The sequence below is a fragment of the Nostoc sp. genome (assembly GCF_036917095.1).
Taxonomy (GTDB): Bacteria; Cyanobacteriota; Cyanobacteriia; order Cyanobacteriales; family Nostocaceae; genus Nostoc.
Map to the genome: position 1 here is coordinate 173,015 of NZ_JBALFH010000040.1, position 230,686 is coordinate 403,700.

Consider the following 230,686-nt stretch of genomic DNA (forward strand, 5'->3'; position numbering starts at 1 on the left):
CGATTGGGATAGATAACTACTCCTCGCCAAGAATTTTTCGGTTTATTTTGGCGCAAGTATAAATAAATTTCTGAAAACAAGCGTGAATAAATTTCTGTGTCGGTTTGAAATTGGACTTCAACAAAGTAAATCGGATTTTCTTCCCCTTGGGTTGGCAGAAAAACGCCATCTATACGGAATGCAGTTTGCTTGATTTCAATTGAGGAAAATTTATAATCCTCTGCGGTTTGGGGTGGATTACCAATTAATTCAAAAAAGATGCCAGGAAGTTCTTGAAAAAGGCGATAAAAAATACTGTCAGTTTTCACGCTTCATGTATTGCTGAGATTTGCCGCGTTGTCATTTTATCGTGAAATATTACTGATAAAAATGATTAAGCCGACTGCAAGAAGCAATCGGCATAACAAATTCATGATAATTTAGTTGCAATTTAGCCGTGAGTTGCACCTTGAGGAGGACGCGAAACAACTTTCTTGGCTAAACCCAAAGTCTGCAAAACTAGGATGCTCCACCAAGTAACATCAATCTCCCACCAAGAAAATCCAGATTTTGCCATGTGGGGATAAGTATGATGGTTATTGTGCCATCCTTCTCCATAGGTCACGATGGATACCCACCAAAGATTACGAGCACCATCATTGGCATCAAAGGTGCGATAACCCCACAGGTGTGATGCTGAGTTCACAAACCAGGTTGAGTGCCAAAGCAAGACACATCTGAGAAACACTCCGTAGAATACGAAGGGCCATCCTCCTAAAACATATAGCAGCAGCGCGAAGGGTATTTGCAACAGCAAGAAGTAGCGATCTAACCAGCAATAATAGGGTTGTCTTGCTAGATCGGGGGCATATTTTTTATAGGTGTCATAGTCAAAAAATTCTGGGCGCGGGTAGAAAATCCATAGTATATGGCTCCACCAAAAGCCTCTTTGGGCAGAGTAGGGATCTAAATTGATATCTTCTGTGTGGGCGTGATGCTGGCGGTGTCCACCTACCCAAAAAATTGGCCCACCTTGCAAAGCCAACGCTCCAATGAGGGCGATCGCATACTCTAACCACTTAGGAACTTGGAAACTCCGGTGGCTCAGTAGTCGGTGATATCCCAAACAAATACCAATGCTCCCGAATAACCAGTGCAGAAACACTAGCAAACCTAATGCTGACCAGGAAAAAAACCAAGGAGACAGAAGTGCTAAGGCATGGAATGTACCAAAAAATACTACATTCGTCCAACTGAGTTGAGGTGACTTGCCTCTCTCAGGGGCGATCGCCCCAAAATTTGCGGTCATAAAAGTTCCTATTGATGGATCATGAAGCGATTTGCTTTTTCTTGGGCATAATCCCACTAGGATTGACCCACCCTGTACACCCGTTACAGTGAGCCAGCGCGGTCTTGGGGGTTTCCCCCATTAGCGACTGGCGTTAGCGTAGCGCTAGCGACGCAGGAGCGTCACCCGTAGGGTAGAGTAAAGCAAGTATCACTTACATTTGTTATGCTAGCAGAACTCTGATAACCGTGCAAGTGCCACTTGCATTTTTCTATGTCATCTCAACTCGTTTCAACTCGTCAACGCCTGATTCAAGCTGCACTTGAGTTGTTTTCTGCTCACGGAGTCAGCGCTACCACAACCCGCCAAATTGCTGAAAAAGCCGAAGTCAACGAAGTGACTCTATTTCGGAATTTTGGCAATAAGCATGGACTGCTTTTGGCTGTGCTGGAAGAGTCCGCAGCTTTCAAGGATTTAGGTGAGTCGCTGGTGCGGCGGGCAACGCCTCCCGGCAATGTCTACCAAGCTCTTAAAGATTATGCAAGTGACAGCTTACATGCATTAGAACGAGTGCCAGAGTTCGTCCGGTCTGTGGTAGGTGAAGCCGACCAATTCCCGGCAGAAAATCGCCGCGCCCTAGGCAGGGGAGTAACAGAAGCAAACCGCTATGTAGCACAGTATTTAGCTACTGTAATCCAGCAAGGCCACCTAAATACCTATTTACCGGCAGAAAAATTAGCCAGTTTGCTGAATGGGATGATCTTGGGATATGCCGTAATTGAGTTCACCAGCGAATTTCACGAACTTTGGGAGGATCGGGATGATTTTCTGGAAAATTTGGTGGAGTTGTTTTTACATGGAGCGATGTCATCTTCAGCAGAATCAGCAATGAACTCTTTACAAGGCGGGTTCATTACCACAGAAGTAGCTGATTTGCCTGCTAGTTTAGTTCACGAAATTCTGCAACAAGCTAGAAAATTCGGAATCCGAGATTATGCCTTGGCTTATGTGTTATTTGGGGCTGGGTTATCCGCCACAGAAATAATTAGCTTGGAGCGATCGCATCAAATCTACGATACTCAAGGGCACTTCTTGCAAATTACAATTCCCGGATTTGTCCGACAAGTACCTGTTAATCAGTGGATTTTGGGCAAACGCTACGGTTCTTTTACTAATAATCCTTTAATCAAATGGCTGAAAAGTCGTAAAGATACTCAAACAGCTATGTTTTTGAATGAAACAGGCACACCCATCTCAGAATCAGAGCTTGAGACACGTTGGCAAGTATGGAGTCAAGGACTATTAACTCCTCAAGGACAAACACCAGCTGTAGCACAAGCACAACAAACCTGGCGCGTAGAAATGTTAATGCGGGGGATTACCTTGGAAAACCTGAATATTTTAACAGGTTGCGATCGCGCCCAATTACAACCCTATGTCCGCCGAGCTAAAGAAAAAGCCGCCCTAGAGCAAGCCACCCGTTTGGATCATAAACCGGGATAGGGAGTGCGGAGATTAGCTGTACTCTCATACTATTTAACTAAATTATTGATACAAATTACTTCCCCTGCCTCCCCTGCCTGCCATCTGTATCAGTCTGAAAGTGAAACGGTATCAGATGGGGATTGGGTGTTGCTCGAACGGCGTGATGAATTCTTGCGTGGCTTGCCTCCCGCCTGGACATATTGCAAACTGTCTTTGCCATAATGCGTTGCCACACTCATTAACATCTTTTCAGAATAGCCGCCTAATTCTTCTTCAATTAGAGAGAGGCGACCCGTCATCTCATCCAGGGTAGAGAGTAAAGTGTTGTAGGTTGATAGCTGGGTTTGCAAGTTTTGGATGCGGCTGTCGTAGTCTGTCAAACTCAATCCGTTGCCAAATTCTAGCGTCGGGCTAATCGATCGCATTCCTGCAATTCGACGGAGAGCCTTTTCGAGAGCGGGTGAACTGCGTTTTAGTCGTGTCATGAAATGCGCTCCTGAAGCAAGTTATAGGATTACTGCATGTACTCTAGCCAATGCAACAATAAACTTCTCTGAGAGATAATTCGGAAAAATTAAAGCAAATTAAGATCGACCTAATTATTTTTAAGTAACTGTACTGAAAAAGTTATTAAGTTTGTTAAAAAAGTAACATTAAATAAGCAACAGATACCTTAAAGTCATGTTGAGGTACTTTGAAATCGTGTCGGAGTACTTCCAAGTCATGTTGAGGTACTTTGAAATCGTGTTGGAGTACTTCCAAGTCATGTTGAGGTACTTTGAAATCGTGTTGGAGTACTTCCAAGTCATGTTGAGGTACTTTAAAATCGTGTTGGAGTACTTCCAAGTCATGTTGAGGTACTTTGAAATCGTGTTGGAGTACTTCCAAGTCATGTTGAGGTGCTTTGAAATCGTGTTGGAGTACTTCCAATTCATGTTGAGGTACTTTGAAATCGTGTCGGAGTATTAGATGATGGGGTTTCCTTAGCTCAACTCAACTTACAGCAAAGGCGATCGCGCACCACATAAGTAACTTCAGTAATCAAATACCAATTTCTGAACCTAAGTTGGTAACTGGAGTTTAGACTAAATATAAATAGTTGGGCTGCTTGAGTGCAACACTGCACTTTTCTTATATTTCTTCCGTACCTATCGTTCTTGATTTTTCCCATGCACATCATTCTTGGTGGCAATGGTCACGTTGGTTCTGCTGTAGCACAAACGCTGTTATCACAAGGTGAGCCAGTAACCATCGTCTCACGCCATTCTGCGTCTATTCCTGAATGGCAGAAGCGCGGCGCGATGGTTGAAGTTGTAGACGCGCATAATACCGTAGAACTACGCCGCTTGTTTGCAAAGGGTAAACGTCTTTTCCTGCTTAATCCACCTGCTGACCCGGCGACAGACACAGATGTTGAAGAAAGAAAAAGCTTGGCATCCATTCTGGAAGCGATAAGAGACTCTGGCTTAGAGAAAATCGTTGCCGAATCCACTTATGGAGCGCAACCCGGTTCTCAAATTGGCGATTTGGGAGTGCTTTACGAAATGGAGCAGCAACTCGCCGCCCAGTCCATACCATTTAGTATCATCCGCGCTGCCTACTATATGAGCAATTGGGACTTATCTTTACAATCAGCTAAACAGGATGGCGTAATCCATACCTTCTTTCCAACCGATTTTGCATTGCCGATGGTAGCCCCACGCGATATTGGTCAGTTGGCAGCGCGTTTGATGACACAGCCAATAGAGAATACAGGGCTACACAACATCGAAGGCCCAGAAAAATATTCTTCGCTCAACGTTGCACAAGCATTTGCCAAAGTTTTACAAAAACCAGTCAAGGTAGTGGAAACTCCGCGTGACCAGTGGATAAAGACAATGCAGAATATGGGATTTTCAAACTCAGCAGCAGCATCTTTCTCCAATATGACAACCCTTGCAATCGAAGGAGAGATGCCACCCCACGATCTTGTTACACGAGGAGTAGTTTCATTAGAGAGTTACATCGCAGAACTAGCGCATTCTGTTGTTTAACTGATCGCTCTCTCAAGTAGATCGATATTCATTTTGAGGTGCTTTGTCTCGCTAATTCCATGTCTTTTGCCCCATGCCCCATGCCCAGTTAATTCAACGGCTCCATAATGGCTCTTAAACCATTATTAGAGAGGGTTTTGAGCATTTCTTTAGCGTTATATTCACTGCTAAATACTCCTGCTTGCATAACTCTTTGACCTTCCCAAACTGTGGGAAACGCACCAGGAGCAAGCGATCGCACTAAATCTCGATCTCTATCAGTGAAGAGTGGAACTACTACGCGATAACGTATACCAAATTGTGTTGTAGAGCTACCACTATAAGGAATACTTGCAGAACTTGTTCGGATATTGCGAGTATTACCAATAGGGATATTGCGATCGGGAAGTGGTAAAAGTTCTGAAGCACGAGAAGCAGAAGTTTCTAATATTGGTAATGGCTGCTGTGTTTGCTCCCTCACACTTGGAACTGGTGGCTGTGCAACTGAATTGGATGGATACTCAGGGGCAGTAAACTCAATCGTATTAGGATCGATTCGCACATAATTTAACTGTGGTGGATCGAGGGGCTGTGCTGGATTGGAAGTTGCAACTCTTGAAGTGTTAGTTGGTATTTGTCTACCTACCAAGCTGCTAGGAGTTGGAAATCCGGCGACTTTAGAGGTGGGTGGTTGTTGATTGGATATAGGCGGGGAAAGTGGTGCATTGGCTGGCATTAATGGCAGCAGTTGATTGTTTAATTGTCTAGGAACAGGAGTATTTGCTGAAATGCTGTTGCTGGTTTGCCCATTAGGAGTTTCAGAGGTTTCGGGAGCCGAGAAGGTGATTTCCCCAGTTGGTGGTATTTCTCGTAATACGTTATTGGCAGCAGGGACGGGTTGAGAAGTTTGGGCTGCTAGTGCTGTTGTCCCGTTAATATCTACCTTCCCACTGATGCGATCGCTCACAAGATTGTTACCACCAGCAGAAATCACCTGTTTAGCAGCGCTGGCGTTAATGTCGTAGCGAGCATTATTTTGAAATGCATTACCTCCAGGTTCGGATGCACTACCCAAATCTGGCATTGCTTGAGCGATCGCAACTAAACCATCTTCTTTATTATCTTGAATAGAATTATTCCGTAAAATCGGCTTGGCATTTGCTTGTACCACAATGCCCGATCTATTGTTCTGAATTTGATTACCTATGACTATAGGAGCGGCATTTTGAGCAATATTAATCCCAAAACCTGTTTGGTGAAAGACATTTTCCTTCACTTGGGGACTGGAGTTACCCGCAATTGTGATGCCATTGGCTCCATTGCGATCGAAGTAATTCTTGCTAATGGTGGGTGCAGCATTACCACTGACAGAAATCCCATCTTGGGTACTGCCAGTAAATGTATTTTCCGCGACTACCGGATTACAAGATTCAATCCATAAACCGTAACCACGGCGATTAGAGTTCGTCACCGTTACCCCAGTGAGCGAGGCTTGGTTTGCCCCGACAATTGTGACGTTTTGACCGGCAAAGCTCCGACTCAGGTAATCTCCGCCTCCCTGAATGATAATGTCCTTACCTTGATTGCTAGGGTTGCCTTGAATTGAAATACCCGGTTTCAGCATTAAGGGAAATTCCTCTCCTGTCTCGGCGCTATAAGTGCCGGTGGAAAGCATAATTACAGTATTAGCGTTAGCTAATCGCAACGCATGGGTAATTGTTTTTACAGGAGCGGATTCGCTGCCATTACCTGCCTTGTCATCTCCAACACTAGGGTTGACAAACAGCACGTTAGCCAGAGAAGGTGTTTTCTCACTTAGAGGCGCTGAATTTTGTGTCGATGGCATCTGAGCGATCGCACTACCCAGGCTTGTACCCAGGAACGCCATACTTGCCGTTCCCATGCCTACGGTAAAAGATAATACTGAAAAACTAAAAAATAAAAGCCTTGCTGATTTCAAAAACTTCAGATTTGCAAGCAGAACATGTACTCTACGGTACTCAGGAAACACACGAGGGAGAATCATATTTAACACGACTCCTTAGAAGTAATAATAAATTCTGATACTCTTAAAGAGTATTATGTCGATAATATTACTCATATATTTACCGATTGGCGATATTTAATACATAGCAATAAATGATATTGTGTCTGTTCAAAAATACCTTGTCCTAAAAGACACGCTACGCGATCGCTAAAATAGCCTCGCTCAAAAAGAGTGGGGTTATACAACAATACCCTTGGCTTTGTGGAATTTTATCTGTTAAGGCGTGTTTATCTCCTTGAGCTTTGATGCACAAAGATTTGAAGTTGGAGATGAGAACTCTGTTCTATCAGTTATACGTGCGATCGTCCGAGGTTTTTCAATACAAAACTACTAATCGTTTATTGAAATTTACAGCAAATAAGCGCAAAGATATTACTAAGGTATGGCCGCCATTATCGTGAAGGGAAGTTGTGTAGCACTGGCTTAATGGTTTAATCTTTGGCTGCTTGCATAGGATATAACTTATGGAACAAGAAGCACTCATAGAATAAGTATGAGTGTGTGATAGATAAAATTTAATTTGCCCACTGTCTATTTTCTGGTCTATCCCTTCTTCTGAATCCTTTGTCAGCTTGTCGTTTACCATAAAATACTTGACTAAGCTTAGTGCGAAACTGTAGCCTCAAACTACCCTTATCACTGCCTATAGGAACATGGGATAATTTAGCCTAACCCTCACTACTACGTTGTTTTGCGTAGATTCAGCAAAAATCCAGTAAAAAAAAGCAAATTAATTAACTATGGTTACTAGGACTTATGATAATTCACACTTCGATGAAAGCACTAATGGGGTTGTTGTAATGGTCGAGCCATACAGCCAAAAAGAGCAAATACAGCAAGTTGTTTACCGCATTTTAGATGCGAATTTAGACCGCGCTCGTGAGGGCTTGCGAATTATCGAGGAATGGTGTCGGTTTGGGTTAAATAATGCTCAGTTGGCTCTTGAATGCAAGCGCTTGCGGCAAGATGTAGCTAAGTGGCATACCTCCGAATTGCGGGCGGCGCGAGATACACCAGGCGATCTGGGGACTGAATTAACCCATCCTCAGGAAGAACAACGAGCTAGTATAAAATCGGTCTTGCAAGCTAACTTTTGCCGGATAGAAGAAGCATTACGGGTGTTGGAAGAATACAGCAAGCTTTACCAGCCAAATATGGCTAAAGCTTGTAAGCAGATGCGCTATCAGGTTTATACCTTAGAAAGTAGTTTAATGGGTCATCAGCGCCATCAATTGTTGTGGCGATCGCGTCTGTATTTTGTAACTTCCCCAAGTGATAGTTTGTTGAACAACGTCGAAGCTGCACTCAAAGGGGGATTAACGCTCCTACAGTACCGCGACAAAACCGCCGATGATTCTTTGCGTCTGGAACAAGCTAAAAAACTCCGGCAGTTATGCCACATCTACGGCGCTTTGTTCATCGTTAACGATCGCGTGGATGTAGCTTTAGCTGTCGATGCTGATGGCGTGCATCTGGGACAACAAGATATGCCTATTGCTGTTGCTCGGCAATTACTGGGTTCACAGCGTTTGATAGGTCTTTCTACCACAAATAAAGAAGAAATGCAAGGAGCAATTGCTGAAGGTGTAGATTACATTGGCGTGGGGCCAGTTTATGAAACTCCCACGAAAGTAGGTAAGGCAGCCACAGGTTTAGAATATGTCAGCTATGCTGCCAAAAATTGCTCAATTCCCTGGTTTGCGATTGGGGGAATAGATGCCAATAATATCAATGATGTAATCGATGCGGGAGCCGAACGTGTAGCGGTGGTGCGATCGCTCATGCAAGCCGAACAGCCTACCCTAGTGACACAATATTTGCTCTCGCAACTTAATCGCATTAAACCAGAACTTTAAAATAGTCATTAGTCATTAGTCATTAGTCATTTGCCCAAAGTGAGTAACCAATACCCAATTTCCAATGCCCCACACACATATTATGTCTAATGAGATTACGGTTCAGATAAATGGGGAAACCCATAGCTGCTCGTTTCAAACTTCTTTACCCGACTTACTCCAACAGTTGGGTTTTAATCCCCGCTTGGTGGCTGTAGAGTATAATGGGGAAATTTTACACCGCCAGTTTTGGCCGGAAACAAAAGTGCAACCAGGCGATCGCTTAGAAGTGGTAACTATCGTTGGTGGTGGTTAGTTAATTTGAGTCAGCAAGCCCAAATCCTTGAGGCTACGTCGTGTAATCTCAATGCGGGCGGGTGCATCTTCCGATTTTTGCATATCAAGGGTTGTCGCGAAAAAATAGACGTTTTTGTTTTGCTCTAAATAACCCACGAACCAACCAACATTTGGTTTGGTAGTCGTTAACCATCCCGTCTTTCCCCGCAGTGTGTAGTCTGGAGTTTGTTCGCGGATCATAATGTCTTTGACAAGATTTATTGTCCGTTGCGAGAAAGGCAAATCGCCTCGATCCAACCGTTGCAAAAACTTAATTTGCTCTTTGGGTGTAATTTGCAATAGCTGCTGTTCTAGCCAAAAACGATCGATGTCTGCGGCAGTGCCAATTTGACGGTTCCCGTAACCTACTTTATTAATAAATTGCTGCATTCGTTCATGTCCAGCCCTACGTGCCAGTACTTGATAAAACCAAACAGTTGAATCTTTAAAGGCTTGACGCAAATTTGTATCATGATTCCAGGCATCAATATCTCGGTGAATTCCATCCCAAGTGAGAACCGCCACATCATCAGGAACTACACCTGTTTCTAACGCCACCAGCGCGTTAAAAATTTTGAATGTGGAAGCTGGAGCGATGGCAGTTGCATTACGTTGAGCATTATGTTCATAGGTGCGGTTATTTTTTGAGTCGTAAATTAAGATTGAGCCTTCACGCCCGAATTCTTGAAAATGTCGCCCCAAATTCGGCGCTTTAATAGCGGGACGTTCAGATGAGGTGGAAGCAGGTTCAGCGAGAACATACATTGTCCCAAAGGCGATCGCACTTAATACAGCAAGACATCCAATTATTGTAAACACAAGAGATTGCGTTCGGCGCTGCGTGTAACGCCCAAGGAATCGCCCCATGCGAAACAAGATATTTTTCATTGCATATTTAATCGAATCACAAGCGAGATCCTACACTGCAATCTTGCTTATTTGTAGATATTTTTTAGAAGAATGAGATACACGGTGGGGGCGCTGAATGTGCATTCATCTCACAAAATGGCGTTTCTCCCCTCTGATTTATAAAGCGACCGATGAAGGGTTCTGCGCTTGGCTAATTCTTTGCCTTTGCGACCGAGTTGTTCCCGTAGTTGCTGGTCTTTGCATAACCGATTGAAAGCTTGAAAAACTTCATAACCAGAATTGACATTAACCAGTATGCCATTCTCCTCATGCTGAACTGTATCTAGAACACCGCCTAAGCGAGGGGCAATTACAGGCTTACCGAAGTAACTTGCTTCTAAATAAACCATACCAAAACCCTCCATATTATTATCTCTAGCATCCAATAAAGTCAGCATGGCAAATATGTCACAAGCTGCATAATAACCAGCTAGTTCGCGCTCTGGTACATATCCGGCAAAGTGCACCCGTTTATGTACCCGCAAACGATGCGCCAAAGATTTAAGTTCAGATTCAGTTGGCCCTTGACCGCAGATTATATAGTGGACATCAACCCCAAAAGTTAGCAATAGTGGGACGTTATCAATTACTCGGTCGAAACCTTTATTTTTTACTAGCCTTCCGACTGAGAGAATAACTATTGCTGTTTCGGGAATATTGTACGCTTGACGCACGCGAACGCGTAAATCATCAAGGCTACTGGGACTCGCGACATTATTACCAAATTTTTCTGGTCTGACTACTGGGTTAATAACGTGGGTAGGAGTATCTAATCGCAAAGCAGTTCTGAGATAGTCTTGTGTATAAGAACTGTTACAAACAATACCTTCGGCTCGCTTGAGTGTTAGTTTAAACAGCGATCGCAGCAGGGGATTGTGTAAAGTAGAAAGAAGATCGTTGCCGTGCAAATAGATAAAAAAGCGAATAGGCAAGAAATAGCTCAATAGCAACAGTGAAGGAAAGTCATAGCCGTGACCCCACTCTATATAACGATAGTGATAGCGAAAATAAAGTTTGATTGCTAAGACAAATGAGCAGACGATATTCACCAAAGGCTTCAGGATACTTTCCACACAGCCATTACCCCAGTATCTAGGATAAGGCCAGCGATACACGGGAAACTGTTGACTTTCATCAAATACTTTATCTCCTGAGCAACTAGCCGCCAGCACAATAACTCGTTCTGGATCTTGAAGACAGCGATTGTAGATATATTCCCCAATTACAGCTTCTTTCGGCAGGAAGATCCGGGATATGACTAGGATATCTGGGTATGCGGCTTTGTCTCTGATTTCGGCTGTTAGTTGAGAAATATGTTCCATAATAAATTGCTGACTATATTTCAAATAATTTTTAATTTATTTACAATTAGGATTACTTTCAAAGCCACAATTATTATTTTATTTCTTTTAAAACGAATCTGGTAGACAAATTTGTAGCTGATTTTATAATATTAGCTAGGAAGATTGTTTTTTTATTGTGTTGATTTTATTTTGGCTGCAAATTTCTCACGACTAGAGAATTTCTGTGCATGACGAACAATAAATTAAAGCTGACACTTGTAACCAAATTGCTCAGTGAACAACTGTTGCAAAAATTACGAAATTTAACTACGTTCAATAGAATATCCCGAATCCTCTAGGAATGTTGTGCCAAAATGCCAAAAACTTGGATAAGTATTTGATAGCTATCTGGTGTCTGGTTTGGTTGACTGATGAGCATCCCGGACATTTGCTAGCTTGCAGTATATGCGTAAATATAAAGCCGACAGATGTAGTAAATGCTGTACTGAGTCCAAGACTGTAGTCTGAAAGTACTAGTCCAAGAGGTAGCAAGAATTGTTCCATCGCAAATTTCTCTGATGAACATATCTTAAGGTACGGTTCCCCAGTCGAGAAATCCCCCCTGCGATCGCTGCCTACACAGCAGAAGACGCGGTAGATTGAATATGTAGCCTTTAAAAGTAAATGCTACGTGAATGCTACAAAGCTTGCTTCTTAGGGGCTGGCGTTAGCGAAAGATCGTAAGACTCCTACCAGTATGGGGAGAAATCATAAAAATTCAGTTTTCCAAGCGATTGTATTATGCGTAAAAAACTACAACAAACCATCAAACCACTGTTAAAAACCTTCTTAGCCCTGGGACTGGTGTTAACTTTGGCTTTTAGTCACGCCGATGGAGCATTAGCGGCTCGCAGTGGGGGCCGTATCGGTGGTGGCTCGTTTAGAGCACCTTCTAGCCGCACCTATGCACCTCCTAGTGGGGGCGGATACTATCCTGGTGGCGGCGGATACTATCCTGGTGGTGGTTTTGGTGGTGGTTTCGGCTTTCCCTTCCTACTTCCCTTCTGGGGTATTGGGGGAGGATTTGGTGGTCTATTTGGCATCTTAATCTTCTTTGCGATCGCTAATTTCTTATTGCAAACTTTCCGCCGCGTCTCTAGCGGTGAAACTGAAGAAGTAGGATACAGCAGCAACTCTCCTGTTTCTGTAACTCGTTTGCAAGTAGGTTTGTTAGCTCAAGCCCGTGAATTGCAAAATGAACTCAACCACATTGCTGAAACTGCTGATACTAACACCCCAGAGGGAAGAGCAGAAATTCTTCAAGAAGCCAGCCTAGCTTTACTCCGCCATCCCGAATACTTTGTATATGCAGGTGGTGGTACTCAACAAGCGAGTTTAAATTCAGCTGAAAGTCAGTTTAATCGCCTGTCACTGGCAGAACGCAGCAAGTTTAGCGAGGAAACTCTTTCTAACGTCAACAACCAGTTAAGAGCAGCCCTAGCCAAAGATGCTTTACCTCCGGCTGGCGAACTCGACAACCCTACCCGTCTATTTACTGAAGGCCCTGGCGAATACATCATCGTCACCTTGCTAGCGGCGACATTAGGTAAGTTTGACATTCCAACAGCCATTAATAGTGCTGATGATTTGCGTCAAGCTTTGCGGCAAATTGGTAGTATCCCCAGCGAGAAACTTCTGGCAATTGAAGTTCTTTGGACTCCGCAAGCTGAAAATGATACCCTGACATCTGATGATGTGTTGGCAAATTATCCTGATTTGAGACTTGTTTAATCTCTAAGAAATTTCTTGATGAAGCGCTAAGAAAAAACTTAGCATCTTAGCCCAACAAAAAAGTTCCCCCTTGAGGGTAATTACTACAAAACCGCTTGTCGATCGCAGGCGGTTTTTTGTCGAGCTTAGATATACTTAACTATATTTTAGAAAAATTATTCTTAAGTATTGACTTTGGTAGTATTATCAAAATGCATTATACGCAAAGCGTTATCTTATGCCTAGTGTTGAACTCGACGAAAACCGAGAGCATCGTATTAAAACAGAGATCATTGTAGATGCTGAAGATAAAGAAGACCGGGCCATGGGTTGGTACTACTACCTTGAGGAGGTTCTGAATTTTCCGTTTGTGGCTAAATGGACTAAGAAGGGACGCAAATCAGGTGCTGCCGAGGAGAAACAAGTTGAAGTGCTGGGAATGGCCCCAGATGATGAGTGCTTAAAAGATATGCTTGTAGAAGTGGCTTACATCAATGGTAAAGATGAAGATGTATATTCTGCAAAGTTATCTGAAATAACAGCCATTGATGCTGACAGCGAAACTGAAGAAGCGATCGCAGACTGGCTCTATTGGATTGCTAGAGGGTATAAGTTTTAAATTCTACGACAAATAGCGAATGACGCGGCAGGGATTACCAGCAGCGACAACATTCTCAGGTATGTCTTTGACAACGACACTGCCAGCACCAATGGTTGTGTTATCGCCAATAGTTACACCTGGACAAATAATTGCACTGCCACCAATCCAGACATTGTTACCAATGTTAATTGGGGCAGCTAATTCTCTACCAGAAAGACGAATTTCCGGCTCTGTAGGGTGATAAGCAGTATAAATTTGTACATAAGGAGCGCACAAGACATTTTCACCAATATGAACTGTATTACAGTCTAAAATTACACAGCCATAGTTCATATACAATCTGTCACCAGCGAAAATATTACTGCCATAGTCACAGTGGAAAGGTGGCACAATTGATACTTTGTCACCGATCTTTCCAAATAATTCTTGCAAAATTTGCTGTCGTTGATCTTGCTGTTCTTCAGTTGTAGAATTGTACCTTCGCAACAGACGACTCGCTCGCTTACTTTCCGCAGCCAATTCTGGATCTTCCGCCAGATATAATTCGCCTGCGAGCATTTTCTGTTTTTCGGTTTTTTCCATGACAGACTTATGTAGCTCCTCTATTGTGTAGGATACACCTTAGTAGCGGCTAGAGTAGCATATTCCATCCACATGAAACTGCCATGAATCAATATTTCAGATAGTTGTGAAGAAAGTCAGGTAATTTGATTGAAGTGGCAGCAGAAAGGACTAATTAACTAAATATGGCATAAGTAGCTTTTCCCTGCCGTTTAGCTCGGTACATAGCAATATCAGCATCTCGCAGCATAGTTGCAGGCTCCTCATAATTACTAAAATTCCAAGTAATACCAATGCTAGCTGTAGTAGATAATTGATATCCATTCAGGCTAAGGGGCAATCGTAAAGAGTCTTGAATGCGTTTGGCAACATTGGTAGCGTCGGTAATATCTTTAATATCCTCTAAAAGAACAGTAAACTCATCACCACCAAATCGTGCTACAGTATCGCCACCGCGTAAGCACGACTCTAAACGTCTAGCGATCGCTACTAAAAAATCATCTCCTACTCCATGCCCAAAGCGATCGTTAATCTCTTTGAAGCCATCTAAATCCAAAAACAAAACTGCAAAATAATAATCGCTTCTGCGTTTGCTACGTTCAATTGTTTGTGTGAGCCGATCCAAAAATAAAATACGATTTGGTAATGCTGTCAGCCCATCATAAAACGCATTACGCATCAGTTGCGCCTCTGTCTCCTTGCGTTTGGTGATGTCTTGAAAAACTAAAACCGCGCCAGTAATATTGCCATCTCCATCGCGGATGGGTGCAATATTATCCCCAATCGCTATTTCTTTGCCATCTTTGGTAATCAATGTACAATTTTCTGGTAAATTTAAAACTTCCCCTGTTTCGATTACATGTCTGGCTAAATTTCCAATTGTTTCTCCTGTAATTTTGTCAACTAAGTTAACTACTTCTACTAAATCTTTACCGAGCGCTTCACTTTGCTTCCAGCCAGTAATTCTTTCTGCTATGGGATTCATCATTTGAATACAACTATTTGCACATGTCACAATTACTGCATAGCCCATACTGTTAATAATTGCCGCCAGCCTCTGTTTTTCTTCATCTAATAATATTTTTTTGGTCTGATGTTTGTACAAAGCCATTTCAATCGCAAAATGTAAATCACTTTCAATAAATGGCTTGACTATGTAACTAAAAGCATCGTTTAGCTGATTTTTATGTAATGTTTTATATTCCGAACTATCTGTTAAATATACTACAGGTACATGGAACTGATTCTCGATAATATCCGCTACGCGTACACCGTCAATTTCCCCAGCTAGGCAGATATCAATTAATACTAAATGTGGATGAGTTTCTGCTACCTTTTTTATTGCATCTTCACCAGACTTAGTTATTTCTGAAACTGAATAACCTAATTTTTGTAAAATTTTTCTAATATTTGAGGCTAGGATTTTTTCATCCTCAACAACTAGGATTTTGCGGGCGAACATGTTACAGTAACCTGTTTGCTAAGGTTCAGATTTTTGTTGTCAGTGTAAACTCGATGTAAAGGTAATTATCTTATCATAAACAATCTCTAACTATCCTGTCTTCTTGCTTGATATAAATACTGACTATCGATCGAATAGCATCATGTTATTAACCTCCAATAATTTATGTGCTTGTCAAAGCTAATTTTGATTAGTACATGCGGTTAATATCATGCCATTAAGAGTAAACAGAAATTACCAGCAATCACAAACTGATTTTCAAAAATATGTAATATTCTTTAAAAAACTATAAATAGTAAGTATAGTATTTATGTAAAAATTAATCAAGAATAAAGGGGGAGCATCCCAAGCGTGCGAGTTATATCAAACCCAGGTTATACGCAACGTAGTAAAGTGAAGCAATCGCAAGATATGGGATAGCAACTCTAGGCTGTCGCTTGGTTTGCTTTTGACAAACATGTTCTTGCAAAATTGGGACGCTCGCGAATAAAAGTTCATCAAATCAGTGCATATTACTTTCATATAAGTTAAGAAAAATAATATAGTGTGTTTTGTGTAATAATATTCGTTCGCTAAATTACTACTGAAAATTAATCATTATCTGAAATTAAAGATTTTAATACTGCTTTGCATACAGATAGATTCTGTCTGATAACGTTTGATTGTGAAGCTATATATATTTATCCCCCGTGTAGTCTACCATTGGCAAGAGTATACTACACGGGGGTATTGTTATGTGCATCTTCATACATAATTAGGATGAGCCAGGGTATAAATTCCTGTCTGAAAGTGTCTTAAATTTTTAAGTTTGAGTGAAATAGTATTACTTAAAACTATTTATCGCTTCTGGTTAATACTCAATTACAAATCCTGAGATTTGAAAACATGCAAGTTAAATGCTCATCAACAGATCGCGTAATTATTTAGCTTTTTAAGAACGAGCGGCTGCTGGGGGTAATGGCAGGAAAGATTCTCTTTGTGAGATATTTCCACGCTCCACTTAAACCCCCTCTCCTTGCTAGCTTATAGATACTGAGAAGAAAAACACATTTTGTACTTTAGAGATTGGACTTACTTTTAGTCACTTCAATGCTAATTTTGCCACCAAAGTCTGGAATAGGTGCGGCAGGTTTACTCAGAATGACTTGGACTTGGGTTGCACGATCGCACTCTTGGAGGATAGAATCTGCGATCGTTGTTACCAATTTCTCCACCAAAGCAAACTTAGACGTTTTGACCAGATGTTGTATCAAGCTAATGACGCTGCGATAATCTAAAGTGTCTTCGATCGCGTCAGTCTTGGCCGCTGTGGAGATATCCAACCATAACCTCACATCCACCTCAAACCATTGCCCTAGCACCTGTTCTTCTCGCAGATACCCAGTGTAGCCATAGCAGCGAATTCCCGTTAAATGAATGCAGTCCATAAATGTTTGAGAGCAAATTGTGCATTTTGTAGAAACTGGAGCAAGTTTGCTTGGAGATTTTCCTTCCCACAAACTCGCATGGCGGTGTTGGGTTCCATCTTTGCATTTGTCAAATCCCAGATGGATTTTAAATTGATCCCTAAACAAAATCTAAAATTTAAGATTGTTTTATAGCTATGTCTGATTTAATGCCGATCGCTTATAGGAATATTAATCAACTTTGGGCTTATATTTTAACAGAGACGCTAAAGCGGTTGGGATTGACTTGTGCTATCATTTGCCCTGGATCGCGCTCTACACCTTTAGCAGTAGCCTTTGCTCAACAAGCACCTGAGATTGAAGCGATTTCCATTCTCGATGAACGTTCCGCCGCCTTTTTCGCTTTGGGACAAGCTAAAGCAACCGGACGCCCTGTGGTAGTTGTTTGCACCTCTGGTACCGCAGGAGCAAATTTTTATTCAGCAGTAATCGAAGCCTCATATAGTCGCGTACCACTGTTGATATTAACCACCGATAGACCCCCAGAATTACGAGATTGTCACTCTGGGCAAACTATAGATCAATTGAGATTATATGGAAACTACCCAAATTGGCAAACAGAGTTAGCCTTACCCTCCGCCGATCTGGGAATGCTAGCTTACCTGCGACAAACGGTAATTCATAGCTGGGAAAGATCGCAAACTCCTACAAAGGGGCCAGTACATTTGAATATTCCCTTTCGCGATCCCTTAGCACCCGTTCCTGATGGAACCGACTTGAGTGATTTGCGATCGCAGTTTCACCCAGAAGACTTTTTTGCAGGAATAACAAGCAATACCCCATTCCCCATTACCCCTTATCCCCAGAGGGGGCCCCACCTTCCCCATTCCCCATTCCCCATTCCCCAACAATGGAAGGAATGCGATCGCGGCATTATTATCGCAGGTGTTGCCCAACCACAGCAACCACAGGAGTATTGTAGAGCGATCGCGCAACTTTCCCAAACTCTCAAATGGCCTGTGCTAGCTGAGGGACTCTCCCCAGTCAGAAATTATGCCGAACTCAACCCTTATTTGATTTCCACTTATGACCTGATTTTGCGAAATCAGCAACTAGCAAAGCAGCTAGCGCCCGAAATGGTGATTCAGGTGGGAGAAATGCCTACAAGTAAAGAACTGCGTAGCTGGATAGATGCAACCCAACCGCGACGCTGGGTAATTGATCCTAGTGACCAAAACCTCGACCCTTTGCACGGGAGAACGACGCATTTACGGATATCTATAGAAGAGATAAAGGCAGAGGAGATAAATTTATCTTTATCCTCAGACTATGGAAAGCAATGGTGTGATGCGGAAACTAAGGTTAGGTTAGTTGTTGACCAAACGATGGGGAAAATAGATGAAATCATTGAGAGTAAAGCCGCTTGGTTAATTTCTCAGATTTTACCGCCCGGAACGCCTCTGTTTATTGCCAATAGTATGCCTGTGCGGGATGTGGAATATTTCTGGAAACCAAATAATTTAGGAGTGCGATCGCACTTTAACCGGGGTGCAAATGGTATTGATGGCACATTATCCACAGCTTTAGGAATTGCCCATCGCCAGCAAAGTAGTGTGATGTTAACGGGAGATTTAGCCCTGTTGCATGACACTAATGGTTTTTTAATCCGCAATAAATTTGTCGGACATCTAACGATTGTGTTAATCAACAACAATGGCGGTGGTATTTTTGAAATGTTACCCATTGCCAAATTTGACCCACCATTTGAAGAGTTTTTTGGTACTCCCCAGGATATTGATTTTGCTCAGTTATGTGCTACTTATAATGTGCCCCATGAATTGATTAATTCTTGGCAGCAGTTGCAGCAAAAATTAAACCCACTACCAGCTAAAGGAATTCGAGTTTTAGAGTTGCAGACAAATCGGAAATTAGATGCAAAGTGGCGACAGGATAATTTAAGAAACTTTGCCGCAGATATTCTAATTTAACTTTTATAAAAATATTTCTACCATTAGCTTATGAAATATCAAGGAGAATACGAAGTTTTTTTTAATAATGAGAATGATGAACATGGCATTCTTTATTTCCCTCCATTAGAAACAGATAACAATTTTTTATCTGAAGTCAAGCGTATTTATCCTGATAGTAAAGTACTTATTAGTAAGGTAAATAGTGGACAATTAGATAAGGAACTTGCTGCAATACAACGAGGTGAACCATTACCTAATTCTAATTTAGAATCAGAAAAACAAGTTATTGCAGCTATCAAAGACTTTAGTAAAAAACTTGCTCGATTAATTGCACAAGATTCATCCTGTCTTAACACATTAGAATGGCGAGATTTAGAAAGGATATTAGCAGAAGTATTAGAAGGAATAGGATTTTCGGTAGAATTAACTCCCGGAAGTAAAGATGGCGGGAAAGATATTATTGTAGAATGTATAGTTTCTGGATTCAAACATGTTTACATATTAGAAATAAAGCATTGGCGTGCTGGAGGACGTGTAGGTTATCCCAAAATACTTGATTTTCTGAATGTAATTGTTCGTGAGCATCGAGAGGGAGGATTATTTATTTCTACTTCAGGTTACTGTGATAATTTGTTTGAGATACTCTCAACAATTGATCGACAAAAAGTAAGATTAGGGGAAGAGAAGAAAGTGGTGTCTTTGTGCAAGACATACGTAAAAGCACAGTTAGGTATTTGGTCTCCACCAGAAGTACTTTCCGAGGTGTTATTTGAAGAAACTATATAAAGCAATACTCTAGACAGTTTTTTGCTTGTAGCCATAATGTTTTGAGCAAAACGCGCTCACTCTTAACTTTCTAATTGACCTTATAACCACCCTTCCAAATCCGCGATCGCAATCTCAATTCCAACAACTTTCTTAAGCAATTTCACAAAATAGTCGTTTTAACAGTCGCAGGAGGAGCGATCGCACTTCTTCCACTGCTTCTGATATACCCGCGTGTCTGCAAATGCTTCTTCACTTCGAGAAACTTTATTTGTAGCCATAATTATTTTACGGAGTGCGATCGCCCTTCTCCTCTGCATCTCTAGATGAAACTTACCCTCTTACTTCACCTTGTAACCACCCTGACAAATCAGCAAGAGTAGAGAAATCTAACATTGCATCACCTAAAGCTTCCAACTGTTCCACCGATAACCCTTGAATCTGAGACAGAAGCGCATCAGGAATATTACCTACGCGCCGATTTAATAGTCGTAAAACGATCGTTCTTTCTCCTTCAACCTTTCCTTCAACCTTCCCTTCGATCTTCCCTTCCTCTCGCCCTTCTTCCTTCGCTTCCAGAATAGCCCGTGGTTCTTCCAAATTCAGTCCCAACATTGCTGCAATCTCCTCTCGACTAAGCTTAGAAAACTTGTAAACAATAATCGTTGTAATTAAATCAATTATCGCTTGCTCCGATTGTTGCCGTGCTTGTTCCAACAAAAACCGCGCCCCTTCCACTGCTTCAGTTTCAGAAGTAACATTTGTCAGCAACATCAAACCTAATCCCAAAGGTTGCTGTCGCAAATCTCCCAACTCATCCAGATAAACCCGCCTGACTTGACCACTTTCTAACAAAGCGCGGTGAATCGAAGCGGAAGAAGGTTCCAGACTGCGAGAAGCAAAAATTATGACCCCAAACCAGTCATCGTAACGAATAGAGTTACGGTAGAGAAACAAAAACAATTCGCTAAAGAAGCGGTGATATAAGTCTTCATCCTTCTGAAACTGGACTTCAGCAAAAAAGACGGTTTTGGAAACTGCATTCGCCGGAGGTAAAAACACTCCATCAATCCGAAACGCGGTTTCTTTCACTTCAACTGATTCAAACTGGTAGTTTTGGGCTTCTGGGGGTGGTTCATCTACTAATTCAAACAACAAACCCGGAAATTGCTTAAATAATTTGTAGAAAATGGTGTCACATCGCATTTTTATTCCTCCACACCCAGACAATTACCAGATTGTAAAGGCTTGAGACAGCAATTTTAGCGTAGGCGTAGCCCACCGCAGGTATCGCATGTCCCTACGTCCGCGATAAAATTCTCAAGCACAACAGCGCACTCCATACCAATGCAAATTAACTGGCAAACTGCCAAAACCTACGAAGATATTCTGTATCAAAAAACTGATGGCATTGCGAAAATCACCATCAACCGTCCCCATAAACGCAACGCTTTCCGTCCTGAAACAGTCTTTGAACTGTACGACGCTTTCTGTAATGCTCGTGAAGATACTACTATTGGTGTCGTCCTATTTACTGGATATGGCCCACACACTGATGGCAAATATGCTTTCTGTTCTGGTGGCGATCAAAGTGTGCGGGGACATGCGGGTTATGTGGACGAAACTGGCATTCCCCGGTTGAATGTGCTGGATTTACAACGCCTGATTCGTTCCATGCCGAAAGTGGTGATTGCTTTAGTAGCTGGATATGCGATCGGTGGTGGACATGTCCTACACTTGATTTGCGACCTTACCATCGCTGCTGATAACGCCATTTTCGGACAGACTGGCCCCAAAGTCGGCAGTTTTGACGGTGGTTTTGGAGCCAGTTATCTCGCCCGCGTTGTGGGGCAAAAAAAAGCTAGAGAAATTTGGTTTCTCTGCCGCCAATATGATGCACAACAAGCGCTAGAAATGGGCTTAATTAATTGCGTCGTCCCAGTCGAACAACTAGAAGCGGAAGGTATTCAATGGGCGCAGGAGATTTTAGAAAAAAGCCCGATCGCAATTCGGTGTCTCAAAGCCGCCTTCAACGCTGATTGTGACGGACAAGCTGGTTTACAAGAACTTGCTGGCAATGCCACCCTACTCTATTACATGACAGAAGAGGGAGCTGAGGGCAAACAAGCCTTTCTCGAAAAGCGGCCACCAGATTTTCGCTCTTTTCCTTGGTTACCTTAAAATTGCAAAAATCGCACCTAACTAAAGGGTGCGATTTTTGTAAATGTCAACGTTTACAGTACTAAAAATCTTAAAAACAAATCTTATCTTAAACAAACTACAAAATCAGTTCAGTAATAATGGATAACTAAATAACCACTGCCTTAGTCTTTACCTGTTCAGATATAGAGGCAGTTATTTCCTCAACAGGGGCAAGAGCAGTATTGTCTAAATCTGAGGCTAGAGATTGAGGAGATGTTAAAACTGGGGCTGCATCTGGCAAACTCCAAGCATCTTCCAAGGTTTCCCAAGAAGGTGCAAAAGGTGGGAGTGCCAAAGAGCAAGCCTTCCAAGTTGCTTGAACTGGTGCTCCCAATTGCTGGCACACTCCGCCACGACGGCCTTCTGGCTGGTAATGACGGCAATATTTACAGGCAGATGCTAAAAATTTAATGGGTTTCATTTGGATTCATCTTCAGTGCCGTTTCCGGCTGGATTTCATCCTTATATTTTGCTTCTATATATAAAGACGCAGAAAAGCCAAAAAGCCATTATTTTCTATAGGTTTCAGCGATCCCGACGAAAAAATAAACTTTAGGATATTTTTATATTCTTGTTATATTTTTAAATAATGCTTAGAGTGGTTACCTATGTATTTTGGCTAAAAATTATTAGGGATCAAGACTAAAACCAAAGCTTTTGATTTCTCTAGCCTTTTAACTTCCTCCTTAAGAATAGCTTAAGGCAGATAATTTGATATAAATAGTCTGGTTTAGTTACCACATTAGGCATATTTTAGTATTAAAATACATCTTTTCTTAAGGATCAGAACTATTTTATGTGGCAGCAGCAAGTTACTTTAGGAAAAATTCTGTTCAAAGAATAATCGCTAAACTATTTTGCTTTTAATTTAGGGAACTCCAAAAAATAAATTATCCAATTTCTGGAACCAAAACGACTTTTTCTCCCCCTGCCCCCTGCACCCTGCCCTAAAAGCGATGGGATATTTTTTTATTTAGAAGTCCCTTCGGTGAGGACTGATTCCCTTCAAAACTGTTTAGCCGCACAGATAGAACAGACTTCCCAACGCTGGAGTTCGCCGGGTGGGGTGGGAGATTGACACTGGGGACAAAGGGGTAAGCCATGCGATCGCGATCGCACGATCTTAGCCCAATTCCCAAAAGCAGCATTTACATTCTTAGTGGGTGTAACCTCAGGGCGGCCAATCTCATCACCAAGGTAACTGGGATGCTCATCGGGCGAAACCGTTTGTTGCTGTTTTCTTTCCACAGATGGATTCTGCCAGCCAGCAGTAGAGAAGCGAATATCAACCAAAGCCGTTGGCAGGTTTTTATTCAACTTTAAAAGCAGAGCCGAGCGACCAAAAGTCAGATTTTGCGCCCAAGCAGCACTAGAAGTTGCTACCCACAAAACATCGCGCTGAATCGACAATGGTCGAGTATGTACGGCAACTATTGGGCCAACAACTTCTGCCCAACACTTGAGCAGGCGTTGAAATGGTTGCTCTTGCCACTTAGCCTGCTTTTCCAGAACGCCTAAAATCTCATTAACTGATTTCAACGACATTATTAAAAGTACTGAGTGAGGAGTGGGGAAGAGGCAGGGGAGCAGGGAGAAGAGTTTTCCCCTCTGCCTCTTTTCAATACCCTATGTCCAATTCTCAATCCCCAGTCTATCTATTTAGATAATTTTCGCTACTATTGTCACAAATATATCTAAAGTTAATTCCAACAGTCTACGTTTGAGACACAGAGGCAATGACTCAAAACCCCCTGAACGATTCCGGTACTCAATCATCTAAAACACCTGGGTTGAAACCAGTACTAGCAGCAGCACTAGCAAGTTTAGAGGTGCCACTAGAACGAGAGTTAGCTCGATACCGACGCACGCGAAGTGGTTTGCTCTCATCCAACCAGTCCCGTGTTGCAAGTTACATTAATAGTCAACCCCAGCCGTTGACTGCTATTTCGACAACATCCAGCAAAACTCAGTCATCCGTAACGGAAATCAAAACCAACGTGCCGCCTGCATCTGTACCCGTGAATTTTCAGGGAACCCCAGCGCCAGCTACGGCAAAAATTGACGTACCATCAGCATCTTCTTTAGCTGTGAATCCTCAAAATATCCCAGCGCCAGCTACGGCAAAAACCGAGGAACTAAATAATCTCAATGTGCCCTCCAGATCGGATTCTGCTAAAACACAAACTCAACTTCCACCGCCGCCGCCCAACTTTAGTAGCAGCATTGTGCCAGCAGTCGTTAAAGATACTAAGAGTGAAAATCTTTTACAGCCAGATAACACCCCCAAGCACCCAGATGACTATTTGGAGTCTAGTGAAGCGCTGCTGCGAAGTCTGACAGAAGAACAACGAGAAACCAAAAAGCCAAGCAATTCTAGCGACAGTCTGCTATCACCTTTGGGTATCGGTTCTATGTTGCTGCTATTGGTAGCGAGTCTTACTTTGGGTTATGTAGTGTTCAATCCCAAAAGCTTGCCACAATGGAATTTAGGCAAGTTGTTTAACGGAAACTCGTCTCCCGCACCAGAAAAGACTGAGGAAGTTGGGAGTAATGTCCAACCTCCGAGCCAGCCACCAAGCACATCTATACCCAAGTATCCCAATCTAGCTGCCCAAGAGTTCCCTGAAGTGAGAGACCCAAATGATGTAGTTGGCTTAAAACCCAAAGTCCAACCAACCGTTGCAGTAGTACCTAATCCAGTAGTTCCCCAAAACCCCGCAAATCCTCAAAGGGCATTACCTGACCCCAGCACAGCCCTAAAACCGAGAAATCCGATCGCTTTAGCACCAGTACCAAGGGTACAGCCCTTGCCTCCCCTAAATTTGCCTCCCACTTCAACGGCAAAAACCTCGCCCAACCCAATCGCAACCTCACCAAAGCTGGATGCAGAAATCAAACCAGGAACAGATGGGTTCTATCATGTAGTGATAGATAATAAAGATGCGGCTTTAGCCTCAGCACGGCAAGTAGTTCCCGATGCTTATTTATCACCCAACAAAGAATTGATTTATTTGGGTGCTTTTAAGACTAAACAGCAAGTAGAACAACAGATGAAATTGCTACAGGCAAGGGGAATCAAGGCACGGGTTCAGCAGCCATGAGTTGCAAAAATCTACGATACCATGAGATAACAGTCCTGAGTCAGCCCCTGTGGTAAATTCAACATTACAATCCCTATAAATAATAGTCAGGACTTAAGACTTAGCACAGGCTAAACGTCCCGCCACCGCTAACAGGACTCAGTACTGAGTTTCATGAATGGAGAGCCGACATGGAATTAATCAAGCGTATCCTGCGGGTGATTCGCGCTAATCTCAACAGTTTGATCGGCAGTGCAGAAGATCCAGAAAAGATTTTGGAGCAAACTGTGCTGGAGATGCAGGAAAATCTGGTGCGGTTGCGGCAGGGTGTAGCCCAAGCGATCGCTACCCAGAAACGCACTGAACGCCAAGCAGCGGCTGCCCAGTCTCAAACAGAAGAATGGTATCGCCGCGCCCAATTGGCCCTGCAACAAGCCAACGAACCTCTAGCACGCGAAGCTTTGACTAAGCGCCAAGCTTATAAAGAAACTACTACAGCCCTCTTTTCCCAGATAGAGCAGCAAAACGATATAGTAGCTAGGCTAAAAAAGGATATGCGATCGCTAGAGTTAAAAATTTCCGAGGCGAAAACAAAAAAAGATATGTATATTGCTCGCGCCCGTTCTGCCGAAGCGTCTTATCGCCTCCAGGAAATGCTTGGTGGAGTTTCTGCCACCAGCAGTCTGAGTGCTTTTGAGCGCATGGAAGAAAAAGTTTCGCAGATAGAAGCTAAATCAGAAGCAATAGCTCAACTCAGTAGCGACGACTTGGAAACACAATTTACTTCCTTGGAATCTACTAATAATGTGGATGCCGAATTGGCCGCGATGAAGGTGGAGGTTTTAAACGGGACAGAAAACATACAGCAGAACAATCTTCTCACCCAGGAGAACCAAAAGACAGCAGAGCCTACCCAACAGCAGTTACCCAAAACTCAGGACTCTTGAAGAAGTCATTTCCCCCTGCTCCCTGCCCCCTGCCTCTTGGTTGAAGTTCGGCTAATTACCCCACTTTGGAGATATCTTAAAAATTAAGAGTTGTTAGAAGCCACTGATTCAAACCGGAAAGATTACATTGAAATAGGTAGCTATTAAAAAGTTAAAAAGCTAACTGTCCAACAAAAAGCGTAAACCAAACAAGGAAAAACAAAGTTATGGGATTATTCGATCGCATTAAGCGAGTAGTTAGTTCTAACCTCAACGACCTGGTTAACAAAGCCGAAGACCCCGAAAAAATGCTAGAACAAGCCATCCTGGAAATGCAGGAAGACTTGGTGCAGCTGCGTCAGGGAGTAGCCCAAGCGATCGCCGCCCAAAAACGCAGTGAGAAACAGTACAATGATGCCCAAAATGAAATCAATAAGTGGCAACGCAATGCCCAACTGGCACTACAAAAAGGTGATGAGAACTTAGCACGGCAAGCTCTAGAGCGTAAAAAGACTTATACTGACACCAGTACTGCCCTCAAAGCTAGTTTAGATACGCAAAGCACGCAAGTTGAAACTCTCAAGCGCAATTTAATTCAGCTGGAAAGCAAAATTTCTGAGGCTAAGACCAAGAAAGAAATGCTTAAAGCCCGGATCACTACTGCCAAAGCCCAAGAGCAACTCCAAGGCATGGTGCGTGGGATGAATACCAGCAGTGCAATGTCTGCCTTCGAGCGGATGGAAGAAAAGGTCTTGATGCAAGAATCACGGGCCCAGGCACTAGGAGAGTTAGCAGGTGCAGATTTAGAAACCCAATTTGCCCAGTTGGAAGGTGGCAGCGATGTTGATGATGAATTGGCAGCCTTGAAAGCGCAAATGCTACCACCCGCTACTCCAGTAACTCAAGCCCAATTGCCACCGCAACAAGAAACCACTGCCCCTAATCCTAAATCTAATGAGGTGGTTGATGCCGAGTTGGATTCTCTACGCAAGCAATTGGATCAATTGTAAAATTGGTAGAAAACTTATTTGAGCTAGTCCCACGCCTGTTGGCTGTGGGATTTTACGTCATTAGTCAATAGTTAACAGTCAAAATAACTATGAATTATTGATGATGGACTATTGACTACTTTGGGATAAAGTATTGTGTGTGCCAACTTCGATCGCCACCTGATGGAGACTGCAATGAGTAAGGCTGTAATCACCATAACTGATGCTGAGTTTGAAACGGAAGTGTTAAAAGCTGAACAGCCTGTATTAGTTTACTTTTGGGCTTCCTGGTGTGGGCCTTGTCAACTGATGTCGCCCGCGATTAACTCTGCTGCTAGCGAATATAGCGATCGCCTCAAAGTCGTTAAAATGGAAATTGACCCCAACCCACTCACTGTTAAGCAGTACCAAGTGGAAGGTGTACCCGCCCTCAGATTATTTCAAGGCGAGGAAGTTTTGATCTCGACTGAAGGAGTCATCGGCAAAGATAAATTACTCGCTCTTTTAGATACACACTTAAATAGTAATTAGTCATTGGTCATTGGTCATTAGTCATTGGTCACTTGTACTGAGCGTTGCCCTAAAGCCTGCGGCATAGCTACGCTTAGGGCGCAGCCTCTTGTAGAGAAGTATTGGTCATTGGACAAAGGACAAATGACAAAGGACAAATGACAAATGACAAAGGACAAATGACTAACATGCAATTTGCAAAGCGTTTACAACCCCTGCAATCTAATGTATTTGCTGATATGGACAGAGCCAAGGCAGTCGCTTTGGCCGCTGGACAGCAAGTAATTGATTTGTCGTTGGGGTCTTCTGATTTACCAGCCGAGGCACATGTCATTGAGGCGATCGCCCAGTCTCTACACGATCGCAGTACCCACGGATATCTGTTGTTTAACGGTACCTTTGGGTTTCGGGAAGCCGCAGCCAACTGGTACGAACAAAAATTTGGTATCAAAGTCGATCCTCAAACTGAGGTACTACCTCTGATTGGTTCTCAAGAAGGCACCGCCCATTTACCTCTAGCCTTGCTAAATCCAGGAGATTTCGCCCTGTTGCTCGATCCAGGTTACCCCTCTCATGCTGGGGGAGTCTACCTAGCCAGCGGTCAAATCTACCCGATGCCAATACGGGCAGAAAACGATTTTTTACCAGTGTTTGCTGATATTCCTGCCCCAGTTTTGGCCCAGTCGCGGATGATGGTATTAAGTTACCCTCACAATCCCACCGCTGCGATCGCTCCTTTATCTTTCTTCCAAGAAGCTGTCGCCTTTTGTCAACAACACAATCTCGCCCTGGTTCACGATTTCCCCTACGTAGATTTGGTATTTCAGGAAACTGAGGAGTCGGCAGATTCTTCTCCCAATCCAAAATCCGTAGTCCCTTCAATTCTGCAAGCCGATCCAGAGAAAAGCGTCTCGATTGAATTTTTCACCCTTTCCAAGTCTTACAATATGGGCGGCTTCCGTATTGGCTACGCCATCGGTAATGCCGAGTTAATTCACGCCTTACGCCAGGTAAAAGCCGCTGTTGATTTTAATCAGTATCGGGGGATTTTGAATGGTGCGATCGCTGCTCTGACTGGCCCTCAAGTTGGGGTAAAATCTGCTGTTGCTACCTTTCAGCAGCGCCGTGATACTTTCATCAATGCTTTACACCGTATTGGGTGGAATGTTCCTACTCCCAAAGCCACAATGTACATTTGGGCAAAGTTACCCTCATCTTGGAGTCAAAACTCCATAGAATTTTGTACCCAACTTGTTAAACAAACTGGTGTAGCCGCTTCCCCTGGTGCTGGCTTTGGCAAATCTGGAGAAGGGTATGTCCGTTTTGCCTTGGTGCATGAGCCACCTTTGTTAGAAACTGCCGTGGAAAGAATGGCTAAGTTCCTTCATTAAATTTTTTCTCAAGCTAAACGCCAAGGATTTTTGGCTGCAAAGTCTATGAATGGAACACGCGGTAGAAGCGCAAATTTTTCATTGGTGTCAACTTAACGTGAAAGTTAGTAAGCGAGAATGGTTTGAGACATTGCCTCGTTTCTAGCCACTGGCTAGAAATGAGGCTTGAAAAGAGTTTGGGCTTAAGTTGACACTAATGCAGATTTTTGCGTCCCTACTAATCCCCGTATTGTACTGAACTAAAAAATATAACAACGTGTTTATTGCAACTATTCATTTTTAACTAAATATGTAATTAGACGTATAAAAATATCAAAACATTCTTCATTCTTTCATTGATAATCAGCAGGAACTTTACCCAATCAGGTCTCCCCGTTTCTTACACTGGGTTTGTGCGCTGAGATACCAGAGATGGCTAACAATGCAGGTCGCGTTTTTAAGCAGCCGTATTGCCAAAAAGCCTGTAGTCAAGACAGCCCAAGCCTAAAAACGGCAGTAGTTTAAAACTTAACTTCCAAACTAAGAGAGACTTGAAAACAATGAAAATGACTTTTAAGAAAGTTGTAATTGGTGCCTCAATGGCTATTGGTGTGAGCGCTCTTGCAACTTTACCAGCACAGGCTGGAACCCTCACCGGCGCTACTATTGGTGGAACAGCAGCCAGTGATTATTTACTCTATGATTCCAATGCTACAAATACCTTCAAAGTAGCAAATACTAGTGCAAATTTACAAAAAGTTCTAGATGGAAATGCCACAAATGCTACTGGAAATGTAGAGTTACGAGCTAGCAGTGAAGGAGCGGGTTTTGATTTCACCAAAAACACCAGCTTGACAGGGCAAATTGGTGGCAAAAATATTACTTTGAGCAGTCTAACAGAAACAGATTGGTTTAGTACTGGGTCAGGTATAAGTAAAACCTATGGAGCAAATAACTTTGCAAATACTTGGTTTAAGGAATTTGCTAACGCAGCTGGTCTAACAGCCAATACTATCCCTTTAGCCTATAATGCGTTTTTTAATATCAATGGTTTCCAACGCTCCAGCGACCCTAATATCTCTTATGTTAATCAAAATGACATCACTGGCGATATTAAAATTGGGTTAGCTGGTCACTTTAATGTAAAAGACTACTATGCTCCTCTATTAGGACCCATAGGTAGTCTTCTCAAAAATGGATTCCAAGCTAGTGAAGTTGTGAAAGTTACCTACAATGACAAGACTGATTTCCTTTACAGCTTTTCTGCTACGGCAAGTAACCTAAAAGAAGTTACTGATGGCAAGTCTCACAGTGGCAACTATGAAGTTAGCATCAAAGGTGTGCCTCCCGCAGCAGTTCCAGAACCATCAGTAATACTAGGTCTGTTGGGTGTTGCTGGTGTGTTTGCTACCCAACGCAAATTTAAAAAAGCATCTATTTAAGATTGCGGGTTCAAAACTACAAATAAGTAAGGGAGCTGTTAGCTCCCTTTTTTTATGAATATTTCCTTGCAGCTATAAGATAACTTAATCTTACATAATATACTTTTTCTAAAAATATTTGCAACAAATGAATCGCTTATAAGGGTCTACATCTGTATACCTCTACCAACGTGTTTGTAACTAAGATTTCGTGAAATAGTATTACCTATCCTCAGATCCAGTGAAAACTTTTCTAGAAAGGGTATTTACCATAGCGTTGGTTACAGTATATATTTAAGTATATTTACTCAAAGAACCTGGGCGATTCAATTTTTTTTAAAGCAGGGGTGTGTTTAAAACTATAACTTAATAAAAAGTTCGTAAAAAAAATCTTAATTTTTGATTAAATTATACTTAACGATACTATGATTTAAGTATTGTAGTGTAGATAAATTTAATTTCTTCATATCTTTGACTAGATTAGATAAGCCAAATTTCTATTCGTTTCACAGTTTAAATGCACTCCCGTTTTAGTTTATGGTAATAATTGTTGGCTTTTACTTAAGATAATCAGATAACAGGTAGCAATGACAGCACAATTATTCAATATAGATCAGCCATTGCAGTCAAACAAAGTTAAACGAATTTTACTAGTTGAAGACCATTATCTCAATCGGATGTTACTGAGTGACTATCTTAGTTATTGTGGGTACGATGTCCACAGCTTATCAGAAGGCTCTACTTTTTTCTCAACTATAGAAAAATTTGAGCCAGATTTAATGTTATTAGACTTGAAACTACCAGATATTGACGGTTATTCGCTCTTAAAACAAGTCCAGCAAAAACCTGATTTATCAAAAATACCTATCATTGTGGTTTCAGCCTTTGCTTTTAAAGCAGATCAAGAAAAAGCTCTGAGTTTGGGCGCACGCCGTTATTTTGTAAAACCTTTAAAACTGAAGGATCTCATCCTTACAATTGAAGAACAGTTTAACTGTGGCCACAGATAAACTTTTTTGCTAGGCGTGTATTTATTCTGCTTTTTGGTTAGCGATTAACTCTTCCACGCGCTCACTAAGATTTTGTATAGAACTGCCAATTTTTAAAATTTTCTGTTGGACTTGCGCTAACAACAAAACTGCTGTTTGCATCTCATTAAGAGTCTCAGCCATAGTCTCACGGTACTCGGCTTCAAAGTCTTGCAAATTCATAAGTTTACTTCTTGTCTAAAATCATTATAATAGCTATATTCTCAATCATAATCGTAAATTTCAATTACTAAATCCGTTAATTCGCTTAATATTATAAAATCTCTTATAAAGCCTAAATAGTGTTGATTAATAAATTATTTATCTGGCATTTATACAAGTAATATATAAACAGATTTTTTATTATTAAAATTCTAGATATAAAGTTAATAAAATCCAGTAATAAAATATTTTTATGTAAAATATAAAGTTTCAAATAATAAAGTATTTTTGATTTAAAAAGCAAAGTTCTTATTCTGACAGAAGCAGATGAGGACTAAGAGAGCATTTATCAAGTAAATATTAAGTAGTAGCGTGTCAAGACTAAATTGTTGCATTATGGTTTTCTTGTGGGATGGGCTTCTAGCCCCTCCGGGCGGGCAAGATGCCCACCCCACAAGAGCTAAATTTTATGCACTATTTTTAGTCTTGACACGCTACTACGGTAATTTTATTTTTACTTTATAAATCACCTTTAGGGCTGCGGCTAGACAAACTCTCGTCTGCTCTAAAGTTCTGATGCTTACAGCAAGTTGTCTGGCAAGTGTCTACAAAGTTTTCTTTGGGCGAACTAAAAGCCTACCTGACTTAAAAGTGCTGTTAGCGGATAGCTAAGGTTTAGCCCCTACTGACTAAAAAATATTAGTCCCCAGTCCCTCTTTTCTGTGTTCTGGTGTATGCAGTTAATCAGGGCTACTTTATATTTACTTGATAATTAGTCTGTGAAATCGGCACGAAAAAATAATTTTTCTTAAAATAGATAAAGATTACCTAATTTTGGTTGTGACACTATCTACTCAAATATTACCACTGCTTAAAGAACCAGAACGACTGGAAAACCGTCTAGCCGAAATTCCACCGGAACCGGGGGTTTATTTCATGCGGGACAAGAGCGATCGCATTATATATATAGGTAAATCACGTAAGTTGCGATCGCGTGTCCGTTCCTATTTCCGGGATGGCTACAACAAGAGTGAACGCATCGCCACGATGGTCAAGTTGGTGACCGAAATTGAATTCATTGTCACTGATACTGAAGCCGAAGCGCTAGCTCTAGAAGCTAATTTGATCAAGCAGCACCAGCCATACTTCAACGTCCTGCTCAAAGATGATAAAAAATATCCCTATCTCTGCATAACTTGGTCAGAAGATTATCCGCGAATTTTTATTACCCGTAAACGTCAATTCGGCAAAGAAAAGGATAAATTTTACGGGCCTTATACTGATGCTGGTTTATTGCGAGAAATTGTCCGCATCTGCAAGCGGATCTTCCCACAGCGACAACGGCCTCAACCACTTTTCAAAGACCGTCCTTGCTTGAATTTTGATTTAGGGCGCTGTCCAGGTGTGTGCCAACAAATGATTTCACCAGAAGAATATCGCAAAATTGTCCAAAAGATAGCGATGGTTTTTCAAGGTCGAACTCAGGAACTGATTGATATTTTGACCCAACAGATGAACTCAGCTGCTGAGAATTTGAATTTTGAGTCAGCGGCGCGGATTCGCGATCAAATTTCTGGGTTAAAGTCGCTGACAGCCGACCAAAAAGTTTCCTTACCAGATGATACAGTTTCGCGGGATGCGATCGCACTGGCAGCCGACGAACAGCACGCCTGCATTCAACTATTCCAGATTCGCGCTGGGCAATTGGTAGGACGTTTAGCGTTTGTGGCAGATGCTCAGGCAGAACCAGGAGCTATTTTACAACGAGCTTTAGAGGAACATTACCAAACTGCTGACTCGGTGGAAATACCCTTAGAGATTTTGGTACAACATGATTTACCAGATGGAGAGATATTGGCGGATGTTTTAACTCAACGTAAAGGCAAAAAAGTCACAATATTGACTCCTTTGCGGCAAACTAAGGCAGAATTAATTGAGATGGTAGAGCGAAATGCCCAGTATGAATTGCAAAGAATGCAAAAATTAGGCGATCGCAATCATCAAGCAATGCAAGATTTAGCTGCTATTCTCGATTTACCAGATGTACCCCACCGCATCGAAGGTTATGACATTTCCCATATTCAAGGGTCAAATGCTGTAGCTTCGCAAGTGGTATTTATCGACGGATTACCCGCTAAACAGCATTATCGCCACTACAAAATTAAAAATCCCACTGTAACAGCAGGACATTCAGATGATTTTGCCAGTCTTGCTGAAGTGATTCAGCGACGGTTCCGTAAATATGGCGTTGGGGAATCTGTAGCGTCAGACGACTCTACAAATCAGCAATTACCACGTTTGGGTAATCCTGACTGGCCTGATTTAATCATGATCGATGGTGGTAAAGGTCAGTTATCATCGGTTGTCGCCATCTTGCAAGAGATGAATTTATTAGAAGACTTGCGAGTTGTAAGTTTAGCAAAGCAGCGAGAAGAGATTTTTTTACCGGGAGAATCTAAACCTTTAGCAACTGACGCAGAACAACCAGGGGTACAGTTATTGCGGCGGCTACGCGATGAAGCACATCGGTTTGCAGTGAGTTTCCATCGTCAGCAGCGTAGTGATAAATTGAAGCGATCGCGTTTAGATGAAATTCCTGGCTTAGGACATCATCGACAAAAGCAGCTACTAGGACATTTTCGCTCAGTTGACTATATTCGGCAAGCAACAACCACACAACTCGCTGAAGTTCCAGGAATCGGCCCGCGTTTGGCTCAAGAAGTTTACGATTATTTTCATCCATCTTGATATGGGTGAAAAGCATATGACAGAAGTCTTTGAAATTTTCAATGGGTGAAGTTTAATTCCAAAGCAGCAGTATTATTCAGCATCTATGCTGTAGTATCGATTGTCAAAGGTTGCCGAATTTTTCTGTGCTTCCCTATAAAGCCAAAACATCAGGTAGATGCCAAAATATTGTTGTTTTTCTTTTTCTTTATAAGTCACAAATTTTTCAGCTTGTTGATATCGCTCTAACGCTTGCCGAAAGTTCTTTTTTGTCACTTTCTCTCCTAATGCTTGAGATAGCAATTGCCATAACGCAGACCCTACATCCTTCTTTATATAATCAAGGCAGTAGCCGCGATCGTTGGCAAACTGTTCGTATGTCTGATTTTCAGAAGATGCTTTTAACAAATCACTTTGTAAATCAGTCAAATGCCTTCCAGATGATTTCGATACTACTTTATCCGCAATAATTAATAACTCTTGAATGTTCATACGTCAAACTAATCTGATGAATTTTATGCAGATGATTAATTATCGAAAATTAAAGGGTTTAAGACCCCTTATGATAAATAGAGCCATTGCCTTGCCAGGAGTTGTCTGAGCTAAGGTTTACGACGCTCGTTTTTCTTGAAATTAAATAGGAGCAGATAAAATTCATTAACTTGAAATCTTTATCAAGTATTATCTCCTTAAGTATTTATAATGATACCGTAGTATTAACTAATTTATCCGGAAGTTTATTCGATCTTTAAAAAATTTGTTTCTATTCACTAACTTTTCAAAAAGTTTATTTGAGCTTTATTTTATCTTTAAAGTTTTCTCCTCATTGCTTTAAAAACTTTGCTTATTCTTTAGCTGAAATCAATAGCTAGTACCGCAATTCTTCAAGATCCTGCGTGTAGCTTGCTTCTTTTTTCGCGCAGCCTCACGTAGGAAATGAGTACGTACAATTAAAAATTCGCAATGCTTACGATCGGAACATCTTGACTGTTTTGGATCGTAGCTTTATTTCTGCCATGCTGTACTAATTAGAAAACAATAGATCCAAGTTGAAGAACTTGACTAAAAGCTTGATATAAGAATGTTATTTGATTTTTGAAAATCCAGGCTAGTAAAAGCTTTACTTAAACCAAGTTTAAAATCTCAGTCCACCAGCAGAAATAAAGCTGTAATCCTATATCCGGTTTATGAATCTTAATTTTTGCCAATTTCCCACTTAATCCCACAAAACCCCCCTCGTGTTTTTTTTAGATCGTTGGGAATATTGATTTGTGATAAATAACAAACAGTACAAGGTCGGAAAGCTCAACACTTGAAAGAATAAATCAAGTGACAAATACTACATATAACAATGTTACTTATTCTTGTTTTAATCAGGTAGAACACCTAATTAGTAAAGCAAGTAGACCAGCATAAAAATTTGTCGTTGGGATAAGGCACGAAGTAGGAGGTAGGAGGCAAGAAGAAAGACAGTTTTACCTGAATTTATCTTTCTTCACAGAGTTTGGTTTTATTCTGCCAACTTACTTAATCCTTGACTCTTAACATCCTTCCTTTGCAATATCTAGAAAACTTCAAATGTTTAAAAAAGCTCTACAACTATTCATTAACCATTGCTTACTGTGTCTACTCGGAGTAGTTAGCATAAATCTCAAAGTCCAAGCACAGTCTGTCACTAACTCTGTTAATTCTCAATCTCAGCCTAATCAAGAGCAGACTCTTGATAACCAACAACGGAACTCTGCTGCAATTAATCAAACAGGAGTTTATAACCTTGGTGAATCGGCTACTTATAAGATTCAAGGGGTAGCTGGAATAAATGTTGTGTGCCCGCGACCATCTTTAATATTAGGGACTGCTTTGAGTTCCTATGACGGTGTTAGTTTGTCTAACAACGCTTCTTATGCTGTGAATGCTGCTATAGTTTTCCCTCTGGGCGGAAGCTTAGAGAGTACTTGCAAGCGAATGGCTGAAACTATTGGCCGTAAGACTGAATATGATGTAGAGATTATCAATGCTCGTGCCTGTGCTGAACTAATCAGCGCTGGTATCCAACTAAGCCCCGACAGCTTTCCTACTATTTCTGCTGTCTGTAAAGGGGTTGCTATAAACAGAAATAATACAAATGAACCTAACAAAGTTCCTAAGTTTCAGTCTCAAGAATTACCTAAAAACGAGGCTGAAAAAGACAACTAATTAATAACGAGGATAAACTCATGAAAAAAGTTTTTGGTTTTGCTATTCTTGCTACCTTCTTAGCTACCCCTGCTTTTGCTGGTGAAACATTTGTGCGTAACGAAGATTCATGGAGTAACAGCGTAACAAAGACCGATTTAACACTTGACTCTAAGACTTTTTCGCAACGGAACGAAAAATATAGTTCTTGGGCTGACAAGGTTGATGTCGATGGTGATATTAATATCAGCGATGAATTAGATGGTGGTACAACACTTTTCTTTGATAAATTTACCATTTATAACGCAGGTAGCGAGCTGTATGGTAAATATAGTGAAACTAATTGGACTAACCTTGGTGGTAGTATTGAAACTACAACTAACGCCTATACCGATTCTCACGAAACCTCCGCAGGTGTTCGCTAGTTCTTAATAGTACTTGATGCAATTTGATAAAATTCTAGGGTGGTTAATCCACTCTAGTAGTTCTTTTAGTTCCTTTGGCTAGATTTGTTTATCTGACAAAGGGAACTAATTTATAATGAGGACAAAGTAATGAAGAAAGTTGTCGGTTTAGCTATTCTTGCTACTTTGTTTGCTAGCCCTGCTTTAGCAGGTGAAACTTTTGTTTTGAACCAGTGGACAATTCAGCAAAGCAGAACAGAGACTAATACAAACATCGATACTGTAAGCAATTCAAATCGCACTCAAGATTACAGTTCTTCGTCTGACAAGATGTACATTGATGGTACGGTTGAAACCGAAGACAACAACGGTAAAGTTGGAAAATCTTTCAAACATTTTACTGTTCATAAAGCTGGATCTGAACTAAATGGTAGTTTTCACGAAGAGATGACAACTAGAGTATGGGGTACAATCAATACTATTATTAATTCATACACCACCTCCCACGAAAGCAGTGCAGGTATTCGTTAGGCAGTACCCCGCTTGATATAATCAAAAAAAATTGTAGGGTGGAATAACCGCCCTTTTTTTATGAAATATTCAATATTTTTAGCTGTTGTTTTATTGGCATGGATTGCATTTAAATATTCTCCTAGAGTTCTATATCTGAATCAGATGCCTATCTTTTCTACGAATTCTATGTTCAAAGTCTTTAATCAAAATCCCTATAATAATATACAAATTCAACAGAGAAATTTGTCGTCTGAAATCAGAGAAAATTTATATAACTCTATATCTCCAGGCATGTCTTATGATGAAGTTCGTTCCATTATAGGCTGGGATGGGATCTTGATTTATGAAAACAATATCGATTCCCCTGACGGACAAATACATGAGAAGTTTTACCAGTGGAACGATGGAGATGTTTATTTGAGTGATTACGAATCTCAAAGAGCTGATGTTATCAATCCATACTGGAGTGTCACACTTAGATTTCAAAACAATATCCTCATCAATAAACCATCTTTTAACCTACAACCTTAGAGAAGCGATCGCCAATACCAGCAGTATAAACACTTAGCGATCGCTGATTGATGGTACTCACCAACGGTTCGGTATATTTAGAAACACTACATTGCTAATCTGTTGCAGAAAATATTCTTGCACAGTCAAAACCCGATTGATAATTTCATCCCTTGCTAGGTTGCGTTTGTAACCCCCTTTAGCAGTAGCGCAAAAAATCACACACCAAGAGAATTTTGAGCGGCTCTTGAAGCTCTGAACCGAGCGAACAAAGCCGTAGCTATAGAAGCTCGCTACTTGGAATTAAGTTATTTCACCAGAACTTAATCTCATAAATCTTGTTGGCAAATATTAACTAAATCTTAAGATAGAGATTTTGTTACTAAATATACAGTAATTTACAGGTTTTAATTTTTGAATACAAGAACGGGTTTTTTTGTTGTCGTCTGAAATGACTATAAATAAGGCTCTCTCAAGGTATTACTCATAGGGATCAGTAAATCTCTAAGCAGCAATTAATTTAAAAAGAATTTATGTATCTAAAGTGGGAGGGTAAAATCACCTAAGTTTTAGGATAATACAATAGAGATATGGAAAAGTTTTCAAATCTGAAATTTTGTTTAAAATAATCAGCCAATATTACAGCAGTTTGTTAAGTTGGGTCGAACCAGAATTTTTCCTGGTTTAACTTATAGCTTTACCAAATAAAAATTAAGTACAACCAGGGGTTTTAAAATGCAGTTAGTACAACAGATTTACTGCCCAAATTGTGGTAGTCACGCGGAGCGTTATTATATTTTTGATAGTCAATTAACTCGAACACAATGCCCAAGTTGTGACTACTTGATGATTAGTTGCACTCGCACTGGCAAAGTGATTGAGGCTTATGCCCCTGGCATTCACGCACATCGGTAGATAATAAAAAAAAATTAAAAATTGGAGAATGTTTTCTCTAATTTTTAATCATAAGGTTATTTAACAGAGATTTTAAACACTTCACAGGTTGTTTTTCTGTTGCCTAAATTGTTGTTGTAGTCTCTGTTGTTGTAATCTCAATTCTTGCTGTTGTCTAATTTGTTGATCTTGTCTAAGTTGTTGCTGTTGTATTCTCAGCTGTTGCTGTCGCGTAAAATTTTGCCATTGTTGTGTAAGGTCTTGCTGTTGTAGTCTCAGCTGTTGCTGACGTCTAAGTTCTTCTTGTTGTTGTGAAAATTGTTGCTGTTGTATTCTCAGCTGTTGTTGTAGTTGTGGTTGTGGAAGGTTTTGCCGTAGCCATGTTTCGTTCATTTGCTCTTGTGTTCGCTGAATTTGCTCCTCTTGTTGTTGTCTCATTCTTTCTTGAAAGGACTCGCGTTGCAGAGGATTCGGCTGAATTATTTCTCCATAGGCAGGAGAATTCATGGGCAAAGCTTTTGCAAGAACAATCACTACTAGCGATAGTTTAAGCATTGATGAGCGATTCAACATACAGTTATTTGGTCAATTGCTATAGGTTGGGTTGAGCGATCGCTACCCTTAAGATAACAATTTCTAGCGCTGCCTTGTTGTAGTAATTACCAGCCTTCAGAGCTTGAGGATACTGATACAGAATCTAAATAATTACCACTAGATAGGGTCAATTTTTCATATAAGTTAAGTTGTCAGAGTCTTCCTAGCCGCTCCCACAACTGTTATATTTGTAAGTTCTACAGTAAAAATACTTAAGAGCGATCGCTTGCTGCTGGTTAAAGATGTGAGCGATGATTTTACTTATGACAACTGCTGAACTTTCTCGCTCGAAGTCCAGCTATGTGTGAGATAAAAGTAATTAAATTTACTAAGCGCAAAAAGTTTAATTCTTACTTGCTCTCAATTGCCCGCAAGCAGCATCGGCTTCTAAACCACGGGAATAACGGACGCTAACAGCAGTATTTTGCTGCTTGAGGACGTTGACAAATGCTTGAATGCGATCGCGGTTGGGGCGTTTGTAGTCTACTTCTTGGATGGGATTATAAGGAATCAAATTCACATGACTTTGGAATCCTCGCAGGCATTTTGAAAGTTCCAATGCATGTTCTGGTAAATCGTTGACACCAGCCAGGAGAACGTACTCAAAGGTAACGCGGCGTCCAGTGATTTCTACATATTCTCGACATTCAGCCAGCAAATCTTCTAGAGGATAGGCGCGGGCGCTGGGGATGAGTTTTTCCCGCAGTGCTTGGTTGGGTGCGTGCAGACTCACAGCCAGAGTGATTTGCAAATGGTTTTGCGCGAACTGACGGATGCGATCGCGAATACCAACTGTTGAAACTGTAAGCGATCGCTGCCCTATACCGACATCTTGATTGAGGGATTTCAGGGCCGCTAGGACATTCTCAGTATTCAACAACGGTTCGCCCAGCCCCATAAACACGACATTGCTAACCCGTTGCTGAAAATCTTCCTGCACAGTTAACACCTGATCGACAATTTCGTGCCGTGCTAGGTTGCGCTTGTAGCCTCCCTTACCAGTAGCGCAGAAATCACACGCCATTGGGCAACCCACCTGAGTAGAGACGCAAACTGTCAAACGGGATTTTGGGCCTTCTCCCCCTTCCGCGAAGGTGGGAATGCCAACAGTTTCAATAATTTGCCCGTCTGTTAATCGTAAAAGATATTTGACTGTGCCATCGGGAGCCTCAGAGCGGTAGTGTAAAATTGAGCGCCCAATCGGGATTTCTGCTAATTCTGCACGCCATTGCTTGGGGAAGACAGAAATATCAGCTAGCGATCGCACTCCCTTGTCATAGATCCATTCATGCAGCTGCTTTGCTCTGTAAGCAGGTTGTCCCTGTTGCTGCACCCAAGTGGTTAACTCCGCAAGAGAAGCGCCGAGAAGGGGAGGAATTAATTCTGATTTTTCTGGGTTGTGTAACTCAACTTGAGATACAAGAGGCGTAGCAGACATAAAAAATCAACAGTTGATGTAGGATCTCTATCCTACACCTGCCAGATTAACTTAGACTTAACCAAAGAAGATGGGAAATTACCCAAAGGTTGTGCCGTTCCAGCCCCACATCGCACCCTTAGCATCTGCAAACTCTATGTAAATGCGATTTTTAGGCACACCTAGAGTTTGGTTAATCTGTTGGCAAAATTCCTGACTCATTGCTGCGGTTTGGTCTGGCTTCATTGTGCCAATACTCTTAATTTCAATGTAGCAAACCGGGTCTGTATTCCCTGCAAAAGTCATGGGGATTCCCGGTTCAAAAGCAGTCATTACATAGGATTCTGGTTTTCCCAAATGTTTCGCTAACTTGGCTGACAGGTTTAAAAGCATTGACTCAATTTCAGCTTTTTGAGGAGCAGATGCAGAAGTTTGCACTTTAATTAATGGCATAGTACCGAATTGCAATTTGGGATTTTATTACACTGTTAAGTTTATCGAAATGCAGAGTACAGTTTAATATTCTAAAAGTTTTTGCTAATAAAAATTTAAGGGTATTTTTTCCCTAGTTGCAGCTTTTTTCATACTACTGCCAATAACGCTAACTTTAAAAGTTATACCTGACTTTTTAGGCAACCATCCTATTTCCATAGCTTGTTTTATCCATAACGCTACGTCTTTTGGTGTTACTGCGGTTATTTCATACCTTGGCTCAATTCTCCAAGCCCGAACCTCTCCTAATGCATCTTGAGGTTGTATTGGCACTAGTTCGCTATTAATGAGGCTGTATCCCTGTGGATGAAACCTATCAGTAAGAATCGCTAATACTGAGCCAGCCTCAGTAGCGTGTTCTACGGCAACATGGAGATGTCCCTCAGGATAGTCTGCTTGAGAGTTAGTAGCTTGCCTTCGGATTAGCCAGATGAATGGTTCTCCATCAACTATTATTTTTCTGGTACCTTTTTTCGGTATTGACATCTCTGTTGCTATATTTCTTGGACTACTCTGAGCGAAATAGGTGACTATGTTCGGGATGATATAAACGCGATCGCCCTGTTGCTGCCGAGAGGGCTGGACTGATTATATAAAGTGTAGTACGAATTAGTTTTTCTTTATGAGTGCAGTCTGCCATTTGATTTAGAGGGACAACCCTGATTTTTTCATCGGGCCATCCGATGCGAAAGCAAATTGCAATGGGGGTTTCGACTGGATAGTGTTCGAGTAGTTTTGCTTGGGCATTTTCGACGTGACGCGCACTCAAATACAGGCAGAGACTAGCCTGATGTGCCGCGAGAGAGGCTAATTCTTCAGCGGCAGGGACTTCTGTACGTCCGCTGATCCGGGTCAAAATGATAGTTTGGACTAAACCAGGGACAGTCAGTTCTACTTTAAGTTTGGCAGCAGCGGCTTGAAAGGCGCTGATACCTGGGATGACTTCAAAAGGAATATTTGCCTCTGCAAGGAGCTGCATTTGCTCGTGGATGGCACTGTAGAGACTAGGATCGCCAGAATGCAGACGGACTAGAGATTTGTGCTGCGATCGCACTCTATCGATCGTAATCGCCAAAATCTCTTCTAAAGTCAGATTCGCAGTTCTAATTATCTCCGCATCTTCTCGGCAAAGTTCTAAAATCTGTTCGGGTACTAAAGAATCAGCAAATAAAATCACATCAGCAACAGCCAGTAGTTTCTGTGCCTTAACCGTTAATAAATCAGGATCTCCAGGGCCTGCTCCCACAATATACACAGATGGTTCTACAGCATATAGTGTTTTTTTATAGCTCCACTTTTCTGTATATTCACTTCTAAAAGAACACACGGCAATCCCTCAAAAAATCTTTTTGATAAATTCTTCAGTATCTTTCCGGATTCACCCTCTTTCCCTAGTAGAGAGTAATGGTAGATGCACCCTGGTTAAGCCCTAGAGAATACTCTGGGGCATTTTTTATTTTTTATTCATTGGGAATTGGGAATTGAGAATTGGGCATTAGTTATTCTTTCTCCCCCAGCCTCCCCTGCTCCCCCAGGTTCCTCATCCCCTCATCTCCCCATTTCCCTTCGGAGTAGGAACTACATCGGGTAAAGGGCGCTTGAGTAAATAAAGCCAAGCTAATCCAACTAATCCCAATAAAATTCCTAAACTACTGACTACTTGTGCCATTTTTAACGGCCCCAGCATTAAGCTATCAGTGCGAAAGCCTTCGATCCACAAGCGTCCTAAGCTGTAGGCTGGCCAGTAAACTAGAAACAGCGTACCTACCTTCAAGCGTGGCTTACCAGATAAAGACCGGAAAAACAACGTTATTAATAGCGTAAACACCATTAAATCCCACAGAGATTCGTAGAGAAAGGTGGGATGAAAGTAATCGGAACTAACATATTCTAGAGGACGATGGTCTGGTGGAATATACAATTTCCAAGGTAAATCAGTCGGATCGCCAAAAGCTTCAGAATTAAAGAAATTGCCCCAACGCCCGATCGCCTGCCCTAAAATCAGCGAAGGCGCGACTAAATCTGCCAGTTGCCAGAAAGAAACCTGCTTGATTTTGGCAAAGATTAACGCAGCCAAAACGCCACCAAGAATCGCTCCGTGAATGGCAATACCTCCTTCCCAGATAGCAAAGATTTTTCCTGGAGTCGGCGCATATTTTGACCATTCAAACAAAACGTAATATAGCCGTGCGCCAGGAATTGCCCCAATCAACAACCAAAAGAATAAATCGCCTAACAACTCAGGATTAACATTACGGCGCTTTGCCAATTCTTGGGAAAGGATGACGCCAATTAACACTGCTGTGGCAATTAATAAGCCATACCAGCGGATAGCTAGTGGCCCTATTTTCACCAGAATCGGTCCTGGAGAAGTAAATTGAAACGCCAAGGGCAAGGTGGAAAAATCCAGTGCCATGAAAAATTACCTAGAATAGTTCGTTAACTACCCACGCACTTTGCTAAGTACGGAGTTTCTTAAGTCTCGAATACTGGAACTACACTTAAATCTTCCACAACATTGTGAGAACATAGGTAAAAATCCAGTATCCATATTTAGGAGTCTAGTTCCTAACGCTTAGTTGAGCATAACTTGTGCCACTAAAACAATTGAGTTTAACATCCTTACTCAGAGCGCAAGATGGTAGATTTGAGTAAGTTACACAAAACGGTTTCGATATAATCACCTAAACAACTTTGATATATTTAAAATTGTGATTGCTATTTATCCAGGTAGCTTCGACCCCATCACCTTGGGACACCTTGACCTTATCCAGCGCGGTAGTCGGCTGTTTGAGCGGGTGATTGTCGCTGTACTACGGAACCCCAACAAAATGCCACTTTTTAGTGTGCAGCAACGGCTAGATCAGATTAGTCATTCTACACAACATCTACCTAATGTAGAAGTAGACAGCTTTGATGGTCTTACCGTCAACTATGCTCAAATGCAACAAGCACAAGTTTTGATCCGGGGTTTACGGGCTGTGTCAGATTTTGAAGTGGAACTGCAAATGGCTCACACCAATAAAACTCTTTCTACCCAAATAGAAACAGTTTTTCTCGCAACCTCAAATGAGTATAGTTTTTTAAGTAGTAGTGTGGTAAAAGAGATTGCAAGGTTTGGTGGCTCTATCGATCATCTCGTTCCCCCACACATTGCCCTAGATATATACCAATGCTACAATCAGAAATCTCCAATGTTGAACCCAATCTCAACGGAAGCAATCCCCCCCCTCAAGAGTATCTCGGTGGAGAGGGAAGCATAGATATTCAGCAGGAACTCAACCGCCTAGAGGAAATGGTTCTCTCTAGTCTCAGGATTCCGCTGACAGGACGCACACTCATAGATGAAGAAAAGCTGCTCGATCAGCTTGATTACATCCGGCTTGCCTTGCCATCACTTTTTCAAGAAGCAGCAGTGATTCTGGAACAAAAGGAAGGAATTCTGCTGGAAGCGGAAGAGTATGGGCAGCAGATTGTTGAGGCCGCGCAAGCGAAAAGAGCGCAAATTTTAGCTGAAAGCAATATTATTCAACAGGCAGAACAAGAAGCCGAACAACTGCGGCGACAAGTGCAACAAGAGTGTGAGGGAATAATGCAAGAAACCCTCGCCGAGATTGACCGCAAGCGGTATGCTTGTCAGCAAGAGTTAGAGCAAATACGACAAACTGCGATCGCTCACGCTCAAGAAATTGAAGATGGTGCTGATGCATATGCCGATGGCGTCCTGGAAAATATTGAGCAGGATCTCAAAGATATGTTGCGAATTATCACCAACGGACGGCAACAATTACAAATTGATAACCTCACTCAGCGCAATTCACCCCCTGGCAAAAAAAGATAGAGGTTCTAGCGAGAGATGAGGAGAAATTATCGGTTGGGTTAAGCAATAGCGAAACCCAACAATTTTCATTAGTTAAGACTTTTGGGGAAGCTACCTGGTAATAGATTTAAAATTTTGGCTTGTAATTAAGCAGGATTTTTAATAAATGCTTACTTTCGCTCAAGTTAACTTTGGATTAAATATAGCTGGTTTAATTGGAATTATTTATTTGCTTTGGGCAATTATTTACTTGATTTTAACAGTAGCTTGGCTATCCCAACGTGGAACCAGGCTTAGAGGTTGGGCTTTAGCCCTTTACATTATCCAACTTATATTTACGCCAATTATAATGTTGTTAAGTGGAGTAATCTTGTATTATCAAGGTTGGCGTTTAGATCCAGTTCTTCAATTTGAGCAATTTTTATTGTTGCTATTAATTCTTTACCTGAGTGTCAAAGATATTGTAATTAATGCAGTTTACAGAGATAGATAATTTTATAATTTTTTGTAGAGACGTGAACTCGGACTGGGCTTTGCCCCGTTACGCTAACGCGTCTCTAGCAAGAATAGGATGTTTTTACACAATATGATTACAAAGTATATGTAAAATCTTCCACCAGCATACCGGGAACTAAACTACCTCCAAGTTGACGACTTTCGTATGTACCTACTTCGGGAATGAATTCTTGAAAATTAGTCAAATCGACTAAGTTTTCTCCCCAGAAGCGGTAGAGACTTTCATCAAAACGTAAGTTTTCAATGGGGGCAGTAATTTCTCCGTTTTCTACCCAAAAACAAGCATAACGGGTCATACCTGTGATTCTACCAGTGTGGCGATCGCTCCAATTCAAGTAATGTAAATTCGATACATATAATCCTGTATCTAAACTCGGAAGAATCTGCTCAAATGCTAAATTGCCAGTACTCACTTCTGGCGCTCGTAAAGTCTCTGAACCATTAGCACCGTTGGCAGTTTTTTGATATTCCTTAGCAGTGCGAGAATTCACCAAAGTATTTACCAAATATCCTTTTTCTATTACAGGTAACTCCGGTGCTGCCATTTCTCCCAATTCATTAAATCGCGGCACTAATCCCCGCTGAAAATTTTCTTTCAAACTAAATCTTCGAGAAAGTTGTTTTTCTTGACGCGATAAAGCAGCTAAAGCACTGTTTCCTTGTTGGATATCAGCTTCGCTGACTGCTCCCCAAGAAAGCATTAGTAATAAATCTGCAACAGCAGCAGGTGCAAAATAAGTTTTGTATTGTCCCCGTGGCAATTCTTTAGCTGGACGAGCAAGCAATTCAAGTTGCTTTTTGGCTTCGTTAATTTTGGCTATGTAAGCAGAAATATCCCAATAACTCCCGGCAAATGTGCCCTTAACAGCTTGCCCAGAAGTGGAAAATAGAGAATAATCTAAGGTAAAAGTATCAGTAGCAAACCAGTGTTTTTGACCGTTGGAATCACCATAAGCTTTAACTATCAATCCCCCTGCATATATCCCTGTAAAATCTAATTCAGAAACTAGTTGTATCACAGTTGGTACTACTGCTTCCGCCGCCAATAAATTTCCAGAATGTACTTCCCGGCTGGTATTAGTTCCTGATGGTAAAACTAGATATGGATCGATGGGTAATAGAATAAGTTCATCACGTAGTTCCTGCAAAGCAGAATATGCTAATTGCCAATCTACGTCCCAATTCCCAGTAAAGGGAAACTGCCGAACACTGCTGCGCCGATCTGCCATCAAAGTCAGTTCGATCCAACCATCAGCAACACAACCAGTTTGTCGCACTTTCGCATGATTGAAACGAGTAAATTGACTTCTTTCACTACTGAGTCTCACCGTGAATTGTTCATTTTCTGCTTTTTTGATAACTAGAGTTTCAACCAGTCGATTAAAGCTGACTTCTAACGCAGATAATTCCTCAATTTTCATGGATATTAGATATTAATAGGGAATAAAGAGGTGGAGAAAGCTAGGTGTTAGGAGTTATTAATTTAATGAAAAAGTTTTTAATCTAAAACTCTTAACAACTAGCTACTGAATTTGCACTTTTTCAACATAGTTAGTAATTACTAATTCATAATTATTCGACGGGTTAAAATCCCTCGCTACAAGTAGACGCATTTTGTTTTAGGTTTAAATCCCTATGCAAAATGCAATTACGATAGCGTAGCGGTAGCGAGTCCGCGTACTCTTTCAGAGAAGCAAGCTACGCTTTTAGCGTCTCGTAGAGAGCGTCATTACAAATTACCAATTATTTAAGTTCCTCCACCAAAAACTTCGACATTAGCAAACACACAAACAGGTGAACCATGTCCTACCCAAATGGCCTGATTTGGTTCCCCTTTACCACAATAAGGGGTACCATACATTTGCCAGTTGTCAGCATTACCTACTTGGGTTAAGCTATGCCAAAATTCTGGTGTTGTGGCGCGGTAGTTGGGATTGCGGAGGGTTTTAGTGAGTTTACCATTCTCAATTAATTTAGCGTACTCACAACCAAATTGGAATTTGTAGCGGCGATCGTCAATTGACCAAGATCGGTTAGATTCCATGTAAACGCCGTGTTCTATCCCGCCAATAATGTCTTCAAAGCTAGCGTTTAAAGGCTCTAAATTCAAGTTTGCCATGCGATCGATCGCTGGTCGATTCCATGAGCAAGCACGGGCACAGGCAACTCCTGGTACACCCGCTCTTACCTGGCTCTCCAGACTGCCTAAACCTCGTTGGAGTACACCTTCTTTAACCAAATACTCGCGTGTTGCTACAGCACCCGTATCATCAAAGCCATAGCTGGCAAATTCACCAGGCACGGTGGGATCAAAGGTAATGTTCATCAGCGGCGAACCATATACTAGGTTGCCAAAATCACTTTTATTAACGAAGCTACCCCCAGCATAGTTACGCTCATCTCCTAAAATTCGGTCAATTTCTAGAGGATGCCCGACACTTTCATGGATTTGCAGCATCATTTGGTCTGGGGCTAAAACTAAATTGGTACGGGTGGTCGGGCATTCTTCTGCTGTCAAGAGTTCTACAGCTTGTTCGCCAATTTGCCGCACCCGATGCCATAAGTTTTCTTGTTTTAAAAGTTCTAGTCCGCCTTGGTAACAGTTTGCTTGCGAACCGTTGTTGCTGCGCTGTTGTACAACCGCTCCATCTTGGGCGGTGGCTCCGTAATTAGTGCCTATAGATAGTATTTTTTGATAGACTTCTGAACCATTAGTGCTAATAAACCAAGATTCTCTCTCGGTTGTGCTAGCACTGGCTATGGTTTGCACAATCTTGTCATCAACCTTCAATGTTTGGCAAATACGAATCAGTAAATCGTTGATTTCTCCCGGACTCAGAGCATCCAATGGCTCAAGAAATGGAGATTTATATTCACCAACGACTTTAGGGCGCTCAGTAGCACGGAAGGGATGTATCCACCATTCACTGGCTGCTAGCGCCTGTTTATAGGCTGTTTGGGCAGCATCTTGTAAGGAAGACAGTTCTAGGGAGTTAGTAGCTGCATAACCCAGACAGCCATTGACCAAAACTTCCAGCATGGCTCCGACAGTGAAGGATTTGGCGTTTAGCTGGGGTAAGGCGTCACGGACAAAACGGGTAGTAGAAGTTTCCTTTACGGCTCTAATACCGATCCAATCAGCGGGAATGTCGAAACTAGCGATCGCTTTTTTGAGAGTAGTCCACATAACAATTTAAAATTTAATTCCGGTGCCAGCGTGTACCATCACGGCTATCAATTAGCGTAATACCTTCTGCTTGGAGTTGGTCACGAATGCGATCGCTTTCAGCAAAATTTTTGGCTTGACGTGCTTCTTGCCTTTGCTGAATTTTTGCTTCAATTTCTGCATCGCTCAAACCACTACTCGTGTGAATTTCTGTTTCTATCTCGGCTTCTAAACCCAAAACTCCAGCCAATGTGACAAGAGTTTGCCATTGATGTTTTAACTCATCAGGGGAAGTTTCAGTTTTCCCTTCATGCACAATAATATTTCCTTCGCGGCGCAGTTCTTTGGCTAATTCAAACAGCACTGTTAACCCACCAGGAAAATTAAAGTCGTTATTCACAGTTTCTTGGAAACGTTCAATATAAGAATTGGGTACTGGGGATTGGGTGCTGGGTATTGGCATATTCCCAGTCTCTAAATCCCAACCTAGTTTTTTGCCGTATTGGTAGCCGAAGAGTAAACCTTCTTTAATGGTGTGCCAACCGTTGGTTGCTGCGGCGATCGCTTCGTCGGTAAAATCTATGGGTGTGCGATATTGAGCGGTCAGTACAAACAACCGTACCGCCATCGGGTCAACTCCTCGATCCAGTAATTCTCGAATAGTGGTAAAGTTGCCCAAAGATTTGGACATTTTTTCACCATCTACCTTCACCATGCCGTTATGCAACCAGTAAAGCGCTAAGGGTTTTCCTGTTACAGCCTCAGATTGGGCAATTTCGTTTTCATGGTGGGGAAAAATTAAGTCAGCGCCACCAGCATGAATATCTATGGTATCACCCAGGCGATCGCGTACCATTGCCGAGCATTCTATGTGCCACCCCGGACGACCTGCGCCCCAAGGTGATTCCCAAGCTGGTTCTCCCGGTTTTGCTGCCTTCCACAAAGCAAAATCAAAGGGGTCTTTCTTTTTTTGGTACTCTGGATCTTCTACGTTGACGCGATCGCTTTTCCCGGCTTGCATATCTTCTAACTTACGTCCCGAAAGCTTGCCATACTCAGCAAACTGCCGCACTGCATAATACACATCGCCCTCAGCAGGGTAAGCAAAACCCTTATTTTCCAACTCATGAATTAACCGCTGAATGCCATTCATCGTGTGGGTAGCGCGGGGATATTCATCAGCTTCTTTGATTCCTAACCGCGCCATATCCTCAAAATATGCTTTGATAAAGCGATCGGCTACAGCTTCCATCGATGAATGTTCAACACAGGCTCGATTGAGAATCTTGTCATCAATATCAGTAAAATTTTGGATATATCGGACTTCATAGCCGATAAACTGGAGGTATCGGCGTACTACGTCCCAAACGATGCAAGCTCTAGCATGACCCAAATGGCAGTAATCGTACACCGTCACGCCGCAGTAATACATCTTAACCTTGCCTGGTTCGACTGTTTCAAACGGTTCTGGACGACGGGTGAGGGTATTGTAAAGGGTTAGGGTCATAACAGAGTAATGCTGAAATAAGAAGATACGTAATAATAGGGTAAAGCAGCTGGGATGACAGTCCAGCATCCCTATGCTAGTGTTTTCTGGACTATCTGCGCTACATTACTATTTTTTGACTATTTGATAACAGCGCTATGCAATCAGCAGTTACACCCGAATCTTCGGCAATGGATACGCCCAAACAAGGAATGCCAGTAACAATTATTACGGGCTTTCTCGGTAGTGGCAAGACGACTTTACTTAATCATATCCTCAACAACCAACAGGGTTTGAAAACCGCTGTTCTAGTGAATGAATTTGGCGAAATTGGCATCGACAACGAGCTAATTGTTTCCACTGGTGAGAACATGGTGGAGCTAAATAATGGTTGTATCTGCTGCACTATTAATAATGATTTAGTAGATGCAGTTTACAAAGTTTTAGAACGCCAAGAAAATCTAGATTATCTAGTAGTGGAAACAACTGGATTGGCAGATCCGCTACCAGTAGCTCTAACCTTCTTAAGCACAGAATTGCGGGATTTAACTCGCTTAGATTCGATTATTACTGTGGTAGATGCGGCGAATTACAGCCTAGATTTATTTAACTCTGAAGCAGCATACAGTCAGATTGCCTATGGTGATGTAATTGTCCTGAACAAGGCTGATTTGGTTGATGAAGCTACTTTGAACGAGTTAGAAGCGAAAATTAACGAAGTCAAGGAAGGAGCAAGAATTATCCGCGCTACGCGATCGCAAGTGCCACTTCCTTTAATTCTGAGTGTTGGTCTGTTTGAGTCAGATAAATATTTTGACACAGTGGTCGATGAACACGACCATCACGACCATCACGATCATCATGACGATCATGACCACTCAACATGCGGTCATGACCATCATGACCACGACCATGACCACCATCATCACGATCATTCTGACCATTTAGAAAATGATGGTTTTACTTCCATATCTTTCCAAAGTGACAAGCCTTTTTCTATTAGGAAATTTCAGTATTTCTTAGATAACCAGCTATCCTCAAATATCTTCCGAGCGAAGGGGATTATGTGGTTTGATGAAAGTCCGAAGCGTCATATTTTCCACCTTTGTGGTAAACGCTTCACCTTGGATGATGATGAATGGAAAGGTAAATTGAAAAACCAAATCGTGCTGATTGGTCAAAATTTGGATCGTGAGGCTTTAATTAGTCAACTCGAAAACTGCATTTGTCTGCCTTCAACCTCTCGCGGTAAAGGCTTTGGCAAATAAAAGTTAGGAGTTAAAGACGCGATTAATCGCGTCTGTACAAAAGTTTAATACTCGTTCCCAGGTGGAACCTGGGAATGGATTTCTAATGGTTCCGCCATCGATTTTGATCGATGAAAATGAGAGAATCGCGACGCCGAATAGCCCGTCGTAGACATCGCTTCCTTACTCCCCTACATTACCGGGTTCTTCACTTGCCAACTGCTGTACCTGCTCCACGGATAACCCCGTCACTTTCGCCACTATTTCCACCGAAATTCCCTCTTTGAGCAAATTCATCGCTACACGCCGCACTTCTTCAGCACGACCTTCAGCACGACCTTCAGCTAAACCTTCAGCAAGGATAGCTTGATAAGTTACTGACTCCTGCATAAGTTCCCTCCGCAGCAATTGTTGAATTATCTCTTTCTCTAATACTAACCCAGCCAGAATGAAGGCTGAGGCTGCAATATTGTTCTGAATACGTCGATCGGTAATTCCTGAAATTTCCTGAGCAACTTTTTGTAAGGTAGCAGTGCGGTTATTTGTCTGACTTAACGCCGCAAATGGTAATAATCCCGGGTGCTCCAAAAATACACTTGTTGGTTGCTCCCAAAGACGAATTACCTCGAACCTATGAGAGGTTTCTTCTAAAGTGAATGTGGTTTGCTGCACGAATTCTGAATTTGTTTGTTGCAGATAAATCACTACCTGACGCATTCGCTTACTTTTAAAGCGGCGATACACTCGCAACCGATAATCAATCATCCGAAAGGGAATATCAGCTTTGGGTTGGGTTTGGAATTCCAAATGCAGCACGACTTCATCGGATTGGAGCAATATCAACGCATCAGCGCGGATTGGTTCAAGAGAAAGCTCAGAAGGGCTTAATTCTGTGAGGGTGATAGATTCTCCTAACAACCAAGTGGCAAAGTCACTGGAGAAAGTTTCAGCAAGGAACTTACAAACGTTATCAAACATTAAGAGATTTTATCAGGTGGTAAGTAAGAGGCGAGAATAAATCAAACTAGGTTAAGTAATGTAAAAAATATTGAGATTACTTCTCACTATAAATTTCTCTCCATTTCGGAGAGAGGCTTTGAATCCGGAAACGTTGATGAACATCTAGATTACAATGCGCGTTGTTATCCAGCGAGTCAAATCATCTCAAGTTACAGTTAACGGTGAAATTGTCGGTAAAGTTGGCCGGGGGCTAAATTTGCTCGTGGGTATTGCTAATACCGATACTGATGCTGAAATCGACTGGATGGTGCGTAAGTGCTTGGAATTACGGCTGTTTCCTGATGCGGAAGGAGACGAACGCTGGCAAAAATCCGTACAAGAAATTGGCGGTGAGTTATTGGTAGTCAGTCAGTTTACGCTTTACGGTGACTGTCGCAAAGGTCGCCGTCCTTCTTTTGACCGTTCAGCCGCTCCCCAATCAGCAGCAGATTTGTATAATCGTTTTGTTACCAAGTTAAGAGCTAGTGGTTTGCAGGTGGAAACAGGTCAATTTGGTGCAATGATGGAAGTCTTAATTGAAAACGATGGCCCTGTAACTTTGTTACTTGAAAAAGAAGCAATTTAAGTATATACACTAAAAAATGAATAACAATAGCCTCTAGACCGTGGTGTTCTAATTGATGAGAGAATATTAAATTAACCATCACAAAAGTTTAAATTCATTCATCATGGCGAAAATCCAGTTTTCTAGAGGTCTTGACGAAGAAGTAACTCCAGATGTGCGTCTGACGCGATCGCGCACTGGCGACAGTGGTACAGCGACGTTTATTTTTACGAATCCAAAGATTTTAGATCAAGCTACCACCGAGGATATTACCGGGATGTACTTGATTGACGAAGAAGGCGAAATAATTACCCGTGAAGTTAAGGCTAAATTTGTCAACGGGAAACCGGAAGAATTAGAAGCACTTTACGTGATGAAGTCTGCCCAAGAGTGGGATCGCTTTATGCGTTTCATGGAGCGGTATGCTGAAGAAAACGATCTGGGACTGAGCAAAGCTTAAGCTGTAATTAGTCCTTAGTCATTAGTTATTTCCTAAAAACCAAAAACTAAGGACTAATAACTTTATGTAGCCGTTTAACAAGTTTCCCATGATATCACAACCCCACCCAGACTCGTCTAGAATTACGGTAACTTGTGCTGTCGTTACTGTCAGCGATACACGCACTTTGGAAACAGACAAAAGTGGCCAGCTAATTCAGCAGTTACTCCTTGGTGTTAACCATGCTGTAGGAGCCTACACGATTATCAAAGATGAGCCAGCACAAATTCAAGAACAGATAGAAAATCTGGGTAAAAGCTCAAATTTGGATGCTGTAATTTTCAATGGTGGTACAGGTATTGCGCCAAGAGATACCACCTACGATGCCATTGAGAAGTTACTGGAGAAAACTTTGCCGGGATTTGGTGAGTTATTTCGTTTTTTAAGTTATCAAGAAATTGGTTCGCGGGCGATCGCTTCTCGCGCTGTTGCTGGTGTTTATCAAAATAAATTAATCTTTTCGCTTCCCGGTTCCAGTAATGCTGTGCGACTGGCGATGGAAAAACTGATTTTGCCAGAACTCGCTCACTTGGTAAGTCAGGTTTGTAAGACAGTGAAATAAACAACTGTTGAGAAATTTACTATGAAAAGCTTTAGAGGATGTTTGAAAAGTGGTCGGTGATGTACCAAAGATTTTCAATCCTCGTAAATTACCCTTACAAAAGAGGATTTTGAAAAGTTTATTTCCCCATTTTAAGGGGAGTCACTGCAATATTGGGAGAATCTCGATACAATTTGATACTTTACAAACATCCTTTTATAAAAGTAACTTATGACGCATTAATATCATCCTTTCTATACTTGCATTTTTAGCTACCCAAAGATAATCATAGTGAAACGAATAAGATGTTAATATCAGGTCAGCAATGGAGTCTATTTACTGGAATTGCATAATTGCTCACGGCATCACTGCATTTTCATACTTTGGCATTCCTATAGTAATAGGGGCTTTTTTTGCCAGAACTAAGGCAACTATCCCTTCTAAGTTTTGGTTAGCCTTTTTATTATCAGGTGGATTCGTACTATTTTGCGGATTTCATCACCTTCTGGCGATCTTTGAGCCACATGTGGCTGTGTCCCTGCTGCACTTAGGCGTGCTCGACCTAATGGCGTTTGTTTCCTTGTCTGCCTTATTCTATTTGATGCCAACCGCTTATCAAATTGTAGAGGCGATCGCTAAATCTCAAGAAGATACTCGCGAACTTCAACGCAGCCAGCAAATGCAACAGCTATTCCTAGATCAGGGGCCGTTTGGAGCATATATCAAAGATGAGCAATCTAGGGTGCTTTATTACAACCAGGAACTACAGTCTAGATTCTTGGTAGATCCACAAGAATGGTTGGGGAAAACTGATAGTGAATTCTTGCCAAATCCAGAAGAAGGGCGGCGAGTAATGGAAAACGATCGAGTCGTTTTGAAAACTCTACGCCCCTTGAAACTGATTGAAGAGGTAAAGATACCTGGTAGCGACGATCGGCCGTGCTACTGGCTATCCTTTAAGTTTCCCTTTAGCGATTATGCAACGGGCGATCGCCGTATCGGTGGCATTAGTATCGATATTACAGAAACCATAGAAGCACAGCGATCGCTCACTGACTTAAATCAGCAGCTAGAAGAAAAAGCACGGGAATTAGAGGCAAAAAAACGAGAACTTATATATCTTTCAGATATGGCGGATATGCTTTATTCCTGCGAGTCTGAAGATGAGGTGTATCAAGTAGTCGCTTTAACCTGTTCCAAGCTGTTTCCTAATATGAGTGGTTGTATCTATATAATTGCTAATTCCAAGAATTATGTTCAGATGAATAGTATTTGGGGAGATGAAAAAATTAGTAAAGAAATATTTTCACAATCTGAGTGTTGGGCATTGAGAAGAGGAAAATTAAACCTTTTATCGCCTCGGAGTTCAGGACTAATGTGCAGCCACTTAATACAGCCTGTTATCGGCACACATTTGTGTGTTCCATTCTTTGGACAAGGCGAAGTAGCTGGGGTTTTACATATCTATGCGCTTGAAGAAATAAGTCCAGAAAAGCAACAAATTACTGAGATTATTGCTAGAACATTAGGCATTGCACTGAATAATCTATCGATAAAACAACGTTTAACTTATGATAACTTGCGGGATGGAATGACCCAACTATTCAATCAAAATTATATGCAAACCATAATGGAACAGAGGCTGGCGGAAGCTGAACGGTCGGGACAACCTCTTAGTGTTATTTTTCTTGATATTGATAACTTCAAATCTTACAACTCGCGCTATGGGCATGTGACTGCCAACATTGTTCTCCAGGGATTAGCAAAGCTGCTGCTAAAATCTATTCGCTCTTTTGATATTCCTTGCCGATGGGGTGGTGAAGAATTTGTGATTGTGATGCCTAATATGTCACTGGAAACCCTCAGGAAGCGAGTAGAACAACTAAGAGTAGATGTTCAACAAATGCAACTGAGGGACGGCGATCGCATTCTCGAAAGCATTACCGCTTCTTTTGGAATAGCTGTATCAGAATCAGGGATTACGGTTAAAGATTTTCTGAATCGGGCAAATCAAGCGATGCTTGAGGCAAAGCGAACAGGGAAGAATCGGGTTATGGAGTATGTAAATACCTATAATTAAGTAGGTCGGCGTAAATAATTATCGTTGGGATAAAAAGGGTTTCAGCCTTGTTTGCTTTTCTGCACACAGTTTGCTTTTATTGTGCCAACTTATTTTAATTAATAATTGATAATTCAAAAAACCCCAAGCGGTGAAACGAGCTGTTCTTCAGTCGGCATCCTGACTTTTCACGGTATCTGGAAAACCTCACTTCTATTTCTCTCATCCTTTAAGGAGAGAGACTTTGAATTTTCCCCCTTCCCGCGACGAGTTGGGGGTTAGGGGGTTAGGTCAATCGTTGGCTTTTCCATATAACGTGAAAAGTCAGATCGGCATCAAGCGTCAGACTTTCCAGCATAGAAATCAGAAACTTATAAATTTCCTATATATAAAAACAACTCCCTGAAGATGTGGGAGTTGTCATTTTGTATTCGAGCAGTTTTTCAAACGATTCAGAATGGAGCGATGGCTGTGGCGGGCTGCGCCTACGCCAAGCAGATGGCAGCCAATATAGCAGCGATGACATAAAATACTCCAACCACTTGTAATTCTGACCAACCAGTCAGTTCTAAATGATGGTGTAAGGGTGCCATTTTGAAAAGGCGCTTGCCTTTGCCATCAGGGCCCTTAGTAGCTTTGTAATAACTTACCTGTGCCATCACAGAAAGAGTTTCTACGAAGAAGATACCACCGAGAATGAACAGAGCGACTAAGGAGTTTGTCAATAGTGCTACAGCAGCTAAAGCTCCTCCCAGTGCTAAAGAACCAGTATCTCCCATGAAAACGCGGGCTGGGTTACGATTATGGGCTAAGAAACCTAAGCAACCACCACTTAAAGCAGCACAGAAAACCATCAACCCAGGTGCTGTAGGCGCGACTAAGGCACCTAATGCTAAAAGTGCGATCGCTACTGTTCCTGCTGCCAAGCCATCAATACCATCTGTTAAATTAGTTGCATTACTTTCTGCAACTAGGACAAAACCTGCTAAAGGCCAAAATAGGAATCCTAAGGGTAGTGTAAAGCTTACCCAAGGCAAAGCAATATTTGTAATATTAGAAGGTTGATTAAACATCAGCCATAGACAAAACACAGCCGCAAAACTCACCTGCAAAGTTAGTTTTGTTCGGGGAGATATACCTTTATTTGATTTACGGCGCAGAATTTGCCAATCGTCGAGCCAGCCAATAAATCCATAGCTGATTGTCAATGCCGAAACTGCAAGTACGTCTGTAGCAAAGTTAGACAATATACAGGCGATTAACACTCCTACAGGTATAAAAAATATACCTCCCATTGTTGGGGTGCCTGCCTTTTTTAGATGGGCTTGGGGCCCATCTTCGCGAATTATTTGTCCAGTTTTGAGTGCTTGAAGTAGGGGTATTACCCAAAAACCCACGACACCCGAACCCAGCGCACACAAAAGTAGTGGCAGGGTTAAGGACATACTTTGCCAAGGTAGCCTATTGGCTAACGAATCCAAGAAAAATGCTGTTGTACCTAACCCTACGGCTAATAAAGAGGCTAGAGCGATTCCAGAAATATTTAATCCTTGCTCAGGAGATAATTTAGCGTCCACAGAAGTTTCCCTTCACTCCACACTTATAAAACTTAATACCAGGAACTAGGGATACTACTAAGTCCCTAGCCTGAAAAGGCTAATCCTCAGCGATTCCTATATCGTCATCATCATCAAGGTCGTAGCCAATTCCATCTTCTACACCCATTAGGGAGTCTATTTCTTCTTCGTCATCTTGAAAATCCGGTTCGTGAACGTCACGCGCGATGATCCGACCATTGATTTGCAACCAGTCCAACAAAGAAGACTCTTGCTTTAGGGGGATGACATCGGCTCTTTGGTTACGGGGTACTTCACGTAATGGAGAGTTCAACATATCGAGGAGGACAAGAAAAGGTTTACCTAAGTTGACATTTAGAGTCTATCACTTGACACGGATTTATTTAGTTATCCTTTCAACGCTTTAGTTGATAAATCCGCATTCAGATAGAAATTTTTTATTTAATAGGCGTATTGCTTACCTAAAGCGGTTATTTAGTAATTTTTATGGCTCTATACATAGGTTATGAATATCTTGTTTATGCTGATGGAAAGTGACTGATTTTAGAGGTGACAGGCGATGATGGAAAAAGCGGCTCTTTTAGATGCGATCGCTGGTACAAATCGCGGTCTACTGGCGACCCAAGCACAGAAACAGGCTATCTTAGCAGCGATCGCCAATTTAGAAGATTTTAATCCTACACCCCGTCCGGTGGAAGCTGGTAATTTGCTAGATGGCAATTGGCGATTACTATACACCACTAGCAATGCTCTTTTAAACTTAGATCGTCTACCTTTATCCAAACTCGGTGAAATCTATCAGTGTATCCGGGTAGATACTGCCAGTGTTTACAACATAGCTGAGATTTATGGCTTACCTTATTTAGAAGGATTAGTCAGCGTTGCTGCTAAATTTGAGCCAGTTTCAGGTCGGCGTGTCCAAGTGAAATTTGAGCGTTCTATTATCGGCTTGCAACGTTTAATAGAATACAATTCTCCGGTAACTTTTATCCAACAAATTGAAGCAGGTAAAAAATTTCCGGCGATTGATTTTGCAATCAAGAGCGATCGACAGGAAGGCTGGTTAGATATCACCTATATAGATAACGATCTGCGGATAGGCAGAGGTAACGAGGGCAGCGTGTTCGTATTGAGTAAAACATAAGTTTGTACAAAAATACTGTTTGCGATGAAGGTACGCTATAACATGTACCTTGTCAAGTAGGGTCTAATACAGTTTTAAATTTGGTATGTGCTATGAGAGTGAGGAGATGAGGGAAAAAGAATTACTAATATTCAATGCCCAATGACCAATACCCAATGCTTCATGCCCAATTCAGACAAATAACTTAACAAAGACTCCTGGTGCGACCTTCAGGTTGTAGAGTGAAATCAATTAGCCCTCTAGATTGGCGATTGATAACTAAAAGGGAAAATAATCATGGTTCAACGTGGTTCTAAAGTACGTATTCTCCGCCCTGAGTCCTACTGGTTTCAGGATCTTGGAACTGTGGCTTCCATTGACCAAAGCGGCATCAAATACCCTGTAATTGTCCGCTTTGATAAGGTCAATTACTCTGGTATCAATACCAACAACTTTGCTCAGGATGAATTAGTTGAGGTTGAAGCACCAAAGGCTAAACCACCGAAAAAATAGCAGCAAAGCTACAAAGGGGTTATTTGATGCGATGATGAAGGGTAGTCTTAAGTCTGAAGTATGAAGTCTGAAAATTTCAGTTCATTCATCTTTCATTAAAGCCTACCCTAATCTATGAGAAGCTGCCCTGCGGGTATTTACGGTTTCTCTGGAGTAGTAATACGAGCCACCTACGGATCTGTAACTACTACCCAATCTCTTTTTCCTCGATCCCTCAAATACATCAAAATTGCCTGCTTAATCAGCTTGAATGCCTGAACTGCCTGAAGTTGAAACAGTCCGAAGGGGTCTAAATCAATTGACCCTCAATCAAGAAATAACGGGTGGAGATGTGTTGCTCGATCGCACCATCGCCTACCCGTTTTCTGTTGGTGAGTTTGTTGATGGAATTAAAAAGAATGCAATCGCCACTTGGCATCGTCGCGGTAAGTATCTTCTAGCCGAACTCTCCTCCTCTTCCACAGGTTGGCTAGGGGTTCATTTGCGAATGACCGGTCAGCTATTATGGCTGGATCGAGATGAACCATTACATAAGCACACGCGGGTCAGATTATTTTTTGGCGATCGGCAGGAATTACGCTTTGTCGATCAGCGTACCTTTGGGAAAATGTGGTGGGTTCCACCTGGTGTTGCTGTAGAAAGTATTATGACTGGTTTGGCAAAACTGGCAGCAGATCCGTTTTCACCGGAATTCACTGTCGAGTATTTAGCAAGCAAACTCCAAAACCGCCGTCGTCCGATTAAGACTGCGCTACTCGATCAATCGGTGGTGGCGGGATTAGGTAACATTTATGCCGATGAAGCATTGTTTAAAAGTGGAATTTTACCTGAAACTTTGTGTATAGATTTGCAGCTAAAGCAAATTGAGCGTTTGCGAACAGCCATAATTCAAGTCTTAGAAACCAGTATTGAGGCTGGTGGTACGACTTTTAGTAATTTCTTAAGTGTTAAAGGCGTCAACGGCAATTATGGTGGTGTTGCCTGGGTTTATAACCGCGCTGGAGAACCCTGTCGAGTATGTGGTATACCAATTCAACGGATTAGGTTAGCTGGGCGATCTAGTCACTTTTGCCCCCAGTGCCAAACGGTACGGGGAGTTAGGAGTTAGGAGAGACGCGATTAATCGCGTCTGTACAAGAGTTAGGAGAGACGCGATTAATCGCGTCTGTACAAGAGTTAGGAGTTTTTAACTCGGAAGTCTTTTAAAATGCGGGTAAGTCTAATCTAGAAATTTGAGAGGGAAATTCATGGCAGTCAAAAAAGGAGATATGGTTCGCGCTATCCGCGAGAAACTGGAAAACAGTCTGGAAGCAAAAGCCAGTGATACTCGCTTTCCTCCCTATTTGTTTGACAGCAAGGGCGAAATTGTAGATGTCAAAGGTGATTACGCCCTTGTTAAGTTCGGGAAAGTGCCAACGCCAAATGTTTGGTTACGTGTGGATCAGCTTGAAGAGTTTAAATAATAAAAGATTTCAGAAGTCAGAATAGACCTCTTGCATAAATCAAAAATAAGAACCCCACCCCGCCAAAGCTATGCTTTGTCTCCCTGCCCCTAATCCCCAGAGGGGGCCCCGACCTCCCCGCAAGCAAAGAGGGGTTGGGGGTGGGGCTTTTTTTGCTCCGGCATTGGCTACTAGTGTGATGGTAGAATCGATTTTGCTAAATCAGTCACGCTTGTTACCTGTGGCGGCGTATCTACAAGGTGAATACGGTTTAGAAGATGTTGTGATTGGTGTTTCCTGTCGGTTGGGATGCGGTGGAATTGAAAGTATTTTGGAATTAAATCTCAGCGATCGCGAAAGAGAGGGTTTGCATACTTCGGCTCAATCTGTGCGAAAAAGTATTGAGCGATCGCAGGAAATTTTGGGTAACAATAGCCGATCGAATAATTCGTAATGCGTAATGCTTAATAAAAAAACCTCTCCCTGGTTTTACTACGCAAAAACTTCCCTCTCCGAGTCGGAGAGGGAAGAGTTGAAGTTTACTTCAAGGCAGGGAGAGGTTCGTTGAACTGAATTCTCCCCATTCCCTAGTAAGTAAACTTGCTTGGAGTTAGGTTTCGCCTTAACGGCGGGAATCCTCATCTGCGGGGTCGCCGTAGGGGTCTTCGCTGGCTGGGCGGACGTCACCAAACTCCCCTTGGTCTGCGGGGTCGCCGTAAGGGTCTTCGCTAGCTGGGCGGACATTGCCGTAAGACGCGATATCTGCGGGGTCGCCATAGGGGTCTTGACTGGCTGGAATCACGTTGCCATAAGATGCCGGGTCTGCGGGGTCACCGTAGGGGTCTTCGCTGGCTGGGCGGACATCGCGATCGCGAAATTCAGCATCTTCGGATTGCTCGCCGTTACCTCCCAACAAGAGATCCTTCGCCTTTCGGAAAAATTCATCTACCATAATCTGTCTCCTGATTTAAGTTCGTGTTTCCGACGTGCGCGATCGGCGTTATCCTCCGGGAAACCCGCTCTCTTATTTACACACGCTTCGCATCTAAAGTGCTGGAGCTGCGGATGAAGTTATACCAGTTAGATCGCGACCTGAAGAATTCCCGTTATAGCCTTGGAATTGCCGATATTGTTGTGCTTCAGATTCTGGTACTCGAATTCCTTCTGATGGTGGAGTTACCCAGTGAGCGCGATTTTCAGCATCGCGGTAGTATACACGCCCGTTCTTGGAAAGATAGTACTTACCTTGCGCTCCTTCTTTTGGAGCATTCTTATGTTGATTGTACATGTAGTAAAGTGCCGCAGCGCCCGCCAAAAGTGCTACTTTTTGCCCTGTACCTAATCCCTTCTTAGCTTCAGGTTGGTTTGTAGCGTTGCGATCGCTCACTGTTCTACCAGCAGTATCATCAACAGGTGGTGGCACAGAAGCGTTTCGGGAACCTCCTCCGCAGCTACTCAGCAAGGGTACGGTTAGCAATGCACAAAGCAGCACTGCAAATAGACGCGAAACTATTTTACGTTCTTTAATTATTGTGTTCATCGGATTTCATCATCACCTGTATTTGCTAAAAGCTTTGCTGTTGCAAAAACAAAGTTGGAATTCCTGTTATTTCGCGCGGGATTGAAAAAACATCTACCACTCAATTTACAACTGCACAGCTACAGCGTTTCACTGTCATGATGAGCCATTTTCTCAAGTATTCCATCCTGCCTTCGAGAGAAACTGCATTCATCCTAAGGAAATATATTGTTGATTTTTTATTAATCAATTTAGCTAAAACGCCGAAATATTCAGCAATTTCTCGGTTAGTTTTTTTGGATAAATAATTTAAAAAGATACAGTTACTATGATGATCTTTGCCAAAAAATACACTCAATATGACATCACAAAACGCAGCCCTAACTAGCACTCGTCTCCTTTTGGCTTTGTGGGATTTGGGAGGAACGCAGCAGGAAGTTAAGAAGGGCCAACTCACTAAGCGAATTGTATCTAAAAGCCAGAAGGTAGCAGATTATCAAGGGATATTCGAGGAATTACAGAAGCAGGGTGCGATCGCAATCTCCAAAAAAGGATACTCTCTGACATCTACCAAGGGTTTGGAGGTGTTGGGTGAGGGTTTGAGAAGTTCTGATTTTAAATTTGAAGGGACGATTGTCGGTACTTGGGCGGCGAATGCATTGTTGCGTTGGATTAGTCAGATTGATGTTGCGGTAACTGGTGCAGATGTACCAGTTAATGGGAAGAGTGCGTTAGCGGAGCTTTCTAAAGGAATCGCATCTTATGACGAGTTTAAGTCAGTGGCATTGGAAGTCTACGACAAGCTGAACTATGAATACAACTTTAATAATCTAGTGCCAATTTATCGGATTAGAAGAGGAATTGGCGATCGCGTGAGTCGTACAGAGTTTAATGATTGGCTGCTGGAAACGCAAGCTAACGATATTTTGCAACTACAGGGCGGGAGTGTAGAAGACAGCGCACCCGACAAAATTGAAGATTCGGTAGCTACAGAATTAGATGGATTACGTTGCTACGCCACACGCCTGAAACCTTAAACCTTATTTAGACTCTTCACACATTAATTTCACAACGCTATGACTGTTACCACATCTACCATTGATGATCTGATTAGAAATCAAAACCCTTTTGCAGGACATATTGTGGTCAGACCGCAACAAATCTGGGGTAAAAGTTTCCCTGATGTTCCCTCAATTAATGCTCATGCTTCTAATGCAGTTTTTGATGCTGTTGATAAAGTCCGAAAAGGAAAACGTGAAACTGTAGGTATCACAATTACAGCCGAGAAAGGGTTAGGTAAAAGCCATATTATTAGTCGGATTCGCCACCGATTACAGACAGAAGATGGTAGCTTATTTATCTATATGAGTAAGTATGATAATTTGAATCAAATTAATTCCCTGTTTCTCCAAAGTGTCGCATCTAGTCTCAGAGCTTTTGGTAGTCAAAAAGTAATGCAATGGCAGGAAATTGCAGCAGCTTTAATTAACGAAGCAAAACAGTGGGAATATACGCCACAACAGTATATTAATATGTATCCAGGTTGGTTGAGTCAACACTCAACTAAGGCGATAGTTCATTTAACAGAAAGTGTTCTCAAAATCAAGCCTGAAATAACCAATCCTTACATAGTAAAAGCGATTTTGTGGACACTTTCTTCAGCCCATATTAATTATGCAAGCTATTGGTTATCTGGTTTGGAATTAGCACAATCCCAAGCTGAAGCAATGGGTTTGCCAAATCCTAAAAGCGAGGATAGAGAAGCTGAAGCATTAAGCACTGCGCGTCAAATTTTAGATATCACTAGTAATTATCGAGTTCCAGTGATTTGTTTTGACGAATTAGATATTGCAGATGCTGCTGATAATGGATTTTTAGCAGCACAAGTTATTGCAAACTTAGTTAAGGATTTATATAACAGTCTAAAACAAAGTGTTTTACTGTTAGCTATGTATCCTCGTACCTGGGAAGACCAAATCAAGGCTTTACCAGAAGCTGAAGCAGTTATAGATAGATTAGTAAGCGATCAAGCTGATAGACAGCCTATAAAACTAAGCTTTCTCAATTCTGATGATATCGTTGCTCTCGTTAGTCAATGGTTACAAGATTTTTATGAGGAACATCAACAAACTCCGCCTCATCCTCTCTACCCATTTAATGAAACTAAACTAAGAGAACTTGGTAAGAGTAGACCTACTGTAAGATCAGTTTTAAAATGGTGTGCAGAGAATTTTATACCTAATGGGACGAATGTTGATGACACTGCAAAAGTAAAAACAAGTAATACAGATCCTATAGGTACATGGACATCTACAACAATTCATCCAGTTAAACCATACTTCAATAGTGAATTAGCAAATGTTGACGCTTCTATTGATTCATTAATGGAAGAACAAGAAACTATGGGTAATGCTCTTTGGCTAGCTTTCAATAGCTTAATTGGTGAAACTGTAGAGGGAGTGACAATTGAAGACATTGAAGAAATAAAAGCTAGTGCAGCAGACGATGGTTATATAGATTTCAGAATTGTTGACAAAAATAGGAAAGTGAGAATTGGAGTAACTGTAGTTCAGCAAGACGGCAAGTTTATTGGTGCAGCATTGAATCGATTAATTGACTACAGAAGGTTTGATCTAACTCGCGGTTGTTTAGTTCGTTCAAAAAAGATTAATCCAGGTGCAGGATTAGCTAGAGAACGTTTAAGAATACTTTTGAAAGAAAAAGGTGGAGAATGGGTAAGCTTGCAAAGCCAAGATATTAAACCTCTATTAGCTATCTATTTTGTTTGGTATAACAAAGATAGTTACGAACTTACAGAAGAAGAGGTATTTGATTTTATTGAGCAGAAGCAACTAGCAATCAACAATCCTTTGATTCGAGAAATACTTAGCGATCCTTCTGGGCAAGAACCTACAAATTTAACTGATGATGGATTACCTATTAGTATTCCTCGAAGTGTTGCTACTGCCGATAATATCGACCTAAATCTATAGTTAATTATAAATGAATCAGCAGTTTTCAATTCCAACAGCGCTGTGTTTACCCGTCCCTGATATTGAAGCCTTAATACAGGGGCGAACAATCGCAGCTTTACCCAGGATGTTTATTCGTCCTGGGCAAAGATTTGCACTTTATCCTACTGATTCTTCAGTTTCAATTAAAGCTTGGGCTAAATGTGAACTTTGCCAAATTTTAGACGAGACTAAGCCATTAGATATTTTGTCTAAATTAACAATATGGACACCAAAAGTATTAAAGGAAATACTACAAACACAACAGTATCTTTTCCTGGGTTACTTGCGCGTCTATCAGTTACCTCAGTTACAAGAAATACCAGTAAATCCCAACATTCAGGAAAAGATAGGAAAATTTGTTAGTTTACCTAATTCTCTAACTGTTTCTGAAGAAAAGCCAGTATTAAACGATCGCACCTTCGCCCAACGCAAACACCAGTTAGAAAAGCTAGAACCCCCGCTACATTCTGAATTGGAAGAATTGCAGAGTGCGATCGCATCCCTAAGCATTAGCCAACCAGCAGCCAAACAATTAGACGACGATATCAAAGTATTTTTGGGTTGGAGTAGCAATCAACCAACAAATCCATTAGATTTAGACTTACCTTGGATTCAAAAAATTGCTAAAGTTGGGAACTCTAGCGACGGACATACATTTGAAAAATTAGTTCGTAGAGGATTGCTAAAATTAGGCTTTACAGGTTCAGGTTTGAATCCAGATGGAACTGGTGGCGCAGGAGGCATGGATTTTTACGCTGAACAACCTTATCCAATAGTAGGAGAGTGCAAAGCAACTAAAACTGAGAAAGTTACTGATGGTACACCTGCACAGTTACTAAAAATAGGCATGAACCATCTTCGTAAAGTTCAGTATGAAAATTCAATTAAATTAATTGTAGCCGCTGGAGAACTAAATTTTTACGCCCTGAGAACAGCAACCGAAAATCAAATGAATGTTATTAGCCCGGAAACTTTGCAAAAACTAGTTGAACTGCAAGCACACTACAAAAATTCTATCAACTTATTAGAACTAAAAGAGTGTTTGCAACAAGCTCCTTTTGGTTTAGCTGAAGATAAAATTAATACTTATATTGATAAAGTTGAACAATCTATAAGGTTGCGATCGCACATTATCCAGCTTGTCAAAAATTATTTAGAAAACTCAGGTATAGAATCTGCTGGCGTTGAAGCTCTACATGGTGCGTATTTTGGTTCGCATCCGCCACAGCGAATACAAACTCCAGAAATGCACGAAATTTTGATTGAACTTTCCTCACCCTTAACAGGCTATTTAGGGCGAATAAAAGGCAGCGATTGGAAGAGCGATCGCTTTTACTTTCTCCGCGATTTACCTATTAACTAAAAATAGTAAAATATATCTCTTTTCTTACCTTCGTGCTCTTTGCGTCCTTTGCGGTTCGTTTAAAAATAACTGAAATGCGTAGGCGTTGCCAGCAGTAGGTATTGCTTTTACTTTCTGAATAATTTATTAATAGATAATTGGAAGTTAACTAAAACACCAACTTACTCATCTGATTCTACAAATAAAGATTCCAAATTTTGATAACCACTAACTACACGGACAATTTCAATTCCATTATTTCCAACTCGATAAAGAATAATATAACTATCCAAAGGAACACCGCGTAAATCAGCTTTAATATTTCCGTAGCTGCGTCCCATATTGGGGAAATTAGCTAAATCTTTACACTTTTTATCAAACTTTTCAACAAAATTCTCCCCAGCATCAATATTGATACTGACAAAATAATCAATAATTTCTGATAAATCCTGGCTGGCTTTTGGCGAGATAATATGTTGCTTCATCCTTGTAATTCTCTCGCTTTACGCAGTTTTTCTCGCAATTTTTCAACTACAATTTCTCCATCAATGCCTTCTCCTCTATCCAGTTGCTCAATAGCAACCTCAACTTTTTCTCGTGTTTCTTCAACCCACTGCTGGTAACCTTTTTCCCACTCTAATAGCAACTTCAAGGCTTTAGTAATAACTTCTTCAGGATTCGCATATCTACCTGTAGCAATTTGCGCTTGGATAATTTGCTCTAGTTCAGGTTTAATTTGAATATTCATGATTTATATTTCAGTTTATTGACAGCTTTAACTTTATTGTAACAATATTTAATGTCAGATAATTTGAATAGCGCTCGCTTTTACTTTCTCCGTGATTTACCTATTAATTAAAAATAATACAATATATATAGTTGCCCATCATTATCCCCAAAGTTCCCCTGAATCATATTGTGCCAGTTGTTCCTGTTTCATTTAGACAGAATACACAATGTCTACTATTTGGGTATTTTTCAAGGGCTTTTTTATGAGCTTGCATTTTATCCGCATCAATGAAATAATCACCACTATCTGGCTCCACTGCAATATACCAGCCATAGTGTTCCTTAATCAAATCGGAACGCACACGCTCAAAAATTGCTCGACAACGCCGATAAAATACTTCATCTTCAGCTTTGCGTCTAGCAAGTTCCTCTGGTGGTAAAGTACGTTCTGGAAAGATTCTACCCCGACGTGCAGGTTGTTTTGCTGTTGATTCAGTCATAGTATTAATCCTAGTTATTAATGCTGCCTTAACTTTATGTTAGGGCAAGCAATTAATTCCTTTGTTAATTACGAATTACGTTAGCGTAGCGGTAGCGAGTCCGTGAGCGTCATTACGAATTACGAATTATACAGTAAAGCATCCTATATAGAAGATATATCTTCTATATAGGATGCTTCACAATAAAAAATTGTTGCTGAGACAACAATTAGGGACGAAATGTGATATTTAGACTAGAGCTATCAGCTAGCAGAAACGGTCAAACTGCCGGGTTTCTGAAGATCGCCTTGCAAAACCACACCTCGCTGATTGGCATGGATATGACGCAAAATCTTGTAAATTGCCTCAACTTGTTCTGATGCGCCTGCTTTCTCGGCGAGTTCGTCAAGAGAAAGGGGAGTTTTTTCTTTTTGTAGGACTGCTACCACTCGTGTTTGCAAATCGAGAATGGAAGCGGCAGCTTTTTTGCCAGCTTCTACGCCTGGTTGATGGTAGGCGTTGACGTTGACTAAGCTAGCGTATAAACCAACAGCCCGCTCATACAAAGCAATTAATGCCCCTACAATTCGGGGGTTCACTTGGGGAATCGTGACTGTAATCGAATCGCGGTGATTTTCATAAAGCGCTTGTCGGGTTCCTTGGAGAAAACCGGAAAGATAATCGCCTGATGTAACTCCTGGATCTATTTCAGTAGATGGCCCTTGACGATCTTCCAACACTTCGATGAAGGTAGCAAAGAAATTCGCTACACCTTCACGCAACTGCTGAACGTAAGCGTGTTGATCTGTTGAGCCTTTGTTGCCATAAACGGCGATGCCTTGATGGACAACATTACCGTCTAAGTCTTTTTCCTTGCCCAAGGATTCCATCACCAGCTGTTGCAAATAGCGACTGAATAAAAATAAGCTGTCCTTGTAAGGTAAGACAACCATATCTTTTTCGCCCTTTCCGTTACCTGCAAAGTACCAAGACAAAGCAAGCAAGGCTGCTGGGTTATTTTTCACATCTGGGACGCGGGTAGCATCATCCATCTCTTTTGCGCCATCTAGGATGGCACGAACATCAATGCCCTGTAATGCGGCTGGTACTAGCCCCACAGCAGACATTTCTGAGGTGCGTCCTCCTACCCAGTCATACATGGGAAATCTAGCTAGCCAACCTTCGTCTTTGGCCAGTTTATCGAGGTTGCTATCAACGCTGGTAATTGCTACCGCATATTGAGCAAATTCCAAATTGTGTCCGGCGTAGGCTTTTTTAACTTCAATCATGCCGTTACGAGGTTCCGGCGTTCCCCCAGATTTGGAGATCACCAATACCAAAGTGCTGGCGAGGCTATTTCGTAGATGATTGAGAGTGCGATCGATACCTGCCGGATCGTTGTTATCGATAAAGTGAAGTTTCAGGGGCGGGAAATCGGGAGCAAGGGCTTCAGCGACGAATTGGGGGCCGAGGGCGGAACCACCAATGCCGATGGAGATAATATCCGTGAAGCGGCTTGCTCTGGGAGGATGAATAGCACCTGTTTGGACTTTTTCCGCAAAGGCTTCGATGTGTTCTAGGGTTTGGACAATTTCTTGTGTAAGTTCTGGAGTTGGCGCTAAATCAGGATTTCGCAGCCAGTAATGTCCAACCATCCGGTTCTCGTCGGGATTTGCGATCGCACCCTTCTCCAGTTGAGCCATATCCGCAAACGCCTTGTCAAACTTCGGCTGCAACGAATCCACGAAGGCATCATCGAACCGGATTCGACTTATGTCTAAGTACAGTCCCAATCCCTCGTGGAAATATAACCAGTTTTGGTATCGTTGCCAAAGTGCCCTAGCATCCATAGGGAAATCTCAAATAAAGTGTTTTTCAAAAACCAGTTTAGTGTAAGGTTATAGCGATCCCTGCCTAGCCTTATACAGTTTACAGTTTTAAGTGTTCCGTTGACTCCTCACTTCAGACATCTGGCATAGGGATGACACGCAGAAATTTCACAATTTCACCCCTAATTTCTATACCAATTAGATAATTATCTAAGGTAAAGCGGTGAAAAATGCCTTCACCATCAAGCTGTCGTAGTTCTTTTAAATCGGTCAGCTGCCACTTTTGGGCTAACTCAATAAACACAAAATCATACACCCGCTCGTAGGCGGCAGGTTCTAAATTCTTCAGGTCTAGTAAAAAAGACCTTGCATAGCGCATTTCCAGACTCACTAGGTGTTACCTTAACCAATACTTGAGGGGGGCCACTGGCACTAGAAAAGAAAGCGCTGCTGAATCAGAAAAACATCAACAGTCTTATCGCTTCTTCATGGGTTAAGATATCCCACGGTTGCTGCGATCGCTTGACTTGTTGTATCGCTTTCAGCATATAAAAGTCACAATGTAAAGCTTCGAGAACGTTCCAAATGTCTTGCAAATCGTCATCGGCTAATTGCTCGATTAAGTGATGCATTCTAAGTCGCAGCAAATTCATACGTTAATTATTCCCTTACTGGAAACACCAACAATAAATAGTATTCCCACAAAATTAGCTCCGCTCAAGCTACGCTAAAATTTATTCGCCCAGTGAAGAGGGAAGAAGGGCAGGGGGAGCAGGGGGAGCAGGGGGAGTTTTGAGTGGGGAATCTCACTTCTTTACTCAGAACGGGGTAAACCCTAGCTATCCGCTAACGGAACTGTTTTGCCTAACTGCCAATTCCCAACAGACGCGATTAATCGCGTTTCTACTCCTAACATCTTGTACAGAGGCGATTAATTGCGTCTCCTAACTCCTAAATATGGTTGACTATCTAATTTTCTTGGCAATTTCTACAGCACTTTTTGCTCTATTCGGACTGGGACTTAATTTACAGTGGGGCTTTACCGGGTTAATTAACTTTGGTCACATTGCTTTTATGACCATTGGAGCATATACAACCGTATTGTTAAGCTTAAAGGGCGTACCCCTACCTATATCGGCAGTAGCTGGGGCAATTGTCGCCGCCTTGTTGGGTTTGATAATTGGTTTTGCAACTCTGCGCTTGCGGGAAGATTATCTAGGAATTGTCACTATTGGTACGGGCGAATTAATTCGTTTGGTGGTGAATAATCAGGAATTACCTGTGGGTGACACCTGGACTTCTGGGGCGTTTGGTGTGCAAAGTTATCCCATACCCCTATCCACAGAGCCAAATTTGTTTGTCAGATTTGTAATGATTGGGCTTTTGACACTGCTGGCTGCTGTAACTTTCTTTACATTGTGGCGATGGATTCGCACCACCCAAATATCTCGGACTACTGATTTAGGCAAAAGGACAACTAGCAAACAAGAATTTGCATCGCGCTTGGGTGTGGGAATTGTGTTAGCAATTTTGGCGGCAGCGATTTATATTTCTGGGGTCATCGGACTGTATAATTACAACCCAAAAGCGGGTTTAATGCTGGTGTTGCTGTTGGTTTTAGCATTTGTATACTGGCGGTTAGAAATTTTGGTGCGATCGCCTTGGGGTAGAATTCTCAAAGCCATCCGCGAAGATGAAGAAATTCCCAAAGCGCTGGGAAAAAATGTCTTTTGGTATAAATTACAATCTCTCATGTTAGGGGGTGCGATCGCAGGTATCGCTGGTGCTTTCTTCGCTTGGCAACTCAGCGCCATTTACCCGGATAATTTTCAACCACAGATCACCTTTGACACTTGGATTATGGTGATTTTAGGTGGTTCTGGGAATAATGTTGGCACAATCTTAGGTGCGGTAATTTTCTTTGCTTACGATGCACTCACGCGGGAAGTTTTACCCAGAATCGTCACCCTTGATGAAGCCCGTTTGGGTGCATTTCGGATCATGATAATCGGACTAATTTTGATGGTACTGATGATTTGGCGTCCCCAAGGTATTCTAGGGAAAAAGGAGGAACTTACTCTTGGTAAATAACCAGTCACCGCCACTTCCCCTTTTGGTAGCCACTGGACTTTCTAAAAGCTTTGGTGGTGTCAAAGCAGTTAATGAGGCGAAAATCGAAGTTGCTAAAGGCAGCATCACGGGTTTGATTGGCCCCAACGGTGCTGGTAAAACTACTTTATTTAACTTACTCTCAAACTTCATCCGCCCAGATAAGGGACGAGTAATTTTTGATGGCGAACCGATTCACAGTTTGCAACCATATCAAATCGCCCAGCAGGGAGTAATCCGCACTTTTCAGGTTGCACGGACTCTCTCGCGGTTGTCGGTGTTAGAAAATATGCTGCTGGCGGCGCAAAAACAAACCGGTGAAAATTTTTGGCAGGTGCAGTTGCAACCGCACCTTGTCGTTAAGGAAGAAAAGCAACTCGAAGAACGAGCAATGTTTCTATTAGAATCAGTGGGTTTGGCAAAAAAAGCACACGATTATGCTGGTGGCTTGTCTGGTGGACAACGTAAGCTGCTGGAAATGGGGCGGGCGCTGATGACTAATCCCAAGCTAATTTTGTTGGATGAACCGGCTGCTGGTGTGAATCCAAAACTGATTGATGATATTTGCGATCGCATTATCACTTGGAACCGCCAAGATGGGATGACGTTTCTGATTATCGAACACAATATGGATGTGATTATGTCATTGTGCGATCGCGTTTGGGTACTTGCCGAAGGACAGAATTTAGCCGACGGTACACCCGCAGAAATTCAAACTAATCCCAAAGTTTTAGAAGCTTATTTAGGAAAGTAGAGTGTGATTGACTTTCTGTTTATGCAATGTAGTTAGTGATTTGACTTTGGATATATAAAAGTACATAAATACTGTTACTTGTCCAAAGTCAAAGTGAACACTATTAATAGTGTTTAGATTAGAGAAAATATTATGGGTATTACAGCTAGCTATAAACGCATTACGCCACAAAAGTTTTCAGAAATTCAGAACGATCCTGAAGCGGCAGCATCTTTCTTTGGGCTTGATTTAGATGATTTAGTTTTTGATTTTAGTAATCCACAGGCAATGATTGCCCAACGACAAAAGCAACGAAGCGATGAACGTAACTTCAGTCTTGAAAAAGATTGGCACGCACTACATTTTCTTCTCACTGGAGAGTCAAATTTGGACGATACTCAAGCATCACCGCCTTTTTGTAATGTAGTCATGGGGGGTACACCGACACAGTTTGAAGCGACTTACGGATTTGTACGGTATCTCACTTGAAGAGGTTCGAGATGTTGCCGATGCTTTAAGTCAAATTTCTGTTGAAGAATTGAAGGCTCGATTTAATTCTACCGTGTTTAATGCAGCAGAAATATACCCAAATCCTAGCCCTGGAGGATGGGACGAAGAGGAGATAGAACCGTTGTTTGAGCTATATCCACAATTGCTAGAATTTTTTCAGAATGCTGCAAAAGAAGGTGATATTGTTTTGCTGTCATCTGATTAATTTTTTCGGAAATTTGGCTTTTGTTAAAATCGAGTTATATATCTCAGTAGAAAAAGTTTTTTATGTGAATGATGACAATCAAAGATTTAGAGCAAGTTCAAACCGCTTTTACCGAAGCAGGTTTAGATTACCAGCTGGAACTCGAAAATGGGAAAATTTCAATTGTCGGCCCGTCAGATATCGTATCCAGCGAAATCAGTAGTCGTCTCATTGCCTTTCTTTTTGCTTGGATAAATCCTCGTCGCTGGGGAAGAGTGTTTGATTCCGCAGGCGGTTTCATTATGCCAGATACAAACCTTAAAGCACCTGATGTTTCCTTTGTTCGCGCTTCCCGACTTCTCCAAAGTCCTCGTTACTTTGGAGAACTTGTCCCTGACTTGGTGGTAGAAATTAAATCTCAGAGCGATAAAATTAAACTTATAGCAGCTAAAATTCTGAAATTTATAGAACTAGGAGCAGTTGTCGGGATTCTGATCGATCCTGATGAAGAGACAGTTACAATTTATCGCTCTACAGGCGAAGCTACGGTTTTAGAAAATGGCGAGATTTTAACTATACCAGAACTTTTCCCCGGTTGGGAATTGCCCGTTACTGAATTGTGGCCTCCTATCTTTACCGAGGAAGAAACACAAATTTAGTGAGGAACTTTGGTAGCTACTTGCTAAAAAATTTTAAGTTAATTTTTTTGGATGAATCAGCATCCAGGGTGAATCAGAGCTTGATTTTTTAATCTTCGTTATTTTCTGCAAAATTGACTTGTTCGTAAAGGTCGCGCAATTCAATTTCCATATCTATGTTGTACGCCAATAAACTCCATTTTCTCGCTGCATTAACTGGCAAGCAATCAACTCTCGTCGCAGGGTGGCGCAGTCAATATGGTAGCGTTTGAGAATATCATTTACTAAGCGTTCAGGGTAGTTGACTCCTACATCAAACTGGTTTGCTAACCACTTAAGAATAACTAGACGCTTTTTGCGACTAGCGGGGATTTCTTTGAGGCATTGAGTATCGCCCTCGAAATAGTTTTTCAAGACTTTGCTTTCCCAAGCTTCAGTATCCACATCCTCAATCAAGGATGCTATTTTCTCAGGCGTGAAAATTTCCTTGCTAATGCTTTGCAAAGCCTCGCTATCCAACTGGTACAGGCGGCTATTACCTTCAGGACGCATTGTCACCAAATTTAGCTCTTTAAGTTTCGCTAAATGATGAGATACCGTCGGTTCCTTGAGTTGCAGTAGTGCTGCTAATTCTTCGACGCTGCACTCCTGATTCGCCAGGATACCTACAATCTTCAATCGGCTATCATCCGCTAATGCCTTGAAAAAGCGGAGTAAGATGTTAAATTGCTCTGGTTGCATAACTAACTTCTAATTAGATGTCTATCTAATTAGAAGTATATCTAATTGAAAACCTCAAATCCCCAACTTCTCACAGAAGCCGGGGATTTTGTTGTTAAATTTAACTAAATTGTTCCTCTGCATCCAGGTTGAAAAGCATTTGCAGAGTTTGCATACAGCGCCGTCTAGCTTCAACATCTTGCTGCGATCGCAACTGTACCATCGGGTCATGTAAAATTTTATTGACAATTCCCCGCGTTAATGCTTCAATCACCTCTTGATGTTTTTCGGCGAATTCCGAACCCAATCTCGACAAAGCTTTTTCTAACTCTTGTTCGCGGATAGTTTCGACTTTATTTCGCAGACAGCTAATAGTGGTAACAGTTTCTAAACTGCGCCACCAAATATCAAAGGCTTCCACTTCTTCTTCTAAAAGTCGCTCGGCTTCTTGTGCAATCTTACGACGGCTTTCGTAGTTTTGCGCTACTACAGCCTTCAAATCATCCACATTAAACGCCTGCACGTTTTCCAATTCATTTACATCCGCATGAACATTACGCGGCACAGAAATATCAAATAACATTAGAGAGCGCTGAACTTCTAAAACCATTTCTAATTTGGCACGGTCAAGTATTGGCTCTGTTGCCGAAGTACTTGTAAATACCAAATCACTATCGGCAATTACGTTCATCATTTCCGATAGCGGATGAATATTGATCGGTTGTTGAGGGAATTGCTTTGTTAATTCTAGGGCGCGATCGCGAGAGCGATTTACAATACTAATTTCCACAGCACCTTTAGAAATTAGGTGTTGCACCAGCAGGCGCGACATTTTACCAGCACCCAGAATTACCACTCGGCAAGCTGCTAAATTTGCTACTTTAATCTGCGCTAACTCCACAGCAGCCGAACTGATAGAGACAGCACCAGTACCAATACTAGTTTCAGTGCGAACCCGCTTACCAGCTGTCAGCGCTTGTTTAAATAATCGATTCAAAATGGTTTTTATACCGCTATATTGCTGTCCCAGTTTGTGAGTAGTCTTCACCTGAGCCAGAATTTGACCTTCTCCGAGTACCAGACTATCTAAACCACCTGCTACACGCATCACGTGCATCACGGCATCATCATGCAGCAGCATAAATAAGTGTTTTCGCAGAGAAATCACGGGTAATTTACTATATTCCGCAAGAAACTGCGTTAATTCCCGAATACCTTGGTCTGCTTCACTGGTGACAATGTAAATTTCCAGGCGGTTACAAGTGCTAAGAATTGCAACTTCATCAATATGAGGATAGCTGGCCAGTTGAGCGATCGCACTTTCAATTTGTGGTTCTGGAATGCTCAGTTTTTCCCGGACTTCTACTGGGGCTGTTTTATGGCTTAACCCCACCACTGCTATATTCATTTGCTAAATTGTAGTTACTAGTTGGTAGTTGGCAATCTGGCATTAAGTGAGAATAGGGAATGGGGAATTTTTGTTTATTGGTTGATAGTTTTCCAACCAATCATTAATCACTAACTACTAACTACTAACTACTATAAAGGTAAAGCTTTTTGGTAATGATTTTTCCCTTTTATAGAAACATTTCTTTCCAAATGCTTTACCTCTACTTTTACCATTCCCCATTCCCTAAAAATTAGTTCAGTTGGAGAACTTTTGGTTCACCAAACAAGTGAATTGTATCAACAAATCGAGCAGTTTTCGACTGGTTGGAAATTACCAAGCTTTGAGTTCTTGCCCCGTCTTTGAAGAAACGTACACCTTGCATGAGATTACCACTGGTAATGCCGCTAGCCGCGAACAGAATAGTTTTACCAGATGCTAGTTCATGAGCATCATAGACCTTATCGGGGTCATTGATATTCATAGACTTTAAGCGATCAATGTTGGCTTCTCTGCTTTCTCCAATCAGACCTGTTTTGACTATAGCTGGATCGTAGATCAGTTGACCTTGAAAGTGTCCACCCAAAGCACGCATTGCTGCTGCTGAGATTACGCCTTCAGGAGCAGCACCGATACCCATCAGAGCGTGGATATTGGTTCCAGCGAAACCGCAGCTTATAGCTGCACCCACATCACCGTCTGAAATTAGGGCAACTCTCGCTCCAGCCTCACGGATTTCCTTAATTAAATCGTTGTGGCGTTCGCGCTTCATTACTACCACAACAAGTTCTTCAATACCCCGGTCTAAAACCTCAGAGAGAATCTTCAGGTTTTCCGTGGCTGACTTGTTGATATCTACCTTGCCCTTAGCTGCGGGAGGTGCTGCTAACTTCTTCATGTAAAAGTCAGGAGCAGCAAATAATCCACCCTTTTCAGAAATTGCCAAGACAGCCATCGAACCAGGTTGTCCATAAGCTACCAAGTTGGTGCCTTCACAGGGATCAACGGCGATATCAATTTCAATTAATTCATCAGGGTTACAGACACTTTCGGCATTTGGTTGGGTACAGATACCAACTTCTTCCCCGATGTATAGCATAGGCGCGTCGTCACGTTCGCCTTCCCCAATCACAATGCGACCGCGCATGTGGATTTTATTCATCCGCTCCCGCATAGCTTCCACAGCTACCTGGTCAGCGATGTTTTTTTCGCCTTTACCCATCCACTTTGCAGATGCGATTGCGGCTTGCTCTACTACTTCAATAATCTCTAACCCAAGTGTATTTTCCACAGAGTTTGCCCTCTCAGCTGCTTGAATTTGCGTCGTTTCATCTGCCTATTTCAGTTTTCAAGTCTACCAAAGGGCGGATACACGTGGAAGAAAGTTAAGTTTTACTGCTAAATCGTTAGAAAAGTGCCAGTTAACACATCCTAATTTTTTACTCTTAACTACTCCAGTATAAAACGTGTTCACACGTAACTAAGTTAAAAACTTGCACAAATCGGTAACAGTGTATATCTAGAACATTGCTTTTCTTTAGTATCTATCTTTAGGTATAAAATAATAAATTAAAAAGCTGGTAGATTCACTAAAAAATAAAGAACGAGGCGCAGAGTAAATAACTTGTCAAATTCAGAGGTTAATCGTGTTTATCGACTACATCACCCTCATGTTAATCAACATGGTAGCTGGGTTATTTCTACTGGCTGACTATGTGTATCGTGGTATAGATAGTTCTAATCAAAGACAGTGGATTCCCGGTTTCGGGATTACGGGTGCGATCGCACTCACAACTGGTTTACACATGAGCTTCACCTGGCCAGTAATGGGTAGCTTTAACATTGCCTTCGGTGAGACAAGTGTCTTATTTGGAATCTTGTTTGTGGCAGCTGCGATTTCTCTTGCTCAAGGTTGGGATTTATTGACAATAGCAATTTACGGCTTCTTTGCTGGTGCAGTTGCGATCGTAGTCGGTATCCGCATCATCAACTTGAATATGACAAAGCAACCGCTTTTATCGGGAATCGGCTTTATTTTAACCGGCTTAGGTGGTATTTTTGCAGCGCCAACTCTTTATTGGAAAACCAACCGAACCTGGCGGCTAATTGGTGTAGCAGTGCTGATAGTAGCCGCTCTAATTTGGGCATTGACTGGATATTTGTCTTACTGGAATCATTTAGAGGGTTTCCAAAAGTGGGTTCCAGCGCCGATGCGGTAAGCAACGATCTAGGCTAGAGATATAGTTAAAACCTTGCTTAAGAAAATTATGCTGGACTTTCTTAATCCCCTCTTAAATCGCCATCCAGAGCGAGTCAAAGCCAACGTCGAACTTTACACCTGGCAAACTTGTCCTTACTGCATTCGAGCCAAAATCCTGCTGTGGTGGAAAGGTGTAAATTTTACTGAATATAAAATCGACGGCGACGAAGCAGCCAGAGCTAAAATGGCAGAACGCGCTAACGGACGCCGTACTGTACCGCAAATTTTTATTAATAACCAGCACATTGGCGGCTGTGATGACCTCTATCAACTAGACACACAAAGTCAACTCGATCCCCTTTTAGCCCAAGCCGCTATTTAGCTTCAGATTTCTAGTCCTTGTCATTACCCCCATTTTTGTAACAGTTAAAGTATTGCAGTGACACACATCCCGCCTAGAACTTAAGTTCTAGGCTAATAGCTAAAGTCCACTCAAGTGGACTTAAATTCTTATTTAGTCCTCTTAAGAGGACTTGAGCTATTAGCCTTGGAATTTATTCCAAGGCGGGATAACAACGAAGCGGATATTTTCAAATGTAAGTAATGACAAAACTTCAAGCCTGTGGTCTGTATAGCGTTTTCTAATCATATAAGGTATATCTTAAGCCTCTCTCGAAGAGCGGGGAAGGGCTTGGGGGTGGAATTCTGTACTTACTCAACCGAGAACCGCTATATACTTTTTCTTTCTCGTAGCATCGGTGCCTCGCCCGTCCAAAGGCGAGCAGAATTTTAAAATTTTTATATTGATAAGAATATGCTAACTAAGTATACAGAATATCTTATACATCAACAATGGATGAGTTCTGCCCTAGAATTAGCAAAAGCAGCAGGTGATGCAGGTGAAGTCCCTGTAGGTGCTGTTATTATTGATTCAACAGGCAAATTGCTAGCACAAGGAGAAAACAGAAAAGAGCGCGACAAAGACCCTACCGCTCATGCGGAAATTCTCGCTCTCAAAACAGCTGCAACAACTTTACAAAATTGGCATCTGAATGAATGCACTCTCTATGTAACTCTTGAACCTTGCCCGATGTGTGCAGGTGCTATTGTACAAGCACGTATAGGACTACTTGTCTATGGAGTAGACGATACAAAAACTGGCGCAATTCGTACAGTTATTAACATACCCGATAGCACTGCTTCTAATCACCGTCTCCAGGTAATCGGAGGCATTCGAGAGTCAGCTTGTCGTCAACAGTTACAGGCTTGGTTTGCTACTAAGCGGCATAGCGGAAATTAACGGACAGAGGTAAAACTGTCCATCTGGTACGACACAAGTTACGCAAGAGAATCTACGGTGTAACTAATAAGACTTTTCGTTAAATTTTACGCGTCAATCAGCTGTATCCGTCATCATGGAATTTTACCCTTCATCCGATACCTGCCAGCGCACACCAGTAAATTCTGAGGTGGCTCCCACAACTTCAAGAGTTTCTCCTTGGTTAAGTCCGCTGGCATATTTATTAGGGCGTCACTGCTTATTACCATTATTCTTTGGGCAAATTAGCATAACCGGACAAAAAAATATCCCGACAACTGGGCCTGTAATCCTCGCGCCTACCCATCGGGCGCGTTGGGATGCATTGCTCGTACCCTACGCTACCGCTGATTGTCGGAGAGAACAAGACCTGCGGTTTATGGTGACTATTGACGAATGCCAAGGTTTACAAGGCTGGTTTGTCCAACGTTTGGGGGGGTTTCCTGTAAATTCTAAGCATCCATCAATCCGCACGCTGCGACATGGAGTTGAGCTACTTCAGCAGAAAAAAACTCTAGTCATTTTTCCCGAAGGTAACATTTTTCGTGATGGTCAAGTTCACCAGTTGAAGCCGGGAATTGCTCGTCTTGCTTTGAGTGCTGAATCTAGTCATTCCGGACTGGGAGTGAAAATTATACCCATAGGCATTAATTACAGCCAACCTTATCCAAGTTGGGGTACAGATGTGAGTATTGACATTGGCTCCCCAATCCGAGTCACAGATTACATGAGTGGCTGTATAAAGCAAGATGCCAAAAACATCACATCTGATTTAGCAAAAGCGCTGCAACAATTAAGCCATCAAGAAACAAAAATTACTAATCACGCATTTGCAGAAATTACTAATTCTTGATCTCGTCAAACATCAGGAGTCTCAAGACTGGCTCTTAACCATTGACCTTGCCAATTTTAGATTAAAGAATTAAAAATTATTTCAGTTCATGCCCCGTGTCCCTTGGGGGTAGAACAAATCCTCTCATCCCAAAGTTTAAAATCCGACGCTCGATAGCGTTTGCAAAGCGCCTCGTAGAGAAGTTTTAGCGACTGACTCTATTTGCTCAGACAGTTAAATGAAAGTCTTTAGATTCTCTGTAAAGATTACTGGTAAAAACAGAATTTTGGGAAGCGCGGACTGAGGACATTGCCATCTCTAGCTGGTTTGGTGCGATGCTTACGGCAGGCTACGCCTACGCAAATACTTCAAGCAGTGCTTTAGGAAGATTCTCCTGCCAAATATCCCACTTAACCTGAGATAATTATTGCTCAGGAAAGGCGGTAGTCAGACAGATGGTGAAACACTCCACCGTAAGTATTGTTCATCACCGCGATATAAGTTAGTTGCTATACAGGGGTAATGGGAACTCTATTAAAGAGATTTTTAGTCTAAATCAGAGATACTTAGGATGTAGCTTTGCTTTGTCCAAGCCAAAACAGAGTTAAGATACCCGAAGTTTCCATAACTTTTTTATATAGTTGTCGCACTAATTGATCCCATGAACACTGCTGCCGCTGTTACCTTGATGCACCGTACTGTTTTATCAGTCATAGCAGTCCTCAGCCTGCTATCACCTGTGAATGCTCAGGTATCACAGTCACCAGGCACTACTAGCCAACCACAACCTATTGACCCCAACGATCCCAATAACCTCCGCCCCATAACCCAAAGTAACAGCCTTTTGAGCATTGAAGGGGGCGATCGCCTCGTGAAAGATGCAGAACAAGCCGTTTCTGCTCAAAATTACCCCTTAGCTGCCAAAAAGCTGCAAGAAGCACGTCAGGTTTATAATCAGCTATCTAATTTTTATCAAGAGTTAAACGCTAGCTTTTCGGGAATTGACAATAGAGTTTCTGATTCTCAGCGTCAAAAAGCTCTATTAACAGCCCAAAAACGAGATGAAGCGACCTTTCAGCTAGCATTGGTACATCGAGCACAAAATCAGCCAGAATTAGCTGTGCCATTGTTGATTCAAATAATTAAGAGTCAAAACCCGACGCGAGATTTAGGCAAGAAAGCTTATAAACAGTTGTTTGAATTGGGTTTTGTTGATTCTCCCTATCCCAGAGAAGGTGGGGCTTCATCATCTTCATCTCAAAAAAAATAAATAAATTAAATTTTTGTTGTCTGTTTTCCCCATCTTCCCTATCTTTCACATCCTTCTCTCCCCGAACAGCACCTTGGAACGCCCCAGTGCTACGATAAGATTATCTGCGGTAGCCTTCGATCCAGCGTTCTCAAAAATATACCTCAGAGGCGCATTTATCCCCAGCCTTGCCAAAACCTGAAGTTGGCACAGGTATTTGCTCTATATCTGTTAATAATAGAAAAGTAAGTTTTTTCAGGAATTGCGATGATTAGTCCGCAGCAGGTTGAGGCAATGATCAAGGCGGAACTGCCAGACGCCCAGGTTCAGGTGCAAGACTTGACTGGTGGCGGTGACCACTATCAGGTAACAGTAGTTTCATCGCACTTTGCAGGTAAGGGGCTGGTGCAGCAGCACCAGTTAATTTATGGTGCATTGAAGCAAGCTGTGTCATCTGAAGCGATTCATGCCTTGGCATTAAAAACATACACTCCCGAAGCTTGGCAAGCAACAGCAGCTTCGTAAACAAGAGTTAGAAGTTAGGAGTTATAAATTTTGACTCCTCACTCCTCACTCCTCACTGTTGAATCCAACATAGGAAACACAAGTACCATGACACCAGAAATCAAAGACAAAATTGATAACTTGCTACAACAGAACAAGATTCTAGTTTTCATGAAGGGAAACAAGTTAATGCCCCAATGTGGTTTCTCCAACAACGTTGTGCAGATTCTCAATACCTTGGGAGTTCCCTTCGAGACAGTTGATGTTCTATCAGACCCTGAAATCCGTCAAGGTATTAAAGAATACTCTGAATGGCCAACAATTCCCCAAGTCTATATCAATGGTGAATTCGTTGGTGGTTCTGACATCTTGATTGAACTGTACCAGAAAGGTGAATTGCAGCAAAGGGTAGAAGTAGCCCTAGCCTCGTAACATCCTGTTTACAGCAAACCAGAGGGTATACTGCTGAATTTGCGCTTCGCAATCAAGGCAACCTACTGTTTTTAATGTCCTTGAAAGGGAAACACTATTTCTAGCCCTTTCAAGGGTTTTTTATTGGTTTCTGACAAAGAATCGATTTCAGGTTACGTCAAAAATCCCCTCAGTCGCATTGGCAAGACCAACATAGGGCTGAGGGGATGTGTTTTTTCAATACAATATCTCCAAAATCTCACACCACGGCAACCGATTGACCAATACAGATAATGTGCTATGATGATCTGCGGTAATTAACGGTTACTATCAATGACCAAGTAAATGGTATTTAGTAGTAATCGGTCTGTGGCTGTGGTTGCGGCACTGCAAAATTCGATCCATCGTACAAGTAGCGGCTGGCTTCTTCTTCTAAGCGATGAATCAGAAAAGGTTCAATGATGTTGCCATGTCGCAGTGCGGCTAGATATCCATCCAAATACATCCGCATGTCATCCGTGCGATAACCGCGATTCCATAACTCGGCGAAGGCGTCGGTGAGTCTTTGGTAATAGCGGATAGTTTGTGTGTCTTGGAGCATAACTGCTGTATTAATCTCTTTGGAATGAGAATTGTAAATGATTCACGCCCAAATGTGAAGTGTAATTTCACTTGGGCATCAAGGTTAAAGTCAACATATCTACTTTGGGCAGCACCCTCCTAGTAGCTACAAGCTACTTTAATCCTATTCCAGAAAACATCGATTCTGGTTAGCTGCTAGAGTTATTTTTCTGATTTTCATGGTCAACAGCCCAATTGTATTGGTGTTATATTCCTGGATGGGGGCACTAATTTTTTGCGTAAAAATCTCCTTTCACCATCAGGTTGAAAAGCTGTCGTAGTCATTAGCTGGTTGGGTTATAGATATTTGCCACATTACACGCGTCTCAAAGCAGAATGTTAAGCTAAAATAACTTTTGATTAAGTGTAACAACACCTTTCATAAGTTTAACAAAAATTTAAGAATATTTCTAATCCCCTTTTGGCAAGGCATAAATTAAATATATTGCCACTCTTTTTATGAGGAAATGTAAAGCTAATAGCAATTGAAGTAACAAAGGCTACAAAACCTTAGAGATGGGCTTGTTACTTTGAAAGTCATCGACGCTAAGGGGTCTTGCCACCGTGGGTTCGGTTTGTATAGAAATCATTGAGGGGAATCCCCATCTGAGGTCGTTGCTGGGTTGGCACTTGCAACAACTGGAATACCGTGTGCATCAAGCTGCCAGCATTTATCAAGCAAGGGAAATATTTTTAAGCCATCAACCAACACTGGTCGTATTAGATGCAGACCTGCCTGATGGTGATGGCATTGAGTTTTGTCGTTGGTTGCATCGTCAGCAGCAGCCTCTAATCTTAATGCTATCTGCCCGTAATAGTGAAGGTGATATCGTCGCAGGTTTAAAGGCGGGTGCAGATGATTATCTGAGCAAGCCTTTTGGGATGCAAGAGTTTTTGGCACGGGTAGAGGCACTGATTCGCCGGAAGCGCACACCTACTGCACCAGCTTATTTGGATTATGGCACTTTGCAAATCGATTTAGTTCAGCGCCGTGTCCGCTTCCAAGGGGAGTTCATCGACTTAACGCCCCAAGAATTCAGTTTGCTGTACGTTTTAGCACAAGCTGGGGGAGTGCCTTTGAGTAGGTCGGAATTGCTGCGTCGTGCTTGGCCTGACGCTATCGATAACCCTCGTACTATTGATACTCACGTTTTGTCGCTGCGGAAAAAGGTTGAACTCGATCCTCGGCAACCCAATTTGATTCAAACTATCCGCAATGTAGGATACCGTTTTAACATGGAAATTTTGAATACTAATATTTCACAGTCACAAACAACAAAGTTAGCTAGAGAAAGATTTAGTAATCAACGTTCAACACTTAGTAGTAGTCAAGTATAAGTGGGGCACTGAGGTGAGGGGGAGCAAGAAAACGACTCCCGATTCCTGTCTCCTAACTCATCCAAAATTTAAAATCCAAAATCGTCTTGAGCTTCTGCTTTAATCAAGCTTTCTCGTAATTTAAGCCAGTCTATTTCAAAGACTCTTTGATTTGCCAATAAATGACCTTGCTGTAGGTGTAATAACCGAGTGCAAAACATCTGGGCTAGTTCCAGTTGGTGATTTACCATCAGAATCGTGGTTTGATGAGTTTGACTCAACTGGGTTAAAACTTGCATTAGATGAGAAGCCGTACCAGCATCTAGGGCAGAGGTTGGCTCGTCTAATAATAATATTTTAGGCTGGATAACTAAGGCACGAGCGATCGCTACTAGTTGTCGTTGTCCCGCAGAAAGTTGCACCTCTGTTCGCCCTAACCATTCACTGGGAATATGCAGTTGTTCTGTCCAGTGGCTGACTCGTTCCTGAATTGTTTGTTTGGGCAAACCACGCAAAACTAAAGGATAAGCCAAGGCTTGCCCAACTGTCATCCCCAACAGCTTTGATTCTTGCAATACAAGTACAAGCATCTGGCGTAGCTGGATGACGGGAATTTGGCAATATTCTTGATTTTCTAGATAGATTTTGCCATTAGTAGGTTCAATGAGGCGGTTGAGGAGGTATAGTAACGAAGTTTTACCAGCGCCAACTGGCCCTACAATCGTCAGTCGTTCGCCCTGGAATATTTCCAAGGAAATATCTTGCAATATGGGGTATCCCTGCTGATTGCCGGGAAGTTGGGTTTTCAGCTTTGTAAACAGATTAACTTGCTCTAGCCTAAGTGTGGCTTTTGCTGTATTCAAGGGTAGTGGGGAATAGGGGAGCAGGGGGACAAAGGAAATAACCATGTCCCATGCCAATTTTAAGTTAATTGTTTGGTAGTTAAGGCTGTAGCGATCGCCCAGCCATCGACCAATAGTAACAGCAGAGTGAATACTAGTAAAATCAAGTACATCCACGGCTGGGCTAAAGGACGAACGTCTGTGGTATCAATGCCCGTCTTTGCTTGGACAATTTGCACGAAACGGGCAAATCCAACTACACGCATCGGTAGTAAATAAGCTTTCCCATCCTGGCTAAGGAAGTAATAAACTAGCCCTCCTTGACCAGTGGTGCGCGGTTTTAACTCTTTCACCTCTGACCAAGGTAAAAACCAGCCTTTCCGAAAAAAGCCAGGCACCCAGGCGGGGTAAGTAACCTGAATTCCCTGGTCATCTACTATTACTTGTTCGGTCAATACAGCATACAAGGCAACTAAGCCGATGCTAATGCCTAACCACAATAATCCTGGGGGTACTGGTGCAGCTGTAAACTGCGATAAGAAGGGTAATGGAACTGTGAGTGCTATGTATAGACTCAGCAGCGTCATCCGAATCAAAGGAGACAGACGAAAAACAGAAGCTGAAATATTGGCTGAGTTTGCTGTCACGGCTCAATTACAATGCTTTTCTTCATTGTAGGGTAGGTCTATGTCCTACCTCGGTTGTCGCATATAAGCTATGCCACTTTTAAATTGCAAATTATCCTTTAAGGTAAATACTTTTGTACTACAATCCAACCAGTAAGCGATACCCAGGCAAATCCTATAAAAAGAATAATATTTAGGCCGATGTGTAAGGGTCTAGCCCAAGGTCGTCTGGCACTAATTTGCGTGGCGCTGAAAGCAGATACTAAAACTAATGCTACCACTATCAATCCAGCAACTAAATGTGATGAGTGACCCAAGGAACCAAAGTGACCGAGAGTACCAACAATGCCGATCGCTAGCAGTAGTAGCACTAAACTTACCATGCTGATGCCCATTGTATAGTGGAGCGATCGCACTGTGCTATTCCCGCCCATAAATGGGGTAATAACAGGGAATTGTCGCGAAGTTCTCGCCTGAAACATCCAAACGCCGGTGACTGCTAACATCAAATATGCCAGCAGGGACAACCCCATCGACCAGGCGGCTATTTTCCACAACCAAAGAAATGAAGGCAGATTCATAAGAATGATTGTAGATGCAGAGAGGGGCAAATGAGAGAATTGAGAAGAAGTAGGGGAGCAGGAAGTAGGGGTAAGGGGGAGAATAATAAAATTACTTCTTTCCCCTCTGCTCCAAGCTTTGTGCCCCTCTGCCTCTTTTCAATTCCCAATAAATAATAAACAAAAAAGGCTGCTAAATTAGCAACCCTTAAATTTAGTAAAATTTTTTTTTAATCAACCGATGCTAAACCAACGATTTGTAAGGGTTTTGTAGTATCTCCGATTTTTGTATTAATTTGCTGCAACATTGGTTTGGTATTAAAAGGGTCTTTTTCATCTGATGAGTCTGTATCAAACTCATTAGTACTGGGTTCTTGGAGCATCAGGCGATCGCAGGGAATCTTATCGGATAAAATTGCACTTGCCATCATCCCTGTATGAATCTCCATTTGACCTTTTCGCGGAGCTTCAAACACTAAACGTTGTCCAGGGAAAACAACCCTTTCAAAGTACCAGTTGGGAATATTGGAGATGCGAGCTATCTGGATTTTGCTGGTGGCATTAATGTAGCAGCAGAGAATTTTTCCCGATTGCTCAGGTGGTAGAGGATCTAATATTTGAGCCATAACTGCTGAGGAGCTTTACGCCACAATTTTACATTACACTAGCCAAGCCTAGCATTGCCCGATCCCCAGTTGTTGTAGCTCCGACTACCAACTGAACTTTTGTCGGTTATTTCTACCTAAAGATAGATCGTAGGTTATAAAAATTTTATAAAAATTTCTGCTTTTTCTGTAATTTTACACTATGTGAACATCTTTTAATTTTTAATTTCTGACAAAAAAGCTTTAACTTCTTTCGGGCAGATAATTACAGGGTAGGTATGGCGAAGATCCCCTTAGCTTGAGCCTAGTTCAGGGGTGTATTTTTGTGTTTCATATATCCCAAGCTTTTAATCCTGGGATCGTCGCTTAATGAATAAACTCAATGTTATCGTAAAGCTATATGAAAAATGTCTTCATAAAACCTCTCTTGATGCCATGCGTTTGGTATGCAAAGCAATTTTATTGATTTTTACATCTGTGAACAGAAATTTCACACATATCAATAATTTGCTTAAATGTCAAGCAAAATTCTAAGAGATTAAAAGCAGCCAAAACAAAAACACACCTTAAAACTAGAATTTATCTCGCTTTCCCCAAAGATTGGCAAGATGGAAGTCAAAACACCCATGATGGAAAATCGAATTCTTTACGTTCGCCTTCCTTGTAACCCTATCTTTCCCATTGGGGTTGTCTACCTGAGCGATGGCGTCCACAAACAGTTTCCTAATATTGAACAGCGCATTTTTGATTTGGGAACAGTGCCACCTTTAGATTACAGTTCTGCTCTGGATCGCTGTATCGATGAATTTAAACCTACACTGCTAGTATTTTCTTGGCGGGATATTCAAATTTATGCTCCAGTTGGCGGACGTGGTGGTAACCCACTGCAAAACGCTTTTGAATTTTACTATGCCAAGAATCTTCTATTGAAACTACGCGGTGGATTGGGCGGTTTGCGAATCTTCATCGCTTACTATGTAGAGTTGTGGCGGAACCAGGGCTTAATCAAACGCGGTTTAAAGCGTGCCCAAAAATATAATTCCAATGCCCGTGTAGTTGTAGGTGGTGGTGCAGTTAGTGTATTTTACGAGCAGTTGGGTAAAAGCTTACCCAAAGGGACAATTATTTCTGTGGGTGAAGGGGAAACCCTGTTGGAAAAACTTTTAAGTGGCAGAGATTTTCGAGATGAACGCTGTTACATTGCGGGAGAAACTCAACCACGGGAACGGCTAATTCACGAACAACCCACTGCAATAGAAAAAACAGCTTGTAACTACGACTATATCGAAAGCATCTGGCCGGAATTTAACTTTTACCTGCAAGAAGAAGACTTTTATATAGGTGTACAAACTAAGCGTGGTTGTCCTCATAACTGTTGCTATTGCGTCTACACTGTTGTCGAAGGTAAACAAGTACGCATCAACCCAGCAGATGAAGTAGTTGCTGAGATGCGCCAATTATACGATCGCGGCATTCGCAACTTCTGGTTTACTGATGCCCAATTCATCCCCGCGAAAAAATTTATCGACGATGCCATAGAACTCTTGCAAAAAATCGTCGATTCTGGTATGACAGATATTCACTGGGCAGCATATATCAGAGCCGATAATTTGACGCCAGAGTTGTGCGATTTGATGGCGAAAACCGGGATGAACTATTTTGAAATTGGAATTACCAGTGGTTCTCAAGAACTCGTGCGGAAAATGCGGATGGGGTATAACCTGCGAACCGTGTTGCAAAACTGCCGCGATTTAAAAGCAGCTGGTTTTAACGACTTAGTTTCTGTCAATTACTCCTTTAACGTCATTGACGAACGTCCCGAAACCATCCGCCAAACCATCGCCTACCACCGCGAACTAGAACGGATTTTTGGTGCTGATAAAGTCGAACCTGCGATTTTCTTTATTGGATTGCAACCCCATACCCATTTAGAAGAATACGCTTTCAAAGAAGGTATCCTCAAACCAGGGTACGATCCAATGAGCTTGATGCCGTGGACAGCCAAAAAACTCCTTTGGAATCCCGAACCTCTTGGTTCATTCTTTGGAGAAGTCTGCTTGCAAGCTTGGCAACAAAACCCCAACGATTTCGGACGTGAAGTCATGAAAATCTTAGAAGAAAAGCTGGGTTGTGCCGACTTAGAAGCAGCACTTTCTGCACCAATAGAGACAAAAGACAAACAGTTAGCAGCTGTTTGATAAAATTCGCAGAATCAAACAAGAGCAAATTTTATCTCCTAGTCTCTCGCTTACCCCCCTACTCTACCCACTCCCCCTCTGCGGTTATTCTCACCCAATCCCATGTTAGAAGGTTCAATCCTACAACAACTAGAAACATCCCATCGCCACAGCACCAGGCCAATTCGATTCGGTGTTTATTACAAAAATACCTTAGTTGCCCTGTGCCATGCTCTTGAAGACCACATCTTAGCAGACGACGGTAAACCCTTAGTAATCACAGCTTTCCAGCAGGGTAAATGGTATCTGCAAGAAGCCGGGCGATATGCAGATATCGCCCAGCGCAGCGGCGAAATTGTGATTATGGCTGCCGCTGAATCCGGCTTTGGCGAACATCCTACCAGCCAGCTACCCAATGTAGACTTAGTAGCGTTAGATCCAATCGATCCAGTAGCTCAGGAGTGGCACTTAATTATTTTATCGCCTAGATACACAGCAATGGTAATTTGTCAAGAATTATCAGAGGCTGATTATGGCAGCATTGGAGTACCGACATCAGACTTAGAGCGCAAATTCTATGGCTTGTGGACATTTGAGCCAGAGTTAGTGCAAGAGACAGCAGAAATAGCGATCGCTCACATCAAGAAATATAACCCAGAATTGGCGGAAAAACTCACAGCAGATAAACGGCAAATCATACTATCTACTGCCAGATTAGAAAATTTAGGGGCAGTTGTCTCCCGTGTAGTAGATTACCTCCAGACTGGGCAAGATAATTTATCCATCCCTACAGCCCTTCAGAAACAAACCCTAGATCGAAACTTGGTTTCTAACGAAATCCAAGCCTTTTTGCGAATGGCGCAACTGATGGATATGGCAGATGTCAACAATCCAATGGCAGCTGCGGAAGTAGTAGTACTTGCTGAAGCGATCGCCCAGCTTTTGGATCTTCCCGCATGGCAGATTAAGAGATTGCGGCTAGCGGCTTTGTTACATCGCATAGATCCATTACAAAAAGCAGAAAGCGTTCTCACAGGTGGTATATCCACACGCTACCAAGAAGATGCCCCTAGTTCTCCCTTAACTTGTCCCTTAGTACCGGGGGCGCAAGTATTGCGAACCATGCCAAGATTACGAGCAGTTGCCCAAATTATCACTCACCAAAGCGAGTGGTGGAATGGCACAGGGGAACCAGCAGGTTTAGCTGGAGATGAAATTCCCCTAGAGTCGAGAATTTTGGCATTATTGGCAGACTTTCAGTGGCGAGTCAATCAGCGAAAATCGTCAAATCAAAGCCGGGAACAGATATTTACTCAAGCTTTAGATGAGTGCAGACAGCAACAATCTACGCGCTTTGACCCTAAACTTGTAGATACCCTAGCTTTATTAGTTATGGGTTTACAACAAGGACTCGACTTACCTTTGATGACACCCAAATTCAGCGCCGGCATCTGGATACTTGATTCCCAATGGGATAGCCACAGCAAGATCAGTGAAGAGATTAGTAGTTACTTTACATGAATATTGAAGCCATTAAATTAGGAAAACTCAAACAACTTCCAGGGGCAAATTTAGAAGACGAGGAACTCTCCCGACTGGATTTAAGCCGGATTAATCTTGCTGGCGCTACCCTTGTCGGCACTAATTTTGCTGGTTCTAAACTCGAAGGTGGGCATTTGGAGGGGGCAAATTTGATGGGAGCCAACCTCCAAGAAACTGACTTGCGGGCGAACTTGATGGGAGCAAACCTGATGCAAGCAGATTTAACAAGCGCTGACTTGCGAGGTAGCAATTTGCGTGGTGCTAACTTGATGGGAGCAAGACTCAGTGATGTGTCATTGGTGGGTGCTTTCTTGAGTGGTGCCAATTTGATGAATGTGAACTTGCAAGGTGTTGACTTGCGCGGTGCTGACTTGCGCGGTGCAAATTTGACTGGGGCAAATCTCAAAGGTGCAGACTTGAGTCGCGCCGATTTGCAGGGAGCATTGTTGAGTGAAGCAAACCTCGAAGAAGCTGACTTGCGGGGAGCGAATTTGGCAGGGGCAAATTTGACGGGAGCGAATTTACTTTGTGCAGAGTTAGAAGGTGCAAATTTGAGCGGCATTAATTTGAATAAAGCTTGTGTGGTGGGGACTGTGGTTGAGACGCTTGCGTAAAGATTGCACCAAAAAACCACCTATGCCGATTATTTGTATTTTTGAGGACTACCCACAATGACACCCGTCGCTGCACAAGTCTCAATCACCGCGATTATTCCCATGTTGACTGCGATCGCAAATCGACAATGGGAACAGTTCAAAGAACTGGAGGCAAATTTTGTATCCCAGTATGGAGTAGAGGTATGGCAAGAGGTTTTTAATTTCCGTCTCAAGCCAGCACTAGATAAAGATTCTGACAGATGGCTACCGATCCAGTGGTGTGATGAAGGAATGATCTCAGTCAAAAATGTGGCGTAGGTGCGATCGCGCTAGGTGAATTATGGCGATCGTTTTTATTGCCATCCAAATTTTATGGAGAATTAACAGTAGAGTATTAACTTAATAAACTGCATAATCGAAAAGTATTGATAAATACATCATTCCAGCCACTCGGGGCCTTTGAAGAATTCACCGTCTGCCCAAAAGGTTTTACAAATCAAAGAACCTTGTCCGGGACTGCTAAAATTTTGGGCTGCTCTAAAGTCGGTTGCAATCAAAATAGCATCATCCATTTCTACCGCATACAAGTCAGCCCCAGTGAAATCAGTACCACTTAAAATAGCTTCGCTCAGGTCTGCATTTCTGAAGTTAGTTCCTATGCAATCTGCACCACTCAAGTCAGCCCCACGCAAATTAGCACCTTCGAGATTAGCAGCATACAAATTTACACACAGCAATCTGGCTCCACTCAAGTTGGCATGACTCAAGTTGCTACCACTTAAATCAACCCTGATCAAATCAGCTTCACTCAAGTCAATTTCGCGCAGATCGACTCCATCCAATGCTGACGCACTGAAGCGAATTCCAGCAAAATCTCTTTCTCCTGCCGCATATCTTTTGAGTAACTTTCGACTGTTGATATTTTCTCTTCTATCTTCCATAAGCTAATTAAATCATTTTTAAATTTACAATCCTATCTTTACTACTCTATTGCCACAGCAATTAAGCATTAATATTAGGACTTACTTACGCACTGTACAATTTAATCATGGGATGCATAATAGCAAAATCAATTAATTTGGTGTGAATACTATTTCCTGTAAATATGTATCAAGATAATTTTAAGAAGATACTAACTGACTCTTTTGCTGCCGTAAAAAACTAACGCTCATCTTATCAGACAACCGATCGCTCAGTCCTTCCCCGTATCCACAAAGCTAGTACACTCATTAACAACACCCCCATCACTCCTTGCAGGGGATTATTATTCACACCAGTTACCCAATCAGGAACTTGGCCAGAATATTTCACTAATTTACCTACATTAATAATGTAGTAACCCCAAACTAAACCACCATGCAAACCAATTGGAAAACCCAAGCGTCCCCTCCGCCAACGCTTTCCCCATACTTGCGTTAATCCCAGCAGTACTAAAGCTGGAAATTGCGGTAGTGTATGAATAATTGCCTCCAAGGGTTTAATAAAGTGCAATGTAGCAAACGCAGTTGCATCTGTCCACAGTGCCACACGCAGACTGTAATCTCGTTGTAATTCATCTAGCAACCAGCCTCGGAATAACAATTCCTCAGCAAATCCAACACCTAAGCTAACAAGTAAACCCTCTAAAATTACTTTCAGTAAAAAAACTTTCGGTTGTTGCCACACCAACCAACCCAACAAACTTTCTACCCCAAAAAGTATCAGAATATTAATTATCCCCAGAGCCAAGCCACGCAGTAAATCCAGTCCGTTTTGCCGCGTCAATTCTAAGCCATAATGCCGCAGAATTTGGGGCTGCTGGTAGACATATTTACCCCATAATCTCAGGAGAAAAATAAAGACTGCATATAACAATACCAATGTCAATATACTTTCTAAGTTTGAATCATGCACTAGTAAGTATATTGGTGTAGCCAATGGCAACCATAGCAACAATAAAGTCAAAATAAAAGCACCCAGCCTAATAGGGGCAGGGCGTTCAGCTAAACGGACAAGGTTTTTTTTCATACTAAATTAAGTCACTAATCAGCAGCCAATACTCTAAATTTCGACTAATGACCAATGACCAATGACCAATGACTATTCATCAGGTTCAATCGTGCTACTTAAACCGTGACTTATCAATGTTTCGCAATAAAACTCAGCGTGTTCCAGGGCGCAAGCAATGACTAAAGCTAGCCCGTTAGTATGGGCTTCCATCATAATGCTCACAGCTTGGGGTTGGGTAAGGCTTGGTACAGTGGCTATTAGTGACTGTACAACATGCTCCATCGAGTTGTAGTCGTCGTTATGGAGCAAAACGCGATACCGAGGCGCGAGCTTGCGGGTTGTGGAAGGCTTTTGAATGGTTTCAACTGACACGGCTCTTTGCTCTTTTCTCGTTACTTCACTACAACAAAGTCTCTGTTTTGCGATCGCTTAACAGTTATTTACCTATTCTATAGTATTTTTGTCCAGATACTATGCTAGAAAAACCCTTTGCTGCCAGGGATTGGTCGTATTAGTTTTGCGTAGCCACTTGTGAGGCAGATGTCTTAGACATCGTTGCCGTGAGAGTGCTACCTTAATCTTACAGAAGCTTTTCTTAAACATAGCGTATTTTCACTTTTAAAATTAAGCAAATTTCAAAATAATCCTTGCCCCTGCCCAAACTGCATAATGATGGACATTAGCCTAGATTTTCTTCAACCAGGACAAATTGTGTCTTTAGAGCATGGCGACAGGAATCTGTATGCAGAAGTCATTCAATTTGTAGTTTCCCGCCAGTTGTGCTGGGTGCGTCCTTTATTAATGGTTACCTTGATTCAAGAATCGCCCCTAATTACCGATTTGCGAGATGCGTCTGACCTGCTTTGGCCTGCCAATTTATTTCGGCCAGCTTTAGACACAGAGGTAATTACCTTCTTAAGCCAAGTTTTAGCAAAAGAACCAAAAACTGAACCTGACTTAGCTGCCAAGCAGCAACTAAATCAATTTATTCACCAACTTTGGCAAGCATACCAAGGGGGATTGGGGATTCGGGATTAGGGGCTTTGCATGGTTGCGGAATTGATTATATTTAGGGACTTCCAAAATTCTCCCCCTGCTTCTCCTGCTTGCCTCAATTCATCCTACTGTTGTGCAACGCTGATATTAGGTATTATTCTTTGCCTGCCCGCATCCTCAATCCACAGCATTGGGTATCAGGCGTAGCGAATACCAGCATCTTTCATCCGTTGAATTCCTTCTTGCAACCGTTCATCAGGGATAGTTAAAGCAATGCGGAAAAAGCCTTCTCCAGATGCACCATAACCACTGCCTGGAGGGACAAGAATGCCACATTTGTCAAGTAGCAACGTCACAAATTCTGCTGAGGAATATCCTGGAGGAACAGGTGTCCAGACGTAAAGGGTAGCTTTCGGAGGCTGAATCGGCCAACCTAGAGATTGCAATCCATTCACGATAATGTTACGGCGATTTTGGTATACCGATATGATGGCTTGGAGTTCTGCTTCGGTGGTAGTAGAATAAGCTGCGATCGCACATGTTTGAATCGCCTTAAACACCCCAGAATCAACATTAGTTTTTACCTGTGCCAAGCCTTTAATACCGATGGCATTACCAACAACAAAACCAACTCGCCAGCCTGTCATATTGTAAGACTTAGACAAACTGTGAAATTCAATCGCTACATCTTTTGCGCCCGGAATTTGCAGCACACTAGGCGGTTTATAACCATCGTATGCCATTTCTGAATAGGCGTTATCATGACACAACAAAATATCATACTGCTTGCAGAAAGCCACCAATTCTTCAAAAAACTCTAGTGTTGCCAATGCCCCAGTCGGATTATTCGGATAATTAATCCACAACAACTTTGCCTTTTGGGCGACTTCTTCAGGTATCGCAGTCAAATCAGGCAAAAAACCGTTTTCTGCCTTCAGGGGCATAGGAAAAGATTCACCACCAGCGAAAATTGTCGAAGTTCGGTAAACGGGATAACCAGGATCTGGTATTAGCGTATAGTCTCCTGCTTCCACAAACGCTAAGAAAGTGTTATGAATTGCTTCCTTGGAACCAATTGAAGAAACAACCTCTGTATTCGGGTTCAATCCCGTCACTCCAAACCGACGTTCCATCCACTTAGCCGCAGTCTCCCGGAATTCTTTTGTCCCTTGGTAAGGTGGATAGTTATGGGTAGAAGCGTCGTCAATCGCCTCATGCATTACCTGGAGGATATGACTGGGAGTAGGTTTATCTGGATCGCCAACAGCCATATTGATGATATCAACTCCCTTAGCAACGAGTTCATTCTGTTTGTGGACAATTTCAGCAAACAGATAGGGAGGAATTTTTTCTAGGCGTTTAGCGAACTGCATGGCGATTTGCTACGAATGCACGATGTAGAGGATCATTAGCACAGTTTACGCCACCTTAGCTATTTAAATAATCAACCTCATAGAAAAATACAAACAATGATATTGCGCTTGTATGCCCCCTGCTTTGACTAAAACTTGTTTTACCTACTTGAAATGTTGATTGCTCCACTCTTAATCAAATTCACTGGATATAACAAGAAACCTTTATGCATAAGCACTTAGGAATATCCCAGGCTAGGAACCAACTTAATTCTCCCAGCATCCATCTCTGCCATTAATAATTCTAGAGCTTCGTAGTCAACGTCAGAAATGTAACCTAGCTCCGTCAGTTCTGAGTTGATTTCATTTTCTATCTCAGGAGTTAGTTTTTTAATGTCAAGAGCTTTTTCTACCAATTTACGAATAGCGTACTTAGTTCTCATAAGTAATAATCCAACTGTATATGATAGTAATTATCCCAGATTTATCTAGGTATAAAGAGCGATCCAAATACTAATTTATTAGTGATGTAGATCACATTTTAATTAGTTAAATAGATAATTCACTATGACTCTGTTCTATGCCTTCAGCAACGCTAAGTGGAAGATTTAACTTACTGGTAAGACTTGGCTAAATTAGCTCTAGTTATAGACTAATCAAGTTTTCTCAGCATAGTTACTGAAGATTTGTCTGCTCTATGGCTGTCTATACTTGATTGTTTTTGAACTGCCGTAAAAAAAAAGTATAGATAAACACACTTTAATCTGGAATTATAACAATCTTTAAACAGAGATACTAAAGCAATAAAGATTCAGCAAAGAGAGCTAATACATATGGTCGATGCAACAAAAAAGAGTTTATGTTCAAATAATTCTTAGCTTGACGCTTCAATAATTCTCAATAGGATGTAACTATGCAAGCAGTGCTTAACTATCCCAAGATTGCAGTTATTCGCCCGCAAGGCTCTTTGAATGCTGCAAATGCCTTGGAATTTGAACGAGATATGACTACAGCGTTGGCTCAAAATGGTATTTCCATGTTGGTAGTAGACCTCGCAGGAGTAGAATTCTTAGACAGCGCGGGGTTGATGGCATTGTTATCTACGCACAAGCTGGCTCTTACTTTAGGACGAGGTTTCCGACTTTGCACTGTTGCTCCATCAATTAGAATTATTTTTGAACTAACGCAACTCGACAGGGTGTTTGAAATATTGGATAGTGAAGTTGAGTTGGCTGCAACATAACTTTATGTAAAACCAAAAAGGTTCGGGTAAGAAGTGGACTTTATGTAAAGGAGTTGTAAGTTGCAACGATAAACTATGTTAAAAGACCTAATTCAATGCTAAGGTTGGGGTTGAGTAGCTGTAATTAAGGTGGCTAGAAGATAGCACAGTGGCTGTTGCAGTTGAAAAATTAATAACATCGGATATTTTAAAACCAGCGCGTTACCTGGGTAACGAGCTTTTAGCTGTACACAAACCTTGGGATACGGCAGCAATCCGCTGGGTGTTAACTTACCCAGAAGTATATGAAGTGGGTGCATCCAATTTAGGGCACATCATCCTGTATAACATCTTGAATGCCCAACCGCGTCAATTGTGCGATCGCGCCTACCTCCCAGGACAAGACCTGGCAGCCAAACTACGCGAAACCAACACGCCATTGTTTGCGGTAGAGTCAAAGCGATCGCTGACAGAATTCAACATTTTAGGGTTTAGCCTCAGTTACGAACTGGGGGCAACTAATATCCTGGAAATGTTAGATTTGGCTGGAATTCCCTTGACGTGGCGAGAACGCCAAAAAGCTGGCGTTGCAGGGGGAGAATCTACTAATCTCCAATCCCAGTTTCCGTTGATTTTTGCTGGCGGGCAAACAGCGACATCAAATCCTGAGCCTTATGCCGACTTCTTCGACTTTTTCGCCCTTGGAGATGGAGAAGAACTGTTGCCAGAAATTGGTTTGGTGTTGGAAGAAGGCAAACAAGCAGGATTGAGTCGGGAACATCTGTTACTGGATTTGGCACAGATACCAGGTGTATATGTGCCTCAGTTTTACGAGATGGCAGAGGATGGCTCAGTTCATCCTCGTCGCAAAGATGTGCCAAAACGAATTCTGCGACGGGTTGCAACTCCGATACCAGCATATTCCATCGGGTTAGTTCCCTACGTAGAAACGGTGCATGACCGCTTGACCATTGAGATTCGGCGTGGTTGCACTCGTGGCTGCCGCTTCTGTCAACCAGGAATGCTGACTCGACCAGCACGGGATGTAGAACCGGATAAGGTTGTAGAAGCAATTGAACAGGGAATGCGGGCAACTGGTTACAATGAGTTTTCGCTATTATCTCTGAGTTGTTCTGATTATTTATCCCTTCCAGCAGTGGGGATGGAAATCAAAAATCGCTTAAAAAATGAAAACATTTCTCTGACTCTACCAAGCCAACGGGTAGACAGATTTGATGAGAATATTGCCAATATCCTGGGAGGTACGCGCCAAGGTGGACTAACTTTTGCTCCAGAAGCTGGAACTCAGCGGATGCGAGACATCGTAAATAAGGGTTTGACGAATGAAGAATTATTGCGGGGGGTGAAAACCGCTTGGGAGCAAGGCTGGGATAAAATCAAGTTGTATTTTATGATTGGCTTGCCGGGTGAGACGGATGCTGATGTTTTAGGCATTGCGGAAACAGTCAGCTGGCTACAGCGAGAATGTCGAGGCAAGGGCAGAAAACCTCTAAACTTTAACCTGACAATTTCTAACTTTACGCCCAAGCCCCATACACCATTCCAGTGGCACTCAGTTTCTACCGCTGAATTTAAGCGAAAACAAAACTTGTTGCGGCAAGAATTCCGCCGGATAAAGGGAGTGAAGGTAAATTTTACCGATGTCCGCATTTCCGCAATGGAGGATTTTGTCGGCCGAGGCGATCGCAATCTGGGCAAAGTAGTCCGTCGTGCCTGGGAATTGGGTGCAGGGATGGATTCCTGGTATGAAAACTTAGATCGGGCTTTTAGTGCTTGGGGAGATGCGATCGCCCAAGCCGATCTAGAGTGGAAATACCGCCAAATAGAAAATGGCGAATGGAATTTGTTTCATGCAGAGGAGCAGAAGAGCGCAGGAGCAGAGGAGAATACCCCACTCAACACTCAGCACCTAGCACTTAGCACTCCCCACTCTTTAGATATTCCCCTTCCTTGGGATCATATTGATACTGGAATTGACAAAAAGTGGCTCAAAGAAGACTTGCAACGCGCCCTAGAAGCCGCAATTGTACCTGACTGCTCTTTTGAAGGTTGTTCTCACTGTGGTGTCTGTGGCACCGACTTTGGGCATAACGTCGTGATTGAATCACTAGCAATCCCAAAATTCGCTGGCGAGTTTGTCCCCAACACAACTAAGGCCCAAAGACTGCGAGTTTGGTTTGGGAAACAAGGTAATATGGCTTTGATGAGCCATCTAGATTTAATCCGTCTGTTTGACCGAGTTGTGCGGCGAGCAGGCTTACCAATTGCTTTTACTGGTGGGTTTCACCCAATGCCACGGATTTCTCTAGCAACTGCTTTAGCTCTAGGGGCTACTAGCAGCGGCGAAATCGCAGATTTTGAGTTAACGGTGCCAGTGGAAGTTGATACTTTCCGAGAACAGTTAGCTCGTGAAATGCCCACAGACATACCTATATATAATGTGGAGCAGATAGATTTAAAAGCTAGTGCCGCTACCCAACTGCTAGAGTCCGCAGAGTATTTAATTACTGTAACAGCACTTGCAGAAACAACACCCATACAATGGCAAGACTGGATTGATACAATCAAAGCAAAAGAGGAACTTTGGTACGAGCACACAACTAAGTCAGGCAAAAGCCAGTTAATAAATCTGCGCGATCGCTTGTTTGAACTGGAATTAGTAGAAACCCACAATAGCATTGCAGAATCTATGTCATCTGCGATCCGTTATCTAGGTAGCTATCGCCAAGACGGTTTGCTGTTGCGTCCCGAACAAATCCTGTTTATGCTAGAGGCAGTGGCTAATGTAGAATTTCAACTCCTGCACATCCACCGCAATCGGCTAATTTTAGGGGTATAATCCCTGTAAGGCAACTTGCTAGTAGTTGTCCTGACATGGCAGCTCATAGGAATTGATTTTTAGCAAGGTTGCGTTAGAATAGGGTGAAGAGAATTTTTCTGGCGCTGCATTGAATTAGCTGGTTCACTACCCTGGTATTCAGGGGGCGAAAGCAAAGATATTTAGAGTGCAACTTCTAGGATTTTATCTTAGACAAACAAAAAGCAGATTAAAGAATGCACACTCTCTCTATAGCTACCTTGTGAATCAGTAAGTAACAGCAGGCTCGGTTAGCTTCTCTAAATCCATGCTTTTTAAACAACTGCTGAATGTCTAATCCACGTAGTGCCCAAGAGCTAGTGCATTACTTTTTTAGAGTTAAAGCAACTGCTGTCGGTTATGCCGACTTGTAGGCGTTCGCAGAGGCGCAAAGTGCGGCTTGTCTTAGGCTAGAGCGGCTCAAGGCAGGGTAGCAACTAGCGCTGCTGAGTATAACCCTAAGATAAATCCGGGGAATGGAAAATAGAAATAGTTTCTTTTTCTTAACGAATTCAGTAGGTTACTCTCAAATGAAATGTCTTGAGTTAAAATGCTTACTCAGGATTTAGAACTTTCAATTCAGAACTCTCAAGATTTGAGGGTATTGCATCACAAATCAACCACAGACGGTTGATTTAATTGCTTAAACGATATGCAGCAGTTCTGGAATTAATCAGCCGTGGAAATGCTCTTAAGAGCGCCAATAGCTATTTAACTTAGAAGCTCAGATTTGCGATTTTTATTATCAGTAGCGCCTTTTGAGGGTTGTGAGGGTAGCAAAATTATAATATCAAACCGGGAAAACACTGCTAATTATAACTGACGCCCAGACGCGGAGAGTTTTGAATTACAAGTAATTATCCGGACTTGATACAACAAACCTCAAACCTATAAGTGCTGCCAATTTTTGAGGAAATTGAATGCCAAAACAAATTATCATCGCGGAGCAGCACCAAATTGCTGCGGTTTTTTCGGAAGATCAAATACAGGAACTCGTTGTTGCTACAGGTCATCATCAAATAGGTGATATCTACTTAGGAGTAGTAGAAAACGTATTGCCTGGGATAGATGCGGCTTTTGTCAATATTGGCGACCCAGAACGCAACGGTTTTATTCACGTCACTGACTTGGGGCCATTAAAATTAAAGCGTACCGCAGCGGCAATTACAGAATTACTAGCACCACAGCAGAAAGTTTTGGTGCAAGTAATGAAAGAGCCAACGGGGACAAAAGGGCCCAGGCTTACGGGTAATATAACCTTACCCGGACGCTACGTAGTACTGATGCCCTATGGTAGGGGCGTAAATTTATCCCGACGGATTAAGAGTGAAAGTGAGCGCAACCGCTTGCGGGCGCTGGCGATTTTAGTCAAACCGGCGGGAATGGGTTTGCTTGTGCGTACAGAAGCCGAAGGCAAACCAGAAGAAGCGATTATGGAAGATTTGGAATTGCTGCAAAAGCAATGGGAGGCCATTCAGCAGGAAGCGCATTCCACCCGTGCACCAGCACTGCTCAACCGAGACGATGACTTCATTCAGCGCGTATTGCGAGATATGTACGGCGCGGATGTAAATCGGATTGTCGTGGATTCCAGTACTGGTTTGAAGCGCGTCAAACAGTACTTGCAGAATTGGAGTGGAGGTCAAACACCGCAGGGATTGTTGATTGACCATCATCGCGATCGCTCTCCAATTTTAGAGTACTTCCGCATCAGTGCCGCAATTCGAGAAGCCCTGAAACCGAGAGTAGACTTACCTTCTGGAGGCTATATCATCATTGAGCCGACGGAGGCATTAACAGTAATTGATGTTAACTCAGGTTCCTTCACGCGATCGGCAACAGCTAGAGAAACAGTTTTGTGGACAAACTGCGAAGCTGCAACCGAAATTGCTCGCCAGTTGCGTCTGCGGAATATCGCCGGGGTGATTGTCGTTGATTTTATTGATATGGAATCGCGACGCGACCAACTGCAAGTTCTCGAACACTTTAATAAAGCACTCAAAGCAGACAAAGCTCGTCCCCAGATTGCCCAACTTACCGAACTGGGTTTAGTAGAACTAACCCGCAAACGTCAGGGCCAAAATATTTACGAATTGTTTGGTGAAACTTGTCCCACCTGTGGTGGTTTAGGGCATACCGTGCGTCTGCCTGGAGAAATCGAAAACCGATTGCCAATACCGGCAGAGACACCAGAGCGCGAGCGTTTTGTATCCCTGCCTCACCGAGAACCACGTCAACCATCAGCCCGCATCCCGGAACCACGAGAAACCTATGATGGATTTGGGGAAGCATTTGACGGCGACTCGGAATTGAGTAACCTAAATCTGATCAATCATCCTAGTTATCAAGAACTTGATAATAAGCGTCGTACCCGTACTCGCCGCAGTAAAATTGGCATTAATGGGTTAAACGGGAAAGATGAAGCCCGGGTTGTTCCCAATCCACTGGCTTTTGTCAACGAGCCAGACTTAGACCTTGATGTGGAGCCAGAACTAGGAGTTGCACCAGAGATTCCTTCACCCACCCTTGGTAAACCAGGTTGGAGTGAAAGAATAGAGCGCACTAAAATTACCAAGGCAGAGCCAGTCAAACCAGTGGTAGAACCACCGGAGATTAGAACTGTAGAAATGAGCCTTCAAGAACAGGATATGTTTGCCTTGATGGGAATATCTCCCTTGGTGAAGTTAGAGCAAGAGGTTAAAAATACCAAGTCTGTGATTATTAATGTGATTCAGCCTGGTCAATTGCCAACGACCCAAACTGAATCAGCCTCAGAATCAACTATTGTCCAAAAAGCAACACCTGAAATAACTGCTATTGCTCAAAAAGCAACACCTGAAATAACCACAAGCAAGATACCGACACCAAAAGTTATTGAACCAGAACAAAAATCTTTGATAGAAGAGACAACTGAACCATCGGAGTTGACTGTGAATCCTTCGGGACGCTTGTCTGCGAAAGCTGCCGCCGCGAACGAGATTGCAGATGAAAGTGAAGCCAATAGCAGCACCACTGCCAGCCGTCGCCGCCGCCGTCGTTCTTCGGCAATTGAGGATAATTAATTTGCTTTATGGTAGAGACAGAGCCAACTGCCGCTGCTGTTTGGTCGCCAACACCTTTAGAACAATCCAGTTGGCTGGAGTTTTCTACCTTGTCAGGGATTCCCGGGCTGGTTGCAGGTGTGGATGAAGTAGGACGAGGTGCTTTATTTGGCCCTGTGGTAGCGGCAGCAGCGATCCTACCAGATCGTGCTTTGCCAATACTTGTGGCAGCTAAAATTAAAGACAGTAAAAAGTTGTCTAGTTCTCGGAGAACTCAGCTAGCACACCAAATTTGTGGGCTGGCTATAGACTGGAAAATTGGGTTTGCTTCTACTGCCGAAATTGACAAGATAAATATTTTGCAAGCGACACTCTTAGCAATGAAGCGGGCTGTGCTGAAGTTAAAGGTACAGCCTGCACTTTGCTTGGTTGACGGCAATCAGTCAATCAAAGATTTACTACTGCCGCAACAAACAATAGTTAAAGGAGACGAGCGATCGCTCGCTATTGCTTCTGCTAGTATTATTGCCAAGGTTTGGCGTGACGAACTAGTACTACGTCTAGCATTAAAATACCCTATGTACAGCCTAGAGTCTAACAAGGGTTATGGTAGCCAGCAGCATTTGCTGGCTTTGCAACAATATGGGCCTTCGCGCCTACATCGTCAGTCTTTTCGTCCTTGCCAAATCAAAGTACCGAACGCTGAGTGATTAAATAATTACTCAGCATTCAGGATTGGCAATTCAGTACTGTTACCGTTAAGTCCTCTATCTTTGGTTTGTGATATCACCCAGTAGCGATAATCCGCCAAAAGTTGATTTAATAACCGTTGCTTAACCGACAACAGTACGCTTTTGAGTAAAGCATTGCCAGTAGTTTCTAAAATTGGCTTAGGAGTGAAGGAAAATGGCGGTGGCAAATCCACCAGCACTTCTAAATCAGCCTTTCCTTGCAGGCGAGTGCCAGTGCTTAACTCTTTGGGAGACAAATGCCCTTTTAAATTGAGAGCAAAGCGCTGGTTAATATACTCGAAGCCCAGGATTTCACAGCCTAGCGATCGCAAATAAATTATTCCATTTGATTCTGCCCAGACTCTCATGTCTACAGTAGGTTGAATACTCAATGACATAAAAGTCAGCGGACGCATTTTCAAGCGAAATACTTCCTCAGAAAGCTGCTCAATTCTACTGTTGTCAGCCAAAGCCTTAACTAAACGTTGAGGCTGGCGCAAGTAGTGCTGAATGGGAATAGGCTGCTCTGGAACAGCGATTTCAACCGATTGGGAGGCAGTAAACCGGGTAGCCATGAGCGGATAAAAATATCTGTTTCTTAATTTTAATATTTTTTAACAAATTAAAACTGATTATTAAAAAAGTATAAAATTTATTGACCAGAAAAATGATTGTTGCTTATCAGCTATACATTAGTAGCAAAAAGTTGGTACGCTTGTTACTATCTTTAGTTTAATAAATATAGATTAAAATTTAATTCTTGACAAAAAATTAATAGCATGTAATGTAATTAGTTAAATGTTCAAAAGAATTTAGCAACAAAACTATCAGGAAATCTATTTGGTAGAAGAGTCATTACCATAACTTGTTTTCCTGAATACATATTTCGGTCTATTTGTTTAGTTTGTAAATTTAAGAGATAACAGTGTTTTGTAAGAGTAGATATTGGATATATTTGCCAAACTCAAAATATTATAATCTCTGTTTACGCATTAAACTTGCAACTCAAGGCTAAAACATGACTTTATCGATCGCACATTTAGGACCTCCCGGCACTTACGCAGAACAAGCTGCTGTTTTTTATGTCAACTGGTTGAGCAAAAGTACGGGAATTGAAGCTATATTATGCCCCTATCCTACCATCTCCCAATCGCTGCACGCCGTTGCTGATGGTCAAGCCCACTTGGCTGTTGTGCCAGTGGAAAATTCTATTGAAGGGAGTGTGACTACAACAATGGATACACTATGGCAGTTGGACAGTTTGCGAATTCAGTTGGCTTTGGTATTACCCATTGCCCATATGTTAATTTCTTGCGCGTCTAGCTTAGATAGGATTAAAACTGTTTACTCTCACCCGCAAGCTTTGGCACAATGCCAGGGATGGTTAGAGCGGTTTCTACCGGCTGTACAGATTATTCCCAGCAATTCCACAACCGAAGCACTACAGCGATTGGAACAAGAGACGACAACAGCAGCGATCGCTTCTAGTAGAGCAGCTCAACTCTACAAATTACCAATACTAGCTAGTGGTATTAACGATTATCCAGAAAACTTTACTCGTTTTTGGGTAGTAAGTCAGAGTGAGGCAGACGCTGGATACCAGGTATCAACAACGCGTGCCAGTCACACATCGCTGGCTTTTAGTATGCCTGCTAACACACCCGGAGCATTGGTCAAACCTTTGCAAATATTTGCTCAGTTAGGGATTAACCTTAGTCGGATTGAATCTCGTCCGACGAAGCGATCGCTAGGCGAATACTTGTTCTTCATGGATTTAGAAGCGGATGCCAAGGAAGCACAAATGCAATCTGCTTTAGCAGAATTAATTAGCCACACAGAGATTTTAAAAATTCTTGGCGCTTACAATGTTTTGCCGATTGGCGCTCTTGCTTGAGAAGTTAGGAGTTATCAGTTATCAGTTAGGGACTATAAATTATAAGTTGTCAATCTTTTATTTTTTGTTATTTCTTTTTAACTCCTAACTGCTGTACAGACGCGATTAATCGCGTCTCTACTCCTCACTTTTCATTAAATGTGTCTTTAAGAACAGCGCGAGCTGCCAAGTGATTACGAGTAGAGGTTAAAATTTCTGCTTCCCGCTCTAGACGAGTGGCAGTATCTTGCATTTCTAGCAATAATTGTTGCTCTGCTGCGACACCATAAAGGTTACTGGCCACCCAATAAGATAGCTCTGTTGGTAAATCGGGCAAATCTTCTGGCAGTTCGATATTTTGTTCGGTTAATTTGGCTGATAGACGCACTACATCTCGCAGTAGTTGTTCTACTTCAGTTGATAAAGGTCGCAAATCTTTAGTTGGTGGTTGGTCTTCAATCCACTCTACTAAGCCAACGCGGTATGGCTTTTCACGAACATACTCTAATACACGAAATCTTTGCTGCCCTAAAGTCAACATCTTGATTCGATCGTCTGGCAGACGCTGGTGATGAATGATTTCGGCACAGCAACCAGTGTTTGCAATTGTACCTTTAACTGGATCGAACATCAAAACACCAAACCTGCGATCGCTCTCCAAAATCGTGTTCATCATGATTCGGTAGCGAAATTCAAAGATGTGCAGGGGTAATGGTCTGGTAGGAAACAGAACTACTTCGGGTAACGGGAACAGAGGTAGTTCGCGAACTGCAATTTTAGAAGATGATGTCATTGTTACTTTGGTATAAACTTAATCTTTAAAATTTCTTTTTCTCTGCTTTTCCCGTACTTTATCTACATTCTATCATTTGTTTCCTAGCTAAATAAAAGCCCTGAGATATATTTCTTCAGGGCTATGTCAAAATTAATACTAATGTCATTAGCAAATGACAAATGATTAATGACTAATTAAAGTTTGACTTCGATATCTACACCCGATGGTAGATCCAATTTCATCAGGGCATCAATAGTCTTAGAAGAAGGCTGATAAATGTCAATAATCCGGCGATGAGTGCGGGTTTCAAAGTGTTCCCGTGAATCTTTATCTACGTGAGGCGATCGCAGCACACAATAGATCCGGCGTTTTGTTGGTAAAGGAATTGGGCCTATGGCTGTAGCGTTGGTGCGGTTAGCTGTGTCTACAATCTTCTCGCAAGATGTATCTAATAAGCGTCGGTCAAAAGCCTGTAAGCGAATTCTAATTTTCTGCTGCTGTAGAGTTGCCATCTTTAATTTTCCAGGTTCTGCGTAATTAGGGGAGTATTTACAGGTTAAAGGTTACAAGTTATAGGTTACAGAAAACTATTACCTGTCCCCTGTAACCTATTACCTTATTTATAGAGGGAAGAGAAAGGAGCAGAGAGGCACAATAAATACCATCTCTGCTCCTTCATTATGAGCAAAAAGGTGCTACTTCAAAATTTTGGAGACAACACCAGCACCGATGGTGCGACCACCTTCGCGGATAGCGAAGCGCATTCCTTGTTCAATAGCGATCGCGTTGATCAATTCTACTGTCACTTTAATGCGATCGCCTGGCATTACCATTTCTACTTCTTTACCTTCATCTGAGGTGTAGCCTTTGATAGTACCAGTTACATCGGTTGTCCGTACATAGAACTGGGGACGGTAGCCAGCGAAAAATGGAGTCTTACGGCCACCTTCTTTTTCTGTTAGGACGTACACTTCCCCTTCAAATTGAGTGTGAGGTGTAATTGAACCTGGTTTGGCTATCACCATACCGCGCTCAATATCTTCCTTTTTAAGACCACGCAGTAGTACACCCGCGTTATCTCCAGCCAGACCTTCTTCGAGGCTCTTCTTGAACATCTCAATCCCGGTGACGGCGGTAGTACGAGTGTCTTTCAGGCCAATTAGCTCGACAGTATCGCCAACCTTAACTTTCCCGCGTTCAATCCGTCCAGTAGCCACAGTACCACGACCTGTGATGGTGAACACGTCTTCTACTGCCATCAAGAAGGGCTTATCTACATCCCGCTCAGGAGTGGGGATAAAGGAATCCACAGCATCCATCAATTCGTAGATTTTATCTACCCAAGGATTTTCACCTTTTTTGGTCTTAGGATTCTTGGTCATTGCTTCGAGAGCTTGTAGACCAGAGCCTTTGATAATGGGGATATCATCGCCAGGAAAGTCATAACTACTTAACAGTTCTCTTAGTTCTAGTTCTACTAGTTCCAAGAGTTCTGGGTCATCCATCAAGTCTTCTTTGTTCAAGAATACAACCAGACTGGGAACGCCCACCTGTTTTGCTAACAGAATGTGTTCGCGGGTTTGGGGCATAGGGCCATCAGTAGCAGCTACTACGAGGATACCTCCATCCATCTGAGCAGCGCCAGTGATCATGTTTTTCACATAGTCAGCGTGGCCTGGACAGTCTACGTGAGCATAGTGCCGACTTTCGGTTTCATACTCAACGTGAGCGGTATTGATAGTAATACCTCGTGCTTTTTCTTCTGGCGCATTATCGATTTGGTCGTAGCCTTTAGCTGTAGCTTGACCAAGTGCTGCCAAGGTCATAGTGATGGCTGCCGTTAACGTAGTTTTGCCGTGGTCAACGTGGCCAATAGTACCGATATTGAGGTGGGGTTTATTTCTTTCAAACTTTGCGCGTGCCATGAATGCTCATTTCCTTATTTTAACTAAGCGTTCCCTTTGCTTTTTGCAATGATAGTTTCAGCTACGCTGCGAGGCACCTCTTCGTAGTGGCTGAACTCCATCGTGAAGATACCCCGACCTTGGGTCTTCGACCGGATATCAGTGGCGTAGCCAAACATGGTCGCCAGTGGAACTTTGGATGCGACCTTAGCGAGTCCCTGTTCAGTGCTTTGGCTTTCAATCTGCCCTCGGCGGGAGATGAGGTCGCCAATGACGTTCCCGATATAGTCTTCAGGAACTTCAACCTCAACTTTCATCATAGGCTCTAAGAGGACGGGTGAAGCTTTCAGCACAGCCTCTTTCATCGCCATTGAGCCAGCGATTTTGAAAGCCATTTCCGAAGAGTCTACATCGTGGTATGACCCATCAATTAGCGTCGCTTTAACGTCAATCAACGGATATCCAGCTAGAACACCAGATTCGCAGCTTTCTTTCATTCCTTGTTCTGCGGGGCCAACGTACTCTTTAGGTACTGAACCACCAGCAATTTTGGAGACGAATTCAAAGCCGGTACCGGGGTCTCCAGGCTCCAAATTGATCACAACGTGACCGTATTGACCTTTACCACCACTTTGGCGGATGAATTTGCCCTCGATTTTGCTCACAGCTTTCCGAATTGTTTCTCGGTAAGCTACTTGCGGCGCACCTACATTCGCTTCCACCTTGAATTCTCGTAACATCCGGTCTACTAGAATTTCTAGGTGTAGCTCTCCCATCCCCGCGATCACGGTTTGGTTTGTTTCCGGATCGACGCGGACACGGAAGGTGGGGTCTTCTTCTGAGAGAGATTGCAGAGCCTTGGACAGCTTGTCCATGTCGTTCTTGGTTTTGGGTTCAACCGCCACCGAGATTACAGGCTCAGGAATGAATAGGGATTCCAGTATTACTGGCGATCCATCATCACAGAGAGTGTCACCTGTCAAGGTGTCTTTCAATCCCAGAGCTGCTCCCAAATCACCCGCTCGCAGTTCATCGACATCTTGTCGATCGTCTGCCTTCATTAGAACTAAGCGGGAAATCCGTTCTTTTTTATTCTTACTAGCGTTGAGAACGTAGCTGCCTTTTTTCAGGACACCAGAATAAACGCGAACAAATGTGAGGCGACCGTAAGGGTCAGCCATAATCTTGAATGCCAGAGCTGCTAGGGGTTCGTTGTCATCAGCCCGCCGCTCAACAGTATCGCCATTGGGCAGTAAGCCTTGAATTGGCGGTACTTCACTTGGCGCTGGCAGGTAATCTACAACGGCATCCAGCATCAACTGCACGCCTTTGTTTTTGAATGCCGAACCGCAAAGTACTGGTACAATCGTCCCTGCAATTGTGCCTTTACGCAGGGCAGTCCGAACTTCCTGTTCTGTAAGTTCTTCGCCCTCGAAGTACTTATTCATCAGAACATCATCGGTTTCTGCTGCGGCTTCTATTAGCTTGGTGCGGAATTCGTCTACCTGCGCTTGCAATTCTTCTGGAATATCGGTTTCTTGGATATCGGTACCTTGGTCGTTTGCGTAAATATACGCACGCTGCCTTACTAGGTCAACGATACCTCGGAAATCGTTTTCACTACCAATTGGCAGTTGAATGGCGATCGCATTCGCCCGCAGGCGATCGCGGATTTGCTCGTGAACTTTATAAAAGTTCGCTCCGGTGCGATCCATCTTGTTGATAAAGGCTATCCGAGGAACTTTGTAGCGCTCTGCTTGCCGCCACACTGTCTCGGACTGCGGTTGCACGCCGCCCACAGAACAAAATACTGCGATTACACCATCCAACACGCGCATGGAACGCTCAACTTCAATTGTGAAGTCTACGTGACCCGGAGTATCGATAATGTTTATTTGATGATCTTTCCAACTGGTACTGATAGCAGCGGCAGTAATGGTAATTCCCCGCTCCCGCTCCTGCTCCATCCAGTCTGTGACGGCAGTTCCTTCATGAACTTCGCCAATTTTATGAATTATCCCAGAGTAAAATAATATTCTCTCTGTTGTTGTTGTTTTGCCCGCATCTATATGCGCCGCAATACCAATGTTGCGTACTTTCTCTAGCGGGATCGTGCGTGCCACAGCTACCTCCTATAGTTTTTGCCTCATGATATCTTGTATATTACTCTTTGTTAAGATTCTATACTTTTACGGAAAACCGTCTTCTTTTTGTAAATCTACGATATACCGCTTCTGGAGGGCGATATACCGCTTTTTTACTTAGTAACGATAGTGTGCGAATGCTTTGTTAGCTTCCGCCATCCGGTGCGTTTCTTCGCGTTTCCGAATCGCATTGCCAGTTTCGTTAGCAGCATCCATTAATTCATTTGCCAGTTTGCTTGCCATTGTCCGGCCTGGTCTAGACCGAGAATATTGCACTAACCAACGCAGTGCTAGGGTAGTGCCGCGTTCTGTACGCACTTCCATTGGTACTTGGTAGGTTGCTCCACCAACTCGCCGAGCCTTTACTTCTACTAAAGGCGTGGCATTTCGCACTGCTCTTTCAAAGGTTTCTAAAGCACCAGCACCAGTGCGTTCTTCAATAGTTTTCAATGCATCATAAACAATCCGTGCGGCAAGTGATTTCTTGCCGTGACGCATGATCCGCCTGATAATCATGCTCACAAGGCGACTGTTATATACGGAGTCAGACGGAACTGGGCGCCTTTGAATAACACCACGACGAGACATACTTCACCTTTAATTCGGAATTGGCAACGAAATTATATGCTATCAGACACCGGAAACTAAAAGCGGTAGAACCCAACCCTCAGACTTCCTCAATTTTTTTCGAGAGTTGCAGCGAGGCTGACCTATTGACTGGCGACCTGCAACTAAAATACTTAAGGCGACAAGATTGTAAACTTTAATGTCCAGATTAGAATTCTGCTGTCGGTTACAGCATTTTCCTCAGAACTTCTACACTTGCTCGCTTAGTGTAGGTATAGCTTGCTGAATTCCTGGAAACAGACTTTAGCAGCCTTGATAAATCCTGTTAGAACACAGGCGGCGATCGTTTTTTTGTCCTTGGGCGCTTCTAAGAAAGACGATTAATCGTGTTGGATGCGATTAATCGCCTAATCTTATTTTTTCGCTTCTTTAGGACGCTTAGTTCCATACTTGGAACGGCCTTGCTTGCGGTCTTTGACTCCCGCTGTATCTAGGGTGCCACGGATAATGTGGTATCTCACGCCTGGTAGATCCTTAACCCGACCACCACGAATCATCACAACTGAGTGTTCTTGTAAGTTGTGACCAATGCCTGGAATGTAAGCGGTGACTTCAAATCCAGAGGTAAGTCTTACTCTTGCTACTTTGCGTAGAGCTGAGTTAGGCTTTTTTGGTGTGGTTGTGTATACTCTGGTACAAACTCCCCGACGTTGAGGACATTGTTTCAGAGCAGGGGACTTGGTTTTCTGACGCGCTTGTTCGCGCTCATTACGTATTAGCTGCTGTATTGTTGGCATGAGTTACAGCGCGTAAAGCTGCTTATATGTCTAAGTTTTAACAAATCCTGATTATATCGTTTTTTACGGTTTTATGTCAATTGTAATTTTTCCTTAATTACTTGGTCATTTTTCCTTTGTTATTGGCAAACGATCGCTAAATTTTGGACTATTGACTAGTTGTGGAGAATGAATTGCCACAGCCACAGGTTGCGATCGCCTGGGGGTTGTGGAAGCGAAAACCACCACCCATTAAGTCTTCTGAATAATCCACCCTCAAACCGTTGAGGTAATTTAAGCTTGCGGCATCTATGACTACTTGAATCTCATCCAAGTCGAAAACCTGGTCGCCAACTTTTATTGCTTCATCGAAGGACATATCATAAAAGAACCCGGAACAACCACCTGGTTTTACTGCTAATCGAAACAAGACATTTGGTTGCCGCTTGGACTTTATTCGCCCAATCTCACTCGCGGCTGCTTGACTCAGATGAATCATGGAACTTGTTTTTTGCAATTGAATACCCCATCTTCATTTTACAGACAGATGGGTTTACCCTCACTTCTGCAAAATTCCAAATCACCAAAGGCATGAGCGCGATCGCTATTACTACATTTATAACACTAACATGCTTCAGTCCCCAACTTAACTAGGTAGGGACTTCTGGGGTGTAGTGGTTCGTTCGCAAAGACGGTTTGCACAAAAATGGATTCAGCTTTGGAATTAGAGCTTTAATACCCTTCTTCTGGTTTTAATCCTTGGTACGGGCATAGTCATCTTGGTAGCGAATAATATCATCTTCTCCCAAGTATTCGCCATTTTGAACTTCAATCAACACCAAGGGGATTACACCAGGATTCTCTAAACGATGAGATGTACATTGGGGTACATAGGTTGACTCATTATTGCTCAGTAGTACTTCTTTCTCGCCACAAGTTACCCTAGCTGTACCAGATACGACAATCCAATGTTCGCTGCGGTGGTGGTGCATTTGTAGACTGAGGCGGTGTCCGGGCTTAACTTCAATGCGCTTGATTTTGTATCCGCGCCCTTCTTCTAAAACTGTAAAAGCACCCCAAGGACGTAACTCAGTTGCAGCAACGCCTCTGGAAGTGATAGTTGAAGGTAGGTGTAGAGTTTCAGTCTGTGTAGTTTCTTGATATCGAGTCATAGTTACCTCATTTGAAGACATAACAAACCGTTGGTACTCTTAACTATTAAGAAAAAATCTGGCGCTATCTTGCAACATTGGAAATTAGCAATTTTGTCGCACCTCGATCAAGATAGCAAAATCAAACGTGAAGGTGTAAATCATCACCACTAAAATTCTTGTATCTACACTAAGTCTTCATCAAGCAAAATGACAGCTTCTTCTAAACTTTAAAAAAAGAAAAAAAAGGATGGGGCATTGGGTATTGGTGATTAAAAGACTTTTCCATTCCCCATTGCCCATTCCCTACTTCCTACTCGCTTATTATCGTGGTTTCAGGAAAATACCAATTCCATTATGAACACGAGCAGCGGTACTGGGCGAACGGTCGAGTAGCTGTCCTCCTAAATAAAGGCTGGTAGAACTACCACCGTCCAAATTTAAGGCATCTACACAGCCCATCTGTTGCATCAATTGGGCATGTTCTGCCAAATTAGGGCCATAACCGCCTGCACGATTATGCACAGCAGTAATCATCAATGTGCCTGTTGCCGTTGTGCAAATACCGCTACGAATAGCCTTTTCGGCAATAAAGGCGTTACTGAATTTTTCGCCTTTGGCATCGAGGACAATTTGACGATTTTGGATTAATAGCGGTCCAGCTCCGATAATGTGGGAATAACGACTAAAATCAGCCGGAGCAGTGGCGCTGGAAATACTTACTGCGCTTCCAATAGGTAGTTGTGAGGCAGCACTAGCAGCGTTAGCACGTAAGGTTAATAGGTAGCCATCCTGGGGAATGGGAACCGCCGTCCCACCAATGCCGCCTGGTAACTGATTAGTAATTTGATCTTTCTGTACCACTAGAATAATTTCGTTATCCGTCAGGGGTGTATAAGTCGATCCCCAAGCTGAGGTGTAACGAGCAATACCGCTCTGGACGTAGCCGCTGTTGAGAAACAGAATTGGTAGGCGCTGGCCATTTGCCGTGATTAAAGTTTCTTCTAAGGTGAGACGACCGAAGTAAAATTGGCCAGAATCATTCCAAGCGATCGCACCTCGGTTGAGAATGGGGCCTGATAACCACTGACCATCCCGACGAATCGCACCCAAGGGCAATTTGTTATTGCGGTTAAAATAACCACCGTTAATTCCAGCTACTGCTAAGTAACGTTGTGCTGTTTGAATTAAAGGAGCAGTACCCGCAAGCCCATCAGGACTAGCCCACATGGGTTTCAATGTTAGCCCAAATTTACGGGGATTAACTTCTAACCAAACTACCGGGAAGCGTTCTGTGCCTAAGTTGACATAATGCTGTCGCCAGCGCAACCCTGGGGCCCAAGTAATATCCCGCTCTTCTAGGGGATCGGGTCGAATCTCGATAATCAGGCGATTGGGGTTAGCTACAGTACTAACTTGAGGCGATAGACCAAAGGGAACGCTCAGACTGATAATGGTTTGGTTTTTCACCACCTCCACTTGTTGAATCAGTGGTTCAGGGACTGGGGTTGGTGGTATTGGTTGTGTTGGTGTAACTGGTAATAATTGTTTAAGCAAGTTTGGCAGCAATGTTGGTGGTGCTGCTGGTACTGCTGGTGGCTGGGGGGTATAGCGTTCTATCAAAAGGGGATCGGCTATTCCATCCAGGGTAATTGTCCACTCTCGATTTGGCGGTACAGTGGATTTTGGGGTTGGTGTGTCTGGATCGAGGGATGGAGTTTGAATTTTTTTAATAGTTGACCCTTGGGCAACTTGCCAGGGAGTTGGACGATCTAAATCGACAAGAATCCGAGTTTGTTGCAAAGGGGCACTCGCCTCTGGACGTTGCTGGCTCTGAACAATATTTGTGACTTGTGCTTTTGGGGTAGCGATCGCCAAAATATTGCCATTGGTTCGGATTTCCCATCCAGATGTTTGAGCAAAATTGCTAATATCCAGATAGCGATATGCTCCTAGTAGTCTGGTGGTTAAAACCAGTGGCTTTGTCACCGATGAAAACCACTGTATTGGTTGGCTTGCTGAGTTACTACTGTTTAAGAAATTTACTCCAATTAATTGCCTGAATGCCCCATCACTGATATTGGTTGTCACCTGACCAGATTTTCCAGACCGCTGGAACCAAGTTCCTGGTAAAGTACGACCATTGAGGGAAATTTGATTACCAGAGGATACTACGCCTGTTAAAGCAGGTGCAGGTGACTGGGAGATGAGGCTGGGTATTGATTGGGCGTTTTTTTGAGGCTCCTGGGCGTTGGTAACACAGGTAGTAGTTAAGCATAGTGTTATTAAAAGTATTGGTGACATAGTAGCCCGGAAAAATCTGCGTTCGCCCTTGGCGTTGGCAGAGCCATCGCCATTCCCTGATTGGCAAGAATTCGGCATTTTTACCATAATTTACTAGGTTTTTTGAAAACTATCAGCCAAGGTATAAACTAACTAATTATTTGGAAATATAAAAAAAACATGAGTTTATTTTTGAAAAAACATGTTATTCTATATATTGGCTAACTATCTCTTTTAAACGCCAAATCGATTTATTTAGACGCTCAAGCCACTACGCTCAAGTGTTTTAACTGGCACTAATTCCAACCACACTATACACGGTAGTTTTGATTATCAAAACTATATTAAGATATTTAATCCTGACTGAACGTTGCTAATTCAGTAAGTTCTAGTTAATAGTAATACATGTGCCAACTGGTAAGCGGCAAAACTCTAGACAACAAAGATATTTGGGAATTGTCAAATGGGTATATATTGTAATACGCTGATTTTATTGCTGGATCGGGATAACTAAATAACTAGTAATTCGTAATTAAAAGGGTACAGCGGCCCACACTAAATTAAAGATTTAGTGATTAGCAAGACAATGGAGGGTACAACCCCCCACTGATTGCAGCTACGAATTAAGGTAGCGTAGCTTAAAGCCTTCTCTTCTCCCTTGGCACTAGCCTCTCCCTTTGGGAGAAGAGGAGACGCTAGGCCAACGCTTAGAGCGAGTCCTTGATAGTCACGATCGATTACGAATTATTTTGACTTTGGCTTTAAAAAATAGTCCAGCGTTCAGTTTTAGTTTTGTTTCAGGTGAGCCGAAATAGGCTCTATGAGTAGCTAGCGTGCATCTGGAAAAAGGGAATTGAAAAAATATTTAGCTTCACAATATAAAAAAGAAACTGTCAGGGCAAAAATGATGTCTTGGCGGAGGTAACTTGTCTAACACCGCATAAATACATAAGAAATACGCAAACATTTTAACACGGGTGAACTAACACAGTAAAACCGAAGTTAAAATTTTTTTTCCCTAAATTTCGGTGCTTATATATCTCTCCATCGCTGAATTTAGAAATTTTTTCCCACAATGTAGTGGCAAAATTCGTAACTCAATACTTCAGGAACAGGGTATGAATAATAAACCGATGAATCAAGACCAGAAAATCACAGCGGATATAAACTCAAGAGATACCTATCAGGGGCAAAAGTGGTTAGTAGAGGAACGAGATGCCTGTGGTGTCGGTTTTATTGCTCATCGCCAGAATCATACCAGCCACGAAATCGTCGAAAAAGCCTTAGCTGCCTTAACCTGCTTAGAACATCGGGGAGGATGTAGCGCCGATCGAGACTCTGGTGATGGTGCAGGAGTATTGACAGCTATCCCTTGGGAGTTGTTCCAACAAGACTTTGCCCAAAGGGGGAAGGAATTTCCATCCATCAATAATATAGCTGTTGGGATGATCTTTTTACCACAAGACCAACAAGCAGCACAAAAAGCGAGGACGACAGTTGAGCAAGTAGCGCTCGAAGAAAAATTGATTGTACTGGGTTGGCGAGTAGTGCCAGTGCAACCTGATTTACTGGGGGTACAAGCAAGAGAAAATCAACCCCAGATTGAACAAGTTTTGCTAGCTTCTGTTGACAAAAGCGGCGATGAATTAGAACGGCAGTTGTATATTACCCGCCGCCGTATTAGTAAAGTTGCAACCAACATCTCAGAAGAATTTTATATCTGCTCCTTGTCAAGTCGCACAATTGTCTATAAAGGCATGGTGCGTTCCGCCGTATTGGGCAGCTTTTATCACGATTTAAAAAATCCAGCTTACAAAAGCGCCTTTGCTGTCTATCACCGCCGCTTTAGTACCAACACGATGCCCAAGTGGCCTCTCGCCCAACCAATGCGGCTTTTGGGTCACAACGGCGAAATTAATACCTTGTTGGGTAACATTAATTGGATGATGGCACGAGAAGCTAGCCTGAATCATCCCGTATGGAGCGATCGCATCAAGGAACTCAAGCCATTAGTTCATATTGATAACAGCGACTCAGCTACCCTAGATAACGTACTAGAATTGCTGGTGTGTTCTGGACGCAGCCCCTTGGAAGCTTTAATGATTATGGTTCCAGAGGCTTACAAAAATCAGCCTTCTTTAAATGATTATCCAGAAATTGTTGATTTCTACGAATATTACAGTGGCCTACAAGAAGCGTGGGACGGGCCAGCACTTTTAGTATTCAGCGATGGCAAAAAAGTTGGTGCAACATTAGATCGTAATGGCTTAAGACCAGCTCGCTACCTGATTACCAAAGATGACTACATTGTTGTAGCTTCCGAAACTGGTGTAGTGGACTTTCCAGAAGCCGATATTGTCGAGAAAGGTAGACTCGGCCCAGGGCAAATGATCGCCGTGGATTTAGTAAACCATGAAGTCCTGAAGAATTGGGAGATTAAGCAGCGCATCGCCAAGCAGCACCCTTATGGCGAATGGCTGCAACAGTACCGTGAAGAACTCAAACAAATTGTCAGTAGTCAGTCGGCAGATGTGAGTGGAAATGGACATCTGGCTGCTGAGAATGGTAACGGGCATAGTACAACTGACAAAATTGACAAGCAAACATTGCTTCAGCGTCAAACTGCCTTTGGCTACACCACAGAAGATGTAGAAATGGTGATTCATCCAATGGCGATCGCAGGTTCGGAACCGACTTTCTGCATGGGGGATGATATTCCTTTAGCGGTGCTGTCACAAAAACCCCACCTGCTTTATGACTATTTCAAACAGCGTTTTGCTCAGGTGACGAACCCAGCGATCGATCCCCTGCGAGAAAAGCTAGTGATGTCTTTGAAAGTCGAACTGGGCGAACGGGGTAACTTATTAGAACCCAAGCCAGAATATGCTCGAAGGCTGAAGCTCGAATCGCCAGTGTTAACGGATGGTGAGTTAGAGGCGATTAAGCTGTCAGGATTTGCCACGGCTGAGTTGTCAACCCTATTTGCGATCGCCAGCGGCCGTGAAGGATTGAAAGCCGCAGTCCAGTCTTTACAAGCACAAGCAGCTGAGTCAGTCCGGGCAGGTGCGAAGATTTTAATCTTAAGCGACCAGATCCCCTCAAGCTCTCTTAATAATGAGGGGATCGGCACGGAATACACCTACATTCCTCCTTTGTTAGCAGTGGGTGCTGTACATCATCACCTGATTCGCGAAGGGTTGCGAATGAAAACATCCCTGATTATTAATACTGCTCAATGCTGGAGTACCCATCATTTTGCTTGTCTCATTGGCTACGGTGCTGGTGCAGTTTGCCCGTATATGGCTTTGGATACGGTGCGCGATTGGTGGGCCGATCCCAAAACTCAAAAGTTAATGGGCGTGCAAAAAATTCCCACCCTCACCCTAGAACAAGCTTTAGGAAACTATCGCAAAGCAGTAGAGTCAGGTTTGCTAAAAATTCTCTCCAAGATGGGAATTTCTCTGCTCTCCAGCTATCAAGCAGCCCAAATTTTTGAAGCTATTGGCATCGGTGGAGATTTAATCGAATTGGGATTCCGTGGTACGACTTCCCGCATCGGTGGTTTGAGTATTAGCGAACTTGCTGATGAAGTGCTTTCCTTCCATAGCAAGGCTTTCCCAGAACTGACAGCCAATAAGTTACAAAACCTGGGCTTTGTGCAATACCGACCGGGTGGCGAGTACCACATGAATAGCCCAGAAATGGTCAAGGCACTGCATAAGGCTTTAGATGGCAAAAACTACGACCACTACGAAGTTTACAAAAAGCATCTCCAAGGTAGGCCAGTAACAGCTTTGCGGGACTTGTTGGACTTCCAAGGCGATCGCCCGCCAATTTCTATAGAAGAAGTAGAGTCGGTAGCTGAGATTGTCAAACGCTTCTGCACCGGCGGCATGTCTTTAGGCGCTTTGTCAAGAGAAGCCCATGAGACTTTAGCGATCGCCATGAATCGCATTGGCGGTAAATCGAACTCTGGAGAAGGCGGCGAAGACCCAGTCCGCTATACAGTTCTAGATGATGTAGACGAGTCTGGTCACTCGCCAACCCTACCTCATTTAAAAGGATTGCGGAATGGCGATAAAGCCTATAGTGCCATCAAACAAGTTGCATCGGGACGCTTTGGTGTCACACCAGAGTACTTAGTCAACGCCAAACAAATTGAAATCAAAATTGCCCAAGGTGCCAAACCTGGGGAAGGTGGACAACTGCCAGGGCCCAAGGTGAGCCAATACATTGCGATGTTAAGGCGCTCGAAGGCAGGTGTGACGCTGATTTCACCGCCACCGCACCACGATATTTATTCCATTGAAGACTTAGCGCAACTGATTTTCGACCTGCACCAAATTAATCCCAAAGCAAAGGTATCGGTGAAGCTAGTTGCAGAAGTTGGTATTGGCACGATCGCTGCTGGTGTAGCTAAGGCAAATGCTGATATCATCCAGGTTTCTGGCCATGATGGTGGTACAGGTGCATCGCCACTAAGTTCGATTAAACATGCTGGTTCCCCGTGGGAATTGGGTTTAAGTGAAGTGCATCGCGTCTTGATGGAAAATAGCCTGCGCGATCGCGTGATTTTACGCGTAGATGGAGGTCTCAAGAGTGGCTGGGATGTGGTAATAGGTGCATTGATGGGCGGTGAAGAATTCGGTTTCGGCTCCATCGCTATGATTGCTGAAGGCTGTATCATGGCGCGAGTTTGCCACATGAACACTTGCCCTGTGGGTGTTGCTACTCAGAAAGAAGAACTCCGCAAGCGGTTTACAGGAATGCCGGAACAGGTTGTCAACTTCTTCTACTTCATCGCCGAAGAAGTGCGTAGTTTGTTAGCACGACTAGGTTACCGTTCTTTATCAGAAATTATTGGACGTGCAGATTTATTGAAACTGCGCCAAGAAGCAAAACTCACCAAAACCCAATCGCTGAATCTGGACTGTTTACTTCAGTTACCAGATACCAAAGACAATCGTAGCTGGTTGCTGCATGAAGAAGTCCATAGCAACGGCGTGGTTTTGGATGACAAGATGCTTGCCGATCCCGACATTCAAGCTGCCATTCGCAACCAGTCTACTGTCACAAAGACTTACCCTATTGTCAATACTGACAGAACAGTAGGCACCAGATTAGCAGGAGCGATCGCTTCTCAATACGGTGACAGCGGCTTTGAAGGACAAATCAATCTCAACTTCACAGGCAGTGTTGGGCAAAGCTTTGGTGCATTCAACCTCCCTGGTATAACTTTATCCCTGGAAGGAGAGGCAAACGACTACGTAGGTAAAGGGATGCATGGTGGTGAAATCATCATCAAACCTCCAACTGATGCTACCTATAACGCATCACAAAACGTGATAGTTGGCAATACTTGTCTCTATGGTGCAACTGGTGGCATGTTATTTGCCAATGGGCTAGCAGGAGAACGCTTTGCTGTCAGAAACTCCAAAGGCATCGCAGTAATTGAAGGGGCTGGGGATCACTGCTGCGAATACATGACTGGTGGTGTGATTGTTGTTCTCGGCAAAGTAGGACGTAACGTAGCTGCTGGAATGACTGGTGGATTGGCATACTTTTTGGATGAAGACGACTCATTTCGGGAGTTAGTCAACCCGGAAGTTTTCAAAATCCAGCGGGTGATTACAGAAGCAGGCGCAAAACAGCTGCAAGAGTTAATCAGAACTCATGCGGAACGAACTGATTCACCAAAGGCGAAGAAAATTCTGCAACACTGGCAAGAATTCTTACCAAAATTCTGGCAGTTGGTTCCGTCTTCTGAAGCTGATAGTCCCGAAGCCGATCCGCAAAAAGAAACAACTGAGTTTAGTTTAGTAACCAGTCATTAAGTAACTGTAAGCGTTCTCATCCCCTCTGCGTTAACTCTTTCTGCCATTGCAGACGCTGCACAAACCGCTACTCTGCGAAAACCCCTTTGGATGCCCAAAGCAGTCGGCTGAATTTACCCCTTAAAGAGAGCGTAGAGAGAAAAAAATATTCCCCCTAAAAAAGGGGGAATATTCACTAACTGATTCACAAATAATGCATCTTAACCAAAAAATATAATTTTAGTTATTAGCCAATTACTATTGACCAATTACCCATAATTAATAATTATTACTTTTTGTTAGCAAGCAATTTTTTGTCTGCATCTTCAATTTCTAAAAGTTCTGGAACAGTAACAAAGCGATAGCCTTGCTTTTTTAAGTTGCTAATAATTTCTGGTAAAGCTTGCACAGTTCTGGAACGGTTACCGCCACCATCATGCATTAGTACAATTCCACCGGGTTTTGAATCTTTAATCACGTTATCGATTAATTTTGGTACAGTTGGCAACTTGTAGTCTGTGGAGTCAGCAGACCACATCACCACAGCATATTTTTGACCTTTCGCATAAGCAGCTAATCCATTGTGCAGGTTGCCACCAGGCGGTCGGAAGAGATTTGTTTTAGCACCTGTAACTTGATAAATGAGGTCTGCTGTGCGATCTATTTCAAAAGCAGCTGCTTGTTGATTAAAGAAGTGATACCAATGATGCCAAGTATGGTTGGCAATGACGTGACCTTGAGTGACAATCTTCTTTCCTAACTCTGGATAATTTTTTAGGTTCTGCCCGACGACAAAAAACGTTCCTTTGATATTATTTTTTTTCAGAATATCTAGCACTTGCTCTGTGGTTTCAGGCCAAGGGCCATCATCAAAAGTGAGAGCAATCACTTTCTCACCTTGAGTGAGCTTTGCTTCTTTAAGTATTGTCCCTTGAAAACGCGAAGGTAGAGCGTAGGCTAAACCCTTTGTTTGTGCTTCTTGCTGCCAACTTGTAAGCATCGCCGCCTTTAATTTGTCAATGCGCTGCTGAGTTCCTACGTTTGCAGCTACATCCTTGACATTTATAGTTTGTCTACTCTGAGCCTCCGAAGCATTTGGTCTTAGAAGCATCATGAAAGCAAGGCTAAAAACACCACATAAGGCAAGCAGTGCAATTAATATTCCTTCTGGCCACAGAAACGACTTATTGTTTTCCACCTCATAGCTCCTTCAAAGATCGAACCATCAACCACGGTTATGACGGTACGTTATAGCACATTTTTTTAGATATCTTAGATACCAGCTACTTTCTGGTAATCTTGAAAATTGGAATTGAGACTAACGGAAATTCACAATCGAGAACACAGACTATAGGGCTTTAACTGAAATCTAGATCCTCTAAATTTGGATCGACGTTTATACAATACTTGGTACTGTTTAATGTCAACCCAGATATAAAAGGCAAGGTCTGCACTTCCACATTCTTCCCGCTAGCTCTAAGAAGGAGCACAATCAGATAATTAACCACACCCCAAAATCCTCTTAATAGGAGTTCTGAATTAGTTACTGTCTTTCACTTCACCGTGAAGGCAGCATTATGCTTTCAAGTTTTACAGCTTTGCAAATAAGATGAGCCAAGCTGTTGCGTCGACAATTTCCACTTTTCACAGGCTGAAGTTTTTATAGCAAGGCTTTCTGACAGGAAAGTTCTATAATTTACAGCTTAGTGAATTATTTTATTAACATCCAAAACTACTTACAAGAGGCGGAGTATTTTTAAAAAAAGAGTATAATAAACTGTTAGTTATATTCTTGATCAGATATATTCTACTACCTGCTCCCATTGCTTCCTTTTTAAGAAAAAGTTAAATTTTTAACTGACCAAATGTTGCATTGTACTTTCTATGAAATAGACAGACGAAAATTGATTCAATATAGTTTCTCATTGCCAAGGGGCAATTATTCGTTAATCTAGATATTTTTGACTCATTCACCAAAAATATTTTATCGGCAGTTAAGTTCTATTTTTGGTGCTGATACCTTAGCCTAAATTGCTAGTAGCTTTCTGTCGGTTAATGTTTTTCTGGATAATTAAAGAGATTTATATCTTAATTAATAGTACAGTTTAATATATACCGTCACCGTGAAATTACGGTATTTAGCTGCATATATGTAGTTGTTAAAATTGTAATAGTATGGTGTCCATCTATGGAACCATTCAATTATAGATTTAAATGTAATATTTTTTACTAGTAGCACTAGACAAGCTAGCTTTTTGTATTTTAAACTACATTTGAATTGGGTTAAATTTATGTAATGTCACTTAATAATACATGTCAAAATATATTTTCTTTTAACTCAGCCTCCAGCAAGAGTGCTCTCTGCCTTTTACGGGAAAATGAAGCAGATATTGTCTTATATTCGTTAAACTGTTTTGCCACTCAACGACCAATTTTATGCTCAAAGAAAAAACCGACTGGCTGTATTGCTGTACCCGTCGGCCGCTAGCTTTTTTAGCAGGAGTAAGCAAAACTGAAAATCATCTAATAACTTGCCTTATAATTACAGCAATTAGAATTAAGATTTTTAATTATCTATCTAGGAATCCTAATTATCAGCTTATATTGCCTTAGACGGGCCATAGTTTATTTACAGTACTTTTGCTTATCTTTGGTAGATGCAATAACTGTATTATTTAATATATGTATGGATTCGTACAGAAACCAGCTTGCCTATCAGTATACCTTTTGAGTCAAAATAATCAAGGTATTCGTCCCACTTCTGAAACTGGCTAGAAACTTTTATGATTCCTCACGAAAGTGATGCAAAAGAAGAGCGTGCGTCGTTAAAAGTATGGCGTAGTTGGCAAGAAAATCTGATTTTAATTGCGATCGCATTGTCTTTGGCATTCTTGATTCGGACTTTTATCGCCGAACCCCGCTATATACCTTCTGATTCTATGTTGCCCACCTTACATACTGGCGATCGCTTGGTAGTTGAAAAAATCTCTTACCATTTTCACCCTCCCATAACTGGGGATATTATTGTTTTTCAGCCACCCGCAGAACTACAACGTCGAGGATATCCCAAAGACCAAGCCTTCATCAAGCGGGTTATTGGCAAGTCTGGTGAGGTAATTAGTGTTGCTTCTGGCAAAGTCTACCTCAACGGTCAACCCTTGGCAGAAGACTACATCGCTGAACCCCCAAATCAGCCATTTCGACCAGTGAAAGTTCCAGAAGACGAATTTTTTGTCATGGGCGATAACCGCAACGATAGTAATGACTCTCGCTATTGGGGCTTTTTACCCAGAAAAAATATCATCGGTCGGGCAACGTTTCGCTTTTGGCCTCTCGACCGCATTGGGTTTATTTAAATAGTTAGGAGTCATTCAATTTTGGATTTTAGATTTTTCTTCCAATCCAAGTTGCGCTGTAAGCGCACCAAAGGTGCGACTCAAAATCTAAAATTGGCAGAGTTAGGAGTTATTTTAAAACTTCTAACTTTCAATTTAAAACCTTAAATAATACATCAGTTGGGCGATCGCATCGCCAGGTAGCTCCAATCGGCGCTGAAAATCAGCCAGATTCCGGTAAGGGCCAACTGATTGCCGATTTTGCACCACTGCTTGCGCTAGAGACAAATCGATAAATGGAATTTGTGCTAATTTCTCAACGGTTGCTGTATTCGGGTTAACTAAATGCGGAGGATTTTCTAGAGATTCGCGATCGTAGTAAATAAAATTCAGCAGAGGTGTTAATGGCTCTAGCCGCGGCGCAGGCATACCCAAAGCCGCAGCGATATCTTCAATACAGTAAAATTTAACACCCGAATGCGAAAGTTCTACAAGCGATCGCGCTTGGTGAATTGACAAACCTGGTAGGCGTAACCAATCATCTACAGTGGCTTGGTTAGCATCAATGCGAATACCTAATTTTGCCGCTAGCTGAATTTCTTCCCCAGATTGTAGGCGATAGTAGGGATCGTTGAGGAGCTTGGCGCGGAGTTTTTGCAGCCTGGAATTTAAAGGTAGCCAGTTATTCATGATTGTCGCTTACCTCAAGAAATCTGGTCTAGCAATTGGCGGCGCTTTTGCTCAAATTCATACTCTGAGATCAGTCCATCTTGGCGCAAAGCATCTAATTCACGCATTGCATCAGCGATCGCTCCTACCTGATTAATCGCTTTTTGTGAGTTCCTTGCTGCTGACTTGCCTAGATTAAAATTACGATCGAAAGCTTCTTCGTCTTGGGCTAAATACCAAACTCCCTCAATGGCACTAGCTACCTTGGGGATCGGCGTCCAGGAAAGCAACACATACAAAACACCCCACAGAGGCTGTCCCAGGTAGAATTTATGTAATCCTGAAATTGTCAGCGTGCCAGAAAAAGCTAAAACAGCGGCAACACTTCGGCTTTTGCGCTTAGTCAACATATTTCTAATAAATATACGAATACCATAATTTCTACAATAAGACAGTCAACTACCCTGTTTTGCCCTTCAGACTTTTAGATGGGAAGTCTCACACAATTTAGTATTTGAAGAAATTTGAGTAAGTTTCACATGACTGTGCATTGAGCTTTGATGTTAATTTTAAGTTTTTAACGGATCGGATTACTACGATGTCACAGACCTTCCTACCGCCAGAATGGTTTAAACAGCTTTGCGATCCTTACGCTGTGCTAGGAATCTCTGTGATTGCTGACGATCGCCAGATTTTTAAACGCTATCACACTTTAGCGAAGCTGCTACATCCCGATCGCGATGCCAAAAACTGCAATTCAGACCAAGAATTAGCAACGGCAATATTTAGCCATTTAATCAATCCAGCTTATCAACAACTAAAACATCGACACAAGCGCTTGATTGCGATCGCTATGCTGCGATCGGATGCAAAAGTCTTACAGCAGCAAACCTTATCTGTTCAAAGTGCCATAGCTCAAGAACTTAGAGAAATGTCTACACCCCAAGCAGAATTGTTTTACGAAGAAGCGATCGCTTCCTATGCAGAAGCTCAATACAAATCACTCCATCAGTTTTATCAAGTTACACGACAAATTAATATACTGAATTTAGTTTACTTACAGTTGCATAAACCTGACCTGTTTTTACCACAAAAAGCTGTTGATATCATCCCTGAGGTAGAAGTCAAGCCAGTTGAATTGACATTAGATGAAAAAGCTAATGTCAAACCAGTTTTGACAAACTACGCTCAACGTCACTACCAGCGAGCTATTGAGTACGTCAGGCTAGCGAAATGGCCCCTAGCTGTCCAAGAACTGCGTGATGCCATCAAGTTAGAGCCAAATAACAGCGAATATTATGCTTTATTAGGTTTGGTACATCTCCAACAGAAATTTATCGGGATGGCTAGGGTTTACATTCGCCAAGCATTAAAACTGAACCCCGAAGATCCGCTAGCTTTAAAATACGCTCCTGGACTGAAAATTCAACTGGGCGAAAACATTAATCCTAAATCAATGGCTAAAGCTGTAAGTATTGCGGCTTTATTAAGTCGGTTTAGCTAGGGGAAACGTTCTCAAGTCAAGTGTTGAAATTTCGGTAACAAACCGTACTAAAACCGAAGCTTCGTGACTAGATTACTCCCCTAGACTAAAATAATAAATAGAAGTAAAACTATTAAGCTACTGAGTCTGGGCGCTCAGTTTAATATAAGCAATATGGGATTCTTCGATTCAGAAATAGTTCAGCAAGAAGCAAAACAGCTCTTTGAAGATTATCAAGCGCTGATTAACCTTGGCAACGGCTACGGCAAATTTGACCGCGAGGGCAAAAAGCTATTTATTGAGCAAATGGAAGCCATGATGGATCGGTATCGCATCTTTATGAAGCGCTTCGAGCTATCAGAAGATTTCATGGCACAAATGACAGTAGAACAATTGAAAACGCAATTAGGTCAGTTCGGTATCACCCCACAACAAATGTTCGATCAAATGCACCTCACTTTAGAACGGATGAAAGCCGAGCTAGAGAAGCAAGCCTAGTCAATTTTAGATTTTGGATTAATTGCCAATCCATTCTCCCAAGGGGAGACGCTGTGCGAACGGCTTCAGCAGTCGCTCATGGGGGAAACCCCCTTGGCGCTAGCCTCTCCCTTTGGGAGAAGACCGCGCTGCTTCACCAAAATCTAAATTGCCCTGGAACCACACTAAAGATGCGACTCAAAATCCCAACCAAATTATTGTGACTTGGGACGAGAAAACTGCGAAGGTGACTTGAAGCTTTCTACTGGTACATTCTTAAGTGCCTTTTCCATAAAATCTTTCCAAATGGGAGCGACCATAACACCACCTGTGGCATGGTCAGCTAATTGTCTGTTGTCGTCTCTCCCTACCCAGACAGCAGTTGTTAACTGTGGTACAGTACCAACAAACCAAATATCTTTTTCTGATGATGTTGTTCCCGTTTTCCCTGCGGCTGGGCGACCGATAGCAGCACTTTTACCTGTACCTTCAGAGATTACCGATCGCATCACATCGATAATTGCTGCTGATGCCCAAGGATCGAGAACTAGCTGCGGTTTGGGGGTGTTATCCAGCAACACGTTACCACTACTATCGGTGACGCGGGCAATTACAGTTGGTGGAGATTGCCAGCCATAATTAGCAAAGGTAGCATAGGCACTAGCCATTTCTAGAGGGGTGACCCCAATTGCACCAAGTGGCAAGGAACTCACAGGTTCCATTGGACTCATAATCCCCAAGGTACGGCAAGTTTCTATAACTCTATTCATGCCCACAGCCTTACCAATCTTGATCACGGGAATGTTGCGCGATTGGGCTAAAGCTCTGCGGATTGGCATCGCTCCGCTAAAACTGCCATCATAATTTCTAGGAAAGTACCAACCGTTACCATCTCGATAGCTAACTGGAGCATCTACCACCGTTGAGTCTGGCCCATATTTACCAGTAGCAAAAGCAGTATAGTATACAAACGGTTTAAAAGAAGAACCAGGCTGCCGCTGAGATTGAGTTGCGCGATTGAATTCACTGGTTTTAGGATCTATGCCGCCCACCAGTGCTTTGATAAAATGTGTGCGCGGATCGATTGCCACCAGGGCCATTTGATTCTTAGATAATCCTTGGTCTAAGAGCCTTTTATGCCACTTACTGACAGTTTCCTCTGCCATTATTTGGAAGTTGGCATCAACTGTAGTTTGCACTCGCATCCCACCTTTGAGCAGTGTTTCACGCCCAAACTTCTTAGCCAACTCCTGCGCTACGGTATTGGTTACATAAGGTAGGGCACTACCTTGAAAGGATTTTATTTTACCAAGTTTGATTTCTTGCTTGAGGGCATTGTCGTACTCTGACTGGTTGATCCAGTTCAACTCCAGCATCCGTCCCAGCACTTCTTTTTGTTTCTGTTTTGCCAGCTTCATGCTCACAAACGGGCTGAATTCTTCTGGTGCTTGGATCAAACCCGCCATCATTGCTGACTCACCCAAGCTTAAATATTCTGCTGACTTATTAAAGTAACTGCGGGCAGCTGTTTGTACACCATAATTGTTATGACCCCAATAAACTTGATTGAGGTACATTTCTAAAATTTGGTCTTTAGTGAGAATTTGCTCTAACCGAATTGCTAGCACAGCCTCTGCTAACTTGCGGGTAAAAGCACGCTTGCGAGACAAAAATAAGTTTTTTACCAATTGCATGGTGACAGTAGAGCCACCCTCTTTGACTCCGCCTGCTGCTGCGTTAACGACTACAGCACGCCCAACGCCGACGGGGTTAATACCGTGGTGATCGTAAAAGTGGCTATCTTCACTTGCCAATACCGCCCGTTTAAGGTTAGGAGAAATTCTATCTAAAGGTACGACTTCGCGGTTGGCTTCCCCGTGAATACTCGTTAAAAGTTTGCCTTTAACGTCATAAATGTAAGTCGTTTCTGAGGGAAAGAAGTTACGTAGCTGTCTCACATCTGGCAAATTACGGAAACTGATGGCTAAACCAACCAGTCCTCCGGCTACAATGGAACTTGCCAGCATGGTGATTGAAAGCAGAGTACCGCCAGTTACCTGACCGACTCCTTTCAAAAACTCAAAACCTGATGAAGCCCGACGCTGTGGCTGTTTATCTTCAAAAGTCCTAGACGACGACACGGCTATTTCACTTCCTCACTTGTAAATTTAACTGTAATTGATTGGGTGAAGCAAGGCGGTTAGTTTTTTGCAATTATAGTAGTTTGGCAGATGAGAAAGTGGATAAATTGCAAGTGTTTATAACCAACTTAACTTCTAGTGTGCAAAACATAGCTAATAATCAGTCTCTTAGTATGACGCAAGATTTTGCTTGGTTGCGTCGTGGTGTAGTAGAAGTTTTCCCACAATCAGCTGATGTTAACAGCGAAAGTCTAGAAAGGCTCTTACTAACTACAAACCAACCTTTGAGGGTTAAATTAGGGATTGACCCTACTGGTACTGATATTCATCTAGGTCATAGCATACCAGTACGAAAACTGCGAGCGTTTCAAGATGCAGGTCATACAGCAGTTTTAATTATTGGCGATTTTACAGCGCGTATTGGCGATCCAACTGGAAAATCTGAGGTGCGTCGTCAGCTTACAGAAGCAGATGTAGCGCAAAATGCTCAGACTTATCTTGACCAAGTACGTCCTATCTTGGATTTTGACACACCAGGAAGGTTAGAGGTGCGCTATAACTCCGAATGGCTCTCTGGGCTAAACTTAGAGAAAATTTTGGAGTTACTCTCCACGATGACGGTGGGGCAAATGTTAGCGAAGGAAGGATTTGCCGATCGCTATAAAAAAGAGAATCCGATTTTTATCCATGAGTTCCTGTACCCGTTAATGCAAGGCTTTGATTCGGTTGCAGTTGAGGCAGATGTGGAATTAGGTGGCACCGATCAGAAATTTAACATTGCTGTAGGCAGAGATTTGCAGCGCCATTTTGGGCAAAAGCCCCAATTTGGAATGTTGCTGCCTATTTTGATTGGCACCGATGGCGTGCAAAAAATGTCTAAGTCTTTAGGTAATTATATCGGATTGTCAGAACACCCAGGACAAAAGTATCAAAAGTTGCAAGGAGTTCCCGACAATCTACTGGAACAGTATTTTGAATTGTTGACGGATTTACCTTTGGATAAACTGCCAGAAAATCCTCGCGATCGCCAGACACTCTTAGCATGGGAAGTTGTCAAACAATATAACGGCGAACAAGCAGCCCAAGAGGCTAAAGAAGCAGCCCAAAGCGGCGGTAAGGAAGGTGCAGTTCCAGAATTCTCTCTAGCTGGCGTGCAGCAGTTTCCTACTAAGTTAGCGTATATTCTCAATGTCACTGGCTTGTGCAAAAGTACGGGGGAAGGAAAGCGGAAAATTCAAGAAGGTGGGGTGCGCTTAGATGGCGATCGCATTACTGATGTTGATACTACTTTTGCTGAACCCGCCCAGTTACAAGGTAAGGTTTTACAAGTTGGGAAAAATAAGTTTGTGCGCTTAGTGTCTTAAATGGGGAATGGGGAGTAGGGAATGGGGAATGGTGGACAGGCAGAACAACAAGTTATTGTGGCATTGGATGTGCCAGATGAACAAAGTGCGATCGCTCTTATAGATCAACTCCCGCAAGTGGTTTGGTGGAAGGTAGGTTTAGAGTTGTTCACCAGCACTGGCCCGAAAATTCTAGAAGTGCTAAAGTCCAAGGAAAAGCGCATTTTCCTAGATTTAAAGTTTCACGATATCCCGAACACAGTCGCTGGTGCAAGTCGGAGTGCGGCTCGTTACGGGGTAGATTTATTGACAATCCATGCTGCATGTGGTAAAGAGGCTCTGAAAGGTGCAACAGAAGCGGCACAAGAAGGGGCAACCCAAGCAGGTGTAAAACCGCCTAAGTTAATTGCCATTACTTTATTAACGAGTATTTCTGCTAGACAACTGGCGTTTGATTTAAAGATTCCCCTAGAATTACCAGAATACGCGCTAGAAATGGCACTACTGGCTCAAGAGGCGGGATTGGATGGGGCAGTTTGTTCGCCCCAAGAGGTGGCACAACTACGGCAAACTTGTGGAGATGACTTTTTGCTAGTTTGTCCGGGGGTTAGACCAACTTGGGCTGATAAAGGCGATCAAAAGCGATCGCTCACCCCAGCACAAGCAATTATTGCTGGCGCAGATTATCTCGTGATTGGGCGTCCCATTACTACTGCTACTGAGCCGGAGTTAGCCTGGAAGAGGATTTCTGAGGAGTTAACCACGGTGGCATGAAGCTAAAAGTTAGTGAGAAACTGGGGTATAGGGTACAGCGTCTAGGGGAGAAAATTCTTACCTCTTCGCTCAATAAGAAAAATTATAGTTGGCTTTTAGCTTGTGGCTTCTGGATTTTAGTATCAAATAGCCTTGCTTACCCAGCGTTCTCGACAAACCTCACCCCTAAACCCTCTGCGCTAGCAGAAAAAGAAAATGTTAATGACGGGGTAAAGTCTTTGTGTTCTGAGCAAAATTTAGAAACATTTACTATACAGCTACTGCAAGATTTACCTAGTTATACTAATCGCGCTAGTCAACGCGCCCGTCGCCTCAGAAGAAGCAGTGATGTTTACAGTTATATGCTAGTGGCAGGAAGACCTGAGTTTACTCCTCTACCCCTTAACCTTGAAGAATATAGTGCAGATGCCTCTAAAAGCTCTGCATTAGGAGTTGAGCAAGTTTTCTTTACTACCTTAGAGCGACAGTACATAGGAAAGAAAGCGGTAGAATTGCAGGAATTCCACTGGCTATTGTTGACTAAAACTAAAATTGGTTGGCGTTTAGTGATGATGTTTTCTCAAACTGGTTCCCATTCAACAGAGCAGCCACTATCTCCGCCACGCGATAGTAGTAACGGCACTGTTGCCCAAGGAGTTAAAACTTGGTTACGCGATTGTCAAGCTGGAAGTGTACGACGGATGCGATCGCCAAACTAAGCGATCGAATGATGAATAGGAAGTAGTCCAGAAGTCACAGGATTTTCACCATCCCCAGTGTCAACGCCAAACTCAGATTTTCACTATGACCCAAGAATAACAATTGAGCTGCACCGACATTGTGCGGTTAGAGCGAGGCAATTCCAATCGATTTTGCTCTCTATCAATTTCTAAATAAGTTACTTATTTCCAACAAAATAAATGTACATCAACCAGCTAGCTTGTAACAGTGGAATTGCGCCTATATCTATGGGGGGATTTTGAGGAAAAATAGCTAATAAACAGCGAAAAAAAAGCAGGCATTATTTAAAAACGAAGGCTGGCTTGAATTTAATCGTTGTGACTCCCGTTTTTTGGCGATAACATGTAAATAAGTTTACTTCAAGCTTCTCAAACCGCATTTGGCGTCAGTTTTTTATGGAGATTCAGTTAATCAATATCGGTTTTGGTAACATCGTGTCTGCCAATCGAGTAGTTGCTATTGTCAGTCCAGAGTCTGCCCCGATTAAGCGGATTATTACCGATGCACGGGACAGGGGTCAATTGATTGATGCAACTTATGGTCGGCGGACTAGAGCTGTAATTATCACCGATTCCAGCCACGTAATTCTGTCGGCGATTCAGCCGGAAACGGTAGCAAATCGCTTTGTGATTTCCCGCGATCATCAAACTGTAGATAATTGATTAGGAGTAGATTAACAATCTCATTTCACAATCTCATTTCTATTTGCACCATATCGGCAGTACCATGTGAATTAGACAAGTTCTCTGTTACCCTTGCTACAAATTCTTTAGTCACTAGTGGACTTGGCCAGGAATACAAGACTAATGAATAATATCTATTGATTGATTCACAGATTGAGGGGATGATGCCAGGTTTACCCATCCAGAGTATTGCTACTACCGAAGAACGCTTATATTTAGGCAGATTGATTGTCTTAACTGGCCCCAGCGGGGTCGGTAAAGGCACTTTAATGCGATCGCTCCTAAAACGTCATCCGGAATTATATTTTTCCGTATCCGTGACAACTCGTTCTCCCCGTCCAGGAGAAATCGATGGCAAAAATTATTACTTTATCAGCCGCAGTAAGTTTGAACAATTAGTTGCTGAAGGTGAATTTTTGGAATGGGCAGAATTTGCTGGTAACTATTACGGCACTCCCCGTGAAGCTGTGCTTAACCAAATTCATTTTGGTAAGTTGGTGGTGCTAGAAATTGAGCTAGAAGGAGCAAGACAAATTCGTGCTTCTTTCCCTAGTGCCTTCAGCATTTTTATTTTACCGCCTTCTTTTGACGAATTGGAGAAACGGATACGCTCTCGCGCCCAAGATTCTGAAGAAGCGATCGCCCGTCGTCTACTCCGCGCCCAAGAAGAAATTCAAGCCGCAGATGAATTTGATATTCAAATCGTTAATGACGATTTTGAAACTGCTTTAAATGACATTGAAACGGTTTTGTTTAAATAAGTTAGGAGTTAGAAGTTATGAATTTTAACTCATAACTCCTAACTCCTAACTTCTCATTTCTAAATTAACCAAATAAACCTTGAATTACTCCTAGATTGCTACTCAAAAAGTAAGCAACTACTGCACCACCAATACCACCAATTAAGAAAGAACTGGCAAAATTGTTCCAGCTTTCTTTAGAATTAAAAGCATCTATTGGAGGGTTGGGTACAGTAACACTAGCAAGCGCTTTGGGCGGATTGCTATTCGCGTACAGGGATAGACCTGCGGTAAGAACAACAATCAAGCCAATGGCTGCCAGTAAACCAGCTAAGTTTGCATTATCTGTATCCCGCAGTGGGCCCAATTTGGCAAAGGGGCCAAATATCCAGTAACCATGAGCCATGCCAACTTCTAAACCACGTCTGGCAGGAGTTATACCAGGACGATAAGCTGGCAAGTTATTAATGAACCACTTGGTCAAGGGAGAAGAATTAATCGGGGTTTCTAGATTACCCTTCTGCGGATCGCGGAATGCGGGAAAAACAACTTCCCGATTTCTGGGATCGCTGGGGAGATTTTTTGATGCATCTACTGCTTGCGCCATAGTTTTATCTTTGCCTCTAAATTAAAATGGTGGCATTTTTATATTAATAATAATTGTAGCTAAAGATGGCTTTTGCTTAATAAGTTTAGAAAAATTAATTTAGCTACTTTAAAAACAGTGAAACTCGCGATCCTGTTTACAGATCGCGAGTTTCAAAAAACTATTTTTGCTGCTTATTTTGGTGATAATTCTGCCTAAATTAAGCTGAATACATCAACTACACAATATTAAGCAAAAAATAAGACATTCATTCAACTGTCCTAAATCCAATTTTCCACTTATGGCAGTGGGTGGAAAAGTAGGTCGGGGAAAAACCGGTTGAATTCAATCAAGATACCTGCTGTGATGAACAGCCATATCGTAGCTGCCACTGGCGCTGTAGTAATAAACTTAACCAAATAGGCTGATTGGTTGTTATTGTCTGCCATGAATTTAGTCTCCAAAACAATTAGTTAAGCTGATTTAGCGTGGGGAAATGGGGATTTCTGTATCTTTGGCTGTTAATTTTCCAGACAGAAACTCTTGGAGTGCTGCTACTGGCCAAGTAAAGCCTGACGCTATTATGGGTAATGCCAAACCAAGATCGATTTGGATTTCTTTTTGTTCAGTGTCAGATTCCTTTTTGACCGCTTGCAGATAGGCACGACCTACCCAGCCAATCCAACCAGCAATATATAGAAACAGAATGCTGGGGATCAAAAAGTCACCAGCATGATCTAGACGGCCATCAACAATCAAGTGGGGGTAACCCTCAGGGCCACACAGTTCTTGAGAATAACGCTCAAACCGTTTTCTCCCAGATTCGGGATCGGCGGTGGTATTACGGGCATTAGCAGCTAGCTGTTGAAAAGCGGGATTATCCTTGCACGGTGTCAAATTAGCCCCTAAAGCTTTTGCTGGGGAGGCAAAATTGAACCAAAGACAAATCGCTAAAATCAAAGCAAACAATCGTCGCATAGAGTTGTTTCCTTTTACTACAAAACAAAAAGTTTTATGTACAAAACGAAGCGGCTTGTACAGTTGTTTATTTGCATAACTAGGAAGTCATCATACTCTTGGGTGGGAACCGAGTAAAGTTTAAGTAAATAAAAGTTAAAGCTTCTCAACCAAGTCGTTATCGAATGCTAAGTGGTGAGTAACGAGTCTTAAGTATAAGAATTGTTGTTGTAGGGTAGTAAAGAAGCAAGATTTTGTCTCTACTAATCAAAACTCAGCACTCAGCACCCTCAATGGCAACCGTTTTAGCAATAGAAACCAGTTGTGATGAAACAGCAGTCGCAATTGTTAACAATCGTAAAGTTTGCAGTAGTATTGTAGCTTCGCAAATTCCAGTCCATCAGCAGTATGGCGGAGTAGTACCAGAAGTAGCGTCTCGTGAACACTTGGAAACGATAAATGTTGCGATCGCTCAAGCCTTAGAGCAAGCTCAACTAGACTGGGAGAAAATTGACGCAATTGCCGCCACTTGTGCCCCTGGACTTGTAGGAGCGCTGTTGGTAGGCTTAACTGCTGCCAAAACTTTAGCGATGGTACACAACAAACCATTTTTGGGAGTTCATCACCTTGAAGGTCACATTTACGCAACTTATTTAAGCGAACCAAGTTTAAACCCCCCTTTCTTGAGTTTATTAGTTTCTGGCGGACATACAAGCTTGATTTATGTCAAAGATTGTGGTAGCTACGAAACTCTAGGACAAACCCGTGATGATGCTGCCGGTGAAGCCTTTGATAAAGTGGCGCGATTGTTAAAGCTGGGTTATCCGGGTGGCCCAATAATTGACAAGTTGGCACAACAGGGAAATCCCCAAGCCTTTGCTCTACCAGAAGGAAAAGTTTCTTTACCGGGCGGGGGATTTCATCGTTATGATACGAGTTTTAGTGGGTTAAAAACGGCTGTATTGCGTTTAGTGCAGCAGTTAGAGAAAGATGGAGGACAAGTGCCAGTGGCAGATGTAGCAGCTAGCTTTCAGGAAACCGTGGCACGATCGCTAACAAAAAGAGCGATCGCCTGTGCCCTAGACTATGGTCTAGACACAATTGCCATTGGTGGCGGTGTAGCAGCTAATAGCGGCTTGAGAAAAAACCTCCAAGCCGCCGCCGTTGAACATAACCTACGCGTTCTATTCCCCCCTCTGAAATTCTGTACCGACAACGCCGCCATGATCGGCTGTGCCGCCGCCGATCATCTATCTCATGGTCATACATCCCCCCTCACACTGGCCGTTGAGTCAAGGTTAGCGCTCACCCAGGTGATGAAGTTGTATCACCCCTAATCGTGAGAGGCAGACAGAGAAGACCAATGACCAATGACCAATGACCAATGACCAATGACCAATGACTAATGACTAATGACCAATGACCAATGACCAATGACCAATGACTAATGACTAATGACTATCGACCGAATGCGATCGGCCACTTCATTAGGCTGCTCTAACATAGCCAGGTGTCCGCAATCAGGAATTTCCAAAACATTGTCACCACAGTATTGGAACAGTCTGTGAAAGCTAGCTAAATGGCGCACATACTTGGGTTCCATAACCTTATCTTCAGCACCAGCCAAAAAATAAACTGGTTGCTTTAATTGGGATACTAGCTCAGGTAAACGATTGATTTCTTCTTCAGTTGTGGAGTCTAACAAAGTTCCAAGAGCTGCTTCCGGATCGGCCACAACGAAATCAATCAGCCGCTGACGTGCCCAATAGCGCTCCAAAGGATGTGCCACACTGGCTCTAGTAAACAGCAAATCAATCAAAGGCACTTGAGACAGCCAACGCGGGCGGACTTGCAAAAATTTCTGACCCGCAGAGCGAAACTGCTCAAAGGCTTCTTTGAGGTAAATACCACCACCAGCGTTGATACAAATAACTCCTTTAACACGCTCAGGTATTCGATCTGCTCCCCAAAGAGCGATCGTACCTCCCAAGGAGTGACCAATTAACCAAGCACTGGTAATATTCAGCTGTTTCAGGAGAATTGCTAAATCCTGAGCATAGGCAGCAGGAGTATAAAGAGAATCGATTGGTGAGCCAAGCGCACTACTGGAGATGGGCGTAAGACTCAGAGACGTTTGTGCCTGACTAAAATCAGTTTTTACCTGAGACTGGGATTCACCAAAACCCCGCAAATCATAGGAAAGGCACTGCAAATCATCTGATAGGCGGGAAATCACAGGTTGCCAATACCCACGGCTATTGAGCCAACCGTGGATAAATACTAAAGCATGGGGGCAGGAAGTGGGAGCCGTTAGCTCGTATGCGTGTGGAACGCCCAAGATTTCGATAGTTGCCATATTTATATCGTACCCCTAAGGGCGGGTGCGACTAAATACGGAATAGGAAGATTTAGGAGCTAAGAGTGAGTAATTGTTAATTTTTAACTCAAAACTCCTCATTTTTCTCATTTACCCAGCAATCTCTGTCGCACTCCTTCAGCAATTTTGTGACCAAGATATTCAGGAATAAGGCTTTCATTTGGCCCCAACAAGTAAAGAATTAGCCGTGTACGTCCGCGCCAAACCAGTAAATTGGCATTGACTACCAGCAGGTCTTCCTGCCAGATGGCGTACATCACTTTGTAAAATAATCCTGGCTGATTATCGGCTTCAATCACTAGGGCAGGGAGATGAAAGACTGGATCGACATAAAACTCAGTTTGTACCTGCTCTAAGCCAGTATCAAGATTGAATTCTACTGCCAGCATCTCTTCTACCTCAAACCGACCTCCTAAAGCCTCGCGAATGGCGCGACAGACATTTTCTGCGGTTTTATCGGTCAAGGCTTTACTACCACGAGACACCAACAGTTTGATAAAAACTAACATCGGCGGACGGATCTGACCGTATAGACTCAGACCGTGGATAGTCAACCCATAAGCTGCTAGTACACCAAAAATATCGCTGAGAAGAAAAGATTGGTTGCGGTAAGCAAAATGCAAGGCACTTTTGCTACCTTCGGGTTTCAGCTCAATAACAGCGCGTCTAGTTTTATAGAGACGGTAGGCTAGCCGTAAATTTTGCAGTTGAATCTCACTGCTGACGAATTGCTCATAAAACTGGGGAAACGCTCGATTAAAGCGCTTTAGGAGTTCCAGTGTTGAAGATTTTAAACCAGAAGCCATTGTTAAGGGTAAGACTCGCTTGCTTTGGTCACCTGGGGACTAGGGGCTGGGTGTTGGGGACTGAGGACTGGGGATTGGGGACAAGAGGGACAAGATAAGAGTTTTCTCAATATCCAATGTCTCATGCCTCATGCCCAATCCCTTGTATAAATACACTTTTAACCTAACGTGCATTTATACTCTATACGAGCAATTGCCAGGATTAGGTTTTTCCATTTTGAATTATGAATTATGAATTACTTATATCCTTCCCTTTTGGTGAATTTTCCCTACCCTTTACAACAAAATGCTAAAGTTGAAGATGATTGGTGTGAAACACGCTCTAACTAGCTGTTACCATTACAAATCCCGAAAGCAACCGAAAAACTTTGAGTGTAAGGGATAGTAAACGGGGCTAGCTATGTTAAACATGAATCAACACTCCTACGAGTGGAAACCAATTTAGTTATACTACCCGAACCACGTTGGCATGGGTTTTTGGAAAACTTGGTTTAGTACTCCTGAATCTGTAGCGACAACTAGGACAAACCCTTTTGAAGAGCATATAGCGGGAACTGCGGGCAACTCCAGCCCCAGTAGCATTAGCGAAGCTTCTTCAAAGGAGACTCGAATCGTCTTCAGCACGGAACGAGACATTGACCTATATGAGCTAGAAGAACTCTGTGATGCAGTTGGTTGGTCTCGTCGTCCTCTAAGAAAAGTCAAAAAAGCTATTGAGCATAGTTTTCTCGTCGCCTCAATGTGGCAGGTGAGAGGAAACCAAAAGCGGCTCATTGGTTTTGCCCGTGCTACCTCAGATCATGCGTTTAATGCCACTATTTGGGATGTGGTGGTTCACCCAGACTTTCAAAGTCAAGGACTGGGTAAAGCGCTGATGAAATACGTTCTCAAAAAACTTAGGAGTGAAGAAATTAGTAATGTCACTCTCTTTGCCGACCCCCATGTTGTAGATTTTTACCGAACTATGGGGTTCATGGCCGATCCAGAAGGCATCAAAGGCATGTTCTGGTATCCTCACTAGCGCTCAATCCAAATAAAACCCGATTCGCACAATAAAATCAGGTATAGTAGTACAAATCTATTATTTTGATTTGGTTTGGCAAGGTTTAGCCGACGAAAGAGCAAGTATATCTCTTGTAAAACTAAGTCGGCAGAAAAACCTTTACTCGATCAGTGTAAGGATGTAATGTAGCTCGTATTTGCAAAAGAAAAAAGATATTAGGCATGAGCCGTGTTATCTGATATAATCAAATTAATGCTTTTGTGAAAGCGCGATCGCTTTGATGGGAAGTTAAAACTAAACCAAAAAAGTAGATAAATCTAACGGGATGTAGCGCAGCTTGGTAGCGCGCCTGCTTTGGGAGCAGGATGCCGCAGGTTCAAATCCTGTCATCCCGATTTAATTAATATAGTTAACATTTAGGCTGAATTGACTAAAATTTTCTTGCTAAGATGTGCAATTAAATTGTACATTTTTAGGCAGAAGACCGATTAAGCTGTTCTAATCTTGGGTTGGCTATTGAAGCCTAACAGGCAAATTTCATGCTTAAGCAGTAAGATATTCCTGACACTGAGCTTTGTATAGATTTGAGAAGATATTCAAGCAAGCCAGATGGAACGATTGATTAAGTAATAGCGTCACCCGATATTTAGAGAAAGCCGATAAAATGGCATTTATTATCTCCAAGGTCGAGGGACGGAGAAACTTTTCACTCTTTGAAAAGACATATAATAGGCATCTACATCATTTCGCGGTAAATAGCAAAGCGAAATCAGGAAAAACACAACTTTAGTACAGTCAATTTGTGAAAACGATACTATAGCAACCCTAAGTAGTTAGTTGTGGAATATTGGATTTTGGCCGTTGACCCTCCGGGTGACGCTCCTGCGTCGCTACCGCTTGCGCTAACGGGAGTCCAACGCCAGTCGCTCCTGGGGGAGACCCCCATGACCGCGCTGGCTCCTCTTTGTTGGAACAACAAGACCGGGCTGCCTCACAATTAACACTTAACCTCAACGCGCACAATGAATCTTTTCACAACTGAAATAGATTGCTATATAACTAAAGCTAGTTGGTGCTGTGCAAATCCAACCATTTGTTTAATTTAATTGGACTATTGATGCGAGGAGCAGTCATGAAATCATTTATTCGCTTAGGCGCAACATTGGGTATAGCTGGCAGTGTATTTTTAACGGGGCTTTCCGGAATAGGCAATCTACCAGGAATAGGCAATCTAGAGGCGATCGCTCTGCCACAAGATCAGGTAGTGAAAAAGCTCCAAGAAGTACCTGTATTCACGCTCACCAATCCCAAAGGCGAATTTGTAGTTCTTTCGAGGAATAACGCATCCAAGCCTGTCTCTCAAGTGGGATTTTTTATTAGCAAGCAAGATGCTCAAAAATTCCTTGACAATCGGCTCAAAAAAGAAAATCCCCAGTTGGCAAGCACGCTACAGGTGAGACCTTTGTCCTTGGCAGACTACTATAAAATAGTCCAGGAAAGCAAAAAGAAATCAGATTCTGTAATTTATACTTTAGTACCGACGCAAGCACAGGTAGCTTCAGCAACAAGTATGCTGAATCAAAATGGTAAAAAAGCGGAGCAATTCAATGGTATTCCCTTATTTGTACCCAAATTTAAGAAAGATAATAGCTATATAACCATTCCCGTTGCCAAAGGCAACGAGCGCTACATCCCTTTCTTTTTTGAGAAAGAGCAAGCAGTTGCTCTATTAGACCAATTCAAGAAAGCCGTGCCAAAGGAAGCAAACAACACTGAAATTCAAGTGGTGGATTTGTACGGTGTTATGGAAGCTCTCAATAGCAGCAACGATCCTGGTATAAATAAGATTGTTTTGTATCCATCGCGGGAGTCCATCAATTTTATTCGCTCCCTTGCGCCAAATCAATCACCGGCTGCTGCGCCCGCTCCGAAAAAATAATAGTTATGGACTCCAAGGTTGAGACATGGGAGAGAAACATCTGATAGTTTCTGGTTTACAACTTTGGCAGTGGCGAAATGCAGCTCTTGAAGCAGCGATCGCCACTGATGTCCCACCAGGCGAGGTAGATTGGCTACTGCTCGAAGTTGCTGGGTTAGACCGCTTGGCACTGCGTTTGGAGTCTTTTAAAAACTGGCCGCAAATTCAGCTGCAATTACCTTTAGAAGAGTTAGATCAACTGTGGCAGAGGCGATTAAACGATCGCTTACCAGTGCAGTATATTGCGGGAGTTACACCTTGGCGTAACTTTCAAATTGCGGTGTCAAGCGCGGTTTTGATTCCCAGACCAGAGACAGAATGCTTAATTGATTTAGCTTTAGCATCTGCTAGTAATGCTTCAGGACACTGGGCTGATTTAGGCACTGGGAGTGGAGCGATCGCACTGGGATTAGCAGATGTCTTGCCAAAAGCTACAATTCATGCAATTGATTACAGTTTAGAAGCCCTAGCGATCGCCCAAGCCAACGCCGATAATTTGGGTTTTGCTGACCGAATTCAATTTTATCAAGGTTTCTGGTGGGAGCCACTGGCATTCTTAAAAGGTCAGTTCAGTGGTATGGTGTCGAACCCCCCTTACATACCCACCAGCACCTTACCTACTTTGCAACCAGAAGTAGTTAACCATGAACCACATCTAGCTTTGGATGGTGGTGCTGATGGCTTAGATTGCATTCGCCATTTGGTAGAAATTTCCCCTAGTTATTTGCAACCTGGTGGCGTGTGGCTAATTGAGATGATGGCAGGACAGGCCGATACAGTGCAAGAACTTTTGCAAAATCAAGGTAATTATTGCAATATTCAAATTCACGCGGACTTAGCTGGAATTGAACGCTTTGCCCTAGCTTATAGAAGTTAGGATTTCCCTTGCTCTATTCCAATATCACTGGAATATCATCAATTGCAAGATAACTTATTTCCACTCCTTCTCCCATACCCAAACCCGAATCAATCAGCGCTTTCTCAACAAACTGAAGTTTTGAAAGTATCTGCTAAATAAGAAATCAACCATTCTTTTATTTCTTATTTAGCAGATTTGCTAGAAATTGAACCGGAGCACATAAATATAGAAACTACTTTTGCACGTTATGGTTTAGATTCATCGGTAGCGGTAGTTTTAACAGGAGATTTAGGAAATTTGCTCGAAAAAGAGCTAGATTTAAGCATCTCTCACAACATTTATGTGAGTAATTGAATACTGTGCTATTGGTTGATAAATATTAGACATCTTACATAATTATATTTATGCAAAAATAGGGGAAAGGATTCAAAACCCTTTCCCTTTTTCCCTAACTTATGCAAGAAGTTGATTGAATTGTTCTCGCTGACTTACTTAGTAAGATGACCCAAGTTTCTCTCCCAGACCTAATAGCTGGCGCACGCGCTGGCCTGTTGGTAAGCTTTCCTACGGATACTGTTCCTGCACTTGCCGCGATACCAGAAAAAGCAGGATTAATTTTTGCGGCGAAGCAACGCAGTCAAGACAAACCTTTGATTTTGATGGCTGCTAGGGCTGAAGATTTGTGGCTGTATGTTGAAGGTAGTGAAAATGAGTATAAAGTTTGGCAAGAACTAGCAGATAAATATTGGCCAGGAGGGCTGACGTTAGTTTTGCCAGCGAGTCAACACCTGCCAAAAGTTATGAACCCCATCGATCCGACAACAATTGGTATCCGAGTACCAAACAGTGCGATCGCTCAAACTATTTTGGCGCAAACAGGCCCGCTTGCTACCACTAGCGCTAATTTTTCTGGTCAACCACCTTTGCAAACGGTGGCAGAAATTGAAACTCAGTTTCCCCAGGTTTTGACTTTAGCAACAACAGAATATCAGGGTGAAATACCAGGATTAGGTGTACCTTCCACGGTTGCTAAATGGACAGGGATAAATTGGCAAATATTGCGCCAAGGTGCGATCGAGTTAGATATTTTCAGTGATAACCAGATATAGGTAGGTATAATGTTGTTTTCCTGATTTAAACAACAGTGAAATCTGAAACTTTAGTTTCCACTGTTGCGGTCAATTAACAAGTTAATAATTGCCAGATTATGAATTGGAGCAACTGGATATATCTAGGAGCAGGAATAGCACTAGGTATGGTTTTCCGTCAGTTATTTGTGCGAACGTCAAATGTTTCATCTAGCTCATCTCCAGTAGCGCCATTAGCTCAACAGGATATGCCACCAATATCGCAACAGCTAAAGCAAACGCAGCTGGCATACCAAATGGCAAGGGAAATGAGCCAGTTTAAAGCTGGTTTTTTGGCGCGGACTAGCCATGAATTGCGATCGCCCCTGAATGGTTTGATTGGCTTGCATCAGTTAATTTTGTCAGATTTGTGTGAAGATCCAGCTGAAGAACGAGAATTTATTGCCCAAGCTCACGAGCGAACCCTGAAGCTGCTCAAGCTGATGGATGAAATTCTCAACGTTGCGAGAACTGAACATGGTACCAATAAATTAGATATTCAGCCCAGACCGTTAGCCCAAATTTTGGAAGAGGTTCATCACTTAACTTATATGCTCGCGGCCAATCGCAATTTTCCCTTGCAATTGTTACCTCCCGATCCAGAAGTTTATGTTTGGGCAGATTACCTCTGGCTCCGTCAAATATTGATAAGTTTAATCGACACTGCCATAACTCAAATGGAGGAAGGCAGTATCTGTATTTCCAGCAGCACCCAACCTACAAATAATTTTGTAAACATTTGGCTGGATCTACCAACCCATGCCATACCTTGGAGCGAGCCGATTGATTTGATTAATCCTGAAGATCGGTTGACCGAGATTAACCAAGAAAACGCTGCTCTTTCTCCAGGAATGAGGCTATTAATCAATCAAACTCTGGTGGAAGTTATGGGAGGAAAATTAGAAATTCTGCCCTTGACGATTGCGAAGGAAACACCTCAACAGCTTACTAGATTACAAATCTCTATCCCCCTAGTGATTCCTGAAGCTGAACTTCTGTAGCAGAAACGAAAGCCCGGTTAGCTAGGTTGTGTAGCACCATCGTAGTGGTGGTGTTGGGTTGAAAACCAATCTTTTCGTAGAAACCCTGTTGGTGAGTAGTCATCAGGTAAACGCGCTCAACCCGCCTCATGCGGGGATGACTCAAAACAGTTTCTACTAATTTGCTTCCCAACCCACTATTTTGATACTCTGGATGAATCACAACATCCCAAATTGTGGCGCGATAGATGCCATCAGATGTTGCTCTAGCAAAGCCAATGAGTCGATTGCGATCGCAGACGGAAATCACTGGCTCACTGTTGGCAATGGCTATACCTAAATCCTCAATACTGCGACCTTTTGCCCAGAAAGCTGCAACATTTAACAGTTCTTGGAGTTGGTAAAGGTCAATTTCAGACTGGCGATTGCCTTTGACGTAGCGGGGGTATTCGCAAAATTGAATATGAGACTCGTTCATGTTGGCATTCACTTTTGGCAGTATTTTTGTATAGTTAAGTCATATTTTTCTAGAAATTGCTGTACGTGTATATGTATATGCAACGAGAAAAAAATTTAATCACAAATCCACTTCCACAGAGGATGAGTTGGCCCCTGCTGACGTATTCGATAAACTTGTTTTTCTAAACGTTGTTTTTCCTGCTGTGGTAGTCCAAGTAGAATATTCCGACTTTGCCAAACTAAAACAGCAGCGGTCATCCCAACACAAAATGCTAGACCGAAGGTAGACAATGGATGGTAGAAGAGTCCAAATCTCACTGCCACCCAGGTAAAATATTGTTGCCACAGAGAAATTTCTGCACGTAGACCCCACAAGGAAACAGGTGCAATTGTGAGCCACAAACAGCCCACAAACAGCCACCTGCCATATACTGTCAGCTTGTGTAGCTTTTGTACTTGTTGAGCAAACGATGGGTCAGATTTCTCAAAGTCTGGGACAGTAATTAATGGTTCTTCTGGTCGATCCATAGGGGAATAAAGTTGCAAAGCATAGATGAGCAATTCAAAATGCTTTAACTCAATTGTGAAATACGCACAAGTTTAACTATCCTGGGAACTGGCAGATGTATCAATTGACTCAGCACTATCTACCACTTGGGATTTACCCCTGCGTTCTCGCCACCAAGTAAGGAGAGTACTGGCGATGAAAATACTCGAATAAGCCCCCATCGTGAAGCCAATAATCAAAGCGAGGGAAAAGTTTTTCAGTGTTTCTCCGCCAAATAGAAAGATAGCAGATAATGTCAGTAATACGGTTAAGGTAGTGTTGATCGATCTTGTCAACGTTTGGTTAACCGCATCATCTACAATTTCGGCAATCGGCTGTTCGGGATGGATTTTAATGGTTTCCCGAATGCGATCGTAAATCACCACTGTATCGTTGACTGAGAAACCTGTGATGGTAAGTAAAGCGACGATAAAAAGGCTATCTACTTCGATGCCTGCCACCAAACCCAAAAATGAAAAAGCCCCTACCGTGATCGCGATATCGTGGAGTAGGGCAACGATCGCAAACACAGCATAATCTAACTGGAAGCGGAAGCTCATGTAGATAGTAATACCGATGAAGGAAACTATCAGAGCTAATACCCCGGATGTAAACAGTTCTTTTCCTAAGGTGGGGCCAACGGAGTCAATTTGGTTCTTTTGCGGGTCAAAAACGCCGATTTCTTCGCTCAAAGCGTTTTGTAACTTGGTACGCTGATCGACAGTCAAATCTTTTGACCGAATTAATACACCATTTTCTGAACCATTTTCCGCGACAAGTTGGATGCTGCTATCACCTAGTCCCTGTGCCTTTGCTACTTCCCGGACAGCGTTGATATTAATTGGTTTGTCGCAGTTGCCGGGTTTGGTGCAATCTCGGACAAACTGCAACCGCGTACCACCAATAAAATCTAAGCCGGGGCGTAAGGGGGAACGAATACTGGGTTGTTGCCAAGAAATCACCATTGAGATGATACCAGCGAGGATGATAGCGGCAGAAATACTCCACCAAAGCGATCGCGATTTGTTAATACTCAGTTTCATGGAGTCACCTCCGCCTTATTCGCCGCTGGCAGGTTTGGACAGAAAAGTTCTGTCTTCCGCAACGAGGGAATTGAAATTGCCAAAAATAGCAATGTCCGACTACAGGTAATTGCGGTAAACATACTCACACCTACCCCCAAAGCTAAGGTTAGAGCAAAGCCTTTGACTAAACCAGACCCCAGCCAAAACAGGGCAGCACAAGCAATCCATGTAGTAACGTTGCTATCTAAAATACTAGAAAATGCTCGGTAAAAACCAGATTCCACAGAACGATACAGAGATTTACCCGCCCGCAATTCTTCCCGCGTCCTTTCAAAAATTAGTACATTGGCATCAACCGCCATCCCAATACTGAGGATAAAACCAGCAATTCCCGGCAAAGTTAGGGTGACGCCCAATAAAGCAAAGGTTGACCAAGTTAAGAGGGAATAGATAATTAGTGACACATCCGCAATCAATCCTGGTAGTCGATAGTAAACCACCATGAATATTAATACCAAAGTCAAACCACCAACCCCAGCATAAATACTGCTTTGAATGCTATCTTTACCCAAAGTTGCTCCGACTGTCCGCCTTTCTGCGATTTCTACTGGTACGGGTAATGCCCCACCACGTAGTTGCACGCCTAAGTTATTAGCTTCTTGTGCGGTAAACCGTCCTGTAATTACGGCAGAGCCACCATTAATACCTGCGGCGGCAAATTCTATACCCACGGTTGGAGCGCTGATCAGTTCATTGTCAAGAAAAACACCAATGCTACGCCCAGTACCGGCAAGATTTTTTGTCAAATCGGCAAACAGTTGACCACCCTTTTGGTCGAAGCGAATGGCAACATGCCAGTTGTTACCTTGAGTGGGTTCACCGTAGGCATCCTTGAGGTATCTGCCAATTAGTGGTGGATTGGTGCTTTCAAACAATTCTGCGATCGCTTGATTACTTTTTTGCAAATCTTCTTGATTCTTGGCAATTGCTGCTTTGTCAGTACTCTTTCTCAACTCTTCTTGCTTGGCTTTCAATTCGGCTCTAGATGCTTGAAAAGCAAATAGTTGGGTTTCTGTATTCGGCTTTTGGGTACGAAATTCTAACTGCGCTGTACCCCCTAGCACCCGTTCAGCTTGCTCTGGATCGTTGACTCCTGGTAGCTGCACCAATATTTTATCTGCGCCGACTGTTTGGATGAGTGGCTCAGAAACACCCAGACCATTAATCCGGCCTTCGACAACTTTCTTCACACCTTCCAATTCTCGTTCGGTGATTTTGGGAATTTCCGCTGATGGTTTCACCTGAATTGTGAGCTGCGATCCTCCGCGCAAATCTAGCCCAAGAGGTATCGGAATTGTGGTAATCACCGTAATAGCGGCGATTATCAGGACTAAAATTAAAATTAATAGCGATCGCTGTCTTTGCATACCATAACTCGCAACTGACAAAGGCTATAATAGCGCTCTTTTATGGAGTTATGAGTTGGAAAATCGCAGGGAGAGACGCGAGATTAATCGCGTCTCTACTAGTGAGTGGGGAGTAGGGGTTGAATTTATTCCCTATTCCCTACTCCCTATTCCCTAATCCCTAGACTCGCAAAGCTACCATTTTTTCCACAGCTTCCACGATTTGCTCTGGTTGGATGATTGTTAATCGTTCCAGATTGCCATTGTAAGGTGTGGGAATATCTTGGGAAGAAAGCCGCAGTACTGGCGCATCCAATTCATCGAATAAGCGATCGTTTATTGAAGCAATGACTTCTGCTCCAATACCCGCAGTTCGCATGGATTCTTCCACCACAATAACTTTATGGGTCTTACGTACTGATGCCCCAATAGTATCAAAATCTAATGGTTTAAGCGAGATTAAGTCAATAACTTCTGGATCGTATCCTTGTTTTTCCAAAGTTTTTACCGCTTGCAGCACGTGATGCCGCATCCGCGAGTAAGTAATAATTGTCACGTCTTTTCCCGGACGCACAATTTCTGCTTTATCTAGGGGTAGTAAATATTCTTCTTCTGGTAAATCTTCTTTCAAGTTGTAAAGCAGAACGTGTTCAAAGAACAACACGGGGTTATCATCGCGGATAGCGGATTTTAGTAGTCCTTTAGCATTTCTTGGTGTGGAGCAGGCAACAATTTTCAAGCCTGGCACAGCTTGGAAGTAGGTTTCTAGTCGCTGGGAATGTTCTGCGCCTAGCTGCCGTCCGACACCGCCAGGGCCGCGAATTACCATCGGAATTTTAAAGTTACCGCCAGAAGTATAGCGCAGCATCCCAGCGTTGTTGGATATTTGGTTGAAGGCGAGCAATAAAAAGCCCATATTCATGCCTTCGATGATGGGGCGCAACCCAGTCATTGCTGCTCCTACCGCCATGCCGGTAAAGCTATTTTCGGCAATGGGGGTGTCTAAAATGCGGAGTTCGCCATATTTTTGGTACAGGTCTTTGGTAACTTTATAGGAACCGCCGTAGTGTCCTACATCTTCACCGAGAACGAATACGCTGGAATCACGCGCCATTTCTTCATCAATGGCTTCCCGTAAGGCGTTGAAGAATAGTGTTTCTGCCATTTAGACCTTTTAGTACGATTATGGTTTTAGAATTTTATCGTGCTGCTGTCGCAAATACCGTGAGCGATCGCACTAGTTAGAGTTTAGGTTTTTTAAATAAACAGTCCCTAGCATAGAGCGAGTTATTGCCATAACTATATCAACAGCTATTTTATTTAGATTTTAGAGGTTTTATGAGCGATCGCCTCCACTCTGCCAAATGCGGCTGATCTAGCCCTGTAATAATACGTATAAGTACGTGTTAAATATATTTAAGCATTCATGATTGAAATATACTAACTTAACTCTAGTTACGTCAAAGGAAAAAATTTGTTGTAGCAATAATTTAAATATGTCTACTGTAGAACAGTTGAAAACGTTGTTTATCTTAAGCTTTTGGGTTCCTAAAAATGTATTTACCTGTGTTTTTAGTGCGAATCGATGAACGAACAAAAAATCTTGTAATTCTCGCTGGTGAAGAAAATGAAATTATAATTTACCTAGACGGGAAGTGGAGATATGTATGAATAAACCAGATTTTATGACAATGCCCCGTGTCCAATTGCGTCAATATATTCTTGACCACAGAGAAGATGATGAAGCTTTTCAAACTTATCTAGATAGATTCACCTCTGAAGACGCTGTAATCTTTCCTGCACCCCAGTCAATAGATGATTTAGAAAACTTCCCATTGCATCAACAGAACCTAGAAAGACTACGAAAACAAGCTTAAACCTTCTCCAACAAAACAAACGAAGCTTATGAAGATAGATACCGGATTTCTGATGATCAGTCCGGTATCTAGGCATTAAATTTATGGTTTTGTATGGTAAGTTAAGCGCAGTCATAACCCAATACAGTTAACATAGAGCAACAAAACCCTCATGTAGAGACGCGATTTATCTCATGTAGAGACGCGATTTATCGCGTCTTCAAAGACCAATTATCTACACCAATAACTAATAATTAATTTTTCGCAAACAAACGATCCAAGAAATCGATTTTCACCGCCAAGTTGATTATTCCTCGATTTGTAGCAGCGTCTGTAATTTCAGCATTATTCAGGGCTATAATATATGGCTCACCTCCAACTAAACCGATGATTGGGCCACCAGAAGAACCACCTTTAGTGTCACAATCATGGAGCAGTACTTCTTGCTCTTCCCGGACAATACTACATCCTTCCTGGAAGCTTGCAGTCATACCTCGACCAGCAGAGAGAAACTCATAGCCTTTTTTATCAGGGTTAGGAAAGTCACCAGAATAGCCTACAAAGAAGAATTCTTTCTTCTTTTTGATTAGAGTTGAAGAAGGTAGAGAATCCCATCCTAAATAACCGTACTTCCGACCGAGAGGCTTATTAATTTTCATAACAGCCCAGTCATTAATTTGATTTTTGATCCTGTCGTTAGTAGTGAAGTCTGTACCATAAGTAACTTGCTCTACGAAGGCTATATCGTTTTTACTTGGTACAACACCATTAATGAGGTTTGGCAGAAACAGAATTTTTGTACTTAATTGGTGAGTTTCGGGATCAATAACGCAGTGAGAATTTGTTAAAACCAGATTTTCACCAATTAAAGTTCCCGTGCAATGATAGCTTCTAGCATCAGCAGTTGTTCCTTGCACCCGCCCAATGCTTGACCAAGGATATTCTCTACTAATCATAGGAATACGGTCATCCCAGTCAATAATAGCTCGGTCTTTCTCATAGGGTTTTTCAGATTGGTTCAACCCAGAAGGTTTAAAAGGCTTGCCATCTCCTGACAGTTGCAATTGACCTGCATCTTCAAATTTAGTAAATTTTGGTGGCTTGCTTTCTGGCATTTGCGTCTGTTCTTTCGCTTGGACAGATACCCAACCACCCAATGTTGTAAAACCCAACATCCCAGCGATAAAGAGAGCAAAAAACAAAGCCAAAGTTTGCTTGTAGATAGGCTTTTTAGTCATCGATAAAACTCCCGATTTAATTAATCCTTGCCAATTCTTCATTAATTACGAATTACGTAGCTTGCTTCTCGCTTAATCAAGCGAGTATTACGAATTACGAATTATTTCGCCATTCCCCTTGCAGACTAAAAGCAGCCCAATAACGGGGATTTTGCCAATCTTTCTGTTGCCATAATTTCAATTGGGCTTCCCTCAGAGCAACAGCAGGTGATTTATCTTGTTGCAAAATTTGTTTGTACAACTCCTCCATTAATAATGATGTGGCTTGGTCATTGACATTCCACAAAGAAACAATCACTCGTGGTGAACCTGCATACATTAGTCCTCTTGTCAACCCCACTAATCCTTCTCCTTTTACTTCTTGACCCAGACCAGTTTCACAGGCACTTAACACTATTAACTCTGCGGGAAGGTCAAGGTTAAAAATATCGTTGAGGCGCAAGAAACCTTTTTGGGCTTTACCTTGTTTGTCTACCAGGGATGTGACTATTCCTGATAATTCCGGGTTCATGTCATCGAAAATGCCGTGAGTGGCAAACAGCAGCAGACGATATTGATTGAGTTGTTTGCTAGTTGCCAAATTGTAGTTAGCATCAAAATCAAAAGCCCGGAAACTCTCCGAAGGTGACACCATTTTTAGAACCACCTCAGCCTCTTGGCGTGTACCTGGAAGTCTATCTAAACCATTACGATTAATGTTTTTCAAAGACCGTTGCAGGGCAGAATGTTCTAGTTCAATATCGAGAGATGAAGAAGTTTGTGGTGCTTTGCCTGTGACTCGTTTATCATCAGCGCTGAATACTGGGTCAGCGAGGACAGCTATAGTTTTAGGTGCCATTTTCCGCCCTTTGAGTTGGTGTCTTTGGGTCGCCAGACTGGTGACAGAAGCCAGATTGACGATTTCATGATTCATCAATAAAGGTCGATAATTGACCTCTCCCCCAACCCCTCTGGGAAGCAAAGAGGGGAGTTTGAGTTTATCTTGCTCCCCCTTTCCTCTCTTCGAGACGCTGCGCGAACGTAGGGAAGGGGGCTGGGGGGTTAGGTCAGTTAATGCTGCAAATGGAATTTGATGCAAAATCCCATCAGCGACAATCACCAAGCGTTTTTGACCCAACTGACCAGCTACAGGCGCAATGATGAGTTGGCTAAGTTCTTGAGCAGCTTTAGTAGTATCCGTCACAGCTTGCGCTTGTTCCTCTGGGGATGCGTTAGCGATGAGTGGACGTGTTAACTGTTGCTTTAAATTTGTTGCCGCCTTGTTTATCTTTTCTGAGTTAGCAAGTTCATAACTCTTGAGAGAATTGGGCGTAACTACCCACAAATAGCTGCGTTCTTTACCTAAAGAATACTGCAATAGTAGGGAATCTCGATCTAATTGTTGTTGAATTTGGGGCAAAGTGAGCGGTTGAGGATACTTCAGTGCGGCATACTCAAAGTTATTAGCGCGGATGTTGGTCTTTAAATCTTGCTGTTGTTTTATTAAGTCTTCGATTTGTTGTTTTGTGGTTGCTACCAGTTGGGCTGGAGATTCTTTTTTACTCAATAGTTCTGATAACTGCTTGTCTCTGGCATCAAGTAGCAGCGTTAAACGGCGTTCTTGTGCCAAGAGTTTGGGGTCAATACCTTTACGGATATCTACGTTAGCTTGGGTTAACAATTCTACCAAACCCCTGGCGCGCGATCGCTCACTAATATGCAGTGCCAATGCGTCGTATCCTTTAGATGGGTCTTTTTTGTGCAACTGCATCAGCAAGTCGATGTAGAACTGATAATAATCCTGTACAGTGGCAAAATAGGAAGTACGCAGTTCTTGACTGTCAATTTTGGTGCGTAAATCTTCAACGATTTCAATAGCTGCTTGAATATGTGTTTGGGCTTGTTGTAAATTACCCTGGCTGCGTTCTAGTTTAGCCATGTTAAAAAGGGTGATGGCTTCCCCTCCCTTATCTCCCACTGCACGGCGTATGGGTAAAGCTTGGTTGTAGTATTTGAGCGCTTCTTGCTTTTCTCCTAATGAGTCGTAGACTCTCCCAATATTGCTGAGGGTGGTGGCTTCCCCTCCCTTATCTCCCACTGCACGGTGTATGGGTAAAGCTTGGTTGTAGTATTTGAGCGCTTCTTGCTTTTCTCCTAATGAGTCGTAGACTCTGCCAATATTGTTGAGGGTGGTGGCTTCCCCTCCCCTGTCCCCCACTGCACGGTATATGGGGAAAGCTTGGTTGAAGTATTTGAGCGCTTCTTGCTTTTCGCCTAAATCGTAGTAGACTTTGCCAATATTGTTGAGGGTGGTGGCTTCCCCTCCCCTGTCCCCCACTGCACGGTATATGGGTAAAGCTTGGTTGTAGTATTTGAGCGCTTCTTGCTTTTCTCCTAAATCGTCGTAGACTTTGCCAATATTGTTGAGGGTGACGGCTTCTCCTCCCCTGTCCTTTACTGCACGGCGTATGGGTAAAGCTTGGTTGTAGTAATTGAGCGCTTCTTGCTTTTCTCCTAATGAGTCGTAGACTCTGCCAATATTGTTGAGGGTGGTGGCTTCCCCTCCCTTGTCCCCCACTGCACGGTATATGGGTAAAGCTTGGTTGTAGTACTTGAGCGCTTCTTGCTTTTCTCCTAATGAGGAGTAGACTAAGCCAATATTGTTGAGGGTGGTGGCTTCCCCTCCCCTGTTCGCCACTGCACGGTTTATGGGTAAAGCTTGGTTGTAGTATTTGAGCGCTTCTTGCTTTTCTCCTAAATCGTCGTAGACTCTGCCAATATTGTTGAGGGTGATGGCTTCCCCTCTTCTGTCCTTCACTGCACGGCGTATGGGTAAAGCTTGGTTGTAGTATTTGAGCGCTTCTTGCTTTTCTCCTAAATCGTCGTAGACTCTGCCAATGCCAAGGAGGGTGGTGGCTTCCCAGCCTTTATCATCAACTTGTTGCCAAAGCTTCAGCCCTTCTTGCCATTTCCTAATGGCCTGTCGCAGTGATTCTGCTGTCCCTTGTTCATAAAGCTGCATCCCCTCTTGAGTAACCCGTTCCGCAGCAGCGCGAGTGGCATTTTGTTGAGTGGTTCCTGGTTGCTGTGCTATCTGCAACCCTAGGTTTCTCGGTGTCGCCCCCACTGCATCAGACAATAAAACCGCACTCAGCAATAAAGTTAAACTGTAGCGGGTAAATCTTGGTAGCAAACACCAGAAAATCCGCTGAGACTTTGCACTCCTCATCATTTTTAGCCTCAATCAGTGATTATTGACAGCTTTATTCCTGCCGGAACCAATCCCGCATATTAGTAAATTATTTAATTGTCATCAGGGATATTGCTGAAACTTTATATTGATTTTATGGGTGCGGTCAAAGTTTACGGTTCTGGTTTCTGTTTTTGCAACGAACTCCCTCCGCAAGCCCTGATTTTCTCGTTCTCGCGCTTCCTAATGGGAGGCTACGGTGTACACACAAGTCATCGAACTATCCAAAAATCTTGAAAAACCTCAAAGAGTCCTAACGGACATCCCTCTCCTTAGCAAGGAGAGGGAAAGATTTACCCAAGGGTAAAGTGAGAGTGAGGTTTTGATTTGTGGGTTGTAGAGTCAATTTGGATAGGGAATTTTCGATTTGTGTGTACACAGTAGAGCGGGAGGTGGGGGAGATGAGGAGGATAAGAGGTGATAATAGTTATGAATGAGCAAACGTAACTTTGAGAAGTCGTATAAAGTTAGCATCATTATCGAATGTGTTCAAAAAAATTAGTCAACATATTTCATCTGGCAGTTCTAGTTCACCTTCCGGCATCACTTTGATCGCAAAATCTATAATTGACAACCTTCTTTTTGATATTTTGATGTTAACTGTGTAACGCTTGCGATCGCTATCCCCATAACACCCACTCGAAAGGTTTTTGACGATATACTGTCCAAAGTTGCGTAGGCTAGCAAAAACCACAAGCATCGCAGTTACTATCAAGATTGATAGACCTACTGTACTAAAGACAAAAATGAAGCAAACAACACAATTCACTGCTATCATTGAGCGCGAAAGGGATGGCTATGTATCCCTCTGTCCCGAACTCGATATTGCCAGCCAAGGTGACACAATCGAAGAGGCACGGAATAACCTAATTGAGGCATTAGAATTATTCTTTGAAACAGCAGATCCTTCTGAAATTCAGCAAAGGTTGCACACAGAAGTTTTTGTTACACGCCTAGAGGTAAATATTGGGTAAACTGCGTGTTCTTTCTGCTAGAGAAGTCTGCCGCATTCTGGAAGAAAAGGGCTTTGTACAAGTGCGCCAGCGTGGTAGTCACATTATCATGCAGATGCAAACCGAAGACTCAACAATTACTGTTCCTATCCCTAATTACGAAGAGTTACGCATCGGTACTTTACGATCTATTAATTCGTCAGTCAGGATTACCTCGTGTTTTATTTGAAGTTACTTAAACCGAAAAAGCCTTTTTAGCTTTATTAGGACTTACGCAAAGGTAACGGAAAACCAACCACAGAGGACGCACAGGTCACGGAGTAATTAGAGTTTGAGAGGGTTTTTGCGTAAGTCCTATTTATATTGAACTTGCGTAGGCGTAGCCCAACCCAGGCATCGCACTAGCCATAAACAAAGAATCTCACGCCCAAACACTAAAACACAACTCTGCGTCTTTGCGCCTCTGCGTGAGATTTCCCACTAAATTAGTATTCAATATGCCTAGCCTACTTTAACCATCGCGCCGCATCTTTGGCATGATAAGTCAAAATCAAATCTGCACCAGCGCGTTTAAACCCAGTTAAAGTTTCCAAAACCACCCGCTCTTCATCAATCCAACCATTAAGAGCCGCAGCTTTCACCATCGCATACTCACCAGAAACATTGTAAGCCGCAACTGGTAAGTTACTTGCTTCCTTAACGCGCCAAATAATATCCATGTATGCCAAGGCTGGCTTAACCATGAGCATATCAGCACCTTCAGCGACATCTAATTCAATCTCTTTAATCGCTTCGCGGGCGTTACCTGGGTCCATTTGGTAAGTCCTTCTGTCCCCAAATTGCGGTGTCGAGTCTGCTGCATCCCGAAATGGGCCATAGTAACCCGAAGCATACTTAGCAGCATAAGACAAAATCGGCGTATCTTGAAAGCCGGCTTCATCCAAACCTACACGAATTGCCTGGACAAAGCCATCCATCATCCCAGAAGGCGCGATAATATCAGCACCGGCTTTCGCTTGAGAAACTGCTGTTTTTTTCAACAATTCCAGAGTTGGGTCATTTAAAACTCGTCCCGTTAGATCGCCAACTTGTAAATAACCACAATGACCGTGGCTAGTGTACTCACATAAACAAGTATCTGCGATTACGATCAAATCTGGGACTGCTGCTTTTACCGCAGTTGCTGCTTTTTGGACAATACCGCAATCATGCCAAGCCCCAGTGGCATCTACATCTTTATCAGCCGGAATACCAAATAGAATAATAGAAGGAATTCCTAAGTCGTAAACTTCTTTTGCCTCTTCGACAATTTTATCTACCGAAAGTTGGTAGACTCCGGGCATCGATTTTACTTCGTTAGCGATTCCCTCACCCGGTACAGCAAATAGTGGGTAAATTAAATCGCTTGTTGTCAAAACATTTTCACGAACCATCCGGCGCAGTTGAGGATGGGTACGCAGACGACGGGGGCGATGTATAGGAAACATAAAATTTTATGAAGAATAACAACGCAAATGGACACAAAACAAAGCGTCACAAAAGCAGGCTAAAGTGTTCCTGCCGTCGGACAGACTAAAAACAGTGCTTTACTGTGCTTTGCCCTACTCTTAATCAAGTTGTAGGGCAATTTTGTATTCTACAGCTTGGTTGCATCTATCCGACGGGCTGGAAAAAAAACAACATAGTAAGCAATTCAAAATTCACAATTCTAAGACCCTGCGTTGGCAAAATCCTGGCGATTGGTTGTGTGCAAACTCAAGGTACAACAGCTGAATAAAATAACTGACAATGCCCAATGTCCAACGCCCCAATCCTCTTTAAAAAACCCGGAAAATATAAGGATAACGGAAGGGTATATCAGGATTGCTGAAAACTTTGATGAGCGCCCAAATTGTTAATCCCCAGTGCAATATATATCCCAGACCCGCTAGTGGCCCCAGTAATAATAGAGGTAATACTAACCAACCGAATAGAAAAAACAGCGCTCCCAGAATTCCTCCATAAAGCCAGACATTAAAGTGGAAGTTAATGGATTCTTTGGCGTTTTCTTTAACAACAGCATCGTCAGATACAAAGAAGATGGCGATAGGTATACCAACAGATACCACCGTTGTGCTGAAAAAAATGGCTCCATGAGACAAAGCGGATAGAAGCTTTCGCTTATCTGTGTCGTACATTGCTTTCTCCTATTTAGTCAGATTGTTGATTATATTACGACCCTATCACGAGCATCGTTGTCTTAAGATTAAAAGACTTACCAGAGTCAAAAAAATTAAGCTAGCTAACAAACAAATACACTTATGTCTACTGAACTTCAGTCTGAACTTATTCAAGCAGTTGAACTTCGCCGCAACTTTGCGATTATTTCTCACCCTGATGCGGGTAAAACTACACTAACAGAAAAGCTGCTCCTATACGGAGGTGCAATTCACGAAGCTGGGGCAGTTAAGGCGCGACGGGCACAACGTAAGGCTACCTCTGACTGGATGGCTATGGAGCAACAACGGGGTATTTCCATTACCTCCACAGTATTGCAATTTGAATACCAGGACTGTCAAATAAATTTATTAGACACTCCTGGACACCAAGACTTCAGTGAAGATACTTACCGCACTCTCGCCGCCGCCGATAATGCAGTGATGCTGATTGATGCAGCAAAAGGTTTGGAACCCCAAACTCGCAAATTGTTTGAAGTGTGTAAGTTGCGGGGTATCCCAATTTTTACATTTATCAACAAGCTCGACCGTCCAGGAAGAGAACCTCTGGAACTGTTGGATGAAATTGAGCAAGAACTGGGATTGCAAACCTATGCGGTAAACTGGCCGATTGGTATGGGCGATCGCTTTAAAGGTGTCTTTGACCGACACATGCAACAAATTCACTTGTTTGAACGCAGCGCCCACGGCAGCCGAGAAGCCCGCGACACGATAGTAGAATTAGGCGATCCAAGAATAGAAGAGCAGCTAGAACAAAGCCTGTACTACCAACTGAAAAATGATATGGAACTCTTAGAAGGAGTTGGGCCAGAGCTAGATTTGCAGTTGGTACACGAAGGCAAAATGACTCCTGTGTTCTTTGGTAGCGCTATGACCAACTTTGGGGTAGAGTTATTCCTCAAGTACTTCCTCGACTATGCCCTCAAACCCGGTTCTCACTACAGCAGTGTTGGCGAAGTTCCCCCTACATACCCGGAGTTTTCGGGATTTGTCTTCAAACTGCAAGCGAACATGGACCCGAAGCACCGCGATCGCGTCGCATTTATCCGGGTATGCACTGGTAAGTTTGAAAAAGATATGATGGTGAATCACGCCCGCATTGGTAAACTCATCCGTCTGTCTCGCCCGCAAAAACTCTTTGCCCAAGAGCGAGAATCGATTGATGTGGCTTATCCTGGCGATGTGATCGGTTTAAACAATCCTGGTGTTTTTGCGATCGGGGATACAATTTACACGGGACAAAAGCTCGAATATGAGGGGATTCCGTATTTCTCGCCGGAACTGTTTGCATCTCTGAGGAATCCCAACCCCTCGAAGTCTAAACAATTCCAAAAAGGCGTTGCGGAATTGCGAGAAGAAGGTGCTGTGCAAATTATGTATTCAACTGATGAAGCCAAGCGCGATCCAATTTTGGCGGCGGTGGGTCAGTTGCAATTCGAGGTAGTGCAGTTTCGCTTAAAAAACGAGTATGGTGTAGAAACCCTACTAGAGGTATTGCCCTACAGTGTCGCCCGTTGGGTTGAGGGCGGTTGGGAAGCATTAGAAAAAGTGGGACGGATATTCAATACCACTACAGTTAAAGACAGTATGGGACGCCCAGTGTTACTATTCCGCAATGAATGGAATTGTCAGCAGTTGCTGGGCGACCATCCAGAGTTAAAATTAAGCGCGATCGCTCCAGTATTTTCTAGTCAACAACCAGTGGAAGAATAATTCACTTGACAAGCAAAACTTGAGCGCGGTTGAGTTCCACGGCATCCGAGGTTCGCGCTTTTGCACAAACGTGGATCGTTTAGAAGAGATTGGAGTGCCAGAATTTGTATGCCTTCACATGCCAAATCATCTTTGGAGGCTGGTTTAGTTGCCCTCAAGCAGGGAAATTACCAAACAGCGATCGCTCAACTAGAACCTATTGCTAACAGCCAAAGCAATGCGACTGCTAGCTTACAAGCCCAGGTTGGTTTAGTGATGGCTTATGCTCGCAGTGGCGAAGTTACCAAAGCGATCGCTATTTCCCAAAATCTCATTGAGAGTAACAATCCGCAAGTTCAAGAGTGGGCAACACGCGCTCTCGAACACCTGACAAAACGTAAAAAACCCGATCGAGAATCAAAAAATGTCGAAACGGGATTTGTTGCCTTTGAGAATTCAACCCCAGATTCTCCCCCGGTGACTCCTACATTAGAGGAAAAGCCAGAAGATCGAGTCAAAGAAACCAAAAGCGACGATACCCCGCCAATGGTGCCACTAGTTAGGCTCAAAGCTACAGTAGCGACACCACCACCCCCCCCACCATCTGCTACGCCCCTAAGCGGCTTCATGGGTTCTGTGACCCGCACCCAAGCCAAATTATTCGGCGTTATTTATTGGCGGCAAGCACAACGCGCGAAGGCATGGCAACCCCTACGTAAGCCGAAATTAATACCCTTGCGGCTACTGTCAGCAGGAACATTCATTGCTCTGTTTTGGGTGATGCGCGAAATCCTCAAGTTAGCAATGGGATCGATCAACCAGACTTTAGTCAAGCTACCTTATTTGGAGCCGTTGCAGCTTTTATACCAGGACCCAACTAAATTGTTGCTAATAGTATTGGTGATTTCGATCGGAATATCACCTTGGTTGCTGGATCTGTTACTGGCGAAGTTTTATGGTCAGCGAGAATTTTCCAAAGATGTATTGAATGCCCATAGTCGCGAAGCAGTTCGGGTGCTACAACGTTGTTGCCAACAGCGGCACTGGCCTTTACCTAAACTGCGGATTTTGCCAATGGCTGCACCAATCATCCTGACCTATGGTAGTTTACCACGTAATGCCAGGATTGTTGTGAGTCAAGGGCTATTAGAGCAACTAGCAGATGATGAAATCGCCACTATTTACGCCACGCAGCTAGGGCATATTGCTCACTGGGATTTTGCAGTGATGTCTTTGTTGCTGCTGGTGACACTACCAACTCATAAGCTATATCAGCAACTGTCGCGGTGGGGAGACAAAATATCAGCAAAAATTTGGCGCTGGCCGGTGACAATTCTGGCGAGTCTAATTTATGGAGTTTGGTGTTTTCTGACTGGGACTGCATTGTGGTTGTCGCGATTGCGGCTTTATTATAGCGATCGCGTCGCATCTGAAATTACTGGTAATCCCAATGCGCTGATTCGCGCTTTACTCAAAATTGCCATTGGCATTGCAGCCGATATCCAAAAACAGGAAGAAACTAGTTGGCAGTTGGAAAGCTTAAATCTCCTAATACCAGTCAGCCATCAACAGAGCCTTTCTTTGGGCACTATTGCCAGCAATCTATCTTTTGAATCCTTTTTGAAGTGGGATACTGCCAATCCCTATCGCCGATGGTTTACGATTAATAATAGTCATCCTTTAATGGGCGATCGCATCGAACGCCTCTGCCAAATAGCCCGTCACTGGCATCTAGACACCGAACTACATTTTGCTAGCGAGCCATCAAAGGTTAAACGTCAGTCTTTCTTATTACAAATCGCTCCCTGGTTGGGAATTCCTCTAGGGGTTCTGTTTGCAGCTTTGGTCTGGCTAACCTGGCAACTAGCATTCGCACTCAAGTTTTTAAATCTAAAGTGGATATATGAAGATTGGTCTTTCATTACAGGCTGCCTTCTGATTGGCTTTAGCATCGGTACAGTGATGCGGATTAATTCTTTCTTTCCTGATATTAAGCCTGCCACCCTGCAAACTGAGGACTACCTACCCACCCTGTTAGCTGACCCTTCTGCCTTACCCATCGACAGCATCAGCGTGCGTCTTGAGGGCAAACTATTAGGTCGTCAAGGCACTAGCAATTCCCTAGCGCAAGACTTAATCCTCCAATCCAGCGCGGGCTTGGTGAAATTACACCACATTTCTTGGCTAGGACAGTCAGTCAATCACCAGGATCTAATCGGTCGGCAAATTATCGTCACAGGTTGGTTTCGGCGAGGAGCAACACCTTGGATCGATATCCAAACCCTGGAAACTCAAAGTGGTAAAACCATTTATAGCCCTCATCCCATTTGGTCTACTTTTTTGGCAGTTGCGGCACAGGCTTGGGGTGCATACGTTTTTCTTACTGGTTAGTCATTGGTCATTGGTCATTAGCAAAGGACAAAGGACAAATTGGAATGTAAACAAAAGTTGCAGGTTTTGTTTCCAAGTGTTACATTTATTTACACAAACAATAGCAGCCGACATAACTCAGCACTACAGCTTAGTTGTGAATTCGGATGCTTTTTCCCCCGCTCCATACCTTTTATCCTCCCAACACAGCAGCAAATTAACCAGCCACTGGCTGGTTTTTGTTTCAAAATATGCCCCCTTGCATAAAAAAATGTGTTTTATGTTACGATGCGATTGTATTAACGTCGGAAATGTATGCGCTAATCTAGCTACGTAGAAAATACCGTGGTAATGTAAGGAATGGTATTTGATTCTGCGAAAAAGGGCATGGAAGAAAGCGTGTACTTTAGCAGGCACTAGGCTATTAAATTTACAATTCTTAGAATTAAGGTGTTATTAGCTCACCATAGTGTGAGCCTTTGGATTAAACAAGCTTGATCCCGACGAAAAACTGTATTGTTGTATAGGTTGACAGTTTCGAGCAAAAAAATTGGTTGATGGCAGTCTTGGTCAATAGCATCTATTTAATTAAAAGCCAAAGCCAAGTGATTGTTTTCTTGCCTTGCCATGTTCATTCAACTCTGGAGGTATAGTTCATGTCCGTTCGTCTATATATAGGTAATTTGCCTAAAGAAGAAATAGATCGTCAAGATCTGCAAGCAGTTTTTGCAGCAGAAGGTGATGCTGTAACTACTAAATTAATTAAAGACCGCAAAACTGGCAAATGCCGTGGTTTTGGTTTTCTTACAGTCAACAACGACGAACAAGCTGACGAAATCATTGAAAAGTATAATGGTCAGATGTTTAAAGACACTGCCATTAAGCTAGAGAAGGCATTACCTCGTACAAAGGGTGATGAGGGCGAGGAGCAAGCTCCAAAACCAGTTACTGCTGCTAGTAGTACCCCCACTCCTAGCCCAAATAGAGAAGGTAGCCGCCGCGAGAAAAGCTCTAAAAAGCCTCGTCGTGGCGGTGGCGGTGGCGGTGGCGGTGGTTCTCAAAGCACCACGACTACCGATTCAGACGCTATTCGTCCAGATCCTCGTTGGGCTTCGGAATTAGAAAAGCTCAAGCAGATGCTAGCTGCACAAACTACGAATTAATCCCTAAGGGCGAGAAATTAAAAATTAAAAATCAGAATTTTTTTTTGATTTTTAATTTTTAATTGTCAATTATTATCTAGCTGCTTAGTTAAAAATTACTCGCAGCTATTTTTGTAAGTGCGTAGGCGCAACCTGTTGTAGGCATCGCATAGTAAAATCAAACGACACATAAATTTCACGCATTCCCCATACTTACGTAATAGCAATAAGTCTATACTGATACAACAGGAACTTCTATAGAGTTGCTGTTAAAGCCTGCTTATAAAAAAATTAAGTTTTTGAGATTCGACGCATTAAAAAAGCCGCTCAAAGCGAACGCGATGCCTACGGGGGGCTACGCCTACGCAGTAATTATCTAGATTTGACAGGTTATAGCTAGCTGATATGCCAAGGTGAACCGGAGGCGCGTAGGCGCAGCTCGCCGTAGGCATCCCTCTAAAGATAATCTACACTCAAAGTGATACCGATCGTTTGCAGCTTCTGTTATGTCCTCAACTCTAGATTCTTTGCCACCTGCGCTCGCTAAAATTGTCCAGCGCTTTCAACGCGCTTCCGAACCGAAGCGACGCTACGAACAGCTAATCTGGTATGCTCAGAAGCTCAATGAGTTCCCAGAAGCTGAAAAATTACCCGAAAATAAAGTTCCTGGTTGCGTGTCTCAAGTTTATATCGTTGCAGCCTTGGATGACGGTAAGGTTGTGTTTCAGGGCGATTCCGATTCCCAGTTAACCAAAGGATTAGTCGGGCTTCTAGTTGAAGGATTGCATGGATTAACGCCAACTGAGATTGTCCAGCTTACTCCAGATTTTATTCAAGAAACTGGTTTAAATGTTAGCCTGACACCTTCGCGTGCTAATGGGTTTTACAATATTTTTAAAACCATGCAAAAGAAAGCATTGGAATCTAAAATTGGTCATTAGTCATTGGTCATTGGTCATTAGCAAAGGACAAATGACTAATGACTAATGACAAATAAGGTACAACTACCAAAATTTAGTCTAATGTCAACAAATTTATTATCTACTCCTGCTGCTATTGGCTTTGGTGGAGTAGTTCAAGAATATCTCTGGAATTGGGAAAATCAGCAATTGCGCGTTGTTTATGAAACCCTCGGTAAAGGTTCACCGCTATTGCTGCTACCATCTTTCAGCAGTGTTTCGACGCGTTTGGAAGTAGGCGAACTTGCCAGGTTACTAGCTCCCAATTTTCAAGTTGTAGCCTTAGACTGGCCTGGATTTGGTGAATCTTCTCGCCCTAGTTTGAATTATCGACCAGAAATATATCAGCAATTTCTGGAAGATTTTGTCAAAGCTGTTTTTAATACTCCTATTACTGCGATCGCGGCTGGTCATGCTGCTAGTTATGTTTTACAATTAGCTGTCAAACAACCTGCTACTTTCTCACGAATTGTGTTGTTAGGCCCTACTTGGCGTGGGCCTTTGCCAACAATGGGGGCAAGTCAACAGATAGCTGGCTTTGTGAGAGAATTGGTGCGATCGCCTATACTTGGTCAAGCTCTCTACAAACTCAACACTACCCAATCTTTCTTAAGTTTTATGTACCGCCGTCATGTCTTTACTGACGCGGCTAAAATTACACCCAGTTTCATTGAGAAGAAATGGCACACGACTCAACAACCAGGAGCGCGATTTGCATCTGCTGCCTTTGTAACTGGTAATCTCGATGCTGTATGCGAACAATCTGATTTTCTGGGACTTGTGCAGTCTTTAACCGTACCCCTCATGGCAGTAATTGGGGAATCCAGCCCCCCAAAATCACGAGAAGAAATGAACGCTTTAGTAGCGTTACCAGGAGTGAAAAGCGTTGTTATTCCCGGTTCTTTGGGACTACATGAAGAGTACCCAGGAGTTGTTTTAGAAGCAGTTCAAGATTTTTTGTTCTCCCCAGAAAATTAAATCCTCACTTCTCCATCAAAGTATAGTTTTCTTGTTTCCGATAATTATCACATAGCGCTTCTCGTTTGTATGCAATATACTTTCACCTCTCTCCTAAAAGGAGAGAGGTTTTGAATCTTAGAGGATGTTTGAAAAGTCTAAATTATTACTAGCCTTGGCGACTAGAAGTCGCGGCTATACAGACAAAACCCACCTGCGTGGGTTAAGAAGCTTGATTTTTCGTTAGTCCGCGTAGGCGGACTTTGTTTGTGTAGCCGCGATTTCCAATCGCCCAAAACTTTTCAAACATCCTCTTATGCAGGATCGGTAATGTTTAATTCTTCTCCATATCCTTGAGATTGTGGTCATAACGCTACTAAAGCTAAGGGAGATGTAGTGAATGGTGTGAAATTAGCGATCGCTACATTGCACTGCTACACGTGCCCCCATTTCCGTTTGAGTACGGATCTCAGTTTAATCTCTTTTAGGTTAAAAAGTGAGCGGAAATAACAATTTTAGAAATGAGTAACAATTAGAAATTAAAATATTTATCTTTAGCGTATTGTGCGTATCTTGCACTGACAATATATTGGGACTTTCACTATACTGGGCCAGTTAAATTTTTGGGAAAAATGCAGATGAGTCTGTTTGGTAAGCAGTGGCAATCTGTAAGTTTAATGATCCTTAATCTTCCAGTTATATCGTTAGTGACTTATTTACGCAATCGAGTTCAAAGTCAAAATCCAGATAAAGAATTTTCTGCTAAGTGGAATGTAATTGATGATTTGACAAGTAACCGACTTCTAAAAAATGCCCTCATGCCGATAATTATTATAATAATCGGGTTGATTATGCTAAATATTACATTAGCGCAATCATTCAGCAAAGATATCGGTACGATTAACATCGCTCAACTAAGTTCCGGCAAAATTGCTGAACACAGTTTTTATGCGAATATTTCAGGCTATCCAGATCCCAATGTGTTAGTAACACAAAAGGGCAATAAAATGCCCAGAGTCTATATTGCATTGAGAGAGAACTCTCAGTCTAACACCCCGGTTCATTTGATTATTTCATTAGAGAAGGATGATATCGAAGAGTATGTTCACAAAGATCCAAAAAGTGAAACAGTAACGGTGAGTGGATTTGTGACTGAGGGTGGAGAAGGAGAAGTGAGAACGTGGTTAGAGAAGCAAGGAGTTGCCATTGCCGATAGTTACTGGACTATCGTCCCTGGAGTTAATTTGAGTAACCGCAGTAATGGGACATATTCTCAGATATTTATAGCTATTGGCTTTATTATTTTTGCCGCTTTTATCTTTTATAGAAATTGCAAAGAACAAACAGCATAGCTGAATGTGGCATTGTCAAGCCACTACCTGCGACTTTCGATAAGTCTGTAGAAGTTTCTGTTGCTACTCTAAGAGTTCTCCAAAGGAGTAGTTTTGCTAGTATGCAATATTCCTGTCAGGCTAACCAATTTGTAAATATTTATGACTTATTACGGATGCAGAAAAATAAAATGTTTCTAAATTAAATTATGTGATGATTTTGCTGAAAGCCAAAAGAAGAGCAAGTTAGCACAAAAATATAAAAAGATTTATGATATGTGATAATGATTATCCATAAGGTGAGACAAAGGGAATTTAGAGTATGGTGGCTGACGTAATCAACAATTCAGTTCCCGTTACTGTTCTTACAGGCTATTTGGGAGCAGGTAAAACGACTCTACTCAATCACATCCTCACCTACGAACACGGCAAAAAAGTTGCTGTGATTGTCAATGAATTTGGGGAAGTGGGTATTGATAATCAATTGATTATCGATGCAGATGAAGAAATTTTTGAAATGAACAATGGCTGTATCTGTTGTACAGTGCGCGGCGATTTAATTCGCATCATTGGCAATTTGATGAAGCGGCGCGATAAATTTGACCATTTAGTAATTGAAACAACTGGATTAGCCGATCCTGCACCAGTGATCCAGACGTTTTTTGTTGATGAAGATTTGCAAAGCCAACTGTCTCTAGATGCGGTGGTGACAGTTGTAGATGCCAAACATATATCACAGCACTGGGATGCAGACGAAGCCCAAGAACAGATTGCCTTTGCCGATGTAATTTTACTTAATAAAACAGATTTGGTAGCGCCAGAAGAGTTGAATGAATTAGAAAAACGGATTCGGGCGATGAATGCGATCGCAAAAATCTACCGTACTCAAAATTCTGAACTCGGAATGGATGCTTTATTAGGTGTAAAAGCCTTTGATTTAGATCGTGCATTAGAAATCGATCCAGATTTCTTAGGCGAAGATGCCCACGTACACGATGAAACTGTATTTTCTGTGGCTTTAGTAGAACCAGGTGCAGTCGATGGAGAAAAATTAAACGCTTGGATTTCCGAGTTACTGCGTACCCAAGGCCCAGATATTTTTCGGATGAAAGGCATTTTAAATATTGCTGGAGAAGAGAATCGATTTGTATTCCAAGGGGTACACATGATATTTGATGGCAAACCCGATCGCCCCTGGAAACCAAGCGAAACCCCCAAAAACGAACTAGTATTCATCGGTCGCAACCTTGATGCAGCCCAACTCAAGCAAGATTTTCTCGCTTGTTTAGCTTAATTTAAGGAGTAGGGAGTAGGGAATTTCCCCTTCCCCATTCCCCATTCTCCATTCCCCACTCCCCCTTTACAAATATGAACACCACAACCAGCAAATCTAAGGAATTTGAACAACACTATTCGGGGACACTTTCAGATTATGTAACTGCGATCGCTTGGTCGCCACAAGGTCAAACTTTAGCAGCAACTTCCGCCGCCGGGGAAGTAGTTTTGTGGAATGATGGCGAACTCACAAGCTTACAAACCGATAACGGTAAATCAGTAGACTGTCTGGCATTTTCCCCAGATGGAAAATTTTTAGCCGTTGGCGGACAAGATGGACAGGTGAAAATTTGGCGCGACACTGAATTAATCGCCACCTTGGAAAATGCCCCCGCATGGGTTGACAAGCTAGCTTGGAATTACACTAGTAACCAACTGGCTTTTAGTTTGGGGCGTTACGTCCAAGTTTGGGATGCAGATACTCGTGAAATTGTCGTGACGCTGAATTTCGATAACTCTTCAGTATTGGGGATAGATTGGCGGATTGACGGAGAATACTTAGCCATTAGTGGTTACAAGGGAGTCAAGATTTGGCATAGTCAAAACTGGGATGAAGAACCATACAGCTTAGATATGACTACTGTCAGTTTAGCTATGGCTTGGTCGCCCGATGGCAAATTCCTGGCTTCTGGCAACATGGATCGTAGTGTCACCGTTTTAGAATGGAACAATCCCGACCCTTGGGTAATGCGTGGCTTCCCTGGTAAAATTCGCCAATTGGCATGGTCAGAAGCTATGACCAAAGTAGGTGCGCCAATATTGGCATCTTCTAGCGTTGAAGGTATTGTAGTCTGGGAAAAGCTAGAGGATGATACTTTAGGTTGGGAAGCACGAGTTTTAACTAATCATGTGGGCGTGATTAATGCGATCGCCTTTGCACCCAAAAGCTTCCTTCTCGCTTCTGCTGCTGCTGATGGCTGGTTGTGTTTGTGGAACAAAGCCAAGGAAGTATCCCAAATTATCACAGGTGTCTCAGCAGGATTTTCTACCCTAGCTTGGCATCCCCAAGGCAAGTTACTGGCCGCAGGTGGCGAACAGGGCGAATTACTTGTATGGTCAAAGGTTTTGCGGGGTCAAGGATTCGGGCGTAATTAAACAATACTTGGTAATTAAAATTGAAGCAGGGCAATTTATTAGCTATGCTGTATCAGCAAAGCTATCTTCGTGTGAATTATGAACATAGTCAAACTGATTTTACTTGCCTGTCCCGCATTTCTGGTATCCATGCTGCTGGTAGTCAATCCAGCAAACGCATCTAGCCTGAAATCTGTATATACTACCCAAATAATGACAGTAGTATCTACACAACAAATTCCCGATCTGGTAACACCAAAGTTTACTCAAACATCCCATCCAATTACTGATAAACTCGGTTGCAATTGTGCCAACTGTGTTCAAGCTAAATTTCAGTCGTTACAAGGCAAGCTGCCATCCGTCGGTTTTTAATAAAGTTAGGAGTTATGAATATTTTCGGGGCACAGCAATGCTGTGCCCTTATTAATTTTATAAGCTTTTTGTACGTGGCGATCGCCTACGGCACGCACCTGACTTTTCACGTTATGTGGAAAAGTCCACGAAAACCTAACCCCCTAACCCCCTTCCCGACACGGGAAGGGGGAAAATTCAAAGTCTTTCTCCTTTTAGGAGAGAGATTTAGAGAGAGGTTTTTCAGATACCGTGAAAAGTTAGGGCAAGCACTGATTGCAGCATTCTTATTTATGATATTCGCTAAAGGTAACGCCGGAAAACGAAGTAGAAAAGTTGTTAGGTAAATTTCTAGATACTGAGAAAGCTGCTGGTAAGCCAGTGAAATTGGCGCAATCGCTATCTGCACCCAAGCTGTTAAGCTCTTGTTAAAAGAGCTAGTCTGGGTATTGGAAAACTTGCTAGAGTGAACAGAGTTAGCCTTAATGTCTAATCCCCAAAACCTATACATCTCATGGATTTTGCTAATATTGCATCCCAGCTAAACGCTGGAACGATTTTACCAGAGGGGATTGTTATTCTCACCCTCTTGGGGGTTTTGATTGTTGATTTGATTTTGGGGCGTACATCCGCACGCTGGATTGGATATCTAGCGATCGCAGGTTTATTTGCTTCGATTGTCGCCCTATATTTTCAATGGGACTCTCCTAATCCCATCGGTTTTACCGGTAGCTTTAACGGTGATGACTTGAGTATCGTCTTTCGCGGCATTATTGCCTTGTCTGCGATCGCAACTATACTGATGTCAATTCGCTACGTTGAGCAAAGCGGCACGCCTTTAGCCGAATTCATCGCTATTTTGCTGAGTGCTACTTTAGGAGGGATGTTTTTATCCGGGGCTAGTGAGTTGGTGATGATTTTCATCTCCCTAGAAACCCTGAGTATTTCCTCTTACTTGTTGACAGGTTATACCAAGCGCGATCCCCGCTCTAATGAAGCGGCGCTGAAATACTTGTTAATTGGAGCTTCCAGTACAGCAATATTTTTGTACGGCGTATCACTGCTGTATGGACTATCTGGAGGACAAACTGAACTAAGTGCGATCGCTAATGGCATTGCCACAGCTAAAGGCGGACAATCTTTAGGTCTAGTGATTGCCCTGGTTTTTGCGATCGCGGGTATTGGCTTCAAAATTTCTGCTGCACCCTTCCACCAGTGGACACCAGACGTTTACGAAGGCGCTCCCACCCCAGTCATCGCCTTTTTATCTGTCGGTTCCAAAGCAGCTGGGTTTGCCCTAGCCATCCGTTTGCTGACAACAGCCTTCCCCCTTGTTGCTGACGAGTGGAGGTTTGTCTTCACTGCTCTGGCCGTTCTCAGCATGATTTTGGGTAATGTTGTCGCCCTAGCCCAAACCACCATGAAACGGATGCTAGCTTATTCATCCATTGCCCAAGCTGGGTTTGTGATGATTGGCTTGATTGCTGGTACACAGGCAGGGTATGCCAGTATGATATTCTACCTACTGGTTTACCTGTTCATGAACCTGTGCGGCTTTACCTGCATCATCCTGTTCTCACTACGGACAGGAACCGACCAGATTGCCGAATACTCTGGTTTATATCAGAAAGACCCACTCCTAACACTGGGGTTGAGTATCTCCCTCCTTTCCTTAGGTGGTATTCCACCATTAGCTGGGTTTTTCGGCAAGATTTACTTATTCTGGGCTGGTTGGCAAGCAGGACTTTATTGGTTAGTTTTGCTGGGCTTAGTTACCACCGTCGTCTCCATCTACTACTATATTCGCGTAGTTAAGATGATGGTAGTAAAAGAACCCCATGAAATGTCCGACGCGGTGAAGAATTATCCACAAGTGCGTTGGGATTTGCCTGGGCTAAGACCTTTGCAGGTTGGGTTGGTAGTAACATTAATTGCTACTTCCATCGCCGGGATTTTGTCAAATCCACTGTTTACATTGGCTAACAATTCCATCTCGAATACCCAAATTTTGCAAGCAACAATCAACACTAATGTAAAAGCAGAAAATCCACTGCTTTTACCAAAGTTAGATTCGGTTAGTCAGTCTCAACCCTCAGTTGATTCTACTGCTAAGATTTAATAATCCGAGTCTCAACTACACTTTGTATTCAAAGACACGCCTGTTTGCTAATGAGCAGACAGGCGTTTGTCATATATTTTCACTTAAAATAAAATTTATAACTTATATTTAAGTTCAGATAAATACTTGTAATATAAATAAAAATATTACTAATGGATAATCTTTCTTGAGATACACCCAATTATTGTTTCCCAAGGTAAATGGCTTTGAAAACTTACCTCGCCAGATTGGGAACCGCTATATCTTTCTTTTTAACAAAAATACTAAAGTAGTAATTAACTTTTTTTAGACTGAGCTAACAGGTATCTTAATTATAAATTCTGCACCTTTTCCTGGTTCAGAAAAACAGCTAAGTTGTCCGCTATGTTTTTCAACTATAATCTGATAGCTGATATATAGCCCTAGTCCAGAACCTTTGCCCACGGCTTTAGTGGTGAAAAACGGATCGAATAGTTTTGAGTGAAGTTGTTCATTTATTCCCAAACCATTATCAGCAATACTAACCTCTATCCATTTTTCATCGATTACCTCAGTTTTAATTTGAATTTGAGGGTTATTCTTTGTAAGTTTTTGATTGTCATTGTTCGCTGACGCCTCCAGTGCATCGATGGCATTTGCAAGAATATTCATAAACACTTGGTTGAGTTGACCAGGGTAGCAAGTTACATTCGGCAGTTGACTATATTTTTTGATGACTTTGATTTCTGGGTAATTATCTGAAGCTTGCAGACGATGATCCAAAATCATTAAAGTACTATCAATTCCTTCATGAATATTAACTTTCTTAAGTTCTGCTTCATCAAGTCTGGAAAAGTTACGTAGTGATTTAACAATTTCCTGAATACGTTCTGTTCCCACTTTCATTGACTGGAAGAGTTTAGCTATATCTTGAATTAGAAAATCTAAGTCTATTTCTTCTACTTGCTTTTGGATTTCTGGAGGAGGACTTGGATAAACTTGTTGATAAATTTCCACCAATCTCAATAAATCCTGAGTATATTTATGGGCGTGGTGAAGGTTTCCATAAATAAAACTCACGGGGTTATTAATTTCATGGGCAATGCCAGCAACCATCTGACCTAAACTAGACATTTTCTCAGCTTGGATAAGCTGAGTTTGGGTAAGTTGCAGTTCATTTAGCGTTTCTTGTAAAGCAGTTGTACGTTCCTCAACTCGAATTTCTAGCTCTTGATTCGCTTTCCAGAGCGCTTCCTCTGCCTGTTTGCGTCTCTGAACTTCTTTTGCTAACTCATCGATTTTTTCGTTCAGGAGTACGAAATTACTGGTGGCTACAACTCTATTTTCTAAGCGTAAGAGAATTAATGCTGAAGATTCAGGAGACCAAGGTTGAATAACTGCTCCTTGACTACGACATACCAACATTTGCCCATCATTCTTTCGTAAAGTCAAGGAGCCAATAACCATTGCTCTGCTACTTGAACAAGCTTGCAGGTATTTTACAATATCGTTGGTAGACTCAGTTACAAGTTCAAAGATCATTCTTCCCGGCAATTCCTGACGGCGGCATCCCAGCATATCTGCTACTGGTTGATTGGTAGCTAACAGCTGACCTTCACTACTTACCAGGAGTAAAGGTTCTGGTAAAACTCTAGCAAATTCAAGAAATTGTTCAGGAGTCATGGGTTTTCAACTTCAGAGTTCGACTCTACTTTACATATCTGCACTCAAGTTTGTATCCTGGGGTTGCTTTAGGGCTAAAGGGTTTAGACAGATTCTACTGTCCTAAAGTATTCTCGACCTTCTGCATCTTCTGCCTCTTCTGTAAGTTTTAAGTAAACAATAACTCTACATCCCGGATCGCCCTGTGCTATAGTCTCTTGCAATTCTACTTTCGCATATCCCAGATTATTAGCTGCGATCGTCCCAAAGACATTTGAAGTCATCATACACATAGCAGGACGATTAAGGACTTTTTCCCCAAATGGGCAGACGCGGTTGCCAAAGATAATTTTTTCATCATCCTGCTCAATGACATAGAAATCGCCTTGGATTCGTTTTTTTAAGTCAATCAAGACATCAGCGACCTGCTTACGAGAAAGGTTGGAAACCTCCAGGGCAGATTTGTAATCTTGGTTGAGCTGCCTAGCCATTCTTTGACCAACTACGCTAATAAACCCAGAAGCTTCTTCTAAGCCAACTACGTCCTGCAAAGTGCCAGATAATTCTCTGATTAATGTACGTAAAAATATATCGCGTTCTAAAGAAACATTAAGCGTAGCTATTGAGTGGTTAAGTGCATTAGTCATAAATTTTGAACACACAATCTTGGAACTACAGTTATAGAGTTCCCCAAAATAGCTCTAAAGTAACTGCTTTAATCTCTTTATTCATAGAAATTGTGCTTACTTTTGTTTCTAATTAATAAATGGTGATGGTCATCACAAATTCTGAACCTTGTCGTTGCGACAGTTGCCAATTTTGCAAAGTCTCGTCTAGCTTATGTCCCCATTTTCACCCAATACACTTGGATTAAGGCTTAATCCTCCTTAACCCTCTTAAAAAATAGGGAATTAAGCTTCCCTTTTTAAGAGGGGTTGGGGGGAGCTTCTGGCGCAAAATATCACTAATCCAAGTGTATTGCATTCTCACCCCACGCACAAATTCGCTTGCTTACAATCAAAACAAAAGGTTACTATTTTTCATAAATAAATTTTGTCGCCCTGAAACCATAATTAATTACGAATTCTGAACCACTAAATATTTTATAGCTATGGTCTGCTAATACATTGAAGATTTATTTTTACTAATTTTTACTAATATTAATTTAAAAAATTGGCATTCTTGCTTGCTACTTTAATCAATTGGAATGGTGATTATAAACTCAGAACCTTCTCCTAACACAGAATTTACTTTTAGAGTCCCTTTATGTTTTTTGACAATTATTTGATAGGCTATTGATAATCCTAATCCTGTTCCTTTCCCGACAGGTTTAGTTGTAAATAAATGGTCAAACATTTTTTGCTGAACATCAGCCGATATTCCCATACCATTATCTTTAATCCTAATCATGGCATAATTTGTATCTTCAATTAGAACAGTATAAATTGTAATTTGATTGGGATTTTCTTTAATTTCATTAAAACTCAGTTCAGAGTTAGATTCCTCTAAAGCATCAATGGCATTTGCCAATAAATTCATAAATACCTGATTTAGTTGTCCTGGAAAACATTTTACTAAAGGGAATTCACCGTAATGTTTAACTACTTGAATATCAGGACGAATCTTATTAGCTTTCAAACGGTGCTTGAGAATTATGAGAGTGCTGTTAATACCTTCATGAAGGTTAAAGAGAACTTTTTGTTCTGTATCTGCTCTAGAGAAAGTTCGCAAGCTATTGCTAATGTTACAAATGCGATCTGTGCCTTCTTTCATCGAGGAAATGACTTTAGGCAAATCCTCGCGCACATATTCCAGATCGATCGCTTTGATTGTTTCTTGAATTTGCTGAGATGCTTTGGGATAAGTCTGCTGATAGAGGTCGATGAGATATAACAAATCCTCAATATACTCTTGAGCCGGAGTTAGATTACCTGCTATAAAGCCAACTGGGTTATTAATTTCATGAGCTACATCTGCAACAAGACTTCCCAAAGTAGACATCTTATTCTGCATTATCTGAAGATTAAGAAGCATCATTTCTAGTTCATGGCTTCTTTCTTCTAACTTGTTTTGATATTGGTGTAATTCATCAATTACGTTCCTGAACAAGCATTCTTTTTTTTGATTTATCTCTTCGAGTTTTATCCGGTCTAATTCAGAGCGTTCCAATTTTTTTTGGATAATTCTATTCGCTTTTTTTAGTTCTTTAATTTCTTTCTGATAATCCACAATTTCCATCAGTTTTTACCGAATTCCCAAAATTAAAGTTACAAAACTTTCATTATGAAATTGCGTATGGCTAATTCGATCTATAGGAGCAATCTCTCCATAAGAATAAAATCCACAGGCAGGTAAATAATCAGTCAAGCAAAGTTTTGTATTCTGGTACTCTTCTTGTGCCCTCGTACCCAGTATTTGCCGACGAGCTACACATGAAAAGAACAAAACAGCACTTGGTTCTGCACCTGGATAATTATCTAAGGCATTCGTGAATGAAGCTTTGGAAGCTGCCAAAATATCTTCATAGGCTGCTTCTGAAATTTGAATAACTGCCTGGTCAGGAATATCTCCAAAAAAGGTTATGCTACCAGATTCTTGATTGTAAGCAATAGGTGCTCTTATATAAAAATTGTCTCCATTCCGATCAAAGACTGCTAGCGGATATTCCATTGAAGGAGGAAGCAAACCTAGATAATGGCGATAAAAACCTAAAGCTGGCTTACCATCTATTTCATAGACTATGTTCTTATCTACCTTAGTCACTTTGCTCATTTGACCGATGGGATGCCAACCACTTGCAACACCGTGGGAAAACAATATTGTGCCGGAAAAAAGCAGAATTGGTACAGAATCACTTAATACTTCTGTTTGAAAAAATTGATATGTATTTTGATATCTTGACTGATCGCCTGCCAAACCACCGAATATCGGCACATATTGACCAAGAGCTAACTTTAAGCCATTCAATATAGATACACCGCTAGTTGTAAGGCTCTCTGGATGAGTTAAGCATAGCCTTGGAGATGCGGTACTTTTTGCTTTTGCTTGCTCCACAGCTTGTTTAGTTGCAATAATTGGATCGCCTGAAACTTTGCGTCCAACTCCTGCATAAATTTCAACTTCGTCTGAGCAAAATAACATCAAGGTGATTGAGTCCTGCTGAAACTCTAAGAGTGAAGATATTTCTCCATCTGTTGTTCCACCAATCAACTCAATCCCCGGAAAAGCCTGATTAACTTGCTGCAAAATGAGAGAATGTTCGTAGTCAATTGCAGCAAAAATAATACCAGCTTTTGGTATTCCTCCTGCAAGAGAACTGGCACATTGCTGAATAAGTTCTTCAACTGCTGATAAAGAATCTGGGTCGTTACTGTGACCTACTACTGCCTTGAACATAAACTTATTTATTATCTTTCTGAACACGACTTACTATGATTCTTAAATAGGAAGCTTAATGATAAACTCCGAACCTTGTCCTAATGCTGAATTTACCTCTAGACTACCTCCATGTTTTTCGACAACAATTTGACGGGCAATTGATAATCCTAATCCTGTACCTTGACCCACAGGCTTTGTAGTGAATAAATAGTCAAATATTTTTTGCTGGACATCAGTCGGCATACCTACACCATTATCTTTAATCCTAATCAAGATATTGTTTTTATCTTCAGTGAAAGTAGTTTGAATCAAAAGTTGATTAGGATTTGCTTCAATTTCAATATAGGTACGTCCTAAATTAGACTCCTCTAAAGCATCAATAGCATTAGCTAACAAATTCATAAATACCTGATTTAGCTGTCCGATAAAGCATTCTAAGTCTGGCAAATTGCCGTAATCTTTAATTACTTGAATATCAGGACGATTTTCAGATGCTTTTAAGCGGTGTTTGAGGATCATGATTGTACTGTCGATGCCATCATGAATGTTGCAATAAACTTTGCGATCGCTATCTGCTCGAGAAAAGGTTCTTAGACTGGTACTAATGTTACGAATGCGCTGGACACCCTCTTTCATTGAGGAAATTAAGTTAGGTAAATCAGAAAGCATATACTTCAAATCTATCGCTGCAATTTCCTCTTCAATTTCTGGAACCGGATTAGGATAGTGCTGCTGATAAAGATCGATGAGGTTAATCATATCTTTAAAATATACTGAAGCGTGTCCGAGATTTCCATGAATGAAACCAACTGGATTATTGATTTCATGAGCAACTCCTGCTACTAGTTGACCAAGGGCAGACATTTTTTCTGTCTGTACAAGCTGAAGTTGAGACTCTTGTAGGTCTTTTAATGCCCTAGACAACGCTGCTGTCCTTTCTGCAACTCGTTTTTCTAAAGTTTTTGTGAGATTTCGTAATTGAAGATGGGTTTTAATTCGAGCTAATAATTCTTCTTCATGAAAGGGTTTAGTGATGTAATCAACTGCTCCTATACTTAAACCTTTTACTTTACTATTAGTGTCAGAATTCGCCGTCATGAAAATTACGGGGATATCACAAGTTGCTGAGTTTTCTTTCAACCTTTTACAAGTTTCAAATCCATCTATACCAGGCATCATTACATCTAACAAAATCAAATCAGGGATTCTAGATTCAACCTGTTTTAGTGCCCTTTCCCCATCATTTTCTGTAGTAACTTCAAAGCCGACATTAGTTAATATCTCAAAGACAAATTCTAAATTTGTAGTAGTATCATCCACTACTAAAATTAAACTATCTTCTAGTACATTAAGCGTTTTTTCACCTTGCTTGTAATTCATGTATTTAAATTAATTTGACTCCTTGTTAGTTGTTCGCTATTCGCCCTGCGATCGCTGCTAAGTCAGCTCTATTTTATCCGCAGACTCACTGACTTTATTTCTCATCTGACAATCCTATAGTTCCCAAAAAATCTGATAACAGCAACATTCTCATACTAAATTCCCCTATGGAACCACAGGAGCGATCGCTAATGACATCAACCAGCAATCTTCACTTTCACCAGAGTTGAAAATCCGCTTTTATGAAGGCGATCGCTCTGAAATTAGTCATTATTACCCTTATCTTTTTATAAAAGTAGTGCTAGCACAGAACGATATCCTTGATGCTGTAACTTAACTCTTCCAATTTGTCAACAGTATTTTTTATAAATCAATACAGCCGTAGCTTTTTTATCAAATATTTATTTCTATGGGTTATTATTACCGTGGAAAAACTATCAATCTCTGTAGATAAAATTTTTTGTATTGAATTGGTATTATAAAATATAATTTTTTAGTAAATATCTTATCTGAAACTATATAATTTTGCAAAGGCTAATTTCGGTATAAAGCTATAATATTTCCAAAAACCTTGCTACCAAATTTATCTGGTAAAAATTGCCTCTTGCTGCTTTTTATCTGTGAATTAGCTATTAACGAAAATCGGCGGACAGCTATTCCTTTAAGGGGTGGGACGGAATAACTACCCGGCGATTTAGTCATTAGTACTAATGACTTCGACTTACCCACGGCTTTTTATCCAGATTTTGTATGTAGCAGACCAAATAATAAAAAAGCCTGCCGTTTTCCTTAACTTAAGAACAAACTGCGGCAGGTTTAGTGGGTTTAGGGCTGTTTTGCTAGACTAACAACTAAGTTCAACCCCTTCTCGTGCAAAGACGCTATGCGTAGCTTGCTTCACTTTAGAAGTACGGGCAATTTTAAATTCAAAATTCAAAAATTATAGAGGTGCAGATAATCGCTAGTTATTTTTTCCTATTTTTGAATTTTGTTGTCAACGATGATTTGTCAACATAAGTGTTTTTGAACTAACTATTTTTACCCGCTTTTAATCGGACACCCGTTATTAAAGACGGGGTATTTTCGGCTGCGATAATAATAACAAGCACAAATACTACTTAATTTTTTGTTTAATAAAAGTCACAACCTGAGTTAGCTGTTTCTTCAAACCATCAATTTCTGCTTGCATTTTGACAATTTTCTCGTTCAACGCATTAATTTCTGCATTGGAGACTCCTCCGGCACTAGGGGTTGCGTTGCTTGCCACCGTAGGCATCGCAGTATTTGCAGCAGTAGGAGTTGCTACCGTAACATTAGCGACGCTAGGAGTAGCTAATGTTACGGTAGGAGCACCAGAAATAGTAATTGTGCTATTTTTAACAGCAGTTGCTGCTCCTACTGACACTAGTTCTGGGCGTGGCTGTTTCGCCTTGGTCATAGCTAACTTAATTGCATTAATTAGTTGCTTCTGATCGAAAGGCTTGCCCAGAAATTCAAAGTATTCAAAGGGTTCTGTGATTTTCTCAGTCACCTCTTCCTTGCGACCAGACATGATCACCAAAGGAATTTTCCTTAACTCCGGATCGGCTTGAACTTTCTGGAAAACCTCCCAGCCACTCATTTTAGGCAACAGGAAATCCAGCATAATCAGGCTGAGTTTTTCCTGAAGAATGAAATTTAGTCCTTCCAAACCGTCTTTTGCTTCCAGTACCTCAAAATTGCCCGGAGGCAACATTTCTCGTACTTTTACCCTGACAACTGTAGTGTCATCGATAACTAAAATCTTGTTGCTTGCCACGACTGTTTGCTCTAACAGAAACTTTAAGTGTAAATAGCGGCTTTGCCGATTGTCATTGAGAATTCCCCCACTATATACAAAATTTCTAGGAATTGGGGGATAGTATATTTCGGTATAAATGACATTCCTAGAGGTGTTTTACAAAACTTTTGCTTACGCTCTTTTCAATTTGTGTCATGGTGATATTTAAGGCTTTAGCTTTGTTCTAGGGCATACAGGGACATGAAGACACGGAGACACGATGACTTCAGAGCATCCCCGCGTCTATTCTTATCTATCATTTGTTAATTGACAGACCACTACTCTATATCCGCATCTTGCTTGGATGTCTATGATTTCGTCACAACAAGCCGAACTAAAGTCTGAAATTACGGCAATGCCTAGCTGGTTACGTCGCCCTATTGGCAGAGCCAGTGAAATCTCTACCGTACAACGCATTATTAAGCAGCGCCAAATTCACACGATTTGCGAAGAAGGGCGCTGTCCCAACCGGGGGGAGTGCTATGCCCAAAAAACTGCGACTTTCTTACTAATGGGGCCTACTTGCACACGCTCTTGTGCTTTCTGTCAAGTAGATAAAGGTCATGCACCAATGCCTCTTGATTTAGAGGAACCCCAAAAGGTAGCACAGGCGGTGCAGCTTTTAGGATTGCGTTATGTGGTGCTGACTTCTGTAGCCCGTGATGACTTGCCCGATGGGGGCGCTGGACATTTTGTAGAGACGATCGCGACTATCCGCCAATTGAACCCAGAGACTCAAATCGAAGTGCTGACCCCAGATTTTTGGGGTGGTGCTGGTGTAGGGGAGTCAGGACAACGCCAGCGGATAGCGATGATTGTAAAAGCTAAACCAGCTTGTTTCAATCACAATATTGAGACAGTGCAGCGGTTAACTGGGCCAGTGCGCCGAGGAGCCAAGTACGATCGCTCGCTCTCGGTACTGGCTATGGCTAAAGAAATCGATTCGACTATTCCCACCAAATCAGGTTTGATGCTGGGACACGGAGAAACACTTGATGAAGTCGTTGAAGCAATGGCCGATCTAAGGGCTGTGGGGTGCGATCGCTTGACTATGGGGCAGTATATGCGTCCATCTTTAGAACATCTGCCAGTCCAAAAATATTGGACTCCAGAGGAATTCGATCGACTCGGCAGATTAGCATGGGAAATGGGATTCAACCATGTTCGTTCTGGGCCTCTGGTTCGCAGTTCCTATCATGCTGGAGAGGAGGGAGCAGGGGAGGCAGGGATGAGGGAGCAGGGGAGGCAGGGGGAGCAGGGGAAGAAATAACCAATGCCCCATGCCCCATGCCCAATTCCCAATTCCCAATCCCCAATTCTCAACTTCACACAAATATTCTTGAAGAATTTGAGTATTTGGTACGCCAGTTTGGTATTTCTTAAAAAGTCATGACATAAGGAGAATCGCATTATGACTGCTAAAAACAAAGATTTACCAGTTGCCGACAGTGGAGCTAAACCTCCCTACCCCTATCGCACAGGCTGGGCACTGTTCTTGTTAGCTATCAATTTCCTGGTAGCAGCCTGGTATTTCCACATTATTGAATAGTTAGAAGTGGAGTGGTGCTGCTCAAATCGTTCCTTTGAATAAACCTTTGGGACGAATGAGCAGCACCAAAATCATGATTAACAGTGCTACACCTTGTTTGTACTGCGAACCCAGCCAAGGAGTGCTGATTTCTTGGACGATGCCAATAATAAAAGCTGCTGCGATCGCACCGTAAGGGTTGCCAATCCCACCAAGAATTACTGAGGCAAACAATGGTAAAATTAGAAACCATCCCATATTCGGGCGCACGGCTGTAATTAACCCATACATACTGCCGCCTAATGACGTAAGAGTGCCAGCAATTAGCCAAGTCCAGAAAATTACTCGATCGACATTGATACCTGAAACCCTGGCTAAGTCCAGATCGTCAGCAACTGCTCGCATCGCCTTACCAATTTTGGTATTTTGCAACAGGTAATGCAGCCCCAAAATTGCTAGCACCGCTAACCCCAATACTAATAATTGATTTTGCGGTATCTTTAAACCCAAAATATCTAAAGCTGGCGTAACAGGTAAATTATAATTTTGGTTCTTGCCACCCCAGATAAAAATAATCCCATTGCGAATAAATAAGGCAAGTCCGATAGAAATAATTATCAGCGTAGTGGAAGTAGCACGGATAGAGCGCATCTTTGACCACAGTAATTTTTCGGATAACAGCATTGCTGCTACTGTTCCTGCCGCCGCCAAAATCATCGACAGCCAAATATTGACTCCAATAGTGTTTATCAACCATGTCAGATAGGCTCCTAGAGTTAGAAAGTCACCATGAGCAAAGTTAGATAACCGTAAAATTCCGTAGGTAAGAGTGAGTCCGACTGCGGCTAGAGCAATAATGCTCCCCACAGCAATGCCATTAACGATTAGTTGGGCGGTATCCATAAGCCTTAAGTTGCGTTCAAAAATTTTAGGTCAGTGGTTTATATAATAATTTTTTTGGATTAGCTGCTAAATTCGACATCATAAGTTATGGTTTATAACAACATAAGTTATGGTTTATAAATAAAACATAATTCTCCGCTAATATACATAGAATCCTTTTCGGTTTTTATGCGAAGCTAAACTTGTTCAGCGGTCTAGTTGACCATGCAGCAGTACTCAAGCTTATCAGACCACAACTCACAGATAGATACAACGCCAAAACTCTTGACAACAATTCAGCAACTTCGCGCCAAGTTGTGGCTGGAGAGCAGCTTGAACCAGTTGCAAAGTCGCCTTAATGATTGCCTGCTTTCTGCTTGTAACACTGTCCCACAGGCAGGAACAGCAGAAGCAGAAATTCTCCAAACAGTAGTCAACGAGATTAACAGTGCTTTTCATAGCAGTAATTTGGCGCTTACAGATTGTGCCGTAGGCATCGCTCTGTTTCAACCACAAGAAACTGTTGCTACAGTTTGCTATGTTTCTTGTTCTCTATCCCCAAACTCACAACCTTTATTTCTAGAATTGCTGACAGCAGAAAAAAAGCTGCTGTTGAGATTGCAAGAGGTCATAGAACTCAAAGATTTACAGCAGCTTGAGAATCAACAAATACCGAGCGCTTGGCGGTTAGCTGATGATTCTGGCAATGTCATGGGCTGGCTAATTATGGCCGCAACACCCCTAAACTCCGATCGCGAGTCGCTGATAAAATCACAAGCTCAACTCAGATCGCAATTTATGGAAAGGTCTGCCAAACACTGTACTACAGCCTTAGTACAACTTAGACAGATCCTGTCTTGGCAGCAACGGTATCAACAGTTAAGTAACTCTAATCAAGAATTGGAGCGCACCAATCAACTCAAAAATCAGTTTCTGGCAAATACCAGCCACGAAATTCGCACACCCCTTAGTTCTATTATTGGGTTTACTCACCTGCTTTTAGCGCCAGGGTACGAACCAGCTAAAGAACGCCAGCAAGAATATTTAAATATCATTCAGTCTAGCGGCAAGCACTTGCTAGCTCTGATTAATGATATTTTGGATCTCTCTAAAATTGAAGCAAATCAGCTGGAGGTGCAGTGGGAAACAATTGATGTGCCAGTGCTGTGTAGCAATGTTTTCGCACTGGTGAAAGAGAAAGCTGCTAATAAGGGTTTGAAACTGTGCCTAGAACTTGAACCCAATATTACAACTCTAGTAGCCGACCCCTTGCGACTCAAGCAAATGCTGTTGAATTTAATCTTCAATGCCTTAAAGTTTACCAGCAAAGGAAGTGTTGGCTTACAAGTTGCTCCCAAAGGTCTATTTGTCCATTTTACAGTTTGGGATACTGGCAGTGGCATTTCCCAAGAAGACCAGGCTCAACTGTTTGAACCCTATTTCCAAATTGCCAAGGCTGTCGCTGGTGGTGCTGAAGGTACTGGTTTGGGTTTAGCTGTGACTCGAAAACTCGCCGAAATTCACGGTGGTTCTGTAAAAGTGGAATCTGAAGTAAATTGCGGTTCCCGTTTTACTCTTTTACTTCCCCTTAAGCAAGAGGTGGGAGTGGGGGGAGCAGAGGGAGCAGAGGGAGCAGGGGAGGCAGAGGAGGCAGGGGAAGTAAAAGACTCCTCATATGCTTTGCCTTTGACTCCTAGTTCTTCTGTAGAGATTTTGCTGGTAGAAAATGACTTACCCAATGCTGATTTGATGCAAATTTATCTACGTAAATTAGGATATCAGGTGACTTGGGTTAAGAATGCTGGCGAGATGTGGGAAGCTCTAACACAGTTAGACCCAGTGGTAATTTTAATGGATGTACATCTGGCAGATGGAAATGGTCTTAACTTGGTGCAACAACTGCGAGAAAATCGGCAATATCGGACGATTCCGGTAATTGTTCAAACGGCAATGGCGATGAAAGGCGATCGCGAAACTTGTCTAGCCGCAGGAGTAAATGACTATATTTCTAAACCAATTGATTTACCACTTTTAGCCAGTCTGATAGCTAAATACAGCAAACCGCCAACAAAAGAGGAGTAGGGGAGGCAGTGCGGTCTTGGAGGTTTCCCCCAGGAGCAACTGCCGTCGAGCAGAGGGAAATGACTACAATGGAATTTGTTGGGTGCTGTAGGGTTTTGGCAGGATTGGGAAATGATGCTGACAGAAAAATTTGAGCAATTAAGAGCCTTATTTCAAGAAATGGAGCAGGCGTTGATTGCCTACTCTGGGGGCGTTGATAGCACTTTGGTTGCCAAAATTGCTTATGATGCGTTGGGCGATCGCGCTTTGGCTGTCACGGCTGTTTCTCCTTCGCTATTGCCAGAAGAGTTGGAAGACGCCAAAATTCAAGCTGCAACTATTGGGATTCCTCATAAAATCGTCCAGACTCACGAGATGGAAAATCCCAATTACACCTCTAACCCTGTTAACCGCTGTTATTTTTGCAAAAGTGAGTTGCACGATACTCTCAAACCTTTAGCTTTACAGTTGGGTTATCCCTATGTGGTGGATGGGGTAAATGCCGATGATTTGCATGATTATCGCCCAGGAATTCAGGCGGCTAAGGAAAGAGGTGCGCGATCGCCTTTAGCAGAAGTGGGTGTCACTAAAATAGAAGTTCGCCAACTTTCGCAACAACTCGGTTTATCTTGGTGGGATAAACCTGCTCAACCTTGCCTCAGTTCTCGTTTTCCTTATGGTGAAGAGATTACTGTCGCTAAGTTGCAACGAGTCGGCAGAGGAGAAATTTATCTCCGAAAACTAGGTTGGCAAAATTTGCGCGTGCGATCCGAAGGGGATACGGCCCGCATTGAATTACCACCAGAACAAATTAAAGAGTTTGTGTTGAGTAACGATTTACAAACATTAGTTTCTGCGTTTCAAGATTTTGGATTTATCTACGTAACCTTAGATTTGGAAGGTTATCGCAGTGGGAAGTTAAATCAGGTTTTGAATCGGGAAGCCTTGGGTGTTAAAGTATAGAATTTTAGTTGTATAAAGATAAAGTTTATAGCTATTTACCTTCTAGAGAAACTAGAAAGCAACCGTTAATTCTCCAAGAATTATCCGGTTGTTTTTCCATGAAATATAAAGCCCTCAAGGGAACTCCATCAGGAGCAAGTAGCAGCACTGGTTGAGTTATGTTTCCCTGGATGGTTGTTATCTTCTCAAAAAAGACAGAGCGAGGACGGTATACTCCTGGATAGGTTGTCTTGACCATCTGCATAAAATTTTCTGGAGTTCCAAATTGCGCCTGAATTGCCGGACTAGCGAAGGCAAAAGCGCCTTGGGCATCATCCTTTTTAAAGGCTGCCAATTGGCGTTCAACTACAGAACGGATGTTGACGGAATCGGGATCGGGAACTTCCATAAATCTCAAAATAGCGTAGGCGCAGCCCGTCGTAGACATCGCGATCGCTCGATGCTTTTAGCAATCGCTCAATTCTGGTGCTGAGTGAGCTTGTATTCTATCTGTTGTAGTGCCGAACGCCACACATCATAACCCTCTTGAGACAGGTGCAACCCATCTGTGGTTAACTCTGGGCGCAAATTGCCTTCCATATCCGTAAACCAGCTATAGACATTTAGATAATTAGCACTTTCTTGCTTGGCAATCAGGGTTAGTTGTGTGTTGATGTGACGAATGCGGCTATTGGAAATTTTTGGCAAGCGAGTAGGCAAAATGGATTGGACAATAATTTGAGTTTGTGGATGAGCCTGCCGTAAACGCCGGATAATTCGGCGATAATTACGCAAAATTGTTTCATCACTAGCGCCTTTTCGTAAATCGTTAATCCCAGCCATGATGTAAATCACATCCGGCCGCGTTGCCGAAAATGCCCCCAATCTTTTTAAAACGCCACTGGAAGTATCTCCAGATATGCCTTGATTCAGCCACAATTTACCTGTCGGCAGTTTTTCTCTAGGAAACCACATGCTCAAAGAATCACCAACTAAGATACTTAGATGATTTGCACCTTGACCTTGAGCGATCGCTCTAGCTTCTAAAGTTAGTAAACTTTTCCAATCGTCATAAGTTAGTTGACGTTTCTTAATCGACTCCCACAATGTTTGCAAATTATCACTATCTACGCGTGTATAAATCTGACCTGTTTTCAGAGCCGCCAATCTTTGGTAGTAAAGTTGATTGCCAGATGTCAGTGAGATACCAGCTGCTTGGGTACTGGGGTTGAGTGATGACTCTGTTGGGACTGGTAATCCCTGACTGCTGAATTCTGGTACGCTAGGGGCGTTTTTCTCACCTACTGTTGGCTGCGAGCTTTTTAGGGGTTGGAACGCTTGGCCGCTCAGTTCTGATAAGGAGAGATCGACGCTGGAGATAATTTTTGTACTGACTATTGCCTGTGAACCCTGTTTTAAATCCCACAGGAATCTAGAACTTTCTGGGAGGACAATTGACAGATGTGGAAGAGCCGATGCTGGTATTGCTAATCCTGTTAACAAGCCTGCTGCCAACAGATAAGGGTCCCTCATCGCGTTCTCTCTCCTCTACTCACTGCTTTTCCCTATGACAGCATTAGTTGTCTGTATTCAGGAAAATTTTACTTCGGTTAAGTTATTATTCTTATTTACGCTGTATAGTTCTGTAAAGCGTGTTCACGAGATTATATTTGACAATTTACGATCTCTTTAAAGTAGGGTTTTCCCAGTGGTATACAAGTCTTATTTGTGAGAATACTTCTACTGAAAGCACTGTTTTCATCAGCCGACCACTTTCCATAACTCAGTTGTCACAATTATTGCAAGTGTTTGCAAACTCGGCAATTAGTGAGTGATTTTTGAGTCTCTCAGGACAGAGGCTTTTGATTTTGATGTTGCGAATACAGGGAATAAGCATTTATCTGATTGAAGGTTTCCAGATTTCAGTACATTGTGGCGATCGCATGAGAGTTTGCTAGACCCAGAAGCGATGTCTGACAACAAGCCGTTTTACGTCTACATTTTTTAATTTTTCATATGAAATTAAGCGGTGCAAATGCATCAGTTATCAAATATGCGATTAGTCAGATAAAGGGTTTGAGAATTAGCACAAGAGAAAGGACAGACGCTAAAAGAAGTTTCTGACCGTTCTGGGATAATTTACAGTACAGTGAGAGGTTATGCCTGTCGTCCAGGAATCACAACAGTTGACTTTACTACCATTCACAAATTAGCTCGCACCTTTGATGTGACGATTGAAGACTTAGTAAAAATTCTAGAGCAATAGGCAAAAGTTTAACTGTTGAGAATATTGATATCATACGATGCTGTGCCTTCAATGAGCAAGCATCAGATTTACCGTGCTGAGAATTTAAGAACTTACTCAAAAAACCTGTTTTATTGAGGATCGAGCAGGTTTAGGATAGTCTGGAGCCATCTACAGTGCTGTCAGACACTATACCCTTTATACTGGAATGACAAAAGTTAAATTTATTTTCATTTAAAATTAGGCTCTTACCTTTGATGCCATGATTGAGGGTTTGATATAGATTGTCCAGTAGTATGATAATGCCCCGCACCGAGAACCGTTGTTCTCTATATACGTAATTTTAAATTTATGTTTACTCTTTGAAGTATGGCTTGAAATACGTTTAAATTAAGTTTTACCTCTAGAGAATAAGCTCATTTAAAGTGCTAATATTTAGGCTGAATCATTAGTGTTTTCCTTTTATTCCGTGGCTAGAGCTAGTACAGCGATTGGTGTCAGTCCCATTATTAAAGAGATTGTGCAAAAACAGGCACATTCGACACGTTTGACCCTGAAAGAAGTTATTCTTATGGGAATGTTAGCAATTGACAAACTAGACGATCAAGCCCGTCAAGAGCTAGCCGATCGAGTTCATCAAATGCAGGTGAATGGAGAAATTTAATTGAGTAGTTATGAGTTACGAGTTATGAGTTATAAATCTTAACTCCTCACTCCTGACTCTTCACTTAATTTAGTTATTCGCTAAATCGATAACGACTTCCCATTACATAATTCTCATTAATTTCAAAAGATATCCATCGGCGTTGCAGAGTCTCGGCAACAAACCCAGTTGTATTAGAACCTGCGAATGGATCTAAAACTATATCACCTTCATCAGTTAAGAATTTGATGAAGAACTCGGCGAACCCTTGAGGAAAACGTGCTGGATGGGGTCTAACTTCTGCTGCTTTGCAGCGTCGTAAATAAGCGCTATTCGATTCAGTATTAGCAATTTCTAGTAAATTTGGTGGAATTGCGCCCTGGTTATCCTTTTGGAATTTATCCGAAATATCATGTCCACTAGGACGTATTTTTGCTTTATAGCCATTTTTGAGTAATTGTTTCATACTTTGGCTATAGGGCTTTAAAACTTTTCTGTTATCTGCTTTAGGATTCGGTGTTTTAGACAACCACCAAACTGTATTTACTGAGTCTTTCACACGAATTCGCCTAATTGTCACCCACTCAGCAGGGGTTGGTAGTCGAGCCGGATTGTAGTGGTAAAATTCTTGAGCAAGAAAGAAACCTACTTCTTTGCATAATCTAACTAAAAGTTCGTATTGGTAGATACTTCGCACGGGATTGCCAGGAAGGTAAGCGCCACCTAAATCTAGTACGAATGAGCCATTATCTGCTAGTACTCTTTTAAATTCATAGGCAAAAGGTAAAAACCACTCAATATATTTTTCAGCAGTTTCATTACCGTATTCTTTTTTTCGTGTAAGAGCAAATGGAGGTGATGTGATAATTAAATTAATACTATTATCATCAATGAATTTAATAAGTTTAAGGCTATCACCTAAATATGCTGCTCCGTTCTGCTGGGTGTAAGAGGGATTAAAAATTATTTCTTTTGGTGGCGTTATTTGTTCTTCTTGCAATAGTTATAAAAGTAACTCGTTTTTTATAGTTATAACTTGTTTTGGTATTGTCCAAGTATTTAATTTTAAAAGTTATTTTTTGAACGCAGAGCTACACAAAGGAATGCAGAGGAGTATATTAACTTTGGATGCACTGGTTAGCGTGACATTTGTTCTTGCCAGTTTGTTATGTTAAGCGATAGCACTCTTAATTACCAGGCTAATTAAGAGTGCTAAATATTTTCTACACTGCAATTATTTTTTTCATAATACAGGCAACCTCACCATAACCAGGATTTCCAGTTAGTCCTTGTAAATTATTATGCTCTATATCTTCATCTTGACCCAGCTTACTTGTCCACTTCCCATTTAACAATTGTCTGGCAACGTGTTTTGGTACTTTGTTTGAATTAACATATATAGCTATTTTTTGGAATCCTTCTTCCAAGACATCATCTTGACAGATTTCATAGCCAAGTGTGCCAAATGCCTGTTGGAAAGCCTCAATAGTCTCCTCTCTAGGAACACCAGGAGGCCAATACTCTTCATATTGAGCATCTGGCCACCACCAATTTTGATCATTTTCTGCTGCCCAAGCAACACAGTTATACTCAGTTGTATCTGGACTTGTGAGCTTATAACCGTGGGTAACTAAATTGGGATAATCACGTTCAATGAATGATTTTACATAACTAACCCAGGCATTATTGCCTACCACTTATAGCCCCTCTGTCTACCCCAATCAAGCCAAGCTTTAGTCATCTCTTTCGTGTTTCCTCGATGTTCTGAAGGCACTGGATCTTCTCTTGTAATAGACTTTAATGCCCAGAACCAGCGTCCAGTTTTCTTTTCTAGCTCTCTTAATAGGAGTGGGATTGCAGCTTCGCCCATTCCTATAATCTGTTGGTATGCAGGGTGCATTGACATTTGGTTAGTAGATGATACACCACGATTTTCTTGACGCCATTGGTTAACAAGGGCTGTAAAGGTTATTTCTAAGTCTATCTGTCTAGATACAAAGCTATATCGAGAGCGTTCTAGTGCATATTTACGATCTTTAGCACTTTTTAAGAAGAGTAAATTGTCACCGTTCTTCTCATCACCTATTCTTCGTTTATCTTCAGAACCATTCCAGTCAAATCGAGCTTTTAATTTGCCTTGATTCATCTCATTTGCATTTTTGCTCGGTAAATAATCAGGTTGAGAGCGCTTTAAATTATGTTGGTCTTTCGTAACCCACGGATTACACTTTTCTACAGCAACTAACATTTTTATAACCTTTACTCTACATTCAGGTAATTCAAGTATGGAATATTTGCTCTGCCTAGCATCAATTTGATAGATTTTCCTTTTTGATCTGCTCTATCTAACTGTTGGCGTAATTCTTCTAAATCTATTGAATCCAAAGCTACAAAAAACTCATGTGTACCCTCTAAATCTGCATACTCAATTTTCAGCATATGAACTATTACGACAGCTGCTGGCCCTTTTTCTAAATCACGTTCAAAGATAGGACGCATATCAGTAAGAACACGAGAGCCTGTGAATATACGTTCATGGTCACGCATCACATTAATTGCTTTGGATGTAACACTAAGAACACCATCAAATTCTAAAAAAGCAGCTAATCGTCGCTCAAATTCTTGTTTTTCTCTTCCAGAAAGATTGGGAAGGTCTTCATCATTCTGAACAGCCTGACTAATTCTTTCTACGATTTTATTTGTCGGTACTTCCAAATAATCTCGAAGATTGTACAGAGAAATTAATGCTTCTATCAAATCTTCTACTTCTTCTACAGTTAAGGCTTCAACTTGTGAAGCCACTATTGATGCCAAATCCTCGATAAGTAGTGAAGGGGGAGCTTGCCTCAAAGCATCAATTAATTCATCTACAGTTCTGGCGTCTACAGTTACAAGTTGTTTGAACCCAGGCTTATATTTTTCTGGGATTTCCAGTTCTGTCATGTTACTCCTGTCCCACTACAATAACCTAAGATTCTTGCTAGATGAAAAATAAGTTGAAAAAGACTGCAAATTTAAAAAGACTGCAAAACTGTGTAATACCAGGCATAAATAAATCGGGTCAAAACTTAAATAGTATGTTTTAACAAAACTTTATTTAGACGAATCACTGCAATTGTACCAAATCTATTGCTTCCATCTCCAGAGATTATTTATAAGCAAACAATAGCCAATACGAGAAAAAAATCCCCCACCTTGCGGCAGGGGATTTTTATTACTTATCTACAAAACTAGCAGCCGAATTAACCGAACTTACCAGCAGTAGAAGCAATCAAGAATGCGGCGTAAGTCACGATGTAGCCAACAGTGAAGTGAGCTAGACCAACTACACGACCTTGAACGATAGATAGAGCAACGGGCTTATCTTTCCAGCGAACTAGGTTAGCTAGAGGAGTGCGTTCGTGTGCCCAAACAAGGGTTTCAATCAACTCTTGCCAGTAACCTCTCCAGGAGATTAAGAACATGAAGCCAGTAGCCCAAACTAGGTGTCCGAACAGGAACATCCAAGCCCAGACAGACAGGTTATTCACGCCGTAAGGGTTGTAACCGTTAATCAACTGAGCAGAGTTAGCCCAGAGGTAATCGCGGAACCAGCCCATGAGATATGTAGAGTTCTCATTGAACTGAGCTACGTTGCCTTGCCAAATACCTAGATGTTTCCAATGCCAGTAGAACGTAACCCAACCAAGGGTGTTGAGCATCCAGAATGTAGCGAGGTAGAAGGAATCCCAAGCTGAGATGTCGCAAGTACCGCCACGACCGGGGCCGTCACAAGGGAAGGCATAGCCAAAGTCCTTTTTATCGGGCATCAGCTTAGAACCACGGGCATCCAAAGCACCTTTGACCAAGATCAAGGTGGTGGTGTGCAGACCCAAAGCGATCGCATGGTGAACCAAGAAGTCGCCAGGGCCAATTGTCAAGAACAGGGAGTTAGTACCAGCATTGATGGCATCTAACCAGCCTGGTAGCCAAACGTTAGCGTAGTTGGGCCATGCTGTGTAAGCAATACTATCTGGGTTAGATAGCAATGTATCTAAACCGTAGAGTACTTTACCGTTTGCAGCTTGGACGAATTGAGCAAATACTGGCTCAACTAAGATTTGCTTTTCAGGAGTACCGAAAGCAACTACTACGTCATTGTGTACGTACAGACCAAGGGTGTGGAAGCCCAAGAAAAGGGATACCCAGCTGAGGTGGGAAATAATCGCTTCTTTGTGCTTCAGCACGCGCTCAAGAACGTTGCCCTTATTTTGCTCTGGATCGTAATCACGAACCCAGAAGATTGCTCCGTGAGCAAAAGCACCAAGCATCAGGAATCCAGCAATATACTGGTGATGCGTGTACAACGCTGCCTGGGTTGTGTAGTCCTTCGCAATAAATGCGTAGGAAGGCATGGAGTACATGTGCTGCGCTACCAGGGAGGTTACAACACCTAGCGCTGCTAAGTGCCAACCTAATTGGAAGTGCAGGGAGTTGTTGTAGGTGTCGTAGATACCTTGGTGAGGTAGGTTAAACGGTCCTTCAACAGGAATACCGAAGAAATTCTTGGCATTCAAGGCTTCTTTGAGACTGTGACCAATCCCAAAGTTTGTCCGGTACATGTGACCAGCAACGATGAATAAAACTGCGATCGCTAAGTGGTGATGAGCTATGTCAGTCAGCCACAAAGCTTCTGTCTGGGGATGGAAACCACCCAAGAAACTCAGAATTGCAGTTCCTGCACCTTGCGATGTCCCGAATATATGTCCAGGAGTGTCAGGGTTTTGAGAGTAAACACCCCAGTTGCCTGTAAAGAATGGTGTCAAACCTGCTGGGTGGGGTGGGGTATTCAGGAAGTTATCCCAACCTACGTGCTGACCGCGAGCTTCGGGGACAGCAACGTGAATTAAGTGACCAGCCCAAGCCAAAGAACTAACACCAAACAAACCTGCTAAGTGGTGGTTTAGGCGATGTTCCGCGCTCTTAAACCATGCCAAGCTAGGACGGTACTTGGGTTGCAAGTGCAGCCAACCAGCAAACAATAATACAGCAGCGAATAATAGCAAGAACACTGAACCGTTGTACAGTTCGCCGTTATTCCGCATACCGATGGTATACCACCAATGGTAGAGACCAGAGTAGGTAATGTTTACCGGATTACTAGCGCCCGCTTGGGTAAAAGCTTCGATCGCTGGTTTACCAAAGTGGGGGTCCCAAATCGCATGGGCGATGGGACGGATATGAAGGGGATCTTTAATCCACTGTTCAAAGTTACCTTGCCAGGCCACGTGGAACAGGAGGCTGGATGCCCACAGGAAGATGATTGCCAAGTGACCGAAGTGAGTTGCGAAAATCTTTTGGTAAAGATTTTCTTCCGTCATGCCATCATGGGTTTCAAAATCGTTGCCTGTAGCGATCGCATACCATATCCGACGAGTCGTCGGGTCCTGTGCGAGATCCTGGCTAAATTTCGGAAATTTTGTCGCCATAGGTTTAATAAATCCTCTGACCTTTAGCCATCAAATATCAGCGTCTAGAGTCCTGAGTTCTGAGTCCTGAGTTCTGAGTTTTGCCTCAGCACTCAGTACTCAGCACTCAATAACTGATTGCTACCCTACTGAAAGGATGTGTGCATGGAAGAATGCCCAAGTTGTGGCAATTCCTCCCAAGAGGTAATGAGCTACCCCTACAGCCCGACCCTGAATAATGCTCAGAGCGCGAGGCTGAATTGCTGGTGCTACCTTCAGTTTGTTATGCGCCCAAACAATGGACTCAATCAGTTCTTGCCAGTAGCCGCGACCACTGAACAGGAACATCAAGCTGAATGCCCAAACAAAGTGAGCGCCTAAGAAGAGTAGACCATAGGCAGATAGCGCGCTGCCATAGGAATTGATGACTTGTGTAGCTTGTGCCCACAAGAAGTCTCGCAACCAACCGTTGATGGTGATGGCACTTTGGGCAAAGTTACCACCGGTGATGTGAGTCACAGCACCATCTGCATCTACGGTTCCCCACACATCTGATTGCATCTTCCAGCTGAAGTGGAAAATTACAATGGATATTGTGTTGTACATCCAGAATAGTCCGAGGAACACATGGTCCCAACCAGACACTTGACATGTACCGCCACGACCAGGACCGTCGCAGGGGAAGCGGAAGCCCAGGTTTGCTTTGTCTGGAATCAGACGAGAGCTACGGGCAAACAGTACACCTTTGAGCAGAATTAGGACAGTAACGTGGATTTGGAATGCGTGAATATGGTGGATTAAGAAGTCCGCCGTACCCAAAGCAATAGGCATCATCGCTACCTTACCGCCTACAGCCAAAATCCCACCACCGAAAGCATAGCTAACGGGTTCTAGCGCATTGGGAGCTGTGCCACCAGGAGCTAGGGTGTGGATGTTTTGTACCCACTGGGCAAACACTGGCTGCAATTGAATTGCAGTATCAGAGAACATGTCTTGGGGACGTCCCAAGGCACGCATTGTATCGTTGTGGATGTAAAGTCCAAAGCTATGGAAGCCGAGGAAGATACATACCCAGTTAAGGTGAGAAATAATCGCATCGCGGTGACGAAGCACCCGATCCAGTAAGTTGTTTTGGTTCACAACTGGATCGTAATCCCGCACCATGAATATGGCAGCGTGAGCCGCACCCCCGACTATACAGAATGCACCAATCCACATGTGGTGGGTGAAAATGCACAACTGCGTAGCATAGTCAGTTGACAAATATGGGTATGGGGGCATCGCGTACATGTGATGCGCGATGATGATGGTCAGCGAACCCAAGAAGGCCAGGTTAGTAGCCAACTGAGCGTGCCAGGATGTGGTCAGGTTTTCGTAGAGACCTTTGTGACCTTCACCGGTGAAAGGACCTTTATGGTTTTCTAGGATCTCTTTAATGCTGTGACCAATACCCCAGTTGGTACGGTACTGGTGACCAGCAACGATAAAGAGAACTGCGATCGCTAAATGGTGATGAGAAATATCAGTCATCCACAAGCTACCTGTTACCGGGTTCAGACCGCCCTTGAAGGTAAGGAAGTCAGCATACTGACCCCAGTTCAAGGTGAAGAAAGGTGCTAAACCAGCAGCAAAGCTGGGATACAGCTCGGTCAACAAGTCTTTGTTCAAGATGAACTCGTGGGGCAAGGGTATGTCTTTGAGAGCAACGCCTGCATCCAAAAGCTTGTTGGTCGGTGCGGACACGTGGATTAAGTGACCTGCCCATCCCAAGGAACCACAACCTAGCAATACTTGCAAGTGGTGATTCAGCATTGACTCCACATTCTGGAACCATTCCAGTTTGGGAGCGCGTTTGTGGTAGTGGAACCAGCCAGCAAATAGTAATAAGCCTGCTAATACCAAGCCACCGATCGCAGTTACGTAAAGCTGGAAGGAGTTTGTGATACCCCAGCCACGCCATATATAGAACAAACCAGAGGTGATTTGAATACCGTGGAAACCACCGCCAACATCACCGTTTAAAATGTCTTGTCCCACAATGGGCCAAACGACTTGAGCGCTAGGCTTAACGTTCAACGGATCGCTTAACCAAGCTTCGTAGTTAGAAAACTTCGCGCCGTGGAAAATCATCCCGCTCAACCAAACCATTATTACGGCTAAGTGGCCGAAGTGGGCTGAGAATATCTTGCGGGATATATCTTCTAAATCACTTGTATGTGTATCAAAATCATGGGCGAGTGCGTGCAGGTTCCAAATCCATGTGGTGGTTTTGGGACCTCTGGCCAAGGATCTGTCAAAGTGTCCAGGTTGCGCCCATCTCTCGAATGAGGTTGGAACTGGATCGTTATCGACGATTACTCTTGCCTTTTTTTCCTCTCGCTCCGGAGGACTTATTGTCATTCGACCTCCTCTCTTGATAAGGAATGAGGAATCATGAATACCACAAAGTTAACCATTACCGCAAATTCCATTTTGCTGAAGCCGCGATGAAGACCGATGTGGATTGTTGTTTCTCGTTGAATTATAGAGTCTTAACTTGTACTTTGTTGGAGATAGTTGGAGATATTTTAACAATAATTCAAACTTGCTGAAATATTGCTGGAATTCCTGCCTTAACTGCCTTTTAACTTGAAACTCTTTGTCCAAAAGTCAATAGATTATCCATTTAATTTACAAAGAATAACAATTTGCAAATTTTATAGTTTGGCTGTATGAGCCGATGTTCCAGCTTTTACTGCTATTACTTATGAACATTTATGTCATATTTCCATTGTTGTAAGTAAAAAGCTGTAATAAATATGACTTATTTTAAAATTATGGGATGTGAAGCAAATTTCACCTTTTGGGCTATAGTTCCCTATGGACAGTTTGAGCCAAAATAATCTGTCAATTTTCAAAGACTATCACTGGGTGCAACGCATGAACTCGTGGCAGAAAAGGGTGTTAGAGAAGCTCCTCCCTCAGAGGTTCCCGATTCTCAGGTGGGTAATGACATTGGTGCTGGTATTAAGCTTGACCAGTTGTGGCGAGAAAGCTGGCAGTCAGGAAGTATCTACTGGCAATAGAGAAAACTCTCCACAGATTTCTCAAATTTCAAAGCAATTTTCGGAAGTTTCCCCACCATCTGTTATCCAAGAACTGCGGACAATTTTGGAAGTTTATCAGCCACAAGTAACAATTCTTACTCCACAAACTGATGAAGTTCTCCAAGACAACAAAGTCACAGCTAGTTTTCAGGTTAAGGATCTACCAATATTTAAAGACCCACAATTACAACTGGGGCCCCATCTACACGTAATTCTGGATAACCAACCTTATATACCTGTTTACGATCTAAATCAGCCCTTGGTTTTGCCAGACTTATCTCCAGGTACTCATACCCTGCGAGTCTTTGCCTCCCGTCCTTGGCATGAAAGCTTTAAGAATGAAGGCGCTTATGCCCAGACAACATTTCACGTCTTCACCAAAACGGACGACAACAACCCAGATCCCAAAATACCGCTGCTAACTTACAGCCGTCCTCAAAGCAGCTACGGAGCAGAACCAATCTTACTGGACTTTTACTTAACTAACGCTCCTCTGCACCTGGTTGGCAAGGAAAACGCTAACGACGAATTCAGTGATTGGCGTATCCGCTCCACAATTAATGGTGAAAGCTTTATTTTTGATCGCTGGCAAGCAGTTTATCTAAAAGGCTTCCGTCCGGGAAAAAACTGGGTAAAACTGGAATTTCTCAATAACCAGGGAAATCCTGTCAAAAATGCCTTTAATACTACAGTTAGATTGATTGACTACCAGCCAAAGGGTAAAGATACTCTATCGAGAATTGTCAGAGGAGAACTCACAGCAGATGAGGTGCGCTCTATTGTAGACCCAAATTATAGACTTGCACCTAAACCTACACCCACGCCGTCCGTTGAAAAAACACCCCAAATACAACCGAAGGTAGAAAAACAGCCGATTCCTGAAACTGAAGTTCCAGAAAAATCCAAAATACAGCCAGAACAACCAAAGTTAGAAGTTCCAACGGCTGTACCATCTCCCACTTTGTCCCCGGCACCACCAGAATCACAGCCAGAGGTAACGCCAACTCCTGAATCAACGCCGTTACCTGAAAAAGTTGCCCCTCAGCAAACAAAATCTAGATTGGAGGGATTTTTCAATCGGCGGGCGGGCAAAGTCCCCACGACAGAAGCACCAGTTGCACCATCTCCTAGTTTGCCACCAACGCTGCCAGAGATTATTCAGTCTCCAACACCAGAACCAGAGGCAACGGTAACGCCAACTCCTGAATCAACACCGTTACCCGAAAAAGTTGCGCCTCAGCCAACAAAATCTAGATTAGGCGGATTTTTCAATCGGCGGGCGGGCAAAGTTCCCACCACAGAAGCACCAGTTGCACCATCTCCTAGTTTGCCACCGACGCTGCCAGAGATTATTCAGTCTCCAGCACCAGAAATAATTACGCCAACTGCGGAATCAACACCGTTACCTAAAACAACCGATCTAGAAAACCCAGAATTAAAAAGATATTTCAATCCCCGTCAGTTTCCAAATGCGACACCATCTCCCAGTTTGCCAGCTATACCTACCCCAGCAGAGAAGTAAAAAAATAATAGACCTCTTGCATAATAAATAAAAAACAAGAACCCCACCCCGCCAAAGCGTAGCTTTGTCTCCCTGCCCCTAATCCCCAGAGGGGGCCCCGAGTTCCCCGCAAGCGAGGAGGGGTTAGGGGTGGGGTGTTAGGGACTTTTGCAAGAGGTCTAATGATTAGTTTAAGCAAAGACACTCAACTGTAACTCTTGCGCTAAAGCCTCAATAAATGCGATCGCTACTACAGGGTTTCCGATATTATCCAACCCAGGACTGTAACAAGCGATCGCTCCCTCACCTGGTACTATTGCTACAAGCCCACCAGCAATCCCTGATTTCATCGGTAGACCAATTCTGACTGCGAACTGGGCAGAAGCTTCATACAGTCCACAAGTTAACATCACAGCATTGACAATTCGGCGGTTTTGTAATGATATACAGCCATTGTCAAAAGCTAAAAGTTTTCCTAACAGGGCTAAATCTTCAACTCGTCCAGAAATACAGCATATTTGCTCGTAGGTGTCAAGGGCTGTTTCTAGATTTTCTAGATGGCCAGCTTCGGCGAGATAATTAGCGATCGCTTCATTGGCTGTTGAGCGGGTTAATCTTACTGAAGCCAGCATCACCTCATCTAACCTTAGTTGGCAACCTGCTAATTGGTTGAGCCATTGACAAAATAAAAAAGTGCGTTGGCGAAGCCCACCGTAGGTATCGCTAGCATCCTTTCCTGGTAATTTATCAGACAGGGTAATTGCCCCACTATTAATCATAGGGTTGCGGGGATGGCCGCGATCGGCAAGCAACTGCTCTAAAGAATTGAAGGGTTTATCCGATGGTTCCACCCCAACCCACCCAAAAACTGTTTCTGCGCCAAAATGTTCTAGCAGATAAAGTAAGGAAAATGTTTTAATAACGCTCATTAGCGGAAAAACACAAGCTGTATCCCCAAAGCTGATAGTTTTTCCCGATTTACAGCAGATGTGAACTGCAAACCAACCAGGATCGGCTAAAGCTAGTTGCGAAATGCGATCGATAACTTTTCCGTGTTCAGCTTTAGTTTTCGCTTTTTGTACCCAAGCTGACAACTCTATAGTAGTTAGTCTGTCAAGTTTTTTCAAAAGTGATATCCGCTAAAACCATTTCTAGTTTATAAACTCCCTGTAATCTTTTCTATCGTTACTAATGGTGGATTGATAAGAGTTAACAGTATATCGACAACTTCACTAAAAGAAGCTGCACTCTTTAAATTTACTGATTCTACATAACCAAATCCATAGGAGGCGTGAATAAAATCAACCCCTGCTTTCATAGCTGCTAATCTATCACTTTCTGTATCTCCAATATAAATTGCTTTTTTCAAGCTATTACGCTGACAAATTGCAATGATATTTTCAGCTTTGGGTTTTTGAGTTTTGCCAAAACACTCTGAGTCTACAAAGATATCCCTAAAAGTTTTGTTTGTATTACTAGTGTTTAAAGGCATAGAAAGAAATACCTGTAAGTACCAGTACTCACAATTGCTAACTAAAAATAAGGGAAACTGACTGGACAAAGTATCTAAATATTCTGAAACTCCTTTGTATAAAGTTCCACCTCTAGTTTTTATCTCTTGCTTTTCACAGTCTTCTATTAAAAGAGAAAAATTATCAATATTTTCCTCTTCTATGCCTGGAAAAATAGTTTTTATGCACTCTATAAAAGGAAGACCACTTACCCCATTGATATCATTCTCAGTGATAGGAACTCTCTGAATATTGGCAATCTTAATTGCTTGATTCCAAGCATCTGCACATATACTAGATATATTCCAAAGAGTTCCATCTAGATCAAATATTACCCCGACCATATATAACTCCTAATAGAAACTAAGCAATTTCAATCCCTATACTACTAGTGGTCTGTCCCATTAAATATAATGGATGAAGTCATTCTTAGCTTTGCTTCCTTTGCGCTCTTTGCGTCCTTGGCGGTTCGTTCTTTTATCCCTTAGACTTAATGGGACAGACTACTAGCCAATGTCAAAGTCAGATTTAAAAGCATATCTGTTTGACCAATCTTGATGAATATATTTAACAACACTATCTTCTGTGTTTGAGCCAATTAATAATGTCGCGTAACGCTTGAGTTCAGCATCTGCGTTAGCAACTGCAATGGCATGATTAGCAATTTTGAACATTTTGATATCATTAATTTGATCGCCAAAGACTACAATCTCACTTTCCTGTAATCCATAATTTTCTACCAGACTCCGAATGGCTTGGCCTTTTGTAGCTTTGCGGTCATGAATTGTTAACCAATACCATCCCGGAGAGTATTGGTTCTCCATCAAGTGTGTCTCTACGCTAGTTTCATGTCTTTCAATAATCGCGCCTTGAAGTTCAAGCAGTTGCTGTGCGCGATCGATCGCTGTTAGACAAACAACTCGATCGCTAAAAGAAAGCGTCAAATCTTCAACTGCTCGCAATCTTCGGTCTTTGCTGGTTAGGCGATCGTTAATATGCCAATGCATTCCATCGTTGATTACATCTTTATAGTAAACACAATCTTCCGTCCCATTAAAAGTAGATACAAACGGAATACAGCCAAACTCCAGGATAAGTTTGTAAATACTTTCAACTATAGAAGGGCAAATAGAGTTAATAATTTCATGTCTACCAGAATCTAAATCAGAAATAAAAGCACCATTAAATTCGATAATTGGGAGACGAAGATTCAAACCTTTCAGTATGACTTGCATAGAAACAACGCTACGCGCACTAGCTACAGTAAACTGTAGTCCTTCATTCAAGAGTTCATAAAGTATTTTCTTACTAAATGAAGAAATAATTGCATTATCTCCAAGCAATGTACCGTCTAAATCTGAAACATACAAAGTGTTCATAAAGTCTAACTGACACTGATTGAGAGGATAATTATACTTTAAATTACGATAAATCGCTAGACTTACTGTTATATCTAATAATCAAGTTTGATTATTAGCAGATTTTAGTTTAGGCGATCTAAACTCTCGTCTCTCTTTTCGGTTAAATTATTGTGTATAACCTGTGTATAAAGACAGCAATATCTGCATAAGAACTACTCTTAATTTAAAGTTAAAGTAATAAGCTAACCTTAGCAAAGGATACTTTATGATTCCCCGTGTTAGAGCACCAGAATTACCACAAAAATACTCTTGGCTCAATACCGATAAACCCTTGTCTATTAAAGAACTCAAGGGTAGAGTCGTAATTTTAGACTTTTGGACATACTGTTGCATCAATTGTTTGCATATTCTGCCAAACCTGAAATATTTAGAACAAAAATATAAAAATAGTCTTACTGTTATTGGGGTTCACTCCGCTAAATTTGACAACGAAAAAGAAACAGAAAATATCCGCCAAGCCATTCTGCGTTACGACATTGAACATCCAGTTGTAGTTGACAAGAGTTTTCGGATTTGGGAAGAGTATGCTGTTCGTGCTTGGCCTACCTTAATCATTATTGATCCAGAAGGTTATGTGATTGGCCAAATTTCTGGTGAAGGAAACCGTGACACTTTAGACGAGTTAATTCAAAAGTTAATTCAGCAACATCAAGACAAAGGCACAATTAATTTTCAAGAAATCAGCTTGACTTTAGAAAAACAGCGCCAACCATTAATCACACCTTTAGCTTTTCCTGGTAAAGTTCTAGCTACTCAAGCAGGTTTGTTTATCGCTGACTCTGGACATCACCGCCTAGTTATGAGTAGCTTTGATGGAGAAATTTTGCACTTGATTGGCACTGGAAAATCTGGCTTAACTGATGGTAGTTTTAGCGAAGCACAATTTTTTGCACCACAGGGAATGGCATTTGATGCCGAAAATCAAATTCTTTATGTTGCTGATACAGAAAACCATGCGCTGCGGCGAGTTGATTTAAAGCGTCAAGTGGTAGAAGCGATCGCAGGAACTGGCGAACAAAGCCGCAATATCCATCCTTATGGCGGTGTTGGTTTAGAAACTGCGTTGAATTCCCCTTGGGATTTAGTAAAAGTGGGAAATATCCTGTTTATTGCAATGGCTGGGCCGCATCAAATTTGGCAAATGGATTTGGAAACAGACATCATCAAAACTTATGCTGGTACTGGTGCAGAAGCGTGTATCGATGGTTCACTTACCGAATCTGCCTTTGCTCAACCTAGTGGTATTACTAATAATGGGCAAGAATTATATATTGCTGACAGTGAAGTTAGTTCAATTCGTGGTGTGGGAATTGTAGAACCGTACCAAGTGCGAACTGTTTGCGGTAGTGGGGGTTTATTTGGTTTTGGCGATGTAGATGGACAAGGTGAAGATGTCCGTTTGCAGCACTGTTTAGGAGTGGAATACGCTCAAAATTTTATCTGGGTTGCAGATACCTATAATCATAAAATTAAATTAGTAAGTCCCAATGGTAATTGTCAAACAGTTTTGGGAGATGGTTCTGCTGGTTTACAAAATGGTCAAGGTAAAAATACTCGGTTTTTTGAACCTTCGGGATTGAGCGTTATGGATTCATATCTATATATTAGTGATACCAATAATCACGCTATCCGCCGCGTAGATTTGAACACCTTTGAGGTGACAACACTAGAGTTTAATGGGTTATGTGCGCCAGATGTTTGTATTCCGCCAAATCTATAAATTGATAATCTTATGCAGAGGCGCTGAGAAAAACTTAGCACCTTTGTGTGAGATTTTAAAGACAATAAATATTGTTGTCTAAATAACGAGCTAATCAGTTTGATTAATTGTTTTCCTCAGCTATGAAGATATTTGGTTATCTGCGAATGTCTTTTCCACTTTCAGATAGTCAGTAAGCGTAACTACCTGAAAATGGAAAAATCCACATTTTCAAATCTACCTTCCACTATTTATTCAGCAGGTAAATTGTATTTGAGCCTATGGTGTAAATTGAAATACGGTTCCTTGTCCAGAAGCACCACCAGTAGAGGCGGTACCGTAAAATGCACCATTAGCAAGTTGAATCAGGGTAGACTCCGGCGTTGCCCCATTCGTGCCATTAAAACTAAATAACAAAGTGATGGTTCCTCCAGCCAACCGATAGATGGCTCCTTTATTATTTGCACCACCTGTAGAAGTTGTCCCATAGAAGTTACCGTCACTTCCTTTTGTGAGTGCAGCTGTAGGATTGGCCCCATTGCTACCATTAAAACTGGCAACTAAAACTGGTGTACCGCCACCAAGCGGAACCTTGAATATAGCTCCTTTATTACTGGCTCCACCTAGAGAAGTCGTGCCATAGATAAATTTATCAGATTCAATTAATCCAGACTGGGGATTTTGCCCATTAGCACCACTAAAGCTATATGAAGTTATTACTCCTGCGGGAGTTAACTTGAATATCACACCTTTATTAGTTGCTCCACCTGTTGAGGCGGTGCCATAGTAGTTTTTGTCACTAGCTAATTGCAACCTTGCTAATGGAGTTGCTCCATTAGTACCGTTGAAGTTAACTACAACAGTGGGGACACCACCAGTTAGCGGAATCTTGAATACAGTTCCTTTACTGTTGACCCCACCGGCAGAAGTTATCCCCCACAAATTGCCATCGCTACCTGAAATCAATCGGCCTGCTGGGTTGGCTCCATTAGTGTTATTGAAATTTAAAAGAGTTGTCGGAGTTGTAAAAGTTGTTTTTTCTAACTTAAACAACGTACCGAGGTTGTTTATACCACCGATAGAGGTTGCACCATATAGATTGTCATCACTTGCCTGGAATAATCTAGCAATTGGGTTAGTTCCATTGGTTCCAATGAAGTTAACTAGTGTAGTCAGAGTACTAAAATTAGAACCAGTTAATTTGAATGCTGTTCCTTTACTTTGCGAACCACCTGCGGAAGTGGTTCCATAAAGATTGCCATCCTTCCCTGCAAGCACACCTGCTTTTGGGTTCGCTCCATTAGTACCGTTGAAATTTACAACAGTTGTTAATGTTTGTGCAAAAGCTTGTTGCAAGGGTAATACTAATGGAGACACCAACACAGCCAGAGAAGTTAAAATCAATACGCTATTTTTGCTTTGACGTTGTTTGCACAGATTCATCTTATTCACTTAACTCCTACAAAAATTTGCTCAGACACGAACCCGAAATAAATCTCCAACCTAGCCTTCTCCTGACGGAGACGCTACGCGTAGCTTGCTTCTACGAAGTGGTACAAAAACTGCTGCGCCAAACGTAGTTTAAGTGTGGTTAAAGTTGATTCTTGTACGGATGCAATAAACTATGGAGTGCAGAACTTTGCACTCCTCAAGAGATATGTATTCCATACAATTGAAATAGCTAGAATGGCTTAACCTAACCGAATTTATAGTACCTATTACAAATTAGTTGTGATAGGTACTATAAATTAGTTATTTAAACTAGCTTTTAGCGAGAACTCACCATGAATTTTGGTATAGTCTTGGTCAGGAATAATTTATAAATCCTCTGACTGCCTATACCGCAATGGCTGTATTCACACTTAAGTTAATTGCGGAAAATGAGATCGTTAATGATATCGCTCAGAAACATAACATACTCATTATTTTTTAGATGTCGTGAGCAACACAAAAAAGTTAAATTTAACTTTTACCTCTGCGATCGCAATATTTTGTCCAAAAGAAGAGCAAGGATTGATGTAGTAGAGTTATCGTCTCTTACAACTACAATCAAAAACTACAAGCAGCCTATGCCCGATATCTTAATCACTGCGGAAGATGACGTGTGTCACGGCTTTAGCCTAACGCGCCCCTATATAACTGATTTGTGTACGCTGAATATTTGTATTCCGCCGAATTTACTCAGATGATAACCTTACGCAAAAGCACAAATGGTCAAAAAAACTTTGCGTCTGGAGCATCTAAATGTGAAATTTTAAAGAAGATTTTGTAGAGCGATCGCTTATATGCAATTAGTAATTTTTGATATTGATGGTACACTAACAAATACTTACAAAATTGATGAAAATTGTTTTGTACGTGCTTTTGCATTAGAATTTGGCATTTTTGGTATAAATACAAATTGGGCTGAATATACATACACCACAGATTCTGGAATTACCCAGCAAATTTTCCAAGAAAAATTAGAACGTCTTCCTTAAAATGAAGAGTTAGTCAGAATCAAAGCACGTTTTGTTAGTCTACTCCAGGAAGCGTTTATTAACAATCAAGACTTATTTAGCGAAATTCCTGGTTCTGCAAATGTATTAGCTAAATTGCAGTTAGATCCTGCTTGGTGTGTCGCGATCGCAACTGGTGCTTGGCGCGAATCTGCTAAACTAAAACTTCAAAAAGCTAACTTACAAATAGAAGGCATTCCCTTCGCTTCAGCTAATGATGCACTTTCCCGAGAAGATATTGTTAAAAAAGCTATTATCAAAGCAAAGAATATTTATCAAGTTGAGGAATTTCAGAAAGTAGTTTTTGTAGGTGATGGTGTTTGGGATGTAAAAGTAGCCTATCAGTTGAGTATTGCTTTTATTGGAATAGGTGATAATAACTTAACAAATGTAGGTGCGACAAAAGTAATTAAAGATTTTACAAATTTAGAAGATTTCCCGAAAATATTACAATCCGCAGCAATTCCTAGATTTTCTATGAACACCATCCTCCACATTACCAAACGCCAACAATGGGAACAAGCAAAAAATATTGGTAAATATCGCGCTGATTCGTTAAATAGTGAAGGTTTTATCCATTCTTCAAAATCCACGCAAATACTTAAGGTTGCAAAGAGATTTTTTGAAAATCAAAAAGAATTGGTACTACTTTTTATTGATTCTGATAAAGTACAAGCTGAAATCCGCTATGAACCTGCTGAAATAGGCGAATTATTTCCTCATATTTATGGTGCGTTAAATATTGATGCTGTGTACCAAGTGATTGATTTTGAAGCTGGGGAAGATGGTTCTTTTGAGTTGCCGCAAGAAGTTATAGATTTAGAATAAGGTTTTGAAACCCACTTCCGTGACTTTTGTCTGTGTAGGTGCAGTTTATAACCGCTGTGCCCCTACAAGAAATCTATATGTATGAGGATTTGGGTGAAATAGTATGACTCCTGAATTCTGCTGTCTTAATCGATTTAGCCAATTCCGAAGCCCAACTATAAGCATTCCGCGCTTTACTTAAAGAAAGGGAATCAATATAGAGTAATTGTGACCGAATTTAATTTACAAATCCAAGAAAATAGCGATCGCTTGTCAACTCCACTGGAGGATGCAGCGCCTAGCTTACTTCCCTTCAGGGATAAGATACACTGCGTTAACACTAAAAGCAACGATCGCCTTGACCGTTATCTTTCCCAAGAACTACCAGACTTATCCCGTTCCCGCATTCAACAGTTAATCGAACAGGGTAACGTCCAACTTAACGATCGAGTTTGCACATCTAAGAAGATCAATGTCAAGATAGGCGATCGCATCACTCTTGAAATACCAGAAGCGCAACCTTTAGAACTGCTAGCAGAAGATATCCCCTTAGATATCCTCTACGAAGACGACCAGTTACTTATTCTCAACAAACCCGCAGGCTTAGTTGTCCATCCCGCACCCGGTCATCCAGATGGCACTTTGGTAAATGCCTTATTGGCTCACTGTCCCAATTTACCAGGAATTGGGGGAGTCCAACGTCCGGGAATCGTCCATCGATTAGATAAGGATACAACGGGTGCGATCGCGATCGCTAAAACAGAAGTTGCCCATCATCACCTACAAGCCCAACTCAAAGCTAAAACCGCCCGGAGAGAATACTTGGGCGTGGTTTACGGTGCGCCGAAAGTTGAAAGTGGCACAATTGACTTGCCCATTGGTCGCCATCCTCAAGACCGCAAGAAAATGGCGATTATGCCTGTTGAACAAGGCGGACGATCTGCCGTCACTCATTGGCAAGTACTAGAACGCCTCGGTAACTTTACTTTAATCCACTTTCAACTAGAAACTGGACGCACCCATCAAATTCGCGTCCACAGCGCCAAAATGGGTCATCCCATTGTCGGCGACCCAGTTTATAGTTCTGGTCATTCAGTGGGGGTAAATTTGCCCGGTCAAGCACTGCACGCTTGGCGACTAAAATTGCAGCATCCCGTATCTGGAGAGTTGATTGAGGTGACTGCAAACCCTCCCAGCCACTTTACAAAACTTGTGGAGATGTTAAAAAGACGAACTGCACTTTAACTTTAAGCTTGGGCATTGACAAAAAAACCATGCCCTATGCCCATTAACAACTAGCGTGCATCAGACATGGGATAGAGTCTGTTCCACTAGTTATACCTAAATGAAACTCCTACATAACCCAAGACTTATGCACGCTATAAAACAATCAAAGCGATGACTAGCCAGCCGTCAACCAAAAATTGTTACTTAATTCCAGCTAACTGGCGATAAGGTACAGACTTTTCGATATCGATGTTGAATGACGAGATTCTTTGTGGCGGATTGCCAGTTGCATTGACACTTTGTGCCATAGACAAAAATAGAGCTGGATCGCCAGCTTTGGGTTTTTGCTCTTGTGGAAGGAATCTGCGTACTTCGACCTGCCAAATGATTTGGGGGAAACCCAATTTGGTACGGTGGTAATCTTCGTATCGCGGAGATTTGATGTTAAATGGTAACTCACCTGTAGATTGAGATGGTAGTATCCGACGGCGCTGATAGGGCACTGTGGAATATCCAAAATTGCTCAGGTACTCTTCAGTGTTGAGAACTTCATCAACAAAGCCGACAATACCCTTGGTAGCGACTACGATTGACCAAGCGATTTTTTCCCGCTCGTTGTATGGGTCGCGTCCTAGAACGCGCTGAATTACTTGCTCAACAAAGCGATAATTATTGTTGAGGTCGTAGAAGCTTCTCTTAAAGGTATCGGAAAGCACCAACCCACGAACAAAGTCTCGCACTGTAATTTGTCCATTACGGAGTTGAGACTCTAAATATGTTTCGCGATCGGCAGCAAAAGCATAAAAGAAAAGTTGACGATATGCTGCTTCGATCAGATCGCCTAAATCTGATGGAGACAGGATATTGTCTGTATTAAAAATCCTGGGCTGTTCATCACCCGGTACTTCATATCCAGCTACACGCTGGTTTTGACTTGAAGGTTCATATTCTAACAGAGGAATTGCCATTCTAAAGCCTCCATGTTCTTAATTAAAGTTAACAACTTTAAATCACATATTAAGGGAGTAGTTGTATCAGAACCTCAAGATTCTGATAAAATTTCACGAAACTTAACTAAGGTGATTTTAAGTGTTGGGTATGAAAAACGATTAGCGCAGTGGATTCAACTCATAGCTAATCAATAAAAAAGTGTGCAACTTCCAGCTTAATAATTACTGTAAATGACTAAAAAACTTTAATTCACATATTTCAGATTAGAATATTTAGTTTCACTTTTTTTAACTGAAGCAATAAAATTTAACATTTAGCAAAAGAAATTAATGGGGGATTGGGCATAGGGCATAGTTTTTTATCTCCCTGCCAACGCTCGCGGACTCGCTACCGCTGCGCTATCCTGCCCCCTTCAGTGACCTATCCAAAATTCCAGGGGATCTATAGTTGATTTACAGTAAGGCCAACTACGCAAAGTTGCTTCCATCCCTGCTTCCCAATAGGGAGGTTCTAATCCCAGTCCCAAACATAGATGAGATAGGATACTAGCAAATTGCTGATTGTGACCAAAGTCTGCTAGATGGGCATGGGCGTATTCATGGACGACTACGCCAAACCAGTCTCTAGGTGCAATTCGACCGACATCTACCAAAATAGTGATGGGGTTTGTGAGAATGTTACACAGCCCATCTATGCCGAAGGATTGAGCTATGGGTACTGCAAAAATTTGGATGTGGCGACGCTCTTGGGGATGAAAGCATTCATGACAAAGCTCTAGATAGGCGTTTATCTGAGTGTTAACAGTGTTAATATTTTCGCCGATCCAAGTGCAAATGGGGATGCGATCGCGCAAGTTATCAAACACATCCACCATACCCGGTTCTAGCGCGAGTCCCTGCACCAGATGCAGATAATCTCGCCCACGAGTAAAAGCATCACTCTGCTTGAGATAATTCACCAGCCCAAAACTGAATAAAATTGTCTTTTTTCCAAAACATCCGCCCCTTGTCTTTCTGTTACTTCTTCTGTGCTGGAAACTTCGACAGAAGGATCAATGCGGGTTTCAGTACAAAATGATGCAGTGCTAAAGCCGCCAAACCGTTTGACTGTACTGGTTCGCAGTCGCATATTTGGGCTGGCAAACCAGAATCGCTCAATGGAACTCATTGTTTCGTATTCGGTTGTTAGCACTAGTCCGTCTTCATCATCCATGTGAAAAAGACCAACTACAGGCACAATTTCGGCGTAGCCTCTTTCGCGGAGTAATTTACCTTGCCTGGGATTATCACGATCGGGCACGATCGCAAATATGGTTTTTCCCTGATGGTTATCCTCACCCTCTCTATCCCAAGCCATTGTCCCTAGCCAACGCACACGCGACCCTCCTACTGAAAGGCTGGGGTCAATCTCATGATACTGGCACAGTTCAATGATTTCTGGATGATCGGCATCGAGAGTTTCTACCTGTATATCTGATTCTCCCGTCTCTGAGCGCTTGAATGCCAGATGATGAGTTGCACGTTGCGATCGCCACTTACCAGCACTTAGCTGAAAAAATTTCATTGCGTCTATCAATCTTCTGACTCCTACTTATTACTCCTGCGGATGATGTTTACCTTGTTCTTTTTTTTTAAAGTTATTGGTATATAAACATTCTAAACATTACAGCGATTTGTGGTCAGCTTCAATAAACTTCCTGCAAAAGGAGAGTTATAGACGTATTGTTATCTAATTGTAAACTTTTATGAGTATGACTTGTTATGGCTTGACAACGTAGACATTTTAATATCTCAGTGCTAAAATAGTGGAAAGCGATGTCTACGACAGCCTACGCCCTCACACTAGCGGTAATAAAAAATACCCTTCGATTCAGTTAATCCGAGGAGTGAATGATGGACTTTCCAATCGAACTAACTTTAGAGCAACAATTTCGTTTACAAAATTTAAAAGACCAGGTAAAGAATTTGAGCCAAGAAGAGGCTCAGGAATTTTTGTTAGAAGTCTTACGGCAGATGATGGTGAAAGATAATTTGGTCAAACATCTGCTTAAACAAGCTTGATCGAGTAAAAAATAAAATTATTTCTTTAAGACTTACGCAGTGGCCGAGTTCCCTTGAAATGCGTAAGTCTTAATTTTTTTGCCCAATTTAGGCTAAATTTGACTTTTTTGTGAGGCTAGCCAAGCTACAGATAAATATTACAGATTGTTACTTTGTCTCTCATAGTAAAGACTAGGGTACTATTGATCCCCTATGTTTTTGTTTGGCTACTCGCAGTTAATCTGATTGAGAACACGCCAAAAATAATATCCGCCATTTGTGAATATTAAGGAGAACTCATGGTTCTTGATGCTTTTTCCAGAGCTGTAATTGCGGCTGATGCTAAAACCGCTCCTATCGGTGGTGCTGACTTAGCAGCCCTCAAAAATTTCATTGCTGAAGGCAACAAGCGCCTTGATGCAGTTAATGCGATCGCCAGCAACGCTAGCTGTGCAGTTTCTGATGCCATTGCTGGGATTGCTTGTGAAAACACAGGTTTGCTTCAAGCTGGTGGTAACTTGTACCCCACTCGCCGGATGGCTGCCTGCCTGCGTGATGCTGAAATCGTTCTACGCTATGTAACCTATGCGTTGTTGGCTGGCGATTCTTCCGTATTGGACGATCGTGCTTTGAACGGTCTGAAAGAAACCTACACAGCTTTGGGCGTACCTACTGGATCTTCTGTACGAGCTTTCCAAATCCTGAAGGCGATCAGCGTCGCTCACATCACCAACACCAACACTGAAGCTAACGCTGGCAAAAGATTCCGCAAGCTGGAAACTCCTCAAGGCGACTGCTCTGCTCTAGCTGCTGAAGCTGCTAGCTACTTCGATCGCGTTATTTCTGCTTTGAGCTAATTGCTAATCTTTAACGGCTAAAGCCTATTAGTCAAGCCAACTGAAATATAAAACCCGATCAAATCTAATCTGGAGTATAAAAAGCAATGAAATCAGTTATCACTACGGTTATTGGATCTGCTGATGCAGCCGGTCGTTTCCCAACCAGTTCCGATCTAGAATCAGTTCAAGGTAGCATTCAGCGTGCTAGTGCTCGTTTAGAAGCTGCTGAAAAGTTGGCTTCTGGTATTGATGCAGTAGCTAAGGAAGCTTATGATGCTGCCTTCAAGAAATATCCTTACCTGAGCCAAGAAGGTGAAGCTGGCGACACTCAAGTTAAGAAAGACAAGTGCTTCCGCGACATCAAGCACTACCTACGCTTGATCAACTACAGCTTAGTTGTGGGCGGTACTGGCCCTCTGGATGAGTGGGGTATTGCAGGCGCTCGCGAAGTTTATCGCTCTTTAAATCTGCCTACAGCTCCTTATGTTACCGCGTTGACTTACACTCGCGATCGCGCTTGCTCTCCTCGTGACTTGTCTCCTCAAGCGCTAGTTGAGTTCCGCGCTCTTCTCGACTACGTAATCAACTCCCTTTCATAATAATCGGGATTGACTAGACGTAGACGAGCGATCGTCATACTCTAAAACTCAGGGACTCTCAGTCTGTTGCTTTGCCTATATCCGGTTGAGCGATTGACCAAGAGTCCCTCTGTTGTTAATAATTCGTAATTCGTAATTCATCACTGAAATTAGGGGATTTAAACACGGAAATTTTCTTTTATGACAATAGATTCTCTATTTGAACAGTTGAAACACCCCAACCCAAATCTGCGGGAACGAGCCATGTGGGAACTGGCTGATGTCCGTGATGAAAATACCATTCCTCGCCTGATGGGTATTTTGGATGAGGAAAATGTCACCTATCGTCGAGCTGCGGTAAAGGCACTAGGTGCTATTGGTACAGATGCAGTACCATCACTGGTAGAGTCATTAGTAAATAGCGATAATGCAACCATTCGGGGTAGCTGTGCTAAAGCCTTGGCACAGGTTGCTGCTAACCATCCGGATGTTCCCTTCCCAGCTGAGGGTTTACAGGGATTGAAAACAGCGCTCAACGATCAAAATGCCGTTGTTTATATTGCATCAGTTATGGCGCTGGGTGAAATTGGTTCTCCTGCCTTTGAGATTTTGACTGAAGCTTTGAAAACAATAGATAATGTTGCGCTAGCTGTAGCGATCGTCAATGCACTCGGTTCGATGGGTGATATCCGAGGTGTGGAAGTGCTGACGGCATTGACAAATGATGAATCTGTCGATCCATATGTTCGTGAATCAGCAGTGAGTGCTTTGCCTCGATTGGATCAAGTGATTAATTATCAGAGAGGATAGCGATCGCTCTTACAATACAACTACTTTTATCAATCTATTCCCAAGCATCTTCCTCTAACTGTCTCTCTATTTGAGAAATTGCTAACTTAATCACTGCCTGAACCCCCGCTTCTCCTTCCACGGTTAATGCGGCTTGTAGGGGTTCTAAGGAAGTGCGATCACCAATTTTCATCAATGCCAGAGCCGCCGCTTTTCGAGTATCCGAATCGCCATGATGCAGTAACTCGACCAAGTTAGGAATTGCTGGTCGATAATTTAGACTGCCCAAAGCCGCTGCTGCTTCACACCGCACGATTTCAGATGGATCGGTGAGGGCGTTAACTAAAATATTAAATGCTGCTTCTTCAGTACCTTCTTGAGCAATTTTAGCGATCGCACCCACCACCGCAGCCCGAACTTCAGCCGAGTCTGAGTGAATCTCTCTATATAAATGCTCCTTCGCCTCTGCCCCAATAAATCCCAACGCCCATACAGCATGACCTTTGGCGCTTTCTGGATACTCGGTTGACGCTAAGATTTTCAGCAATGCTGGCACAGCTGCTTCACCTATTTTGGCAAGACCTCCCACCGATGAGGTTTTGACTACCGTATCTTCATCATTCAACAGGGCATTAACCAAGGTGGGAACTGCGATCGGATCGGCGATTAATGTTAGAGTTTTGGCGCTAGCTCTGCGTACAACTGGGTTTGGGTGATTTGTCACAGCTTCCATCAATAAAGGGGTCGCTGGTTTACCGATTTTACCCAACGCCTCTGCAAAACTCAACCTAACCATCCCCCGTGAGTCTCCCATACTCTCAATCATCTGCTTGAGTAGCTCGCGATCGTCACGGTTGAAGGTGTTTAAGTCTAATTGCTCGCTGACTGCTGCTAGTATTGCATCAGTTTCTGCCTGGGATAGATTTAACGAATCCTTCCCGGATTGAGTTTCGGAGTTGAGCATATAACTTCTAGCTAAATTATCAAGATGAATGAGCAAATAATTACTAATTTGTAATTCGTAATGACGCGACGCTCCTGCGGACGCTCGAGTACTCGCTACCGCTTCGCTAACGCTAACGCTTCGCTATCGCGGACTCGCTAACGTCATTATCAATTACGAATTACTTTGATTAGTTACTGACACTCAGAGCAGCCTGTTGAGCGCGGAGTTCCTGGAGAGCAGAATCGATCTTGGCAAGCTCAGGCTCTAGTTTTGCCATAACATTTACTCGCATCAACTTAGCCCGTTTTGCTGTTTCCGTAGTTTCTTGGACTAGACGTTCCCGATATTGCTCAAGTTCTGCAATCACTTCTGCTACATCTTGAGCGGTTAAGTTATCGGTTTTTGTGAGTTCTGAGATTTCATCCATAACTTTTGTTTCCTAAATGTGTGTTTATATCAATGATGTGTGGTTAGTGTTCCACTATCATTTGTATGCTGTTACATAAAACGGAACAATTGGCAAGAGCAACTAATTAATAGCTGACAAATGCATATATTGCGATCTTCTCAGATCGCGTTACCACTGGTAAAGCTTTTTGATGGAAATCTTTAAAAGTCGAAGCCAACTACAGCTTTTGATCCAAGTTAAGGCAAGAGACGCGATAAATCGCCGTCTTTGCGATTAGCGGCGTGTCATCAAAAAACCTTATCGGAAGCGTATTAGGGTTGCTCCCATCAACTGAATTTTGATTCCTGAATAGCAAATCTTGTTTGCTGCTTTAAATCTAGATACAGTATTGAGATTAAGTAATTCATAATTCGTACTTAAGAAGTAAATTACGAATTACGAATTACGAATTATTTTAAGAGGTTTCTTCAAGGGGAAAAATATCTCCTCGCAAATAGGAATCAAAGTTTTTCTTAAAGTATTGAATGCTCGTTACATTCGGCTCATCACTTTCCGTTGGCGTGAATTCATAAATTGGTACTTTTTCCCGCACCAATTTGACCAAGCTAGGATGAAGCTGCTCAAAAGAATCTACTCTAAATATTGTGGTTTCAAATCTTAATTTAGCTGGATGAGCATATCCTAACTTCATCCAGGGCAACCAAGGACAGTCCCTCGCCCACTTAGCAGGAGGGACTTCAGTTGCGTCTGGTCGGCAAGTATTTGATATAAAGTACTCAACACCCTTAAATTTTTCTCCAGGGCAATAGTCTGAATATTTCCTATCACCTGCTAAGGGATGCGGGTACTCTAAAGGAATTTCCATGACAGAAGTAATATATCCGCTGCCTTTGGGTATGACAAATTTCTTTGGTTTAACTGAACCTTGGACGATGCGGTTAGCAATGTGTACTACTGGTACTGATTGACTCGCTGTTGGTGACTTCCAAAAGTGGAGAATCTCTTGAGTATCAGGGTCACAAAATAAACCTAACTCTCTATTGATGCGATACCCGACTTCGCCGTACTCAGGATCGGGCTTGATAAATACTTTGGTCGCATTCATCCCAATAATAGAGAACAATTTTTCTTTTGGCTTGTCTTGTGTTTCTTGCCAAAAAATTTCCCCAGACCAGTTGTAATAAAGCTGTAACCCATGATTTTTTCTGTAAAAATCGAGGTTATTAAATTCGTAATCGTCTAAGTAATCGCTCATATTTATTCCTATCATTCTCAAATGGCCACGATGGCAATTACTACCAAGTAGCTTCGCGAGCGAATTTTATTTTATTTTGGTGTCAATTCTAACTTAACTAGCAACTGTATTTTTTAGTAATTCAATCCTCAAACATAATTTATCCCTATTTTCTAGTACCCAGTCCCTAGTACGATAGTAGACATGACATCCGAGCAATTATCCAAGAGCCATTTACAGATCAATGGATAAACGTTTTTTTAAAATGTTTGGGCTAACAGAAGAACAAGCGATCGCAATTATCGATACACCATTAGAACAACTCGAAGACGCTTCTGATAAGTATATTGCTGTTTCCCATCTGATTAATTATCCCACAGAGCAATCGATCGCGGCTTTGGTACGAGCAATTGAAACCAGTAATCCTGATGAGTTAGACCACCGAATTGTCCGACGCAAGGCTGTAGAAAGTCTGGGGCGATTGCAGGCCAAATCAGCTTTACCTGTAATTCGGCAGTGCCTTAAAGATGATGATATTTATACTGTTGAAAATACCGTGTGGGCGATCGGGGAAATCGGGACTAACGATCCAGAAATTCTCGAAGAAGTGGCGCAACTACTCGATAAACCCGGTCAAATCTATCGAGTCATAATTCACATGTTAGCTAACGCTGACTATAAGTCGTCTTTAGAACGTGTACGAAAATTTACCCAAGTTGAGGATGAACCTACCCGTAGCGCAGCGATCGCTACAGTTTGTCGTTTCACAGGTGATTACTCACAAATTACTGAGGTGATGGCGCTGCTGCAAAGTTCCAGCGTCAATGCACGGCGCGGTTGTATTCAAGACTTGATTGATTCACGCTACTACAAAGCCATCCCAGAAATTGCCCGTTGTCCTGTATCTCTGGTGTTCCGCTTGCGAGGATTGCGGATGCTTTTGGATGCAGGCGTCCCCAATGGTGAAATTACTTTTACAGAAATTCAACCTTACTTAGAGCAAGTACTTTATGACCATCCCAACGATCTCGATCTAGTACATGAGTATGATGCTACCCCTGTCCTAGATTTTGTGATTAACGAACTCTACGAAACTGATTTTGGACGCTGTTATTTAGCAACAAAAACCTTACTGGATATCTATGCACAAGAAGCACCCGAAGCACTTTTAGCAACTTATTCAGAGAAGGCTTATAACGATTATGGCGCTCATTATCACGTGATGAAACTTTTCGGCTGGCTGAAATATGCTCCCGCCTACGATTTGTTAGTAGAAAACCTGCACAACCGCGAACCTCAGTTTCAGAAATCCCGTGCGGCTTGTGCGATCGCTCTTGGTGAATTGGGCGATTCACGAGCAATTACTGAACTCAAAACTTGCCTAAATACGCCGATTTGGGACTTGAAATACGCTTGTTTATTAGCGCTAGACCGCTTAGGAGACTCGTCTGGTCGGGAAATTTGCGATCGCGATCGTGACTGGTTAATTAGGGCGAAAGCGACGAGTAATCAATAGTGTCAACTTCAGTCTTGGCGACTGGAAGTCGCGGCTACACAAACAAAGTCCGCCTCCGCGGACTAAGGAAAAATTTAGGTTTGAAACCCACGGAGGTGGGTTTTGCCTGTGTAGACGCGGTTTCTAACCGCCCTTTTACTTGCTACTGGTGCTAGTGACTACCTCGTTTAACACCAACTCTGGTTTTGGTGTTTCCTCTTCTTCTGGCAGACCGTAAATTGACCTGTACAACTTCACATACTCTTTGGCAGATTGATGCCAACTAAAATTTTGACTCATGCCCCGTTTTTGTAGTTCTTGCCATTGCGGTTTGAAACGGAAGCCTTCCCAAGCGCGGATCATACAGGTGAAAAGGTCTAGCGGTTCATAGCGGTCAAAGCAATAACCGGTGCCTGCGGCATTTTCGGGGTCGTAATGGGTTACGGTGTCAACTAATCCACCTGTGCGGCGAACAATGGGCACAGAACCGTAGCGTAAAGACATCATTTGGCTAATGCCACATGGTTCAAAACGACTAGGCATTAAGAAAGCATCGGTACCAGCGTAGATCCGGCGAGACAGAGCATCGTTATACAGTAAGTAAGTTGCCATGCGTCCGGGAAAGCGGGATGCTAATTGCCACATCTGAGTTTCATAGTAGCGATCGCCTGTCCCTAACAGCACAAATTGTGCATCTGTATAAGATAAGAAGCGATCGAGGATTTGTAATATCAAATCAATGCCTTTTTGTTCCACTAATCGCGTCACAATCCCAATGAAAAAGGCTTTGGAGTTGACTTCTAATCCTAGTTCTTCTTGCAAAGCAATTTTGTTAGCCTTGCGTTTATCTAAAGTATCAGCAGTGAAGGTTTGAGTAATGTATTTGTCATTTTCTGGGTTGTAAACTTCGGTATCAATACCGTTGATAATCCCAGATAATTTCCCGCTAATAAAGGACAGTAAACCTTCTAATGTTTCACCGTAAGCTGCTGTCTTGATTTGCTCGGCATAGGTGGGCGAAACTGTATTTACCTTATTGGCAAATTGCACTGCCGCTGCCATTACATTGTGTCCTTGCATATACCAGGGACACCAAGTAATTTTCTCTAAATACCAACGCCACGGCCCTTGATAAGCCAGATTATGAATGGTAAACACTGTGCTGATATCAGGATCTTGGTGCATCCACACGGGAATCATCCCCGTGTGCCAATCGTGGCAATGGATAATTTCTGGCTTCCAGTAATTCCAGGCAAACTCGGCTGCACCATTAGCAAACAAAGTGAACCGCCAATCTTCATCTTCTCCAGAATAAATGCGGCGGGGCATGAAGGCGGGATGTCCAAATAAGTACAAGGGAACATCAGTACCAGGCAGAACACTTTCGTATACTGCAAAGTGCTGGAACATCGCATCCCCCCACCAGATGGGTTCATAGGGAATTTCCATTTTGTCTGGCAGGAAGCCGTAGTAAGGCAAGAATATCCGCACATCATGCCCCATTTCTCTCAGGACTTTGGGTAATGCCCCGACAACATCACCCATTCCTCCTACTTTGGCAATGGGTGCTGCCTCTGCTGCAACAAATAGAATCCGCATGGTAATTTTTGCTTCCCTGAGTCTATATTGTCAAATTAACTCTACGATCGATTCCGACCAACGCAACTTGTCGCGTCTGGCACATCTTTAGTGCAACGGCGATCAATTCTTATCTAATCACATCGGCTTGCCTAATTGCTTAGGAACCGCGCTGAATCACCGCAAAAATTTCTGACAAAATTTCTTGCGCTCCCTGTTGCCGCAACAGTTCTGCTAGTTCTATGCCTAAGCTTTCGGCATTATTGGCAATCCCTGTGACGGTATCTTTGACGAACTTTTGACCATCTACACTGGCGACTATCCCGGTTAAGGTCAAATTTTCACCAGATATTTCTGTATTTACACCAATAGGTACTTGACAGCCGCCCTCTAGAGAGCGTAGAAAAGAACGTTCGGCGAGACAGCGATCGCGTGTTTGGGGATGTTCGATCGCTTTGAGTAGAGATAGCACTTCACTATCATCAGCCCGGCATTCTATCCCCAAAGCTCCTTGTCCAACGGCGTGGAGGGAGATTTCTTTGGGTAAGACTTGATGAACGCGATCGCCCATTCCCAATCTTTCTAACCCTGCTGCTGCCAAAATCAAAGCATCGTATTCACCTGCATCCAGTTTTGCCAACCGTGTAATCAAGTTTCCCCGTACATCCTTAAATGTAAAGTGGGGAAAGTGGTGGCGTAACTGTGCTAATCGCCGCAGCGAAGATGTACCAATTACCGCACCTTCGGGTAAAGTATCGATTTGTTTATCTTTGTGCTTTTCATGCACCACTAATGCATCTGCTGGGTTTTCTCGTTCAGTAATTGCTGCCAGTGTTAACCCTTCTGGTAAGTGAGTCGGCAGATCCTTGAGAGAATGAACGGCAAAGTCAATCTCCTGATTGAGCATTCCAACTTCAAGTTCTTTAGTAAAAAGTCCTTTATCGCCAATCTTAGCTAATGCTACATCCAAGATTTTATCGCCTTGGGTAGACATCGTGTGGACTTCAAAAGTGATATCAGGAAAGGATTTCTGGAGTTGCTCTTGTACCCAGTAGGTCTGAACCAGAGCAAGTTGGCTTTTGCGCGAACCAATCCGAATAGTGCGTGGGGGACTAGAAACAACTGAAGTCATAAAACAATATAATATCGCAGGCGATAAATTCACTCTCATCTAGACTACCGTAGTCAGGGACTGATACTAATTTTGGGTTTTGGATTTGGGATTTTGGATTACAATTCTTTACCAAAAGCTAGTTTCAGGAATTTGGAACAATACTAATTAGACTTACCTTGTAATGGGAGAGCGATCGCACAAGTTGTACCAACTCCTACTTTACTAGTGATGCTAATATCACCTTGGTGTAAATCTACACACTTTTTCACCACAACCAATCCTAATCCTGTACCAGGGATGCTTCTGACATTCTTGCCACGATGAAACGGCTCAAACAGCTGCTTTTGATCTGCTAACGGAATTCCAATACCCCGATCTTGAACCTGGAGAATCACCTTATCTGATTTAAACTCCAGACTAAGATGAACATTCCCTCCTTGAGGAGAATATTTAATTGCATTCAGCAGCAAATTAGACAGGATGGAACGCAACAACCTTTCATCCACTAAGGCAGGAACAGCTTTTCCTTGGCAAACAAAGCTAAGTGTGTGCCTTTCGTCTGTACTTAGGCGCATTTCTTCCACAAAATCACCGCAGAATCCTTCTAAATCTAGAAGTTTAGGATTAAATTCTAGTTTTCCGGTTTCGGCCCGGTTGATGGTTAAAATATCGTCTAACATCTGAACCATATTTTTGATAGAGAGTTGAATTCTCTGCAAATTCCTCAGTCGCTTAGAAGAGTTATCCCATTCATCCTGACAGTTCTCTAGCAATTGGGCAGCTACTAAGGCAGTACTTAGAGGAGTGCGAAACTCATGAGATGCCATTGAGAAAAAGCGTGTTTTCAGAACACTGAGTTCTCTCTCTCGCTCTAACGCCATCCGAATTTCATCTAACCGTTTGCGTTCTGTAATATCGCGGCAGTTAACCATAATTTTAGTATCTGCTGTATTATCTAGAAATTTCTGGCTAATCGCTTCTAACATCCGCCATGAGCCATCTTTGTGCCGACAACGAAACTCGATTGGGGCAGTAACTTCTGAACTTTGGATAGCATGAATAAAACTATGGTAAGTATTAACAAAATCATCTTGGTGAATGTAATCTAATAAGTTTTTGCCAATCAGTTCTGCTGCTGGATAACCCAAAACTTTTTCTACGGATGGACTTTCATAACGAATAGAACCATCTACATCGAGAATTTTGACAATATCTAAAGCATTTTCAATCAATGAGCGGAAGCGTTCTTCGCTCTGGCGTAACGCCTGTTCAGCTTGCTTGCGCTCGGTAATGTCACGTTGTACTGATATCCAGTGAGTATACCAGCCAGCTCGATCGGCTACGGGTACGATGCTAAATTCATTCCAGAATTCAGAGCCGTCTTTGCGGTAGTTAATTACCTGAACCGTGACTGTTTCCCAACAAGATAGCGCTGTACAGACTTTATCGAGTTCGGCGCGACTTGTTTTTGCTCCTTGAAGAATACGGGGCGTTTTACCTAAAACTTCTTCCAGGCTGTAACCTGTGATTCGGGTGAATGCTTCATTAACATAGATAATATTTGGCCCAGGTTCGCCAATTGATTGCGCTTCAGTGATAACTACAGCATCATTTGTATTTACAACCACAGATTGCAGCAAACGCACTTGTTCTTCCTGCTGCTTTTGGTGTGTGATATCAGCAATCACAGCTACCATGCCGTTGATACTATCGTCGCTATCATGCAAGGGAGCGGCGGAGAAAATTATATCGATCGCAGTGCCATCTTTTTTATAACGGCGCAATTCCACTCTGGTATAAGTTGTTCCTTGCAATATACTTTGTTGCAGAGTCTTATATTCCTCTAATCGATCGTCTAAAAAAATTGGGTTAGGACGATCGATTACCTCCGCCTCAGTCCAGCCAAACATCCGTTCAGCAGCAGGATTCCAGATTTTCACATTCCCTTCCAAATCAAGTGTGAAAATGGCGCGAGGAGAGGCAGTAATTAAAGCTTGCAACGCGGCTTGCGTGCGCTGACGTTCAGCAATTTCGGCTCTCAGAGAGACATTGGCTTTAGCTAACTCTTGAGTCCGTTGTTGAACGCGGTGTTCTAATTCAGCGTTGAGTGTTTGTAGCTGCTTGTAAAGTTCTGATTGTTGAATAGCGATCGCCACTTGGGTTGCAAGTTGCTTCATTAATTCAACTTCCCAAGATTCCCAGATGCGGGGGCGATCGCACTGATGGGCAATTAATAAGCCCCAAAGATAAGGGGTAGAAGCAGGTGTTTTGCGATCTCGTTGTTTATCTGCTTGCCGATTCTCTTGGAGAATTGGCACTACCAACTTGGCTTTGACACCGAACTGTTTCACGAAGTCTGCCAGACATGCCTCTACATCAGCTTGTTCAATATTAGCGATCGCGCGGGTTTTTCCTAATGAATACGCCTGATGATATTCTCTAGGAAACACTTCTTCTGGAAAGGTTTCTCCCAAAATTTTTGTATATTCAGGTAGAACTGTTTCAGTAATTGCGCTGCCTGTACCATCTTCCCAAAGGCGATAAATTAGCACCCGATCGGCTTGGAGAAACTCGCGCACTTCTGCAACGGTGGTAGTAAGAACCTCTTCTAACTCCAAAGACTCACGGATATGTTGAGCAATCTGGTTTACCAGTCGCTCCCGCTCAGTTTGTTGCCGCAGCACCACTTCTGCGCGTTGCCGTCTAGTTACTTCCAGGTTGAGAAAATAGTAAATTATCCCCAAGGCAATAATGCTAAAGCCAACACCGAAAGGGGCGAGATTGATAACGCTAAAATCGGGCATGAGCATAGGAATGAGAGATTGGAGGAATAGAGTCTGTAAGGTTGATTGTTTCTCACTCCTGAATCTTAAAATTTTTTCTAAAAAGATTATGCAACTGGTGCTATTGTTTTAGCTAGGTTTGTCGGCTACAGCCTAACAATGTAAATTATGACATTGCAAGATAAATAAAGATGACATTCTGCGTCACAATATTGAGTAGTTAGTCTCCTTAAGTGAGCTTTATCCATGACTGCTAACTCTGATTCTGGTTGGGATTTGTCAGTTGATAATCGTAATGGTCAACTTACTCTTGTCGTTGAGGTTAAGAGTAAACTTAATGCATCACCAGAATGGGCAGCAAGACTTCGACGCAATATGCTTGCACACGGAATTTTTCCAATGGCTCCTTATTTTCTAATGGTATTTCCCGATCGATTTTATTTATGGACTAATGCTGATGTCCCACTCGATCTGAGCGAACCAACTTATATTATTGATGCACGACCTATTCTTAATCGTTATTTTGAACAGGCTGGAGTTAAGGCTGATCAAATCAGTGGGCAAAGCCTTGAGTTAATTGTTGCATCCTGGCTTGGAGAAATTATTCATTCAGAAAAATCCCTCGAAGATATAAATGAATCTCAGCAATGGTTAATTGATTCAGGATTATACGCTGCCTTAGCTGGAGGCAAATTTGATCGGAAGGCGGTTGCGTGAATATTTACGTTGAAACTAACTTCGTCTTAGAATTAGTCTTTGAGCAAGAACAGTGCGTAAGCTGTGAACAGATTCTGCAATCTTGTGAAATAGGGCAGGCAAAACTGATTATTCCAGCTTATAGCCTTGCTGAACCTCATGAGAAATTAAGTCGCCAGGCAAAGAGTCGCCGAGATTTGCAGCAATTACTTGATGCTGAGTTGCGGCAGCTTTCACGGACAGCATCTTATGTAAGTCGTATTAAAAGTATCCAAGATATTGCTAGCTTAATGGTGCAGAGCAATGAAGAAGAACGGCAACGTTTTGTTAATTATCGAGAGCGGCTTTTTAACATTGCAGAAGTTATTGCACTCACTGCCGATATCTTAATTGAGGCAGCTTCCTGCGAAGCTACTTATGATTTGAGACCACAAGATGCTTTTGTTTATGCATCGGTCATCAATCATCTGCGTGAGTATCAACCACAACTAGCTTGTTTTCTTAACCGAAACTCAAAAGACTTTGATAGCCCTGATATTGTTGATGAACTAAATCGATTTAATTGCAGAATGATCCCACGCTTTGATGACGGCTATAGTTTTCTTCAATATCAACTTAGACTGTAGTACTTAGAGACAGTTTTTTATTACCTCTTACCTCACATCGTAACGTAATTATATAAGTTACTAAACTTCAAAATAAATTAACAATTTTTATCAAATCTAGTGTATAAACCGCCATACTTAAACCAGTATTGCCTTAACTGATGACAAGGCGTAAACAAACTGGCTTTGACACGATAAAGAAAAACCTGCCGATGGTCGCCCATCCAAATTTTATCAACTGGTTCAACAGAAATTAATGTTCCTCCTAAAGCGACTATAGACTCGGTAAATCTCTCAACACAAGAATAGTCTATAGTTTCAAATATAAAAAAGTGACCAGAACAGATTAAATGACGGCTCCTTATCCAACATTGGAGCTTTTTATAAGCTTGTGGCGGCAACATTGCTTTGCATCAAAAAATTTAATATGAATGCAGTAATTTACAGTTATTTTTAAATTTTTGAAAAGTTGAGTGCGATCGCTACATTCGGCGATCGCACTTTGCTCAATTTTCAGCTAGTACCCACCGAGTTTTGGCAAATAACCAAATACAGTTAGCCAAGTAAACAAGACAATCACTGCCAGCAGTGAAGCTAAGAGCCATAACACTACATCCCTGTCAGAACTGCGTAGGAAGGTTTGTAAATTAAAAGGCTCAATCTCCTTCCTCGTCATGGAAAGCGGCAATTTGTCACGATAATCTTCGCCATAACGAGCCATTCGGGCAAAAGGCAATTCACCTTCAGAGCGTCCTTGTAAAATCCGTCGCCGTTGATAGGGAACTGTATTGTAACCAAAGTTACTAATGTATTCCCCGCTATCCACCAAAGCATCGATAAACCCTTGTAATCCTTTGGTAGCTAGCACAATCGACCAGGCTAGTTTTTCGCGTTCATTGTAAACCTCACGACCAAGGAAGCGCTGCACGCATATCTGCACAAAGCGATAGTTGCTGTTGCTTTCGTAATTAAGCCGCCGAAATACATCAGATATTGCTAACCCTCGAATAAAATCTCTGACTGTGATTTGACCGTTTTTCAGTTGGGATTCTAAAAAGGGTTGACGGTTGCTATCTAGCATCTGTTGTTCGTGGAAAATCTGGCGATAGGCTGCCATAATCAAGACATCCATTTCTACTGACGATGGCAGATTTTCGGCTGTATAAATTCTCGGTTGCTCGTCGCCAAGAATCTCGAATCCAGATACACGATGATTTCGAGATGAAGGGGAGTAACTTAACAAAGGAATAGGCATATTAGAGCTAGAGATTAAAAGGGATTGGGCATGGGGCATTTTACTAGTTAACAAGGGTGATACTGGCAATCACACCGCCTTGCTGGTGAATCCGCTGATACTCTTGCGACAATTTATTAAAGGGCACGAGATAGACTTGGTTGCTGCGGCGAAATGGAGAAATCTGGTTTACTTTATTTGCCCGATAACCAGTGACTTCCAATCGATACACCTTACCTTCATCACTAGCTGCTACACCATGACGGGTTCTGGAGCCAAGTGGTGGATTGCGGAATGTTGCACCATCGCTAGCTGGTGAAACCACAGCAGTAGGAGTATTTTGAATTACCAAGCTATTTAACCGAGCTTGTTTACCTGCCAAGTTGCCTTTGAGACTACTACTAGAAGCACCTCGGACTAATTGGAATATATGGGTAAACTGCACTATATTCTGACAGGCTTCGGTTTTGTAGCCTCGAATATAAGGCACAATGTCTTCCCCGAAGGTATCTTGGTACTCGTCGCTATCGAGATAGGAATCTATTTCAGCTTCAAAGCCTTTTTCATCCAGAATAGTACTGTGCGATCGCATTTCTTCTAAGTCAATAGGAGCGCGACCGAGCAAATGCCTAAAGTTCAACTCAATTGCCCGATAACGAGGACAACTGCTGAAAAAGCGGGAACGATACAACTCAGACTTCGCTACCAAACCGACAAACCCGCGGACGCTGATTTCGCCCCGCTTAAACTGCGACTCAGGAACAGTGAGCCGTTCGCTTTCCATCACATAGGCATTTCCTAATACCTGTCTGTATATAACCCTGATAATAGCCTCAAGTTCTTCTGGTGAATAACCAGGTACTCCTCCTGTTGAGTGAGTGTCTTCAAACAGGCTGACACCTAAATGCGAACTTTGTCCAAAAGCCATTTTCTGAAAATCTCCTGGCTAAACATAGAGTTCTTTTAGAACGTCTAAAGGAGGTCATTAAAAACCTACATAGAATAGAAAATTACATATTAAAAGTAAGGAAATCGCTCAGGAAATGGTAAAGAAATCGGAAAGAAGCAACGAAATCGAGAAATTGTTACTTTTTGCAATATTTTCTCAACGAGAGTTCGCAGATTGTTTTACACATAACTTGTATGGTTTAAAAAAAATTTATGCGAATTCTTTTAGTTGAAGATGATGTACGCCTTGCCGAAACCTTAGCAGAAGCCCTTACAGACCAGCGTTATATGGTTGATGTGGTGACAGACGGTGAAGCTGGATGGAATCAAGCCAAAATACTGGATTATGATTTGCTGCTGCTGGATGTGATGTTGCCAGAACTCGATGGAATTAGTTTATGTCATCGGTTGCGATCGCACAGCTACAGTATGCCTGTTCTCATGCTCACTGCTCGTGACACCGTTAGCGATAAAATCACCGGACTCGATGCGGGAGCAGATGATTATGTCGTTAAACCAGTGGATTTGCAAGAACTATTTGCACGAATTCGCGCCTTACTTCGTCGGGGTAACGCTTCATCGCCGCCGATTTTGGAATGGGGAAATCTGCACCTCAACCCCAGCACTTATGAAGTGAGTTACGGTAAAAATATGCTACATTTAACCCCAAAAGAGTACGGAATTTTAGAGTTATTGCTGCGAAATGGTCGTCGTGTGCTTAGTCGCAGCGTGATTATTGAACATATTTGGTCTTTAGAATCTCCTCCAGAAGAACATGCTGTGAAAGTTCATCTCAGAAGCCTCCGTCAAAAACTCAAAGCAGCCGGAGCTTTTGAAGATTTTATTGAAACAGTTCATGGTATTGGTTACCGTCTTAAACAACTGGACTAAAATATTGTATCTACTAGCCTCCTTGAGAAAATTTCAGCTATTAGCAAAACTCTGCTTTTTTTTGCGTTTACTCTGAGTTTTAAAACATTAATTTTTAAACGCAGAGTAACGCAAAGGTTAGCGCAAAGTATCGCAGAGGTTTGATTTTTTCGCTACGAATTTGTGAAATAATGTAGTAAGGGTATTTAAGGGTCAGATTTAAGATATTCCTGTAATTCTTGGGTACGCAATTTTGTGGTATTTTCTAGACAACCAAAATAGATGCTAGGGGCAATACTTCCTCCCTCATATCTGCTTCTTTCAAACTCACAATTAGTATCCCGAAACTTTATCCATGCTTGCTGTGCAGCAATCAACTTCTGTTTCCTAGAGCTTTCTAAGGTAGGTAGCAATTGTTGATAAACTCGATTCAGTCTTTTATCTACGTTCTGATAAGATAACTTCGTGCATTCATTAATTTCTCTTTGAGTTTGAAGATTATTGCAATTGAACTTTTGAACTAAGCGCATCTCTGGAAAATTAGGCGTTGTCCCTGCTATTGTCATGGAGGGGGTATCTAAACTGCTGAGAGTTAGCATACTTGCCAAAACTACTAATAATTGACGCATGGCAAAAATTTTCTTGTTGAAGTAAAGACAAAAAATACTAAAATACGCGTCAGCATTGTTATGTTCCGACGCAGAAGACTCTTAAACTCCTTGCCAAAAGTAAACCTGCCGTCAGAGGGAAGTCAAAATTTCACAAGAATGCTAGAAAGAATTTGTTATTTTAGTAATCTAAGTTTAGCTTTTATATTTTATGAATCGTTCCGCCTGCCTCATCTTCAATCCAGTTGCGGGTCAGGGTGACCCAGATTTAGAACTAGCAGAAATTCGGGCAATATTAGAGCCAGAAATCGATCTAGATATTTATCTCACAACTAAAGAAATCGACGCTGACCAACTAGCTTATGCAGCGGTAGAGCGAGGGGTAGATGCAATCATTGCTTCGGGCGGAGATGGAACCCTTTCGGTGGCAGCCGCGGCTCTAGTGGGTAGTGATATTCCATTTGGGATCATTTCTAGAGGAACAGCAAACGCTTTTGCCACAGCTTTAGGAATTCCTGACACGATTGCAGGTGCGTGTGAGACAATTTTGCAGGGAGGAACCTGCCATGTAGACGTAGCCTATTGCAACGATCGACCAATGGTACTCTTGGCAGGTATTGGCTTTGAAGCTGAAACTGTAGAATTGGCAGACCGGGATGCCAAAAATCGTTTTGGAATGATGGCTTACGTTTTGGCAGGAATTCAGCAACTGAGAAACTTAAAAAACTTTGATGTTGAAATTGAAACAGAAGACAAGATAGTTAAAACTAGTGCCTGTGCAGTCACAGTAGCAAACGCCGCGCCGCCCACATCAGTCTTAGCTCAGGGCCCAGCAGGTCTTATTTACGATGATGGGTTACTAGATTTAACGATTGTAGCCCCAGCTAACAAGGCAGGAGCGATCGCAGCTACATTTCATCTATTTCAAACGGCTTCTACAGGTAACGCCGTAGAACGCAATGATATTGGTTTTCTGCGAGCCAAACAATTTAAAATTACAACTGAGCCACCACAAAAGGTTGTCCTAGATGGTGAAATCGTAGGCACAACACCAGTAGAAATTAAGTGTGTACCAGCAGGTTTGAAAATTTTTGTGCCATTAGTAGAAGAAGTGGAGCCTACCGAAAAACTAGAGGGACTCCCTAATTTGACTATTGAGATGAAAAACACAACAGAGGAGTGAAGAGGGACAGGAGGCAGGAGGCAGGGGGCAGGGAGCAGGAAGCAGGGGGCAGGGAGCAGAGAGCAGGGAGCAGGGGGCAGGGAGCAGGGAGCAGGGAGCAGGGAGCAGGCGAGAAATATGCTGGAATTCCTCAGCAATTGAGGGTTTCATAGCAAATAAATTTATTTATGGGGTTCTCCCCCTGCCTCCTCTGCCCCCCTGCCTCCTCTGCCTCCCCTGCCCCCCTACCTCCCCTGCCCTTGCCCGATTCCTAATTGAAAATTCAGGAGTAGGTTGCATTGAAACTTGTATCCGATCCAGCGATCGCTAACAAAATTCGTAAAATGAATCAGCGGGTACGGTGGCAAGATCCGTCAATTGTGGAACGGAACATCGACCAAACTCGGCTGGTGTTAGAAGATGGTCAAACAGACAATTCTGAGTTCTCATTTTTGGTTGTAGGTGATAGTGGTTCCGGTAAGCACCGGGGACACAATCCCCAGCGACAAGTGGCTGAACTCATGCTGCCCCATCACAACGAATCCCGTTTTATGCTGCACATGGGGGATGTGATCTATTTAGTGGGGTCGAGTGAATACTACCAGCAGAACTTCATCCAGCCTTACCGAGAGTTTATCTTGGGCGGAGAGCATCCCAGAAGGATTGCCTATGACCAGATGGTTTTTAAGCTGCCCATTTTACCTGTATTGGGAAATCACGATTACTATAACTTGCCAATTCTGTTGAGCTTGGCGTCCCTAACAACATTACCAATTCGTAGCCTGTTGCGATCGCGCTTAGACCTAGATGTCGGCTTGCATGGCTCAGGAACTGGTGAAGCCTACGCACGAGCATTTCTAGACTATCTGAAGGCGTTTCAGCTTCCAGGAGAGTTAGCCAGCCACTTAGATCGTTACTACACAGCCAAGACAGATACAGGTCGTTGTCTTTGCTATGAACCTGGGCACTTTACTCGCCTTCCCAATCGCTACTACACTTTTCGCTATAGCGGTATTGATTTCTTTGCCTTGGATTCTAATACATTTAACGATCCACCGCCTTTGCCTAAAACAAAACAAGGTGATGCCGATCGCAGAATCTTAGAAAAACGTCGTGACGATTTAGAGCAAGAAAAGCTGGAAATTGTTGAAACCTCAGCCAAGCTTCGACCGGAAAATCCTAACGAAGCCGACCAATTAGACGATTTCCACGCTAAACTCTCACAAATTGAAGAAATTATTGTTGATATCGACAAGCAACTAGCTGCTAATAAAACACCGCTGACTGATATCGAACAACTAGACTGGCTCAAGCAAAAATTAATTGAATCTTGGAATAACTCTGAAGTTCGGGGAAGGGTGATTTATTTCCATCATCCTCCCTATGTAACTGAAGCGACAAAGTGGCAACAAGCACAAACTCTGATAATTCGCGATCGCCTGCGTGGTGTGCTGGATGCGGTAGCTAAAGAAATAGGTTCCCTAAATCAGGGGCGTCCTTTGGTTGATTTGGTATTAAACGGTCACGCGCACTGCTTGGAACACCTGGAAACGATGGATACAGGACACGCTGATTCTCATATCCACTGGATTGTTTGTGGCGGTAGCGGGTTTAGTTTGCGACGCCAGCGGATTGAGGGAGCAGATTTGATGGAGACTTTTGGAAACGAAAATAGATTAGTGGCGCGATCGCATTTCTTCATTGGTCGCAACGGTCAAGGTGCTCAGAAACGACGACCTTACTCAGGTTTACGCATTGACGTTAAAGGCGAAGGCCATCCCAAATTCATTGTCCGTCCCTTGGTTGCCGAATGGCATCAGCGGCAATGGCATAATCGCGAACTTGAGCCACTGATTATCTAGTAAGATACTTCTCGAAATATTAGCCCATACATATAAATAGAGACGCAATCGTTGCGTCTCTACAAACCACCTATTTAGCCTTCTTACGTGTAATTGCACCCAGCAAAAGGATAGTTGTTAGTTGTTAATTAAATTACTCCTGGCCCTCTACCGCGGCTGTCACCTTGTTCTGTTAACTTCCCTTCTTCGTCCTGATTAACTTCTCCGAGTTCTTCAACACGTTGGGCGGTATCTTCTATTGCTGCTTTGCGTGCATCACCCGGTTCTTCGTAGTACATTTCCGGTTCAACTGCATAGTTATTCAACAAACCTTCTTTGTCCACGGTGTATCCGTCAGTGGTGCGTATACTTTCTGGATCGGTTTGATCGTCCGTAGCTGCATCTGCCTCTCTTTCTTCTGTAGGCAGTGTTTTGTATAAGTCTCCTTCTCTTTGTATTCGAGCAGCAGTTTCAGCTGGAACAATACCGCGATCGTATGTATCTACTTCAGCTCGATCGGATGAATCTATATCTCTCTTAACTGCTTCATTAGCCATAATTTATGTCCTCGTTAAAGAATCTATTAAATAACCTCAAAAACTAGATTAGGCTGTTTTTCATAATCGCTCTACTATCTTTAGAAGTGATTTTCAATTAAAATAATATTACGTTCTCTATCTTTTGATGTATCCAAAAGCATAATATTAAGTCTAGTTAAAAACTTATAATTTATATTTGTTCGGTCAAACAAGGCTTTTGGCTGAAGTTGATACTGGCACCAATCAATCTTATTGTGCGCCCAAAATAGGATAATTACAAAATTCCCGACTTTTCAGAAAAGCCGGGAATGTGAACTTTTGGATTGTATATATTTAATTAGCGAACGATACCGTCTACTGTGCTAGTTTAATCGTTTGGAAATTTATTCACCCAAAAATTGGTTTTTCAGAAATTGAATTTCATCAGCTAATTCTTGCCGAGTTGAAGCCTTCAGTAGATAACGGACAACAAACCAAGTGGCGTAACTAATTCCAACTACCTCAAACAGGGGTGATAGTAGAGGAATATCATTGATTGCCTCTAGTAGTGCTAGTACTACCTTAGCTGTAATAATCGCCGTCAAAATTAAAGCAACAGTTGTTAAAGGCTGCTTGTAATCCTTAAAAAAGTTACTTAAGTATTCAGGCAGTTGCTCTAAAAAATCAGAAATTTTTCTACTAATTTGTTGCCATTGAGATTCAGGTTCAGAGGCTGGTGGTAATTTTGGCAGGTTTGCAGTATCTGTACCTTCAATAGCTAGCGTACCTTGTGATAAGGAAGCATTGATGGATTCACGTTGCTGTTGTTCGGTTTCCATAATTTTTATTTTCGGTAACTACAAGGGCTTGTATAACTAAAGTGAGCATCAATAAATATAATTATTAAAATTGTCTGTTATCAATTCTTAGTAGCCAGTAAGAAATCTAACTGACTACTAAGACTGAACAGGAGCATTTAAATTTAATTAATGCCTACCTATTCAGTTGGAGTTGTTGCTTGTTGTCTTATTTCTTGGGTGCGACAACAGTTGCTTTATTAACTACAGTCTTGACACCTTTAATTTCCTTCGCTAAAGGTTCAATTTTAGCCAACTCTTGTGCATTGCTCACAGTTCCTCCGACAGTCACAGTTCCATTATCTGCGGCATCAACTGTTAGCTGACTTTTGGGTATGTTGGCCTCTAACTTAGACCGAACTTCGCTTTTTAGATCGCCAGAAGCTCGCTGTGTATCGCCACCAGTGGTATTATTGCGTTGTTCGCGGGCACGAATATCCTCATTTAGTTGTCTTCTGCGAACATCACTTTGTGCGTCTTGTTGAGAAGCTTGTGTTGTTTTTACAGTCGGTGATTGAGGAGCTTCATTGGGATTGTTAGGTGCAGATTCACTAGTTTTGGAAGCGTTATCACAAGCCGCAACACCAAAAACTAAAAGGCAACTAATTAAGAAGGGGGTTAGCTTTTGCATATGTTTAATTCTTGAATCGAAAAAGGAAATGTGTTGATATTTACGGCAGATGTGAGGAGCAAGATTTTTTCGTTAGGAGCAAAGTTTTCATATTCTTGCTCCTACAATTTTTTGGAATTAGTGTGAGTGAGAACTACCTTTAGTTAAAGTGTTTCATCACGACGATCGACAATGACTACGGCAGGATCTTCTCTATAAGAATCTG

Annotated in this window: 221 protein-coding genes, 1 tRNA gene and 4 pseudogenes (2 of these 226 cut by a window edge); 112 read left to right on the forward strand and 114 right to left on the reverse strand. The window is 42.4% G+C overall.

Features of this window, described 5'->3' with window-relative positions; translation table 11 throughout:
• Nucleotides 1-308 carry the beginning of an Rpn family recombination-promoting nuclease/putative transposase gene (locus V7L01_RS20240; RefSeq protein WP_335037773.1) on the reverse strand. 526 nt of this gene lie to the left of the window's left edge, so only the first 308 of its 834 coding nucleotides appear in the window; it begins with the start codon at nucleotides 306-308; its stop codon lies off the left edge, out of view.
• Between the two features lie 122 nt (nucleotides 309-430).
• Entirely contained in the window at nucleotides 431-1,288 is an 858-nt protein-coding gene (locus V7L01_RS20245) for an acyl-CoA desaturase (RefSeq protein WP_335037775.1), read from the reverse strand.
• 252 nt (nucleotides 1,289-1,540) lie between these two features.
• Between V7L01_RS20245 and V7L01_RS20250 the strand changes: the two genes are divergently transcribed.
• The gene (locus V7L01_RS20250; protein ID WP_335037776.1) at nucleotides 1,541-2,770 is read left to right on the forward strand and encodes a TetR family transcriptional regulator; all 1,230 of its coding nucleotides are present in this window, start codon (nucleotides 1,541-1,543) and stop codon (nucleotides 2,768-2,770) included.
• A gap of 89 nt (nucleotides 2,771-2,859) precedes the next feature.
• On the opposite strand, the gene V7L01_RS20255 is transcribed toward V7L01_RS20250, so the two are convergent.
• Together V7L01_RS20255 and V7L01_RS20260 are read right to left on the reverse strand one after the other, a co-directional pair.
• Nucleotides 2,860-3,237, reverse strand: coding sequence for a hypothetical protein (locus tag V7L01_RS20255; protein WP_335037779.1), 378 nt, complete (start codon nucleotides 3,235-3,237; stop codon nucleotides 2,860-2,862).
• Between the two features lie 154 nt (nucleotides 3,238-3,391).
• Nucleotides 3,392-3,682, reverse strand: coding sequence for a hypothetical protein (locus V7L01_RS20260; protein ID WP_335037781.1), 291 nt, complete (start codon nucleotides 3,680-3,682; stop codon nucleotides 3,392-3,394).
• A gap of 239 nt (nucleotides 3,683-3,921) precedes the next feature.
• Here V7L01_RS20260 and V7L01_RS20265 point away from each other — a divergent pair, with 239 nt between their 5' ends.
• Nucleotides 3,922-4,785 (forward strand): NmrA family NAD(P)-binding protein, encoded by an 864-nt coding sequence (locus V7L01_RS20265; protein WP_335037783.1) that lies wholly within the window; start codon nucleotides 3,922-3,924, stop codon nucleotides 4,783-4,785.
• 88 nt (nucleotides 4,786-4,873) lie between these two features.
• Here V7L01_RS20265 and V7L01_RS20270 read toward each other — a convergent pair whose 3' ends face one another.
• Nucleotides 4,874-6,790, reverse strand: coding sequence for a DUF1565 domain-containing protein (locus V7L01_RS20270; protein ID WP_335037785.1), 1,917 nt, complete (start codon nucleotides 6,788-6,790; stop codon nucleotides 4,874-4,876).
• A gap of 761 nt (nucleotides 6,791-7,551) precedes the next feature.
• Between V7L01_RS20270 and V7L01_RS20275 the strand changes: the two genes are divergently transcribed.
• Nucleotides 7,552-8,667: a thiamine phosphate synthase gene (locus V7L01_RS20275; protein ID WP_335037787.1), complete on the forward strand. Its 1,116-nt coding sequence runs from the start codon at nucleotides 7,552-7,554 to the stop codon at nucleotides 8,665-8,667.
• Between the two features lie 82 nt (nucleotides 8,668-8,749).
• Nucleotides 8,750-8,962 carry a sulfur carrier protein ThiS gene (thiS, locus tag V7L01_RS20280; RefSeq protein ID WP_335038435.1) on the forward strand — a complete coding sequence of 71 codons (213 nt, stop codon included), beginning with the start codon at nucleotides 8,750-8,752 and terminating at the stop codon, nucleotides 8,960-8,962.
• Here the strand turns inward: thiS and blaOXA are convergent.
• The 3 genes from blaOXA to V7L01_RS20295 form a co-directional block, all read right to left on the reverse strand.
• Nucleotides 8,959-9,870, reverse strand: a complete 912-nt coding sequence (gene blaOXA, locus V7L01_RS20285) for a class D beta-lactamase (RefSeq protein WP_335037789.1) — start codon at nucleotides 9,868-9,870, stop codon at nucleotides 8,959-8,961. The two genes, thiS and blaOXA, sit on opposite strands and share 4 nt — an antisense overlap.
• A gap of 110 nt (nucleotides 9,871-9,980) precedes the next feature.
• Nucleotides 9,981-11,213, reverse strand: coding sequence for a glycosyltransferase family 4 protein (locus V7L01_RS20290; RefSeq protein WP_335037792.1), 1,233 nt, complete (start codon nucleotides 11,211-11,213; stop codon nucleotides 9,981-9,983).
• Between the two features lie 294 nt (nucleotides 11,214-11,507).
• Complete coding sequence (locus V7L01_RS20295) at nucleotides 11,508-11,738, reverse strand: hypothetical protein (protein WP_335037795.1); 231 nt, start codon at nucleotides 11,736-11,738, stop codon at nucleotides 11,508-11,510.
• A gap of 237 nt (nucleotides 11,739-11,975) precedes the next feature.
• Between V7L01_RS20295 and V7L01_RS20300 the strand changes: the two genes are divergently transcribed.
• Nucleotides 11,976-12,965 carry a DUF1517 domain-containing protein gene (locus V7L01_RS20300; RefSeq protein WP_335037797.1) on the forward strand — a complete coding sequence of 330 codons (990 nt, stop codon included), beginning with the start codon at nucleotides 11,976-11,978 and terminating at the stop codon, nucleotides 12,963-12,965.
• 217 nt (nucleotides 12,966-13,182) lie between these two features.
• A complete protein-coding gene (locus tag V7L01_RS20305) occupies nucleotides 13,183-13,563 on the forward strand; it encodes a calcium-binding protein (RefSeq protein ID WP_335037798.1) in 381 nt (126 codons plus the stop codon).
• 3 nt (nucleotides 13,564-13,566) lie between these two features.
• Here V7L01_RS20305 and V7L01_RS20310 read toward each other — a convergent pair whose 3' ends face one another.
• The 3 genes from V7L01_RS20310 to folB all read right to left on the reverse strand — a co-directional run bounded on the left by V7L01_RS20310 (nucleotide 13,567) and on the right by folB (nucleotide 16,995).
• A complete protein-coding gene (locus V7L01_RS20310; protein WP_335037801.1) occupies nucleotides 13,567-14,127 on the reverse strand; it encodes a sugar O-acetyltransferase in 561 nt (186 codons plus the stop codon).
• Between the two features lie 154 nt (nucleotides 14,128-14,281).
• Nucleotides 14,282-15,568, reverse strand: a complete 1,287-nt coding sequence (locus V7L01_RS20315; protein ID WP_335037802.1) for a GGDEF domain-containing response regulator — start codon at nucleotides 15,566-15,568, stop codon at nucleotides 14,282-14,284.
• Nucleotides 15,569-16,626: 1,058 nt separating this feature from the next.
• Nucleotides 16,627-16,995, reverse strand: a complete 369-nt coding sequence (gene folB, locus V7L01_RS20320; protein WP_335037804.1) for a dihydroneopterin aldolase — start codon at nucleotides 16,993-16,995, stop codon at nucleotides 16,627-16,629.
• Nucleotides 16,996-17,171: 176 nt separating this feature from the next.
• Between folB and menD the strand changes: the two genes are divergently transcribed.
• Together menD and V7L01_RS20330 are read left to right on the forward strand one after the other, a co-directional pair.
• A complete protein-coding gene (menD, locus tag V7L01_RS20325) occupies nucleotides 17,172-18,962 on the forward strand; it encodes a 2-succinyl-5-enolpyruvyl-6-hydroxy-3-cyclohexene-1-carboxylic-acid synthase (RefSeq protein WP_335037806.1) in 1,791 nt (596 codons plus the stop codon).
• A 30-nt stretch (nucleotides 18,963-18,992) separates the two neighbouring features.
• On the forward strand, nucleotides 18,993-19,730 hold the full coding sequence (locus tag V7L01_RS20330; protein ID WP_335037808.1) for a restriction endonuclease: 738 nt from the start codon (nucleotides 18,993-18,995) through the stop codon (nucleotides 19,728-19,730).
• A 312-nt stretch (nucleotides 19,731-20,042) separates the two neighbouring features.
• On the opposite strand, the gene V7L01_RS20335 is transcribed toward V7L01_RS20330, so the two are convergent.
• Complete coding sequence (locus V7L01_RS20335; protein WP_335037811.1) at nucleotides 20,043-20,915, reverse strand: Rpn family recombination-promoting nuclease/putative transposase; 873 nt, start codon at nucleotides 20,913-20,915, stop codon at nucleotides 20,043-20,045.
• A gap of 141 nt (nucleotides 20,916-21,056) precedes the next feature.
• On the opposite strand from V7L01_RS20335, the gene menB reads away from it, so the two are divergent.
• The gene (menB, locus tag V7L01_RS20340; protein ID WP_335037812.1) at nucleotides 21,057-21,890 is read left to right on the forward strand and encodes a 1,4-dihydroxy-2-naphthoyl-CoA synthase; all 834 of its coding nucleotides are present in this window, start codon (nucleotides 21,057-21,059) and stop codon (nucleotides 21,888-21,890) included.
• 127 nt (nucleotides 21,891-22,017) lie between these two features.
• Here menB and V7L01_RS20345 read toward each other — a convergent pair whose 3' ends face one another.
• Together V7L01_RS20345 and V7L01_RS20350 are read right to left on the reverse strand one after the other, a co-directional pair.
• The gene (locus V7L01_RS20345; protein WP_335037814.1) at nucleotides 22,018-22,332 is read right to left on the reverse strand and encodes a hypothetical protein; all 315 of its coding nucleotides are present in this window, start codon (nucleotides 22,330-22,332) and stop codon (nucleotides 22,018-22,020) included.
• Nucleotides 22,333-22,916: 584 nt separating this feature from the next.
• Nucleotides 22,917-23,456, reverse strand: coding sequence for a DUF721 domain-containing protein (locus V7L01_RS20350; protein ID WP_335037816.1), 540 nt, complete (start codon nucleotides 23,454-23,456; stop codon nucleotides 22,917-22,919).
• A gap of 191 nt (nucleotides 23,457-23,647) precedes the next feature.
• Between V7L01_RS20350 and V7L01_RS20355 the strand changes: the two genes are divergently transcribed.
• The 7 genes from V7L01_RS20355 to V7L01_RS20385 all read left to right on the forward strand — a co-directional run bounded on the left by V7L01_RS20355 (nucleotide 23,648) and on the right by V7L01_RS20385 (nucleotide 31,217).
• Nucleotides 23,648-25,012, forward strand: coding sequence for a hypothetical protein (locus V7L01_RS20355; RefSeq protein ID WP_335037818.1), 1,365 nt, complete (start codon nucleotides 23,648-23,650; stop codon nucleotides 25,010-25,012).
• Nucleotides 25,013-25,182: 170 nt separating this feature from the next.
• A complete protein-coding gene (locus tag V7L01_RS20360; protein ID WP_335037821.1) occupies nucleotides 25,183-25,938 on the forward strand; it encodes a PspA/IM30 family protein in 756 nt (251 codons plus the stop codon).
• A 206-nt stretch (nucleotides 25,939-26,144) separates the two neighbouring features.
• Complete coding sequence (locus tag V7L01_RS20365; protein WP_292741268.1) at nucleotides 26,145-26,927, forward strand: PspA/IM30 family protein; 783 nt, start codon at nucleotides 26,145-26,147, stop codon at nucleotides 26,925-26,927.
• A 174-nt stretch (nucleotides 26,928-27,101) separates the two neighbouring features.
• Nucleotides 27,102-27,437, forward strand: coding sequence for a thioredoxin family protein (locus tag V7L01_RS20370; RefSeq protein WP_335037823.1), 336 nt, complete (start codon nucleotides 27,102-27,104; stop codon nucleotides 27,435-27,437).
• Nucleotides 27,438-27,595: 158 nt separating this feature from the next.
• Nucleotides 27,596-28,807 carry an LL-diaminopimelate aminotransferase gene (locus tag V7L01_RS20375; RefSeq protein ID WP_335037825.1) on the forward strand — a complete coding sequence of 404 codons (1,212 nt, stop codon included), beginning with the start codon at nucleotides 27,596-27,598 and terminating at the stop codon, nucleotides 28,805-28,807.
• A gap of 539 nt (nucleotides 28,808-29,346) precedes the next feature.
• Nucleotides 29,347-30,228 (forward strand): NF038130 family PEP-CTERM protein, encoded by an 882-nt coding sequence (locus V7L01_RS20380; protein WP_335037827.1) that lies wholly within the window; start codon nucleotides 29,347-29,349, stop codon nucleotides 30,226-30,228.
• A gap of 566 nt (nucleotides 30,229-30,794) precedes the next feature.
• On the forward strand, nucleotides 30,795-31,217 hold the full coding sequence (locus V7L01_RS20385; protein ID WP_335037829.1) for a response regulator: 423 nt from the start codon (nucleotides 30,795-30,797) through the stop codon (nucleotides 31,215-31,217).
• 21 nt (nucleotides 31,218-31,238) lie between these two features.
• Here V7L01_RS20385 and V7L01_RS20390 read toward each other — a convergent pair whose 3' ends face one another.
• Nucleotides 31,239-31,418 carry a hypothetical protein gene (locus V7L01_RS20390; protein ID WP_335037831.1) on the reverse strand — a complete coding sequence of 60 codons (180 nt, stop codon included), beginning with the start codon at nucleotides 31,416-31,418 and terminating at the stop codon, nucleotides 31,239-31,241.
• 819 nt (nucleotides 31,419-32,237) lie between these two features.
• On the opposite strand from V7L01_RS20390, the gene uvrC reads away from it, so the two are divergent.
• A complete protein-coding gene (gene uvrC / locus V7L01_RS20395) occupies nucleotides 32,238-34,145 on the forward strand; it encodes an excinuclease ABC subunit UvrC (RefSeq protein ID WP_335037833.1) in 1,908 nt (635 codons plus the stop codon).
• Between the two features lie 72 nt (nucleotides 34,146-34,217).
• Here the strand turns inward: uvrC and V7L01_RS20400 are convergent, their stop codons facing one another.
• Nucleotides 34,218-34,616: a hypothetical protein gene (locus V7L01_RS20400; protein WP_335037834.1), complete on the reverse strand. Its 399-nt coding sequence runs from the start codon at nucleotides 34,614-34,616 to the stop codon at nucleotides 34,218-34,220.
• Nucleotides 34,617-35,702: 1,086 nt separating this feature from the next.
• Here V7L01_RS20400 and V7L01_RS20405 point away from each other — a divergent pair.
• The 4 genes from V7L01_RS20405 to V7L01_RS20420 all read left to right on the forward strand — a co-directional run bounded on the left by V7L01_RS20405 (nucleotide 35,703) and on the right by V7L01_RS20420 (nucleotide 37,747).
• Nucleotides 35,703-36,320 (forward strand): hypothetical protein, encoded by a 618-nt coding sequence (locus V7L01_RS20405; protein ID WP_335037837.1) that lies wholly within the window; start codon nucleotides 35,703-35,705, stop codon nucleotides 36,318-36,320.
• 20 nt (nucleotides 36,321-36,340) lie between these two features.
• The gene (locus V7L01_RS20410) at nucleotides 36,341-36,724 is read left to right on the forward strand and encodes a hypothetical protein (protein WP_335037839.1); all 384 of its coding nucleotides are present in this window, start codon (nucleotides 36,341-36,343) and stop codon (nucleotides 36,722-36,724) included.
• Nucleotides 36,725-36,853: 129 nt separating this feature from the next.
• Nucleotides 36,854-37,234: a hypothetical protein gene (locus tag V7L01_RS20415; RefSeq protein WP_335037841.1), complete on the forward strand. Its 381-nt coding sequence runs from the start codon at nucleotides 36,854-36,856 to the stop codon at nucleotides 37,232-37,234.
• A 60-nt stretch (nucleotides 37,235-37,294) separates the two neighbouring features.
• Nucleotides 37,295-37,747, forward strand: coding sequence for a hypothetical protein (locus V7L01_RS20420; RefSeq protein ID WP_335037844.1), 453 nt, complete (start codon nucleotides 37,295-37,297; stop codon nucleotides 37,745-37,747).
• Between the two features lie 4 nt (nucleotides 37,748-37,751).
• Here the strand turns inward: V7L01_RS20420 and V7L01_RS20425 are convergent.
• Nucleotides 37,752-37,942 (reverse strand): annotated as a pseudogene (locus V7L01_RS20425) (23S rRNA (adenine(2503)-C(2))-methyltransferase RlmN); the annotation flags it as partial.
• Nucleotides 37,943-38,461: 519 nt separating this feature from the next.
• On the opposite strand from V7L01_RS20425, the gene V7L01_RS20430 reads away from it, so the two are divergent.
• On the forward strand, nucleotides 38,462-38,641 hold the full coding sequence (locus V7L01_RS20430) for a replication restart DNA helicase PriA (protein WP_335037846.1): 180 nt from the start codon (nucleotides 38,462-38,464) through the stop codon (nucleotides 38,639-38,641).
• A gap of 81 nt (nucleotides 38,642-38,722) precedes the next feature.
• Here V7L01_RS20430 and V7L01_RS20435 read toward each other — a convergent pair whose 3' ends face one another.
• From V7L01_RS20435 to lgt, 6 genes are all read right to left on the reverse strand, one after another.
• Nucleotides 38,723-39,193, reverse strand: coding sequence for a hypothetical protein (locus V7L01_RS20435; RefSeq protein WP_335037848.1), 471 nt, complete (start codon nucleotides 39,191-39,193; stop codon nucleotides 38,723-38,725).
• Nucleotides 39,194-39,557: 364 nt separating this feature from the next.
• Complete coding sequence (rlmN, locus tag V7L01_RS20440; protein WP_335037850.1) at nucleotides 39,558-40,652, reverse strand: 23S rRNA (adenine(2503)-C(2))-methyltransferase RlmN; 1,095 nt, start codon at nucleotides 40,650-40,652, stop codon at nucleotides 39,558-39,560.
• A gap of 78 nt (nucleotides 40,653-40,730) precedes the next feature.
• The gene (locus V7L01_RS20445) at nucleotides 40,731-41,084 is read right to left on the reverse strand and encodes a phenylpyruvate tautomerase MIF-related protein (RefSeq protein WP_335037852.1); all 354 of its coding nucleotides are present in this window, start codon (nucleotides 41,082-41,084) and stop codon (nucleotides 40,731-40,733) included.
• An 84-nt stretch (nucleotides 41,085-41,168) separates the two neighbouring features.
• On the reverse strand, nucleotides 41,169-41,609 hold the full coding sequence (locus V7L01_RS20450; RefSeq protein WP_335037854.1) for a hypothetical protein: 441 nt from the start codon (nucleotides 41,607-41,609) through the stop codon (nucleotides 41,169-41,171).
• Between the two features lie 22 nt (nucleotides 41,610-41,631).
• Complete coding sequence (gene cobM, locus V7L01_RS20455) at nucleotides 41,632-42,450, reverse strand: precorrin-4 C(11)-methyltransferase (RefSeq protein WP_335037855.1); 819 nt, start codon at nucleotides 42,448-42,450, stop codon at nucleotides 41,632-41,634.
• A 213-nt stretch (nucleotides 42,451-42,663) separates the two neighbouring features.
• The gene (lgt, locus tag V7L01_RS20460) at nucleotides 42,664-43,539 is read right to left on the reverse strand and encodes a prolipoprotein diacylglyceryl transferase (protein WP_335037857.1); all 876 of its coding nucleotides are present in this window, start codon (nucleotides 43,537-43,539) and stop codon (nucleotides 42,664-42,666) included.
• A gap of 295 nt (nucleotides 43,540-43,834) precedes the next feature.
• Here lgt and coaD point away from each other — a divergent pair, with 295 nt between their 5' ends.
• The 3 genes from coaD (at nucleotide 43,835) to V7L01_RS20475 (ending at nucleotide 45,436) form a co-directional block, all read left to right on the forward strand.
• Nucleotides 43,835-44,386, forward strand: a complete 552-nt coding sequence (gene coaD / locus V7L01_RS20465) for a pantetheine-phosphate adenylyltransferase (RefSeq protein ID WP_335037859.1) — start codon at nucleotides 43,835-43,837, stop codon at nucleotides 44,384-44,386.
• Entirely contained in the window at nucleotides 44,296-44,964 is a 669-nt protein-coding gene (locus V7L01_RS20470; protein WP_335037862.1) for a DivIVA domain-containing protein, read from the forward strand. Before coaD ends, V7L01_RS20470 begins: the two co-directional genes overlap by 91 nt.
• 145 nt (nucleotides 44,965-45,109) lie before the next feature.
• Entirely contained in the window at nucleotides 45,110-45,436 is a 327-nt protein-coding gene (locus V7L01_RS20475; RefSeq protein WP_335037864.1) for a Ycf66 family protein, read from the forward strand.
• A gap of 97 nt (nucleotides 45,437-45,533) precedes the next feature.
• On the opposite strand, the gene V7L01_RS20480 is transcribed toward V7L01_RS20475, so the two are convergent.
• The 3 genes from V7L01_RS20480 to cysS form a co-directional block, all read right to left on the reverse strand.
• Nucleotides 45,534-46,880 (reverse strand): TldD/PmbA family protein, encoded by a 1,347-nt coding sequence (locus V7L01_RS20480; protein ID WP_335037866.1) that lies wholly within the window; start codon nucleotides 46,878-46,880, stop codon nucleotides 45,534-45,536.
• Between the two features lie 326 nt (nucleotides 46,881-47,206).
• Nucleotides 47,207-48,646 carry a TldD/PmbA family protein gene (locus tag V7L01_RS20485; protein WP_335037869.1) on the reverse strand — a complete coding sequence of 480 codons (1,440 nt, stop codon included), beginning with the start codon at nucleotides 48,644-48,646 and terminating at the stop codon, nucleotides 47,207-47,209.
• A 13-nt stretch (nucleotides 48,647-48,659) separates the two neighbouring features.
• A complete protein-coding gene (gene cysS / locus V7L01_RS20490) occupies nucleotides 48,660-50,132 on the reverse strand; it encodes a cysteine--tRNA ligase (RefSeq protein WP_335037871.1) in 1,473 nt (490 codons plus the stop codon).
• A gap of 137 nt (nucleotides 50,133-50,269) precedes the next feature.
• Between cysS and V7L01_RS20495 the strand changes: the two genes are divergently transcribed.
• Complete coding sequence (locus tag V7L01_RS20495; protein WP_335037874.1) at nucleotides 50,270-51,379, forward strand: CobW family GTP-binding protein; 1,110 nt, start codon at nucleotides 50,270-50,272, stop codon at nucleotides 51,377-51,379.
• Nucleotides 51,380-51,541: 162 nt separating this feature from the next.
• Here V7L01_RS20495 and V7L01_RS20500 read toward each other — a convergent pair whose 3' ends face one another.
• Nucleotides 51,542-52,336: an Rpn family recombination-promoting nuclease/putative transposase gene (locus V7L01_RS20500; RefSeq protein WP_335037876.1), complete on the reverse strand. Its 795-nt coding sequence runs from the start codon at nucleotides 52,334-52,336 to the stop codon at nucleotides 51,542-51,544.
• 154 nt (nucleotides 52,337-52,490) lie between these two features.
• Between V7L01_RS20500 and dtd the strand changes: the two genes are divergently transcribed.
• The 4 genes from dtd (at nucleotide 52,491) to V7L01_RS20520 (ending at nucleotide 56,042) form a co-directional block, all read left to right on the forward strand.
• On the forward strand, nucleotides 52,491-52,943 hold the full coding sequence (dtd, locus tag V7L01_RS20505; protein ID WP_335037877.1) for a D-aminoacyl-tRNA deacylase: 453 nt from the start codon (nucleotides 52,491-52,493) through the stop codon (nucleotides 52,941-52,943).
• Between the two features lie 103 nt (nucleotides 52,944-53,046).
• Nucleotides 53,047-53,382 carry a photosystem II reaction center protein Psb28 gene (gene psb28, locus V7L01_RS20510; RefSeq protein ID WP_335037878.1) on the forward strand — a complete coding sequence of 112 codons (336 nt, stop codon included), beginning with the start codon at nucleotides 53,047-53,049 and terminating at the stop codon, nucleotides 53,380-53,382.
• A gap of 88 nt (nucleotides 53,383-53,470) precedes the next feature.
• Nucleotides 53,471-53,983, forward strand: coding sequence for a MogA/MoaB family molybdenum cofactor biosynthesis protein (locus V7L01_RS20515; protein WP_335037880.1), 513 nt, complete (start codon nucleotides 53,471-53,473; stop codon nucleotides 53,981-53,983).
• Nucleotides 53,984-54,287: 304 nt separating this feature from the next.
• Complete coding sequence (locus tag V7L01_RS20520) at nucleotides 54,288-56,042, forward strand: diguanylate cyclase (RefSeq protein ID WP_335037882.1); 1,755 nt, start codon at nucleotides 54,288-54,290, stop codon at nucleotides 56,040-56,042.
• Between the two features lie 464 nt (nucleotides 56,043-56,506).
• On the opposite strand, the gene mraY is transcribed toward V7L01_RS20520, so the two are convergent.
• Complete coding sequence (gene mraY, locus V7L01_RS20525) at nucleotides 56,507-57,598, reverse strand: phospho-N-acetylmuramoyl-pentapeptide-transferase (protein WP_335037884.1); 1,092 nt, start codon at nucleotides 57,596-57,598, stop codon at nucleotides 56,507-56,509.
• 79 nt (nucleotides 57,599-57,677) lie between these two features.
• Entirely contained in the window at nucleotides 57,678-57,914 is a 237-nt protein-coding gene (locus V7L01_RS20530; RefSeq protein WP_335037886.1) for a DUF3134 domain-containing protein, read from the reverse strand.
• A 243-nt stretch (nucleotides 57,915-58,157) separates the two neighbouring features.
• Between V7L01_RS20530 and V7L01_RS20535 the strand changes: the two genes are divergently transcribed.
• The 5 genes and pseudogenes from V7L01_RS20535 to V7L01_RS20555 form a co-directional block, all read left to right on the forward strand.
• On the forward strand, nucleotides 58,158-58,742 hold the full coding sequence (locus tag V7L01_RS20535; protein WP_335037888.1) for a PAP/fibrillin family protein: 585 nt from the start codon (nucleotides 58,158-58,160) through the stop codon (nucleotides 58,740-58,742).
• Nucleotides 58,743-59,018: 276 nt separating this feature from the next.
• A complete protein-coding gene (locus V7L01_RS20540) occupies nucleotides 59,019-59,234 on the forward strand; it encodes a photosystem I reaction center subunit IV (RefSeq protein ID WP_094332781.1) in 216 nt (71 codons plus the stop codon).
• A gap of 250 nt (nucleotides 59,235-59,484) precedes the next feature.
• The gene (locus V7L01_RS20545) at nucleotides 59,485-60,342 is read left to right on the forward strand and encodes a DNA-formamidopyrimidine glycosylase (RefSeq protein WP_335037889.1); all 858 of its coding nucleotides are present in this window, start codon (nucleotides 59,485-59,487) and stop codon (nucleotides 60,340-60,342) included.
• Between the two features lie 139 nt (nucleotides 60,343-60,481).
• On the forward strand, nucleotides 60,482-60,697 hold the full coding sequence (locus V7L01_RS20550; RefSeq protein WP_335037891.1) for an NAD(P)H-quinone oxidoreductase subunit O: 216 nt from the start codon (nucleotides 60,482-60,484) through the stop codon (nucleotides 60,695-60,697).
• A 139-nt stretch (nucleotides 60,698-60,836) separates the two neighbouring features.
• A pseudogene (locus V7L01_RS20555) lies at nucleotides 60,837-61,130 on the forward strand (malate dehydrogenase); the annotation flags it as partial.
• Between the two features lie 168 nt (nucleotides 61,131-61,298).
• On the opposite strand, the gene V7L01_RS20560 reads toward V7L01_RS20555, so the two are convergent.
• Together V7L01_RS20560 and V7L01_RS20565 are read right to left on the reverse strand one after the other, a co-directional pair.
• The gene (locus tag V7L01_RS20560; RefSeq protein WP_335037893.1) at nucleotides 61,299-61,628 is read right to left on the reverse strand and encodes a translation initiation factor; all 330 of its coding nucleotides are present in this window, start codon (nucleotides 61,626-61,628) and stop codon (nucleotides 61,299-61,301) included.
• A 93-nt stretch (nucleotides 61,629-61,721) separates the two neighbouring features.
• Nucleotides 61,722-62,216: a hypothetical protein gene (locus V7L01_RS20565; RefSeq protein WP_335037895.1), complete on the reverse strand. Its 495-nt coding sequence runs from the start codon at nucleotides 62,214-62,216 to the stop codon at nucleotides 61,722-61,724.
• Between the two features lie 338 nt (nucleotides 62,217-62,554).
• On the opposite strand from V7L01_RS20565, the gene V7L01_RS20570 reads away from it, so the two are divergent.
• From V7L01_RS20570 to V7L01_RS20580, 3 genes are read left to right on the forward strand one after another with little or no spacing between them, the layout of a single operon-like run.
• Nucleotides 62,555-63,232 carry a hypothetical protein gene (locus V7L01_RS20570; protein WP_335037897.1) on the forward strand — a complete coding sequence of 226 codons (678 nt, stop codon included), beginning with the start codon at nucleotides 62,555-62,557 and terminating at the stop codon, nucleotides 63,230-63,232.
• A 39-nt stretch (nucleotides 63,233-63,271) separates the two neighbouring features.
• Nucleotides 63,272-65,188 (forward strand): hypothetical protein, encoded by a 1,917-nt coding sequence (locus V7L01_RS20575; RefSeq protein ID WP_335037899.1) that lies wholly within the window; start codon nucleotides 63,272-63,274, stop codon nucleotides 65,186-65,188.
• 10 nt (nucleotides 65,189-65,198) lie between these two features.
• On the forward strand, nucleotides 65,199-66,572 hold the full coding sequence (locus V7L01_RS20580) for a DUF1802 family protein (RefSeq protein WP_335037901.1): 1,374 nt from the start codon (nucleotides 65,199-65,201) through the stop codon (nucleotides 66,570-66,572).
• Nucleotides 66,573-66,733: 161 nt separating this feature from the next.
• Here the strand turns inward: V7L01_RS20580 and V7L01_RS20585 are convergent, their stop codons facing one another.
• The 6 genes from V7L01_RS20585 to V7L01_RS20610 all read right to left on the reverse strand — a co-directional run bounded on the left by V7L01_RS20585 (nucleotide 66,734) and on the right by V7L01_RS20610 (nucleotide 70,241).
• Nucleotides 66,734-67,036 carry a type II toxin-antitoxin system RelE/ParE family toxin gene (locus V7L01_RS20585; protein WP_335037903.1) on the reverse strand — a complete coding sequence of 101 codons (303 nt, stop codon included), beginning with the start codon at nucleotides 67,034-67,036 and terminating at the stop codon, nucleotides 66,734-66,736.
• Complete coding sequence (locus tag V7L01_RS20590) at nucleotides 67,033-67,299, reverse strand: ribbon-helix-helix domain-containing protein (RefSeq protein ID WP_335037905.1); 267 nt, start codon at nucleotides 67,297-67,299, stop codon at nucleotides 67,033-67,035. The genes V7L01_RS20585 and V7L01_RS20590 overlap by 4 nt, the downstream gene beginning before the upstream one ends.
• A gap of 163 nt (nucleotides 67,300-67,462) precedes the next feature.
• Entirely contained in the window at nucleotides 67,463-67,780 is a 318-nt protein-coding gene (locus V7L01_RS20595; RefSeq protein WP_335037906.1) for a hypothetical protein, read from the reverse strand.
• Between the two features lie 242 nt (nucleotides 67,781-68,022).
• A complete protein-coding gene (locus tag V7L01_RS20600) occupies nucleotides 68,023-69,609 on the reverse strand; it encodes a glucose-6-phosphate isomerase (protein ID WP_335037908.1) in 1,587 nt (528 codons plus the stop codon).
• A gap of 112 nt (nucleotides 69,610-69,721) precedes the next feature.
• Complete coding sequence (locus V7L01_RS20605; RefSeq protein WP_334708993.1) at nucleotides 69,722-69,979, reverse strand: cytotoxic translational repressor of toxin-antitoxin stability system; 258 nt, start codon at nucleotides 69,977-69,979, stop codon at nucleotides 69,722-69,724.
• 64 nt (nucleotides 69,980-70,043) lie between these two features.
• Nucleotides 70,044-70,241 carry a hypothetical protein gene (locus tag V7L01_RS20610; RefSeq protein WP_335037910.1) on the reverse strand — a complete coding sequence of 66 codons (198 nt, stop codon included), beginning with the start codon at nucleotides 70,239-70,241 and terminating at the stop codon, nucleotides 70,044-70,046.
• A gap of 304 nt (nucleotides 70,242-70,545) precedes the next feature.
• On the opposite strand from V7L01_RS20610, the gene V7L01_RS20615 reads away from it, so the two are divergent.
• The 4 genes and pseudogenes from V7L01_RS20615 to V7L01_RS20635 all read left to right on the forward strand — a co-directional run bounded on the left by V7L01_RS20615 (nucleotide 70,546) and on the right by V7L01_RS20635 (nucleotide 73,783).
• Nucleotides 70,546-71,679: a branched-chain amino acid ABC transporter permease gene (locus tag V7L01_RS20615; protein ID WP_335037912.1), complete on the forward strand. Its 1,134-nt coding sequence runs from the start codon at nucleotides 70,546-70,548 to the stop codon at nucleotides 71,677-71,679.
• Nucleotides 71,669-72,451, forward strand: a complete 783-nt coding sequence (locus tag V7L01_RS20620) for an ABC transporter ATP-binding protein (RefSeq protein ID WP_335037914.1) — start codon at nucleotides 71,669-71,671, stop codon at nucleotides 72,449-72,451. The genes V7L01_RS20615 and V7L01_RS20620 overlap by 11 nt, the downstream gene beginning before the upstream one ends.
• A 132-nt stretch (nucleotides 72,452-72,583) precedes the next feature.
• A pseudogene (locus tag V7L01_RS35490) lies at nucleotides 72,584-73,145 on the forward strand (YfbM family protein).
• A gap of 68 nt (nucleotides 73,146-73,213) precedes the next feature.
• Nucleotides 73,214-73,783 (forward strand): Uma2 family endonuclease, encoded by a 570-nt coding sequence (locus tag V7L01_RS20635; protein ID WP_335037919.1) that lies wholly within the window; start codon nucleotides 73,214-73,216, stop codon nucleotides 73,781-73,783.
• A 153-nt stretch (nucleotides 73,784-73,936) separates the two neighbouring features.
• On the opposite strand, the gene V7L01_RS20640 is transcribed toward V7L01_RS20635, so the two are convergent.
• From V7L01_RS20640 to glpX, 3 genes are all read right to left on the reverse strand, one after another.
• Nucleotides 73,937-74,503, reverse strand: a complete 567-nt coding sequence (locus tag V7L01_RS20640; RefSeq protein ID WP_335037921.1) for a DUF2087 domain-containing protein — start codon at nucleotides 74,501-74,503, stop codon at nucleotides 73,937-73,939.
• Nucleotides 74,504-74,603: 100 nt separating this feature from the next.
• Nucleotides 74,604-75,890, reverse strand: coding sequence for a glutamyl-tRNA reductase (locus tag V7L01_RS20645; protein ID WP_334719517.1), 1,287 nt, complete (start codon nucleotides 75,888-75,890; stop codon nucleotides 74,604-74,606).
• Between the two features lie 232 nt (nucleotides 75,891-76,122).
• Nucleotides 76,123-77,160, reverse strand: a complete 1,038-nt coding sequence (glpX, locus tag V7L01_RS20650; RefSeq protein ID WP_099102172.1) for a class II fructose-bisphosphatase — start codon at nucleotides 77,158-77,160, stop codon at nucleotides 76,123-76,125.
• A gap of 355 nt (nucleotides 77,161-77,515) precedes the next feature.
• Between glpX and V7L01_RS20655 the strand changes: the two genes are divergently transcribed.
• From V7L01_RS20655 to grxD, 7 genes are all read left to right on the forward strand, one after another.
• Nucleotides 77,516-78,088 carry a DUF981 family protein gene (locus tag V7L01_RS20655; RefSeq protein ID WP_335037923.1) on the forward strand — a complete coding sequence of 191 codons (573 nt, stop codon included), beginning with the start codon at nucleotides 77,516-77,518 and terminating at the stop codon, nucleotides 78,086-78,088.
• A gap of 48 nt (nucleotides 78,089-78,136) precedes the next feature.
• Nucleotides 78,137-78,451: a glutaredoxin 3 gene (gene grxC / locus V7L01_RS20660; RefSeq protein ID WP_099102680.1), complete on the forward strand. Its 315-nt coding sequence runs from the start codon at nucleotides 78,137-78,139 to the stop codon at nucleotides 78,449-78,451.
• A gap of 432 nt (nucleotides 78,452-78,883) precedes the next feature.
• Nucleotides 78,884-79,369 (forward strand): tRNA adenosine(34) deaminase TadA, encoded by a 486-nt coding sequence (gene tadA / locus V7L01_RS20665; protein ID WP_335037926.1) that lies wholly within the window; start codon nucleotides 78,884-78,886, stop codon nucleotides 79,367-79,369.
• Between the two features lie 115 nt (nucleotides 79,370-79,484).
• Nucleotides 79,485-80,240 carry a lysophospholipid acyltransferase family protein gene (locus V7L01_RS20670; RefSeq protein ID WP_335037928.1) on the forward strand — a complete coding sequence of 252 codons (756 nt, stop codon included), beginning with the start codon at nucleotides 79,485-79,487 and terminating at the stop codon, nucleotides 80,238-80,240.
• Nucleotides 80,241-80,880: 640 nt separating this feature from the next.
• On the forward strand, nucleotides 80,881-81,489 hold the full coding sequence (locus V7L01_RS20675) for a hypothetical protein (protein ID WP_335037931.1): 609 nt from the start codon (nucleotides 80,881-80,883) through the stop codon (nucleotides 81,487-81,489).
• Between the two features lie 246 nt (nucleotides 81,490-81,735).
• On the forward strand, nucleotides 81,736-81,993 hold the full coding sequence (locus V7L01_RS20680) for a BolA family protein (RefSeq protein ID WP_335037933.1): 258 nt from the start codon (nucleotides 81,736-81,738) through the stop codon (nucleotides 81,991-81,993).
• An 87-nt stretch (nucleotides 81,994-82,080) separates the two neighbouring features.
• Nucleotides 82,081-82,404 (forward strand): Grx4 family monothiol glutaredoxin, encoded by a 324-nt coding sequence (gene grxD / locus V7L01_RS20685; protein ID WP_335037936.1) that lies wholly within the window; start codon nucleotides 82,081-82,083, stop codon nucleotides 82,402-82,404.
• A 331-nt stretch (nucleotides 82,405-82,735) separates the two neighbouring features.
• Here the strand turns inward: grxD and V7L01_RS20690 are convergent, their stop codons facing one another.
• The gene (locus V7L01_RS20690) at nucleotides 82,736-82,984 is read right to left on the reverse strand and encodes a DUF6761 family protein (protein WP_335037938.1); all 249 of its coding nucleotides are present in this window, start codon (nucleotides 82,982-82,984) and stop codon (nucleotides 82,736-82,738) included.
• Nucleotides 82,985-83,568: 584 nt separating this feature from the next.
• Between V7L01_RS20690 and V7L01_RS20695 the strand changes: the two genes are divergently transcribed.
• The gene (locus V7L01_RS20695) at nucleotides 83,569-84,342 is read left to right on the forward strand and encodes a response regulator transcription factor (RefSeq protein WP_335037940.1); all 774 of its coding nucleotides are present in this window, start codon (nucleotides 83,569-83,571) and stop codon (nucleotides 84,340-84,342) included.
• 68 nt (nucleotides 84,343-84,410) lie between these two features.
• On the opposite strand, the gene V7L01_RS20700 is transcribed toward V7L01_RS20695, so the two are convergent.
• From V7L01_RS20700 to V7L01_RS20715, 4 genes are all read right to left on the reverse strand, one after another.
• The gene (locus V7L01_RS20700) at nucleotides 84,411-85,229 is read right to left on the reverse strand and encodes an ABC transporter ATP-binding protein (protein WP_335038437.1); all 819 of its coding nucleotides are present in this window, start codon (nucleotides 85,227-85,229) and stop codon (nucleotides 84,411-84,413) included.
• 14 nt (nucleotides 85,230-85,243) lie between these two features.
• Nucleotides 85,244-85,810, reverse strand: a complete 567-nt coding sequence (locus V7L01_RS20705) for a hypothetical protein (RefSeq protein WP_335037942.1) — start codon at nucleotides 85,808-85,810, stop codon at nucleotides 85,244-85,246.
• Between the two features lie 98 nt (nucleotides 85,811-85,908).
• Entirely contained in the window at nucleotides 85,909-86,370 is a 462-nt protein-coding gene (locus V7L01_RS20710) for a DUF4079 domain-containing protein (RefSeq protein ID WP_335037944.1), read from the reverse strand.
• A 209-nt stretch (nucleotides 86,371-86,579) separates the two neighbouring features.
• Nucleotides 86,580-86,975 carry a DUF1830 domain-containing protein gene (locus V7L01_RS20715; protein ID WP_335037946.1) on the reverse strand — a complete coding sequence of 132 codons (396 nt, stop codon included), beginning with the start codon at nucleotides 86,973-86,975 and terminating at the stop codon, nucleotides 86,580-86,582.
• 587 nt (nucleotides 86,976-87,562) lie between these two features.
• Between V7L01_RS20715 and V7L01_RS20720 the strand changes: the two genes are divergently transcribed.
• The 4 genes from V7L01_RS20720 (at nucleotide 87,563) to V7L01_RS20735 (ending at nucleotide 91,587) form a co-directional block, all read left to right on the forward strand.
• Nucleotides 87,563-89,152 (forward strand): photosystem II high light acclimation radical SAM protein, encoded by a 1,590-nt coding sequence (locus tag V7L01_RS20720; RefSeq protein ID WP_335037949.1) that lies wholly within the window; start codon nucleotides 87,563-87,565, stop codon nucleotides 89,150-89,152.
• Between the two features lie 102 nt (nucleotides 89,153-89,254).
• Entirely contained in the window at nucleotides 89,255-90,652 is a 1,398-nt protein-coding gene (locus V7L01_RS20725) for a DICT sensory domain-containing protein (protein ID WP_335037951.1), read from the forward strand.
• Complete coding sequence (locus V7L01_RS20730) at nucleotides 90,649-91,287, forward strand: pentapeptide repeat-containing protein (RefSeq protein ID WP_335037953.1); 639 nt, start codon at nucleotides 90,649-90,651, stop codon at nucleotides 91,285-91,287. The genes V7L01_RS20725 and V7L01_RS20730 overlap by 4 nt, the downstream gene beginning before the upstream one ends.
• A gap of 57 nt (nucleotides 91,288-91,344) precedes the next feature.
• Nucleotides 91,345-91,587: a hypothetical protein gene (locus V7L01_RS20735; protein WP_335037955.1), complete on the forward strand. Its 243-nt coding sequence runs from the start codon at nucleotides 91,345-91,347 to the stop codon at nucleotides 91,585-91,587.
• Nucleotides 91,588-91,706: 119 nt separating this feature from the next.
• Here V7L01_RS20735 and V7L01_RS20740 read toward each other — a convergent pair whose 3' ends face one another.
• The 3 genes from V7L01_RS20740 to clpS form a co-directional block, all read right to left on the reverse strand.
• Entirely contained in the window at nucleotides 91,707-92,210 is a 504-nt protein-coding gene (locus V7L01_RS20740; protein ID WP_335037957.1) for a pentapeptide repeat-containing protein, read from the reverse strand.
• Between the two features lie 235 nt (nucleotides 92,211-92,445).
• Nucleotides 92,446-93,276 (reverse strand): CPBP family intramembrane glutamic endopeptidase, encoded by an 831-nt coding sequence (locus V7L01_RS20745; protein ID WP_335037959.1) that lies wholly within the window; start codon nucleotides 93,274-93,276, stop codon nucleotides 92,446-92,448.
• Nucleotides 93,277-93,348: 72 nt separating this feature from the next.
• On the reverse strand, nucleotides 93,349-93,630 hold the full coding sequence (clpS, locus tag V7L01_RS20750) for an ATP-dependent Clp protease adapter ClpS (RefSeq protein WP_335037962.1): 282 nt from the start codon (nucleotides 93,628-93,630) through the stop codon (nucleotides 93,349-93,351).
• 300 nt (nucleotides 93,631-93,930) lie between these two features.
• On the opposite strand from clpS, the gene V7L01_RS20755 reads away from it, so the two are divergent.
• Complete coding sequence (locus tag V7L01_RS20755) at nucleotides 93,931-94,296, forward strand: hypothetical protein (protein WP_335038439.1); 366 nt, start codon at nucleotides 93,931-93,933, stop codon at nucleotides 94,294-94,296.
• Between the two features lie 155 nt (nucleotides 94,297-94,451).
• On the opposite strand, the gene V7L01_RS20760 is transcribed toward V7L01_RS20755, so the two are convergent.
• Both V7L01_RS20760 and V7L01_RS20765 read right to left on the reverse strand, forming a co-directional pair.
• Nucleotides 94,452-95,627: a pyridoxal phosphate-dependent aminotransferase gene (locus V7L01_RS20760; protein ID WP_335037964.1), complete on the reverse strand. Its 1,176-nt coding sequence runs from the start codon at nucleotides 95,625-95,627 to the stop codon at nucleotides 94,452-94,454.
• Nucleotides 95,628-95,845: 218 nt separating this feature from the next.
• A complete protein-coding gene (locus V7L01_RS20765) occupies nucleotides 95,846-96,049 on the reverse strand; it encodes a hypothetical protein (RefSeq protein WP_335037967.1) in 204 nt (67 codons plus the stop codon).
• A 470-nt stretch (nucleotides 96,050-96,519) separates the two neighbouring features.
• On the opposite strand from V7L01_RS20765, the gene V7L01_RS20770 reads away from it, so the two are divergent.
• The 4 genes from V7L01_RS20770 (at nucleotide 96,520) to V7L01_RS20785 (ending at nucleotide 103,457) form a co-directional block, all read left to right on the forward strand.
• A complete protein-coding gene (locus tag V7L01_RS20770; protein WP_335037970.1) occupies nucleotides 96,520-96,849 on the forward strand; it encodes an STAS domain-containing protein in 330 nt (109 codons plus the stop codon).
• 148 nt (nucleotides 96,850-96,997) lie between these two features.
• On the forward strand, nucleotides 96,998-99,688 hold the full coding sequence (locus V7L01_RS20775) for a TIGR03960 family B12-binding radical SAM protein (protein WP_335037972.1): 2,691 nt from the start codon (nucleotides 96,998-97,000) through the stop codon (nucleotides 99,686-99,688).
• 938 nt (nucleotides 99,689-100,626) lie between these two features.
• On the forward strand, nucleotides 100,627-102,768 hold the full coding sequence (locus V7L01_RS20780) for an Rne/Rng family ribonuclease (RefSeq protein WP_335037974.1): 2,142 nt from the start codon (nucleotides 100,627-100,629) through the stop codon (nucleotides 102,766-102,768).
• A gap of 8 nt (nucleotides 102,769-102,776) precedes the next feature.
• Entirely contained in the window at nucleotides 102,777-103,457 is a 681-nt protein-coding gene (locus tag V7L01_RS20785) for a ribonuclease HII (RefSeq protein ID WP_335037976.1), read from the forward strand.
• Nucleotides 103,458-103,465: 8 nt separating this feature from the next.
• On the opposite strand, the gene V7L01_RS20790 is transcribed toward V7L01_RS20785, so the two are convergent.
• Nucleotides 103,466-104,053, reverse strand: coding sequence for a DUF1997 domain-containing protein (locus V7L01_RS20790; protein WP_335037978.1), 588 nt, complete (start codon nucleotides 104,051-104,053; stop codon nucleotides 103,466-103,468).
• Between the two features lie 443 nt (nucleotides 104,054-104,496).
• Here V7L01_RS20790 and pheA point away from each other — a divergent pair, with 443 nt between their 5' ends.
• A complete protein-coding gene (pheA, locus tag V7L01_RS20795) occupies nucleotides 104,497-105,372 on the forward strand; it encodes a prephenate dehydratase (protein WP_335037980.1) in 876 nt (291 codons plus the stop codon).
• Nucleotides 105,373-105,496: 124 nt separating this feature from the next.
• On the opposite strand, the gene V7L01_RS20800 is transcribed toward pheA, so the two are convergent.
• The 9 genes from V7L01_RS20800 to V7L01_RS20840 all read right to left on the reverse strand — a co-directional run bounded on the left by V7L01_RS20800 (nucleotide 105,497) and on the right by V7L01_RS20840 (nucleotide 115,059).
• A complete protein-coding gene (locus V7L01_RS20800; protein ID WP_335037982.1) occupies nucleotides 105,497-106,144 on the reverse strand; it encodes an LON peptidase substrate-binding domain-containing protein in 648 nt (215 codons plus the stop codon).
• Nucleotides 106,145-106,320: 176 nt separating this feature from the next.
• Entirely contained in the window at nucleotides 106,321-106,638 is a 318-nt protein-coding gene (rpsJ, locus tag V7L01_RS20805; protein WP_008232935.1) for a 30S ribosomal protein S10, read from the reverse strand.
• A 183-nt stretch (nucleotides 106,639-106,821) separates the two neighbouring features.
• A complete protein-coding gene (gene tuf / locus V7L01_RS20810) occupies nucleotides 106,822-108,051 on the reverse strand; it encodes an elongation factor Tu (RefSeq protein WP_335037984.1) in 1,230 nt (409 codons plus the stop codon).
• Between the two features lie 23 nt (nucleotides 108,052-108,074).
• Nucleotides 108,075-110,153, reverse strand: coding sequence for an elongation factor G (gene fusA, locus V7L01_RS20815; RefSeq protein WP_335037985.1), 2,079 nt, complete (start codon nucleotides 110,151-110,153; stop codon nucleotides 108,075-108,077).
• A 138-nt stretch (nucleotides 110,154-110,291) separates the two neighbouring features.
• Nucleotides 110,292-110,762 carry a 30S ribosomal protein S7 gene (gene rpsG, locus V7L01_RS20820; protein ID WP_069070112.1) on the reverse strand — a complete coding sequence of 157 codons (471 nt, stop codon included), beginning with the start codon at nucleotides 110,760-110,762 and terminating at the stop codon, nucleotides 110,292-110,294.
• Between the two features lie 392 nt (nucleotides 110,763-111,154).
• Nucleotides 111,155-111,538: a 30S ribosomal protein S12 gene (rpsL, locus tag V7L01_RS20825; RefSeq protein ID WP_012410236.1), complete on the reverse strand. Its 384-nt coding sequence runs from the start codon at nucleotides 111,536-111,538 to the stop codon at nucleotides 111,155-111,157.
• 148 nt (nucleotides 111,539-111,686) lie between these two features.
• A complete protein-coding gene (locus V7L01_RS20830; RefSeq protein WP_335037987.1) occupies nucleotides 111,687-112,016 on the reverse strand; it encodes a HesB/IscA family protein in 330 nt (109 codons plus the stop codon).
• Nucleotides 112,017-112,269: 253 nt separating this feature from the next.
• Complete coding sequence (locus V7L01_RS20835) at nucleotides 112,270-112,689, reverse strand: cupin domain-containing protein (protein WP_335037989.1); 420 nt, start codon at nucleotides 112,687-112,689, stop codon at nucleotides 112,270-112,272.
• A gap of 303 nt (nucleotides 112,690-112,992) precedes the next feature.
• The gene (locus tag V7L01_RS20840; protein WP_442936999.1) at nucleotides 112,993-115,059 is read right to left on the reverse strand and encodes a phosphodiester glycosidase family protein; all 2,067 of its coding nucleotides are present in this window, start codon (nucleotides 115,057-115,059) and stop codon (nucleotides 112,993-112,995) included.
• Nucleotides 115,060-116,069: 1,010 nt separating this feature from the next.
• On the opposite strand from V7L01_RS20840, the gene gltB reads away from it, so the two are divergent.
• On the forward strand, nucleotides 116,070-120,785 hold the full coding sequence (gene gltB, locus V7L01_RS20845; protein ID WP_335037992.1) for a glutamate synthase large subunit: 4,716 nt from the start codon (nucleotides 116,070-116,072) through the stop codon (nucleotides 120,783-120,785).
• A gap of 268 nt (nucleotides 120,786-121,053) precedes the next feature.
• On the opposite strand, the gene V7L01_RS20850 is transcribed toward gltB, so the two are convergent.
• Complete coding sequence (locus tag V7L01_RS20850; RefSeq protein ID WP_335037994.1) at nucleotides 121,054-121,962, reverse strand: polysaccharide deacetylase family protein; 909 nt, start codon at nucleotides 121,960-121,962, stop codon at nucleotides 121,054-121,056.
• Between the two features lie 1,585 nt (nucleotides 121,963-123,547).
• Between V7L01_RS20850 and lepB the strand changes: the two genes are divergently transcribed.
• Entirely contained in the window at nucleotides 123,548-124,120 is a 573-nt protein-coding gene (gene lepB, locus V7L01_RS20855) for a signal peptidase I (RefSeq protein WP_335037996.1), read from the forward strand.
• A 135-nt stretch (nucleotides 124,121-124,255) separates the two neighbouring features.
• Here lepB and V7L01_RS20860 read toward each other — a convergent pair whose 3' ends face one another.
• The gene (locus V7L01_RS20860; RefSeq protein ID WP_335037997.1) at nucleotides 124,256-124,789 is read right to left on the reverse strand and encodes a ComEA family DNA-binding protein; all 534 of its coding nucleotides are present in this window, start codon (nucleotides 124,787-124,789) and stop codon (nucleotides 124,256-124,258) included.
• A 14-nt stretch (nucleotides 124,790-124,803) separates the two neighbouring features.
• The gene (locus V7L01_RS20865; RefSeq protein WP_194042368.1) at nucleotides 124,804-125,178 is read right to left on the reverse strand and encodes an NINE protein; all 375 of its coding nucleotides are present in this window, start codon (nucleotides 125,176-125,178) and stop codon (nucleotides 124,804-124,806) included.
• A gap of 188 nt (nucleotides 125,179-125,366) precedes the next feature.
• Here V7L01_RS20865 and V7L01_RS20870 point away from each other — a divergent pair, with 188 nt between their 5' ends.
• Together V7L01_RS20870 and V7L01_RS20875 are read left to right on the forward strand one after the other, a co-directional pair.
• Nucleotides 125,367-126,272: a J domain-containing protein gene (locus V7L01_RS20870; protein ID WP_335037999.1), complete on the forward strand. Its 906-nt coding sequence runs from the start codon at nucleotides 125,367-125,369 to the stop codon at nucleotides 126,270-126,272.
• Between the two features lie 153 nt (nucleotides 126,273-126,425).
• Nucleotides 126,426-126,749 (forward strand): DUF1825 family protein, encoded by a 324-nt coding sequence (locus tag V7L01_RS20875; RefSeq protein WP_335038001.1) that lies wholly within the window; start codon nucleotides 126,426-126,428, stop codon nucleotides 126,747-126,749.
• 194 nt (nucleotides 126,750-126,943) lie between these two features.
• Here the strand turns inward: V7L01_RS20875 and V7L01_RS20880 are convergent, their stop codons facing one another.
• Nucleotides 126,944-128,869 carry a transglycosylase domain-containing protein gene (locus V7L01_RS20880; RefSeq protein WP_335038002.1) on the reverse strand — a complete coding sequence of 642 codons (1,926 nt, stop codon included), beginning with the start codon at nucleotides 128,867-128,869 and terminating at the stop codon, nucleotides 126,944-126,946.
• 173 nt (nucleotides 128,870-129,042) lie between these two features.
• Between V7L01_RS20880 and tyrS the strand changes: the two genes are divergently transcribed.
• The 5 genes from tyrS to gmk all read left to right on the forward strand — a co-directional run bounded on the left by tyrS (nucleotide 129,043) and on the right by gmk (nucleotide 133,150).
• Entirely contained in the window at nucleotides 129,043-130,233 is a 1,191-nt protein-coding gene (tyrS, locus tag V7L01_RS20885) for a tyrosine--tRNA ligase (protein ID WP_335038443.1), read from the forward strand.
• A 21-nt stretch (nucleotides 130,234-130,254) separates the two neighbouring features.
• The gene (gene pyrF, locus V7L01_RS20890) at nucleotides 130,255-130,986 is read left to right on the forward strand and encodes an orotidine-5'-phosphate decarboxylase (protein ID WP_335038003.1); all 732 of its coding nucleotides are present in this window, start codon (nucleotides 130,255-130,257) and stop codon (nucleotides 130,984-130,986) included.
• The gene (locus V7L01_RS20895; protein ID WP_335038005.1) at nucleotides 130,983-131,684 is read left to right on the forward strand and encodes a hypothetical protein; all 702 of its coding nucleotides are present in this window, start codon (nucleotides 130,983-130,985) and stop codon (nucleotides 131,682-131,684) included. The genes pyrF and V7L01_RS20895 overlap by 4 nt, the downstream gene beginning before the upstream one ends.
• A gap of 417 nt (nucleotides 131,685-132,101) precedes the next feature.
• Nucleotides 132,102-132,368, forward strand: a complete 267-nt coding sequence (gene remA / locus V7L01_RS20900; RefSeq protein WP_012410221.1) for an extracellular matrix/biofilm regulator RemA — start codon at nucleotides 132,102-132,104, stop codon at nucleotides 132,366-132,368.
• 182 nt (nucleotides 132,369-132,550) lie between these two features.
• On the forward strand, nucleotides 132,551-133,150 hold the full coding sequence (gene gmk / locus V7L01_RS20905; protein ID WP_335038445.1) for a guanylate kinase: 600 nt from the start codon (nucleotides 132,551-132,553) through the stop codon (nucleotides 133,148-133,150).
• A 64-nt stretch (nucleotides 133,151-133,214) separates the two neighbouring features.
• Here the strand turns inward: gmk and V7L01_RS20910 are convergent, their stop codons facing one another.
• From V7L01_RS20910 to V7L01_RS20920, 3 genes are all read right to left on the reverse strand, one after another.
• Entirely contained in the window at nucleotides 133,215-133,736 is a 522-nt protein-coding gene (locus tag V7L01_RS20910; RefSeq protein ID WP_335038007.1) for a photosystem I reaction center protein subunit XI, read from the reverse strand.
• A 278-nt stretch (nucleotides 133,737-134,014) separates the two neighbouring features.
• Complete coding sequence (gene psaJ / locus V7L01_RS20915; protein ID WP_335038009.1) at nucleotides 134,015-134,164, reverse strand: photosystem I reaction center subunit IX; 150 nt, start codon at nucleotides 134,162-134,164, stop codon at nucleotides 134,015-134,017.
• 34 nt (nucleotides 134,165-134,198) lie between these two features.
• Entirely contained in the window at nucleotides 134,199-134,693 is a 495-nt protein-coding gene (locus V7L01_RS20920) for a Photosystem I reaction center subunit III (protein ID WP_335038011.1), read from the reverse strand.
• Nucleotides 134,694-134,965: 272 nt separating this feature from the next.
• Between V7L01_RS20920 and tsaD the strand changes: the two genes are divergently transcribed.
• Nucleotides 134,966-136,009 carry a tRNA (adenosine(37)-N6)-threonylcarbamoyltransferase complex transferase subunit TsaD gene (tsaD, locus tag V7L01_RS20925; protein WP_335038013.1) on the forward strand — a complete coding sequence of 348 codons (1,044 nt, stop codon included), beginning with the start codon at nucleotides 134,966-134,968 and terminating at the stop codon, nucleotides 136,007-136,009.
• A gap of 107 nt (nucleotides 136,010-136,116) precedes the next feature.
• On the opposite strand, the gene V7L01_RS20930 is transcribed toward tsaD, so the two are convergent.
• Together V7L01_RS20930 and V7L01_RS20935 are read right to left on the reverse strand one after the other, a co-directional pair.
• Entirely contained in the window at nucleotides 136,117-137,028 is a 912-nt protein-coding gene (locus tag V7L01_RS20930; RefSeq protein ID WP_335038015.1) for an alpha/beta fold hydrolase, read from the reverse strand.
• Between the two features lie 107 nt (nucleotides 137,029-137,135).
• Nucleotides 137,136-137,855 carry a hypothetical protein gene (locus V7L01_RS20935; protein WP_086763971.1) on the reverse strand — a complete coding sequence of 240 codons (720 nt, stop codon included), beginning with the start codon at nucleotides 137,853-137,855 and terminating at the stop codon, nucleotides 137,136-137,138.
• A 469-nt stretch (nucleotides 137,856-138,324) separates the two neighbouring features.
• Here V7L01_RS20935 and V7L01_RS20940 point away from each other — a divergent pair, with 469 nt between their 5' ends.
• The 7 genes from V7L01_RS20940 (at nucleotide 138,325) to V7L01_RS20970 (ending at nucleotide 143,823) form a co-directional block, all read left to right on the forward strand.
• Nucleotides 138,325-138,876 (forward strand): GNAT family N-acetyltransferase, encoded by a 552-nt coding sequence (locus V7L01_RS20940; RefSeq protein WP_335038017.1) that lies wholly within the window; start codon nucleotides 138,325-138,327, stop codon nucleotides 138,874-138,876.
• 303 nt (nucleotides 138,877-139,179) lie between these two features.
• Nucleotides 139,180-139,253 (forward strand) — tRNA-Pro (locus V7L01_RS20945).
• 737 nt (nucleotides 139,254-139,990) lie between these two features.
• Nucleotides 139,991-140,797, forward strand: a complete 807-nt coding sequence (locus V7L01_RS20950) for a Tic22 family protein (protein ID WP_335038019.1) — start codon at nucleotides 139,991-139,993, stop codon at nucleotides 140,795-140,797.
• 25 nt (nucleotides 140,798-140,822) lie between these two features.
• The gene (gene prmC, locus V7L01_RS20955) at nucleotides 140,823-141,713 is read left to right on the forward strand and encodes a peptide chain release factor N(5)-glutamine methyltransferase (RefSeq protein ID WP_335038021.1); all 891 of its coding nucleotides are present in this window, start codon (nucleotides 140,823-140,825) and stop codon (nucleotides 141,711-141,713) included.
• Between the two features lie 144 nt (nucleotides 141,714-141,857).
• Nucleotides 141,858-142,049 (forward strand): acyl carrier protein, encoded by a 192-nt coding sequence (locus V7L01_RS20960; RefSeq protein WP_442937004.1) that lies wholly within the window; start codon nucleotides 141,858-141,860, stop codon nucleotides 142,047-142,049.
• Between the two features lie 146 nt (nucleotides 142,050-142,195).
• Entirely contained in the window at nucleotides 142,196-142,804 is a 609-nt protein-coding gene (locus V7L01_RS20965; protein WP_335038023.1) for an L-threonylcarbamoyladenylate synthase, read from the forward strand.
• Between the two features lie 98 nt (nucleotides 142,805-142,902).
• Nucleotides 142,903-143,823, forward strand: a complete 921-nt coding sequence (locus V7L01_RS20970) for a sensor histidine kinase (protein ID WP_335038024.1) — start codon at nucleotides 142,903-142,905, stop codon at nucleotides 143,821-143,823.
• Here V7L01_RS20970 and V7L01_RS20975 read toward each other — a convergent pair.
• From V7L01_RS20975 to V7L01_RS20995, 5 genes are all read right to left on the reverse strand, one after another.
• Nucleotides 143,786-144,280 carry a GNAT family N-acetyltransferase gene (locus tag V7L01_RS20975; protein ID WP_335038026.1) on the reverse strand — a complete coding sequence of 165 codons (495 nt, stop codon included), beginning with the start codon at nucleotides 144,278-144,280 and terminating at the stop codon, nucleotides 143,786-143,788. The two genes, V7L01_RS20970 and V7L01_RS20975, sit on opposite strands and share 38 nt — an antisense overlap.
• A gap of 95 nt (nucleotides 144,281-144,375) precedes the next feature.
• The gene (locus tag V7L01_RS20980) at nucleotides 144,376-144,789 is read right to left on the reverse strand and encodes a hypothetical protein (protein ID WP_335038028.1); all 414 of its coding nucleotides are present in this window, start codon (nucleotides 144,787-144,789) and stop codon (nucleotides 144,376-144,378) included.
• A 72-nt stretch (nucleotides 144,790-144,861) separates the two neighbouring features.
• Nucleotides 144,862-145,851 (reverse strand): protein translocase subunit SecF, encoded by a 990-nt coding sequence (gene secF, locus V7L01_RS20985; RefSeq protein ID WP_335038030.1) that lies wholly within the window; start codon nucleotides 145,849-145,851, stop codon nucleotides 144,862-144,864.
• Entirely contained in the window at nucleotides 145,848-147,260 is a 1,413-nt protein-coding gene (secD, locus tag V7L01_RS20990; RefSeq protein WP_335038448.1) for a protein translocase subunit SecD, read from the reverse strand. Before secD ends, secF begins: the two co-directional genes overlap by 4 nt.
• Before the next feature lie 160 nt (nucleotides 147,261-147,420).
• Nucleotides 147,421-148,404 carry an alpha-ketoacid dehydrogenase subunit beta gene (locus V7L01_RS20995; protein ID WP_335038032.1) on the reverse strand — a complete coding sequence of 328 codons (984 nt, stop codon included), beginning with the start codon at nucleotides 148,402-148,404 and terminating at the stop codon, nucleotides 147,421-147,423.
• Nucleotides 148,405-148,793: 389 nt separating this feature from the next.
• Between V7L01_RS20995 and V7L01_RS35495 the strand changes: the two genes are divergently transcribed.
• Nucleotides 148,794-148,910: a DUF6888 family protein gene (locus V7L01_RS35495; RefSeq protein WP_442937000.1), complete on the forward strand. Its 117-nt coding sequence runs from the start codon at nucleotides 148,794-148,796 to the stop codon at nucleotides 148,908-148,910.
• Nucleotides 148,907-149,116 (forward strand): DUF6887 family protein, encoded by a 210-nt coding sequence (locus V7L01_RS21000; RefSeq protein WP_335038034.1) that lies wholly within the window; start codon nucleotides 148,907-148,909, stop codon nucleotides 149,114-149,116. Before V7L01_RS35495 ends, V7L01_RS21000 begins: the two co-directional genes overlap by 4 nt.
• A 233-nt stretch (nucleotides 149,117-149,349) precedes the next feature.
• Here the strand turns inward: V7L01_RS21000 and V7L01_RS21005 are convergent, their stop codons facing one another.
• From V7L01_RS21005 to V7L01_RS21015, 3 genes are all read right to left on the reverse strand, one after another.
• The gene (locus tag V7L01_RS21005) at nucleotides 149,350-150,333 is read right to left on the reverse strand and encodes a trypsin-like serine peptidase (RefSeq protein WP_335038036.1); all 984 of its coding nucleotides are present in this window, start codon (nucleotides 150,331-150,333) and stop codon (nucleotides 149,350-149,352) included.
• A gap of 94 nt (nucleotides 150,334-150,427) precedes the next feature.
• Entirely contained in the window at nucleotides 150,428-153,541 is a 3,114-nt protein-coding gene (locus V7L01_RS21010; RefSeq protein WP_442937005.1) for a tetratricopeptide repeat protein, read from the reverse strand.
• 523 nt (nucleotides 153,542-154,064) lie between these two features.
• Entirely contained in the window at nucleotides 154,065-154,262 is a 198-nt protein-coding gene (locus V7L01_RS21015) for a hypothetical protein (RefSeq protein WP_335038039.1), read from the reverse strand.
• A gap of 46 nt (nucleotides 154,263-154,308) precedes the next feature.
• Between V7L01_RS21015 and V7L01_RS21020 the strand changes: the two genes are divergently transcribed.
• Nucleotides 154,309-154,536 carry a type II toxin-antitoxin system HicB family antitoxin gene (locus tag V7L01_RS21020; RefSeq protein WP_334816955.1) on the forward strand — a complete coding sequence of 76 codons (228 nt, stop codon included), beginning with the start codon at nucleotides 154,309-154,311 and terminating at the stop codon, nucleotides 154,534-154,536.
• Nucleotides 154,529-154,744, forward strand: a complete 216-nt coding sequence (locus tag V7L01_RS21025; protein ID WP_335038041.1) for a type II toxin-antitoxin system HicA family toxin — start codon at nucleotides 154,529-154,531, stop codon at nucleotides 154,742-154,744. Before V7L01_RS21020 ends, V7L01_RS21025 begins: the two co-directional genes overlap by 8 nt.
• Nucleotides 154,745-155,021: 277 nt before the next feature.
• On the opposite strand, the gene hemB is transcribed toward V7L01_RS21025, so the two are convergent.
• Complete coding sequence (gene hemB / locus V7L01_RS21030) at nucleotides 155,022-156,002, reverse strand: porphobilinogen synthase (protein ID WP_335038043.1); 981 nt, start codon at nucleotides 156,000-156,002, stop codon at nucleotides 155,022-155,024.
• Nucleotides 156,003-156,332: 330 nt separating this feature from the next.
• A complete protein-coding gene (locus tag V7L01_RS21035; RefSeq protein ID WP_335038044.1) occupies nucleotides 156,333-156,692 on the reverse strand; it encodes a DUF4870 domain-containing protein in 360 nt (119 codons plus the stop codon).
• A 123-nt stretch (nucleotides 156,693-156,815) separates the two neighbouring features.
• Here V7L01_RS21035 and prfC point away from each other — a divergent pair, with 123 nt between their 5' ends.
• The 10 genes from prfC (at nucleotide 156,816) to V7L01_RS21085 (ending at nucleotide 170,061) form a co-directional block, all read left to right on the forward strand.
• Nucleotides 156,816-158,444: a peptide chain release factor 3 gene (gene prfC / locus V7L01_RS21040; protein ID WP_335038046.1), complete on the forward strand. Its 1,629-nt coding sequence runs from the start codon at nucleotides 156,816-156,818 to the stop codon at nucleotides 158,442-158,444.
• A gap of 108 nt (nucleotides 158,445-158,552) precedes the next feature.
• Nucleotides 158,553-160,814, forward strand: a complete 2,262-nt coding sequence (locus V7L01_RS21045) for a M48 family metallopeptidase (protein ID WP_335038048.1) — start codon at nucleotides 158,553-158,555, stop codon at nucleotides 160,812-160,814.
• 635 nt (nucleotides 160,815-161,449) lie between these two features.
• Nucleotides 161,450-161,956: an RNA recognition motif domain-containing protein gene (locus V7L01_RS21050; protein WP_335038050.1), complete on the forward strand. Its 507-nt coding sequence runs from the start codon at nucleotides 161,450-161,452 to the stop codon at nucleotides 161,954-161,956.
• A 485-nt stretch (nucleotides 161,957-162,441) separates the two neighbouring features.
• Nucleotides 162,442-162,876 (forward strand): SufE family protein, encoded by a 435-nt coding sequence (locus tag V7L01_RS21055; protein ID WP_335038052.1) that lies wholly within the window; start codon nucleotides 162,442-162,444, stop codon nucleotides 162,874-162,876.
• Between the two features lie 81 nt (nucleotides 162,877-162,957).
• The gene (locus tag V7L01_RS21060) at nucleotides 162,958-163,872 is read left to right on the forward strand and encodes an alpha/beta fold hydrolase (RefSeq protein WP_335038450.1); all 915 of its coding nucleotides are present in this window, start codon (nucleotides 162,958-162,960) and stop codon (nucleotides 163,870-163,872) included.
• A gap of 617 nt (nucleotides 163,873-164,489) precedes the next feature.
• On the forward strand, nucleotides 164,490-165,203 hold the full coding sequence (locus V7L01_RS21065) for a hypothetical protein (protein ID WP_335038055.1): 714 nt from the start codon (nucleotides 164,490-164,492) through the stop codon (nucleotides 165,201-165,203).
• Nucleotides 165,204-165,504: 301 nt separating this feature from the next.
• Nucleotides 165,505-166,476 carry a CobW family GTP-binding protein gene (locus V7L01_RS21070; protein ID WP_335038056.1) on the forward strand — a complete coding sequence of 324 codons (972 nt, stop codon included), beginning with the start codon at nucleotides 165,505-165,507 and terminating at the stop codon, nucleotides 166,474-166,476.
• Between the two features lie 74 nt (nucleotides 166,477-166,550).
• Nucleotides 166,551-167,612, forward strand: coding sequence for a WD40 repeat domain-containing protein (locus V7L01_RS21075; protein ID WP_335038058.1), 1,062 nt, complete (start codon nucleotides 166,551-166,553; stop codon nucleotides 167,610-167,612).
• Nucleotides 167,613-167,690: 78 nt separating this feature from the next.
• Entirely contained in the window at nucleotides 167,691-167,963 is a 273-nt protein-coding gene (locus V7L01_RS21080; protein ID WP_335038059.1) for a hypothetical protein, read from the forward strand.
• 493 nt (nucleotides 167,964-168,456) lie between these two features.
• On the forward strand, nucleotides 168,457-170,061 hold the full coding sequence (locus V7L01_RS21085) for an NAD(P)H-quinone oxidoreductase subunit N (RefSeq protein ID WP_335038060.1): 1,605 nt from the start codon (nucleotides 168,457-168,459) through the stop codon (nucleotides 170,059-170,061).
• A 285-nt stretch (nucleotides 170,062-170,346) separates the two neighbouring features.
• On the opposite strand, the gene V7L01_RS21090 is transcribed toward V7L01_RS21085, so the two are convergent.
• The 6 genes from V7L01_RS21090 to V7L01_RS21115 form a co-directional block, all read right to left on the reverse strand.
• Nucleotides 170,347-171,702, reverse strand: a complete 1,356-nt coding sequence (locus tag V7L01_RS21090) for an ATP-binding protein (protein WP_335038062.1) — start codon at nucleotides 171,700-171,702, stop codon at nucleotides 170,347-170,349.
• A gap of 83 nt (nucleotides 171,703-171,785) precedes the next feature.
• A complete protein-coding gene (locus V7L01_RS21095; RefSeq protein ID WP_335038064.1) occupies nucleotides 171,786-172,328 on the reverse strand; it encodes a methanogen output domain 1-containing protein in 543 nt (180 codons plus the stop codon).
• A gap of 547 nt (nucleotides 172,329-172,875) precedes the next feature.
• Nucleotides 172,876-173,919 (reverse strand): sensor histidine kinase, encoded by a 1,044-nt coding sequence (locus tag V7L01_RS21100; protein WP_335038066.1) that lies wholly within the window; start codon nucleotides 173,917-173,919, stop codon nucleotides 172,876-172,878.
• A 6-nt stretch (nucleotides 173,920-173,925) separates the two neighbouring features.
• Nucleotides 173,926-175,077, reverse strand: a complete 1,152-nt coding sequence (locus V7L01_RS21105; protein ID WP_335038068.1) for an FIST signal transduction protein — start codon at nucleotides 175,075-175,077, stop codon at nucleotides 173,926-173,928.
• A 42-nt stretch (nucleotides 175,078-175,119) separates the two neighbouring features.
• Nucleotides 175,120-176,439 (reverse strand): hybrid sensor histidine kinase/response regulator, encoded by a 1,320-nt coding sequence (locus V7L01_RS21110; RefSeq protein WP_335038069.1) that lies wholly within the window; start codon nucleotides 176,437-176,439, stop codon nucleotides 175,120-175,122.
• A 1,114-nt stretch (nucleotides 176,440-177,553) separates the two neighbouring features.
• A complete protein-coding gene (locus tag V7L01_RS21115) occupies nucleotides 177,554-178,237 on the reverse strand; it encodes a response regulator (protein ID WP_335038071.1) in 684 nt (227 codons plus the stop codon).
• Nucleotides 178,238-178,568: 331 nt separating this feature from the next.
• Here V7L01_RS21115 and lipA point away from each other — a divergent pair, with 331 nt between their 5' ends.
• Entirely contained in the window at nucleotides 178,569-179,528 is a 960-nt protein-coding gene (gene lipA, locus V7L01_RS21120; RefSeq protein WP_335038074.1) for a lipoyl synthase, read from the forward strand.
• 141 nt (nucleotides 179,529-179,669) lie between these two features.
• On the forward strand, nucleotides 179,670-179,807 hold the full coding sequence (locus V7L01_RS21125) for a photosystem I protein PsaX (protein WP_335038076.1): 138 nt from the start codon (nucleotides 179,670-179,672) through the stop codon (nucleotides 179,805-179,807).
• Between the two features lie 21 nt (nucleotides 179,808-179,828).
• Here the strand turns inward: V7L01_RS21125 and V7L01_RS21130 are convergent, their stop codons facing one another.
• Nucleotides 179,829-180,689: a branched-chain amino acid ABC transporter permease gene (locus V7L01_RS21130; RefSeq protein WP_335038078.1), complete on the reverse strand. Its 861-nt coding sequence runs from the start codon at nucleotides 180,687-180,689 to the stop codon at nucleotides 179,829-179,831.
• A 204-nt stretch (nucleotides 180,690-180,893) separates the two neighbouring features.
• On the opposite strand from V7L01_RS21130, the gene hrmK reads away from it, so the two are divergent.
• Together hrmK and larE are read left to right on the forward strand one after the other, a co-directional pair.
• Complete coding sequence (gene hrmK, locus V7L01_RS21135) at nucleotides 180,894-182,750, forward strand: hybrid histidine kinase/response regulator HrmK (RefSeq protein ID WP_335038079.1); 1,857 nt, start codon at nucleotides 180,894-180,896, stop codon at nucleotides 182,748-182,750.
• Nucleotides 182,751-182,864: 114 nt separating this feature from the next.
• A complete protein-coding gene (gene larE, locus V7L01_RS21140) occupies nucleotides 182,865-183,692 on the forward strand; it encodes an ATP-dependent sacrificial sulfur transferase LarE (protein WP_335038452.1) in 828 nt (275 codons plus the stop codon).
• A gap of 31 nt (nucleotides 183,693-183,723) precedes the next feature.
• Here larE and V7L01_RS21145 read toward each other — a convergent pair whose 3' ends face one another.
• Nucleotides 183,724-184,080 (reverse strand): DUF4864 domain-containing protein, encoded by a 357-nt coding sequence (locus V7L01_RS21145; RefSeq protein ID WP_335038454.1) that lies wholly within the window; start codon nucleotides 184,078-184,080, stop codon nucleotides 183,724-183,726.
• Nucleotides 184,081-184,148: 68 nt separating this feature from the next.
• Entirely contained in the window at nucleotides 184,149-185,204 is a 1,056-nt protein-coding gene (locus tag V7L01_RS21150; RefSeq protein ID WP_335038082.1) for an SGNH/GDSL hydrolase family protein, read from the reverse strand.
• A 547-nt stretch (nucleotides 185,205-185,751) separates the two neighbouring features.
• Here V7L01_RS21150 and V7L01_RS21155 point away from each other — a divergent pair.
• Both V7L01_RS21155 and V7L01_RS21160 read left to right on the forward strand, forming a co-directional pair.
• Nucleotides 185,752-185,937 (forward strand): annotated as a pseudogene (locus tag V7L01_RS21155) (helix-turn-helix domain-containing protein); the annotation flags it as partial.
• 430 nt (nucleotides 185,938-186,367) lie between these two features.
• Nucleotides 186,368-186,580, forward strand: a complete 213-nt coding sequence (locus tag V7L01_RS21160; protein WP_335038084.1) for a hypothetical protein — start codon at nucleotides 186,368-186,370, stop codon at nucleotides 186,578-186,580.
• A gap of 73 nt (nucleotides 186,581-186,653) precedes the next feature.
• Here V7L01_RS21160 and V7L01_RS21165 read toward each other — a convergent pair whose 3' ends face one another.
• The 6 genes from V7L01_RS21165 to psaA form a co-directional block, all read right to left on the reverse strand.
• Nucleotides 186,654-187,559 carry a DNA-methyltransferase gene (locus V7L01_RS21165; protein ID WP_335038086.1) on the reverse strand — a complete coding sequence of 302 codons (906 nt, stop codon included), beginning with the start codon at nucleotides 187,557-187,559 and terminating at the stop codon, nucleotides 186,654-186,656.
• Nucleotides 187,560-187,782: 223 nt separating this feature from the next.
• A complete protein-coding gene (locus V7L01_RS21170) occupies nucleotides 187,783-188,256 on the reverse strand; it encodes a DUF7689 domain-containing protein (RefSeq protein ID WP_335038089.1) in 474 nt (157 codons plus the stop codon).
• Complete coding sequence (locus tag V7L01_RS21175; RefSeq protein WP_335038091.1) at nucleotides 188,250-188,807, reverse strand: hypothetical protein; 558 nt, start codon at nucleotides 188,805-188,807, stop codon at nucleotides 188,250-188,252. Before V7L01_RS21175 ends, V7L01_RS21170 begins: the two co-directional genes overlap by 7 nt.
• A gap of 11 nt (nucleotides 188,808-188,818) precedes the next feature.
• Nucleotides 188,819-189,502 (reverse strand): hypothetical protein, encoded by a 684-nt coding sequence (locus tag V7L01_RS21180; protein ID WP_335038093.1) that lies wholly within the window; start codon nucleotides 189,500-189,502, stop codon nucleotides 188,819-188,821.
• A gap of 299 nt (nucleotides 189,503-189,801) precedes the next feature.
• On the reverse strand, nucleotides 189,802-192,027 hold the full coding sequence (gene psaB, locus V7L01_RS21185; RefSeq protein WP_335038095.1) for a photosystem I core protein PsaB: 2,226 nt from the start codon (nucleotides 192,025-192,027) through the stop codon (nucleotides 189,802-189,804).
• A 120-nt stretch (nucleotides 192,028-192,147) separates the two neighbouring features.
• Entirely contained in the window at nucleotides 192,148-194,406 is a 2,259-nt protein-coding gene (gene psaA, locus V7L01_RS21190; RefSeq protein WP_335038096.1) for a photosystem I core protein PsaA, read from the reverse strand.
• Between the two features lie 519 nt (nucleotides 194,407-194,925).
• On the opposite strand from psaA, the gene V7L01_RS21195 reads away from it, so the two are divergent.
• Complete coding sequence (locus tag V7L01_RS21195; protein ID WP_442937006.1) at nucleotides 194,926-196,614, forward strand: hypothetical protein; 1,689 nt, start codon at nucleotides 194,926-194,928, stop codon at nucleotides 196,612-196,614.
• 170 nt (nucleotides 196,615-196,784) lie between these two features.
• Here the strand turns inward: V7L01_RS21195 and V7L01_RS21200 are convergent, their stop codons facing one another.
• From V7L01_RS21200 to V7L01_RS21210, 3 genes are all read right to left on the reverse strand, one after another.
• Nucleotides 196,785-197,720, reverse strand: a complete 936-nt coding sequence (locus V7L01_RS21200) for a glutaminase (protein ID WP_335038099.1) — start codon at nucleotides 197,718-197,720, stop codon at nucleotides 196,785-196,787.
• 29 nt (nucleotides 197,721-197,749) lie between these two features.
• On the reverse strand, nucleotides 197,750-198,448 hold the full coding sequence (locus tag V7L01_RS21205; RefSeq protein ID WP_335038101.1) for an HAD family hydrolase: 699 nt from the start codon (nucleotides 198,446-198,448) through the stop codon (nucleotides 197,750-197,752).
• A 162-nt stretch (nucleotides 198,449-198,610) separates the two neighbouring features.
• A complete protein-coding gene (locus V7L01_RS21210; RefSeq protein ID WP_335038103.1) occupies nucleotides 198,611-199,483 on the reverse strand; it encodes an HAD family hydrolase in 873 nt (290 codons plus the stop codon).
• Nucleotides 199,484-199,730: 247 nt separating this feature from the next.
• Between V7L01_RS21210 and V7L01_RS21215 the strand changes: the two genes are divergently transcribed.
• Nucleotides 199,731-201,245: a thioredoxin-like domain-containing protein gene (locus tag V7L01_RS21215; RefSeq protein WP_335038104.1), complete on the forward strand. Its 1,515-nt coding sequence runs from the start codon at nucleotides 199,731-199,733 to the stop codon at nucleotides 201,243-201,245.
• A gap of 258 nt (nucleotides 201,246-201,503) precedes the next feature.
• Here V7L01_RS21215 and V7L01_RS21220 read toward each other — a convergent pair whose 3' ends face one another.
• Nucleotides 201,504-202,667 carry a choice-of-anchor tandem repeat GloVer-containing protein gene (locus tag V7L01_RS21220; protein ID WP_335038106.1) on the reverse strand — a complete coding sequence of 388 codons (1,164 nt, stop codon included), beginning with the start codon at nucleotides 202,665-202,667 and terminating at the stop codon, nucleotides 201,504-201,506.
• A gap of 842 nt (nucleotides 202,668-203,509) precedes the next feature.
• On the opposite strand from V7L01_RS21220, the gene V7L01_RS21225 reads away from it, so the two are divergent.
• The 3 genes from V7L01_RS21225 (at nucleotide 203,510) to V7L01_RS21235 (ending at nucleotide 205,774) form a co-directional block, all read left to right on the forward strand.
• On the forward strand, nucleotides 203,510-203,704 hold the full coding sequence (locus tag V7L01_RS21225; protein ID WP_335038108.1) for a hypothetical protein: 195 nt from the start codon (nucleotides 203,510-203,512) through the stop codon (nucleotides 203,702-203,704).
• Between the two features lie 495 nt (nucleotides 203,705-204,199).
• Complete coding sequence (locus V7L01_RS21230; protein WP_335038456.1) at nucleotides 204,200-204,550, forward strand: DUF952 domain-containing protein; 351 nt, start codon at nucleotides 204,200-204,202, stop codon at nucleotides 204,548-204,550.
• A gap of 261 nt (nucleotides 204,551-204,811) precedes the next feature.
• A complete protein-coding gene (locus tag V7L01_RS21235; protein WP_442937007.1) occupies nucleotides 204,812-205,774 on the forward strand; it encodes an RluA family pseudouridine synthase in 963 nt (320 codons plus the stop codon).
• A 182-nt stretch (nucleotides 205,775-205,956) separates the two neighbouring features.
• Here V7L01_RS21235 and V7L01_RS21240 read toward each other — a convergent pair whose 3' ends face one another.
• The 3 genes from V7L01_RS21240 to V7L01_RS21250 all read right to left on the reverse strand — a co-directional run bounded on the left by V7L01_RS21240 (nucleotide 205,957) and on the right by V7L01_RS21250 (nucleotide 208,279).
• The gene (locus V7L01_RS21240; protein WP_335038111.1) at nucleotides 205,957-206,724 is read right to left on the reverse strand and encodes a phycobilisome rod-core linker polypeptide; all 768 of its coding nucleotides are present in this window, start codon (nucleotides 206,722-206,724) and stop codon (nucleotides 205,957-205,959) included.
• 395 nt (nucleotides 206,725-207,119) lie between these two features.
• Nucleotides 207,120-207,665, reverse strand: coding sequence for a hypothetical protein (locus V7L01_RS21245; RefSeq protein ID WP_335038113.1), 546 nt, complete (start codon nucleotides 207,663-207,665; stop codon nucleotides 207,120-207,122).
• Nucleotides 207,662-208,279, reverse strand: coding sequence for a phycobiliprotein lyase (locus V7L01_RS21250; RefSeq protein ID WP_335038460.1), 618 nt, complete (start codon nucleotides 208,277-208,279; stop codon nucleotides 207,662-207,664). Before V7L01_RS21250 ends, V7L01_RS21245 begins: the two co-directional genes overlap by 4 nt.
• A 320-nt stretch (nucleotides 208,280-208,599) precedes the next feature.
• Here V7L01_RS21250 and V7L01_RS21255 point away from each other — a divergent pair, with 320 nt between their 5' ends.
• The 4 genes from V7L01_RS21255 to V7L01_RS21270 all read left to right on the forward strand — a co-directional run bounded on the left by V7L01_RS21255 (nucleotide 208,600) and on the right by V7L01_RS21270 (nucleotide 210,973).
• The gene (locus tag V7L01_RS21255; protein ID WP_190893002.1) at nucleotides 208,600-208,767 is read left to right on the forward strand and encodes an NblA/ycf18 family protein; all 168 of its coding nucleotides are present in this window, start codon (nucleotides 208,600-208,602) and stop codon (nucleotides 208,765-208,767) included.
• Between the two features lie 278 nt (nucleotides 208,768-209,045).
• The gene (locus V7L01_RS21260) at nucleotides 209,046-209,603 is read left to right on the forward strand and encodes a bleomycin hydrolase (protein WP_190892740.1); all 558 of its coding nucleotides are present in this window, start codon (nucleotides 209,046-209,048) and stop codon (nucleotides 209,601-209,603) included.
• Nucleotides 209,604-209,689: 86 nt separating this feature from the next.
• Nucleotides 209,690-210,184 carry a bleomycin hydrolase gene (locus tag V7L01_RS21265; protein ID WP_335038115.1) on the forward strand — a complete coding sequence of 165 codons (495 nt, stop codon included), beginning with the start codon at nucleotides 209,690-209,692 and terminating at the stop codon, nucleotides 210,182-210,184.
• 180 nt (nucleotides 210,185-210,364) lie between these two features.
• Nucleotides 210,365-210,973 carry a HEAT repeat domain-containing protein gene (locus tag V7L01_RS21270; protein ID WP_335038117.1) on the forward strand — a complete coding sequence of 203 codons (609 nt, stop codon included), beginning with the start codon at nucleotides 210,365-210,367 and terminating at the stop codon, nucleotides 210,971-210,973.
• 34 nt (nucleotides 210,974-211,007) lie between these two features.
• Here the strand turns inward: V7L01_RS21270 and V7L01_RS21275 are convergent, their stop codons facing one another.
• From V7L01_RS21275 to V7L01_RS21285, 3 genes are all read right to left on the reverse strand, one after another.
• Complete coding sequence (locus V7L01_RS21275; protein WP_335038119.1) at nucleotides 211,008-211,916, reverse strand: HEAT repeat domain-containing protein; 909 nt, start codon at nucleotides 211,914-211,916, stop codon at nucleotides 211,008-211,010.
• A gap of 169 nt (nucleotides 211,917-212,085) precedes the next feature.
• On the reverse strand, nucleotides 212,086-212,325 hold the full coding sequence (locus V7L01_RS21280; protein WP_335038121.1) for a hypothetical protein: 240 nt from the start codon (nucleotides 212,323-212,325) through the stop codon (nucleotides 212,086-212,088).
• Nucleotides 212,326-212,761: 436 nt separating this feature from the next.
• A complete protein-coding gene (locus tag V7L01_RS21285) occupies nucleotides 212,762-213,562 on the reverse strand; it encodes a DUF1838 family protein (protein WP_335038122.1) in 801 nt (266 codons plus the stop codon).
• A gap of 223 nt (nucleotides 213,563-213,785) precedes the next feature.
• Here V7L01_RS21285 and V7L01_RS21290 point away from each other — a divergent pair, with 223 nt between their 5' ends.
• A complete protein-coding gene (locus V7L01_RS21290) occupies nucleotides 213,786-215,057 on the forward strand; it encodes a HEAT repeat domain-containing protein (protein ID WP_335038124.1) in 1,272 nt (423 codons plus the stop codon).
• Between the two features lie 135 nt (nucleotides 215,058-215,192).
• Here the strand turns inward: V7L01_RS21290 and glgA are convergent, their stop codons facing one another.
• The 3 genes from glgA to V7L01_RS21305 form a co-directional block, all read right to left on the reverse strand.
• Nucleotides 215,193-216,635, reverse strand: a complete 1,443-nt coding sequence (gene glgA / locus V7L01_RS21295; protein WP_335038126.1) for a glycogen synthase GlgA — start codon at nucleotides 216,633-216,635, stop codon at nucleotides 215,193-215,195.
• A 139-nt stretch (nucleotides 216,636-216,774) separates the two neighbouring features.
• The gene (gene hemC / locus V7L01_RS21300; RefSeq protein ID WP_335038129.1) at nucleotides 216,775-217,746 is read right to left on the reverse strand and encodes a hydroxymethylbilane synthase; all 972 of its coding nucleotides are present in this window, start codon (nucleotides 217,744-217,746) and stop codon (nucleotides 216,775-216,777) included.
• A gap of 143 nt (nucleotides 217,747-217,889) precedes the next feature.
• A complete protein-coding gene (locus V7L01_RS21305) occupies nucleotides 217,890-220,532 on the reverse strand; it encodes a PAS domain S-box protein (protein WP_335038131.1) in 2,643 nt (880 codons plus the stop codon).
• Between the two features lie 225 nt (nucleotides 220,533-220,757).
• Between V7L01_RS21305 and V7L01_RS21310 the strand changes: the two genes are divergently transcribed.
• A complete protein-coding gene (locus tag V7L01_RS21310) occupies nucleotides 220,758-221,228 on the forward strand; it encodes a hypothetical protein (protein WP_335038133.1) in 471 nt (156 codons plus the stop codon).
• Nucleotides 221,225-221,833, forward strand: coding sequence for a PIN domain-containing protein (locus tag V7L01_RS21315; protein WP_335038135.1), 609 nt, complete (start codon nucleotides 221,225-221,227; stop codon nucleotides 221,831-221,833). The genes V7L01_RS21310 and V7L01_RS21315 overlap by 4 nt, the downstream gene beginning before the upstream one ends.
• A gap of 496 nt (nucleotides 221,834-222,329) precedes the next feature.
• On the opposite strand, the gene V7L01_RS21320 is transcribed toward V7L01_RS21315, so the two are convergent.
• Nucleotides 222,330-223,067 (reverse strand): phycobilisome rod-core linker polypeptide, encoded by a 738-nt coding sequence (locus V7L01_RS21320; protein WP_335038137.1) that lies wholly within the window; start codon nucleotides 223,065-223,067, stop codon nucleotides 222,330-222,332.
• 43 nt (nucleotides 223,068-223,110) lie between these two features.
• Complete coding sequence (locus V7L01_RS21325; protein WP_335038139.1) at nucleotides 223,111-223,974, reverse strand: phycobilisome linker polypeptide; 864 nt, start codon at nucleotides 223,972-223,974, stop codon at nucleotides 223,111-223,113.
• 233 nt (nucleotides 223,975-224,207) lie between these two features.
• Here V7L01_RS21325 and V7L01_RS21330 point away from each other — a divergent pair, with 233 nt between their 5' ends.
• Complete coding sequence (locus V7L01_RS21330) at nucleotides 224,208-224,885, forward strand: response regulator transcription factor (RefSeq protein WP_335038141.1); 678 nt, start codon at nucleotides 224,208-224,210, stop codon at nucleotides 224,883-224,885.
• A gap of 185 nt (nucleotides 224,886-225,070) precedes the next feature.
• Here the strand turns inward: V7L01_RS21330 and V7L01_RS21335 are convergent, their stop codons facing one another.
• Complete coding sequence (locus V7L01_RS21335) at nucleotides 225,071-225,493, reverse strand: lysozyme inhibitor LprI family protein (RefSeq protein ID WP_335038143.1); 423 nt, start codon at nucleotides 225,491-225,493, stop codon at nucleotides 225,071-225,073.
• A gap of 190 nt (nucleotides 225,494-225,683) precedes the next feature.
• Between V7L01_RS21335 and V7L01_RS21340 the strand changes: the two genes are divergently transcribed.
• Nucleotides 225,684-226,655, forward strand: a complete 972-nt coding sequence (locus tag V7L01_RS21340; RefSeq protein WP_335038146.1) for a YegS/Rv2252/BmrU family lipid kinase — start codon at nucleotides 225,684-225,686, stop codon at nucleotides 226,653-226,655.
• A 278-nt stretch (nucleotides 226,656-226,933) separates the two neighbouring features.
• Nucleotides 226,934-228,496, forward strand: a complete 1,563-nt coding sequence (locus V7L01_RS21345) for a metallophosphoesterase family protein (RefSeq protein WP_335038149.1) — start codon at nucleotides 226,934-226,936, stop codon at nucleotides 228,494-228,496.
• Between the two features lie 128 nt (nucleotides 228,497-228,624).
• On the opposite strand, the gene V7L01_RS21350 is transcribed toward V7L01_RS21345, so the two are convergent.
• The 4 genes from V7L01_RS21350 to V7L01_RS21365 all read right to left on the reverse strand — a co-directional run.
• A complete protein-coding gene (locus V7L01_RS21350) occupies nucleotides 228,625-229,032 on the reverse strand; it encodes a hypothetical protein (RefSeq protein ID WP_335038151.1) in 408 nt (135 codons plus the stop codon).
• A 365-nt stretch (nucleotides 229,033-229,397) separates the two neighbouring features.
• A complete protein-coding gene (locus tag V7L01_RS21355) occupies nucleotides 229,398-229,832 on the reverse strand; it encodes a CAAD domain-containing protein (RefSeq protein WP_335038153.1) in 435 nt (144 codons plus the stop codon).
• 187 nt (nucleotides 229,833-230,019) lie between these two features.
• The gene (locus V7L01_RS21360) at nucleotides 230,020-230,481 is read right to left on the reverse strand and encodes a BON domain-containing protein (RefSeq protein WP_335038155.1); all 462 of its coding nucleotides are present in this window, start codon (nucleotides 230,479-230,481) and stop codon (nucleotides 230,020-230,022) included.
• A 143-nt stretch (nucleotides 230,482-230,624) separates the two neighbouring features.
• Nucleotides 230,625-230,686 carry the 3' portion of a histidine kinase gene (locus V7L01_RS21365; RefSeq protein WP_335038157.1) on the reverse strand. Its footprint extends 1,228 nt past the window's final position, so 62 of the gene's 1,290 nt are visible here — the last part of the coding sequence; its start codon lies off the right edge, out of view — the gene reads right to left on this strand; its stop codon occupies nucleotides 230,625-230,627.

What these genes read in the sequence shown, in the direction of transcription:
- V7L01_RS20245 (WP_335037775.1), bottom strand. Translation starts at nt 1,288, where the DNA reads ATGACCGCAAATTTTGGGGCGATCGCCCCTGAGAGAGGCAAGTCACCT.
- V7L01_RS20250 (WP_335037776.1), top strand. Translation starts at nt 1,541, where the DNA reads ATGTCATCTCAACTCGTTTCAACTCGTCAACGCCTGATTCAAGCTGCA.
- V7L01_RS20255 (WP_335037779.1), bottom strand. Translation starts at nt 3,237, where the DNA reads ATGACACGACTAAAACGCAGTTCACCCGCTCTCGAAAAGGCTCTCCGT.
- V7L01_RS20265 (WP_335037783.1), top strand. Translation starts at nt 3,922, where the DNA reads ATGCACATCATTCTTGGTGGCAATGGTCACGTTGGTTCTGCTGTAGCA.
- V7L01_RS20270 (WP_335037785.1), bottom strand. Translation starts at nt 6,790, where the DNA reads ATGATTCTCCCTCGTGTGTTTCCTGAGTACCGTAGAGTACATGTTCTG.
- V7L01_RS20275 (WP_335037787.1), top strand. Translation starts at nt 7,552, where the DNA reads ATGGTTACTAGGACTTATGATAATTCACACTTCGATGAAAGCACTAAT.
- thiS (WP_335038435.1), top strand. Translation starts at nt 8,750, where the DNA reads ATGTCTAATGAGATTACGGTTCAGATAAATGGGGAAACCCATAGCTGC.
- blaOXA (WP_335037789.1), bottom strand. Translation starts at nt 9,870, where the DNA reads ATGAAAAATATCTTGTTTCGCATGGGGCGATTCCTTGGGCGTTACACG.
- V7L01_RS20290 (WP_335037792.1), bottom strand. Translation starts at nt 11,213, where the DNA reads ATGGAACATATTTCTCAACTAACAGCCGAAATCAGAGACAAAGCCGCA.
- V7L01_RS20295 (WP_335037795.1), bottom strand. Translation starts at nt 11,738, where the DNA reads ATGGAACAATTCTTGCTACCTCTTGGACTAGTACTTTCAGACTACAGT.
- V7L01_RS20300 (WP_335037797.1), top strand. Translation starts at nt 11,976, where the DNA reads ATGCGTAAAAAACTACAACAAACCATCAAACCACTGTTAAAAACCTTC.
- V7L01_RS20305 (WP_335037798.1), top strand. Translation starts at nt 13,183, where the DNA reads ATGCCTAGTGTTGAACTCGACGAAAACCGAGAGCATCGTATTAAAACA.
- V7L01_RS20310 (WP_335037801.1), bottom strand. Translation starts at nt 14,127, where the DNA reads ATGGAAAAAACCGAAAAACAGAAAATGCTCGCAGGCGAATTATATCTG.
- V7L01_RS20315 (WP_335037802.1), bottom strand. Translation starts at nt 15,568, where the DNA reads ATGTTCGCCCGCAAAATCCTAGTTGTTGAGGATGAAAAAATCCTAGCC.
- folB (WP_335037804.1), bottom strand. Translation starts at nt 16,995, where the DNA reads ATGGACTGCATTCATTTAACGGGAATTCGCTGCTATGGCTACACTGGG.
- menD (WP_335037806.1), top strand. Translation starts at nt 17,172, where the DNA reads ATGTCTGATTTAATGCCGATCGCTTATAGGAATATTAATCAACTTTGG.
- V7L01_RS20330 (WP_335037808.1), top strand. Translation starts at nt 18,993, where the DNA reads ATGAAATATCAAGGAGAATACGAAGTTTTTTTTAATAATGAGAATGAT.
- V7L01_RS20335 (WP_335037811.1), bottom strand. Translation starts at nt 20,915, where the DNA reads ATGCGATGTGACACCATTTTCTACAAATTATTTAAGCAATTTCCGGGT.
- menB (WP_335037812.1), top strand. Translation starts at nt 21,057, where the DNA reads ATGCAAATTAACTGGCAAACTGCCAAAACCTACGAAGATATTCTGTAT.
- V7L01_RS20345 (WP_335037814.1), bottom strand. Translation starts at nt 22,332, where the DNA reads ATGAAACCCATTAAATTTTTAGCATCTGCCTGTAAATATTGCCGTCAT.
- V7L01_RS20350 (WP_335037816.1), bottom strand. Translation starts at nt 23,456, where the DNA reads ATGTCGTTGAAATCAGTTAATGAGATTTTAGGCGTTCTGGAAAAGCAG.
- V7L01_RS20355 (WP_335037818.1), top strand. Translation starts at nt 23,648, where the DNA reads ATGACTCAAAACCCCCTGAACGATTCCGGTACTCAATCATCTAAAACA.
- V7L01_RS20360 (WP_335037821.1), top strand. Translation starts at nt 25,183, where the DNA reads ATGGAATTAATCAAGCGTATCCTGCGGGTGATTCGCGCTAATCTCAAC.
- V7L01_RS20365 (WP_292741268.1), top strand. Translation starts at nt 26,145, where the DNA reads ATGGGATTATTCGATCGCATTAAGCGAGTAGTTAGTTCTAACCTCAAC.
- V7L01_RS20370 (WP_335037823.1), top strand. Translation starts at nt 27,102, where the DNA reads ATGAGTAAGGCTGTAATCACCATAACTGATGCTGAGTTTGAAACGGAA.
- V7L01_RS20375 (WP_335037825.1), top strand. Translation starts at nt 27,596, where the DNA reads ATGACTAACATGCAATTTGCAAAGCGTTTACAACCCCTGCAATCTAAT.
- V7L01_RS20380 (WP_335037827.1), top strand. Translation starts at nt 29,347, where the DNA reads ATGAAAATGACTTTTAAGAAAGTTGTAATTGGTGCCTCAATGGCTATT.
- V7L01_RS20385 (WP_335037829.1), top strand. Translation starts at nt 30,795, where the DNA reads ATGACAGCACAATTATTCAATATAGATCAGCCATTGCAGTCAAACAAA.
- V7L01_RS20390 (WP_335037831.1), bottom strand. Translation starts at nt 31,418, where the DNA reads ATGAATTTGCAAGACTTTGAAGCCGAGTACCGTGAGACTATGGCTGAG.
- V7L01_RS20400 (WP_335037834.1), bottom strand. Translation starts at nt 34,616, where the DNA reads ATGAACATTCAAGAGTTATTAATTATTGCGGATAAAGTAGTATCGAAA.
- V7L01_RS20405 (WP_335037837.1), top strand. Translation starts at nt 35,703, where the DNA reads ATGTTTAAAAAAGCTCTACAACTATTCATTAACCATTGCTTACTGTGT.
- V7L01_RS20410 (WP_335037839.1), top strand. Translation starts at nt 36,341, where the DNA reads ATGAAAAAAGTTTTTGGTTTTGCTATTCTTGCTACCTTCTTAGCTACC.
- V7L01_RS20415 (WP_335037841.1), top strand. Translation starts at nt 36,854, where the DNA reads ATGAAGAAAGTTGTCGGTTTAGCTATTCTTGCTACTTTGTTTGCTAGC.
- V7L01_RS20420 (WP_335037844.1), top strand. Translation starts at nt 37,295, where the DNA reads ATGAAATATTCAATATTTTTAGCTGTTGTTTTATTGGCATGGATTGCA.
- V7L01_RS20430 (WP_335037846.1), top strand. Translation starts at nt 38,462, where the DNA reads ATGCAGTTAGTACAACAGATTTACTGCCCAAATTGTGGTAGTCACGCG.
- V7L01_RS20435 (WP_335037848.1), bottom strand. Translation starts at nt 39,193, where the DNA reads ATGTTGAATCGCTCATCAATGCTTAAACTATCGCTAGTAGTGATTGTT.
- rlmN (WP_335037850.1), bottom strand. Translation starts at nt 40,652, where the DNA reads ATGTCTGCTACGCCTCTTGTATCTCAAGTTGAGTTACACAACCCAGAA.
- V7L01_RS20445 (WP_335037852.1), bottom strand. Translation starts at nt 41,084, where the DNA reads ATGCCATTAATTAAAGTGCAAACTTCTGCATCTGCTCCTCAAAAAGCT.
- V7L01_RS20450 (WP_335037854.1), bottom strand. Translation starts at nt 41,609, where the DNA reads ATGTCAATACCGAAAAAAGGTACCAGAAAAATAATAGTTGATGGAGAA.
- lgt (WP_335037857.1), bottom strand. Translation starts at nt 43,539, where the DNA reads ATGGCACTGGATTTTTCCACCTTGCCCTTGGCGTTTCAATTTACTTCT.
- V7L01_RS20470 (WP_335037862.1), top strand. Translation starts at nt 44,296, where the DNA reads ATGCTACAATCAGAAATCTCCAATGTTGAACCCAATCTCAACGGAAGC.
- V7L01_RS20475 (WP_335037864.1), top strand. Translation starts at nt 45,110, where the DNA reads ATGCTTACTTTCGCTCAAGTTAACTTTGGATTAAATATAGCTGGTTTA.
- V7L01_RS20480 (WP_335037866.1), bottom strand. Translation starts at nt 46,880, where the DNA reads ATGAAAATTGAGGAATTATCTGCGTTAGAAGTCAGCTTTAATCGACTG.
- V7L01_RS20485 (WP_335037869.1), bottom strand. Translation starts at nt 48,646, where the DNA reads ATGTGGACTACTCTCAAAAAAGCGATCGCTAGTTTCGACATTCCCGCT.
- cysS (WP_335037871.1), bottom strand. Translation starts at nt 50,132, where the DNA reads ATGACCCTAACCCTTTACAATACCCTCACCCGTCGTCCAGAACCGTTT.
- V7L01_RS20495 (WP_335037874.1), top strand. Translation starts at nt 50,270, where the DNA reads ATGCAATCAGCAGTTACACCCGAATCTTCGGCAATGGATACGCCCAAA.
- V7L01_RS20500 (WP_335037876.1), bottom strand. Translation starts at nt 52,336, where the DNA reads ATGTTTGATAACGTTTGTAAGTTCCTTGCTGAAACTTTCTCCAGTGAC.
- dtd (WP_335037877.1), top strand. Translation starts at nt 52,491, where the DNA reads ATGCGCGTTGTTATCCAGCGAGTCAAATCATCTCAAGTTACAGTTAAC.
- psb28 (WP_335037878.1), top strand. Translation starts at nt 53,047, where the DNA reads ATGGCGAAAATCCAGTTTTCTAGAGGTCTTGACGAAGAAGTAACTCCA.
- V7L01_RS20515 (WP_335037880.1), top strand. Translation starts at nt 53,471, where the DNA reads ATGATATCACAACCCCACCCAGACTCGTCTAGAATTACGGTAACTTGT.
- V7L01_RS20520 (WP_335037882.1), top strand. Translation starts at nt 54,288, where the DNA reads ATGGAGTCTATTTACTGGAATTGCATAATTGCTCACGGCATCACTGCA.
- V7L01_RS20530 (WP_335037886.1), bottom strand. Translation starts at nt 57,914, where the DNA reads ATGTTGAACTCTCCATTACGTGAAGTACCCCGTAACCAAAGAGCCGAT.
- V7L01_RS20535 (WP_335037888.1), top strand. Translation starts at nt 58,158, where the DNA reads ATGATGGAAAAAGCGGCTCTTTTAGATGCGATCGCTGGTACAAATCGC.
- V7L01_RS20540 (WP_094332781.1), top strand. Translation starts at nt 59,019, where the DNA reads ATGGTTCAACGTGGTTCTAAAGTACGTATTCTCCGCCCTGAGTCCTAC.
- V7L01_RS20545 (WP_335037889.1), top strand. Translation starts at nt 59,485, where the DNA reads ATGCCTGAACTGCCTGAAGTTGAAACAGTCCGAAGGGGTCTAAATCAA.
- V7L01_RS20550 (WP_335037891.1), top strand. Translation starts at nt 60,482, where the DNA reads ATGGCAGTCAAAAAAGGAGATATGGTTCGCGCTATCCGCGAGAAACTG.
- V7L01_RS20560 (WP_335037893.1), bottom strand. Translation starts at nt 61,628, where the DNA reads ATGGTAGATGAATTTTTCCGAAAGGCGAAGGATCTCTTGTTGGGAGGT.
- V7L01_RS20565 (WP_335037895.1), bottom strand. Translation starts at nt 62,216, where the DNA reads ATGAACACAATAATTAAAGAACGTAAAATAGTTTCGCGTCTATTTGCA.
- V7L01_RS20570 (WP_335037897.1), top strand. Translation starts at nt 62,555, where the DNA reads ATGACATCACAAAACGCAGCCCTAACTAGCACTCGTCTCCTTTTGGCT.
- V7L01_RS20575 (WP_335037899.1), top strand. Translation starts at nt 63,272, where the DNA reads ATGACTGTTACCACATCTACCATTGATGATCTGATTAGAAATCAAAAC.
- V7L01_RS20580 (WP_335037901.1), top strand. Translation starts at nt 65,199, where the DNA reads ATGAATCAGCAGTTTTCAATTCCAACAGCGCTGTGTTTACCCGTCCCT.
- V7L01_RS20585 (WP_335037903.1), bottom strand. Translation starts at nt 67,036, where the DNA reads ATGAAGCAACATATTATCTCGCCAAAAGCCAGCCAGGATTTATCAGAA.
- V7L01_RS20590 (WP_335037905.1), bottom strand. Translation starts at nt 67,299, where the DNA reads ATGAATATTCAAATTAAACCTGAACTAGAGCAAATTATCCAAGCGCAA.
- V7L01_RS20595 (WP_335037906.1), bottom strand. Translation starts at nt 67,780, where the DNA reads ATGACTGAATCAACAGCAAAACAACCTGCACGTCGGGGTAGAATCTTT.
- V7L01_RS20600 (WP_335037908.1), bottom strand. Translation starts at nt 69,609, where the DNA reads ATGGATGCTAGGGCACTTTGGCAACGATACCAAAACTGGTTATATTTC.
- V7L01_RS20610 (WP_335037910.1), bottom strand. Translation starts at nt 70,241, where the DNA reads ATGAATTTGCTGCGACTTAGAATGCATCACTTAATCGAGCAATTAGCC.
- V7L01_RS20615 (WP_335037912.1), top strand. Translation starts at nt 70,546, where the DNA reads ATGGTTGACTATCTAATTTTCTTGGCAATTTCTACAGCACTTTTTGCT.
- V7L01_RS20635 (WP_335037919.1), top strand. Translation starts at nt 73,214, where the DNA reads ATGATGACAATCAAAGATTTAGAGCAAGTTCAAACCGCTTTTACCGAA.
- V7L01_RS20640 (WP_335037921.1), bottom strand. Translation starts at nt 74,503, where the DNA reads ATGCAACCAGAGCAATTTAACATCTTACTCCGCTTTTTCAAGGCATTA.
- V7L01_RS20645 (WP_334719517.1), bottom strand. Translation starts at nt 75,890, where the DNA reads ATGAATATAGCAGTGGTGGGGTTAAGCCATAAAACAGCCCCAGTAGAA.
- grxC (WP_099102680.1), top strand. Translation starts at nt 78,137, where the DNA reads ATGCTGGACTTTCTTAATCCCCTCTTAAATCGCCATCCAGAGCGAGTC.
- tadA (WP_335037926.1), top strand. Translation starts at nt 78,884, where the DNA reads ATGCTAACTAAGTATACAGAATATCTTATACATCAACAATGGATGAGT.
- V7L01_RS20670 (WP_335037928.1), top strand. Translation starts at nt 79,485, where the DNA reads ATGGAATTTTACCCTTCATCCGATACCTGCCAGCGCACACCAGTAAAT.
- V7L01_RS20675 (WP_335037931.1), top strand. Translation starts at nt 80,881, where the DNA reads ATGAACACTGCTGCCGCTGTTACCTTGATGCACCGTACTGTTTTATCA.
- V7L01_RS20680 (WP_335037933.1), top strand. Translation starts at nt 81,736, where the DNA reads ATGATTAGTCCGCAGCAGGTTGAGGCAATGATCAAGGCGGAACTGCCA.
- grxD (WP_335037936.1), top strand. Translation starts at nt 82,081, where the DNA reads ATGACACCAGAAATCAAAGACAAAATTGATAACTTGCTACAACAGAAC.
- V7L01_RS20690 (WP_335037938.1), bottom strand. Translation starts at nt 82,984, where the DNA reads ATGCTCCAAGACACACAAACTATCCGCTATTACCAAAGACTCACCGAC.
- V7L01_RS20700 (WP_335038437.1), bottom strand. Translation starts at nt 85,229, where the DNA reads ATGGTTATTTCCTTTGTCCCCCTGCTCCCCTATTCCCCACTACCCTTG.
- V7L01_RS20710 (WP_335037944.1), bottom strand. Translation starts at nt 86,370, where the DNA reads ATGAATCTGCCTTCATTTCTTTGGTTGTGGAAAATAGCCGCCTGGTCG.
- V7L01_RS20715 (WP_335037946.1), bottom strand. Translation starts at nt 86,975, where the DNA reads ATGGCTCAAATATTAGATCCTCTACCACCTGAGCAATCGGGAAAAATT.
- V7L01_RS20720 (WP_335037949.1), top strand. Translation starts at nt 87,563, where the DNA reads ATGGAAGTCAAAACACCCATGATGGAAAATCGAATTCTTTACGTTCGC.
- V7L01_RS20725 (WP_335037951.1), top strand. Translation starts at nt 89,255, where the DNA reads ATGTTAGAAGGTTCAATCCTACAACAACTAGAAACATCCCATCGCCAC.
- V7L01_RS20730 (WP_335037953.1), top strand. Translation starts at nt 90,649, where the DNA reads ATGAATATTGAAGCCATTAAATTAGGAAAACTCAAACAACTTCCAGGG.
- V7L01_RS20735 (WP_335037955.1), top strand. Translation starts at nt 91,345, where the DNA reads ATGACACCCGTCGCTGCACAAGTCTCAATCACCGCGATTATTCCCATG.
- V7L01_RS20740 (WP_335037957.1), bottom strand. Translation starts at nt 92,210, where the DNA reads ATGGAAGATAGAAGAGAAAATATCAACAGTCGAAAGTTACTCAAAAGA.
- V7L01_RS20745 (WP_335037959.1), bottom strand. Translation starts at nt 93,276, where the DNA reads ATGAAAAAAAACCTTGTCCGTTTAGCTGAACGCCCTGCCCCTATTAGG.
- V7L01_RS20755 (WP_335038439.1), top strand. Translation starts at nt 93,931, where the DNA reads ATGGACATTAGCCTAGATTTTCTTCAACCAGGACAAATTGTGTCTTTA.
- V7L01_RS20760 (WP_335037964.1), bottom strand. Translation starts at nt 95,627, where the DNA reads ATGCAGTTCGCTAAACGCCTAGAAAAAATTCCTCCCTATCTGTTTGCT.
- V7L01_RS20765 (WP_335037967.1), bottom strand. Translation starts at nt 96,049, where the DNA reads ATGAGAACTAAGTACGCTATTCGTAAATTGGTAGAAAAAGCTCTTGAC.
- V7L01_RS20770 (WP_335037970.1), top strand. Translation starts at nt 96,520, where the DNA reads ATGCAAGCAGTGCTTAACTATCCCAAGATTGCAGTTATTCGCCCGCAA.
- V7L01_RS20780 (WP_335037974.1), top strand. Translation starts at nt 100,627, where the DNA reads ATGCCAAAACAAATTATCATCGCGGAGCAGCACCAAATTGCTGCGGTT.
- V7L01_RS20785 (WP_335037976.1), top strand. Translation starts at nt 102,777, where the DNA reads ATGGTAGAGACAGAGCCAACTGCCGCTGCTGTTTGGTCGCCAACACCT.
- V7L01_RS20790 (WP_335037978.1), bottom strand. Translation starts at nt 104,053, where the DNA reads ATGGCTACCCGGTTTACTGCCTCCCAATCGGTTGAAATCGCTGTTCCA.
- pheA (WP_335037980.1), top strand. Translation starts at nt 104,497, where the DNA reads ATGACTTTATCGATCGCACATTTAGGACCTCCCGGCACTTACGCAGAA.
- V7L01_RS20800 (WP_335037982.1), bottom strand. Translation starts at nt 106,144, where the DNA reads ATGACATCATCTTCTAAAATTGCAGTTCGCGAACTACCTCTGTTCCCG.
- rpsJ (WP_008232935.1), bottom strand. Translation starts at nt 106,638, where the DNA reads ATGGCAACTCTACAGCAGCAGAAAATTAGAATTCGCTTACAGGCTTTT.
- tuf (WP_335037984.1), bottom strand. Translation starts at nt 108,051, where the DNA reads ATGGCACGCGCAAAGTTTGAAAGAAATAAACCCCACCTCAATATCGGT.
- rpsG (WP_069070112.1), bottom strand. Translation starts at nt 110,762, where the DNA reads ATGTCTCGTCGTGGTGTTATTCAAAGGCGCCCAGTTCCGTCTGACTCC.
- rpsL (WP_012410236.1), bottom strand. Translation starts at nt 111,538, where the DNA reads ATGCCAACAATACAGCAGCTAATACGTAATGAGCGCGAACAAGCGCGT.
- V7L01_RS20830 (WP_335037987.1), bottom strand. Translation starts at nt 112,016, where the DNA reads ATGATTCATCTGAGTCAAGCAGCCGCGAGTGAGATTGGGCGAATAAAG.
- V7L01_RS20835 (WP_335037989.1), bottom strand. Translation starts at nt 112,689, where the DNA reads ATGACTCGATATCAAGAAACTACACAGACTGAAACTCTACACCTACCT.
- V7L01_RS20840 (WP_442936999.1), bottom strand. Translation starts at nt 115,059, where the DNA reads ATGGTAAAAATGCCGAATTCTTGCCAATCAGGGAATGGCGATGGCTCT.
- gltB (WP_335037992.1), top strand. Translation starts at nt 116,070, where the DNA reads ATGAATAATAAACCGATGAATCAAGACCAGAAAATCACAGCGGATATA.
- lepB (WP_335037996.1), top strand. Translation starts at nt 123,548, where the DNA reads ATGATTCCTCACGAAAGTGATGCAAAAGAAGAGCGTGCGTCGTTAAAA.
- V7L01_RS20860 (WP_335037997.1), bottom strand. Translation starts at nt 124,789, where the DNA reads ATGAATAACTGGCTACCTTTAAATTCCAGGCTGCAAAAACTCCGCGCC.
- V7L01_RS20865 (WP_194042368.1), bottom strand. Translation starts at nt 125,178, where the DNA reads ATGTTGACTAAGCGCAAAAGCCGAAGTGTTGCCGCTGTTTTAGCTTTT.
- V7L01_RS20870 (WP_335037999.1), top strand. Translation starts at nt 125,367, where the DNA reads ATGTCACAGACCTTCCTACCGCCAGAATGGTTTAAACAGCTTTGCGAT.
- V7L01_RS20875 (WP_335038001.1), top strand. Translation starts at nt 126,426, where the DNA reads ATGGGATTCTTCGATTCAGAAATAGTTCAGCAAGAAGCAAAACAGCTC.
- tyrS (WP_335038443.1), top strand. Translation starts at nt 129,043, where the DNA reads ATGACGCAAGATTTTGCTTGGTTGCGTCGTGGTGTAGTAGAAGTTTTC.
- pyrF (WP_335038003.1), top strand. Translation starts at nt 130,255, where the DNA reads ATGGGGAATGGTGGACAGGCAGAACAACAAGTTATTGTGGCATTGGAT.
- V7L01_RS20895 (WP_335038005.1), top strand. Translation starts at nt 130,983, where the DNA reads ATGAAGCTAAAAGTTAGTGAGAAACTGGGGTATAGGGTACAGCGTCTA.
- remA (WP_012410221.1), top strand. Translation starts at nt 132,102, where the DNA reads ATGGAGATTCAGTTAATCAATATCGGTTTTGGTAACATCGTGTCTGCC.
- gmk (WP_335038445.1), top strand. Translation starts at nt 132,551, where the DNA reads ATGATGCCAGGTTTACCCATCCAGAGTATTGCTACTACCGAAGAACGC.
- V7L01_RS20910 (WP_335038007.1), bottom strand. Translation starts at nt 133,736, where the DNA reads ATGGCGCAAGCAGTAGATGCATCAAAAAATCTCCCCAGCGATCCCAGA.
- psaJ (WP_335038009.1), bottom strand. Translation starts at nt 134,164, where the DNA reads ATGGCAGACAATAACAACCAATCAGCCTATTTGGTTAAGTTTATTACT.
- V7L01_RS20920 (WP_335038011.1), bottom strand. Translation starts at nt 134,693, where the DNA reads ATGCGACGATTGTTTGCTTTGATTTTAGCGATTTGTCTTTGGTTCAAT.
- tsaD (WP_335038013.1), top strand. Translation starts at nt 134,966, where the DNA reads ATGGCAACCGTTTTAGCAATAGAAACCAGTTGTGATGAAACAGCAGTC.
- V7L01_RS20930 (WP_335038015.1), bottom strand. Translation starts at nt 137,028, where the DNA reads ATGGCAACTATCGAAATCTTGGGCGTTCCACACGCATACGAGCTAACG.
- V7L01_RS20935 (WP_086763971.1), bottom strand. Translation starts at nt 137,855, where the DNA reads ATGGCTTCTGGTTTAAAATCTTCAACACTGGAACTCCTAAAGCGCTTT.
- V7L01_RS20940 (WP_335038017.1), top strand. Translation starts at nt 138,325, where the DNA reads ATGGGTTTTTGGAAAACTTGGTTTAGTACTCCTGAATCTGTAGCGACA.
- V7L01_RS20950 (WP_335038019.1), top strand. Translation starts at nt 139,991, where the DNA reads ATGAAATCATTTATTCGCTTAGGCGCAACATTGGGTATAGCTGGCAGT.
- prmC (WP_335038021.1), top strand. Translation starts at nt 140,823, where the DNA reads ATGGGAGAGAAACATCTGATAGTTTCTGGTTTACAACTTTGGCAGTGG.
- V7L01_RS20965 (WP_335038023.1), top strand. Translation starts at nt 142,196, where the DNA reads ATGACCCAAGTTTCTCTCCCAGACCTAATAGCTGGCGCACGCGCTGGC.
- V7L01_RS20970 (WP_335038024.1), top strand. Translation starts at nt 142,903, where the DNA reads ATGAATTGGAGCAACTGGATATATCTAGGAGCAGGAATAGCACTAGGT.
- V7L01_RS20975 (WP_335038026.1), bottom strand. Translation starts at nt 144,280, where the DNA reads ATGAACGAGTCTCATATTCAATTTTGCGAATACCCCCGCTACGTCAAA.
- V7L01_RS20980 (WP_335038028.1), bottom strand. Translation starts at nt 144,789, where the DNA reads ATGGATCGACCAGAAGAACCATTAATTACTGTCCCAGACTTTGAGAAA.
- secF (WP_335038030.1), bottom strand. Translation starts at nt 145,851, where the DNA reads ATGAAACTGAGTATTAACAAATCGCGATCGCTTTGGTGGAGTATTTCT.
- secD (WP_335038448.1), bottom strand. Translation starts at nt 147,260, where the DNA reads ATGCAAAGACAGCGATCGCTATTAATTTTAATTTTAGTCCTGATAATC.
- V7L01_RS20995 (WP_335038032.1), bottom strand. Translation starts at nt 148,404, where the DNA reads ATGGCAGAAACACTATTCTTCAACGCCTTACGGGAAGCCATTGATGAA.
- V7L01_RS35495 (WP_442937000.1), top strand. Translation starts at nt 148,794, where the DNA reads ATGTATTTACCTGTGTTTTTAGTGCGAATCGATGAACGAACAAAAAAT.
- V7L01_RS21000 (WP_335038034.1), top strand. Translation starts at nt 148,907, where the DNA reads ATGAATAAACCAGATTTTATGACAATGCCCCGTGTCCAATTGCGTCAA.
- V7L01_RS21005 (WP_335038036.1), bottom strand. Translation starts at nt 150,333, where the DNA reads ATGACTAAAAAGCCTATCTACAAGCAAACTTTGGCTTTGTTTTTTGCT.
- V7L01_RS21010 (WP_442937005.1), bottom strand. Translation starts at nt 153,541, where the DNA reads ATGAGGAGTGCAAAGTCTCAGCGGATTTTCTGGTGTTTGCTACCAAGA.
- V7L01_RS21015 (WP_335038039.1), bottom strand. Translation starts at nt 154,262, where the DNA reads ATGCTTGTGGTTTTTGCTAGCCTACGCAACTTTGGACAGTATATCGTC.
- V7L01_RS21020 (WP_334816955.1), top strand. Translation starts at nt 154,309, where the DNA reads ATGAAGCAAACAACACAATTCACTGCTATCATTGAGCGCGAAAGGGAT.
- hemB (WP_335038043.1), bottom strand. Translation starts at nt 156,002, where the DNA reads ATGTTTCCTATACATCGCCCCCGTCGTCTGCGTACCCATCCTCAACTG.
- V7L01_RS21035 (WP_335038044.1), bottom strand. Translation starts at nt 156,692, where the DNA reads ATGTACGACACAGATAAGCGAAAGCTTCTATCCGCTTTGTCTCATGGA.
- prfC (WP_335038046.1), top strand. Translation starts at nt 156,816, where the DNA reads ATGTCTACTGAACTTCAGTCTGAACTTATTCAAGCAGTTGAACTTCGC.
- V7L01_RS21045 (WP_335038048.1), top strand. Translation starts at nt 158,553, where the DNA reads ATGCCTTCACATGCCAAATCATCTTTGGAGGCTGGTTTAGTTGCCCTC.
- V7L01_RS21050 (WP_335038050.1), top strand. Translation starts at nt 161,450, where the DNA reads ATGTCCGTTCGTCTATATATAGGTAATTTGCCTAAAGAAGAAATAGAT.
- V7L01_RS21055 (WP_335038052.1), top strand. Translation starts at nt 162,442, where the DNA reads ATGTCCTCAACTCTAGATTCTTTGCCACCTGCGCTCGCTAAAATTGTC.
- V7L01_RS21060 (WP_335038450.1), top strand. Translation starts at nt 162,958, where the DNA reads ATGTCAACAAATTTATTATCTACTCCTGCTGCTATTGGCTTTGGTGGA.
- V7L01_RS21065 (WP_335038055.1), top strand. Translation starts at nt 164,490, where the DNA reads ATGAGTCTGTTTGGTAAGCAGTGGCAATCTGTAAGTTTAATGATCCTT.
- V7L01_RS21070 (WP_335038056.1), top strand. Translation starts at nt 165,505, where the DNA reads ATGGTGGCTGACGTAATCAACAATTCAGTTCCCGTTACTGTTCTTACA.
- V7L01_RS21075 (WP_335038058.1), top strand. Translation starts at nt 166,551, where the DNA reads ATGAACACCACAACCAGCAAATCTAAGGAATTTGAACAACACTATTCG.
- V7L01_RS21080 (WP_335038059.1), top strand. Translation starts at nt 167,691, where the DNA reads ATGAACATAGTCAAACTGATTTTACTTGCCTGTCCCGCATTTCTGGTA.
- V7L01_RS21085 (WP_335038060.1), top strand. Translation starts at nt 168,457, where the DNA reads ATGGATTTTGCTAATATTGCATCCCAGCTAAACGCTGGAACGATTTTA.
- V7L01_RS21090 (WP_335038062.1), bottom strand. Translation starts at nt 171,702, where the DNA reads ATGACTCCTGAACAATTTCTTGAATTTGCTAGAGTTTTACCAGAACCT.
- V7L01_RS21095 (WP_335038064.1), bottom strand. Translation starts at nt 172,328, where the DNA reads ATGACTAATGCACTTAACCACTCAATAGCTACGCTTAATGTTTCTTTA.
- V7L01_RS21100 (WP_335038066.1), bottom strand. Translation starts at nt 173,919, where the DNA reads ATGGAAATTGTGGATTATCAGAAAGAAATTAAAGAACTAAAAAAAGCG.
- V7L01_RS21105 (WP_335038068.1), bottom strand. Translation starts at nt 175,077, where the DNA reads ATGTTCAAGGCAGTAGTAGGTCACAGTAACGACCCAGATTCTTTATCA.
- V7L01_RS21110 (WP_335038069.1), bottom strand. Translation starts at nt 176,439, where the DNA reads ATGAATTACAAGCAAGGTGAAAAAACGCTTAATGTACTAGAAGATAGT.
- lipA (WP_335038074.1), top strand. Translation starts at nt 178,569, where the DNA reads ATGATTTCGTCACAACAAGCCGAACTAAAGTCTGAAATTACGGCAATG.
- V7L01_RS21125 (WP_335038076.1), top strand. Translation starts at nt 179,670, where the DNA reads ATGACTGCTAAAAACAAAGATTTACCAGTTGCCGACAGTGGAGCTAAA.
- V7L01_RS21130 (WP_335038078.1), bottom strand. Translation starts at nt 180,689, where the DNA reads ATGGATACCGCCCAACTAATCGTTAATGGCATTGCTGTGGGGAGCATT.
- hrmK (WP_335038079.1), top strand. Translation starts at nt 180,894, where the DNA reads ATGCAGCAGTACTCAAGCTTATCAGACCACAACTCACAGATAGATACA.
- larE (WP_335038452.1), top strand. Translation starts at nt 182,865, where the DNA reads ATGCTGACAGAAAAATTTGAGCAATTAAGAGCCTTATTTCAAGAAATG.
- V7L01_RS21145 (WP_335038454.1), bottom strand. Translation starts at nt 184,080, where the DNA reads ATGGAAGTTCCCGATCCCGATTCCGTCAACATCCGTTCTGTAGTTGAA.
- V7L01_RS21150 (WP_335038082.1), bottom strand. Translation starts at nt 185,204, where the DNA reads ATGAGGGACCCTTATCTGTTGGCAGCAGGCTTGTTAACAGGATTAGCA.
- V7L01_RS21175 (WP_335038091.1), bottom strand. Translation starts at nt 188,807, where the DNA reads ATGTTAGTTGCTGTAGAAAAGTGTAATCCGTGGGTTACGAAAGACCAA.
- V7L01_RS21180 (WP_335038093.1), bottom strand. Translation starts at nt 189,502, where the DNA reads ATGACAGAACTGGAAATCCCAGAAAAATATAAGCCTGGGTTCAAACAA.
- psaB (WP_335038095.1), bottom strand. Translation starts at nt 192,027, where the DNA reads ATGGCGACAAAATTTCCGAAATTTAGCCAGGATCTCGCACAGGACCCG.
- psaA (WP_335038096.1), bottom strand. Translation starts at nt 194,406, where the DNA reads ATGACAATAAGTCCTCCGGAGCGAGAGGAAAAAAAGGCAAGAGTAATC.
- V7L01_RS21195 (WP_442937006.1), top strand. Translation starts at nt 194,926, where the DNA reads ATGAACTCGTGGCAGAAAAGGGTGTTAGAGAAGCTCCTCCCTCAGAGG.
- V7L01_RS21205 (WP_335038101.1), bottom strand. Translation starts at nt 198,448, where the DNA reads ATGGTCGGGGTAATATTTGATCTAGATGGAACTCTTTGGAATATATCT.
- V7L01_RS21210 (WP_335038103.1), bottom strand. Translation starts at nt 199,483, where the DNA reads ATGAACACTTTGTATGTTTCAGATTTAGACGGTACATTGCTTGGAGAT.
- V7L01_RS21215 (WP_335038104.1), top strand. Translation starts at nt 199,731, where the DNA reads ATGATTCCCCGTGTTAGAGCACCAGAATTACCACAAAAATACTCTTGG.
- V7L01_RS21220 (WP_335038106.1), bottom strand. Translation starts at nt 202,667, where the DNA reads ATGAATCTGTGCAAACAACGTCAAAGCAAAAATAGCGTATTGATTTTA.
- V7L01_RS21225 (WP_335038108.1), top strand. Translation starts at nt 203,510, where the DNA reads ATGCAATTAGTAATTTTTGATATTGATGGTACACTAACAAATACTTAC.
- V7L01_RS21230 (WP_335038456.1), top strand. Translation starts at nt 204,200, where the DNA reads ATGAACACCATCCTCCACATTACCAAACGCCAACAATGGGAACAAGCA.
- V7L01_RS21240 (WP_335038111.1), bottom strand. Translation starts at nt 206,724, where the DNA reads ATGGCAATTCCTCTGTTAGAATATGAACCTTCAAGTCAAAACCAGCGT.
- V7L01_RS21255 (WP_190893002.1), top strand. Translation starts at nt 208,600, where the DNA reads ATGGACTTTCCAATCGAACTAACTTTAGAGCAACAATTTCGTTTACAA.
- V7L01_RS21260 (WP_190892740.1), top strand. Translation starts at nt 209,046, where the DNA reads ATGGTTCTTGATGCTTTTTCCAGAGCTGTAATTGCGGCTGATGCTAAA.
- V7L01_RS21265 (WP_335038115.1), top strand. Translation starts at nt 209,690, where the DNA reads ATGAAATCAGTTATCACTACGGTTATTGGATCTGCTGATGCAGCCGGT.
- V7L01_RS21270 (WP_335038117.1), top strand. Translation starts at nt 210,365, where the DNA reads ATGACAATAGATTCTCTATTTGAACAGTTGAAACACCCCAACCCAAAT.
- V7L01_RS21275 (WP_335038119.1), bottom strand. Translation starts at nt 211,916, where the DNA reads ATGCTCAACTCCGAAACTCAATCCGGGAAGGATTCGTTAAATCTATCC.
- V7L01_RS21280 (WP_335038121.1), bottom strand. Translation starts at nt 212,325, where the DNA reads ATGGATGAAATCTCAGAACTCACAAAAACCGATAACTTAACCGCTCAA.
- V7L01_RS21285 (WP_335038122.1), bottom strand. Translation starts at nt 213,562, where the DNA reads ATGAGCGATTACTTAGACGATTACGAATTTAATAACCTCGATTTTTAC.
- V7L01_RS21290 (WP_335038124.1), top strand. Translation starts at nt 213,786, where the DNA reads ATGGATAAACGTTTTTTTAAAATGTTTGGGCTAACAGAAGAACAAGCG.
- glgA (WP_335038126.1), bottom strand. Translation starts at nt 216,635, where the DNA reads ATGCGGATTCTATTTGTTGCAGCAGAGGCAGCACCCATTGCCAAAGTA.
- hemC (WP_335038129.1), bottom strand. Translation starts at nt 217,746, where the DNA reads ATGACTTCAGTTGTTTCTAGTCCCCCACGCACTATTCGGATTGGTTCG.
- V7L01_RS21305 (WP_335038131.1), bottom strand. Translation starts at nt 220,532, where the DNA reads ATGCCCGATTTTAGCGTTATCAATCTCGCCCCTTTCGGTGTTGGCTTT.
- V7L01_RS21310 (WP_335038133.1), top strand. Translation starts at nt 220,758, where the DNA reads ATGACTGCTAACTCTGATTCTGGTTGGGATTTGTCAGTTGATAATCGT.
- V7L01_RS21320 (WP_335038137.1), bottom strand. Translation starts at nt 223,067, where the DNA reads ATGCCTATTCCTTTGTTAAGTTACTCCCCTTCATCTCGAAATCATCGT.
- V7L01_RS21325 (WP_335038139.1), bottom strand. Translation starts at nt 223,974, where the DNA reads ATGGCTTTTGGACAAAGTTCGCATTTAGGTGTCAGCCTGTTTGAAGAC.
- V7L01_RS21330 (WP_335038141.1), top strand. Translation starts at nt 224,208, where the DNA reads ATGCGAATTCTTTTAGTTGAAGATGATGTACGCCTTGCCGAAACCTTA.
- V7L01_RS21335 (WP_335038143.1), bottom strand. Translation starts at nt 225,493, where the DNA reads ATGCGTCAATTATTAGTAGTTTTGGCAAGTATGCTAACTCTCAGCAGT.
- V7L01_RS21340 (WP_335038146.1), top strand. Translation starts at nt 225,684, where the DNA reads ATGAATCGTTCCGCCTGCCTCATCTTCAATCCAGTTGCGGGTCAGGGT.
- V7L01_RS21350 (WP_335038151.1), bottom strand. Translation starts at nt 229,032, where the DNA reads ATGGCTAATGAAGCAGTTAAGAGAGATATAGATTCATCCGATCGAGCT.
- V7L01_RS21355 (WP_335038153.1), bottom strand. Translation starts at nt 229,832, where the DNA reads ATGGAAACCGAACAACAGCAACGTGAATCCATCAATGCTTCCTTATCA.
- V7L01_RS21360 (WP_335038155.1), bottom strand. Translation starts at nt 230,481, where the DNA reads ATGCAAAAGCTAACCCCCTTCTTAATTAGTTGCCTTTTAGTTTTTGGT.